Annotated in this window: 211 protein-coding genes, 1 tRNA gene and 4 pseudogenes (2 of these 216 only partly in view); 111 read left to right on the top strand and 105 right to left on the bottom strand. The window is 59.7% G+C overall.

The window, feature by feature from the left end:
• The 11 genes from POF45_RS09885 to POF45_RS09835 all read right to left on the bottom strand — a co-directional run.
• On the bottom strand, window positions 1-261 hold the 5' portion of the coding sequence (locus POF45_RS09885; RefSeq protein ID WP_282316028.1) for a GlpM family protein. The gene continues 69 nt to the left of window position 1, outside the view; the window shows 261 of its 330 coding nt (coding positions 1-261); the start codon lies at window positions 259-261; its stop codon lies beyond the left edge, outside the window.
• 8 nt (window positions 262-269) lie between these two features.
• Complete coding sequence (aauR, locus tag POF45_RS09880) at window positions 270-1,598, bottom strand: two-component response regulator AauR (protein ID WP_282315590.1); 1,329 nt, start codon at window positions 1,596-1,598, stop codon at window positions 270-272.
• Window positions 1,595-3,496, bottom strand: coding sequence for a two-component sensor histidine kinase AauS (gene aauS, locus POF45_RS09875; RefSeq protein ID WP_259496249.1), 1,902 nt, complete (start codon window positions 3,494-3,496; stop codon window positions 1,595-1,597). The genes aauR and aauS overlap by 4 nt, the downstream gene beginning before the upstream one ends.
• A gap of 179 nt (window positions 3,497-3,675) precedes the next feature.
• A complete protein-coding gene (locus POF45_RS09870) occupies window positions 3,676-4,410 on the bottom strand; it encodes an amino acid ABC transporter ATP-binding protein (RefSeq protein WP_007916729.1) in 735 nt (244 codons plus the stop codon).
• Window positions 4,407-5,078, bottom strand: coding sequence for an ABC transporter permease subunit (locus POF45_RS09865; protein ID WP_259496246.1), 672 nt, complete (start codon window positions 5,076-5,078; stop codon window positions 4,407-4,409). The genes POF45_RS09870 and POF45_RS09865 overlap by 4 nt, the downstream gene beginning before the upstream one ends.
• Complete coding sequence (locus POF45_RS09860; protein WP_259496245.1) at window positions 5,078-5,824, bottom strand: amino acid ABC transporter permease; 747 nt, start codon at window positions 5,822-5,824, stop codon at window positions 5,078-5,080. Before POF45_RS09860 ends, POF45_RS09865 begins: the two co-directional genes overlap by 1 nt.
• 193 nt (window positions 5,825-6,017) lie before the next feature.
• The gene (locus tag POF45_RS09855; protein WP_259496243.1) at window positions 6,018-6,932 is read right to left on the bottom strand and encodes a glutamate/aspartate ABC transporter substrate-binding protein; all 915 of its coding nucleotides are present in this window, start codon (window positions 6,930-6,932) and stop codon (window positions 6,018-6,020) included.
• 454 nt (window positions 6,933-7,386) lie between these two features.
• Window positions 7,387-8,925 (bottom strand): glycerol-3-phosphate dehydrogenase, encoded by a 1,539-nt coding sequence (gene glpD / locus POF45_RS09850; protein ID WP_259496242.1) that lies wholly within the window; start codon window positions 8,923-8,925, stop codon window positions 7,387-7,389.
• A gap of 334 nt (window positions 8,926-9,259) precedes the next feature.
• Window positions 9,260-10,015, bottom strand: a complete 756-nt coding sequence (locus POF45_RS09845; protein WP_259496240.1) for a DeoR family transcriptional regulator — start codon at window positions 10,013-10,015, stop codon at window positions 9,260-9,262.
• A 95-nt stretch (window positions 10,016-10,110) separates the two neighbouring features.
• Window positions 10,111-11,616, bottom strand: a complete 1,506-nt coding sequence (gene glpK, locus POF45_RS09840) for a glycerol kinase GlpK (RefSeq protein WP_259496238.1) — start codon at window positions 11,614-11,616, stop codon at window positions 10,111-10,113.
• Between the two features lie 75 nt (window positions 11,617-11,691).
• Entirely contained in the window at window positions 11,692-12,543 is an 852-nt protein-coding gene (locus POF45_RS09835) for an MIP/aquaporin family protein (RefSeq protein WP_259496237.1), read from the bottom strand.
• A 368-nt stretch (window positions 12,544-12,911) separates the two neighbouring features.
• On the opposite strand from POF45_RS09835, the gene ybaK reads away from it, so the two are divergent.
• Together ybaK and POF45_RS09825 are read left to right on the top strand one after the other, a co-directional pair.
• Window positions 12,912-13,382, top strand: coding sequence for a Cys-tRNA(Pro) deacylase (ybaK, locus tag POF45_RS09830; RefSeq protein ID WP_259496235.1), 471 nt, complete (start codon window positions 12,912-12,914; stop codon window positions 13,380-13,382).
• 95 nt (window positions 13,383-13,477) lie between these two features.
• Window positions 13,478-14,260: a PhzF family phenazine biosynthesis protein gene (locus POF45_RS09825; protein ID WP_282315589.1), complete on the top strand. Its 783-nt coding sequence runs from the start codon at window positions 13,478-13,480 to the stop codon at window positions 14,258-14,260.
• 131 nt (window positions 14,261-14,391) lie between these two features.
• On the opposite strand, the gene POF45_RS09820 is transcribed toward POF45_RS09825, so the two are convergent.
• Both POF45_RS09820 and argF read right to left on the bottom strand, forming a co-directional pair.
• Entirely contained in the window at window positions 14,392-15,498 is a 1,107-nt protein-coding gene (locus POF45_RS09820) for an ABC transporter ATP-binding protein (RefSeq protein ID WP_282315588.1), read from the bottom strand.
• A complete protein-coding gene (gene argF / locus POF45_RS09815) occupies window positions 15,495-16,415 on the bottom strand; it encodes an ornithine carbamoyltransferase (protein WP_259496230.1) in 921 nt (306 codons plus the stop codon). The genes POF45_RS09820 and argF overlap by 4 nt, the downstream gene beginning before the upstream one ends.
• Window positions 16,416-16,819: 404 nt before the next feature.
• Between argF and POF45_RS09810 the strand changes: the two genes are divergently transcribed.
• The 3 genes from POF45_RS09810 (at window position 16,820) to grxD (ending at window position 19,790) form a co-directional block, all read left to right on the top strand.
• On the top strand, window positions 16,820-17,110 hold the full coding sequence (locus POF45_RS09810; protein ID WP_259496228.1) for a hypothetical protein: 291 nt from the start codon (window positions 16,820-16,822) through the stop codon (window positions 17,108-17,110).
• 132 nt (window positions 17,111-17,242) lie between these two features.
• Window positions 17,243-19,351, top strand: coding sequence for a molybdopterin oxidoreductase family protein (locus POF45_RS09805; protein WP_282315587.1), 2,109 nt, complete (start codon window positions 17,243-17,245; stop codon window positions 19,349-19,351).
• Between the two features lie 97 nt (window positions 19,352-19,448).
• Window positions 19,449-19,790, top strand: coding sequence for a Grx4 family monothiol glutaredoxin (gene grxD, locus POF45_RS09800; RefSeq protein WP_122840070.1), 342 nt, complete (start codon window positions 19,449-19,451; stop codon window positions 19,788-19,790).
• A gap of 124 nt (window positions 19,791-19,914) precedes the next feature.
• On the opposite strand, the gene bfr is transcribed toward grxD, so the two are convergent.
• Both bfr and POF45_RS09790 read right to left on the bottom strand, forming a co-directional pair.
• On the bottom strand, window positions 19,915-20,388 hold the full coding sequence (gene bfr / locus POF45_RS09795; RefSeq protein WP_149657986.1) for a bacterioferritin: 474 nt from the start codon (window positions 20,386-20,388) through the stop codon (window positions 19,915-19,917).
• A 199-nt stretch (window positions 20,389-20,587) separates the two neighbouring features.
• The gene (locus POF45_RS09790; RefSeq protein WP_259496220.1) at window positions 20,588-20,806 is read right to left on the bottom strand and encodes a bacterioferritin-associated ferredoxin; all 219 of its coding nucleotides are present in this window, start codon (window positions 20,804-20,806) and stop codon (window positions 20,588-20,590) included.
• A gap of 315 nt (window positions 20,807-21,121) precedes the next feature.
• Between POF45_RS09790 and POF45_RS09785 the strand changes: the two genes are divergently transcribed.
• Complete coding sequence (locus POF45_RS09785) at window positions 21,122-21,724, top strand: peroxiredoxin (protein ID WP_259496218.1); 603 nt, start codon at window positions 21,122-21,124, stop codon at window positions 21,722-21,724.
• Between the two features lie 76 nt (window positions 21,725-21,800).
• On the opposite strand, the gene rnt is transcribed toward POF45_RS09785, so the two are convergent.
• Complete coding sequence (gene rnt / locus POF45_RS09780; protein WP_259496216.1) at window positions 21,801-22,478, bottom strand: ribonuclease T; 678 nt, start codon at window positions 22,476-22,478, stop codon at window positions 21,801-21,803.
• Complete coding sequence (gene pyrC, locus POF45_RS09775) at window positions 22,475-23,521, bottom strand: dihydroorotase (protein WP_259496214.1); 1,047 nt, start codon at window positions 23,519-23,521, stop codon at window positions 22,475-22,477. The genes rnt and pyrC overlap by 4 nt, the downstream gene beginning before the upstream one ends.
• 157 nt (window positions 23,522-23,678) lie before the next feature.
• On the opposite strand from pyrC, the gene POF45_RS09770 reads away from it, so the two are divergent.
• Together POF45_RS09770 and POF45_RS09765 are read left to right on the top strand one after the other, a co-directional pair.
• The gene (locus tag POF45_RS09770) at window positions 23,679-24,587 is read left to right on the top strand and encodes a flagellar protein MotY (protein ID WP_259496211.1); all 909 of its coding nucleotides are present in this window, start codon (window positions 23,679-23,681) and stop codon (window positions 24,585-24,587) included.
• Window positions 24,588-24,716: 129 nt separating this feature from the next.
• Entirely contained in the window at window positions 24,717-25,934 is a 1,218-nt protein-coding gene (locus POF45_RS09765; protein WP_259496210.1) for an argininosuccinate synthase, read from the top strand.
• 155 nt (window positions 25,935-26,089) lie between these two features.
• Here POF45_RS09765 and POF45_RS09760 read toward each other — a convergent pair whose 3' ends face one another.
• Window positions 26,090-26,761, bottom strand: coding sequence for a hypothetical protein (locus POF45_RS09760; RefSeq protein WP_282315586.1), 672 nt, complete (start codon window positions 26,759-26,761; stop codon window positions 26,090-26,092).
• A 564-nt stretch (window positions 26,762-27,325) separates the two neighbouring features.
• Between POF45_RS09760 and POF45_RS09755 the strand changes: the two genes are divergently transcribed.
• Window positions 27,326-27,952 (top strand): response regulator transcription factor, encoded by a 627-nt coding sequence (locus POF45_RS09755; RefSeq protein ID WP_259496208.1) that lies wholly within the window; start codon window positions 27,326-27,328, stop codon window positions 27,950-27,952.
• A gap of 81 nt (window positions 27,953-28,033) precedes the next feature.
• On the opposite strand, the gene POF45_RS09750 is transcribed toward POF45_RS09755, so the two are convergent.
• The 8 genes from POF45_RS09750 to metG form a co-directional block, all read right to left on the bottom strand.
• On the bottom strand, window positions 28,034-28,213 hold the full coding sequence (locus tag POF45_RS09750; protein WP_259496207.1) for a PA3496 family putative envelope integrity protein: 180 nt from the start codon (window positions 28,211-28,213) through the stop codon (window positions 28,034-28,036).
• 107 nt (window positions 28,214-28,320) lie between these two features.
• Window positions 28,321-28,959, bottom strand: a complete 639-nt coding sequence (nth, locus tag POF45_RS09745; RefSeq protein WP_259496205.1) for an endonuclease III — start codon at window positions 28,957-28,959, stop codon at window positions 28,321-28,323.
• Window positions 28,960-28,984: 25 nt separating this feature from the next.
• A complete protein-coding gene (locus POF45_RS09740; protein WP_282315585.1) occupies window positions 28,985-29,569 on the bottom strand; it encodes an Rnf-Nqr domain containing protein in 585 nt (194 codons plus the stop codon).
• On the bottom strand, window positions 29,562-30,173 hold the full coding sequence (locus tag POF45_RS09735) for an RnfABCDGE type electron transport complex subunit G (RefSeq protein WP_282315584.1): 612 nt from the start codon (window positions 30,171-30,173) through the stop codon (window positions 29,562-29,564). Before POF45_RS09735 ends, POF45_RS09740 begins: the two co-directional genes overlap by 8 nt.
• Window positions 30,170-31,159, bottom strand: coding sequence for an RnfABCDGE type electron transport complex subunit D (locus tag POF45_RS09730; RefSeq protein ID WP_282315583.1), 990 nt, complete (start codon window positions 31,157-31,159; stop codon window positions 30,170-30,172). Before POF45_RS09730 ends, POF45_RS09735 begins: the two co-directional genes overlap by 4 nt.
• Entirely contained in the window at window positions 31,146-32,357 is a 1,212-nt protein-coding gene (gene rsxB, locus POF45_RS09725; protein WP_259496198.1) for an electron transport complex subunit RsxB, read from the bottom strand. Before rsxB ends, POF45_RS09730 begins: the two co-directional genes overlap by 14 nt.
• Entirely contained in the window at window positions 32,354-32,926 is a 573-nt protein-coding gene (locus POF45_RS09720) for an Rnf-Nqr domain containing protein (protein WP_282316027.1), read from the bottom strand. Before POF45_RS09720 ends, rsxB begins: the two co-directional genes overlap by 4 nt.
• A 210-nt stretch (window positions 32,927-33,136) precedes the next feature.
• Window positions 33,137-35,188 (bottom strand): methionine--tRNA ligase, encoded by a 2,052-nt coding sequence (gene metG, locus POF45_RS09715; RefSeq protein WP_282315582.1) that lies wholly within the window; start codon window positions 35,186-35,188, stop codon window positions 33,137-33,139.
• A 328-nt stretch (window positions 35,189-35,516) separates the two neighbouring features.
• Between metG and apbC the strand changes: the two genes are divergently transcribed.
• Window positions 35,517-36,611, top strand: coding sequence for an iron-sulfur cluster carrier protein ApbC (gene apbC / locus POF45_RS09710; RefSeq protein ID WP_259496194.1), 1,095 nt, complete (start codon window positions 35,517-35,519; stop codon window positions 36,609-36,611).
• A 151-nt stretch (window positions 36,612-36,762) separates the two neighbouring features.
• Here the strand turns inward: apbC and POF45_RS09705 are convergent, their stop codons facing one another.
• Window positions 36,763-37,521 carry an SDR family oxidoreductase gene (locus POF45_RS09705; protein WP_282315581.1) on the bottom strand — a complete coding sequence of 253 codons (759 nt, stop codon included), beginning with the start codon at window positions 37,519-37,521 and terminating at the stop codon, window positions 36,763-36,765.
• Between the two features lie 163 nt (window positions 37,522-37,684).
• Between POF45_RS09705 and POF45_RS09700 the strand changes: the two genes are divergently transcribed.
• The 4 genes from POF45_RS09700 (at window position 37,685) to groL (ending at window position 41,193) form a co-directional block, all read left to right on the top strand.
• A complete protein-coding gene (locus tag POF45_RS09700) occupies window positions 37,685-38,416 on the top strand; it encodes a HugZ family pyridoxamine 5'-phosphate oxidase (RefSeq protein WP_282315580.1) in 732 nt (243 codons plus the stop codon).
• 66 nt (window positions 38,417-38,482) lie between these two features.
• Window positions 38,483-38,959: an FxsA family protein gene (locus POF45_RS09695; RefSeq protein WP_259496188.1), complete on the top strand. Its 477-nt coding sequence runs from the start codon at window positions 38,483-38,485 to the stop codon at window positions 38,957-38,959.
• Window positions 38,960-39,206: 247 nt separating this feature from the next.
• A complete protein-coding gene (locus POF45_RS09690) occupies window positions 39,207-39,500 on the top strand; it encodes a co-chaperone GroES (RefSeq protein ID WP_008032125.1) in 294 nt (97 codons plus the stop codon).
• Window positions 39,501-39,549: 49 nt separating this feature from the next.
• Window positions 39,550-41,193, top strand: a complete 1,644-nt coding sequence (gene groL / locus POF45_RS09685) for a chaperonin GroEL (protein ID WP_259496184.1) — start codon at window positions 39,550-39,552, stop codon at window positions 41,191-41,193.
• Window positions 41,194-41,450: 257 nt separating this feature from the next.
• Here groL and POF45_RS09680 read toward each other — a convergent pair whose 3' ends face one another.
• Window positions 41,451-43,400, bottom strand: coding sequence for an LTA synthase family protein (locus POF45_RS09680; RefSeq protein ID WP_259496182.1), 1,950 nt, complete (start codon window positions 43,398-43,400; stop codon window positions 41,451-41,453).
• Between the two features lie 202 nt (window positions 43,401-43,602).
• Between POF45_RS09680 and colR the strand changes: the two genes are divergently transcribed.
• The 5 genes from colR (at window position 43,603) to POF45_RS09655 (ending at window position 47,352) form a co-directional block, all read left to right on the top strand.
• A complete protein-coding gene (colR, locus tag POF45_RS09675; RefSeq protein WP_054593790.1) occupies window positions 43,603-44,286 on the top strand; it encodes a two-component system response regulator ColR in 684 nt (227 codons plus the stop codon).
• A complete protein-coding gene (locus POF45_RS09670) occupies window positions 44,276-45,544 on the top strand; it encodes a sensor histidine kinase (protein WP_259496179.1) in 1,269 nt (422 codons plus the stop codon). The genes colR and POF45_RS09670 overlap by 11 nt, the downstream gene beginning before the upstream one ends.
• Before the next feature lie 192 nt (window positions 45,545-45,736).
• Window positions 45,737-46,405, top strand: coding sequence for a class I SAM-dependent methyltransferase (locus POF45_RS09665; protein WP_282316026.1), 669 nt, complete (start codon window positions 45,737-45,739; stop codon window positions 46,403-46,405).
• Window positions 46,406-46,408: 3 nt separating this feature from the next.
• Entirely contained in the window at window positions 46,409-47,122 is a 714-nt protein-coding gene (locus POF45_RS09660; protein ID WP_282315579.1) for a lipopolysaccharide kinase InaA family protein, read from the top strand.
• 2 nt (window positions 47,123-47,124) lie between these two features.
• Complete coding sequence (locus POF45_RS09655) at window positions 47,125-47,352, top strand: hypothetical protein (RefSeq protein ID WP_259496175.1); 228 nt, start codon at window positions 47,125-47,127, stop codon at window positions 47,350-47,352.
• Window positions 47,353-47,463: 111 nt separating this feature from the next.
• Here POF45_RS09655 and POF45_RS09650 read toward each other — a convergent pair whose 3' ends face one another.
• From POF45_RS09650 to POF45_RS09615, 8 genes are all read right to left on the bottom strand, one after another.
• Complete coding sequence (locus POF45_RS09650; RefSeq protein WP_259496173.1) at window positions 47,464-48,561, bottom strand: DUF1513 domain-containing protein; 1,098 nt, start codon at window positions 48,559-48,561, stop codon at window positions 47,464-47,466.
• 14 nt (window positions 48,562-48,575) lie between these two features.
• Window positions 48,576-49,640, bottom strand: coding sequence for an imelysin family protein (locus POF45_RS09645; protein ID WP_259496171.1), 1,065 nt, complete (start codon window positions 49,638-49,640; stop codon window positions 48,576-48,578).
• Between the two features lie 28 nt (window positions 49,641-49,668).
• Window positions 49,669-51,096, bottom strand: a complete 1,428-nt coding sequence (locus POF45_RS09640; protein ID WP_282315578.1) for a di-heme oxidoreductase family protein — start codon at window positions 51,094-51,096, stop codon at window positions 49,669-49,671.
• Between the two features lie 278 nt (window positions 51,097-51,374).
• Entirely contained in the window at window positions 51,375-52,715 is a 1,341-nt protein-coding gene (locus POF45_RS09635; RefSeq protein ID WP_259496168.1) for an imelysin family protein, read from the bottom strand.
• A 128-nt stretch (window positions 52,716-52,843) separates the two neighbouring features.
• The gene (locus POF45_RS09630) at window positions 52,844-54,895 is read right to left on the bottom strand and encodes a putative bifunctional diguanylate cyclase/phosphodiesterase (protein WP_259496164.1); all 2,052 of its coding nucleotides are present in this window, start codon (window positions 54,893-54,895) and stop codon (window positions 52,844-52,846) included.
• Window positions 54,896-55,221: 326 nt separating this feature from the next.
• Window positions 55,222-55,818: a superoxide dismutase gene (locus POF45_RS09625; protein ID WP_201194184.1), complete on the bottom strand. Its 597-nt coding sequence runs from the start codon at window positions 55,816-55,818 to the stop codon at window positions 55,222-55,224.
• A 176-nt stretch (window positions 55,819-55,994) separates the two neighbouring features.
• The gene (locus tag POF45_RS09620) at window positions 55,995-56,597 is read right to left on the bottom strand and encodes a LysE/ArgO family amino acid transporter (RefSeq protein WP_259496160.1); all 603 of its coding nucleotides are present in this window, start codon (window positions 56,595-56,597) and stop codon (window positions 55,995-55,997) included.
• 6 nt (window positions 56,598-56,603) lie between these two features.
• A complete protein-coding gene (locus tag POF45_RS09615; RefSeq protein ID WP_259496158.1) occupies window positions 56,604-57,005 on the bottom strand; it encodes an ACT domain-containing protein in 402 nt (133 codons plus the stop codon).
• A gap of 95 nt (window positions 57,006-57,100) precedes the next feature.
• On the opposite strand from POF45_RS09615, the gene POF45_RS09610 reads away from it, so the two are divergent.
• The 3 genes from POF45_RS09610 to POF45_RS09600 all read left to right on the top strand — a co-directional run bounded on the left by POF45_RS09610 (window position 57,101) and on the right by POF45_RS09600 (window position 59,994).
• Window positions 57,101-57,994, top strand: coding sequence for a LysR family transcriptional regulator ArgP (locus tag POF45_RS09610; protein ID WP_282315577.1), 894 nt, complete (start codon window positions 57,101-57,103; stop codon window positions 57,992-57,994).
• Window positions 57,995-58,048: 54 nt separating this feature from the next.
• Window positions 58,049-59,041, top strand: a complete 993-nt coding sequence (locus tag POF45_RS09605; RefSeq protein ID WP_259496156.1) for an NAD-dependent epimerase/dehydratase family protein — start codon at window positions 58,049-58,051, stop codon at window positions 59,039-59,041.
• 113 nt (window positions 59,042-59,154) lie between these two features.
• On the top strand, window positions 59,155-59,994 hold the full coding sequence (locus POF45_RS09600; protein ID WP_282316025.1) for an ATPase: 840 nt from the start codon (window positions 59,155-59,157) through the stop codon (window positions 59,992-59,994).
• Between the two features lie 590 nt (window positions 59,995-60,584).
• On the opposite strand, the gene POF45_RS09595 is transcribed toward POF45_RS09600, so the two are convergent.
• The gene (locus tag POF45_RS09595; RefSeq protein ID WP_259496153.1) at window positions 60,585-62,102 is read right to left on the bottom strand and encodes an MDR family MFS transporter; all 1,518 of its coding nucleotides are present in this window, start codon (window positions 62,100-62,102) and stop codon (window positions 60,585-60,587) included.
• A gap of 58 nt (window positions 62,103-62,160) precedes the next feature.
• The gene (gene pobA, locus POF45_RS09590; RefSeq protein WP_259496151.1) at window positions 62,161-63,354 is read right to left on the bottom strand and encodes a 4-hydroxybenzoate 3-monooxygenase; all 1,194 of its coding nucleotides are present in this window, start codon (window positions 63,352-63,354) and stop codon (window positions 62,161-62,163) included.
• A gap of 177 nt (window positions 63,355-63,531) precedes the next feature.
• Between pobA and POF45_RS09585 the strand changes: the two genes are divergently transcribed.
• Window positions 63,532-64,428 (top strand): helix-turn-helix domain-containing protein, encoded by an 897-nt coding sequence (locus POF45_RS09585; protein WP_259496149.1) that lies wholly within the window; start codon window positions 63,532-63,534, stop codon window positions 64,426-64,428.
• Between the two features lie 126 nt (window positions 64,429-64,554).
• Here the strand turns inward: POF45_RS09585 and POF45_RS09580 are convergent, their stop codons facing one another.
• Together POF45_RS09580 and POF45_RS09575 are read right to left on the bottom strand one after the other, a co-directional pair.
• Window positions 64,555-64,731, bottom strand: coding sequence for a hypothetical protein (locus POF45_RS09580; protein ID WP_259496147.1), 177 nt, complete (start codon window positions 64,729-64,731; stop codon window positions 64,555-64,557).
• A 153-nt stretch (window positions 64,732-64,884) separates the two neighbouring features.
• Window positions 64,885-65,790, bottom strand: a complete 906-nt coding sequence (locus tag POF45_RS09575; RefSeq protein ID WP_259496146.1) for a LysR family transcriptional regulator — start codon at window positions 65,788-65,790, stop codon at window positions 64,885-64,887.
• A 114-nt stretch (window positions 65,791-65,904) separates the two neighbouring features.
• Here POF45_RS09575 and POF45_RS09570 point away from each other — a divergent pair, with 114 nt between their 5' ends.
• Complete coding sequence (locus POF45_RS09570; protein ID WP_259496144.1) at window positions 65,905-66,786, top strand: MBL fold metallo-hydrolase; 882 nt, start codon at window positions 65,905-65,907, stop codon at window positions 66,784-66,786.
• A gap of 232 nt (window positions 66,787-67,018) precedes the next feature.
• Window positions 67,019-67,633, top strand: coding sequence for an NAD(P)-dependent oxidoreductase (locus POF45_RS09565; protein ID WP_282315576.1), 615 nt, complete (start codon window positions 67,019-67,021; stop codon window positions 67,631-67,633).
• Between the two features lie 118 nt (window positions 67,634-67,751).
• On the opposite strand, the gene POF45_RS09560 is transcribed toward POF45_RS09565, so the two are convergent.
• Complete coding sequence (locus POF45_RS09560) at window positions 67,752-68,618, bottom strand: LysR substrate-binding domain-containing protein (RefSeq protein WP_259496142.1); 867 nt, start codon at window positions 68,616-68,618, stop codon at window positions 67,752-67,754.
• Window positions 68,619-68,874: 256 nt separating this feature from the next.
• On the opposite strand from POF45_RS09560, the gene POF45_RS09555 reads away from it, so the two are divergent.
• The 6 genes from POF45_RS09555 (at window position 68,875) to POF45_RS09530 (ending at window position 76,213) form a co-directional block, all read left to right on the top strand.
• Window positions 68,875-70,512, top strand: coding sequence for a 5-guanidino-2-oxopentanoate decarboxylase (locus POF45_RS09555; protein WP_282315575.1), 1,638 nt, complete (start codon window positions 68,875-68,877; stop codon window positions 70,510-70,512).
• Window positions 70,509-71,957 (top strand): aldehyde dehydrogenase family protein, encoded by a 1,449-nt coding sequence (locus tag POF45_RS09550; protein ID WP_282315574.1) that lies wholly within the window; start codon window positions 70,509-70,511, stop codon window positions 71,955-71,957. The genes POF45_RS09555 and POF45_RS09550 overlap by 4 nt, the downstream gene beginning before the upstream one ends.
• A 218-nt stretch (window positions 71,958-72,175) precedes the next feature.
• Window positions 72,176-73,279, top strand: coding sequence for an ABC transporter substrate-binding protein (locus POF45_RS09545; RefSeq protein ID WP_282315573.1), 1,104 nt, complete (start codon window positions 72,176-72,178; stop codon window positions 73,277-73,279).
• A 106-nt stretch (window positions 73,280-73,385) separates the two neighbouring features.
• Window positions 73,386-74,297, top strand: coding sequence for an ABC transporter permease (locus tag POF45_RS09540; protein WP_259496136.1), 912 nt, complete (start codon window positions 73,386-73,388; stop codon window positions 74,295-74,297).
• Entirely contained in the window at window positions 74,294-75,142 is an 849-nt protein-coding gene (locus POF45_RS09535) for an ABC transporter permease (protein WP_259496135.1), read from the top strand. The genes POF45_RS09540 and POF45_RS09535 overlap by 4 nt, the downstream gene beginning before the upstream one ends.
• Before the next feature lie 15 nt (window positions 75,143-75,157).
• Complete coding sequence (locus POF45_RS09530; protein WP_259496133.1) at window positions 75,158-76,213, top strand: ABC transporter ATP-binding protein; 1,056 nt, start codon at window positions 75,158-75,160, stop codon at window positions 76,211-76,213.
• A 372-nt stretch (window positions 76,214-76,585) separates the two neighbouring features.
• On the opposite strand, the gene POF45_RS09525 is transcribed toward POF45_RS09530, so the two are convergent.
• Window positions 76,586-77,515, bottom strand: a complete 930-nt coding sequence (locus POF45_RS09525; protein ID WP_259496132.1) for an AraC family transcriptional regulator — start codon at window positions 77,513-77,515, stop codon at window positions 76,586-76,588.
• A 460-nt stretch (window positions 77,516-77,975) separates the two neighbouring features.
• On the opposite strand from POF45_RS09525, the gene POF45_RS09520 reads away from it, so the two are divergent.
• Complete coding sequence (locus tag POF45_RS09520) at window positions 77,976-78,329, top strand: putative quinol monooxygenase (RefSeq protein WP_259496131.1); 354 nt, start codon at window positions 77,976-77,978, stop codon at window positions 78,327-78,329.
• A gap of 41 nt (window positions 78,330-78,370) precedes the next feature.
• The gene (locus tag POF45_RS09515) at window positions 78,371-78,601 is read left to right on the top strand and encodes a hypothetical protein (protein WP_259496130.1); all 231 of its coding nucleotides are present in this window, start codon (window positions 78,371-78,373) and stop codon (window positions 78,599-78,601) included.
• Here POF45_RS09515 and POF45_RS09510 read toward each other — a convergent pair whose 3' ends face one another.
• Both POF45_RS09510 and POF45_RS09505 read right to left on the bottom strand, forming a co-directional pair.
• On the bottom strand, window positions 78,602-79,231 hold the full coding sequence (locus tag POF45_RS09510; protein WP_259496128.1) for a flavin reductase family protein: 630 nt from the start codon (window positions 79,229-79,231) through the stop codon (window positions 78,602-78,604).
• 256 nt (window positions 79,232-79,487) lie between these two features.
• On the bottom strand, window positions 79,488-79,736 hold the full coding sequence (locus POF45_RS09505; protein WP_259496126.1) for a hypothetical protein: 249 nt from the start codon (window positions 79,734-79,736) through the stop codon (window positions 79,488-79,490).
• Between the two features lie 199 nt (window positions 79,737-79,935).
• On the opposite strand from POF45_RS09505, the gene POF45_RS09500 reads away from it, so the two are divergent.
• Window positions 79,936-80,691: a COG4705 family protein gene (locus POF45_RS09500; RefSeq protein ID WP_259496125.1), complete on the top strand. Its 756-nt coding sequence runs from the start codon at window positions 79,936-79,938 to the stop codon at window positions 80,689-80,691.
• Window positions 80,692-80,821: 130 nt separating this feature from the next.
• Here POF45_RS09500 and POF45_RS09495 read toward each other — a convergent pair whose 3' ends face one another.
• The 4 genes from POF45_RS09495 to POF45_RS09480 form a co-directional block, all read right to left on the bottom strand.
• Complete coding sequence (locus POF45_RS09495) at window positions 80,822-82,141, bottom strand: MFS transporter (RefSeq protein ID WP_259496123.1); 1,320 nt, start codon at window positions 82,139-82,141, stop codon at window positions 80,822-80,824.
• Between the two features lie 642 nt (window positions 82,142-82,783).
• Window positions 82,784-84,118, bottom strand: a complete 1,335-nt coding sequence (locus tag POF45_RS09490; protein WP_259496122.1) for a sigma-54-dependent transcriptional regulator — start codon at window positions 84,116-84,118, stop codon at window positions 82,784-82,786.
• Entirely contained in the window at window positions 84,112-85,884 is a 1,773-nt protein-coding gene (locus tag POF45_RS09485) for an ATP-binding protein (RefSeq protein ID WP_259496121.1), read from the bottom strand. The genes POF45_RS09490 and POF45_RS09485 overlap by 7 nt, the downstream gene beginning before the upstream one ends.
• Window positions 85,885-86,037: 153 nt before the next feature.
• Entirely contained in the window at window positions 86,038-87,561 is a 1,524-nt protein-coding gene (locus POF45_RS09480; protein WP_259496119.1) for a fumarate hydratase, read from the bottom strand.
• A gap of 530 nt (window positions 87,562-88,091) precedes the next feature.
• Between POF45_RS09480 and POF45_RS09475 the strand changes: the two genes are divergently transcribed.
• Genes POF45_RS09475 through POF45_RS09465 form a run of 3 tightly spaced genes read left to right on the top strand, consistent with a single transcriptional unit; the run spans window position 88,092 to window position 90,907 of the window.
• Window positions 88,092-89,198: a GGDEF domain-containing protein gene (locus tag POF45_RS09475; protein ID WP_259496117.1), complete on the top strand. Its 1,107-nt coding sequence runs from the start codon at window positions 88,092-88,094 to the stop codon at window positions 89,196-89,198.
• A complete protein-coding gene (locus POF45_RS09470; protein ID WP_259496116.1) occupies window positions 89,191-90,126 on the top strand; it encodes an iron-sulfur-binding ferredoxin reductase in 936 nt (311 codons plus the stop codon). The genes POF45_RS09475 and POF45_RS09470 overlap by 8 nt, the downstream gene beginning before the upstream one ends.
• A gap of 31 nt (window positions 90,127-90,157) precedes the next feature.
• Window positions 90,158-90,907, top strand: a complete 750-nt coding sequence (locus POF45_RS09465) for an enoyl-CoA hydratase-related protein (protein WP_282315572.1) — start codon at window positions 90,158-90,160, stop codon at window positions 90,905-90,907.
• Window positions 90,908-91,115: 208 nt separating this feature from the next.
• On the opposite strand, the gene pyk is transcribed toward POF45_RS09465, so the two are convergent.
• Complete coding sequence (gene pyk / locus POF45_RS09460) at window positions 91,116-92,567, bottom strand: pyruvate kinase (protein WP_259496114.1); 1,452 nt, start codon at window positions 92,565-92,567, stop codon at window positions 91,116-91,118.
• Between the two features lie 166 nt (window positions 92,568-92,733).
• Between pyk and POF45_RS09455 the strand changes: the two genes are divergently transcribed.
• From POF45_RS09455 to POF45_RS09445, 3 genes are all read left to right on the top strand, one after another.
• Window positions 92,734-93,108: a tetratricopeptide repeat protein gene (locus POF45_RS09455; RefSeq protein ID WP_259496113.1), complete on the top strand. Its 375-nt coding sequence runs from the start codon at window positions 92,734-92,736 to the stop codon at window positions 93,106-93,108.
• 225 nt (window positions 93,109-93,333) lie between these two features.
• Complete coding sequence (locus POF45_RS09450; protein WP_259496111.1) at window positions 93,334-93,693, top strand: PilZ domain-containing protein; 360 nt, start codon at window positions 93,334-93,336, stop codon at window positions 93,691-93,693.
• A gap of 330 nt (window positions 93,694-94,023) precedes the next feature.
• Window positions 94,024-94,335 carry a hypothetical protein gene (locus POF45_RS09445; RefSeq protein WP_259496110.1) on the top strand — a complete coding sequence of 104 codons (312 nt, stop codon included), beginning with the start codon at window positions 94,024-94,026 and terminating at the stop codon, window positions 94,333-94,335.
• Between the two features lie 9 nt (window positions 94,336-94,344).
• Here POF45_RS09445 and POF45_RS09440 read toward each other — a convergent pair whose 3' ends face one another.
• From POF45_RS09440 to POF45_RS09415, 6 genes are read right to left on the bottom strand one after another with little or no spacing between them, the layout of a single operon-like run.
• A complete protein-coding gene (locus POF45_RS09440) occupies window positions 94,345-95,676 on the bottom strand; it encodes a DUF58 domain-containing protein (protein WP_282315571.1) in 1,332 nt (443 codons plus the stop codon).
• The gene (locus POF45_RS09435; protein ID WP_259496106.1) at window positions 95,673-96,671 is read right to left on the bottom strand and encodes an AAA family ATPase; all 999 of its coding nucleotides are present in this window, start codon (window positions 96,669-96,671) and stop codon (window positions 95,673-95,675) included. The genes POF45_RS09440 and POF45_RS09435 overlap by 4 nt, the downstream gene beginning before the upstream one ends.
• On the bottom strand, window positions 96,668-97,831 hold the full coding sequence (locus POF45_RS09430) for a DUF4350 domain-containing protein (RefSeq protein ID WP_282315570.1): 1,164 nt from the start codon (window positions 97,829-97,831) through the stop codon (window positions 96,668-96,670). The genes POF45_RS09435 and POF45_RS09430 overlap by 4 nt, the downstream gene beginning before the upstream one ends.
• Complete coding sequence (locus tag POF45_RS09425) at window positions 97,828-99,372, bottom strand: DUF4129 domain-containing protein (protein WP_282315569.1); 1,545 nt, start codon at window positions 99,370-99,372, stop codon at window positions 97,828-97,830. The genes POF45_RS09430 and POF45_RS09425 overlap by 4 nt, the downstream gene beginning before the upstream one ends.
• A complete protein-coding gene (locus POF45_RS09420; protein WP_282315568.1) occupies window positions 99,359-100,336 on the bottom strand; it encodes a stage II sporulation protein M in 978 nt (325 codons plus the stop codon). The genes POF45_RS09425 and POF45_RS09420 overlap by 14 nt, the downstream gene beginning before the upstream one ends.
• The gene (locus POF45_RS09415) at window positions 100,333-101,058 is read right to left on the bottom strand and encodes an RDD family protein (protein ID WP_259496101.1); all 726 of its coding nucleotides are present in this window, start codon (window positions 101,056-101,058) and stop codon (window positions 100,333-100,335) included. The genes POF45_RS09420 and POF45_RS09415 overlap by 4 nt, the downstream gene beginning before the upstream one ends.
• A gap of 185 nt (window positions 101,059-101,243) precedes the next feature.
• Between POF45_RS09415 and sbcB the strand changes: the two genes are divergently transcribed.
• Window positions 101,244-102,674 (top strand): exodeoxyribonuclease I, encoded by a 1,431-nt coding sequence (gene sbcB, locus POF45_RS09410; RefSeq protein WP_259496099.1) that lies wholly within the window; start codon window positions 101,244-101,246, stop codon window positions 102,672-102,674.
• A 99-nt stretch (window positions 102,675-102,773) separates the two neighbouring features.
• Here the strand turns inward: sbcB and mvaT are convergent, their stop codons facing one another.
• Entirely contained in the window at window positions 102,774-103,151 is a 378-nt protein-coding gene (mvaT, locus tag POF45_RS09405; RefSeq protein ID WP_007933316.1) for a histone-like nucleoid-structuring protein MvaT, read from the bottom strand.
• 340 nt (window positions 103,152-103,491) lie between these two features.
• Between mvaT and purU the strand changes: the two genes are divergently transcribed.
• Window positions 103,492-104,340 carry a formyltetrahydrofolate deformylase gene (gene purU, locus POF45_RS09400; protein WP_259496093.1) on the top strand — a complete coding sequence of 283 codons (849 nt, stop codon included), beginning with the start codon at window positions 103,492-103,494 and terminating at the stop codon, window positions 104,338-104,340.
• A gap of 86 nt (window positions 104,341-104,426) precedes the next feature.
• Complete coding sequence (locus POF45_RS09395) at window positions 104,427-104,603, top strand: hypothetical protein (RefSeq protein ID WP_259496091.1); 177 nt, start codon at window positions 104,427-104,429, stop codon at window positions 104,601-104,603.
• Here the strand turns inward: POF45_RS09395 and gpgF are convergent.
• The 5 genes and pseudogenes from gpgF to POF45_RS29860 form a co-directional block, all read right to left on the bottom strand.
• Window positions 104,590-105,585, bottom strand: a complete 996-nt coding sequence (gene gpgF / locus POF45_RS09390) for a glucosaminyl phosphatidylglycerol flippase (RefSeq protein WP_259496089.1) — start codon at window positions 105,583-105,585, stop codon at window positions 104,590-104,592. The two genes, POF45_RS09395 and gpgF, sit on opposite strands and share 14 nt — an antisense overlap.
• Complete coding sequence (gene gpgD / locus POF45_RS09385) at window positions 105,582-106,358, bottom strand: N-acetylglucosaminyl phosphatidylglycerol deacetylase (RefSeq protein ID WP_282315567.1); 777 nt, start codon at window positions 106,356-106,358, stop codon at window positions 105,582-105,584. The genes gpgF and gpgD overlap by 4 nt, the downstream gene beginning before the upstream one ends.
• Complete coding sequence (gene gpgS, locus POF45_RS09380; RefSeq protein WP_282315566.1) at window positions 106,351-107,472, bottom strand: N-acetylglucosaminyl phosphatidylglycerol synthase; 1,122 nt, start codon at window positions 107,470-107,472, stop codon at window positions 106,351-106,353. The genes gpgD and gpgS overlap by 8 nt, the downstream gene beginning before the upstream one ends.
• 224 nt (window positions 107,473-107,696) lie before the next feature.
• A complete protein-coding gene (locus POF45_RS29865) occupies window positions 107,697-108,461 on the bottom strand; it encodes a methyl-accepting chemotaxis protein (protein WP_431978605.1) in 765 nt (254 codons plus the stop codon).
• Between the two features lie 93 nt (window positions 108,462-108,554).
• Window positions 108,555-109,586, bottom strand: a pseudogene (locus POF45_RS29860) (HAMP domain-containing protein); the annotation flags it as partial.
• A gap of 184 nt (window positions 109,587-109,770) precedes the next feature.
• Between POF45_RS29860 and POF45_RS09370 the strand changes: the two are divergent.
• Window positions 109,771-111,258, top strand: coding sequence for a helicase HerA-like domain-containing protein (locus POF45_RS09370; RefSeq protein WP_282315565.1), 1,488 nt, complete (start codon window positions 109,771-109,773; stop codon window positions 111,256-111,258).
• 125 nt (window positions 111,259-111,383) lie between these two features.
• On the opposite strand, the gene POF45_RS09365 is transcribed toward POF45_RS09370, so the two are convergent.
• The gene (locus POF45_RS09365; RefSeq protein WP_259496082.1) at window positions 111,384-111,839 is read right to left on the bottom strand and encodes a DUF721 domain-containing protein; all 456 of its coding nucleotides are present in this window, start codon (window positions 111,837-111,839) and stop codon (window positions 111,384-111,386) included.
• A 307-nt stretch (window positions 111,840-112,146) separates the two neighbouring features.
• Between POF45_RS09365 and secA the strand changes: the two genes are divergently transcribed.
• The 4 genes from secA to POF45_RS09345 all read left to right on the top strand — a co-directional run bounded on the left by secA (window position 112,147) and on the right by POF45_RS09345 (window position 117,973).
• A complete protein-coding gene (gene secA, locus POF45_RS09360; protein ID WP_259496081.1) occupies window positions 112,147-114,882 on the top strand; it encodes a preprotein translocase subunit SecA in 2,736 nt (911 codons plus the stop codon).
• A gap of 136 nt (window positions 114,883-115,018) precedes the next feature.
• Window positions 115,019-116,236 (top strand): bifunctional glutamate N-acetyltransferase/amino-acid acetyltransferase ArgJ, encoded by a 1,218-nt coding sequence (gene argJ, locus POF45_RS09355; protein WP_282315564.1) that lies wholly within the window; start codon window positions 115,019-115,021, stop codon window positions 116,234-116,236.
• Between the two features lie 157 nt (window positions 116,237-116,393).
• Complete coding sequence (locus tag POF45_RS09350) at window positions 116,394-117,026, top strand: glutathione S-transferase family protein (RefSeq protein ID WP_282315563.1); 633 nt, start codon at window positions 116,394-116,396, stop codon at window positions 117,024-117,026.
• On the top strand, window positions 117,023-117,973 hold the full coding sequence (locus POF45_RS09345; RefSeq protein ID WP_282315562.1) for a Nudix family hydrolase: 951 nt from the start codon (window positions 117,023-117,025) through the stop codon (window positions 117,971-117,973). The genes POF45_RS09350 and POF45_RS09345 overlap by 4 nt, the downstream gene beginning before the upstream one ends.
• 112 nt (window positions 117,974-118,085) lie before the next feature.
• On the opposite strand, the gene POF45_RS09340 is transcribed toward POF45_RS09345, so the two are convergent.
• Genes POF45_RS09340 through POF45_RS09330 form a run of 3 tightly spaced genes read right to left on the bottom strand, consistent with a single transcriptional unit; the run spans window position 118,086 to window position 121,675 of the window.
• Complete coding sequence (locus POF45_RS09340; protein WP_259496075.1) at window positions 118,086-118,667, bottom strand: cob(I)yrinic acid a,c-diamide adenosyltransferase; 582 nt, start codon at window positions 118,665-118,667, stop codon at window positions 118,086-118,088.
• A gap of 2 nt (window positions 118,668-118,669) precedes the next feature.
• The gene (locus POF45_RS09335; RefSeq protein WP_259496073.1) at window positions 118,670-120,712 is read right to left on the bottom strand and encodes a sensor histidine kinase; all 2,043 of its coding nucleotides are present in this window, start codon (window positions 120,710-120,712) and stop codon (window positions 118,670-118,672) included.
• A gap of 45 nt (window positions 120,713-120,757) precedes the next feature.
• A complete protein-coding gene (locus POF45_RS09330) occupies window positions 120,758-121,675 on the bottom strand; it encodes a putative 2-dehydropantoate 2-reductase (protein WP_259496071.1) in 918 nt (305 codons plus the stop codon).
• 140 nt (window positions 121,676-121,815) lie between these two features.
• On the opposite strand from POF45_RS09330, the gene POF45_RS09325 reads away from it, so the two are divergent.
• Together POF45_RS09325 and POF45_RS09320 are read left to right on the top strand one after the other, a co-directional pair.
• Window positions 121,816-122,301, top strand: coding sequence for a YajQ family cyclic di-GMP-binding protein (locus tag POF45_RS09325; RefSeq protein WP_259496069.1), 486 nt, complete (start codon window positions 121,816-121,818; stop codon window positions 122,299-122,301).
• A 139-nt stretch (window positions 122,302-122,440) separates the two neighbouring features.
• A complete protein-coding gene (locus POF45_RS09320; protein ID WP_259496068.1) occupies window positions 122,441-123,283 on the top strand; it encodes a mechanosensitive ion channel family protein in 843 nt (280 codons plus the stop codon).
• Window positions 123,284-123,425: 142 nt separating this feature from the next.
• Here the strand turns inward: POF45_RS09320 and POF45_RS09315 are convergent, their stop codons facing one another.
• Entirely contained in the window at window positions 123,426-124,757 is a 1,332-nt protein-coding gene (locus POF45_RS09315) for an OprD family porin (RefSeq protein WP_259496067.1), read from the bottom strand.
• Window positions 124,758-125,632: 875 nt separating this feature from the next.
• Here POF45_RS09315 and POF45_RS09310 point away from each other — a divergent pair.
• Together POF45_RS09310 and POF45_RS09305 are read left to right on the top strand one after the other, a co-directional pair.
• The gene (locus tag POF45_RS09310) at window positions 125,633-126,058 is read left to right on the top strand and encodes an HIT family protein (RefSeq protein WP_259496066.1); all 426 of its coding nucleotides are present in this window, start codon (window positions 125,633-125,635) and stop codon (window positions 126,056-126,058) included.
• A gap of 2 nt (window positions 126,059-126,060) precedes the next feature.
• On the top strand, window positions 126,061-126,267 hold the full coding sequence (locus POF45_RS09305; RefSeq protein ID WP_259496065.1) for a SlyX family protein: 207 nt from the start codon (window positions 126,061-126,063) through the stop codon (window positions 126,265-126,267).
• Window positions 126,268-126,342: 75 nt separating this feature from the next.
• On the opposite strand, the gene POF45_RS09300 is transcribed toward POF45_RS09305, so the two are convergent.
• Window positions 126,343-126,945: a cold-shock protein gene (locus POF45_RS09300; protein WP_282315561.1), complete on the bottom strand. Its 603-nt coding sequence runs from the start codon at window positions 126,943-126,945 to the stop codon at window positions 126,343-126,345.
• Between the two features lie 311 nt (window positions 126,946-127,256).
• Here POF45_RS09300 and POF45_RS09295 point away from each other — a divergent pair, with 311 nt between their 5' ends.
• The 25 genes from POF45_RS09295 to nadA all read left to right on the top strand — a co-directional run bounded on the left by POF45_RS09295 (window position 127,257) and on the right by nadA (window position 150,560).
• A complete protein-coding gene (locus POF45_RS09295) occupies window positions 127,257-127,727 on the top strand; it encodes a Dps family protein (protein WP_259496063.1) in 471 nt (156 codons plus the stop codon).
• 264 nt (window positions 127,728-127,991) lie between these two features.
• A complete protein-coding gene (locus tag POF45_RS09290; protein ID WP_259496062.1) occupies window positions 127,992-128,306 on the top strand; it encodes a ribbon-helix-helix domain-containing protein in 315 nt (104 codons plus the stop codon).
• Between the two features lie 161 nt (window positions 128,307-128,467).
• The gene (locus POF45_RS09285; protein ID WP_010457489.1) at window positions 128,468-128,689 is read left to right on the top strand and encodes an FmdB family zinc ribbon protein; all 222 of its coding nucleotides are present in this window, start codon (window positions 128,468-128,470) and stop codon (window positions 128,687-128,689) included.
• Window positions 128,690-128,810: 121 nt separating this feature from the next.
• Window positions 128,811-130,586, top strand: coding sequence for an aspartate--tRNA ligase (gene aspS / locus POF45_RS09280; protein WP_259496061.1), 1,776 nt, complete (start codon window positions 128,811-128,813; stop codon window positions 130,584-130,586).
• Window positions 130,587-130,708: 122 nt separating this feature from the next.
• The gene (locus tag POF45_RS09275; RefSeq protein WP_259496060.1) at window positions 130,709-131,455 is read left to right on the top strand and encodes a YebC/PmpR family DNA-binding transcriptional regulator; all 747 of its coding nucleotides are present in this window, start codon (window positions 130,709-130,711) and stop codon (window positions 131,453-131,455) included.
• Window positions 131,456-131,613: 158 nt separating this feature from the next.
• Complete coding sequence (gene ruvC, locus POF45_RS09270; RefSeq protein ID WP_008147379.1) at window positions 131,614-132,138, top strand: crossover junction endodeoxyribonuclease RuvC; 525 nt, start codon at window positions 131,614-131,616, stop codon at window positions 132,136-132,138.
• 115 nt (window positions 132,139-132,253) lie between these two features.
• Window positions 132,254-132,871, top strand: a complete 618-nt coding sequence (ruvA, locus tag POF45_RS09265; RefSeq protein ID WP_259496058.1) for a Holliday junction branch migration protein RuvA — start codon at window positions 132,254-132,256, stop codon at window positions 132,869-132,871.
• Window positions 132,872-133,933: a Holliday junction branch migration DNA helicase RuvB gene (gene ruvB / locus POF45_RS09260; protein ID WP_259496057.1), complete on the top strand. Its 1,062-nt coding sequence runs from the start codon at window positions 132,872-132,874 to the stop codon at window positions 133,931-133,933.
• Window positions 133,934-134,070: 137 nt separating this feature from the next.
• On the top strand, window positions 134,071-134,538 hold the full coding sequence (ybgC, locus tag POF45_RS09255) for a tol-pal system-associated acyl-CoA thioesterase (protein ID WP_259496056.1): 468 nt from the start codon (window positions 134,071-134,073) through the stop codon (window positions 134,536-134,538).
• A complete protein-coding gene (gene tolQ, locus POF45_RS09250) occupies window positions 134,528-135,223 on the top strand; it encodes a protein TolQ (RefSeq protein ID WP_047532507.1) in 696 nt (231 codons plus the stop codon). The genes ybgC and tolQ overlap by 11 nt, the downstream gene beginning before the upstream one ends.
• A 23-nt stretch (window positions 135,224-135,246) precedes the next feature.
• Window positions 135,247-135,699 carry a protein TolR gene (tolR, locus tag POF45_RS09245; RefSeq protein WP_259503251.1) on the top strand — a complete coding sequence of 151 codons (453 nt, stop codon included), beginning with the start codon at window positions 135,247-135,249 and terminating at the stop codon, window positions 135,697-135,699.
• Window positions 135,699-136,778, top strand: a complete 1,080-nt coding sequence (tolA, locus tag POF45_RS09240) for a cell envelope integrity protein TolA (protein WP_259496054.1) — start codon at window positions 135,699-135,701, stop codon at window positions 136,776-136,778. Before tolR ends, tolA begins: the two co-directional genes overlap by 1 nt.
• Window positions 136,775-138,076: a Tol-Pal system beta propeller repeat protein TolB gene (gene tolB, locus POF45_RS09235; RefSeq protein WP_409077901.1), complete on the top strand. Its 1,302-nt coding sequence runs from the start codon at window positions 136,775-136,777 to the stop codon at window positions 138,074-138,076. Before tolA ends, tolB begins: the two co-directional genes overlap by 4 nt.
• Before the next feature lie 52 nt (window positions 138,077-138,128).
• Window positions 138,129-138,626: a peptidoglycan-associated lipoprotein Pal gene (gene pal / locus POF45_RS09230; RefSeq protein ID WP_090187413.1), complete on the top strand. Its 498-nt coding sequence runs from the start codon at window positions 138,129-138,131 to the stop codon at window positions 138,624-138,626.
• Between the two features lie 6 nt (window positions 138,627-138,632).
• Entirely contained in the window at window positions 138,633-139,466 is an 834-nt protein-coding gene (gene ybgF, locus POF45_RS09225) for a tol-pal system protein YbgF (RefSeq protein ID WP_259496050.1), read from the top strand.
• A 167-nt stretch (window positions 139,467-139,633) separates the two neighbouring features.
• Window positions 139,634-140,281: a 7-carboxy-7-deazaguanine synthase QueE gene (gene queE, locus POF45_RS09220; protein ID WP_259496049.1), complete on the top strand. Its 648-nt coding sequence runs from the start codon at window positions 139,634-139,636 to the stop codon at window positions 140,279-140,281.
• 1 nt (window position 140,282) lies between these two features.
• Window positions 140,283-140,975: a 7-cyano-7-deazaguanine synthase QueC gene (gene queC / locus POF45_RS09215; RefSeq protein ID WP_259496048.1), complete on the top strand. Its 693-nt coding sequence runs from the start codon at window positions 140,283-140,285 to the stop codon at window positions 140,973-140,975.
• Window positions 140,976-141,038: 63 nt separating this feature from the next.
• Window positions 141,039-141,114, top strand: a tRNA-Lys gene (locus POF45_RS09210).
• Between the two features lie 423 nt (window positions 141,115-141,537).
• The gene (locus POF45_RS09205) at window positions 141,538-143,043 is read left to right on the top strand and encodes a carbohydrate porin (RefSeq protein ID WP_282315560.1); all 1,506 of its coding nucleotides are present in this window, start codon (window positions 141,538-141,540) and stop codon (window positions 143,041-143,043) included.
• 83 nt (window positions 143,044-143,126) lie between these two features.
• Window positions 143,127-144,257 carry an NHL repeat-containing protein gene (locus POF45_RS09200; protein ID WP_282315559.1) on the top strand — a complete coding sequence of 377 codons (1,131 nt, stop codon included), beginning with the start codon at window positions 143,127-143,129 and terminating at the stop codon, window positions 144,255-144,257.
• Window positions 144,254-145,558: an iron uptake transporter deferrochelatase/peroxidase subunit gene (efeB, locus tag POF45_RS09195; protein WP_282315558.1), complete on the top strand. Its 1,305-nt coding sequence runs from the start codon at window positions 144,254-144,256 to the stop codon at window positions 145,556-145,558. The genes POF45_RS09200 and efeB overlap by 4 nt, the downstream gene beginning before the upstream one ends.
• Window positions 145,559-145,651: 93 nt before the next feature.
• Window positions 145,652-146,665, top strand: coding sequence for an iron ABC transporter substrate-binding protein (locus tag POF45_RS09190; RefSeq protein WP_259496041.1), 1,014 nt, complete (start codon window positions 145,652-145,654; stop codon window positions 146,663-146,665).
• Window positions 146,666-148,246 (top strand): ABC transporter permease, encoded by a 1,581-nt coding sequence (locus tag POF45_RS09185; protein WP_259496040.1) that lies wholly within the window; start codon window positions 146,666-146,668, stop codon window positions 148,244-148,246.
• Window positions 148,247-148,255: 9 nt separating this feature from the next.
• A complete protein-coding gene (locus tag POF45_RS09180; protein ID WP_259496039.1) occupies window positions 148,256-149,326 on the top strand; it encodes an ABC transporter ATP-binding protein in 1,071 nt (356 codons plus the stop codon).
• Between the two features lie 175 nt (window positions 149,327-149,501).
• The gene (gene nadA, locus POF45_RS09175; RefSeq protein ID WP_259496038.1) at window positions 149,502-150,560 is read left to right on the top strand and encodes a quinolinate synthase NadA; all 1,059 of its coding nucleotides are present in this window, start codon (window positions 149,502-149,504) and stop codon (window positions 150,558-150,560) included.
• Between the two features lie 70 nt (window positions 150,561-150,630).
• On the opposite strand, the gene POF45_RS09170 is transcribed toward nadA, so the two are convergent.
• From POF45_RS09170 to arcD (POF45_RS09115), 12 genes are all read right to left on the bottom strand, one after another.
• Window positions 150,631-151,119 carry an RDD family protein gene (locus POF45_RS09170; protein WP_282315557.1) on the bottom strand — a complete coding sequence of 163 codons (489 nt, stop codon included), beginning with the start codon at window positions 151,117-151,119 and terminating at the stop codon, window positions 150,631-150,633.
• A gap of 95 nt (window positions 151,120-151,214) precedes the next feature.
• A complete protein-coding gene (locus POF45_RS09165) occupies window positions 151,215-151,427 on the bottom strand; it encodes a cold-shock protein (RefSeq protein WP_024689098.1) in 213 nt (70 codons plus the stop codon).
• 393 nt (window positions 151,428-151,820) lie between these two features.
• Entirely contained in the window at window positions 151,821-152,945 is a 1,125-nt protein-coding gene (gene gcvT / locus POF45_RS09160) for a glycine cleavage system aminomethyltransferase GcvT (RefSeq protein WP_259496036.1), read from the bottom strand.
• Window positions 152,946-152,987: 42 nt separating this feature from the next.
• Window positions 152,988-154,364, bottom strand: coding sequence for an L-serine ammonia-lyase (locus POF45_RS09155; RefSeq protein ID WP_259496035.1), 1,377 nt, complete (start codon window positions 154,362-154,364; stop codon window positions 152,988-152,990).
• Window positions 154,365-154,564: 200 nt separating this feature from the next.
• Complete coding sequence (gene gcvP, locus POF45_RS09150) at window positions 154,565-157,417, bottom strand: aminomethyl-transferring glycine dehydrogenase (RefSeq protein WP_282315556.1); 2,853 nt, start codon at window positions 157,415-157,417, stop codon at window positions 154,565-154,567.
• A 13-nt stretch (window positions 157,418-157,430) separates the two neighbouring features.
• Window positions 157,431-157,814 carry a glycine cleavage system protein GcvH gene (gene gcvH, locus POF45_RS09145; protein WP_259496031.1) on the bottom strand — a complete coding sequence of 128 codons (384 nt, stop codon included), beginning with the start codon at window positions 157,812-157,814 and terminating at the stop codon, window positions 157,431-157,433.
• Window positions 157,815-158,274: 460 nt separating this feature from the next.
• Window positions 158,275-159,783 (bottom strand): sigma-54-dependent transcriptional regulator, encoded by a 1,509-nt coding sequence (locus POF45_RS09140; protein WP_282315555.1) that lies wholly within the window; start codon window positions 159,781-159,783, stop codon window positions 158,275-158,277.
• A gap of 218 nt (window positions 159,784-160,001) precedes the next feature.
• Window positions 160,002-160,361 carry a DUF5064 family protein gene (locus POF45_RS09135; protein ID WP_259496029.1) on the bottom strand — a complete coding sequence of 120 codons (360 nt, stop codon included), beginning with the start codon at window positions 160,359-160,361 and terminating at the stop codon, window positions 160,002-160,004.
• Window positions 160,362-160,422: 61 nt separating this feature from the next.
• Window positions 160,423-161,352: a carbamate kinase gene (gene arcC / locus POF45_RS09130; RefSeq protein ID WP_282315554.1), complete on the bottom strand. Its 930-nt coding sequence runs from the start codon at window positions 161,350-161,352 to the stop codon at window positions 160,423-160,425.
• Between the two features lie 198 nt (window positions 161,353-161,550).
• A complete protein-coding gene (locus tag POF45_RS09125) occupies window positions 161,551-162,561 on the bottom strand; it encodes an ornithine carbamoyltransferase (RefSeq protein ID WP_259496027.1) in 1,011 nt (336 codons plus the stop codon).
• Between the two features lie 69 nt (window positions 162,562-162,630).
• Complete coding sequence (gene arcA, locus POF45_RS09120; protein WP_259496026.1) at window positions 162,631-163,887, bottom strand: arginine deiminase; 1,257 nt, start codon at window positions 163,885-163,887, stop codon at window positions 162,631-162,633.
• Between the two features lie 33 nt (window positions 163,888-163,920).
• Window positions 163,921-165,348, bottom strand: coding sequence for an arginine-ornithine antiporter (arcD, locus tag POF45_RS09115; RefSeq protein ID WP_259496024.1), 1,428 nt, complete (start codon window positions 165,346-165,348; stop codon window positions 163,921-163,923).
• Window positions 165,349-165,892: 544 nt separating this feature from the next.
• Here arcD (POF45_RS09115) and arcD (POF45_RS09110) point away from each other — a divergent pair.
• Together arcD (POF45_RS09110) and POF45_RS09105 are read left to right on the top strand one after the other, a co-directional pair.
• Window positions 165,893-167,320 (top strand): arginine-ornithine antiporter, encoded by a 1,428-nt coding sequence (arcD, locus tag POF45_RS09110; RefSeq protein WP_259496023.1) that lies wholly within the window; start codon window positions 165,893-165,895, stop codon window positions 167,318-167,320.
• Window positions 167,317-168,180 carry a DNA-3-methyladenine glycosylase family protein gene (locus POF45_RS09105; protein ID WP_259496021.1) on the top strand — a complete coding sequence of 288 codons (864 nt, stop codon included), beginning with the start codon at window positions 167,317-167,319 and terminating at the stop codon, window positions 168,178-168,180. Before arcD (POF45_RS09110) ends, POF45_RS09105 begins: the two co-directional genes overlap by 4 nt.
• A gap of 173 nt (window positions 168,181-168,353) precedes the next feature.
• Here the strand turns inward: POF45_RS09105 and POF45_RS09100 are convergent, their stop codons facing one another.
• The 3 genes and pseudogenes from POF45_RS09100 to POF45_RS29850 form a co-directional block, all read right to left on the bottom strand.
• Complete coding sequence (locus POF45_RS09100; RefSeq protein WP_282315553.1) at window positions 168,354-169,685, bottom strand: CoA transferase; 1,332 nt, start codon at window positions 169,683-169,685, stop codon at window positions 168,354-168,356.
• Window positions 169,686-169,819: 134 nt separating this feature from the next.
• A pseudogene (locus POF45_RS29855) lies at window positions 169,820-170,335 on the bottom strand (methyl-accepting chemotaxis protein); the annotation flags it as partial.
• A 342-nt stretch (window positions 170,336-170,677) separates the two neighbouring features.
• Window positions 170,678-171,694: pseudogene (locus POF45_RS29850) on the bottom strand (methyl-accepting chemotaxis protein); the annotation flags it as partial.
• Between the two features lie 571 nt (window positions 171,695-172,265).
• On the opposite strand from POF45_RS29850, the gene POF45_RS09090 reads away from it, so the two are divergent.
• On the top strand, window positions 172,266-173,138 hold the full coding sequence (locus POF45_RS09090) for a hypothetical protein (RefSeq protein ID WP_282315552.1): 873 nt from the start codon (window positions 172,266-172,268) through the stop codon (window positions 173,136-173,138).
• A 61-nt stretch (window positions 173,139-173,199) separates the two neighbouring features.
• Here the strand turns inward: POF45_RS09090 and POF45_RS09085 are convergent, their stop codons facing one another.
• The 7 genes from POF45_RS09085 to gap form a co-directional block, all read right to left on the bottom strand.
• Window positions 173,200-173,934: a hypothetical protein gene (locus POF45_RS09085; RefSeq protein WP_282315551.1), complete on the bottom strand. Its 735-nt coding sequence runs from the start codon at window positions 173,932-173,934 to the stop codon at window positions 173,200-173,202.
• A 149-nt stretch (window positions 173,935-174,083) separates the two neighbouring features.
• Window positions 174,084-174,479, bottom strand: coding sequence for a YbaN family protein (locus POF45_RS09080; protein WP_259496013.1), 396 nt, complete (start codon window positions 174,477-174,479; stop codon window positions 174,084-174,086).
• A gap of 177 nt (window positions 174,480-174,656) precedes the next feature.
• Complete coding sequence (locus tag POF45_RS09075) at window positions 174,657-175,259, bottom strand: biliverdin-producing heme oxygenase (protein ID WP_282315550.1); 603 nt, start codon at window positions 175,257-175,259, stop codon at window positions 174,657-174,659.
• 113 nt (window positions 175,260-175,372) lie between these two features.
• On the bottom strand, window positions 175,373-177,958 hold the full coding sequence (locus POF45_RS09070; RefSeq protein WP_282315549.1) for a TonB-dependent receptor: 2,586 nt from the start codon (window positions 177,956-177,958) through the stop codon (window positions 175,373-175,375).
• A 122-nt stretch (window positions 177,959-178,080) separates the two neighbouring features.
• Entirely contained in the window at window positions 178,081-179,046 is a 966-nt protein-coding gene (locus POF45_RS09065) for a FecR family protein (RefSeq protein ID WP_282315548.1), read from the bottom strand.
• A gap of 123 nt (window positions 179,047-179,169) precedes the next feature.
• Window positions 179,170-179,688: an RNA polymerase sigma factor gene (locus tag POF45_RS09060; protein WP_259496006.1), complete on the bottom strand. Its 519-nt coding sequence runs from the start codon at window positions 179,686-179,688 to the stop codon at window positions 179,170-179,172.
• Window positions 179,689-179,886: 198 nt separating this feature from the next.
• Window positions 179,887-180,888 carry a type I glyceraldehyde-3-phosphate dehydrogenase gene (gene gap / locus POF45_RS09055; protein WP_259496004.1) on the bottom strand — a complete coding sequence of 334 codons (1,002 nt, stop codon included), beginning with the start codon at window positions 180,886-180,888 and terminating at the stop codon, window positions 179,887-179,889.
• 219 nt (window positions 180,889-181,107) lie between these two features.
• On the opposite strand from gap, the gene edd reads away from it, so the two are divergent.
• From edd to POF45_RS09000, 11 genes are all read left to right on the top strand, one after another.
• Entirely contained in the window at window positions 181,108-182,934 is a 1,827-nt protein-coding gene (gene edd / locus POF45_RS09050) for a phosphogluconate dehydratase (RefSeq protein WP_259496002.1), read from the top strand.
• Window positions 182,931-183,881, top strand: a complete 951-nt coding sequence (locus POF45_RS09045; RefSeq protein ID WP_259496001.1) for a glucokinase — start codon at window positions 182,931-182,933, stop codon at window positions 183,879-183,881. Before edd ends, POF45_RS09045 begins: the two co-directional genes overlap by 4 nt.
• Before the next feature lie 169 nt (window positions 183,882-184,050).
• The gene (locus tag POF45_RS09040) at window positions 184,051-184,782 is read left to right on the top strand and encodes a response regulator (protein WP_259495999.1); all 732 of its coding nucleotides are present in this window, start codon (window positions 184,051-184,053) and stop codon (window positions 184,780-184,782) included.
• Entirely contained in the window at window positions 184,772-186,241 is a 1,470-nt protein-coding gene (locus POF45_RS09035; RefSeq protein ID WP_259495998.1) for an ATP-binding protein, read from the top strand. The genes POF45_RS09040 and POF45_RS09035 overlap by 11 nt, the downstream gene beginning before the upstream one ends.
• 228 nt (window positions 186,242-186,469) lie before the next feature.
• Window positions 186,470-187,741, top strand: coding sequence for a D-mannose isomerase (locus POF45_RS09030; RefSeq protein WP_282315547.1), 1,272 nt, complete (start codon window positions 186,470-186,472; stop codon window positions 187,739-187,741).
• 116 nt (window positions 187,742-187,857) lie between these two features.
• The gene (locus POF45_RS09025; RefSeq protein ID WP_259495995.1) at window positions 187,858-189,159 is read left to right on the top strand and encodes an ABC transporter substrate-binding protein; all 1,302 of its coding nucleotides are present in this window, start codon (window positions 187,858-187,860) and stop codon (window positions 189,157-189,159) included.
• A 183-nt stretch (window positions 189,160-189,342) separates the two neighbouring features.
• On the top strand, window positions 189,343-190,251 hold the full coding sequence (locus tag POF45_RS09020) for a carbohydrate ABC transporter permease (protein ID WP_054044927.1): 909 nt from the start codon (window positions 189,343-189,345) through the stop codon (window positions 190,249-190,251).
• Entirely contained in the window at window positions 190,244-191,089 is an 846-nt protein-coding gene (locus tag POF45_RS09015) for a carbohydrate ABC transporter permease (RefSeq protein ID WP_282315546.1), read from the top strand. Before POF45_RS09020 ends, POF45_RS09015 begins: the two co-directional genes overlap by 8 nt.
• Before the next feature lie 2 nt (window positions 191,090-191,091).
• On the top strand, window positions 191,092-192,252 hold the full coding sequence (locus POF45_RS09010; RefSeq protein ID WP_259495993.1) for an ABC transporter ATP-binding protein: 1,161 nt from the start codon (window positions 191,092-191,094) through the stop codon (window positions 192,250-192,252).
• A gap of 220 nt (window positions 192,253-192,472) precedes the next feature.
• Entirely contained in the window at window positions 192,473-193,819 is a 1,347-nt protein-coding gene (locus tag POF45_RS09005) for a carbohydrate porin (protein ID WP_259495992.1), read from the top strand.
• Window positions 193,820-193,930: 111 nt separating this feature from the next.
• On the top strand, window positions 193,931-194,785 hold the full coding sequence (locus tag POF45_RS09000; RefSeq protein ID WP_282315545.1) for a D-hexose-6-phosphate mutarotase: 855 nt from the start codon (window positions 193,931-193,933) through the stop codon (window positions 194,783-194,785).
• Window positions 194,786-194,910: 125 nt separating this feature from the next.
• Here the strand turns inward: POF45_RS09000 and POF45_RS08995 are convergent, their stop codons facing one another.
• On the bottom strand, window positions 194,911-195,771 hold the full coding sequence (locus POF45_RS08995) for a MurR/RpiR family transcriptional regulator (protein ID WP_177331417.1): 861 nt from the start codon (window positions 195,769-195,771) through the stop codon (window positions 194,911-194,913).
• A 225-nt stretch (window positions 195,772-195,996) separates the two neighbouring features.
• Here POF45_RS08995 and zwf point away from each other — a divergent pair, with 225 nt between their 5' ends.
• The 4 genes from zwf to POF45_RS08975 all read left to right on the top strand — a co-directional run bounded on the left by zwf (window position 195,997) and on the right by POF45_RS08975 (window position 199,818).
• Entirely contained in the window at window positions 195,997-197,466 is a 1,470-nt protein-coding gene (zwf, locus tag POF45_RS08990) for a glucose-6-phosphate dehydrogenase (RefSeq protein WP_259495989.1), read from the top strand.
• Entirely contained in the window at window positions 197,453-198,166 is a 714-nt protein-coding gene (gene pgl / locus POF45_RS08985) for a 6-phosphogluconolactonase (RefSeq protein ID WP_259495988.1), read from the top strand. The genes zwf and pgl overlap by 14 nt, the downstream gene beginning before the upstream one ends.
• 17 nt (window positions 198,167-198,183) lie before the next feature.
• A complete protein-coding gene (locus POF45_RS08980) occupies window positions 198,184-198,849 on the top strand; it encodes a bifunctional 4-hydroxy-2-oxoglutarate aldolase/2-dehydro-3-deoxy-phosphogluconate aldolase (protein ID WP_259495987.1) in 666 nt (221 codons plus the stop codon).
• A gap of 243 nt (window positions 198,850-199,092) precedes the next feature.
• A complete protein-coding gene (locus tag POF45_RS08975; RefSeq protein WP_259495986.1) occupies window positions 199,093-199,818 on the top strand; it encodes an intradiol ring-cleavage dioxygenase in 726 nt (241 codons plus the stop codon).
• Window positions 199,819-199,823: 5 nt separating this feature from the next.
• On the opposite strand, the gene POF45_RS08970 is transcribed toward POF45_RS08975, so the two are convergent.
• Together POF45_RS08970 and POF45_RS08965 are read right to left on the bottom strand one after the other, a co-directional pair.
• A complete protein-coding gene (locus tag POF45_RS08970) occupies window positions 199,824-201,005 on the bottom strand; it encodes an aminotransferase class V-fold PLP-dependent enzyme (protein ID WP_259495985.1) in 1,182 nt (393 codons plus the stop codon).
• A gap of 16 nt (window positions 201,006-201,021) precedes the next feature.
• Window positions 201,022-201,258 (bottom strand): DUF3820 family protein, encoded by a 237-nt coding sequence (locus tag POF45_RS08965; RefSeq protein ID WP_282315544.1) that lies wholly within the window; start codon window positions 201,256-201,258, stop codon window positions 201,022-201,024.
• Between the two features lie 204 nt (window positions 201,259-201,462).
• Between POF45_RS08965 and POF45_RS08960 the strand changes: the two genes are divergently transcribed.
• Window positions 201,463-201,930 carry a ferritin-like domain-containing protein gene (locus tag POF45_RS08960; protein WP_259495984.1) on the top strand — a complete coding sequence of 156 codons (468 nt, stop codon included), beginning with the start codon at window positions 201,463-201,465 and terminating at the stop codon, window positions 201,928-201,930.
• Window positions 201,931-202,156: 226 nt separating this feature from the next.
• On the opposite strand, the gene POF45_RS08955 is transcribed toward POF45_RS08960, so the two are convergent.
• Window positions 202,157-202,627 carry a MaoC family dehydratase gene (locus POF45_RS08955; protein WP_054044906.1) on the bottom strand — a complete coding sequence of 157 codons (471 nt, stop codon included), beginning with the start codon at window positions 202,625-202,627 and terminating at the stop codon, window positions 202,157-202,159.
• 53 nt (window positions 202,628-202,680) lie between these two features.
• On the bottom strand, window positions 202,681-203,625 hold the full coding sequence (locus POF45_RS08950; RefSeq protein ID WP_259503250.1) for an alpha/beta hydrolase: 945 nt from the start codon (window positions 203,623-203,625) through the stop codon (window positions 202,681-202,683).
• Between the two features lie 229 nt (window positions 203,626-203,854).
• Here POF45_RS08950 and fadD2 point away from each other — a divergent pair, with 229 nt between their 5' ends.
• Together fadD2 and fadD1 are read left to right on the top strand one after the other, a co-directional pair.
• A complete protein-coding gene (gene fadD2 / locus POF45_RS08945; protein WP_282315543.1) occupies window positions 203,855-205,543 on the top strand; it encodes a long-chain-fatty-acid--CoA ligase FadD2 in 1,689 nt (562 codons plus the stop codon).
• 354 nt (window positions 205,544-205,897) lie between these two features.
• On the top strand, window positions 205,898-207,589 hold the full coding sequence (gene fadD1 / locus POF45_RS08940; protein WP_259495981.1) for a long-chain-fatty-acid--CoA ligase FadD1: 1,692 nt from the start codon (window positions 205,898-205,900) through the stop codon (window positions 207,587-207,589).
• A gap of 176 nt (window positions 207,590-207,765) precedes the next feature.
• Here fadD1 and POF45_RS08935 read toward each other — a convergent pair whose 3' ends face one another.
• Window positions 207,766-208,143: a hypothetical protein gene (locus POF45_RS08935; RefSeq protein WP_259495979.1), complete on the bottom strand. Its 378-nt coding sequence runs from the start codon at window positions 208,141-208,143 to the stop codon at window positions 207,766-207,768.
• Window positions 208,144-208,343: 200 nt separating this feature from the next.
• Here POF45_RS08935 and POF45_RS08930 point away from each other — a divergent pair, with 200 nt between their 5' ends.
• The 3 genes from POF45_RS08930 to def all read left to right on the top strand — a co-directional run bounded on the left by POF45_RS08930 (window position 208,344) and on the right by def (window position 210,197).
• Window positions 208,344-208,535, top strand: a complete 192-nt coding sequence (locus POF45_RS08930; RefSeq protein ID WP_282315542.1) for a CsbD family protein — start codon at window positions 208,344-208,346, stop codon at window positions 208,533-208,535.
• A gap of 175 nt (window positions 208,536-208,710) precedes the next feature.
• Window positions 208,711-209,655 carry a YihY/virulence factor BrkB family protein gene (locus tag POF45_RS08925; protein ID WP_259495976.1) on the top strand — a complete coding sequence of 315 codons (945 nt, stop codon included), beginning with the start codon at window positions 208,711-208,713 and terminating at the stop codon, window positions 209,653-209,655.
• 2 nt (window positions 209,656-209,657) lie between these two features.
• Window positions 209,658-210,197 (top strand): peptide deformylase, encoded by a 540-nt coding sequence (gene def / locus POF45_RS08920; RefSeq protein ID WP_259495974.1) that lies wholly within the window; start codon window positions 209,658-209,660, stop codon window positions 210,195-210,197.
• 70 nt (window positions 210,198-210,267) lie between these two features.
• On the opposite strand, the gene POF45_RS08915 is transcribed toward def, so the two are convergent.
• Window positions 210,268-211,089, bottom strand: coding sequence for a class I SAM-dependent methyltransferase (locus POF45_RS08915; RefSeq protein ID WP_282315541.1), 822 nt, complete (start codon window positions 211,087-211,089; stop codon window positions 210,268-210,270).
• Between the two features lie 60 nt (window positions 211,090-211,149).
• Window positions 211,150-211,587 carry a GNAT family N-acetyltransferase gene (locus POF45_RS08910; protein WP_259495971.1) on the bottom strand — a complete coding sequence of 146 codons (438 nt, stop codon included), beginning with the start codon at window positions 211,585-211,587 and terminating at the stop codon, window positions 211,150-211,152.
• A 345-nt stretch (window positions 211,588-211,932) separates the two neighbouring features.
• On the opposite strand from POF45_RS08910, the gene POF45_RS08905 reads away from it, so the two are divergent.
• The 4 genes from POF45_RS08905 (at window position 211,933) to POF45_RS08890 (ending at window position 215,378) form a co-directional block, all read left to right on the top strand.
• The gene (locus tag POF45_RS08905; protein ID WP_282315540.1) at window positions 211,933-212,874 is read left to right on the top strand and encodes a fatty acid desaturase; all 942 of its coding nucleotides are present in this window, start codon (window positions 211,933-211,935) and stop codon (window positions 212,872-212,874) included.
• Window positions 212,875-212,922: 48 nt separating this feature from the next.
• Window positions 212,923-213,714 carry a phosphate/phosphite/phosphonate ABC transporter substrate-binding protein gene (locus tag POF45_RS08900; protein WP_282315539.1) on the top strand — a complete coding sequence of 264 codons (792 nt, stop codon included), beginning with the start codon at window positions 212,923-212,925 and terminating at the stop codon, window positions 213,712-213,714.
• A gap of 117 nt (window positions 213,715-213,831) precedes the next feature.
• Entirely contained in the window at window positions 213,832-214,368 is a 537-nt protein-coding gene (locus tag POF45_RS08895) for a sigma-70 family RNA polymerase sigma factor (protein ID WP_282315538.1), read from the top strand.
• Window positions 214,365-215,378, top strand: a complete 1,014-nt coding sequence (locus POF45_RS08890) for an ABC transporter substrate-binding protein (protein WP_282315537.1) — start codon at window positions 214,365-214,367, stop codon at window positions 215,376-215,378. The genes POF45_RS08895 and POF45_RS08890 overlap by 4 nt, the downstream gene beginning before the upstream one ends.
• Window positions 215,379-215,573: 195 nt before the next feature.
• On the opposite strand, the gene gstA is transcribed toward POF45_RS08890, so the two are convergent.
• Window positions 215,574-216,176, bottom strand: a complete 603-nt coding sequence (gene gstA / locus POF45_RS08885; RefSeq protein ID WP_259495962.1) for a glutathione transferase GstA — start codon at window positions 216,174-216,176, stop codon at window positions 215,574-215,576.
• A gap of 538 nt (window positions 216,177-216,714) precedes the next feature.
• On the opposite strand from gstA, the pseudogene POF45_RS29845 reads away from it, so the two are divergent.
• A pseudogene (locus POF45_RS29845) lies at window positions 216,715-217,491 on the top strand (PAS domain-containing protein); the annotation flags it as partial.
• Entirely contained in the window at window positions 217,465-218,034 is a 570-nt protein-coding gene (locus tag POF45_RS29840; protein ID WP_431978604.1) for a methyl-accepting chemotaxis protein, read from the top strand. The pseudogene POF45_RS29845 and the gene POF45_RS29840, both read left to right, overlap by 27 nt.
• An 89-nt stretch (window positions 218,035-218,123) precedes the next feature.
• Here the strand turns inward: POF45_RS29840 and POF45_RS08875 are convergent, their stop codons facing one another.
• The 5 genes from POF45_RS08875 to POF45_RS08855 all read right to left on the bottom strand — a co-directional run bounded on the left by POF45_RS08875 (window position 218,124) and on the right by POF45_RS08855 (window position 222,357).
• Window positions 218,124-218,687, bottom strand: coding sequence for a hypothetical protein (locus POF45_RS08875; RefSeq protein WP_282315535.1), 564 nt, complete (start codon window positions 218,685-218,687; stop codon window positions 218,124-218,126).
• Between the two features lie 143 nt (window positions 218,688-218,830).
• Window positions 218,831-220,255, bottom strand: a complete 1,425-nt coding sequence (locus POF45_RS08870; protein ID WP_259495957.1) for an MFS transporter — start codon at window positions 220,253-220,255, stop codon at window positions 218,831-218,833.
• Between the two features lie 125 nt (window positions 220,256-220,380).
• The gene (locus tag POF45_RS08865; RefSeq protein WP_282315534.1) at window positions 220,381-221,121 is read right to left on the bottom strand and encodes an NAD-dependent epimerase/dehydratase family protein; all 741 of its coding nucleotides are present in this window, start codon (window positions 221,119-221,121) and stop codon (window positions 220,381-220,383) included.
• A 98-nt stretch (window positions 221,122-221,219) separates the two neighbouring features.
• Complete coding sequence (locus POF45_RS08860) at window positions 221,220-221,852, bottom strand: glutathione S-transferase family protein (RefSeq protein WP_259495955.1); 633 nt, start codon at window positions 221,850-221,852, stop codon at window positions 221,220-221,222.
• A gap of 64 nt (window positions 221,853-221,916) precedes the next feature.
• A complete protein-coding gene (locus tag POF45_RS08855; RefSeq protein WP_282315533.1) occupies window positions 221,917-222,357 on the bottom strand; it encodes a PACE efflux transporter in 441 nt (146 codons plus the stop codon).
• Window positions 222,358-222,487: 130 nt separating this feature from the next.
• Here POF45_RS08855 and POF45_RS08850 point away from each other — a divergent pair, with 130 nt between their 5' ends.
• A complete protein-coding gene (locus POF45_RS08850; protein WP_282315532.1) occupies window positions 222,488-223,366 on the top strand; it encodes a LysR family transcriptional regulator in 879 nt (292 codons plus the stop codon).
• Between the two features lie 64 nt (window positions 223,367-223,430).
• Here POF45_RS08850 and gntR read toward each other — a convergent pair whose 3' ends face one another.
• Entirely contained in the window at window positions 223,431-224,462 is a 1,032-nt protein-coding gene (gene gntR, locus POF45_RS08845) for an HTH-type transcriptional regulator GntR (protein ID WP_259495952.1), read from the bottom strand.
• Window positions 224,463-224,677: 215 nt separating this feature from the next.
• On the opposite strand from gntR, the gene POF45_RS08840 reads away from it, so the two are divergent.
• Together POF45_RS08840 and POF45_RS08835 are read left to right on the top strand one after the other, a co-directional pair.
• The gene (locus POF45_RS08840; RefSeq protein WP_259495951.1) at window positions 224,678-225,211 is read left to right on the top strand and encodes a gluconokinase; all 534 of its coding nucleotides are present in this window, start codon (window positions 224,678-224,680) and stop codon (window positions 225,209-225,211) included.
• 82 nt (window positions 225,212-225,293) lie between these two features.
• Window positions 225,294-226,646 carry a GntP family permease gene (locus tag POF45_RS08835; RefSeq protein ID WP_259495950.1) on the top strand — a complete coding sequence of 451 codons (1,353 nt, stop codon included), beginning with the start codon at window positions 225,294-225,296 and terminating at the stop codon, window positions 226,644-226,646.
• Window positions 226,647-226,778: 132 nt separating this feature from the next.
• On the opposite strand, the gene alaC is transcribed toward POF45_RS08835, so the two are convergent.
• Window positions 226,779-227,996, bottom strand: coding sequence for an alanine transaminase (gene alaC, locus POF45_RS08830; protein ID WP_259495948.1), 1,218 nt, complete (start codon window positions 227,994-227,996; stop codon window positions 226,779-226,781).
• A gap of 244 nt (window positions 227,997-228,240) precedes the next feature.
• Here alaC and POF45_RS08825 point away from each other — a divergent pair, with 244 nt between their 5' ends.
• Window positions 228,241-228,706, top strand: the 5' portion of a protein-coding gene (locus POF45_RS08825) for a GyrI-like domain-containing protein (protein WP_259495946.1). Its footprint extends 20 nt past the window's final position; only the first 466 of its 486 coding nucleotides appear in the window; it begins with the start codon at window positions 228,241-228,243; its stop codon lies beyond the right edge, outside the window.

The raw sequence follows: 228,706 nt of genomic DNA, 5'->3' as shown, positions 1-228,706 counted from the left end.
CGCCAGCGACGCCTCCAGCCGCATCCGGTCGACCATCACATACAAGGTCGCCAGGTAGATGAAGTACGGAATGATCGACCACATGCCAAACACGATGGTGGTTTTCAGGTCATCCAGCGAACGGCCCTTGCCAACGATGTAATGGGCAATCAGCGCAAAGGTCGGGAACAGCGGCACCAGCCCGGCGATGTAATAGTTTTTGGTCTTCGCCAGCGCGGCGAGGATCAGCACCACTGCCGCACCCAGGGCGGCCTTTATAATCAGGTCCATCAGTGACTCAGCCCGTACTTCTTCACTTTGTCGAACAGCGTGGTCTTGGCCATGCCCAGTTCCAGGCTGGCCTGGGTCAGGTTGCCGCCACTGCGTTGCAGGGCATCGCTGAGCAGGTTGCGTTCAAAGGCTTCCACCGCTTCGGCAAAGGCAAGACCGTGATTGCTGCCGCTGGCGCCGGTTTTTTTGAACGCCGGCAGGCCGAGGGCGAAGCGTTCGGCGACGTTGCGCAGCTCGCGCACGTTACCCGGCCAGTCGTGGCTCATCAGGTGCGACAGGGTCTGGTTATCCAGCTCCGGTACTGCACGGTCGAAACGTAGCGAAGACTGCTGCAGGAAATGTTCGAACAGTTGCAGGATGTCCTCGCGACGTTCGCGCAGTGGCGGCAGTTCCAGGGTCACGACGTTGAGGCGGTAATACAGGTCGCTGCGAAACTCGCCGCTGCGGCTCGACTCGTCCAGATCGGATTTGGTCGCCGCAATCACCCGGCAATCCACCGCCACGCTCTGGTTCGAACCGAGACGTTCGAGGGTGCGTTCCTGCAACACCCGCAGCAGTTTTATCTGCAACGGCAGCGGCATGCTTTCCACTTCATCGAGAAACAGCGTGCCGCCGTCCGCATGTTCGATTTTGCCGATCCGCCGCTTGCCGGCGCCGGTGAAAGCGTTGGCTTCGTGGCCGAAGATTTCGCTTTCGAACAGGTTTTCCGGCAGGCCGCCGCAGTTGAGCGCGACGAACGGTCGGGTGTGCCGCCGGCTGAAATCGTGCAGGCAACGGGCGACCAGTTCCTTGCCGGTACCGGTTTCCCCTTCAATCAGCACGTTCGCCGAGGTATCGGCGACGTTGGCGATCAATTCGCGCAGGTTCTGCATGGCCGGCGAGCGTCCGATGATCCGCCCTTCAAGTGAATCACGCTCCGCCAACTGACGACGCAACGACGACACTTCGCGCGCCAGACTGCGCTGCTCCAGGGCGCGGCGGGCAACATCCACCAGGCGTTCCGGGGAGAAGGGTTTCTCCATGAAATCGTAGGCGCCTTTGTGCATCGCGCCAACGGCCATGGAAATGTCGCCGTGGCCGGTGATCAGCACCACGGGCAGGCTGCGATCCCGGGCCTTGAGGCGGGTCAGCAGTTCCAGGCCATCGATGCCCGGCAGGCGGATGTCGCTGATGACGATGCCGGCAAAGTTGTCGCCGACCCGCTCCAGCGCTTCTTCGGCACTGCCGACGCCGATGCAGGGAATGTCTTCGAGGGTCAGCGCCTGCTGGCAGCCGAGCAGGACATGGGGATCGTCTTCGACAATCAGCACACTAAGGTCGTTGTTCATATTGGCTCGGCGGGAGTGGGGCTTACCAACGGTAAACTGAGGACGAAGGTGGTGCCGCCGCTGGCCGGGTGTTCGACACCCAGATGCCCGCCGGCGGCGGCGGCGAGGCTGGCCGAGAGGGTCAGGCCGAGGCCCAGGCCCTGAGCGCCGGGTTTGGTGGTGAAAAACGGCTCGAACAGGTGCTTGCGCGCGTGCGCATCAATGCCGTGGCCGTTGTCGCGCACGCGCAGGCGATACTTGCCGTCGAACTCGTCGCCTTCCAGCCACAGCTCCGGCAGCGGCTGCGACTGCATGGCGTCGAGGGCGTTGCTGATCAGGTTGACCAGAATCTGCTCCAGCCGTGTCTGGCTGATCCGTACCTGCACATCGGCGAATTCACGATGCCGTTTCATTTGATTGTTATCGATGCGACTGCCCAGCAATTGCAGGGCCGCGTCCACGGCCTTGCCGAGACTGGCCTGGCCCTGATCATCGCCGCGGCGGGCGAAGGAGCGCAGGCTGGCGGTGATCCGGCCCATGCGGTCAATCAGTTCGTTGATGGTCTTGAGGTTGGTACTGGCCACGTCCAGTTGCCCGCGCTCCAGAAAACGCACGGTGTTGCCGGACAACGTGCGCAGCGCCGCCAATGGCTGGTTCAGTTCATGGGCGATGCTGGTGGACATCTGGCCGATGGCCGCGAGTTTGCCAGCCTGCACCAGTTCATCCTGGGCACGACGCAGGGTTTCTTCAGCTTGCCGGCGTTCGCGGATCTGGCTCTTGAGTCGCTCGTTACTGGCCCGCAGGTCGGTGGTGCGTTCGGTAATCCGACGTTCAAGCTGGCTGTTGGCTTCCTGCAAGGCTTCGCGGGCGGCGAGGCGGGTAGCGATCACTTTGCGCCGCTCGTTCCAGGCAATCAGCAGAAACGCCACCAGCGCGAAGGCCACGGCGACCAGAATGCCTTGATTGATCGCTTCACGGCGCAAGTCTGCCAGTGGCGTGAGCAGGGTGAAATTCCATGGGGTGTCGCTCAGGGGCCGGGTCTGGGCCAGGTAACTGATGTCCTGTTCATCGGACGCCACTTCGCTGTTGGCGGGAAAGGTCAGTTTCTCCACGCCTTCGGCCAGGGTCTCCCGGGCCAGCGGTTCCAGTTCGTTGAGCGGGAACCAGTAGTACTGCAGGCTGCGGGCGAGTTTTTCCTTGGTGTCGTCGCTCAATGGCACCACGGATTTGAGCCGCCGCGCCGGATCACTGGACAGAATGATGATGCCGTTTTCGTCGCTGACAAAGGCCTCCAGACGCGCCCGCTGCCAGCGTTCTTCCATGGCTTCGAGGCGCACCTTGACCACGGCGACGCCAATGATCTTGCCGTGCTCTTCCAGGCCGTGGCCCAGGTAGTAACCGGGCTCGCCGTTGGTGCTGCCAATGCCGTAGAAACGCCCGGGCTGACCGCGAACGGCGTCCTGGAAATAGGCTCGGAAAGACAGATCTTCGCCCAGGTAACTGTCGACATCGCGCCAGTTGCTGGTGGCGACCACGCGGCCCGTGGTGTCCATTACATAGATAGCCCGACTGCGGCTGCGCCGGTTCAAGCCTTCAAGGTAATCGTTGACCGCTTGACGGTTCTCCGGGGACGGGTCGTCCAGGAGCCTGGACACGCTGGATTCGAGTTCCAGCAGGCTGGGCAGATAAGTGTATTTGCTGATCTCGCTCTCGACGGCGCGGGCATGCAGTTCTAGCTGACGCTGGCCGTTCTCGCTGAGGCTGCGAATGCCATAGTGTTCACTGGTCCAGAAGCCGACGTAACCCAGTCCGATCATCAGGGCGATGATCAGCGGCGGCAGGAGCAGGTGGCGAATCAGACGGGGTTTCACGGCGAGTGATGGCGGCGCGGCGCAATAGAGGGTGGGGTCGCATTTCATCACAGATGCCTTGGGTCAACCACAACACTTGATCGCGAGCCACCGCCGGCCCCTGTGGGAGCGAGCTTGCTCGCGATGAGGCCTTTACAGTCAACATTGATGTTGAATGTCAGTGCGCTATCGCGAGCAAGCTTGCTCCCACAGGGGATTGGTGCGGTATCGAGCACGTGACGGGTGCCTTAGTGCTGCAAAATCTTCTCAAGGAAGTGCTGCGCACGCTCGGAACGGGCGCTGATGTCGCCGAAGAATTCCTCTTTCGGGCAGTCTTCGATGATCTTGCCGGCGTCCATGAAAATCACTCGGTCGGCCACTTTACGAGCGAAGCCCATTTCGTGGGTCACGCACATCATGGTCATGCCTTCGTGGGCCAGCTGCACCATCACGTCGAGCACTTCGTTGACCATTTCCGGGTCCAGCGCCGAGGTCGGTTCGTCGAACAACATGACGATCGGGTCCATCGCCAGCGCACGGGCAATTGCCACACGCTGTTGCTGACCACCGGAAAGCTGGCCAGGGTGCTTGTGCGCGTGGGCGGACAGGCCGACGCGCTCCAGCAGTTGCAGGCCCTTTTTGGTGGCTTCTTCCTTGCTGCGGCCCAACACCTTGATCTGCGCGATGGTCAGGTTTTCGGTGATGGTCAGGTGCGGGAACAGTTCGAAATGCTGGAACACCATGCCGACACGCGAACGCAGTTTTGGCAGGTTGGTCTTCGGGTCGGCAATGGACGTGCCGTCGACCACGATGTCGCCTTTCTGGAACGGCTCCAGTGCGTTCACGCATTTGATCAGCGTGGATTTGCCCGAGCCCGACGGGCCGCAGACCACAATCACTTCGCCTTTCTTGACCTCGGTGCTGCAATCAGTCAGTACCTGGAAGTCGCCATACCACTTGTTGATGTTCTTGATAGAGATCATACGGCAAACCTTTTTTGCAGACGCTTGACCAGCAGCGAGGCGGCAAAGCTGATTGTGAAGTACACGAGACCTGCGAAGATCAGGAACTCATTGGAGCGGCCGATGATGTCGCCACTGGCCCGCGAAGCATTGAGGAAGTCCACCAGGCCGACGGTGTAGACCAGCGAGGTGTCCTGAAACAGGATGATGCTTTGTTGCAGCAGCAGCGGCGTCATCTTGCGAAACGCCTGGGGCAGGATGATCAACCGCATCATCTGGCCGTAGGTCATGCCCAGTGCCTGGGCGGCGCCCATCTGGCCCTTGGGAATCGACTGCACACCGGCGCGGACGATTTCGCAGAAGTACGCCGCTTCGAACATCATGAAGGCCACGATGCACGAGGTGAACGCGCCGATCGGCGTGTCTTCACCGGTAATCCAGCGCAGCACGAACGGCACCGCCAGGTAGAACCAGGTGATTACCAGCAGCAGCGGGATCGAGCGGAAATAGTTCACGTAGGCGCCGGCCAGCCGCGACAGCAGCTTGCTCGACGACAGGCGCATCAGCGCCAGGATGGTGCCCAGGACCAACCCGCCGACGACGCCCAGCGCCATCAGTTGCAGGGTCATGACCATGCCGTTCCACAAGCCGGGCAGGGAGGGAATAATGCCGCTGAAATCGAATTCCATCATTTACCCCCTACGGAGATCAGGCCCGGTACGGCAACTTTCTTCTCGACCAGGCGCATCAGCAGCATCAGGCTCATGTTCAGGGTGAAGTAGATCAGCGTGGCCAGGGTGAAGGCCTCGAACAGGTTGGCCGAGAACTCGGCGGTCTGTTTGGTCTGCGCGAGCAGCTCCATCAGGCCGATCAGGGACGCCACGGAGGAGTTCTTGAAGACGTTGAGGAATTCCGAGGTGAGTGGCGGAATGATGATCCGGTAGGCTTGGGGCAGCAGCACGTTCCAGTAGATCTGCGGCAGCTTGAAGCCCATGGCGCGAGCGGCGGATTCCTGGCCGCGAGGCAAGGCCTGGATGCCGGTGCGCACTTGCTCACAAACGCGCGCGGCGGTGAACAGGCCCAGGCACACGACGACGCTCAGGTAGGCCGAAGTGGTCGGGTTCAGGTCCTGTTTGTACCAGTCCTGCAGGTTTTGCGGCAGCAGATCGGGCACCAGGAAGTACCAGATGAACAGCTGAACCAGCAGCGGCACGTTACGAAACAGTTCGACGTAGCAGGTCGCGATGCCCGATACGATGCGGTTCGGCACGGTGCGCATGACGCCCAGAATAGAGCCCAGCAGCAACGCGACAATCCAGGCCACGACGGCGATGGCAATGGTCCAGCCAAGCCCCGAGATGAACCAGTCGAGATACGTCTCGCTGCCCACGCCGGTGGACTTGAAGAACACGCCCCAGTCCCAGTTGTAATTCATTAGGGTCTCCCCTCGGATCGATCAGAGTACAAGTGCCCGCCTGGGGAAGCTCCATTCCCGCCCGACCTTGAGAGTCAGGCACACCCGATCGGCTCGACAGCCACCGGTTCGAGTGTTTTCCAAAAATATGCCAGCAGGGAGTGACAATCCCGGAAAGGGCAGCGGCCTTTTCCGGGATAAGGTTAGTCAGTAATCAGGACTTCTTGTCGTCAGCCGCTTTGTCGGTCGGATTGGCGATCAGGGCCTTGAGCTCGTCGCTCATCGGGAACATCAGGTTCAAGCCTTTTGGCGGGATTGGCTGGGTGAACCACTTGGCGTAGATATTGTTGATCTCGCCCGATTTGTAGGTAGCGACGATGGCGTCGTCCACAGCCTTCTTGAACGGTTCGTCACCCTTGCGGACCATGCAGCCGTAGATTTCGTAGGACTGTGGAGTGCCGGTTACGGCCCAGTCGGTCGGTTTCTTGGCCTTGGCCATTTCACCGGCCAGCAAGGCGTCGTCCATCATGAAGGCAACAGCGCGGCCCGATTCCAGCATCTGGAACGACTCGCCGTGGTCTTTGGCGGAGATGACGTTCATGCCCATCTGCTTGTCGGCGTTCATCGACTTGAGGATGCGCTCGGACGTGGTACCGGCGGTGGTCACGACGTTCTTGCCCTTGAGGTCGGCGAAGTCTTTGTAGGTCGAGTCCTTTTTGGACAGCAGGCGCGTACCGATTTCGAAGATGCCGACGGAGAAGTCAACTTGCTGCTGACGTTCGACGTTGTTGGTGGTGGAGCCGCATTCGACGTCCACGGTGCCGTTCTGCACCAGCGGGATACGGGTTTGCGAGGTCACCAGGTTGTATTTGACCTGGAGGTTCGGCAGGTCGAGGTCTTTTTTGATCGCTTCGACGATGGCCAACTGGATATCGTGAGAGTAGCCAACCGGTTTGCCGGTGGCGTCCGCAATGTAGGAGAACGGAATGGAGGCGTCACGATGCCCGAGGGTGATGGTGTTGGATTCTTTGATTTTCTTCAGTGTGCCGGTCAGTTCGGCAGCGAAAACTGGCGTGCTGATCAGAGCGGCAGCAATGGCTGCGCCCAGGATATGGGGAACGATGCGCATCAAATTTTCCTCGACATTGTTTTTTTTATGGAGCCAGTTCGTCGGCCCTTTTGTGCTTCGAATGCCTGACGGCTCCTGAAGTATTGGCGCGGCAGGCATTCGTCGGAGGAGTGTAGAGCATGAGTCGTGCCAGGCAGGGCTGCACTCGTTAGTACATTGATTTATAAGGAGATTAAATATTTAAGACGCTGGTTTTGGTGCCTGGGTAGTCCGGTTAACCGAATGAGTAGGGTGGCCGCGTTCGGAAATCCGAATGAAATCTTGATGGAGGACCCCTAATCCCCTGTGGGAGCGAGCTTGCTCGCGATGAGGCCATGAAATTCAGCATTGATGGTGCCTGACAGACCGCCATCGCGAGCAAGCTCGCTCCCACTTGGATATTTGGCGGATGACAGACAGCAAAAAGCCCCTGAATCTCACGATTCAGGGGCTTTTCGTTTAACCGGATTACAGATCAGGCCGCTTCGATCTTGCTGCGGTTGAGTTCCACCTTGTTCAGGTATTCCCCCAGCTTTTCCTGCTCGGCCTGGGTGGTGAACAGGCCCAGCTTGCTGCGGCGCCACAGAATGTCGTGCGCCGTGGTCGCCCATTCTTCGCTGCACAGGTAATCGACTTCGCGGGTGTAAAGGCCGCCACCCATGTGTTCACCCATATCGGCAAGGCTCTGCACGCCTTCCAGCAGGCGCCAGGTGCGGCTGCCGTAGGTGGTGGCCCAGCGACGAGCGATTTCGCTTGGCACCCAGTCATATTTGTCGCGGATCAACGCGGTCAGCGCCTGCGGGGTGGTCATGTCTTCGCCGCCCGGCAGGGTGGCGCTGGCGGTCCAGCTCGCACGCATCTGCGTGAAGAACGGCGCCAGTTGCGCCATGGCTGACTCGGCCAGTTTGCGGTAGGTGGTCAGCTTGCCGCCGAACACCGACAGCAGTGGTGCTTCTTCGGCACTGCCCGACAACGCGAGGGTGTAGTCGCGGGTCACGGCCGACGGGTTGTCGGATTCGTCGTTGCACAGCGGACGCACACCGGAGTAGCTGTGCAGGATGTCGTCGCGGCTGATTTGTGCCTTGAAGTGGGCATTGACCACTTTGAGCAGGTAATCGGTTTCGCCCTCGGTGATTGCCACTTTTGCCGGGTCGCCGGTGTACTCGCGGTCGGTGGTGCCGATCAGGGTGAAGTGGTTCAGGTACGGAATGGTGAAAACGATGCGCTGATCTTCGTTTTGCAGAATGTGCGCGTGTTCGCCTTCGTACAGTTTCGGCACGATCAGGTGGCTGCCCTGGATCAGGCGGATGCCGTACGGCGAGTCCATCTTCAGGTCGTCACGAATGAACTTGGCGACCCATGGGCCGGCCGCATTCACCAGCGCCCGGGCGCGGATCGAGAACAGGCTGCCATCGGCGCGTTCCAGGTTCAGGTCCCACATGCCATTGGTGCGACGGGCGCTGATGCAACGGGTCTGGGTGTGGATATGCGCGCCTTTTTCGCGGGCGGCCATGGCGTTCAGGACCACGAGGCGGGCGTCATCGACCCAGCAATCGGAGTATTCGAAGCCTTTGGTGATTTCGCTTTTCAAGGCGCTGTCCGGACCGAACTTCAGGCTTTTCGAGCCGGCGAGTTTTTCGCGCTTGCCGAGATGGTCATACAGGAACAGGCCGGCGCGGATCATCCAGGCTGGACGCAGGTGCGGGCGGTGCGGCAACACAAAGCGCATTTGCTTGACGATGTGCGGCGCCTTGGCCAGCAGCACTTCACGCTCGGCCAGGGCTTCGCGCACCAGACGGAATTCATAATGCTCGAGGTAGCGCAGGCCACCGTGGATCAGCTTGCTGCTGGCCGATGAGGTGTGGCTGGCCAGATCATCCTTTTCACAAAGAAACACCGAGAGGCCGCGTCCAGCGGCATCTGCTGCGATCCCCACGCCATTGATCCCACCGCCGATGACGGCGATATCGTAAACCTCGGCGAGAGGGGGCGTAGGCAAGGTAGAAGTGGGCATCGGCTGGCCTCGGGCTTTTATGATTTTCGGTTTGTAATTCGAACATTAATGTTCATTTACGAAAATGGTAGCCCATAAAGGCGCCCACAGCTAGTCAACTTCGATTGAAAATACTGATCGAAGGGCCATTAAAGGAAAATTTACGAACATTGAGCGAGGGGGGTGAGTGCTTCTGTGGCGAGGGAGCTTACTCCCGCTGGGCTGCGAAGCGGCCCTAAAATTGGCAATGGCGGTATTTCGAAAAGAGCCTGTCGTCTGATTTGCGTCTGCTGCGCAGCCGAACGGGAGCAAGCTCCCTCGCCACAAGGGAGCGCACTGCTTTCGAAAGGGGGGGTTAAACCACTTCCAGCCGAATCTTGTTCTGATTCAATAACTGCACCAGCGCCGGAACCGGCTGCTGATCAGTCACCAGGCAATCGATCAGGCTGATCGGTCCCAGGCGAATCATGGCGTTGCGCCCGAATTTACTGGAGTCCGCCGCCAGAATCACCTTCCGGGCGTTGGCGATGATCGCCTGCGACACCCGCACTTCCTGGTAATCGAAATCCAGCAGACTGCCGTCTTCGTCGATGCCGCTGATGCCGACCAGGGCGAAATCGACCTTGAACTGGTTGATGAAGTCGACACTCGCCTGACCGACCACGCCGCCATCGCGCCGCACGTTACCGCCGGTCAGCAGAACGTCGAAGTCGTCCTTGGCGCTGAGCATCGAGGCCACGTGCAGGTTGTTGGTGATGATCTTCAGGTGATTGTGATTGAGCAGTGCTCGCGCAATCGACTCGGTGGTGGTGCCGATATTGATGAACAGCGAGGCGTGATCGGGGATCTGCGCGGCAATGGCTTCGCCGATACGCTGTTTTTCATCGCGCATCTGGTCGGCACGCATGGCGTAGGCGGTGTTTTCGACACTGGAATCGTAAGCTGCACCGCCGTGGTAGCGACGCAGTAAATTGGCTTCCGCGAGCTGATTGATGTCGCGGCGGATGGTTTGCGGTGTAACGACGAACAGCGTAGCCATTTCCTCGATGCTGACATAGCCGCGTTCGCGGACCAGTTCGAGGATTTGCTGCTGACGGGGAGGCAGATTCATGGGGCTTCCTTTGGGCTGCCGTGCAAAATTTGCCCATGATGCCGCAGGAATCCGCTCCCTACCAGTTACAACCCTATCAGGGTCCTCAGCTTGGCTTATTCAGCGCCTTCATGAGGTTCCCAGTCACGGGTGCGGCTGACCGCTTTTTTCCAGCCGGCGTAGAGTTTTTCCTTCGCGGTTTCTTCCAGGGCCGGTTCGAATTCGCGTTCGATGACAGCCTTGCCGCGCAACTCGTCCAGGCTGCCCCAGAAGCCGCACGCCAGGCCGGCCAGGTAAGCGGCGCCCAGTGCCGTGGTTTCGCGCATTTGCGGACGCTCAACCTGCGTGCCGAGGATGTCGGCCTGGAACTGCATCAGGAAGTTGTTCGCTACCGCACCGCCGTCCACGCGCAGGGCTTTCAGGCGTTCGCCGGAGTCCTGTTGCATGGCGTCGAGCACGTCGCGGGTCTGGTAGGCGATCGATTCGAGTGCGGCACGAATGATGTGATCCACGCGTACGCCGCGAGTCAGGCCGAACAGTGCGCCACGGGCATACGGGTCCCAGTACGGAGCGCCCAGACCGGTGAAGGCCGGCACCAGGTACACGCCGTTGCTGTCCTTGACCTTGCTGGCGAAGTATTCGGTGTCGGTGGCGTCGGCGATGATTTTCAGTTCATCACGCAGCCACTGCACGGTCGAACCACCGTTGAACACAGCGCCTTCAAGGGCGTAAGCCACTTCGCCACGCGGGCCGCAAGCGATGGTGGTCAGCATGCCGTGCTTGGATTTCACGGCTTTGTCGCCCGTGTTCATCAGCAGGAAGCAGCCGGTGCCGTAGGTGTTTTTCGCCTGGCCTGGCTCGACACACATCTGGCCGAACAGGGCCGCTTGCTGGTCGCCGGCAATGCCGCCGATGGCGATGCCGCTCTTGGTGTGGCCGTAGATTTCGGACGAGGACTTCACTTCCGGCAGCATTTCGCGCGGGATATCCAGCACGTCCAGCATCTTCGCATCCCACTCCAGGGTGTGGATGTTGAAGAGCATGGTGCGCGAGGCGTTGGTGTAGTCGGTGACGTGTACTTTGCCGCCGGTAAATTTCCAGATCAGCCAGCTGTCGATGGTGCCGAAAAGCAGTTCGCCATTACGGGCGCGCTCGCGGCTGCCTTCGACGTTGTCGAGGATCCACTTGAGCTTGGTGCCGGAGAAGTACGGATCGGTGACCAGGCCGGTGGTGTCGCTGATGTATTGCTCATGCCCGTCGCGCTTGAGCTGCTGGCAGATTTCGGTACTGCGTCGGCACTGCCAGACGATGGCGTTGTACACCGGGCGACCGGTGGTCTTGTCCCAGACTACGGTGGTTTCACGCTGGTTGGTGATACCGATGGCAGCGACCTGGTCATGATGCAGGCCGGCTTGAGCCAGGGCCTCGACCATCACGGCGCTTTGGGTCGCGAAGATTTCCATCGGGTCGTGTTCGACCCAGCCGGCTTGCGGGTAATGCTGGGCGAACTCGCGCTGGGCGGTGCAGACCACGTTCGCGTCACGGTCGAAAATGATCGCGCGGGAGCTGGTCGTACCCTGATCAAGGGCAATGATGTAGTTCTTATTCTGAATGTCGGTCATGTCGATTGCCTTGGACGAAATAAGGGAAAGGGCCGTGGCGCACCATCAGATTGGCAGGATTGCGCGCCGACTGGTTCAGGAAATTCGTTGCTTGCCGTCAATGGCCGGTGTGGCGTCCTGTGCAGCAGGTGTGACGCTTGGCAGATGACGGGCAATCAGCCCGCGATAAGCGGCAGCGCCGAGGCAGGCACCGACAATCGGTGCAAAAATCGGAATCAGGAAGTACGGGATATCGCGACCGCCAGTGAAGGAGATTTCACCCCAGCCAGCGAAGAACGTCATCAGTTTAGGACCGAAGTCACGCGCAGGGTTCATCGCAAAACCGGTCAACGGGCCCATGGAGCTGCCGATCACTGCAATCAGCAAACCGATCAGCAGTGGCGCCAGCGGGCCTTTGGGCAGGCCGTTGTTGTCGTCGGTCAGGGACATGATCACGCCCATCAGGATGGCCGTGATGATCACTTCAACCAGGAATGCCTGGGCGGTGGACAGGGCTGGGTGCGGGAAGGTGGAGAACACCGACGCCAGCTCAAGGCTTGCCTGAGTGCCACGTACCATATGGTGAGTTTGTTCGAAATCGAAGAAGAGATTGCTGTACAGCGTGTAAACCAACAGTGCCCCGCAGAATGCGCCGGCCACCTGGGAGAAGATGTAGAAGGGCAGTTTGCGCTTTTCGAAGTCGGCAAAAATGCTCAGGGCAATGCTGACGGCAGGATTGAGGTGCGCCCCGGAAACACCAGCGGTCAGGTAGATCGCCATGCTCACGCCGACCCCCCAGATGATGCTGATTTCCCACAGGCCGAAAGTTGCACCCGCTACCTTGAGCGCAGCAACGCAGCCAGTACCGAAGAAGATCAACAGGGCGGTGCCCAGGAATTCGGCCATGCATTGGCTCGAGAGCGACGGTTGTTTCAGAGCAGTTGTCATCGAAAACCTCATTGTTTTTGTTGTTGGGCGCTTTTTCATCAGGGTCAAAGCGCGATTTTCACCGAGACAGGATCCCCATCCTGTTCCTGGCTTACTGCCGGGTGCTACTTTGGATCATTCGTACAGTATTCACATTCGAAAAAATATAGACAAGAAACACTGCTGTCAAAGGTCGAAAGTGAACCATCAGTCACAATTCATCTGTCGGGCCGGTGAATGATCGCGACGCAGACTCGCCAAACCTGCGTTTGATCCCCGGAAACGGGCGTTGCAGGCCTTTGAAATAATGCCGAAATAGAGCCTTTTGACGACCGATGTCCTAGAATCCTGGCCAGTATTTTTCTTCTGCCACTCGGCTTGGAGCTGCCATGACCCCTGCATTGGATTTGTTGAAAAAAGTTCGTGCCGAACATCGCGTGCACAGTTACGAACATGATCCGAAGGCAGCTTCCTACGGGCTGGAAGCCGCGGAAAAACTGGGGCTGGACCCTGCGCAGGTGTTCAAGACGCTGCTGGCGGCCAGTGAAAAGGGTGAATTGCTGGTCGCCGTGGTGCCGGTCGTCGGAAGTCTGGATTTAAAACACCTGGCTCAGGCCGCCGGAGTGAAAAAAGTCGAAATGGCTGATCCCGCCGCCGCGCAACGATCCACCGGTTACTTGTTGGGCGGGATCAGTCCGCTGGGGCAGAAGAAGCGCTTGCGTACCTTTATCGATCATTCGGCGCAGCCCTTTGCCAGTATTTTTGTCAGCGCCGGGCGACGCGGTCTCGAAGTTGAATTGGCGCCCTCAGTCCTGGCCGAACACACTCAGGCGAAATTCGCCGATATCGGTCGACCCTGACGCCGGCACTGTATGGTGCAAATCAGCCTGTTCTGTCACTGGTGCAGGATTGACGTGGGCTTCATGCTCGGTGTCCGGACAATAGGGAGAAGGTTATGCAGCTTGAGTTTCATCAGGTCGATGCGTTCAGTGATCGGCCGTTCAGTGGCAACCCGGCGATGGTGTATCGGCTCGATGCCTGGCTTGCCGACGACTTGATGCAGAAGATCGCCGCCGAGCATAACCTCGCCGAAACCGCCTTCCTGGTGCGTGAAGGCCCGGTATGGCACATTCGCTGGTTTACCCCGACGACCGAAGTTCCGCTGTGCGGACACGCGACGCTGGCCAGTGCCTATGTGTTATTTGAAATCTATCAAGAGACTGCCGAGCGTCTGGACTTTACCTGCAAGTCCGGGCCGCTGAGTGTGACTCGCGACGGCGGGCGTTTGTGGCTGGACTTCCCGGCCATCGTGCCTTCAGAAGTGGGCGTGACGCTGGACGTCGAGCGCGCACTGGGTGTGGAAGCGGTCGATGTGCTGGGCTCAAACGAATTGTTCGTGGTGCTGGAGTCCGAGCAAGCGGTGCTCGACTGTCAGCCCGACATGGTGGCACTGGCGAAACTGCCGTGGCCGGGGGTGATTGTCACCGCCAAGGGCAATCAGCATGATTTTGTGTCCCGCTATTTTGCTCCGGCGATTGGTATCAACGAAGACCCGGTGACCGGTTCGACTCATTGCAGCCTGATTCCGTACTGGTCGAAACGTTTGGGCAAGTCGAGTCTGACAGCGTGCCAGCGCTCGGCACGGGGCGGGGAGTTGTTTTGCCGGCTGGAGGGGGAACGGGTGAAAATTGGCGGAAACGCGACGCTGGTTGCGAGTGGAACACTGATTCTGGGTTGACCTCAACCAGGTGTGGAGCAAGTTTTTGTGGGCGCCGGGCTTGCCCGCGATGCAGGCGACTCGGTTTTACCTGGAACCGAGTTGATAGCATCGCAGGCAAGCCAGCTCCCCCATTAATCGTCAGCGAGTCGTTAGGCAGTGCTATACCGCCGAACCCCTTGTTCCACCACCGGAATCTGCGCCGCCGTGCTGCCGGATGCCTGGAACAACACCAGATGCTCGGCCGCCACCCGAATTCCCACCTGCGCACCGACCTGATGATCGGCATGGCTCGGGAAGATAGACTCCAGCTGTGCGCCGGTGGGCAGTTGCAGGCGGTACAGGGTTGAGGCGCCGAGGAAGGTCTTGCCGACGATCCGGGCTCTCAATGCGCTGTCCGGTGCGTAAACGATATCGTCCGGGCGCAGCAGTACATCCACAGCGCCACCCAGCGGCCATGTATAAGCTCGATTGCCGCGCAACTCACCCAGTTCGGTCTGCACCGATTCCGGGCTGCTCAACTGACCGCGAATAAAATATCCCTGGCCAATGAAACTGGCCACAAACTGCGTCAGCGGTTCGTGATACAGGTTATAGGGCGTATCCCATTGTTCGAGACGACCTTCCTTGAACACGCCGACATGATCGCTGACCGCGAAGGCTTCTTCCTGATCGTGAGTCACCAGAATCGCACTGGTGCCCCGGGCTTTGAGAATGTCGCGCACCTCGTGGCTGAGCTTGCGTCGCAGTTCGCCGTCGAGGTTTGAAAACGGTTCGTCCAGCAGCAGTAACTGGGGCTCCGGTGCCAGGGCGCGGGCCAGTGCAACACGCTGCTGCTGGCCGCCGGACAATTCGTGCGGGAAGCGCTTGCCGAGGTTTTTCAGGTTGACCAGTTCCAGCAGCTCTTCGGTGACGCGATCCTTTTGCGGATGCTTGCGGATCCCGAAGGCGATATTTTCCGCGACACTCAGGTGCGGGAACAACGCGTAGTCCTGGAACACCATGCCGATCCGGCGTTTTTCCGGGGCGAGGGTGAAACCGGCGCTGGAAATGGTTTCCCCGGCCAGCTGGATTTCCCCTTCGTGCACCGGTTCGAAACCGGCAATCGCGCGCAACGTGGTGGTCTTGCCGCAGCCCGAGGAGCCGAGCAGGCAACCGATGTCGCCTGCGTTCAGGTGCAGATTGAGGTTCTGTACCACGCGCTGGTCTTGATAGCCGCAGGCGAGGTTGCGCAGGTTAAGCAGTAATGGTTGGCTCATGCGTGGTGGTACGAAGGCGGGACAAGGAATTCGAGCAGGGCCTTTTGTGCATGAAGACGGTTTTCCGCCTGATCCCAGGCTACCGAGCGCGGATCGTCCAACAGGTCGAGGCTGATTTCTTCACCGCGGTGGGCGGGCAGGCAGTGCATGAACAGCACGTCCGCGGCGGCGAGGTCGAGCAGGGCGCGGTTGACCTGGAACGGTGCGAACAGCTTCAGGCGTTTGGCGGTTTCTTCTTCCTGGCCCATGGAGGTCCAGACGTCGGTACTGACCAGATGGGCGCCGCGCACGGCATCTTGAGGATCGCGGACGATGGTCACACGATCGCCGGCCTTTGCCACGAAGTCAGGGTTTGGCTCATAGCCTTGCGGGCAGGCAATGCGCAACTGAAAGTCGAACTGGACCGCCGCTTCTATATAGCTGTTGCACATGTTGTTGCCGTCGCCGATCCAGGCCACGGTTTTGCCCTGGATAGAGCCGCGGTGCTCAAGAAAGGTCTGCATGTCGGCCAGCAACTGGCACGGGTGCAGGTCGTCGGACAGGCCGTTGATCACCGGCACGCGTGAGTTGGCGGCAAATTCGGTCAGGGTGCTGTGGGCAAAGGTACGGATCATCACGGCGTCGAGCATGCTCGACATGACGATGGCGCAGTCACCGATCGGCTCGCCACGACCCAGTTGGGTATCGCGGGGCGAGAGGAAGATTGCCTGGCCGCCGAGCTGGATCATGCCGGCTTCGAACGAGATCCGGGTGCGGGTCGAGGACTTCTCGAAGATCATCCCCAGGACGCGGTTTTTCAAGGGCTCGAACAGTACGCCGCGGTTACGCAGGTCCTTGAGCTCAACGCCTCGACGGATCACGCTGACCAGCTCTTCGGGCGTGCAATCCATCAGGGAGAGAAAGTGCCTTGCGCTCATCATTGACTACCTTTTGCAACAGACCGCAGATACTCAAAGCCTTGTTTATTTGAAAAACGGGCGAGACCTGCGGCGTAAGCCGCACGGGGCGACGAAATAGGGGGAGGCGCGATCTTATAATTAAATGTCGCGTTTTTCCAATAGGCTACGGTTTTTAAGGGATTCGGAGGGGCTACGGGGTGACCTCGATAGCGCTTTTGAAGCCTGTTTCCTGACCGCTGCGACCCATTTGTACACCGGGCTTGCGGGGCATTGCAATCAAACGGGGCGGGGACGGCATGGTCGCGGTCGGTTTTTGACCTATGATCCGGAGCTCGTAGTGGCACTTTGTCTGCTTTGAAACATTTGCTAATGCAAAGTGCTGGGTTATAACTACTCCACGAGCGACGCAGGAAGACTTCGGAATGGAATCGAAAGAACAGCTGTTAATGGAATTACTCGGTCTCACGGCCCGCTCCCTGACCCATCTCACTGCGTCCATGACCTCGATGTCGTTCGAGTTGCTGCGCAGTGAAGACGAAATTACCAAGGCCGCCGGTCGGCGCATGATCGACCGAATGGCCACCATCAGCGCCGGGCTCGACGAACATTGGCGACTGATCGGCGAACTCACTGGCGTGCATGTTCCGCACGAGCAGATCGAAACCCTTCAGGAACTCCAGTTGCAGGCGCCACCCCGACTGCCGTCGAGTTGAGGCCGGCCGCTATCGGCCGACCTGATGAGGACCGATTCACAAGATGAACGTCGCTGGCGCAACGGCGGCGTGCGCGCCATAGTTTTGTTCTCGCGGTCGACCTGCCCGCCCAGAACAAGACAGAGACTGGCCATGACCAAGACTCTCCATCACCGTGCCTGCCACCTGTGCGAAGCCATTTGCGGGCTGAGCATCGAAACCACCGAGGGCGAAGGCGGCGACGTGCAGATCACCTCGATCAAGGGCGATCCGCTGGACACCTTCAGCCGCGGCCACATCTGCCCCAAGGCGGTGGCGCTGCAAGACATCCAGAACGATCCGGATCGCCTGCATCAGCCCATGCGGCGGGTAGGCAGTGAGTGGCAGCCGATGGAGTGGCAGGATGCGTTTGATCTCGTCGCCGAACGTCTGGCAGCCATTCAGCAGCGGCACGGGCAGAACGCCGTGGCGGTCTATCAAGGCAACCCCAGCGTGCACAACTACGGGCTGATGACCCACAGCAATTACTTTCTCGGCCTGTTGAAAACCCGTAACCGTTTTTCTGCGACTTCGGTCGACCAGTTACCCCATCACCTGACCAGCCATTTGATGTACGGCCACGGTTTGTTGCTGCCGATCCCGGACATCGATCACACCGATTTCATGCTGATCCTGGGCGGCAACCCACTGGCGTCCAATGGCAGCATCATGACCGTGCCTGATGTGGAAAAGCGCCTGAAGGCGATTCAGGCCCGGGGCGGCAAAGTAGTGGTGGTCGATCCACGCCGCAGTGAAACCGCCGCGATGGCCGATCAGCATCTGTTCGTGCGCCCTGGTGGCGATGCGGCGCTGCTGTTCGGGCTGCTCAATACGCTGTTCGACGAAGGCCTGAGCCGTGACAGCCATCTGCCGGTGGCGGGCCTGGACGAGGTTCGGCAGGCGATTGCCACGTTCACCGCTGAAGCCATGAGCCCATTGTGCGCGGTGCCTGCCGAGCAGATTCGCCAGCTGGCGCGGGACTTTGCGGGCTCGCCGACGGCAGTGTGCTATGGGCGCATGGGCGTCTCGACCCAGGCGTTCGGCACGCTGTGCCATTGGCTGGTGCAACTGATCAATCTGGTCACCGGCAATCTCGACCGGGTTGGCGGCGCCTTGTGCACCGAGCCAGCGGTCGATCTGGTGGCGACCACCTCGGGTGGGCATTTCAATCAGTGGCAGAGCCGGGTGTCCGGTCGTCCCGAATACGCGGGCGAGCTGCCGGTGTCGGCGCTGGCCGAAGAGATGCTCACCGAAGGCGAGGGCCAGGTGCGCGCCTTGATCACCGTGGCCGGCAACCCGGTGTTGTCCACGCCCAACGGCCGGCAGTTGGAGCAAGCGCTGGACGGGCTGGAGTTCATGGTCAGTATCGACTTGTACATCAACGAAACCACGCGCTACGCCGACCTGATCCTGCCGTCCACCTCGGCGCTGGAAAACGATCACTACGACACCACGTTCAACCTGTTTGCCGTGCGCAATGTCACTCGTTTCAATCGGGCGATTCTGGCCAAGCCCGAAGGCGCGTTGCACGACTGGGAGATTTTTGTCGGGCTGGCCAAGGCCTTCGCTGCAAAAGCCGGCAAGGCGCTCAAGCCGACCATTGCGCCGGCACAGATGATCGACCGTGGTTTGCGGGCAGGCCTCTATGGCGATGCTTCTGCGCACAAGCTGTCACTGGCGACGTTGTTCGATCATCCCCATGGCATCGACCTCGGCGCGCTCAAGCCGAACCTGGCGCCACGCCTGAAGACGGTCGATCAACAGGTGCAGGCCGCGCCTGCCGCGATCCTTGCCGACCTGGCGCGTTTTGCGGCGCTGCGGGCGCCGGCCGTCGATGAGTTATTGATGATTGGCCGGCGTCATGTGCGCAGCAATAACTCGTGGATGCACAATTACCACCGCCTGGTGAAAGGCAAGCCGCGCCATCAATTGCTGATGCACCCGGACGATCTGGCCAGTCGCGGGCTCAGCGACGGGCAGCGAGTGCGGGTTAGCTCCCGGGTGGGCATGATTGAGGTTGAAGTGCTGGGCAGCCTGGACATGATGAAAGGCGTGGTCAGCCTGCCCCACGGTTGGGGTCATGCGCGACCGGGTGTGCAGATGACGATTGCCAGCAGCCAGCCGGGCTCCAGTGCCAACGACCTGACCGATGAGTGTCAGCTTGACGAGTTGTCGGGCAACGCTGCGTTGAACGGTGTGCCGGTCACGGTGGCGGCGGCTTGAGCATGTCTGTCGGGGAGACCGAGCAGGGCGCTCGGGATTCCGTTACAATGCGCCACCGTGCCGACCACTGAGTCGGAAAGTTCAGCCGAGGTGCTCCATGGATATCATCGAAACGATTAAAGAGCAGATTGCCAACAACACCATTCTGCTTTACATGAAAGGCTCGCCGAATGCCCCGCAGTGTGGCTTCTCCGCGAAGGCCGCGCAGGCCGTGATGGCATGTGGCGAAAAGTTTGCATACGTGGACATCCTGCAGAACCCGGAAATCCGCGCCAACCTGCCAAAATACGCCAACTGGCCTACCTTCCCGCAACTGTGGGTTGGCGGTGAGCTGGTCGGCGGTAGCGACATCATGACCGAGATGGCCGCTGACGGTTCGCTGCAGACCACCATCAAGGCGGCTGTTGAAGCGGCGGCTGCGACCAAGACCGAAGCCTGATCCATGTGGGAGCAAATCCGCTCCCACGCGGGTTTTCGGCAGGTCTGAAGTCCGGATATGAAAAAGCCCCGCCTCTGGAAAGAGGGCGGGGCTTTTTAGTGCCTCGAGTTTAGCGAGCGATGAATTACTCTTCGCCCATCTGCGATTGCAGGTAGTTCTCAAGACCGACTTTATCGATCAGGCCCAATTGGGTTTCCAGCCAGTCGATGTGTTCTTCTTCGGATTCAAGAATGTCCTCAAGCAGCTCGCGGCTGCCGAAGTCACCCACGGTTTCGCAATGCGCGATGGCAACTTTGAGATCCGCGTGACCGGTGCGTTCGATGCGCAGGTCGCACTCGAGCATTTCCTTGGTGTGTTCGCCGATGTGCAGCTTGCCCAGGTCCTGGACGTTCGGCAGGCCTTCAAGGAACAGAATCCGCTTGATCAGCTTGTCGGCGTGCTTCATCTCGTCGATGGATTCTTTGTACTCGTGCTTGCCGAGCTTGTTCAGGCCCCAATCTTCGTACATGCGCGCATGCAAGAAGTATTGATTGATCGCGACCAGCTCATTGGCAAGGATCTTGTTGAGATGCTGGATGACTGTAATGTCGCCTTTCATGATGGGGTCCTGCCCTGTATTCGCGGTATATAAGGCAGAGTTTGAGCCGCGTATTTATAAGTGTCAAACCTAAGTTATTGAATAATAAGTGAAAATAAATCCGAATAAGAATGACTAAGTTCCGCGTCTGGCGCCTAAGCAATTGATTTTCGGGCATAAAAAAACCGGACATCAAGTCCGGTTCTTTAAAATGCGTTATTTAAGCGGCGGTAAATTCTACGGGAAAAGGAATCGCGGCCTGGGCGGTTTGCAATTTGGTCAGGGTTTCGCGGACCACTTCCTTGGCAAGGCAGGCGCATTTACCGCATTGGCTGGCAACGCCGGTGGCCTGACGTACTTCACGGTAGCTGCAGCAACCTTCATAGATCGCTTCGCGGATTTGACCGTCGGTGACGCCAGTGCAGAGGCAGACATACATAAGTGAGAACCGTCGCTGGTTGTGACTCAATTGCGGTGGATCTTAATGTTAACGAGAATGATTGTCAAAGTGGTTTCTGTAAACTCTTTGCGACAAATGCGCGTGACTGACGAACGGTTTGTGGCTGGGCAATGCGCCAGTAAATTCCCTGGCAGCAAATTTGGCGGCCTATTGAAAAACCGTTAAGGACAGCTCAAAAACGCCGTGTATGATGGTCGGTCCTTGCGAAGGGGGTTGGTGTCACAGGGCTGTCGCCTGAGGGTGGCAGGCTGACGCGAACCCAGTTCTTCACGTTAATAGACCAGGAGAGATCCAATGAGCGTACTCGTAGGCAAGCAAGCCCCGGACTTCACCGTACCGGCCGTACTCGGCAACGGCGAAATCGTTGACAGCTTCACCCTGTCCTCGGCCATCAAAGGCAAATACGGCCTGGTGTTCTTCTACCCACTGGACTTCACCTTTGTTTGCCCGTCCGAGCTGATCGCTCTGGACAACCGCATGTCGGACTTCAAGGCACGCAATGTTGAAGTGATCGCTGTTTCGATCGACTCGCACTTCACCCACAACGCCTGGCGCAACACCCCGGTGAACAATGGCGGTATCGGCCAGGTTCGCTACACCATGGCTGCCGACATGAAGCACGAAATCGCCAAGGCCTACGACGTAGAGTCCGAAGGTGGCGTGGCTTTCCGTGGCGCGTTCCTGATCGACGACAAAGGCATTGTCCGCTCGCAGATCATCAACGACCTGCCGCTGGGCCGTAACATGGAAGAGCTGATCCGTCTGGTTGACGCTCTGCAATTCCACGAAGAGCACGGCGAAGTTTGCCCTGCCAACTGGAAAAAAGGCGACAAAGGCATGAACGCTTCGCCAGCAGGCGTTGCGGCTTACCTGACCGAGAACGCTGCCGCGCTGTAAGGCACGTTCGACGCACAAAAAAACCGGCCTCCAGGGGCCGGTTTTTTTATGCGCGGGTTAAACGCGACGACTGCAATCAGTCGTTGAAGTCTTCCCAGCCGCCCATTTGTTTCCAGCGATTGACGATGCCGCAGAACAGATCAGCGGTCTTCTCGGTGTCGTAGCGAGCCGAGTGGGCCTCGCGACCGTCGAAGTCGATGTCGGCAGCCTGACAGGCCTTGGCCAATACGGTCTGACCGTAAGCCAGGCCAGCCAGCGTTGCAGTGTCGAAGCTGGAGAACGGATGAAACGGGTTGCGCTTCATGTCCAGACGCGCGACAGCGGCGTTGAGGAAGCCCAGGTCGAAGCTGCTGTTGTGCCCGACCAGAATCGCCCGCTTGCAGCCATTGGCCTTCAACGCCTTGCGCACGCCACGGAAGATATCGGTCAGGGCCGCTTCTTCGCTCACGGCCATGCGCAGTGGGTGATCGAGCTTGATCCCGGTAAATTCCAGGGCTGCCGCTTCGATGTTGGCGCCTTCAAATGGCTCGACCCGGAAGAAATAGGTGTGCTCGGGGAACACAAAGCCTTTTTCGTCCATGCCGATCACGGTTGCCGCGATTTCCAGCAGGGCGTCGGTGGCCGAGTTGAAACCACCGGTTTCTACGTCGACGACAACCGGCAGGTAGCCACGAAACCTGGCTGCCATTGGGTGACGGGAACCGCCTCCGCCGCCATGACCGTCCTGTTCGTCGTCGTAATGGTCTTCACTCACGGGTGTTCCTCCAGCAGGCGCCAGCGCAGTTTTTCACCGGCGCGCAGCGGGATTACGGTCAGCTCGCCGAAGGGCAGGCTGGTAGGGGCGGTCCACTCATCGCGGACCAGGGTGATGCGGTCGGTGTTCGCCGGCAGGCCGTAGAAGCGGGGGCCGTTGAGGCTGGCGAATGCTTCGAGCTTGTCCAGCGCGTTACGTTGCTCGAACGCTTCGGCATACATCTCGATGGCGGCATACGCGGTGTAGCAGCCAGCGCAGCCGCAAGCGGCTTCCTTGGCGTGCTGCGCGTGAGGCGCCGAGTCGGTGCCGAGGAAGAACTTCGCGCTGCCGCTGGTGGCGGCGTCGAGCAGGGCTTCCTGGTGGGTGTTGCGCTTGAGGATCGGCAGGCAATAGAAGTGCGGCCGAATCCCGCCCACCAGCATGTGGTTGCGGTTGTACAGCAGGTGATGAGCGGTGATGGTCGCGCCGACGTTGGCCGCAGCCTCGTTGACGAACTGCACGGCATCGGCGGTAGTGATGTGTTCAAACACCACTTTGAGCGTCGGGAAACGCTCGACCACACGACGCATATGCTCATCTATGAAGATTTTTTCGCGGTCGAACACGTCGACATCGCCACGGGTGACTTCACCGTGAATCAGCAAGGGCATCCCGACTTCGGCCATGGCCTCGATCGCAGGGAAGATCTTGTCGATGCTGGTGACGCCAGAATCCGAGTTGGTGGTCGCACCGGCCGGGTACAGCTTGGCGGCGTGAACGAAACCGCTGGCCTTGGCCTCGCGAATTTCTTCGGGTTGAGTGCGGTCGGTCAGATACAGCACCATCAGTGGTTCGAAACGGCTGCCGGCCGGTCGTGCAGCGAGGATCCGCTGGCGATAGGCGTCGGCTTCAGCGGCGTTACGCACTGGAGGAACCAGGTTGGGCATGATGATGGCGCGACCAAAGGTACGCGCGACATCCGCGACGGTATTGGTCAACACGGCTCCATCGCGAAGATGAATATGCCAGTCGTCGGGACGCAGCAGGGTCAGGCGGTCGGACATGAGGGGATTCCAGGCGGGTCAAACTGAAGGGAATGCTACCGGAAAAGACTCTTGCAGGCACTCGCTATCAAGTTTTGCAGGATCGTACCGATAGCCAATAGGTATGCCGTAAACGTATGTGTCGGTCTTTTTGTTGTAGAAGCCAGTGGAGCCTCTCGTGCGCCAGCGTTATTTAGCCTTGCTCAGTGTGTTTGCCAGCCTTCCTGCGATGGCGCTCACTTTCCAGACCCGTCTGGAGAGCATCGAATGGACGGTCGAAGGCGACAAGTTCGAGTGCCGCCTGACTCAGCCGATTACCGATTTCGGTTCCGGTGAGTTCGTGCGCCGCGCCGGTGAGCAGGCGATCTTTCGTCTCAAAGCCTATAACTCGATGATCGGCGGTGGATCGGCAACCTTGCTGGCCGCTGCTGCGCCATGGCAGCCGGGGCGTGGCGACATCAATCTGGGCTCGGTGCGAATCGGCAGCGGCAACGTACTGTTCAACACTTCACAGGTACAGGCCGGAGGCTTGATCAATGGCCTGATGGACGGACGCAGTCCAGTCATTCGCCATGCCACGGGCGATGGCCGGGTCTCGGAAGTCCGCTTGCTACCCGTCAAATTCCACAAGGCGTTTGGCGACTTCCAGGGCTGCGTGGCCAAATTGCTGCCGCAGAATTTCGAGCAAGTGAAGCAATCGCAAATCGGCTTTCCGGGCGAAGGCGTTGAGCTGGATCCGCAAGCCAAAGCCAAGTTGCAGGTCATGCTGGAATTCATCAAGGCTGATCCGACGGTCAATCACATTGAACTCGATGGCCATTCCGACAACAGCGGCAACCGCCTGACCAATCGTGAACTGTCGCGGCGCCGTGCATTGGCGGTCATGGACTTCTTCAAGGCCAACGGGATTCAGGAGTCGCAGATCACCATGCGCTTCCACGGTGAGCGTTATCCGTTGGCGCCAAACACCAATGCGGCCAACCGGGCCAAGAATCGCCGGGTCGCCGTACGCCTTGAACGTGTGGCGCCCACCGAAAAACCGGTGCCTCAGGCCACCGCTTCCGCGGGTGCTGCTGCGACCTCCTGAACCGGCTGTCTTCGTCGTTCGCTCGACATAATCTGTCGCTTCGTCGTCATTAGCTGTCGCGGTACTGTAAATTATTTCTTATGAGCGGTAGACTTCTCGGCTTTCCGTAGAACCCCGTGGAGTGATGGCATGGCGGACGTAAACAAGGTCGTTCTGGCGTATTCCGGCGGCCTGGACACTTCGGTGATCCTCAAGTGGCTGCAGGATACTTATAACTGTGAAGTAGTGACCTTCACCGCTGACCTGGGTCAGGGCGAAGAGGTCGAACCGGCCCGCGCCAAGGCTCAGGCCATGGGCGTAAAAGAAATCTACATCGATGACCTGCGCGAAGAGTTCGTGCGAGATTTCGTGTTCCCGATGTTCCGTGCCAACACCGTCTACGAAGGTGAGTACCTGCTGGGTACTTCCATCGCTCGTCCGTTGATCGCCAAGCGCCTGATCGAAATCGCCAACGAAACCGGCGCTGACGCCATTTCCCACGGTGCTACCGGCAAGGGCAACGACCAGGTTCGTTTCGAACTGGGTGCCTACGCCTTGAAACCGGGTGTAAAAGTGATCGCCCCTTGGCGCGAATGGGACCTGCTCTCGCGTGAAAAGCTGATGGATTATGCTGAAAAGCACAACATCCCGATCGAGCGTCACGGCAAGAAGAAATCCCCGTACTCGATGGATGCCAACCTGCTGCACATCTCCTATGAAGGCGGCGTGCTGGAAGACACCTGGACCGAGCACGAAGAAGACATGTGGAAATGGACCGTCTCCCCGGAGAACGCGCCCGACAAACCACAATACCTTGAGCTGACCTACCGCAACGGCGACATCGTCGCACTGGACGGCGTCGAAATGTCTCCGGCCACCGTGCTGGCGACCCTGAACCGTATCGGTGGCGAACACGGCATCGGTCGTCTGGACATCGTCGAGAACCGTTACGTGGGCATGAAGTCCCGTGGCTGCTACGAAACCCCAGGCGGCACCATCATGCTGCGCGCTCACCGGGCAATCGAATCGATTACCCTGGATCGCGAAGTCGCTCACCTCAAAGACGAGCTGATGCCTAAATACGCCAGCCTGATCTACACCGGCTACTGGTGGAGCCCTGAGCGTCTGATGCTGCAACAGATGATCGATGCGTCCCAGGCCCATGTGAACGGTGTGGTGCGTCTGAAGCTGTACAAGGGCAACGTGATCGTTACCGGTCGCAAGTCCGATGAGTCGTTGTTCGACGCCAACATTGCCACCTTCGAAGAAGACGGCGGTGCGTACAACCAGGCCGACGCGGCAGGCTTCATCAAGCTCAACGCCCTGCGCATGCGCATCGCGGCGAACAAAGGTCGCAAGCTGTTCTGAGACCCTTGTTGCGGTAATTGAAACGGCTGCCCTGTCCTCGACAAGGCAGCCGATTCAAGGAAATCTTTCCCCTCTATGGGCCTGTCCCATTGCATTCCGGTTTTTTGCCTCCCGGCGGGATCAAGCATCAAGCATCAAGCATGCTTGCTGGTGTTTCATGGTGTTTGACCCAGCACTTTCACGTCATGTGAATCCAAGTTGTAAACAATGCAGAACGTGGCGCGAGTCGCTGTCCTGGCGTGTTTCAACGATTTGAACGTGTACTCCTTCAGCAATCGCTCCGATTCGTCACAGGCGAGAAACACAATCACGCCCGTGGATTTATCGTTCGGCCCCTGCAGGCTGTCCAGCAGGCTTGTCAGGTCGACCTTGGAGTTCATCCAGCGAGCGTCAACGATGCTCAAGTCTGCTAACGATTCCGGCAGCAATACGTTGTGTCGCACCAACCGGCTGGTGCATAGACGGATGGCGGACGGTGGTGCCTGGGCTCTGCTGAATCGACCACGAAATGCGTCGGCCTTGGAGGGAGTGACCGCGTCTGAATGAGGGTGTAGGGGCGGGGTGTCGCCAACTTTATCGATGACTTTCAGGAAGTTTTTTTCTTTTTCAAAGTCCGATGGCGCATACAACGATCGATAGTTGAAGTTGAGCGTAATGAAGAAAAGAAACAGCATGTAGAATGGAAAGCTGATCAGGAACCAGACATAGATTTCCCGTTCGTCGTTGTCAAGGAAGGGCAGGGAAATAGCGGCAGATGTTTCGGAAAGTGTTGCGAATATGGCAATAATTGTCATGGGGTTTGAGATGCTTTTTTTGAATTTTGTCATGTGATTTACTCATGATTAACTTGAATTCTCGTAGGTTGAAGTTTGGTGTTAAAGACCGTGGTTGAGTGTGCATTGTTTGTTGTGTTGTCAGGCTTGTATAGGCTTTTTATAATTTTCTGATGTGATTTTAGTGCTGGTGATATTCCAGTGTCGGGCGCCATTGTGTCAGGGAGGGGTGTAGTAAAAGAATGGTGAGTGACTTTTTTTATGATGCAAGAGGCTATGTAAGGCGCAATGCTTCCGGTACGAATTCAGGGTCGGAAAATATACGTTGATTTTGAAGGCGGGCTACTGTTTTCAGTCTGCGCAATCAGTTGGGGGTTTCACGGGTACGGTGATTGGTGGTCGTAAGTCGATACAAAAAACGCAGCCGGAATTCGCTCATAAATGACCTGGCACGTTTTTTCAGTACGCTGTATTCAAGGTTTTTTGTAGGATAAATCCGTCTTATTTGTAGGGCTTGTCTCTCGGTGTGGGCGCTCGGGGGGGACGACATGCCAAGGGTGAAACGACTAGGCTATTGTGCGGGCTCTAAAAATTCGAACAGCGAAATTGGACTTGCCCATGAATAAAGTGCTGATCGTAGATGATCACCCTGTCATTCGTCTTGCGGTGCGTTTGTTAATGGAACGTCATGGCTACGAAATTGTCGCAGAGACAGACAATGGCGTAGATGCATTGCAACTTGCTCGTGAACATATGCCGGATATTGTTATTCTGGATATAGGCATCCCGAAACTGGATGGGCTGGAAGTTATTGCACGCCTGACCTCGACAGCGTTGCCCTTGAAAGTGCTGGTACTGACTTCTCAGGCGCCCGGGCATTTTTCCATGCGCTGCATGCAGTCGGGTGCAGCGGGTTATGTTTGCAAACAACAGGATCTCACTGAGTTACTCAGCGCGATCAAGGCCGTGTTGTCAGGCTATAGTTACTTTCCCAATCAAGCGTTACATACCGTTCGTGCCAGTCTGGGTAATGCCAGCGAAGCCGACATGGTGGACCGTTTGTCCGGTCGGGAAATGATGGTGTTGCAACAGCTGGCGCGGGGGAAGACAAACAAGGAAATTGCCGATGGCATGTTTCTCAGTAACAAGACAGTCAGTACTTACAAAACCCGACTGTTGTTGAAACTCAATGCCCGCTCTCTGGTCGACCTGATTGAATTGGCCCAGCGTAATGGTCTGGTGTGAATGCGTTACTGTTGCGTAACGCGCTATGAGCCAGGGAGTGCCTCATAGCAAAAAGCCTCCGTTTCGGGAGGCTTTCAGGTATTACAGGTCAAAATCGTAATCGGCCAATTGCTTTTGCAGTCGACGCTCCTCCAGCAGATTGTCGATGGTGCGGCGTTTGCTCAGGTTGGTCTTCGCTACCTCGACCACCGGTTCGGCGTCGTCGGTCTCAACGGCGGGAAAGTCGTCTTCTACGTCCAATTGCTCTTTGCCAGTGCTCATAACGTTAACTCCAGGCTAAGACTGCCATTGGCGCTCCTTATATCGACAATCCATCGGCGGGTAAAAAAGATTTTTTCAATCGATCAATCCATAAACCCAATAGCGGCTCAATCGTCCGAGGTCTTTTGTTTGTATTCACACAGATCTTCGATACGGCAACTGCCGCAACGAGGCTTGCGGGCCAGGCAAACGTAGCGTCCGTGAAGAATCAGCCAATGATGGGAATCGAGCAAAAACTCCTTGGGCACGAACTTCATCAGCTTCATCTCCACCTCGACAACGTTCTTGCCCGGGGCGATGCCGGTACGGTTGCTGACGCGGAAGATATGGGTGTCCACAGCCATGGTCAGCTGGCGAAACGCGGTATTGAGTACCACGTTGGCGGTCTTGCGACCCACGCCGGGTAGCGCCTCGAGTTCTTCACGCGTCTGCGGCACTTCACTGCCATGGCGCTCCACCAGCAGGCGGCAGGTTTCGATCACGTTCTTCGCTTTGCTGTTGAACAGGCCGATGGTCTTGATGTATGCCGAAAGGCCCTCGATACCCAGGGCGTGAATCGCTGCCGGCGTATTGGCCACCGGAAACAGTTTTGCCGTGGCCTTGTTGACGCCGACATCGGTGGACTGCGCCGACAGAATCACGGCAATCAGCAACTCGAAGGGGGACGAGTAGGCCAGTTCAGTCTTCGGTTCCGGGTTGTCTTCGTGCAGTCTGCGGAAAATTTCATAACGTTTTGCGGCATTCATGGATGATGCGTTTCCTCGAAAGCAGTCAGTTTGCGGGCGTCGGGCGAGGCCAGGCTCGCCACGCCGCGATCAACAGTCCCAGCAGTATCAGGCCACCGGGTGCCAGGGTCGCCAGGCGCAAGCCACCATCGCTACCCAGAACGAATCCTTGCCAATCATCTTGTGTTGCACCGGCCAGCCAGTTGAGATGAGCGCCGAGAGTGCCGTTGCCGATGAGCTCGCGTAGCAGGCCCAGGCTGATCATCAGCACGCCAAACAGCCCACTCAGACGCAAGCGCTCGCGCCAGTGGCTCAGGAAAAAACCGTTGTGTTCCAGCACGACACATTGCAAGGCCAGCAAGCCGATATACAAACCGATGTGTTGCTGCCATGGCAACGACCAGGTTTGCATGAGCAGGTCGGCGCAACTGGTCAGCGTGGCGGCCAGCAACACACTGGCGGCCACGTGTGTCGCCGGCATGAGCCTGGATCTTAGCGCACGCATCGCCAAGCCAAAGGCCCCCGTGACCAGCATGAACACCAGCCACACGCCCAGGCCGCTCACCAGCAAGTCCGTGACGCCCAGCAGGGGTGCCAGCATCAACGAATTCTGTGGCGTCGTCTTATTCATGGGCGCCGTTCTCGAGCAACACTTGGCGGTGCTCATCAAAATAACGCAAGGCATCGTGCAAGGCGTTGACGACGGCCCTTGAGGTGATGGTCGCCCCGGCCATCTGATCAAATTGTCCCTGATCTTTCTTCAAGGCCCAACCGCTGTCGGCCGGCTCGTTTCGCGACTTGCCGGTAAAGACTTGCAGCCAGGTGTTCGGCCATTCGGCAAGTCGACCGCCAAGCCCCGGGGTTTCCGCCTGCTTGAGGGTTTTGACTCCCAACAGCTTGCCGTTGATGTCGATGGCGATCAGCAATTCGATCGAGCCGGCATACCCGACAGTCTGGCTGCGCAGCAGGACCGCGCTGGGCTGATCGGCCCTGGTCGCCAGATACCCGCCCAGCAGTGTGCTGTGGGTCAGCGCGATGTCAGTGAAAGCAAGTGGGTGATCCAGCGGCTGGTTGTCGAAGCTGGCGCCAGGCAGTACGTCCAGCAGGGCATGGCTGTCGATCAGGCGCTGCTGGGCGGCAATGTGTGTCGCGCTGCCCTGTTGCAGCCAATACGTCATGCCCACGCCCAGGCTCGCCAGCAGCGCCAGGATCACCGCGCTCAATAGCCGACTCATGGGGCAGCCTGCTGTTGTCTGGCTGCCACAAAGCGCTCCAGCGCCGGCACACACAGGTTCATCAGCAACACCGCAAACGCAACGCCGTCCGGGTAACCGCCCCAGGTTCTGATCAGGTAGGTCAACAGACCCACGCCGACGCCGAACATCAGGCGGGCCATCGGGCTTTTTGCACCGGACACCGGCTCGGTAATGATGAAAAACGCCCCGAGCATGCTGGCGCCGGTCAGCAGATGAAACAGTGGCGAACCATGAGAGTCCGACCCTGAACCGTTCCAGCACAACAGGCTGATAAGGAACAGGCTGGCAAGCATGCCGACCGGTGCGTGCCAACCGAACACGCGGCGCTGCAGCAAAAAGACGCCGCCCGCCAGAAACGCCAGGTTGACCCATTCCACCCCTCGGCCACCAAAATGGCCGAACGCCGGATTGCCCGCAAACAGCTCATCCATGGTCAGGCTTTTGTTGATGCGCAAGCTGTCCAGCGCGGTGGCTTGAACCCACGCATCCGGGGTCTGACCAACGTTGAAACCGAAGATTTGTTGCAGGCCGCCCAGCAGGTCCAGACCGTGGGTCGACGGCCAGTGCGTCATCTGTTGCGGGAAACTCACCAGCACCAGGGCAAAACCCAGCATGGCCGGGTTGAACGGATTTTTGCCAACACCCCCGAACAGATGTTTGCCAAACAGCAGTGCGCTGGCGGCAGCGCTGACGGTCAACCACCAAGGGCAATAAGGCGGCAACGCCAACCCCAGCAGCGTCGCGGTGACCAGCGCACTGCCGTCGCTCAGCACTGCAAGAGGGCGGTTGCGCAGGCGCATCACTACGGCTTCTACCGCCAGCGCCGTCGCAACCGTCAACAGCAGGTTTATCAGCACCCCCCAGCCGTATAGCCAAAACAACATCAGCATCCCCGGCACGGTGGCCAGCAATACCCGATTCATGGCCTGCTGAAGACGTTCGTCCACCGCTTCAAGGGGCGACATAGGCCTCCACGTGACGCTCTGCTTCCAGCAATCGGGCGCGGGCCTTGTCCAGTAGCTCGGCGGACGTGTGGGTGCCTCGTTCGAGTTTGCTGACATCAGCCCGTGCGTAGGCCAGCTCGGTTTTCAGCTGTCGAAGCTGGCTGTCGATGGGGCGCTTTTCGACCCGGGTCAGTTCAGGCACAGGCTGCTCGCTTGCGGCTTGCGCCGCGTGCAGGGCATGTTCGGCGTCCTTGAGAGCTTGCTCCAGTGCCTTGATCTGTTCACCGGGTGCTTCATTGGTTTGCGCTTTTTTCAGCTCGGCGCGGCGCATCGCCAGCTGGATTTTGGCCCGTTTCAGGTCAGCGTCTTTTGCCGGAGCAACGGGCACTGGCACTGGCGGTGCGCTGCTTTCCAGTTGTGCCAGGGCCTGCTCTGCCGCTTCGAACTGCTGTTGCAGGACGATCAGTTGCGACTGTTGCTCAAAGGTTGGTGGATGCCCGAAGGCTTTCAGCGATTTGTGCAATTGCGCCCGACTCATCGCCACATCGATTTTGGCCTTTTTCAGCGAAGCGTCAGCGTTGGCGGCTTTCTGCGTGCGGACTCGTTCAAGCGCGGCCTGAACCGGGTCGAGGGGCGCCTCAGTGTGTTGCACAGTGCGCTGCGCGCGGGCCTGTCGTTCGGCGAGGCGCTGTTGTTCTTCGCGGTGCAGGCGGGCGTTGCGCAGCTCGAAGCGGCGTCGGGCGTGATTGCGTTTAGCGGTGCGGGCCTGAATGTCTTCAAGGCTTGTCGCCAGGCCGCCGACAATCGGCAGTACCGTGGCGAGCGGCAATGGCCGCATTTCGATGCAGTCAACCGGGCAGGGTGCTACGCACAGGTCGCAGCCGGTGCATTCATCGATAATGACCGTGTGCATCAGTTTTGCCGCGCCGACGATGGCGTCGATCGGGCACGCCTGGATGCACTTGGTGCAGCCGATGCATTCGGCCTCGCGGATGTAGGCGATCTGCGCCGGTGCCGAGCCGCGACTGATGTCCAGTTCAAGCACCGGGACTTTCAGCAGGTCGGCCAGGGCCTCGATGGTCTCGCGGCCACCGGGCGGGCATTTGTTGATCGGCTCGCCGCTGGCAATGCCTTCGGCGTAGGGCTTGCATCCGGGATGGCCGCACTTGCCGCATTGGGTCTGCGGCAAGAGCGCATCGATGCATTGAATCAGACTCATGTTTTGATCAGTCCGTTGAAGCCGAGAAAAGCCACTGCGATCAGTCCGGCGCTGATCAGTTGGATCGGCAGGCCGCGAAAGGGCAGGGGCACATCGTTATCGAAAGTGCGCTGGCGCAAATCGCAGAACAGGCCCAGCACCAGCCAGAAACCCAGCCCGGCACCGAGGCTCATGGCGCTGGCATGGAAAAAACCATGATCGTCCCGGGCATTGAGCAGCGTCAGCCCGAGTACTCCGGCATTGCCCAGCAGCAGGGGCCAGAGGCCATCGAAGGACAGTTGCGGCAGCAACCGTGAAAGCAATTTCAGCAGCGGCCCGATCAGCAACACGCTGAGGGGCACAAATACGAACAGTTTCAGCGACGTCAGCGCCAGCGGCACCAATAACCATTGATAGAGCCCATAACCGAACATGCCGGTGACCAGCATCAGGCTCGTGGTGGCCAATCCCAGTGCATGCACTTGCCGGCGTTCTTCGCTGGCCAGCAACGGATCGACGCCCAGCGGCCAGTGCAACACAAGGTTGTTGATCAGGGCGGTGCTGACAAGCGTAAGAAGCAGTTCGGTCATGATCTGTCGTGCACTCATGGTTGATGACTGCTGATAAACCCCGTAGGAGCGGCTGGAGGCTGCGATCTCTTGATCGTTGTTTTCAAGGATCAAAAGATCGCAGCCTCCGGCCGCTCCTACAAGGTACGGCAAGCATTATTATGGTGGGCCAGACATGAAAATCCCACAGTCGTGTCAGGCACGGCTGCGGGATCGGTTTACGGCAAAGGTCTACTTGATGCGCTGACCCGGCTTGGCGCCGCTGTCCGGGCTCAACAGGTAGATCTCTTCGCCGCCAGGACCGGCTGCCATCACCATGCCTTCGGAGATCCCGAAGCGCATTTTGCGCGGTTTGAGGTTGGCGATCATCATGGTCAGGCGACCTTCAAGCTTGGCCGGGTCCGGGTAGGCGCTCTTGATCCCGGAGAACACGTTGCGTTGCTCGTCACCGATGTCCAGGGTCAGGCGCAGCAGCTTGTCGGCACCTTCCACGGCTTCGGCCTTGAGGATCAGCGCAACACGCAGGTCCACGGCAGCGAAGGCGTCGAACTCGATTTCCGGCGACAGCGGGTCCTTGGCCAGTTCGCCATTACCGGCCGGGGCGGTTTCGCCGGTGTCGGTTGCGCTGGCGGTCAGGTCTTCTTTCGAGGCGTCGGTCATGGCTTGCACTTTCACCGGGTCGATGCGGGTCATCAACGGTTTGAACTCGTTCAACTGATGATTGCTGAGCAGGGTGGTGTGGTCGTTCCAGGTCAGCGGCGCGACGTTGAGGAATGCCTCGGCGTCGGCGGCCAGCAATGGCAGTACCGGCTTGAGGAAGATCACCAGTTGACGGAACAGGTTGATGCCCAGGGCGCAAATCGCCTGGACTTCGTCGTGCTTGCCTTCCTGTTTGTTCAGCGACCACGGAGCCTTGTCGGCGATCCAGGCGTTGGCGCGGTCGGCCAGGCCCATGATTTCACGCATGGCACGGGCGAAGTCACGGGCTTCATAGGCGTCGCAGATGCTCGGCGCAGCGGCCAGGAAGGCGTCGGTCAGTTCAGGCGCGGCATTCCCCGCGACCAGCACACCGGCGTTGCCTTTCTGGATGAAACCGGCGCAACGGCTGGCGATGTTGACCACTTTGCCAACCAGATCCGAGTTGACCTTCTGCACGAAGTCCTCAAGGTTCAGGTCCAGGTCGTCGACGCCACGGCCCAGCTTGGCTGCGTAGTAGTAGCGCAGGTATTCCGGCGACAGGTGGTCCAGATAGGTCCGTGCCTTGACGAACGTACCGCGGGACTTGGACATCTTCTGACCGTTGACGGTCAGGTAGCCGTGTACGTTGATCCCGGTCGGTTTGCGCAAACCTGCACCTTCAAGCATGGCTGGCCAGAACAGGGCGTGGAAATTGACGATGTCCTTGCCGATGAAGTGGTACAGCTCGGCGGTGGAGTCCTTGGCCCAGAATGCGTCGAAGTCCAGGTCCGGACGACGGGCGCAGAGGTTCTTGAAGCTGGCCATGTAGCCGATTGGCGCGTCCAGCCAGACGTAGAAGTATTTGCCCGGCTCGCCAGGGATTTCGAAACCGAAGTACGGCGCATCGCGGGAAATGTCCCACTGTTGCAGGCCGGCATCCAGCCATTCGGCGATCTTGTTCGCCACGGCGTCTTGCAGGGTGCCGCTGCGGGTCCAGGCTTGCAGCATTTGCTGGAAGTCCGGCAGCTTGAAGAAGAAGTGCTGGGAGTCCTTGAGTACCGGGGTCGCGCCGGAAATGGCGGACTTCGGGTCCTTCAGGTCAGTCGGTGCGTAGGTCGCGCCGCACTTTTCGCAGTTATCGCCGTACTGATCGGGAGTGCCGCATTTCGGGCAGGTGCCCTTGATGAAGCGGTCGGCCAGGAACATTTTCTTTTCCGGGTCGAAATATTGCGTGATCGAGCGTTGGGCAATGTGCCCGGCGTCGCGCAGTTTCAGGTAGATCTGGCTCGACAGCTCACGGTTTTCTTCGGAGTGAGTGGAGTGGAAGTTGTCGAAGTCCACCAGGAACTCGGCAAAGTCGGCGCTGTGTTCGGCCTGGACGTTGGCGATCAATTGTTCCGGGGTGAGGCCTTCTTTCTCTGCGCGCAGCATGATGGCCGAGCCATGAGCGTCGTCGGCGCAGACGTAGATGCATTGATTGCCGCGGTGCTTCTGGAAACGCACCCACATGTCGGTCTGGATGTATTCCAGCATGTGGCCAAGGTGGATCGAACCATTGGCGTAGGGCAGGGCGCTGGTGACGAGGATCTTGCGTGGCTCGGACATGGGGCTCGGCTACTTGATGAAACGGAGGTCGGCCACTATAAAGCGCTGGCGCAGAATTTTCACCCCCGAGGCCCGAGGGCTTGTTGTTACAAAACAGTCTTTGTGGCGAGGGGGCTTGCCCCCGTTCGGCTGCGCAGCAGTCGTGACAATAGACTACTCCGTGTATCTGACACACCGAGGTATCAGGTTTTGGGGCTGCTTCGCCGCCCAACGGGGGCAGGCCCCCTCACCACAGGACGCTTTTCAGTCAGAGTAATCAGTTCGCCACAAATGTGTGTCCGGCGTACGATACTCGCCTGATTTTCCAGTCTTGCTATCGGAGTTGCCCATGAGCGCCGTCAATCGCGCAGCGGTGGAAGCCGTCCTTCGCCAATACACCGACCCTTATCTGAACCAGGACCCGGTCAGTGCCGGGTGCGTACGCAACATCGATATCCAGGGCGATCGCGTCAGCGTCCAGATGGAGCTCGGTTACGCCGCGGACCTGTTCAAAAGTGGCTGGGCGCAGTTGCTGCAAATGGCCATTGAAGGGCTGGACGGTGTGACGACCGCCCGTGTCGAGATCACCAGCGTGATCGCTGCGCACAAGGCGCAGGCGCAAATACCGGGCCTGGCCAACGTGAAGAACGTGGTGGCCGTGGCGTCCGGCAAGGGGGGCGTAGGCAAATCCACCACCGCCGCCAACCTGGCGCTGGCACTGGCCCGCGAAGGGGCCAGGGTCGGGATTCTCGATGCAGACATCTATGGCCCGAGCCAGGGCATCATGTTCGGCATCCCGGAAGGCACCCGACCACAGGTCAAGGACCAGAAGTGGTTCGTGCCGATCAAATCCCATGGCGTCGAAGTCATGTCCATGGCCTTCCTGACTGACGACAACACGCCGATGGTCTGGCGCGGACCAATGGTTTCCGGCGCACTGCTGCAACTGGTGACACAGACTGCCTGGGGCGACCTGGACTACCTGGTCATCGACATGCCGCCAGGCACCGGTGACATCCAGTTGACCCTGGCGCAGAAAGTCCCGGTGGCCGGTGCCGTGATCGTCACCACCCCGCAGGACCTGGCATTGCTGGACGCACGCAAGGGCGTGGAGATGTTCCGCAAGGTCAACATCCCGGTGCTTGGGGTGGTGGAAAACATGGCCGTGCACATCTGCTCCAACTGCGGACATGCCGAGCATCTGTTCGGTGAGGGCGGCGGGGTAAAACTGGCCAACCAATACGGCGTTGAAGTGCTGGCATCGTTGCCGCTGTCGATGGTCATTCGCGAGCAGGCCGACAGCGGCAAGCCGACGGTGATCGCCGAGCCGGACAGCCAGATTGCCATGGTGTACCAGGAACTGGCCCGCCACGTCGGCGCGCGGATCGTGTTGCAGGAAGCGGCGACGCCGGCAATGCCGAACATCACCATCAGCGACGATTGAGTCGCTGACGAAACGCAATTGTGGCTTATGTGGCGAGGGAGCTTGCTCCCGCTGGGTTGCGAAGCGATCCCAAACGCTTTGCGACTGCTACGCAGCCGAGCGGGAGCAAGCTCCCTCGCCCCATTAAGCCCACAGTTGTCTTGCCGTGGTCTTAGATGCGCAACCCGCCATCCATCTCCAGAATCCGACCGGTGTAGTAGTCGTTCTCAAAGATATAAGCCGCCGAGTGGGCGATCTCTTCCGGCTTGCCCATGCGCTTGAGTGGAATCCCGGCTGTCATTTTCTCCAGCGCTTCGGGCTTCATGCCCAGGGTCATCTCGGTCTCGATAAAGCCGGGCGCAATGCCCGCCACACGAATACCGTAGCGCGCCAGTTCCTTGGCCCAGGTCACGGTGGCCGCTGCCACGCCAGCCTTGGCGGCGGAATAGTTGGTCTGGCCGACGTTGCCCGCGCGGGAAATCGATGAGATGTTGATGATCGCGCCGCTGTTTTTCAGCTCCACCATTTTCGCCGCGACTTCACGGGTGCACAGGAATACGCCGGTCAGGTTGACGTCGATCACCGCCTGCCATTGGGCCAGGCTCATCTTGGTCATTTCGCCGTCCTTGACCTTCAGCAGCAGGCCGTCGCGCAGAATGCCGGCGTTATTGATCAGGCCATGAATCGCACCGAAATCTTCAGCCACCTGGGCGACCATGTGCGTCACCTGTTCTTCGTTGGCGACGTTGCACAGATAGGCGCGGGCCTCGGCGCCCTTGGCCTTGCAGGCCGCTACCGTGTCGTCGAGTTTTTCCTGGTTGAGGTCGACCAGCGCCAGCTTCGCGCCCTTGGCGGCGAAATACTCGGCCATGGAACGGCCTAAACCCTGGCAACCGCCAGTGATAATGATTACTTTGTCAGTGAGTTGCATTCGCATGCCCCGATAGCAGGTCTGAGTGGTTTCCTTGTAGAGGGCCTCTCGATCTGCGCCCGCTGTGGCCTGGCTGCACATGAGAACTGCCCCGATGGCGTGCTGGAACTTTCACCAGGCGCCTGTCCGTTTTTTCGACGGATTCTATATAAGGAGTCATAAATTGAGCGTTGAAGCGGCGAAGAATGCCCGAGAATTGCTTCTCAAGGAATACCGTGGAGTTCTTTCGACACACTCCAAGGCCATGCCCGGATTCCCTTTCGGCTCGGTAGTGCCGTACTGCCTGGACGAGCAAGGCCGGCCGCTGATCCTGATCAGCCGCATCGCCCAGCACACCCACAACCTGCAAAAAGATCCGAAATGCTCGTTGCTGGTGGGTGAGCGTGAAGCGGATGACGTGCAAGCTGTTGGCCGACTGACGTATCTGGCCGAAGCCGAAAAGCTCGAAGACCCCGCCGCCATCGAGGTCGCCGCCGAGCGTTACTACCGCTACTTCCCGGATTCGCAGAATTACCACCAGGCCCATGATTTCGATTTCTGGGTACTCAAGCCGGTGCGTCACCGCTACATCGGTGGTTTCGGGGCGATTCATTGGGTCGATCAAGTGACGCTGGCCAACCCGTTCGCCGGCAAGGCCGAAGTGAGCATGGTCGAGCACATGAACGCCGACCACAGCAAAGCCATCGCCCATTACGTCGAGCTGGCGGGTTTGCCGACGACCACTGCGGCGCAACTGGCCGGTATCGACACCGAAGGCATGCACCTGCGCATCGGTCAGGCGTTGTACTGGCTACCGTTTCAAGCGCCTTGTAATACGCCGACACAAGTACGCGAGGCCTTGGTTTTCCTGGCTCACGCCGATCATTGGCCGAAAAATACAGTGGCCCAAGCTTGAATTCACGAAAGGACGACGTCATCTAGGGTGTACTGGCAAGGCATTCTTGCGTTGAGGAACCATTTGATGCGCCCTTTTTTATTGCTCTTTGTACTGTTTCCGGTGTTGGAGCTGTTCGTATTCGTCAAGGTGGCAGGGGCTATCGGGTTTTTCCCGGCCCTGCTGCTGATCATTCTCGGCTCGATGCTCGGCGTGTTCGTGCTGCGCATCGCCGGTCTGGCCACCGCACTGCGTGCTCGTGAAAGCCTGAATCGCGGCGAGCTGCCGGCCCAGACCATGCTGGAGGGCCTGATGCTGGCCCTGGCCGGTGGTCTGTTGATCCTGCCGGGCTTCGTCACTGACGTGCTGGGCCTGATCATGCTGGCACCGATCTCCCGTCGTCTGCTGGCCAATAAAATGCGCCAGCGTGCCGAAGAACAGGCGATCCGTCAGCGTGCCTTCGCCGATGACCTGCAACCACGGGGCGGTCCTGCACCCCGTCAGCCGCTGGGCCGCGAGCCCAACGTGATCGAAGGCGAGTTCGAACACCGCGATCCCAAGTAATCGCTTCATCAACACGGCGCCTTCGGGTGCCGTGTTCGTTCACGGGGCCTGGACATGAAAAATTTTCCTGGCCCGCTCTTGTAATAAGCGGATGCGCCCTTATGTAACGGTCACCGAAAGGTTTCTGGCGATCACGCCAGACAGACTTCCGCGTCTCGCTCGACGAGCCGCACCCGGCACCGCCGGATTTGTTAAACCCGCCGGGAATACACCGGCCGATGAAAACCACAATTAGGAGAGATCGACAATGAAGCTTCGTCCTCTGCATGACCGCGTCGTCATCCGTCGCAGCGAAGAAGAAAAGAAAACCGCTGGCGGTATCGTCCTGCCAGGTTCGGCTGCTGAAAAAGCCAACAGCGGTGAAGTTCTGGCAGTCGGCACTGGCCGCGTGCTGGACAACGGTGAAGTGCGTGCACTGGCCGTTAAAGTGGGCGACAAGGTTGTGTTCGGTCCGTACTCCGGCAGCAACACTGTGAAAGTCGACGGCGAAGACCTGCTGGTAATGGCTGAGAACGAGATTCTCGCTGTTATCGAAGGCTGATTTCCCGCTCATTTTCCCGCTACTACAAAGTATTTAAGGAATATCGATCATGGCTGCTAAAGAAGTTAAATTCGGCGATTCCGCCCGTAAGAAAATGCTCGCCGGTGTCAACGTCCTGGCTGACGCAGTAAAAGCGACCCTGGGCCCTAAAGGCCGTAACGTGATCATCGAGAAGAGCTTCGGCGCTCCGACCATCACCAAGGACGGCGTTTCCGTTGCCAAAGAAATCGAGCTGAAAGATCGCTTCGAAAACATGGGCGCGCAGCTGGTCAAAGACGTTGCCTCCCGTGCCAACGATGACGCAGGCGACGGCACCACCACCGCTACCGTTCTGGCTCAGTCGATCGTCAACGAAGGCCTGAAAGCCGTCGCTGCCGGCATGAACCCGATGGACCTCAAACGCGGCATCGACAAAGCGACCATCGCTATCGTCAAAGAGCTCAAAGCCCTGTCCAAGCCTTGCGCTGACACCAAGGCCATCGCTCAGGTCGGCACCATCTCGGCCAACTCCGACAGCTCCATCGGCGACATCATTGCCGAAGCCATGGAAAAAGTCGGTAAAGAAGGCGTGATCACCGTTGAAGAAGGCTCGGGCCTGGAAAACGAACTGTCGGTTGTTGAAGGCATGCAGTTCGACCGTGGCTACCTGTCCCCGTACTTCGTCAACAAGCCAGAGACCATGACCGCCGAGCTGGACGGTCCGCTGATTCTGCTGGTCGACAAAAAGATCTCGAACATCCGCGAAATGCTGCCAGTACTGGAAGCCGTTGCCAAAGCCGGCCGTCCACTGCTGATCGTGGCCGAAGACGTTGAAGGCGAAGCCCTGGCGACTCTGGTTGTGAACAACATGCGCGGCATCGTCAAGGTTGCAGCCGTCAAGGCTCCAGGCTTCGGCGACCGTCGCAAGGCCATGCTGCAGGACATCGCTGTCCTGACCGGCGGTACCGTTATCTCCGAAGAGATCGGTCTGAGCCTGGAAAGCACTACCCTGGAACACCTGGGTAATGCCAAGCGCGTGATCCTGTCCAAGGAAAACACCACCGTGATCGACGGTGCCGGCGTTGAGACTGATATCCAGGCTCGCGTTCTGCAGATCCGTCAGCAAGTGGCCGACACTTCGTCCGACTACGACCGTGAAAAACTGCAAGAGCGTCTGGCCAAGCTGTCCGGCGGCGTTGCAGTGATCAAGGTTGGCGCGGGTTCCGAAGTTGAAATGAAAGAGAAGAAAGCCCGCGTTGAAGACGCCCTGCACGCTACCCGTGCAGCCGTTGAAGAAGGCGTGGTACCTGGCGGCGGCGTGGCACTGGTTCGTGCCCTGCAAGCCATCAGCGAGCTCAAAGGCGACAACGATGACCAGAACGTTGGCATCCAGTTGCTGCGTCGCGCTGTTGAAGCGCCACTGCGCCAGATCGTTGCCAACTCCGGCGACGAGCCAAGCGTTGTTGTGGACAAGGTCAAGCAGGGTTCGGGTAACTTCGGTTACAACGCTGCTACCGGCGAATACGGCGACATGATTGAAATGGGTATCCTGGACCCGGCCAAAGTGACTCGTTCGGCTCTGCAAGCGGCTTCGTCGATTGCCAGCCTGATGATCACCACCGAAGCCATGATCGCCGAGATCAAGGATGACGCACCAGCTGGCGGCGGTATGCCAGACATGGGCGGTATGGGCGGCATGGGCGGCATGATGTAAGCCAGCCTCACCCCGTACGAAAAAACCCCGCCTGCGATAAGCAGGCGGGGTTTTTTATTGCCCGTACTTCAAGTCCGCCTCAATCCCCCGTGGGAGCGAGCCTGCTCGCGAAAGAGGCCTGAGGGTCACATCAATGATGGATGTGCCGCAGTCTTCGCGAGCAGGCTCGCTCCCACAGGGGGGGGCTGGTCGAGCAGGGAGATGGGTAAATCTGTCTGAAAAGAAAAGCCCCGGCACATCAGGCCGGGGCTTTCGGGTTAGCGCTGACCGACTGCGTCAGTGCCCGTCTTGGGTGGCTTCCAGCCTAGCAACTGCTGCTTGAAGCCATAACTGGCGACCTGATAGTAGGTGATGGCACGGGTAATCAGCGGGTCGCTGGCCTCGGCACGGGATTCGCGGCTTTCGCTCAGTGCATCATCATGACGGCGCAGACCCTGGCGTGGGCTGAGGATCGCCAGGTCCTTGCCGTCGAACAACCCCAGATGCTGATAGTTGCCAACCACCACGCGCGGCGGCAGCGGGTTGTCCTGCAACAGATTGCGACCGAAGAACGTCGATTGATAATCCATGTTCAACAGCCCCAGCAGGGTTGGCGCCAGGTCGATCTGGCTGGCCAGTTGCGCACTCTCCCGGGCCTCGATCAATGCAGGTGCATAGATGAACAACGGAATCTGATAGTTGGCGATCGGCAAGTCTTCCTTGCCGGCACTGCCCGCCGTATGGTCGGCGACGAACACGAAAATCGTATTGTCGAACCATGGTTTTTGCCGAGCCTGTTCCAGGAACTGACCAATCGCATAGTCGGTGTACTTCACCGCACCGTCTCGACCCTTGCCGGACTTGATGTCAATCCGGTTGTCCGGAAAGGTATAAGGGCGGTGGTTGGAGGTGGTCATCAGTTGCAACAGAAATGGCTGCTGTTTGGCGTAGTCGGCATCGGCCAGTTTCAGCGTCTGCGTGTACAGGTCTTCGTCGGCCATGCCCCAGGCGTTCTTGAAGTGGATCTGCGACTCGTCGACGCTGCTCTGATCGACGACGCGGTAGCCGTTGCCGCTGAAGAATGCGTTCATGTTGTCGAAGTACCCGCGCCCGCCATAGACGAACACGCTGTCGTAACCCACTGCGTTGAGCTGCTGGCCCAGGCTGGCAAAACCGCTTTCTCGGCCTACGCGCTTGACGATGGAGCGACCCGGTGTTGGCGGGATAGCCAGGGTAATGGCTTCCAGGCCGCGGTCGGTACGGGTCCCGGTGGCGTAGAAGTTATTGAAGTACAGGCTCTGTTTGCGCAGCGCGTCCAGGTTCGGCGTCAGGTTACGCCCGTCACCGTTGCTGCCCATGTACTTGGCGCTGAAGCTTTCGATGGTCACAAGTACGATGTTGGGGGTGCGCGGGGTGCCAGGGTTATCGATGATCCGGCGAATATCCTGCGGGTCCTGACCAATGAAGCGCGCGTTTGGCTCACTCAGTTCGGCACGGATCTCTTTGGCCACGACGTCGGATGGCAGGGTTTTGTAGAACTGCTGGTAATCCAGTTCATTGTTACGGAAGGCGGCGAAGAACTGATACGGGCCATTGCTCGCCAGCTCATTCTGATAGGCATTGCCCCCTTGGGCACGAGGCGCGTCCTGACTCAGTAGCTGCATGCTCAGGCCGGCCACAATCAACAGCCCCAGCGCATTGACCAGGCGTCGGCGCAACGGCGGCAGCGGGGCATCAAGCGCGGCGTTGAAAGGCTTGCGCAGTGCAATGCTCAACGCCACCGCCACGACGGCGAGGATGCTCAGGAGTGTGCCAATCGGGTACGACTCGAGCAGGTTGTTCAAGACTTCGTCGGAATAAACCAGGTAGTCCACGGCGATGAAATTGAAACGCACGCCGAACTCGTCCCAGAACAGCCATTCCGCCACCGAAGTGAACAGCATGGCGAACAGGCTGACGGTCAACAGGCCTTGCAGGAACCAGCGATGGCCACGCCGGCGCCACAAGGCTGGCGGGCAGAGCAGCAAGTAAAGGCCCATCGGCAACGCCGCGTAGGTCAGGAAGCCCAGGTCGTAAAGCAGGCCGATACCGAACACTGACGCGAAACCGCTGCCGGCTTCACCCAGATGAGTCAGCAGTAGAACCGTTCGGGTCAGGAAAAAAATAGCCAGCCACAGGCCGGTAACGAGCAGCAGAAAACGCATTGGCGCCGTCTTGAAAACATCCATCTGTAGCATTCCTTTTTTATTCAGGCGCGGGACTTTAGGTGCACTACTGTAATCAGGTTGTGAATCGATAGTGAAAAACTTGTCATCAAGAGCAACTGGTTGAAGGAATTGATTTGAAGCGTACCCGGCCCTAGCCCTGAGCCACCGGAGGCCTTAAGCTGCGCGGGCCGAGATGGCCGTTACTGTGTACGGAGGAGTGCCCATGCGAATTCTATTGGTTGAAGACAACCGCGATATCCTGGCTAATCTGGCCGATTACCTGGGGCTCAAGGGCTATACCGTGGATTGCGCGCAGGACGGCTTGTCGGGTCTGCACCTGGCGGCAACCGAGCATTACGACCTGATCGTGCTCGACATCATGCTGCCCGGTATCGATGGCTACACCCTGTGCAAGCGCCTGCGCGAAGACGCCCGGCGCGACACGCCGGTGATCATGCTGACTGCCCGTGATCAACTGGATGACCGTTTGCAGGGCTTCAAGTCCGGTGCCGACGACTACCTGGTCAAGCCGTTCGCCCTGTCTGAACTGGCAGCGCGCATCGAAGCGGTCATGCGCCGTACCCAGGGCGGCGGTCGGCGCGCCTTGCAGGTCGGTGACCTGAGCTACGATCTCGACACCCTGGAAGTGACCCGCGAAGGCCGCCTGCTGAAACTCAACCCGGTCGGCCTCAAGTTGCTGGCGGTGCTGATGCAGAAAAGCCCGCACGTGCTGCGTCGCGAGATTCTCGAAGAGGCGCTGTGGGGCGACGACTGCCCGGACAGCGACAGCCTGCGCAGCCACGTTCACCAACTGCGCCAGGTAATCGACAAACCGTTCGCCAAGCCTTTGCTGCAAACCGTACACGGTGTTGGTTATCGCCTGGCCGAGGGCCGAGATGGAGTTTAAGCAGAGCCTCGCTCAGCGGATCATCATTGCCTTTGCGCTGATGAGTGCACTGGTGGCCGGTGCATTCGCCATGGGCATTGTCGCCACCGTGCACCTGGTGGAAGAAAAACTGATTTCGGCAGGCCTGGGCGGTGATTTGCAACGCCTGTTGCTGATGGACAGCGTCACTGACTGGAGCCACCGCCCCGAACCGGACCAGCTGTTCTACTTCAGCGGAGGCCCGGGGGACTTCGAGTTGCCCAAGGACCTGCGTCATCTGGACGCCGGTTTTCATGAAGTGTTTCGCGAGCACCTGTCGTATCACGCGATGGTCGAGATCGTCGACGGTCGGCGTTACGTGCTGTTGCAGGATCAGAGCGATTTCGAAGAACGCGAGCGGGTGCTGTTTGCCGTGGTGCTGGTGGGGTTCGTGCTAAGCCTGGCCCTCGCGGTATTCCTTGGCTGGGTCCTGGCGCGCAAAGTGATGGCGCCGGTGGTACGGCTGGCACGTCAGGTACGCCACCGCGACCAGTTGCTGGGCTTGGCACCGCCGCTCGCGCCGGACTACGCCGCCGACGAAGTGGGCGAACTGGCCGTGGCCTTCGACGCCACCCTCGGGCGTCTACGCCAGGCGTTGACCCGTGAGCGGTTGTTCACCAGTGACGTCAGCCATGAGCTGCGCACGCCGTTGATGGTCCTGGCCAGCTCTTGCGAACTCTTGCTGGAAAACCCGGGCATCGATCAGCGCGGCAGGGCCCAGGTCGAACGAATTGCCCGGGCTTGCGAAGAAATGCGTGAGCTGGTGCAAACGTTCCTGATGCTCGCCCGTGCGCAGCGCGAAGATGCCAGCATGTCGCCGCAGCAGTCCGTCAGTCAGGTCGCAGACGGCTTGCTCAGCCTGTGGCGCGAACCGATTGAGAGCAAAGGTCTGGCACTGAGCTTCGTGCCGGGCCATCCGCCGGGCAACGGTTACAACGCCACTCTGCTGCACGCGGTGATGGGCAATTTGCTGCGCAACGCATTGCACTACACCGAAAACGGCTTCATTCGCCTGACACTCACGCCCACCGGGTTTGTTGTTGAAGACAGCGGTGTCGGCATCCCCGAGGAAAAACGCGAGGCGATGTTCGAGCCCTTTGTGCGTGGCAGCGAGAAACGCGGCGAAGGCCTGGGGTTGGGCCTGTCGCTGGTACAGCGGATCTGCGAAAACCAGGGTTGGACGGTCAGCCTGACCACTATGGAACCGAACGGTTGTCGGTTTGAGGTGGTGTTGGTCTAGGCGCAACCGCAGGCTCGGGCCGCTGCAGAAAATCTTGTCCTTGCTGGCCCCGAGCTACTATTTATCCCCTGTAAAACCCTGAAATACTTCACGGTTGTACACAACGAAGTTTTCACAAGGTCATGACTTGTCGCTGACACGGTGCTACCTAAGGTGGTTGTCATCAGCTATTCAATTCAAGAGACCTTGATGATGACCGACCAGATCAAGCTGGATTTTTCCGAGAAGTATGACGATCAGCATGCTCAGCGCTATTTGCGAAAGCATCAGGAAGGCCTCGGTCGTCGATTGTCTCATTGGCGTGACGAACAACTGGCCCGCAAGGCACTGACCCTGACGGGTGAGCCGGGCCTGGTGCTTGATCTGCCGTGCGGTGCAGGGCGTTTCTGGCCACTGCTGGCGCAAAAGCACAACCGTGTCATTATCGGCGCCGATAACTCGGGATCAATGCTGAAGATTGCTACACAGTCTCAGCCGGACGAAGTGGTAAAACGGGTACAACCCTTGCACACTTCTGCGTTCGACATTGCATTGCCCGATAACGCCGTCGACAGCATTTTTTGCATGCGACTGCTGCACCACATCGGTGAAGCGGAGCACCGACTGGCGATTTTGCGCGAATTCGAACGCGTCACCCGGGACAGTGTGATCGTATCGTTGTGGGTAGATGGCAATTTCAAGGCCTGGAAGCGCAAGCGCGCCGAACGTGCTCGTGGGCAGCAAGGCTACCAAAACCGTTTTGTGTTACCGGTTGCTACAGTAGAAAAGGAATTTGAGCAGGCAGGCTTCCGTATTCAGGAACAACTGGACTTTATACCGCTCTATGCCATGTGGCGGGTTTACGTACTACGCAAGAGGTAACAAATGGCAGTTCAATGTGCAGCAGAAACGGACGTCGCTCCTCAGGACCGCTTTGAGTATTTCTGGAATCGGCGCGGTGAGTGGGTGGAAGAACCCAACGTCCGTCGTGGCGGGGAAAGCGGTGTGCAGCGGGTCAGAGGCGATGATGGAACGTTGCTCTACGCCAAGCGCCAGACCGGGCATATCTATCGCAGTTGGCTGCACCCCTTCGGGCGACCGACGGTGCTGCGCGAGCAGGATGCCCTGATCGGCCTGCGTGAACTGAACGTGCGCGTTCCCGACATCGTTTTCTGCGGTGCGCAGACCGATCCTGTGCACAAGTGGCGTGCGTTGCTGGTGACCAAGTCACTGGACGGTTTCGAGGAAATCGAACACTGGTACGCCGGCGGTGGACGTGAGCGTCATGGCGAGGCGGTTCACGAGCGGGTCCTGAAGGACCTGGCCGAGAATCTGGCACGGATGCACAAGGGACGTTGGCAGCATAGTTGCATCTACATCAAACACGTATTTGTCCGGGTGACCGGTGAAGGCGAAGCGGCCACTGTCGAGATCGCCCTGATCGATCTGGAGAAGTGCCGGCGGCGCTTGACCGCACAGCGTGCGGCGGCTCACGACCTGAAACAATTGCGCCGCCATTCGTCGTTCAGCGATACAGACTGGAAGAATCTGGTCTACTTTTATGAGACGGCGTTTGGCAGCGCTATCAAAGGTTTATAGCGATGAAACTCGAAATTGCACGAGGTTTGTTTCTGGTTGGAGCCTTGGCAGTTGCTTCCCTTGCGGTGGCTGCCTGGGAGCAGCCACGCACACAGGTTCTGAGCGCCATGAACGGTGACGCTCATTGCCCATTGCCACGGGTGGCCAAAGTCTCCGTGGATCAAAAACCCGACCATGATTTATTGCTGTTCATGTTCGGCCTTTCCCAAGGCATGAGGCCACAGAGTTGACCCGATTGAAGCCCAAATAAAAGGCCTCGCAGTTGCGAGGCCTTTTTTTTGTCCGGCTTTCAGGTCATGCACTGTTCAATACTGGGGATCTTGTGGTGCCCCCGGTTTGGGTCAGATCAGATGCAGGTGGTTATCCCAAAGCCCTGCCGGCAATTCCAGCGGTTTCACCACCGGTTCAACCTGGCGACAATCGTAAAACCGGCAGCGCCCCTGACCCGAGGTCACGACAAACCCGTCTGCCACCGCGCCCACGCCGGCGCAATCGGGCAGTGGCACGTCCAGGCGCACTTCACCACTGTCCAGGTCCCAGATGAAAAAGCGGTTGCCCCGTGGCGCTGTCAGCGCCACCAGCCGCAGTTCACTGTGCACCGCCACGCTGGCGGTGTAATGCCCCATGGCCTGCAATTGGTGTTCCGGCACCGGGAACGCCACGAACGGCTGGCCCGGACGCTTGATCGCCAGCAGTTCCGACGATTCGTGCGCGTCCCCCATGAACTGCTGGCCAGCAACGATGGTGCCGTCGCTGGCGATCCCCAGGTGCCGCACGCTGTTCATCTGCTGAGCGAGCGTTTCCTTGCTCAACAGAGTGCCATCGCGCTGCATCAGTACCAGGCTCGGCTCCATGGCATGGAGGTTCATCTCGACCCGGCTTTCAGCCTCGGTGCGAATGCCGCCGTTGGCCACCACCAGCGTTTCACCGTCGGGCATCCACGACACCTGATGCGGGCCGACACCGTGAGTCGAAATCTCGCCGCTGTGCACCAGCCGCTCACCGTCGAACCGGTACACGCCGAGCAGGCCACGGCCCGGATCGGATGTGTCGTTCTCGGTGGCGTACAACCAGTCGCCGTCCTTGTGAATCACCGCGTGGCCGTAGAAGTGCCGGTTCGGCTGCGAGACCACGGTTTGCAGCAGTGTGCCGTCGCGCAAGTCGATCAGGTAACTTTCAGTGCCGGGACGACGAGCCACGAACAAGGCGATTGGCAGCGTCGGATGATTGATGATGTCGTGGCAGCGCTGGCCGACCTGGGTGGCAAACACCCGGGTGCCGTCCAGCCGATAACCGACGGCATAGTGCTTGCCGTCGGTGTCGTCCCGCGCCGAGAGCAACAGCGGGCTCTTGTCCTTTTGCTTGAACAGCGTCCAGCCGCCCAGCGTCACCGCGCCCAGCAGCAAACTACCTAATGTCAGAGCCTGACGCCTGAGCATCGCAGCGGTCCTCATCAGTCACCGTCGTTGGCGTTGAAGCCCAGTTGAATGCCCAGGGCCTTGGCCAGCTCGCCTTCGTGCAGGCGATGGACGACGTTGAGGCTGTCATAGATATCGTTGAGTTGTTGGCGGCCGGCGTCGTCGCCAAGCATTTCAGTCAGCGAACGCTGGTTGCTGGCAAACAGCTTCAGCGAGGCTGCGTAAGCGGCATCGATCTTCTCGGCCAACGGCTTTTGCTCAGCGGGTAACAGGCCGCGCAGGCCTTTGTTGTCGACGCCGACCCAGACAGTTCTCGCGGCCGCCAGGCTGGCTTCCAGACCTTGCAACGACGACTGGCTGCGCCACGCATCGGCCTGGAATGGCTGTGGAATGCCCTTGGTCTGACGGCCCATCGGCGTACCGAGTTTTTTCTTCAAGGTGTCCAGCGCGGTGACTTGAACCCGCAGCAGATCGGCGATCGCTTCGTGAGAGTCTGCGTAGCGCTGGTTCGGGAATTTACTCATCTGCGCGAGCATGCCGTCGTTGGTGTTCCAGCGCGACAGGATCTCTTCGGCCAGTTGCTTCTGACGCTCGCCGATGGCGGTCAGCAGCGGGCAGTACTTGGCTTTCTGGGTGGCGTCAGCCATGTCGATCTTGCTGTCGAACAGGATGTACTCATAGGCCGACAGGCCTTGCACCACGACGCTCGATTTGGCCAGCGCGGCGGCATCGATTTGCGGCTGCGCGATGACCAGTTGTTCAACCTGGCGGCCAACGAGATTTTTCTTGTCCGGCCAGAACTGCACCTGCCAGGAACGGTTGCCCTCGGCCAATGGACCGATCAGCAATGGCTGCAACTCGGCCCAGGCTTTCTGCGCGTGCAGGAAGTCGGCGCGGGCGGTTTCAAGGTTTTCCTTGCCTTCACAGAAGGCCAGGGCGCTGACCGCCAGTTGCCGGTCGGCTTCGACCCAGCGGCTGTAGGTCGGCAGGATCACTTGCTTGGCGATGGCTGCCGAAGTGACGGCTTGCGGGTCCTGGGGAGAACACGCGCCCAGGGCGAGGGCGGCAAGGCTGGTGAACAACAATTTGGGGCGGAACATGTCGGGCTCCCGATTCTTTTATAAGTGTTTAAAGAGAATTCAAAAACGCCAGCAACGCAGTGCGCTGCCCGGCATTGAAAGACAAAACCTGTTGCTGCGCGGCGCTCGCTTCACCGCCATGCCAGAGCACGGCTTCGAGCAGGTTGCGCGCACGGCCGTCATGCAGAAACTGGGTGTGACCGCTGACCGACTGTGTCAGGCCGATGCCCCACAACGGCGGGGTACGCCAGTCGCGGCCGCTGGCCTGGAACTCGGTCCGATGGTCGGCCAGGCCTTCCCCCATGTCATGCAGCAGCAGGTCGCTGTAGGGGCGAATCACTTGATTGGCCAGCTCAGGTTCTGCGGCGTTGGTCGCCGTGGTGTATTTCGGGGTGTGACAGGACTGACAGCCGGCCTGGAAAAACAGAGTCTTGCCCGCCAGTACTTCGGGGGCACTGACGTCACGTCGTGCTGGCACCGCAAGGTTGCGGCTGTAGAACAGCACCAGCCGCAGAATGTTGTCGCTGACTTCCGGCTCGCCATCCGGGCCATTGCCGTTGGGCGCCTGTTTGCAGGCAGTTTGCGCGTCGGTGCAGTCATCGAACAGTCTCAGGCTTGTGGTCAGGCCCATATCACCAGAAAACGCGTGAACATTTTGTTGATTGAGATTCGGCTGCCCGGCTTTCCAGCCAAATCGTCCGATGACCGTCTTGTGCTGTGCGTCATCCCACACCCGATTCGGGCGCCCGTTGATGCCGTTTTTTTCACGGGCCTGCGTTTCGGCATTGGCCAGAATCGCCTCTTCAGGAATGGCTTCGAGCAGCCCCAGGCCAATCATCGGCGGCGCGACCCGTGCCGAGAAGCGGGTGTCCGGGTGCATGGGGCCATAGCCGAGCTGGGTGATCTGCAAGGCCGGTTTGCGCAATTGGACTTCGGTGCCGTCCTTGAAACGCACGGGCACAGGGGTGTACTCGACCCGTACCTTGCCTTCGGGCGCGACGCCGGGGATCGACATGTCCTGGAGCTGACCACCGTAGACCGGCTCCGGGACTACGCCGACTTGCTCGATGAGTTTGGCGAAGGCGGGTGTATCCGGAATCGACAGGCGGACCAGCATCGACACCGCGTTATCGGCGCCCGGCGCGGGCGGATGACCACGGCCGTCCTTGATGTGGCAATTCTGGCAGGCGTTGGTGTTGAACAGCGGACCGAGACCGTCACGGGCGGTGGTGGTCGAGGGCGCGATCACCCAGGGGCTGCGAAAAAAACTGTTGCCGACGCTGAAGTCCAGCCGCCGGGTCGGCGCCAGGTTGGCGGACGGCAGGGAGAATGAGTTCTGATCAGTCTTGCGCACCGTCGCACTGCCACCAGAGCGGGCTTCACCGGGCTCGGCCTTGGTAAAACGCGGGGCGTCATCGCAGGCACTCAGGCTCAAAGCCATGAACAAGGTGCACCAGCGAAGAGACAACGACGGCATCAGACTTCCTGCGGGACAAGCAAAACAAGGGCGCAAAGTCTAACAGGGCAGGGGAGTTTGAATAAGAGGAATTATCGTTTGGTTGATGTGGGGCAGTGTTTTTCTGACCACCACAATTCCCCTGTGGGAGCGAGGCTGCTCGCGAAAGCGGTGTTTGGCGCGCTGAAGATGTTGCCTGTGCTGGCCTCTTCGCCAGCAGGTTCGCTCCCACAATGATCGGTGTTCAGACCCACAAAAAAGGCGACCCGAAGGTCGCCTTTCTGTTCAGCCAGCGTTGATCAGAACTCGTGATCAGCGTTGTCCGGGTTCAGGTCGCTGATGCCCAGTTTGCCGGCGGCCTGTTCGATCGAGCCGGTCTGCTTGACCAGCGACGCGATAGCATCACGCACGATCTGGTTGCCAGCGGTGTTGCCCGCGGCGATCAACTGGTCGTAGTGCTCACCCTTGTTGGCGTGATCGACCATGACCTGGATCTTGGCTTCGGTAGCGGCCAGATCCGCTTTCAGCGCGGCGTCGGCGGCCGGGTCGACCTTGGCCACCAGCGACGACAGGCTGGCGCCGGTCATTTTGGTGCCATCAACGCGGGTGTATTCGCCCAGGTACACGTTACGAATGCCTTTGGCATCGTAGAAGTGCGAGTTGTGGGTGTTGTCGCTGAAGCAGTCCTGCTCGTCTTCCGGGGAGTTGGCTTCCAGGGAAACTTTCATACGCTCGCCCGCCAGTTCGCCCAGGGACAGGCTGCCCATGCCGAACAGCATTTTGCGCAGACCGGTTTCACCCGGCTCGGCTTCCAGGGTGGCGCGGTAGTTGTCAGCCACGTTCGGCTTCCAGTTACCGACCATTTCCTCCAGGTCGCTGACCAGCAGTTGGGTCACGGCTTTGAGGTAAGCGCGACGACGGTCATTGTGACCGCCGGTGGCGCCTGCGCCTTCCAGGTAGTCCGACGCCGGACGGTTGCCGGCGCCAGGGCCGGTGCCATTCAAGTCCTGGCCCCAGAGCAGGAATTCGATGGCGTGGTAGCCAGTGGCAACGTTGGCTTCGGAACCGCCCAGCTCGTTCAGGCTGGCGAGTTTTTCCGGGGTGATGTCTTTGACATCGACCTTGTCTTCACCCACCTGAATTTCAGTGTTGGCGATGATGTTGGCGTTGGCCCCCGGGTTACCCAGTGCGTGCTCATAGGATTTGTCGACGTAGTCGATCAGGCCTTCGTCCAGTGGCCAGGCGTTTACCTGACCTTCCCAGTCGTCGATGATCGTGTTGCCGAAGCGGAACACTTCACTTTGCAGGTACGGAACGCGCGCCGCGATCCAGGCTTCGCGAGCGGCTTTCAGGGTCGCGGCATCAGGCTTGGCGAGGAATGCGTCGACAGCGGTTTGCAGGGTTTTCGCGGTGGATTCGGCATCGCTGTAGACGGCGAAAACCATGTCGGCGTAGTGCGCGACCACGGCTTTGGCGGCCGCTTCGTCGACTTTGCCGGCAGTGGCTGGCGCTTGAGCGGCGGTGCTGGCAGCCGGGGTCGGCGTTTGCGGCGCGCCAGCCTTGTCTTTGCCTTCGCCGCAACCGGCGAGGGAAATAGCGATGGCCAACAGACTGGCGGTAGCCAGAGGCATACGAATCATGGCGAACATCCTGCTTCGGTAATTGAGTGGACTAGCGCTGGGGAGCGCAAAAGCTGCGACATAATGCAAATCTTTCGCATTATGTGTAAAGGCTGGGTCTGGAATTATTTGTTGCGATCTTTCGACTTTTACAAAATAGCCGCATTACTGCGCTGGGCCTGTTTCAGGTAGGCACTCAACTCTCGTGCCGGTAACGGTTTGCTGTAGTGATAACCCTGACCTTCGTGGCAGCCCTCGGAGATGATGTAGGCCTCTTGCTCGGCGGTTTCCACGCCCTCGGCAATCACCTGCATACCCAGGCTTTTACCTAACTGGATGATCGCCCGCACGATGGTCGCGTCATCGTCGTCATCGAGCAGGTCCTGCACGAAGCTCTTGTCGATCTTGATCTTGTCCAGCGGCAGGCTTTTCAGATAGCTCAGGGACGAATAGCCAGTGCCGAAGTCGTCGATGGCAATCAGCGCGCCGGAGCGACGCAGGCTCAGCAGGTGCTGGGCGGCGGTACTGATGTCTTCCATCAGGCCGGTTTCGGTGACTTCCAGCTCCAGGCTGCGCGGTGGCAGGCGATAGATTTGCAACAGGTTGTTAACGACTCGCGGCAACTCGGCGTGGTGCAACTGCACCGTGGACAGATTGACCGCCATGCGCAGATCCACGAACCCCTGATCGTGCCATTCACGCAGCTGCTTGCAAGCCTGATCCAGCACCCATTCACCGATGGCGATAATGGTGCCGTTCTGTTCGGCCAGCGGGATGAACAGGTCTGGCGGCACCAGCCCGTGTTCGGGGTGCTGCCAGCGAATCAACGCCTCGACACCCACTACCCGATGATCGCGATAGCTGATCTGTGGCTGGTAGACGAGGTAGAACTGGTCACGGAGTAGCGCGTCACGCAGGTCTTTTTCCAGCTCTCGGCGACGGCGCATTTCACTGTCGACGCTGGCGATATAGAACTGATAGCGGTTGCGCGAGCGGGTTTTGGCCAGGGTCATGGTCTGCTCGGCTTTTTGCAGCAGTTTTTCAGTGCTGTCACCGTCCTCGGGGAACAGGGTGATACCGATGGTGGCGCGCAGGCGGATCTCCTGATGATCGAGGGCAAACGCCGCTTCCAGGTCATCGAGAATGCTTTGCGCCAACTCCGCGGCTTCATAGGGTTGTTCGATGTCTGCCTGAACCAGCGCGAACTGATCGCCGCCCAGACGGGCGAGGGCGCCCAGGCGGCCGCTGTGGCCACGCAGCCGATCAGCGAGGGCCAGCAGCAACTGGTCGCCGGTCTGGTAGCTGAATTGTTCGTTGATGCCTTTGAAGTCGTCCAGGCCGACCACCAGCACCGCGACCCGGCGCTGCAACTTGCCGGCGTCCACCAGGATCTTGTCCAGTTGTTGCTGCAATTGCTGGCGATTGGGCAAACCGGTGAGGAAGTCGTACTGGGCCATGCGCAGCAGGCTGTTTTCCGCTTCGTGGCGCAGATGAGTGTTGCGCTCGATGGATTCAAGCAGCTGGTTGGCGGTGTTGATCCAGATCCCCAGCTCGTTTTTCTCGTGGCCCTTGATCTGCGGGATCTTGTGTTCGCTGGGGCGGTCGGGATTGATTTCGGTGAGGTGTTCAATAATTCGCGACAGCGGCTTGGTCAGCAGCCAGTGGTAGACCAGATACAGCACCAGCCCCATGGCCAGTGCACGCAGCACCCCGGAAATGAAGATAATCACCGAACTGACGATGAAACTCTGACCATAGGTGGCGGTGTCGAGGGTGATGCTCAGGTCACCGTAGTACTCGCTGTAGGGCCCGCGACCCACCAGTTGGGTGGTGAAAGTGCGTTCCTGGCCGAGAATCAGGTCGGTCAGCCAGCGACTGTTGGAGTGCTGCAGCTCGCGGGATTTTTGCGCGAGCATGGCTTCATTGGGATGGCCGATGGAGGCCTGACGCACGGCATCGTCCTGGAACAGGCCCTCGATTACCTGCATGCCCATCTCACGATCGAGGCTATAGACGGCCTGGGTCGAGGGGTCGCGGAACATGTCGAGAATGCGCTGGGCGTCGCCAGCCACGGCCTGGCGGGTTTTATAGGCATCGAAAACGATCTGCGCGCAGCTCAAGACCACGCCGACGATCAATGCCGACAGGAGCACGACCCGGAGCAACTTCACCGACAAGCTGTTCTTGAGTTCCAGCTTCAAAGGGTTATTCCTTGTTCCGTGCGGGTAGCGTCAAGTTGCCATGAGTATTGGCAATCCCGTGTTGGCAGTCAAAGGGACAATCAAGCTCAGGGGATTTTGCCTGTAGCTTGGCCAATATGCTGTTTTTGAGTTTTTGCCCTATTTGTACTGTGTCGGTTGCCGGGGCCTTCAACTTGAGGAAGCGCGGGAGAATATTTCCTTCTGATTGATGTTAGTCCTCTGTGGCGTTGGGGCAAGGAGGCGACGGCGGGTTTCATTGTAGGAAAAGACGATTCGAGCGAATAAAAAAACCCGGCAAAAGCCGGGTTTTTTGACTGGCGTCGAGCTTAAGCGGTGAAGGTTTTGCCTTCGAACTGCTCAGCCACGAACTTCCAGTTGACCAGGTTCCAGAACGCTTCGACATATTTAGGACGAACGTTGCGGTAGTCGATGTAGTAAGCGTGTTCCCAGACGTCGCAGGTCAGCAGCGGGGTATCGCCGCTGGTCAGCGGGTTGCCGGCGCCGATGGTGCTGGCCAGGGCCAGGGAACCGTCAGCCTTTTTCACCAGCCAGCCCCAACCGGAACCGAAGGTGCCGATGGAAGTCTTGCTGAACTCTTCCTTGAACTTGTCGAACGAACCGAAGGCCGCGTTGATGGCATCAGCCAGTGCGCCGGTAGGTTGACCACCAGCGTTTGGCGCCAGGCAGTTCCAGTAGAAAGTGTGGTTCCAGACCTGAGCGGCGTTGTTGAAGATACCGCCCGAAGAAGACTTGACGATTTCTTCCAGGGTCTTGCCTTCGAACTCGGTGCCTGGCACCAGGTTGTTCAGGTTCACGACATAGGTGTTGTGGTGCTTGTCGTGGTGGTATTCCAGGGTTTCCTTGGAAATGTGCGGCTGCAGGGCATCGTGTGCGTAGGGCAGCGGCGGCAATTCGAAAGCCATGATGATTCTCCTAATCAGGTCAGTTGCGGTGAGCGCAAGGCCGATCACGGGCGGCCAGACAAGCGCCGGGGAGTTTGTACTCTTTGCGGCGCATCGAACCGGATCATAGCACCGGGGGTGCGGCATAACCACGCAACAACTGTGTGGGATAGAGGTTCCAGAGCGTTTGGAAGTAATCAGGCTGCAGTGATCAACTGGAACGCCACAGTGAACATCATCACGGCGACCAGCAGGTCGAGAATCCGCCAGGTACTCGGCCGTGCCAGCCACGGCGCCAGCCATGCGGCGCCCAGCGCCAGGGTGAAAAACCACAACAGCGACGCACTGGCCGCACCGACTACATAGGCGCCGGGCTCGGTTTGTTGCGCACCGAGGGAGCCGATCAGCAGCACCGTATCCAGATAAACGTGCGGGTTGAGCAAGGTCACCGCCAAGGCGCTGAGCAGCACGGCCCGCAGCGAGCGCACGGTCTGGTTTTCGCCCTGATTCAAACTCTGTTTCGAACAGGCCCGGCGCAATGCCTGGCTGCCATACCAGATCAGAAATACCGCGCCGCCCCAACGCGCAACCGCCAGCAGCGTCGGGTTATGCGCCAGCACCGTCGCCAGGCCGAACACACCAGCGGCCACCAGTAATGCATCGCAGACGACACACAGCGCCGCCACCGGCAGGTGATGTTCGCGACGCAGGCTCTGGGCCAACACAAAGGCATTCTGCGTGCCGATCGCCATGATCAGCCCCGCAGCGACCAACAGGCCGTTTACATAACTTTGCCACATGAGGTTTTACTCCGCGTTGGCTGCCAGATCGCGCAGCACCTGCATGGCGCGTTCGGCATCGGCCTGACCGACGAACAAATGGTCGTGGTAATAGCCGGCAATCACGTTGCAACTGATTGCCGCCTGGCCCAAGGCCGTGGCGAACGCGGCGGTCAGGCCGACGGCTTCGAGGGCCGAGTGCACGTTCAGGGTGATCCAGGCAGCGACGTAGTCGAAGCTGAAACCGGCTTGTTCGGCGCGGGAACGTTCGAGGATTACTGTCAGACCTTCCTGTTCACGAAAGCTGCCGATGATCTCCAGTCCCGCCGGCAGCGAGCCGTCGCGCAGGGTGCAGAACACGTATTCGCCCGCGTTGAGCTGTGGGCTCATGCTGCGCAGCAGGGTTGCCAAAGATGTTTCGCCAGCCATGGGGATGTTCCTGTTCAAGAGTGCTTGCTGGCCATTCTGCGTGGTGGCGGTGTATAAGAAAAACCAATAGTCCTGATCGCTCATTAGGAAAACTGATGTTCGACTACAAATTACTTTCCGCGTTGGCCGCTGTCGTCGAGCAAGCCGGTTTTGATCGCGCCGCGCAGGTCTTGGGTTTGTCGCAATCGGCGATTTCCCAGCGCATCAAACTGCTGGAGGCTCGGGTCGGCCAGCCGGTACTGGTGCGGGTGACGCCGCCCGCGCCCACCGAGATTGGCCGGCGCTTGCTCAACCATGTGCAGCAGGTGCGTTTGCTGGAGCGCGATCTGCAAACCCTGGTGCCGGCGCTGGACGAAGAAGGCCTGCCGGAACGCCTGCGAATCGCCCTCAATGCCGACAGCCTGGCCACTTGGTGGGCGCAAGCGGTGGGTGAGTTCTGCGCCGAGCAACATCTGTTGCTGGATCTGGTGGTGGAGGACCAGACCGTCGGCCTCAAACGCATGCGTGCCGGTGAAGTGGCGGCGTGCCTGTGTGCCAGCGAACGTCCGGTGGCCGGGGCCCGCAGCGTGTTGCTCGGCGCCATGCGCTACCGAGCGCTGGCGAGCCCTGCGTTCATCGCCCGGCACTTTGCGACTGGCGTGCGGGCCGAGCAATTGGCGAAAACCCCGGCGCTGGTATTCGGCCCGGACGATTTCCTGCAGCACCGCTACCTCGCGTCCGTGGGCGTGGAGGGCGGTTTTGAGCACCATTTATGCCCATCTTCCGAAGGCTTTATCCGTTTGACGGAAGCGGGGCTAGGCTGGGGGTTGGTGCCGCAATTACAGGTGCGAGAACAACTGGAGCGCGGTGAATTGGTGGAGTTGTTGCCAGATAAGCCCATCGACGTGCCGCTGTACTGGCATCATTGGCGTAACGGCGGTCAGTTGTTGAACCTGTTGACCGAGCAATTGGTGCGTTCATCGAAGCAATGGCTGGTGCCGTTGGACTGACCGACAGCGTCAAGACTCACGCATTACGCAAAACGAAAGACATCGGAGCTTTACATGAAAATTCTGGTCACCGGCGCAAGCGGCTTCATCGGCGGACGTTTTGCGCGTTTCGCCCTGGAGCAGGGCCTGGACGTGCGCGTCAATGGTCGTCGGGCCGAGGGCGTCGAGCATCTGGTGCGCCGGGGTGCGGAGTTCGTTCAGGGCGACCTGAGCGACCCGGAACTGGTGCGCGAGCTTTGCTCAGACGTCGAAGCCGTGGTCCATTGTGCGGGAGCGGTCGGGCTGTGGGGCCGCTATCAGGACTTTCACCAGGGCAATGTCCAGGTCACTGAAAACGTGGTCGAAGCCTGCCTGAAACAACGGGTGCGCAGGTTGGTGCACTTGTCGTCGCCGTCGATCTATTTTGATGGCCGCGATCACCTGGGCCTGACCGAAGAGCAAGTGCCCAAGCGCTTCAAACATCATTACGCTGCCACCAAATACCTGGCCGAGCAGAAGGTCTTCGGCGCCCAGGAATTCGGCCTTGAAACCATCGCCCTGCGCCCGCGATTCGTGACCGGCGCCGGTGATATGAGCATCTTCCCGCGACTGCTGAAAATGCAGCGCAAGGGACGCTTGGCCATCGTCGGCAACGGCCTGAACAAAGTCGATTTCACCAGCGTGCATAACCTCAATGAAGCCCTGCTCGGCAGCTTGCTGGCCAGCGGCTCGGCGCTGGGCAAGGCCTACAACATCAGTAATGGCGCGCCCGTGCCATTGTGGGACGTGGTCAATTACGTCATGCGCAAAATGGAAGTCCCACAGGTCACGCGCTATCGCTCATACGGCTTGGCCTACAGCGTGGCGGCGCTCAACGAGGGCGCGTGCAAACTGTGGCCTGGGCGTCCGGAGCCGACCCTGTCGCGCCTGGGCATGCAGGTGATGAACAAAAATTTCACCCTGGACATCAGCCGTGCCCGGCATTATCTGGACTACGATCCGAAAGTCAGCCTCTGGACCGCGCTCGACGAGTTCTGTGGCTGGTGGAAGGCCCAGGACATCCGCTGAAACATCCATGCTGAACCGAGTTCGGGGTTGAGGGTCAATCCGTGTGGCCGCAGGAGGGTATACTGCGCCGCAATATGCCATCACCGCGTTCCACAAAGGTTGATTCAATGTCCATGCGTAACGATGCCAACGACGACTTCGACGATGTACCGAGCCTGCGTGCCGATCCCCTCGATGACGACTTTCCGCTCACCCACGCTGGCCGCGAACGCACCAGCGTGCACTCGCGGCCAGCGCCTGTGGTCAAGGTCAAAGGCCCGAGCACCGGCCCGTTGTGGGCATTGGTCGGGGCGTTGTTCTTCGCCTTCATTGGCCTGGCGTGGTGGAGCTTCCAGCAGATCTCGTTGATGGAACAGCAACTGGTGGCGACCCAGGAAAGTTTCGCCCGCATCAGTGAGGAAGCGGCCGGACGCTTGCAGGACATTTCCGGCAAGGTTGTCGCCAGTCAGACCAACGTCACCAGCGACAGCGAAGCCCTGAAGCTGCAAATCAAACAGCTGGAAAGCAAACTCCAGGATCAGAGCCAACAGCAGCAGGGTGTGCTTGGCCAGACCGGTGAGCTGGATAAACGCCTGGCACAAATGACCGCCCAGACCACCGAGCTGCAAACCGCCAATACCCAGTTGCAGGCACAGGTCAAAGCACTGGGCACTGAGCTCGCCGCATTGAAAAGCGCCCCGGCTGATACCGGCAGAATCGACGCCGAGCTCAAGAGCCTCAATGCCGACATTGCCAACCTGAAAAAGCAGGGCAACCCAAGCGCCGCCATCGACCGTCTGGAGCAGGAGATCGTCGTACTCAAAAGCGAGCAGGACAACCGCCCGGCCGCCGCCCAGGGCAGCACCAACACCGCCGAGTTCGACGCCTTCCGCGGCCAGACCACCCGCACCATCAACACCCTTCAGGCGCAGATTCAGAATCTGCAGCAGCAACTGAATGCGCGGGCACAATAGCTCGGTTAAAACGCATACCTGTGGGAGCGAGCCTGCTCGCGATGGCGTTGGGTCAGTGATATCAATGTTGACTGACCCACCGCTATCGCGAGCAAGCTCGCTCCCACAGTTGATCGTCGGTAACACAGAATTTGTGCAGGACACCGGACCCATGTGGGAGCGAGCTTGCTCGCGATGGCGTTGGGTCGGTGATATCAATGTTGACTGACCCACCGCTATCGCGAGCAAGCTCGCTCCCACAGTTGATCGTCGGTGAGAATTTGTGCAGGACACAGAACCCGTGTGGGAGCGAGCCTGCTCGCGATGGCATTGGGTCAGTGATATCAATGTTGACTGACCCACCGCTATCGCGAGCAAGCTCGCTCCCACAGTTGATCGTCGGTGACACAGAATTTGTGCAGGACACAGAACCCGTGTGGGAGCGAGCTTGCTCGCGATGGCGTTGGGTCAGTGATATCAATGTTGACTGACCCACCGCTATCGCGAGCAGGCTCGCTCCCACAGTTGATCGTCGGTGACTCAGAATTTGTGCAGGACACCGGACCCATGTGGGAGCGAGCTTGCTCGCGAATACAGGCGACGCGGTCTACCTATCGAACCTTGTCTTCACGCCCCCGCAGCACTTTATTGGGCATCGCAATCGCCGCCGCCAACCCCAGCAACGACACCGCCGCACTGACCATCAGCAAATGCCGGAAGGTCAGCAGCAGTTCCGCTCGCAACGCGTTTTGCGCATCCCCCGGCGCAGCGTTCAGGCCGTCCAGCAAGACACTGCCTGAACGGCCTTCGACCATCAGCGACGAGCCCGCCAGGTGGGCAAAACTCGAATCCTGCAATAGCGCCAGCAGCAGGGCCGACATCAACGCCACACCCATCGCGCCACCCAACGAGCGGAACAGGTTGGTAGTGCTGGTGGCGACGCCGATGTCCCGTTGTTCAACCGAGTTTTGCGTGCCCACCAGCGAGGTCGGGAATTGCATGCCGCTGGCGATTCCGCAGAGCAACATGAACAGACTACTGAGCACCACGGCTTGAGGCGCACTGAAGGCCATGCCGAGAATCGCGATCGGCATCAACAGCGCGCCAGCGAGGATCATCGGTTTGTAGCGCCCGGTCACCGAGGTCATGCGCCCGGCGAAATAGGCGCCAATCGGCAAGCCAATCGCCAATGGCAACAGGTGCAGCGCCGCACTGTCCGCGCCTGCGCCGGTGACGCTCTGGAAGCGCAACGGCATCAGCACGATCAGTGAAATGGCCTGGAAACTGGTGAAGAAAATCGTGCACCAGCAGAAGATCGCGTTGCGGTTGGCAAACAGATGCATCGGCAACAACGCCTCTCGTGTCCGGCGTTCATGCCAGACAAAAATCCCCAGCACCACCACCGCACACCCGAGCAACCCCAGTACTTCGGTGCTGCGCCACGAATGGCCCTGGCCCACCTGGGTGATGCCCAGCAGCAACGCCGTCAGCCCGATGATCATCAACAGCGTGCCCAGATAATCGATGATCGGTTTGCGTTGCGGCACTGGCAGTCCCACCAGCGTACGATTGGCCACCAGCCAGGCGCCGAGGCCCAACGGCAGGTTGATCAGGAACACCCAGCGCCAGGACAGATACTCGGTCATGTAGCCGCCGAGCACCGGCCCGGCCACGCTGGCCACCGCGTACATGCTGCTGAAATAACCCTGATAGCGGCCCCGTTCACGAGGCGGGACAATGTCGCCGATGATCGCCTGGCTGACCGAAATCATGCCGCCGGCACCAATGCCCTGAACGATCCGCGCCAACACCAGTTGCTCCATGCTCTGGGCCATGCCGCAAAACAGCGAGGCCAGGGTGAACAGCCCCATGCCGAACAGCATCAATTTGCGTCGCCCGTACAAATCGCCGAGCTTGCCGTAGATCGGCACTGCCACCGTCATCGCCACCATGTAACCGGAAATCACCCAGGCCAGCAGGCTGACGTCCTTGAACTGTGCGGAAATGGCTGGCATCGACACGGCGACGATGGTCTGGTCGAGCGCGCCGAGGAAAATCGCCAACATCAGGGCGATCAGCACACTGCGAATAGCCGGTTTGGGCGTTTCAGGCTGGTTGAGGTTGGTCACGGACAGAACCTGGGCAGGCGAGCGGGGGATTTGCTCGCCAGTGTAAGTCGATAGCAAGCTATTCGATAGCCTCATACGGAAGCCCGACGTAATTTTCTGCAATGGTTTTTCGCCCGGCTTCGGAGCCGACAAAGTAGTCCAGTTCCGAGGCGCTGATCCGCTGGCTGAAAGCATCGTGCTCATCGAAACGGTGCAGCATCGAAGTCATCCACCAGGAAAATCGTTCGGCTTTCCAGACCCGGCGCAGGCAGATGGCGGAGTACTTTTCCAGCAAGTCCGTGCGCCCGTCGTGGTACACCTTCAGCAGAATATTGAACAACGTGCTGACGTCGCTGGCCGCCAGGTTCAGCCCCTTGGCGCCGGTGGGCGGGACGATGTGTGCGGCGTCGCCGACCAGGAACATCCGTCCGTATTGCATCGGTTCCACCACGAAGCTGCGCAGTGGCGCGATGCTTTTTTCGATGGAAGGACCGGTCACCAGTTTGTCCGCCAGGGCTTGCGGCAGGCGCGATTTGAGTTCGTCCCAGAAGCGTTGATCGGACCAGTTCTCGACCTGCTCCTCGGCCGGCACCTGAAGGTAATAACGGGTGCGCGTGGTCGAGCGCATGCTGCACAGGGCAAAACCGCGTTCGTGGCGGGCGTAGACCAGTTCGTCGTGGACGGGGGGCGTGTCGGCCAGAATACCCAGCCAGCCGAACGGGTAAGCCCGCTCGAAGATCTTCAGGCAGTCGGCGGGAATCGACTGCCGCGCCACGCCATGAAAGCCATCACAACCGGCAATGTAGTCGCAATCAATGCGCCAGGTTTCGCCGTCCTTTTCAAAAGTGACAAAGGCCTCGTCGCTTTTCATGCCGTGAAGAACGACATCGCTGGCGCCGTAAATGGTCTGCGCCCCAGCCTCCCGACGAGCGGCCATCAGGTCGCGAGTGACTTCGGTCTGGCCGTAGATCATCACGGTTTTGCCACCGGTCAAACCCTGCAGGTCGATGTGCGCCAGACGCCCGTCGAGGGCCAGGTCGAAACCGCCATGCACCAGTCCTTCGGCGTCCATGCGCTGGCCTACGCCTGCCTGGCGCAACAGCTCTACCATGCCTTGTTCGAGGACGCCGGCACGGATTCGCCCCAGCACATAATCCGGGGTTTGCCGCTCGACAATGAGCGTGTCGATGCCGGCGTTGTGCAGCAACTGGCCGAGTAATAAACCGGAAGGGCCGGCGCCAATGATAGCGATTTGGGTTTTCAGTATTTTCATTGTTGTCATGACTCGCTAGCGTCACGCGACCAGAGCCGGTGAACAATTTTTATGGATCGAGTGCTTGCATTTTTCCCCCGTGGGTCTGTCAATTGAAGGTGAAAACTGAGCGGATACCTGTACATTCTGCCAATCGGTGCGATTATCGCCCGCAACCCCGAGGCCTGGATTGAAGTGATGAACAAGCCTGACTTGCCTTCTATTCCAGTGTTCAAGCTTTATGGTGAAGGCCTGGATTGGCCCACCCCGGACTTGCTGCACTGCGAAACCATCTCCAAACGCAGCCGCGAACATCAATGGGAAATCAAACCCCACCGCCACGCCGATTTGTGCCAGTTGCTCTTCGTCTTCAAAGGTCAGGCCGAGCTTGAAATCGAAGGCAACCGCACCGAACTGAACGAGCCGACCATGCTGATCCTGCCGCCGTTATCGGTGCACGGTTATCGGTTTTCCGAGGGTGTGGAAGGCTTCGTCGTCACGCTGGCCGCGCCGCTGGTCAGCCATCTACAGGCACAACTGGGCAGCGCCGTGCATGCGTTGGCACAGGCCGAAAGCTACCCGGCGGGCAAGGACAGCGAGTACCTCAATAGCTTGTTCAGCGCGTTGCAGAGCGAATACACCGGTCATCAACCGGGTCGGGAAATGCTTATGCATTCGCTGGTCAGCGTGATCATGGTCTGGGTCAGCCGCCAGGTGCTTGAGCGGCGCAGCGCCAGTCAGCGGCCGCAACGGGCGCGGGAATATCTCAACGGGTTCATTCAACTGGTCGAAGAGACGTATCGTCAGCACGTCAAGGTCGAAGACCTGGCGCATCGGCTGGGGATTTCCGTGTCTCACCTCAATGGCACCTGCCGTGAACTGGCGGGGCAACCGGCGTTGCAGATCATGCACGAACGCCAGCTGCTGGAAGCCAAGCGCCTGCTGACCTACACCAGCATGACCATTTACGAAATGTCTGATGTGTTGGGGTTTTCCGATCCGACCAACTTCACACGGCTGTTCAGACGGCGGGTGGGGATTTCGCCCAAGGCGTTCCGCGACCGGCTGAAGGCCGATCAGGATAACGAGGCCTGAACTCGCCGCTGAATCGATGTGGGAGCGAGCCTGCTCGCGAAAGCGGTGTGTCATTCAACACATCAGTTTGGCTGAACGACCGATTTCGCGAGCAAGTCGAATCGTCGCACCACCGCTCCCACAGGTTTAACGCAGCGCGTTGAGGGTCCCGTTGTGGGGCAGGCAGCGCTCGAAGTTGCAACTCGCGAATTCGCGGGGCAGTTGTCGCATCTGTTCGACACGCCAGGCGGCGGTGCCATACAGCGCCAGCGTGGCGGCGCAGGTGATGAAAATCGCGAAATACCTTCTTGTCTTGATGTTCATGGTGATTGACCTCTGAACGAATACCCTTGGGTATTACGTTCAGCATAGGTCAGGGGGAGTGAGATGCCAGCCGAGTGGAAATTACGCGGTAGTCAGAGCACCGCATTCCACTGTGGGAGCGAGCAGGCTCGCTCCCACATTTTTTTGATCGGGTTACAGGCCTGTATCCCACTCCGGCGCTTGCGGAAATCTCAAGACCAGAAAGTCCAGCATGCTGCGCAACGCCGCCGGCATGTGTTTGCGCGAGGCGTACACCGCGTAGATGTTCATCTGCCGCGGTTCAGCCTTGGGCAACAGCCGTACCAGTTCGCCACTGTGGATATGCACGCCGGCCTGGTAGCTGGGCAACATCGCCACGCCGGCTCCGGCCATTGCGGCGCGCATCAGGGTACTGGCCTCGTTGGCGCTGATGTTGCCTTGCACCGGCACTGACACCGGTTCGCCATCCTCCTCGAAATGCCACAGGCTTTTGCCAAAGTAGGAGTGGGTCAGGCAATTGTGCCGGCTCAGGTCCTCGACCCGTTGCGGCGTCGGGTGCTCGCGCAGGTAGGCGGGGGAGGCGCAGATCACCGAGCGACAGACCGTCAACCGGCGGGCGATCAGGTTCGGGTCCAGGTCGTTGCTGGTGCGGATCGCCAGGTCGATGCGTTCGTCCACCAGGTTCACTGTGCGATCAAGCATTTGCAGGTCGATGCTGACGCCGGGGTAACGTTTGACGTACGCCGCCATGGCATCCGCCAGTTGTGACTGGCCGAACGAGGTGCTGACGCTGATACGCAGCAGGCCACGGGGCGCGTCGTCCGGTTCGCTGACCGCCACTTGCATGTCTGTGGACAAGTCGAGCATCTGCCGGCAACGCGGCAGGATCTCGCTACCGGCCGCGGTCAGGCTCAATTTGCGCGTGGTGCGGTGCATCAGCCGGGCGCCGACCCAGTCTTCCAGCTCCGCCAGATAACGTGAAACCACCGGTCGCGACAGGTCCAGATGATCGGCCGCCGCCGATTGGCTGCCCAGGTCCACCACCGTGACGAACACCCGCATTGCTTGTAGACGATCCATGATTTGCCCGCTTTCAGAAACAAACTATGTTCAAGCATCGCATTTTTTGTGCTGCCTCAGGCAACTAAGCTCTGTCCCATCGCCAGACACGGCATTCAGACAACGGAGCAACACATGATCGGCTTCACTTCAATCAAACGACTGCTGCTGGCCACCGCCACCCTCGGCTTCGCGGCCCATGCGGCAGCGGCGTCGACCTTGACCCTGGACGTCTACAACCCAGGCGACAAGGCGATCTTCCCGGTGACTTCGGTACTGGTCAGCGGCGAGAAAGACGCGATTCTGGTGGATGCCCAGTTCGGCAAATCCCAGGCCGAGCAAGTGGTGCAAAAAATCCGCGCCAGCGGCAAACAGCTGACAACCATCTACATCAGCCACGGTGACCCGGATTACTACTTCGGCCTCGACACCCTGACCGCTGCCTTCCCGAACGCCAAGGTGCTGGCCTCGCAACCGACCGTGGATCACATCAAGCAAACCGTTGAAGGCAAACTGGCGTTCTGGGGCCCGAAAATGGGCGCCGACGTACCAGCCAAGACCATCGTGCCGGGCGTACTCAAGGGCGACAGCCTGATGCTCGAAGGGCAGAAGTTGCAGGTGATCGGCCTGGACGGCAAGCAGCCGGACCGCAGCTTTGTGTGGATCCCGTCGATCAAGGCGGTGGTCGGTGGTGTGGTCGTTGCCGAGAACATCCACGTGTGGATGGCTGATACGCAAACAGCGCAATCCCATGCTGACTGGCTGGCGACCCTGCATTCGATCGAAACCCTGAAACCGACGACCATCGTGCCGGGTCACTACCTGGGTGAGAGCGCTCGTTCGCTGGCCGCCGTGCGGTTCACTGCCGACTACATCAAGGCCTTCGACGAAGAAACCGCCAAGGCCAAGGACTCTGCCGAGCTGATTGGCGCGATGAAAAAACGCTACCCGAACCTGGGCGAAGAAAGCTCGCTGGAGCTGAGTGCCAAGGTCGCCAAGGGCGAGATGAAGTGGTAACCCGCTTTGCCTGTAGCTGACAGCGCCTTGAAGTGCAGATGATTACCGGTGGCGAGGGGGCTTGCCCCCGTTGGAGTGCGAAGCGCTCCCCTGCATTCCTTCAGCCAGACCGAATTCTCAGGTTTGCGACTGCTGCGCAGCCGAACGGGGGCAAGCCCCTCAACACAGAAGTCTCATCAGTCACGCAATTTGTGTCACCCAACAGATACTCTCAAGCCAACTGGAGAACGTCATGAGCAAGATCGCAATCATTGGTGCCACCGGCCGTGCCGGTAGCCAACTGCTGGAAGAAGCCCTGCGTCGTGGCCACAGCGTTACCGCCATCGCCCGCGACACCTCGAAGATCGGCCAGCGTGCCGGTGTTGTCGCCAAGAACGTCGATGCCCTCGATCCTGAGGCTCTGCAAGCGGCCGTCGCCGGTCACGATGTGGTGATCAGCGCGGCGCATTTCTCGACGCTGCCGGCCAGTGCCCTGATCGGGCCGGTGAAGAAGGCCGGGGTCAAGCGTTTGCTGGTGGTGGGGGGTGCCGGTTCGTTGTTGCTGCCGGACGGTACTCGCGTGATCGACAGTGCCGGTTTCCCGGAGGCGTACAAGGCTGAGGCCGGTGCCGGTGCGGTGTTCCTGGAAAACCTGCGAGCGGAAAAGGAGCTGGACTGGACCTTCCTGTCGCCGTCGGCGGAGTTTGTCGAAGGCGAGCGCACGGGCAAGTTTCGTCTGGGCAAGGATGACCTGCTGGTAAGTGCCGAAGGGCGCAGTTGGATCACTTTCGCCGATTACGCGATTGCGCTGCTCGATGAGGTGCAAACACCGAAGCATTCGCGCCAGCGGTTTGCTGTGGGTTACTGATAGCGGCTCAGAGCATTCGCGAGCAGGCTCACTCCCACAGGGATCTTCAGCGGACACAGGGTTTGTGGGCGACAGAGATCAAATGTGGGAGCGAGCCTGCTCGCGAAGCTTTTCAGACTTATCGGGCCTGCGCCTGCTCCACCAACCACCCCGTCAATTCCTGCAATTTCGCCGACGGCCCAGGCTTTTGCGGAAAAACCAGGTAGTACCCCAACCCCGTCTTCACCTTCAATTCAAACGGCATGACCAGCCGCCCGGCGTTCAGGTCATCGCCGATCAGCGACCAGTCGCCAATCGCCACCCCCGTCCCCTGAGACGCCATCGACATTGCCATGTCCAGCGTTTCGAAATGCTGACCTTTGCCGACGCTGGTCGGGTCAATACCGGCCGCATTCAACCAGGTCTTCCAGTCCCGTTCGTCACGAGTGGGGTGAAGCAACAGCTGGTGTCGCAGGTCCGCCGGTGCGTGCAGTGTCAGCGAGCTGGAACACACGGGCGTCAGTTGTTCATCGAACAGATGCCGTGAAGCCAGCGCACTGTCCGGTGGCGTGCCATACACCACCGCCGCATCGAACTGTTCACGCTGAAAATCCACGCCATGGCGCACCGTGGTGGTGAGTTCCACCGGCACGTCCGGGCGTTCCTTTTGCCATTGCAGCAAGCGCGGCAACAACCAGCGCATGACACAGGTCGGCGCCTTGAGTTGCAGGGTTTCGCGCTGCACGCCGATCTGCTCCACCGCCTCGCCGATCAAACCAAACACCTGCTGCACCCTCGGCAGCCATTGCCGGCCTTCGGCGGTCAGCAACAGGCCGCGGGCCTGACGGATGAACAGTGCATAGCCCAGATGATCTTCCAACCCGGCAATCTGCCGGCTTACTGCGCCCTGGGTAATGTGCAACTGCTCGGCGGCGCGAGTGAAGTTGCAGCATTGCGCGGTAATCAGAAACGTATGCAGGGCGGGCAGGGGGGGCAGTCGTTTCATGGGCATCCAAGGCATGACGTAGGGACATGGCTAGTATGACTTTTTATCCATTGTTGCGGCTATGGGTCGCCCGTTTCAATGAGGGCAATAGCGGGCATGGCAATGCAATCCAATGTGGGGGCGAGCCTGCTCGCGAAGCGGCATTACATTCAACAGTGATGGTGACTGTCACACCGCTTTCGCGAGCAGGCTCGCTCCCACAGGTTCAGCGCTTCGGCAGGCCCGGCGTCTCAACTCGAACAACAAGGGCAACCACATGGCGACCTGCGGCGAAGTATTGGTCAAATTACTTGAGAATTACGGGGTCGAGCAGGTGTTCGGCATTCCTGGCGTGCATACCGTGGAGCTGTATCGCGGGCTGGCTCGTTCGAGCATCAACCACGTCACGCCGCGTCACGAACAGGGCGCCGGCTTCATGGCCGACGGCTATGCACGCACCAGCGGCAAGCCCGGTGTGTGCTTCATCATCACCGGTCCCGGCATGACCAATATCACCACTGCCATGGGTCAGGCCTACGCCGATTCGATCCCGATGCTGGTGATCTCCAGTGTGCAATCGCGCAGCCAGTTGGGCGGCGGTCGCGGCAAGCTGCATGAGTTGCCGAACCAGAGCGCATTGGTCGGCGGTGTGGCGGCGTTTTCCCATACCTTGATGTCGGCGGCTGAATTGCCGGTGGTGCTGGCCCGGGCATTCGCGTTGTTCCAGGCCGGCCGACCGCGTCCGGTGCATATCGAAATCCCGCTGGATGTCCTGGTCGAAGAGGCCGACGACTTGCTGGCCAGCCTGCCGGTGAACATCGACCGCGCCGGTGCTTCGCCGACGGCCGTTTCCCGTATGACCGAGTGGCTGGCCGGCGCCAGACGACCATTGATCCTGGCCGGTGGCGGCGCCATTGATGCGGGCGCCGAGTTGACCGAACTGGCCGAGCTGCTGGACGCGCCAGTGGCGCTGACGATCAACGCCAAAGGCCTGCTGCCCTCCAGCCACCCGTTGCTGATCGGCTCGACTCAAAGTCTGGTAGCGACCCGTGCGATGGTGGCTGAAGCCGACGTGGTGCTGGCCATCGGCACCGAACTGGCTGAAACCGATTATGACGTGACCTTCGCCGGTGGTTTCGACATCCCCGGGAAACTGTTGCGGGTGGACATCGACCCGGACCAGACCGTACGCAACTACCCGCCGCACGTCGCACTGGTGTCTGACTCGCGCAACGCCGTGCAAGCACTGTTGAGCGAGTTGTCCCGGCACTCGCTGGCTGAGCGCCGCAATGACTGGGGGCAGGTGCGTGCCGCCCGTTTGCGTGACGCACTGGCTGCCACCTGGGATGCGCCTACGCTGGCCCAGACCCGTTTCCTGGAAACGGTTTTGCACGAACTGCCCAACGCTGTGTTTGTCGGCGACTCGACCCAGCCGGTGTACACCGGCAACCTCACCTTCAACCCGGAGCGCCCGCGTCGCTGGTTCAACTCGTCCACCGGTTACGGCACCTTGGGTTACGCCTTGCCGGCGGCGATTGGCGCCTGGCTGGGCGGTCGCACCGAAGGCGGCGCACGTCCGCCGGTCGTGTGTCTGATCGGCGACGGCGGCTTGCAATTCACCCTGCCGGAACTGGCCAGTGCTGTGGAAGCGCGCACCCCGGTGATCGTGCTGCTGTGGAATAACCAGGGCTATGAAGAGATCAAGAAGTACATGGTCAACCGCGCCATCGAGCCGGTGGGCGTCGACATTTATACCCCGGATTTCATTGCCGTGGCCAAGGCGCTGGGCTGTGCGGCTGAAGCGGTCAGCGGCGTCGAGTCGTTGCGTAATGCATTACGCGCCGCCACCGACCGTCAGGGCCCGACCCTGATTGAAATCGACCAGAGCCAGTGGATGAAGGCGGTGTCGAAATGAGTTTTGCTACTACGTTGGACGGTCTGTTTATCAACGGTCAATGGTCGTCTGGCCGCGAACATCTGCGGGTGATCAACCCGGCCACCGAAGCGCTTCTGACCACAGTGAATGGCGGCGATGCGCAAGCGGTGGATCAAGCGGTCGACGCCGCGACCCGCGCTTTCTCCGACTGGTCCAAAACCACGGGTGCCGAACGCGGTGCGATCCTGCGCCGAATCGCTGCGGGCGTGCAGGCCGGTCGCGAGCAACTGATGTATTTGCAGTCGAGCAACAACGGCAAACCGCTGTTTGAAGCGGCCATCGATGTCGATGACGTGATCGCCACCTTCGAGTTCTACGCCGGTTTGGCTGAAGGCCTCGACGAGAAACAGGACAGCAACGTGGCGTTGCCGAGCAACGACTTCAGCGCTCGCTTGCGCCGCGAACCCTGCGGCGTGGTGGGCCTGATCGTGCCGTGGAATTTCCCGATGGTCACCACGGCCTGGAAACTCGCCCCGGCGCTGGCAGCCGGTTGCTGCGTGGTGCTCAAACCTTCGGAAGTCACACCGCTGCCGGAGCTGGAACTGGCGGCGATCATTGCCCAGGCCGGTCTGCCCGATGGTGTCTTCAACCTGGTCTGCGGCACGGGCCTGGCGGTCGGTGCACCGCTGTCGGCAGACCCGCGCATTGCCAAGATTTCGTTCACCGGCAGCAACGCCGTGGGCGTGCAGGTGATGCAACGCGCCGCCGAAACCGTGAAGGGCGTGAGCCTGGAGCTGGGCGGCAAATCGTCCTTGCTGGTGCTGGCGGATGCCGACATTGAACTGGCGGTGGAACTGGCCTGTGGCGGTGGTTTTTTCAACGCCGGGCAGATGTGTTCCGCCACCAGCCGCGTGCTGGTGGCCGATGAACTGGCGGATGAGCTTCTGCTGCGTTTGCAGGCCAGGGCTGAGGCGATACGCGTGGCCGACCCGTTCGACCCGAACGTGGAAATGGGCGCGTTGGTCAATCAGGCGCAATACCAGCGCGTGCTCGGCCACATTGATCGCGGTTTGAGCGCTGGCGCCCGGTTGGTCTGCGGCGGCAATCGTCCCGCAGACCTGACACGGGGCTATTTTTTACAGCCGACGATTTTCACCGAAGTGCCCCTCGACAGTGCGTTGTGGTGTGAGGAGATTTTCGGTCCGGTGATCTGTGTGCGCAGTTTTTCCTCTGAAGCCGAGGCGATTGCCCTGGCCAACGACAGTCAGTTCGGCCTGGTGGCCAGCGTGGTGACGCGTGACGACGCAGCGGCGGATCGGGTGGCCAACGCATTGCAGGCAGGGCTTGTGTGGATAAACGCGCCGCAAGTGATCTTCCCGCAGACCGCCTGGGGTGGCTACAAACAGAGCAGCATCGGCCGCGAGTTGGGGCCGTGGGGTTTGCAGGCGTTCCAGGAAATAAAACACGTGATTCGGGCGCTCTGACTGCTCGAAAAAGGTGAGCGCATGCCTCGAAAGGAGGCATGCGCCAGCGTCATGGCTTCAATGAGTTTTTATCGATAGTCAGGTGTTTTGCACGACCTCAGGATGAACCCGTCGGCTCAGCCACAGCCCTTTTGAATCGGGGCTTCAAGCAGCTTTGACCGCGCGGAATGCAACGGTTGCGACCAACCTCATACTTAAAAAAACAAAGGGAGTCCTTCATGGGCCAGCATGATCTGAACAGGCGTCAATTCATCAAGACCGTGGGCGTGGTTTCGGTAGCAGCCGCAGCCATGAGCATGCCTTTCATCCGGGCCAACGCCAGTGACACCCGCTTCCAGGGCAAGACCCTGCGTCTGCTGACCTGGTCCGACGACACCGGCCTTGCGGCACTGCGCAACATTGCGGCGACCTTTGAAGCCAAATACGGCTGCAAGGTCATCGCTGACCGTACCGGCAGCACCTCGGAAATGGTCGCCAAACTCAAGGCCGGCGGTGATCGTCCGCAGTACGACATCATCACCCTGGCCGGCGTTGGCGCCGAAGGTCTGGCCGCCGCCGGACTGCTGGAAAAACCCGACCTCAATCGCATTCCGAACCTGGTGGACGTGCCGGAGAAATACCGCACCGGCGCCAATGGTCATGGCATCGGTTACCTGCTGTGGTGCAACAGCCTGGTCTATAGCACCCGTACCCAGAAAGAAGCCCCGGACAGCTACGCCGCCCTCTGGGATGCGGACCTGGCCCCGAACATTTTCCTGCCGCCGCCGAACTGGACCGAGGCCATGGACCTGATCATCATCGCCGCCAAACTGGCCGGTGGTGACGAACACAACATCGAGCCGGGCTTCAAGAAACTCGCCGAGCTGAAGGACCGTGTGGTGACGTTGGGCGAAAATCCGAACCAGATTGCCGAGCTGTTCCGCACCGGTTCCCTTGACATGGGCGGTCTGTACGCCCCGGCGTTTTTTCCGAAACAGATCCGCGACCCGGCCTACGGTCTGAGTGCAACCTTTGGCATGAAGGAAGGTTTCTATACCGACCTGATGCAATCGGTGATGCCGAAGAACCGTCCGGGCGACACCGACCTGGCCTACGCCTTCATCGACCACTGTCTGGACCCGCTGGTGCAGGGCAAGATGGCCGAAGACATCTACAACGGCCCGGTCAATGCCAAGGCGATCATCTCCGCCGAAGCGCGCAAAAGCCCGTTCATCCTCACCCCGGAGCAGATTGCCGACAAGGCGATCATGCACGACAACGCCTTCCTGGCCACCGTGCATGACCAATGGATTCGTCGTTACACGGAAATCTTTTCCTCCTGATCGAGTGGCGGACACAGGGTCTTGAGCCACCGAAGATCCCCTGTGGGGGCGATCTGGTTTGAAGTCTTGTGTTCGTCAGCTGCTTTCCATTGACGAGACCATTGCTATGGAACACCCACAACCTCTGACTCATCCGCTCGCCGGCGTGCCAGCGCGTTCACGCCGTGGTGTGTCGCCGACGACGCGCGCCTGGTTTTTCCTCTCGCCCTCCATGCTGTTTCTCGGCGTGCTGATTGCCGCCAGCCTGCTGGTACTGCGCATGAGCGTCGGCACCAAAGGCGCGGAATGGACCGGGTTCAGCCTGGCCAGTTACGCCCAGTTGCTGGAGCCGTACTACCTCAAGTCGCTGATGCTGACGTTGCGCCTGGCGCTGTTCAGTGCGGTGATTGCGGTGCTGCTGGCGATTCCGGTGGCCTACACCATGTCGCGACTGACCTCGCCGTTGTTGCGGCGCATTTTTCTCGCGGCGGTGCTGCTGCCATTGCTGGTCAATCTGCTGCTGCAAAGCTACGGCTGGCTGGTGATTCTGGGACCTGCCGGGATGCTCAATCAGGCACTGATGGGCCTGGGCCTGATCAAGCGTCCGATCATGTTGCTCTATAACCAGAACGGCGTATTGATGGGCCTGGTGCAGACGGCCTTTCCATTGGCTGTGCTGCCGATTGCCAGCGCCATGCGTGGCGTTGCCCGCACCTATGAGGAGGCTGCCGCCACCTTGGGTGCCAGTCGCTTTCAGGTGTTCCGTCAAGTGGTGTTGCCCATGAGCCTGCCGGGCATTATCACCGGTGCGACGCTGGTATTTGCCTACAACGCCAGCAGTTTTGTCGTGCCCCTGCTGCTCGGAGGCCGGCGTGTGCCGATGCTGGCGGTGATGGTCCATGACCAGATAGCGCCGTTGATGAACTGGCCGGCGGCCTCCGCTGCCGGTGTGGTGCTGATCGTCACCACGCTCGCGATCATGACGCTGTCTGAATACATCACTGGCCGTCGTCGGCGCATGCTGGAGGCTTCGCAATGAGCACGTTGATCAAGAAACGTCATTCGCTGCTGCCTGGCGATACAGGCAAATTCGCAGGCGTACTGTCCGGTTTCATCCTGTTGCTGGCGGTGCTGCCGATCCTGACCATGATCGTCATGTCGTTCAGCGGCGCGTCGAACCTCGACTTCCCGCCCAGCAGCTACAGCCTGCAATGGTATCGCGCGGCCTGGCACACCTTTGTTTCGCCGGACGCCAGTGATGTGCTGAGCCTGGGCAAAGCCATGACCACCAGCCTGATGGTGGCGTGCCTGACCATGGTCTTCGCCACGATCATCGCGGTGCCGGCGGCGTATGCGCTCACCCGTTGTGAGTTCCGTGGCAAGGCCGTGGCCCTGCAATTGATGTCGCTGCCATTGGTATTTCCGATGGTCGTGTTGGGGCTGGCGTTGTTGCTGGTGTTCGACAGCCTGCCGTTCCAGATGACCACCTCGCGCCTGGTAATTGCCCACGTGATCCTGGCGCTGCCGTTCGTGGTGAAGAACTGCACGGCGGCGATGCTCTCCATCGGCAGTGAAGTCGAAGAGGCCGCGCAAATGCTCGGGGCCTCGCCGACCCGGGCGATCGTCGATGTGGTGGTGCCACTGATGAAATCGGGAATTCTGGCGGGGATGCTGCTGGCGTTCATCGTCTCGTTCAACGAGTTCACCGTGACCTATTTCCTCTACACCATCGATGTCATGACCGTGCCGATCTGGATGTACAGCCGCACCGTGTCATCGCTCGACCCTACCGTCTTCTCGTTTGCCGTGCTGATCGTGCTGATCGACTTCGTCCTGATCTGGGCGTTGGAGAAGCTGGTCGGTGAAGGTGGCGTTTCGTTCTGATTCTTGAGGTGCAACATGACTGGTCTGATTTTGCAAAACGTCGAGAAACACTACGGCTCGGCCTGCGCGGTAAAGGATGTGAACCTGCATTTGCCCGAGGGCAAACTGGTGTGTTTCCTCGGCCCGTCGGGTTGCGGCAAAACCACGTTGCTGCGGATGATCGCCGGGCTTGAAACCCTGAGCGGCGGTGAGATTCGCCTCGACGGTGAAGACATTGGTCATACGCCTGCGCACCTGCGTAATTTCGGCATGGTGTTTCAATCCCTGGCGCTGTTTCCGCACATGACGGTGGGGGAAAACATTGCCTATCCGCTGAAATTGCGTGGCGTGAGCAAGGCCGATCAGCAAGCGCGGGTGGTGGAATTGCTGGAGCTGATTCAGTTGCAGGAAATGATTGATCGCCCAGTGGCGAAACTCTCCGGCGGCCAACGTCAGCGCGTGGCGATAGCCCGGGCGATCGCCTCGCGACCGAAAATCCTGCTGCTGGACGAGCCGTTGTCGGCGCTGGACGCCAAGTTGCGCGAATCCATGCAGGTGGAGATTCGTCAGCTGCAACAACGGCTGAACATCACCACGATCATGGTGACTCACGATCAGCGTGAAGCGATGACCATGGCCGATATCGTCGTGGTGCTGGGTGAGCATCGGGTGCAGCAGGTGGGCACGCCGATTGAAATCTATCGCCACCCGGCCAATGAGTTTGTCGCGGACTTTATCGGTTCCGGGAACATCTTTGCGGCCACGGCGCTGGGTAACGGCAAGATTGGGCTGCCGGGCGGTGATGCCCTGGAGGTGCCGATCTGCAGCAGCATTGTGGTGGGGGAGAAGATCAAGATGCTGATTCGCCCAGAGGATCTGCAGCTGTCGCAACCGCAGGCTACGGCGGGCAATCGGCTGTTGGGCAAGGTGACGTTTGTGCGCGATATCGGCGCGACGATTGAAACCACAGTAGAGTGTTCCGGGGTGTCGTTTACCGCGCTGAGTACGCCGTGCCAGGGGTTGGGGTTGAGTATCGGCAATCCGGTCTCGGTGACGCTGCCGCCACAGGCTTGTCGGGTACTCAGCGCCTGACGTTAGAGGTGAGGGGCTTGTACTGGCCCCATCGCGAGCAAGCTCGCTCCCACATTGGATCTGCCGTGAACATAGAATTTGTGAGCACCTCCGACCGCCTGTAGGAGCTAGCAAGCTCGCTCCCACATTGGATCTGCTGTGAACACAGAGTTTGTGAGCACCTCCGACCCCCTGTGGGAGCGAGCAAGCTCGCTCCCACATTGGATCTGCCGTGAACACAGAATTTGTGAGCACCTCCGACCGCCTGTAGGAGCTAGCAAGCTCGCTCCTACATTGGATCTGCTGTGAACACAGAGTCTGTGAGCACCTCCGACCCCCTGTGGGAGCGAGCTTGCTCGCGATGAGGCCGGTCACTACACCGAAAAATCCGGATCAGACGGTCAATCGCAACCGCGCCAGATCCCGCAGCGGTGGCGCCCCGAACAATCGGCTGTACTCACGGCTGAACTGCGAAGGGCTTTCATACCCCACCCGATATCCCGCCGCCGCCGCTTCCAGCCCCTCGGCCAGCATCAGCCGCCGCGCCTCTTGCAGGCGCAATTGCTTCTGATATTGCAGCGGACTCATGGCCGTCATCGCCTTGAAGCGATGGTGCAGGGTCGACACGCTCAGGTTCACTTCCTTCGCCAGCTCATCAATGCGCAGCGGCTGTTCATAGTGGCCGTTGAGCCATTTGATCGCCTGGCTGATGCGATGGCTCTGGCTGTTGGCGATGGCGATCTCATACAGCCGGTGCCCCTGTTTGCTGCGCAACAAACGGTAGAGGATTTCCCGGCGAATCAGCGGCGCGAGCATGGCGATGTCTTTCGGTGTGTCCAACAGGCGGGCCAGGCGCAGCACGGCGTCGAGCATCGCGCTATCGATACGCTCGACATACAGCCCGCGCCCTGTGGGCCGGGTTGGAACGCCGAGTGGACCGGCGTCGGCAATCAATGCGGTGATTTCTGCCGGATCGATATCCAGCCGCACCGCCAGGATCGGTTCTTCGCTGGTGACGTTCACCACCCGCCCGCTCAGGGGCATCGAGACTGAGACCACCAGGTAATTCAGCGGGTCGTAGTTGAAGTACTCATCGACCAGCCGCACCTCTTTACGCCCTTGGGCCATGATGCACAGTGCCGGTTGCGCGAGCACCGGGGCGAAGTCGTGAGACTGGCTGTGGCGCGACATGCACAGCGAACCCACGGCCGTGGCATAGGTGCCATCTTCCTGGGTGTTGCGACGGATGATGTCGGCCAACTCCACGCGCTGGCGCTCCATGTCGGCGTCCAGCGGGGCTTGGAAATGATCGAGCGACGACATGCAAGGCATCCTCGGTGGGGGCATTGGAGATGGACGCAGCTTATGTTTGTGCAAGCAGAAGTGGTAGACACATCCTGCGAAAAGCTTGCCTGATTCTGCATGGGGTGGGTATTGGCTGCTGACAGGACTGTATAGGTTTCATTGGCGGATTCTGTGGTGAGGGGATTTATCGGAATGCCGCACCACCCCGTTGGGCCGATAAATCCCCTCGTCACAGGTAATTCACCAGGCCGCACGTGTGTAGACAGTAATGCCGATGGCAAGACAGTCTTGCTTGAAACCGGTATGTCATGGGGGTGGCACGTGGCGGGCGGTATTCACCGCAGTTTTGTGCAATGTCGCAGGATTGTGCAACAAGCCGGCAGGAATCGACTAACGGCACCTGCGCTGCGCCGCCTAACCTTTGATCCTGTCGCAGCCCGTTCCCCGGCTACTACGCGACTCCCTCGGAGGGTTGAACATGTCCAAGCAGATCCCCGTCAGTCATATGGCTTTCGTCCGTGCCCGCGCCGGGCGTTCGGCAGAACTCGGTGCGCGCCTGAGTGCGCTGATCGAACCATCCCGCGCCGCCGCGGGTTGTCTGAGTTTTTCGCTGCAGCACTCGCAGTGCGATCCCGACTTGTGGCTGGTGTCCGGCTTCTGGACCCATCAGCAGGCCATGACCGCTTACTTCAATACCCCGGCCATGGAAATTTTTGCCGAGCTGGTACAGGACCTGGTCGTCAACAGCCTGGATTTCCATACCTTCAAGGAGGTTTCGGCCTTTGAAGCGACCGGCCAGTCCGGGGCGTGGGTACACAAACTGGCGGGTTGAGGGTTTAATGAGCCCATTCTCACTTCACCAGGACTCGCGACATGGCACGTAAAGCCTTTGATCATTTTGAAGCTGTTTCTGCTGTAGTACCGGGCGAGGGTGGTTACCACGCCGCGATCGCCGTCAAAGCCCTGGGTGGATCGGGCGCGCCACGTTTTCACAAAGTGCTTGAGGGGCAAATCTTCAAGACCGCAAACGAGGCCGATCTGGCCGCCGCCAAAGAGCTGACCCGCCTCAAAGACGTCAAAGAAGACGCCGACCTGCTCTGGTAATTATTTGTTCGCCCCAGGGCGATACATCTTGAACAAGGCCTCTGGCCCCAGCTGGAAATAATCCGCCGGCCCGCCGCCGCGCAGAATCGGTTCTGCCGCGGCGGTGTCGTACACCCCGTCTTTCAACAGCCACTTGGCAATATGCACGGCGACCACTTCGCCGAGAATCAGCCAGCTCGGCACCACATTCCCGTCTGCACGCTGCAACTGAATGATCTGCGTGACCTTGCATTCGAAGGACACCGGGCTTTCTGCGACCCGTGGCACCTGAATGATGTTCGAGGCCACGGGTGTCAGCCCGGACAGTTCGAACTCGTTGACCTCGGGTGGCACCATCGCGCAGCTCTGGTTCATCTGCTCGGCCAGCGGGCGAGTGGCCAGGTTCCAGGCGAACTCGCCGGTCTGTTCGATGTTGTTCAGGCTGTCTTTGCGCCCGACGCTGGAAAATCCGATGATCGGCGGAATGTAGTTGAAGGCGTTGAAGAAACTGTAGGGCGCCAGGTTCAGGCGGCCGTTGGCATCCTGGGACGAAATCCAGCCGATGGGGCGCGGGCCGACGATCGCATTGAACGGGTCGTGGGGCAGGCCGTGGCCGTTGGCGGGTTCGTAGTAGTGGATGTCGTCGGGCATGGCAGGGGATTCCTGGAGGTCTTCAAGATGCGGCCATAGTGCAAGGGCGAGCCACCCATTTCCAGTCGAATACAGAACTCTGTGGGAGCGAGCTTGCTCGCGATAGCTATTTCATATTCAACATCAATGTTGATCGGTCTACCGTTATCGCGAGCAAGCTCGCTCCCACGGGATTTTTCGGCAATTATCAGGTATTTGCTCTCTCCAAAAACAACCAGGCCCGGCCGAAGCCGGGCGCTGAAGTCCTCTCAAGGTATCAGCTGTCGATACGGCCAAGGGCCGTTTTATCGGAGCCGTCAGCCCCACCGTTACCACCCCCGCTAGCCGCGACAGCGCCAGCCGTACCGGTGTGGTCGAAACCATCGGAGGCAACTGAGGAACCGGATTGAGTCGAGGTGCTTTGGGAGATGAAGGCCGCGGTGCCGGTTTTGTCGAAACCATCATCGGCGAAGGCATTGGCGGCCAGGACGGACAGGGCAAGGGCAAACATCAGTCGGGTTTTCATTTCAGTAACTCCATCGGATTAATCGAGCAGACGATTGCAGGATGGTTTTTACGCATTAACCGATGATTAATCCCCGGGGCGCCTTGCGTGACAGTTTTTTCATATGGCACCAACCTATTTTTCACTGCCGCACCGCCAGTCTGCACGCCGGCCATAACCACAAGAGCCGCTCGCCATCCGAACTGGAGTATTTCCCGTAATGAATAAGCTGCCTCAAATCACCCTTGCGTTCTGGGTGATGAAAATCTGTGCGACGACCCTGGGGGAAACCGCCGGGGATCTACTGTCTATGACCCTCAATGTCGGCTACGCCATCAGTTCGCTGATTCTGATCAGCGTGTTCGTGCTGACGCTGGTCACGCAGTTACTGTCGAAAACCTACAAGCCAGTGCTGTACTGGCTGGTCATTTTATCCACCAGCACTGCCGGCACCACCATGTCTGACTTCATGGACCGCTCCCTCGGGCTCGGTTATGCGATGGGGTCGATGATCCTGATTGCAATTCTGGCGGCGATCTTCACCGCCTGGCGTTTGAGCGGTGATTCGCTGAATGTCAGCAAGGTCCAGACATTCCGTGGCGAGATGTTCTACTGGATGGCGATTCTGTTTTCCAACACCCTGGGGACAGCCTTGGGTGATTACCTGGCCGACGACTCGGGCCTGGGTTTTGCTGGCGGCGCATTGCTGATCGGCTCGACCATCGCGGTGGTGGTCTTGCTCAAATACTTCACGAAGATTTCGTCGGTGCTGCTGTTCTGGATGGCATTCGTGCTGACGCGACCGTTTGGCGCGACGTTGGGCGATTTCCTGACCAAGCCCCATGAAAAAGGTGGTCTGGATTTTGGCACGGTCGGCTCGTCACTGGTGTTGGCGGGAATTTTGGTGGTGATGATTGCGGGGGCTGCGTTTGCGCAGAACAAGTATGGCAAGCGAGAGGTGGCGGGGCTGACCTGATAGACCAGGTCTGGGCCTTCGCGAGCAGGCTCGCTACCACATGGGTTTGGTGTACCGACCGATGTGGGAGCGAGCGGACTGCGTACGGCGTTCCGACGATGGGGCCATGACAGCCCCATCTATGCAACGGTCAGTCCGTCGTGATCCGCGAATGCTTGCGGGTGTCTTTCATGGTCACGTAGACCACCAGCGACACCGCGATGCACGCGGTGACATACCAGTAGTAACCGGTTTCCATGCCAATGCTCTTGAACCACAGGGCGATGTATTCGGCCGTACCGCCGAAAATCGACACGGTCAGTGCATACGGCAAACCGACGCCCAGGGCACGGATTTCAGTCGGGAACAGTTCGGCTTTGACCACCGCGTTGATCGAGGTGTAGCCGCTGACGATGATCAGCGCCGCCATGATCAGGAAGAACGCGCCCCACCAGGTCTGGACGGTATGCAAGGTCATGAGGATCGGTACGGTGAACAGCGTACCAAGTACGCCAAAGGCGATCAGGATCGGCCGGCGACCGATTTTATCCGACAGCGCGCCGACCAGCGGCTGTATGCACATGAACAGGAACAACGTGGCGGCGGAAATGCTGGTGGAGTCGGTGATGCTCATGCCGACTGTGTTCACCAGGTATTTCTGCATGTAGGTGGTGTAGGTGTAGAACGCCAGCGTGCCACCCATGGTCAGGCCGACGACGGTCAGCAGTTCCTTGGGATGACGCATCAAGGTGCGCATGGCGCTTTCCTTGGCTTTCTCTTTCTTGGTGAACGACTCGGTTTCTTCCATGCCACGACGCAGGTAAAGCGCCACCACGGCACACAGCGCGCCGATGGCGAACGGGATGCGCCAGCCCCAGGCGTACAGTTGTTCGGTGGTCAGTACCTGTTGCAGCACGATCAATACTGCCAACGCGATGAGCTGGCCGGAGATCAGGGTCACGTACTGGAAGCTGGAGTAGAAGCCGCGACGTTCCTTGGTCGCCATTTCGCTCAGGTAAGTGGCCGAGGTGCCGTATTCGCCACCGACCGACAGGCCTTGCAGCAAACGGGCGAAGATCAGCAGGATCGGCGCGCCAATGCCGATGGTTTCATAACCGGGGCTCAGCGCGATCAGCAGCGAGCCGAAGCACATCAGGTAGACCGAGGCCATCAACGCGGCTTTACGGCCGACGCGATCGGCATAAAGCCCCATCAGCCAGCCCCCGATCGGACGCATCAGGAAGCCCACGGCGAAGATCGCCGCGGTGTTCATCAATTGCGCGGTGGTGGAACCAGCAGGGAAAAAGGTTTTGGCAAAGTACAGGGAGAACGCGGCGTAAACGTACCAGTCGTACCACTCGACCATGTTGCCGACCGAACCGCTGAAAATCGATTTGATACGGCTGGTGGTGGTTCTTGGCTTGGCCAGCACGGCAGCCGCCCCAAGAGGCAGGGTATTGGAGTTATCCATTGAAGGATCCTTCGTTTAATTGTTTTTGTGGAGCGCGTTAAAACGCAGCCTGTGGGGGCTATAGCAGGAGCTGTGCCAACGGGGGAAGGGCCGGTTTAGAGGGGGTAGACGCGGTGGGTGAGCGGAAATCCGCTTGTTGTGGCGGGGTAGTGGGCGGAAAGTCGCTTATCCACCTGTGGATATGTGTTGTTTGTACCGGCCTCTTCGCGGGCAAGCCCGCTCCCACATTTGATCCGTGTACACCGGACCACTGTGGAAGCGGGCTTGCCCGCGAAGAGGCCAGTCAAAACAGCACAAACTCAGCTCCCAGGCAGGAACATCTCCCACAATGATCAGGTGTACACAGACCAAATGTGGGAGCGAGCTTGCTCGCGAAAGCAGTTTGTCAGCTGATGTAGAGGTTGACTGGCAGGACGCTATCGCGAGCAAGCTCGCTCCCACAGTAGGTTTGTGTCGGAACCAGAAAACTCGAAAATCCCGAAGAGCCAAAATGTGGAAGCGGGCTTGCCCGCGAAGAGGCCAGTCAAAACAGCACAAAACTCAGCTCCCAGGCAGGAACATCTCCCACAATGATCAGGTGTACACAGACCCACTGTGGGAGCGAGCTTGCTCGCGATGAGGCCGGAACAAGCAGCACAAAACTCAGCTATGAGGCAGGAACATCTCGCGCGCCAACCCATGGCGCTGCATCTTTTCATTGAAGGTGCGGCGCGGCAGTTGCAGCTCTTCCAGCACCGCTTTCACATCGCCCTTGTGGCGGGTCAGCGCCGCTCGCAGGCAATTGGCTTCAAACGCTTCTTGCTGCGCGGCCAGGGATTGCCCCGGTTCGACGCCCGCAGGCTCCGGCTCGTCGAGCCCCAGCACTTGACGCTCGGCGACGTTCGCCAGTTCGCGTACGTTGCCTGGCCAGTCGTGGCTCAACAAATGGCTCAATTGCGGCCCGCTCAACGGCGGGAACGTCCGGCCCAGGCGCTCGGCAGCTTTGTGTGCAAATGAGTCGAACAGCAGCGGAATGTCTTCCCGACGCTCGCGTAGCGGGGGCAGACGCAGTTGCGCGACGTTCAGGCGATACGCCAGGTCCTCGCGAAAACGCCCGGCGCGGGCTTCGTCCAGCAAGTCGGGTTTGGTCGCGGCAATAATGCGCAAGTCCACGGCAATACTCTGATTGGAACCCAGTCGCTCCAGCTTCTGTTCCTGCAATACCCGCAACAATTTGACCTGCTGCGCCAAAGGCATGCTTTCGATTTCATCGAGAAACAACGTGCCGCCGTCGGCGTATTCGAGCTTGCCGATGCGCCGACCCGCGGCGCCGGTGAATGCGCCGCTCTCGTGACCGAACAACTCGGCTTCGAACAGTTGTTCGGGAATCGCCGCGCAGTTCAGCGCCACGAACGGCTTGTCGGCCCGAGGCCCGAAGTCGTGCAGGCAGCGGGCGACCAGTTCCTTGCCGCTGCCGGTTTCGCCACGAATCAGCACGTTGACCGGCAGCGCTGCCAGGTCCAGCACTTGCCGGCGCAACGTCTGCAAACCACGGGACACCCCCAGCAGGGTCGCGTCGAGTTTGCTGCGGTTGTCCGCCTGTTCGTGCAGGGCGCGGTTTTCCAGCACCAGCCGGCGCTTTTCCAACGCGCGACGCAGGCTGCCCAGCAGCGTTTCCGGGCTGAAGGGTTTTTCCAGAAAGTCATAGGCGCCATCGCGCATGGCTTCGACCGCCATTGGCACATCGCCGTGACCGGTCAGCAGAATTACCGGCAGGTCGGGGTCGCGGCGCTGCACTTCGGCCAGCAGCTCAAGGCCGGTCATGCCGGGCATGCGCACGTCGCTGAGAATCACCCCGGGAAAATGCGCCGGCAGTTGCGCCAGGCACTCATCGGCCCGGCTGAATAGCTGCACCTCAAACCCGGACAGGCTCAGCCATTGTTCGACGGCACTACGGATGCTGCTTTCATCATCGACCACGATCACCGAATTCAGCATGACAGATGCGCCTCCAGATCAATCGGCAAGGTCAGGGTGAACACCGCACCGCTGCCCTGCAGTTGATTGGCGGCGCTCAAGCGGCCACCGGATTCATGGGCAATGGCGAACGATACTGCCAGCCCAAGGCCCAGGCCATCGCCCACCGGCTTGGTGGTGAAGAACGGGTCGAACACATTCGCCAGATGTTCCTCGGCGATGCCGCCACCGTTGTCGGCGACGCTCAGGAGCCACAGTTGTTCATCGGCTTCGAGGCGGATTTGCAGGCGCTTGCAGGGTTTGTCCTGCATGGCATCCAAGGCGTTGCGAAGCAGGTTGATCAGTACCTGTTCCAGGCGAATTGCATCGCCGCGCACCCAGGCCGGGCGCGTCAGGTGCAACACGATGCTGACGTTTTCGTCGCGCAGGCGCGCGTCCAGCAGTTGCAAGGATTGGTCGACCACTGCCGCCAGGTCCAGCCGCTCACGCAGGCCGCTGGGGCTTTTGCGGGCGAAGGTTTTCAGGTGACCGGTGAGGGCGGCCATGCGGGTCAGCATGTCATCCACCGGTTTCAGTGCTTTATATGCATCATCCACACGACCGTGATCAAGCAGTAGACGCAAGGTCGCCAGCTGCATGCGCTGCGCGGTCAGTGGTTGATTGATTTCATGGGCCAGCGCCGCCGACATCTGCCCCAGCGCCGCAAGTTTGGCCGATTGCACCAGGCCGTCCTGCGCCGTGCGCAGGTCGCGAGTGCGTTCTTCCACCAGTTGCTCCAGCTCTTCGCGGCTGCGTTGGCGCATCTTCGCCAGGCGCCAGCGCTGATTGAGGAACAGCACCAGGAACACCAGTGTCAGCCACGCGCCCGCGGCAGCAAGCCCGGCGTTGCGGCTGTCTTCGAAGGCGACCTGCGGGCGGCGCAGCAGGTGCAGGGTCCAGCCCTCGGCTGTCAGCGGCAGGGACTCCCACAGGTACTGCGCCGAACCTTCGGGGCCATCGACCCGCGCCAATTCGCTGTTCTCGTCGAAGCGCCGCAGCGACTGGTAGTCCAGTGGCGTCAGCGGTTGTTTGTCGTATTGGCGAGTGGCCTTGATCTCGGCGTGATCGCCGGCGTTCAGCGGCTGCAAATGGCGATAACGCCAGCCCGGCTGGTTGGCGATGAAGATGATGCCACGGGCATCGCTGACCAGCAGGGTGTCGCTGCCCAGGCTCCATTCGTGTTCGAGTTCGGGGAACTCCAGTTTGACCACCATGGCGCCGAGGAACTCGTCGTTATCGCCCGTCACCGCACTGGACAGGAAATAGCCCGGAATACCGCTGGTCACGCCGACCGCATAAAAGCGCCCGGTGCCCTGGGTTTTGGTCTGGCTGAAGTAGGGGCGAAAGCCATAGTTGTGACCGACGTAACTGCTGGGCAAGCGCCAGTTGCTGGCGGCCACGGCCAGGCCGGTGCGGTCGAGCAGTTCCAGGGTCGAGGATTTAGCGGCGCCGTTGATCTTTTCCAGTTTGCGGTTCAGCAGGTCTTGCTGCTCGGCGCTGATCGGGCCGCTGAGCGAGCTGCGCAGTTGCGGGTCCAGGGCCAGTACGGCGGGCAGGGCGCGGTAGCGGTCGATCAGCGAGTGCAGGGAGTTGGCATACAGCGCCAGTTGCTGATTGGCGCGGTCGGCATCCTCTTCCATCGCCTGATGCTCGGCGTGACGCATGGCGATGCCGGCGGCAAGGGCGGTGCCGGCGAGAATCAACAGGATATACAACGACAAACGTACGGTACGGGAAGTCGGCAGCATGCTGGCGCAAACAGGTAGAAAGTCGGGCGGGCACCATAGCATGGCGAACCTGTCGGGGGAGATAACGGCGACCGTTCAAGCGCTTTTTGTCAGACATGAAAAAACCGGCCTGTCGTTGCCGACAGGCCGGTTTTTTTAAGGAAGGGAAAGTGCTTACTGCACTTCCACCGCCAGGCTTTCACTGATCTTCTTTTGCCAGATCGCAGGACCGGTGATGTGTACCGACTCACCCTTGCTGTCCACCGCAACGGTGACCGGCATGTCCTTGACGTCGAACTCGTAGATGGCTTCCATCCCCAGTTCGGCGAACGCGACAACGCGGGATTTCTTGATGGCTTGCGCCACCAGGTAAGCCGCGCCGCCGACGGCCATCAGGTACACGGCTTTGTGGTCCTTGATCGCTTCGATCGCGGTCGGGCCGCGCTCGGATTTGCCGATCATGCCCAGCAGGCCGGTTTGCTCGAGGATCTGACGGGTGAACTTGTCCATCCGCGTAGCAGTTGTCGGACCGGCAGGGCCAACTACTTCTTCGCGCACCGGATCAACCGGGCCGACGTAATAGATGAAGCGACCCTTGAGGTCCACCGGCAGGGTTTCACCCTTGTTCAGCATCTCGACCATGCGCTTGTGCGCAGCGTCGCGACCGGTGAGCATCTTGCCGTTGAGCAGCACGGTTTCGCCCGGCTTCCAGCTCTGCACGTCTTCCGGGGTCAGGGTGTCGAGGTTGACGCGACGGGCCGACGGGCCGGCTTCCCAGACGATTTGCGGGTAGGCGTCCAGCGGTGGCGCTTCCAGCGACGCCGGGCCGGAGCCGTCGAGCACGAAGTGGGCGTGACGGGTGGCGGCGCAGTTGGGGATCATGCACACCGGCAGCGAGGCTGCGTGGGTCGGGTAGTCCATGATTTTCACGTCGAGCACGGTGGTCAGGCCACCCAGGCCCTGGGCGCCGATGCCCAGTTGGTTGACCTTCTCGAACAGCTCCAGACGCATCTCCTCGATACGGTTGGACGGGCCGCGCTTTTTCAGCTCGTGAATGTCGATGGATTCCATCAACACTTCCTTGGCCATGACCGCGGCTTTCTCGGCGGTGCCGCCGATGCCGATACCGAGCATGCCCGGTGGGCACCAGCCGGCGCCCATGGTCGGCACGGTCTTCAGAACCCAGTCGACGATCGAGTCGGACGGGTTGAGCATGGCCATTTTCGACTTGTTCTCGGAGCCGCCGCCCTTGGCAGCCACGTCCACTTCCACGGTGTTACCCGGAACGATGGAGTAGTGAATCACGGCCGGGGTGTTGTCCTTGGTGTTCTTGCGAGCGCCCGCCGGGTCGGCGAGGATCGAGGCACGCAGGACGTTTTCCGGCAGGTTGTAAGCCCGGCGCACGCCTTCGTTGATCATGTCGTCCAGGCCCATGGTGGCACCATCCCAACGCACGTCCATGCCCACACGCACGAACACGGTCACGATGCCGGTGTCCTGGCAGATCGGACGATGGCCGGTGGCGCACATGCGCGAGTTGATCAGGATCTGCGCCATGGAGTCACGGGCCGCTGGCGATTCTTCGCGCAGGTAGGCTTCGTGCATCGCCTGGATGAAATCCACGGGGTGGTAATAGGAAATGAACTGCAGGGCGTCGGCAACGCTCTGAATCAGGTCGTCTTGCTTGATCACGGTCATGAGTCGCGCTCCTCTAAAAGACGGGAACATTCAATAAGGTGCTTGCAGCTTGGGTGTATCGGTCGGTTGCAAGCACCTTTCAAGGCACGCCGGGGCAGCTGGCGCGACGCTAAAAAGGCGCGGCAGTATACCGCGCCTCGGTGGCGGGTACACATTGGCTTTTGGTTGGAGACGACCTGTGGTGACGTGCTTGCTGTGGTGAGGTAATTGCTGTGGCAGAGGCTACTGTGGCGAGGGGGCTTGCCCCCGTTGGAGTGCGAAGCGCTCCCCCAGCATTCCTTCATATATACCGCATCGGTAGATTTGACGACTGCTGCGCAGTCGAACGGGGGCAAGCCCCCTCGCCACAGGTAATCCGGCTGCCACGCAGGTATCAAAAGTCCATGAATACGGAGCAAAAGGGTCAGGCTTCTGACGCCATTTTTTCGCGCCTAAAATTGAATGGTTATTTATCAGGCACGTCACTAAAGTGGCATTCGGCCTGTAGAGTAGGACACTCCGACAGCCTCCCTTTTCCGGTGAGTCAACGATTGACCCATAACGCCATCCAGCGCCTGTTGCTTAAACGTTTTGCCCTCGCGGCCGGCACCTATGCCCTGGCATTGCTGCTGCTGTGGCTGGCGTTTTTCACCGGTCACTACGATGCGCCGCTCAACAGCGTGGCCATCGGCAGTGCGCTGGTGGTCATCAGTCAGGCGGCGTTGTTTGCGTTGTTTTACAGCGGCTGCAACCTGCGTTTTTCCGACCCCAGCCTGACCGAAGCTCAAGTGCTGCTGGGCCTGGGTTGGCAAACCTGGCTGATCGCCCATCTGGGCGATGCTCGTGGCGCGTTCCTGGTCTTTTACGTGTTGATTCTGCTATTCGGCCTGTTCCACCTGTCACGCCGTGCCTTTATTCGCTGCGCCGTGCTGGTGTTCTTCAGTTTCAGCACCATCACGCTGTGGGAGGGCTATCATTTCCAGCTACCCAATCCGGCCCTGGCGCTGCTGCAGGTGTGCGTGCTGCTGATCGTGCTGGTGTGGCTGGTGCTCTACGCCCGTTACGTTCAGGTCTCGCGCCAGCGCATGCGTCAACGGCGCTTCGCCTTGCAGGCGCACCAGGACACCCTGCGCGGGATGATGCGCCAGCTTGAAGACCTGGTGGCCACCGATGAGTTGACCGGTCTGTTCAACCGTCGCCATTTTCTGCGCCTGGCCTCCCGTGAGTTGAATGCCATGGACGCCGACGTGGTGCATGGCCTGGCGCTGATTGATCTCGACCACTTCAAACGCATCAACGACATTCACGGCCATGCCGCTGGCGATCAGGTGCTGCAAGCCTTCGCCGGCGTCGCTGGTGCCTGTCTGCGCGATGGCGATGTCTTGGCCCGGTATGGTGGCGAAGAGTTCGTGGTGCTGTTGCCGGACTGCGATGCCGAGCGTTTGACCGCGTGTTGCGAGCGGCTGCGCATCGCTTTCACCGATGTCGAGTTGGTTGGCTTGAATGTGCGCAATCTCAGCCTGTCGGCGGGCATGACTCTGCTGGAGCTGGGTGATGATCTCGATGACGCCTTGCAACGTGCGGATCAGGCGCTGTACCGCGCCAAAGCTGACGGGCGCAATCGTTGCGCGGCGGCGTGGGAGAATCTCGATGCCTGAGTTGCGGATCGGCGAAAATCGATGGACGGTGGCGGCGGGCAGTAACCTGCTCGATGCCTTGAATCAGCACGGTGCGGCGGTGCCCTACAGTTGCCGCGCCGGCAGTTGCCACGCGTGTCTGGTGCAGTGCGTCCAGGGCCTGCCTGCTGACAGTCGGCCCGATGCCTTGAGCGCTGAACAGCGTCAGCAAGGCTGGCGTCTGGCGTGCCAGTGTCAGGTGATCGAAGACTTGCAGGTGCAGACCTTCGATCCGCAGCGCGATGGTCGCCCGGCTGAAGTGGCCGCCGTCGACTGGTTGAGCGCCAGCGTGCTGCGTTTGCGCCTGACCCCGCAACGGCCGTTGCGCTACAGCGCCGGCCAGCATCTGGTGTTGTGGGCGGGCAACGTGGCCCGGCCATACTCGTTGGCCAGCTTGCCGGAAGAAGACCGTTATCTGGAGTTTCACCTCGATTGCCGCCAACCCGGCGAGTTCAGCGATGCGGCGCGACTGTTGAAGATCGGCGATCCGGTCCGCCTCGGTGAACTGCGTGGCGGCGCTTTGCAATACGACCCCGACTGGCACAGCCGTCCACTGTGGCTGTTGGCTGCCGGTACGGGTCTGGCGCCGTTGTTCGGCGTATTGCGTGAAGCGCTGCGCCAGGATCATCAGGGCGCCATCCGGGTCATTCACCTGGCCCATGATGCGGATGAACACTATCTGGTCAAACCCCTGCAGGCCATGGCCGAGGGGCGTGCCAACCTGAGTGTCGAGCTGTGGACCCCGGCCATGTTGCCCGCGGCTTTGGCACAACTGCGGCTTGTTTCCCGGCAAACCCTGGCCTTACTCTGCGGTTCACCCGACAGCGTCGACGCCTTTGCCAGGCGTCTGTACCTGGCGGGACTGCCGCGCAATCAACTGCTGGCCGATGTGTTCTTGCCCCGTGGTTGAGCGCGGATCGTTTAACGACGCGAGACTCGCCATGACCGATGCCATCCAACTTGAGCGTGAACGCGGTCTGTTGACCCTGCGCCTCAACCGTCCCGACAAGAAAAACGCCCTGACCCGTGCCATGTACAGCCACTTGGCCGAGGCATTGAAACAGGCTGACGTTGATCCTGAAATCAACGCCGTGCTGATCACAGGCTCTGCCGAGTGCTTCACCGCCGGCAACGACATCGCCGATTTCCTCCAACAACCGCCGGGCAATCTCGACAGTCCGGTGTTCCATTTCATGCTCAATCTGCTCGAATGCCGCAAACCGGTGATCGCCGCCGTGGCCGGGGCCGCGGTAGGCATCGGCACGACCATGCTGCTGCATTGCGATCTGGTATATGTCAGCCGTGATGCGCGGCTGCGTATGCCGTTCGTCAACCTGGGGCTATGCCCGGAGTTCGGTTCCAGCCTCATCCTGCCGCGCTTGCTTGGCCACGCAAAAGCCGCCGAATTACTCTTGCTCGGTGAAGGCTTCAGTGGTGAACAGGCTGCGGCGTGGGGCATTGCCACCCAAGCGTTGGGCAGTGGCGAAACGGCACTGGCCAAGGCGCGGGAGATGGCGTTGCGGTTTGAGTCGCTGCCATTGGAAGCGGTGCGAGTCAGCAAGCACTTGATGAAGGCGCCGGATCGGGCGTTGATTCGCCAGGTGATCGAAGAGGAGGGCGTGTTGTTTACCCAGCGATTGCGTTCACCGGAGGCGGTGGCGGCGTTGTCGGGGTTTATCAACAGGCACTGAGCTTTGTGGTGATTAGGCGGGCTTCTTCACGAGCAGGCTCGCTCCCACGGTTGATCTGGGCTGTGCTCAGATTATGTATTCACCACATAACCTGTGGGAGCGAGCTTGCTCGCGATGGCGCCAGCCCTGACCACACAGCTTCAGGATCAGAAAGCAAAAAGCCCCGCCATTCACATGGCGGGGCTTTTGTTTTTCAGCCGCCGGTCATTCAGACCATCGGGTCGCCAACATGCAGGATTTTCATCCCGTTGGTGCCGCCGATGGTGTGGTAGCTGTCGCCCTTGGTCAGGATGACCCAGTCGCCTTTCTCCACGACGCCGCGCTTGAGCAACTCGTCGATCGCGGCCTGGCTGACTTGCTCAGGCGGCAGCGATGCCGGGTCGAACGGTACGGTGTAGACGCCACGGAACATGGCCGCGCGGGCCTGGGTTTCGCGGTGCGGGGAGAATGCGTAGATCGGCACCGAGGAACGGATGCGCGACATGATCAACGGCGTATAGCCACTTTCGGTCAAGGCGATGATGGCCTTTACACCCGGGAAGTGGTTGGCGGTGTACATGGCGGCCAGGGCGATGCTCTGGTCGCAGCTTTCGAAGACCTTGCCGATACGGTGGCTGGAGGTCTTGCTGGTCGGGTGCTTTTCAGCGCCGACACAGATGCGTGCCATTGCCTGCACGGCTTCCAGCGGGTACAGACCGGCAGCACTTTCGGCCGAGAGCATCACGGCGTCGGTGTAGTCGAGCACGGCGTTGGCCACGTCGGACACTTCAGCGCGGGTCGGCATCGGGTTCTGGATCATCGACTCCATCATCTGGGTCGCGACGATCACGGCCTTGTTGTGGCGGCGTGCGTGCAGAATGATTTTCTTCTGAATGCCCACCAGTTCGGCGTCGCCGATTTCCACACCCAGGTCACCACGGGCAACCATCACCGCGTCGGACGCCTTGATCAGCGCATCAAGTGTTTCGTCGTCGGCCACGGCTTCGGCACGTTCGATCTTCGCCACCAGCCAGGCAGTACCGCCAGCCTCGTCGCGCAGTTGACGGGCGTATTCCATGTCGGCGGCGTCGCGCGGGAAGGACACGGCGAGGTAGTCGACTTCCATTTCCGCGGCGAGCTTGATGTCGGCCTTGTCTTTTTCAGTCAGGGCTGGAGCCGTCAGGCCACCGCCACGACGGTTGATGCCTTTGTGATCCGACAGCGGACCGCCGATCAGCACGGTGCAGTGCAGTTCGGTCGCAGTAGCGGTATCGACGCGCATGACCACGCGACCGTCGTCGAGCAGCAGCTCGTCGCCCACACCGCAGTCCTTGACCAGGTCCGGGTAGTCGATGCCGACCACTTGCTGGTTGCCTTCGGTCAGAGGATGGCTGGTGGAGAAGGTGAATTGATCACCGATCTTCAGCTCGATCTTCTTGTTGGCGAATTTGGCGATACGGATTTTCGGGCCTTGCAGGTCACCCAGCAGGGCAACGAAGCGGCCGTGCTTGGCAGCGAGGTCACGCACCAGCTTCGCGCGAGCCTTGTGCTCGTCGGGGGTGCCGTGGGAGAAGTTCAGGCGGGCGACGTCCAGGCCAGCCAGAATCAGCTGTTCGAGAACTTCCGGCGAGTTACTGGCCGGGCCAAGGGTAGCGACGATTTTGGTACGACGGACGGACATGCAAAGACTCCTGAGTTCAAGCGCTGAGTGAGGCTACTATGCTCCGTGTCTGTAGTCATTGTTCGTTTGCACTACTTTTATATCTTTAAACGAACATTTTTGCTGACCACCAGCCTGAAGATTTTGCGCAACGGGTCGATACAGAGCTCAAGACAGGAGAACCCCCATGCGATTCGCGCTCATTGCCGTCCTTGCCCTCAGTGTTGTGGGCTGCACCCGTTGGTCGATGAACCATCATTTGAATAACGCCTACAGTGCCTATGACCGTGGCAATTGCGAGCAGGTGATGCTCGAGCTGTCCAAGGTCGAGCGCGACAGCCGTGCAAGGCCTTATGTATGGCCGGAGGTGTCAATGATGCGCGGCCAGTGTCTGGAACGACAGAAGCTGTATATCGACGCTGCCCAGACCTACCAATTCATCATCGCGTCCTACCCGCAAAGCGAATACGCCTACCGCGCTCGTGCCCGCCTGGAAACCCTGCAGAGCCTGGGGCATTACCCGCCGCGCGCGACTGCGGTGGCCCGTCCGACGCAATTCTGATGGCAGTTATCATTTAAAGCCTGGCCGAGCGTTGGCGGTGAGCTATAGTCGAATGATCCGGTGTTGGAGCCTCCCCTCTACACTGGCGTGACACCTGTGACTGGCGGCGATAAGCGGCAGCGATTGATCGAATGTCGCACCGGGAACGGGGAGAGCGTGTCCGCAGAGGCGCGTTCCGAAGCATTAGTGCGGTCCTGCTTAAGGACCTTGCGTAGCGAATTCAGCATGTTTACTGACCGCCGGATCGAGCGGCATCAACTGCCGTATTTTCTGAAAGTGTTCAACAGCATCACCGACAAACCCATCGGCTTCCTGGGCAACCTGTCCGAAGACGGGCTGATGCTCATCAGCCAGTTGCCGATGATGGTAGGTGCTGACTTTGACTTGCGTCTGAAAATCCCGGCCAGCGACGGCTGTTTTCAAGTCATTGATTTGCGGGCGAGCTGTCTGTGGTGCCATGAAGACGCCACCCCCAAGCACTATGACGCCGGATTCAGCCTGCAACGGGCATCGCCGGAGTATGGGCAGCTGGTGGCGGCGTTGCGGCAGTACTTCAGCTTTCAGTCGTTGCCTGCTTCGGCCTGAAGGAAACTTGTGTTTGATGCCACCATCGCCACCGGGCTCTCACAAAGAAATGCCTTTCAATGTGGGAGCGAGCCTGCTCGCGAAGGCCTTGATGCGAGCAAAACCTGATCGGGTTTGAACGCCAACCTGCGTCCATCGCCAGTTCGCGCTCAAGCGTCTTATCCGCCCGCAGCAGACCCAACTCACTCAACGGATAGAGCACCATCGCCAGTTTGAATGGCAGGTTACCGTTCGTCTGGACTGTCATTTATCACAGGTAGGCACGGGGCGCTGAGCCGGATTGAATGTGCAGGAACCTCATCGACTCCGATGAGTAAGGGAGATCAATCCATGACTAGCGAACAACAACTGCCGCCACCTGCCATCACTATCCCGCCGGAGAATAAAGTAATCAGAGACCGTGAAACTCTCGTCAAGGGTAGTTGTAAAAAAGACGCCACCCACGTCGAAGTGATTCTCAGGAAGACGGATGACGAAAGCTTTGAAGAGGTGAAGGTATTGAATGTAAATGACCAGAACCATTGGGAGGTGGTTTTCGGGGGGCTGACTCAGGGGCCTCACTTTTTGGTGGCTCGTCAGACCAACGACGACAGCCGGTCAGAGCTTTCTGCGCCTCGCAACTTTTTGGTCTTCCCGTACTAATCTCAGCAGTTAAAGCTCACCGGCCTTCTTCCAGCTCAAATACTGCGTCACCAGCTTTGCCCCTAATTCATCAGGACGGGCATCCAACACTGCCACGCCATGAGCACTCATCCGTTCATGGAGTTCGTTGCGTACGTTCAGGTAGTCCACGGTCCCGCAGTAGTCCAGTGCCTCAGACAAGGTTTGCACCGGGGCCTGGCGCAGGCTGTCGAGTACGTCTTCGCGCAGGCTGGCGACCAGTACCCGGTGTTGGCGGCTCATGCGATTGACCGCGTCGAGCAGTTCTTCATCGTCTTCATCGCGCAGGTTGGTGACCAGTACCACCAGGCTGCGACGCTTTTGCCGAACCATTAGGTGGTTGGCAGCGGCCTGGTAATCGGCGGGGTGCTGACTGCTGTCCAGGTCGTAGACGCTATTGAGTAATACCTTGAGCTGGTTTGCACCTTTGACCGGTACCAGGTAGCGCGGTTGATCCGTGGCGAAAGTGCTCAGGCCCACCGCATCACCCTGGCGCAGGGCGACATGGCTGAGCAGCAGGCAGGCGTTGAGCGCGTGGTCGAAATGGCTGAGTTCATCGTCCTGGCTGCGCATTCGTCGGCCGCAATCGAGCATGAAAATGATCTGCTGATCGCGCTCGTCCTGATACTCCCGGGCAATTGGCGTGCGTTGGCGAGCGGTGGCTTTCCAGTCGATCTGACGCAAGCTGTCGCCTTCGCGAAATTCGCGTAGCTGATGAAACTCCAGTCCCTGGCCGCGCCTTTGGTGCTGGCGGACGCCAAGTTGGCTGAGCCAGTTGTCCACCGCCAGCAACTGGCTGTCGTAGAGGCGGGCAAAGTCCGGGTAGACGCGGGTATGGTCGGGCACGTTCAGCAAGCGTTTGTCGGACCACAGGCCCAACGGGCTCGGCAGGTTGATTTCACTGCGTTCAAAACTGAAGTGGCCACGTTTGAGTGGGCGCAGTCGGTAGCTGATCTGGCTGTGTCGTCCAGGTGTCAGCTCGACCGAGATGGGTTGATGTTCGAAGCTCAGGCCACCAGGTAGATGATCGAACAGCCGCACCTCCAGCGGTTGCGTGAAGTCGTGTTCGATCTCCAGTCGTATTTCGCTCCAGCGCCCGAGCGCGAGGCTGCCGGGCATCTGCCGTTTCAGGCGCGGCGAAGGCAGGCGCTTGAGGCGCACGGCGTCAAGCAGGCTCAACACCAGCAGCGCCAGCAGCAATCCCCAACTGATGGATTGCAGGTTTTGCGGCACCTCGAACCCGAGCGCGCGCGTAGCGCCCAATAGAATGTCCAGGCCCAGCAGCACTGCGAGCCAGATCAGCAGCAGGCGAGAGGGTCTCAAATTCGCGGCGCCAGGACTTGATCAAGCATTTGGCCAAGCACCTGATCCACCTCCAGCCCTTCAATATCCAGCTGCGGGGCGATGCGTACCCGGTGGCGCAGCACCGCCAGGGCGCAGCCCTTGATGTCATCCGGGACCACGAACTCGCCACCACGCAACAGTGCCCGCGCCCGGGCGCAACGCACCAGCGCAATGGAGGCGCGAGGCCCGGCGCCAAGGGTCAAACCAGGCCAGCTGCGGGTAGCACGGGCCAGGCGGATGGCGTAGTCGAGCACCTGTTCGTCCAGCGGCAAGTCACTGGCTATACGCTGTAGCGCAAGTACGTCCTTGGCCTGCAATACCGTGCGCAGTGGCTGCACATCGAGCATGTCGGCGCGGGTCGAGCGGGTGACCTGACGGACCATGTCCCGCTCTTGCTCAGCGTCCGGATAGTCCATGCGCACCTTGAGCATGAACCGGTCGAGTTCGGCTTCCGGCAGGGGATAGGTGCCTTCCTGTTCGATGGGGTTTTGCGTGGCGAGTACCATGAACGGTTGAGCAATGGGCAGGGCGCGGCCTTCGAGGGTGACTTGCCGCTCCTGCATGGCTTCAAGCAGCGCGGCCTGGGTTTTTGCCGGGGCGCGGTTGATTTCATCGGCCAGCAGCAGGTTGGTGAACAGCGGGCCTTTGCGCAACTTGAACTGCTCGGTTTGCAGGTCGTACACCGCGTGCCCGGTGACATCGCTGGGCATCAGGTCCGGGGTGAACTGAATGCGTGCGAACTCGCCACCAAAGCACCGGGCGAGGGCGCGTACCAGCAGGGTTTTACCCAGCCCCGGTACGCCTTCGAGCAGCACATGACCACCGGCAATCAACGCGGTGAGTACGTCATCAATCACGATGTCCTGGCCGATGACAGCTTTTTGCAACTCGCTTCGCACCGCTTGTGCCAACTGGCTGGCACGCTGACGTTGCTGGGCGACGTGGCTCGGGGTGCCGGGCTCGATCTCGGTCATAAGGCGTTCCTCAAGGTTTGCAGACGGGCGACCTGGCGGCTGAATTCAGCGCTGGAGAGCCGCTGTTTCGTACGCGGGCTCAGGGCCTGGCTGATGGCGCGGGTGGGTTGCCGGGTCAGGCGCGCGAGCACCAGCCATTGTTCGGCAACCGGCAGTTGTTCGAAACCGGGGTGACGGTGTCGTGCACGACGCAGGACGTCTTGCTGCAAGGCCTGCAACAGGCTGCTGTGCCCGGTGTGGCGCAGCATGAAATCGGCAGTGGCGCGCAGATGTTCCCGCAGCTCTCGGCGTGTGCCAGGCGCCGGTGCCAGCACTGGGCCGTGGCGCACTGCGAAATGCCAGCCAGCGAGGCCGATCAGCGCAATCAATGCCAGCAGCGCTTGTGGGAAATAGCGCGCCAGCAAGGTCAGCAGTGAGTCGTGATGGGTGTTGTACAGGAGCGTCACGCTGGTATCCGCGCTCAAATACCAGAGCAGCCAGGCGTTGTCGTATTGTTCGATCGCCGGTGCTTTCCACAGGTCGGCGTCGGTGACCACGGTGATCGAACCGAGGCCGTGGTTCAGTTGCATCATGTGCGTGGCCTTGGCGCTGTTGGCCCAGGCCTGGGCGAGATTTTTCGGGTCTTCGAGGTGGAAGGCGGTATCGAAGCCGATATACGCCGGCGCGTCTTCGTCTTCCAGATAGAGTTTGGTCAGCTTTGGATACGGGTCTTCGTCAAGGCCGGGCGGGGGCTCCTTGAGGTTTTTGCTGAGAACCTGATGCAGCTGTACGCGGTCGAGTAGCAGGTCCTGACTCTGGCCGGTCTTTTCATCCCACAGCGCTTCGGCAATGAACAACAGGCGGCCACCGGCCCGGGTCCAGTTCAGGACCTGATCAACCTGACGCGGCGTCATGGTTGAGCGATCCCCGAGCAACAAGAGGCTGTGTTGGCGTGGATCGATGCCGGGCAGCACGTCGAGGCTGTTGGCATGGTTCACGCTCAGGCCCTGTTTACGCAAGAACTGCTCTGCGGCCAGATACGGGTTGGCCCTGGCTTCGGGCGAGGCACCGTGATCAATGACTTCCTGATAAGGCGTGGCTTTCACATACAGATAAAGACACAGTGCAGTGCACAACACCGCACAGAGCGCGCCGAGCGCCTGCCATCCACGGCGGCTCAATGGGCAGCCTGCGGGTTGAACAGGGCTCGCCAGCCATCGCACAACTCCTGCTGCAATTGTGCCGGCGGCAGGCGGTGCCCGTAGGCCATGTTCTGCCAGTGGCGAGTCAGGTTCTGACTGAACGCCAGCAACGCAGGTTGTTGCAGTTGGCCAATGCGTTGCAGTACCTGGCCTTCGGTGTCAGCGTCTTTCAAGGGCAGGTTGAAATCATGCAGCAAACGGCTTAGCAGGGCTCGATACAGCAGCCCGAGGGCCTCGCGAGGGTTGGTCTGCCAGAGCATTTCAGCACTCGCCGCGACATCGGCAGGCAGGCTTTCATGATGGATATCCAGGCCGAACAATTGCGTTGGCATCGAGCGATCAGCCTTGCGCCGCAGTGCCGGCCGACGGCTGACAAACGCCTGCAACCAGTCCCGGTAGCGCCAGATCAGCAAGCCGGCGCCTGCAATCAGCGCGCCCCACAACAGTACTTCCAGCAGCGTGGCCAGTGCGCCAAAACGCTGGCTATCGAGCAGCCTGAGCAGGGCCGTCAACCAGCCAGGTGCCTTGCTGTCGTCAGCGGATTTGCTGCCTGGCGCCTCGTCACCAAAACGATAGCGGGTGACAGACTCCTTGTTCTTGAACGGCGGTTGATCGAGGATTGTCTTGATGCTGTCCCGGGAAGCCTGGCTGGTCAGCGGTTGATCCAACAGGCGCGGGCTGTCCGGCGAAATGATCGACTCGCTGGCCCAGACCGTTTGCGTGGCGGGCACCCACAGGATCACCGCCAGCAACAGGGCAATGACGCTGGCATTCAGGCGCTGGCGCAGGCGGCGGAACACCAGTTCGATATCCCAGGCTTCAAGTTCGGTGCGTCGGTTCAGATAAAGGCTGAAACCGCAGGCGACGTAGATCGGCCCCCAGACCACCAGCACCAGTGCGTAGAGGGCGTTGGTCAAGTGTTCCAGCCAACGCCAGTCGTGGTCGGCGGCGGCAATCAGGGTTTGCCAGCTCCAGTCGATTTCGATCTGTTGCGGCAGGAGCATATAGAACAGCACCATCAAGCCGATCCACAACGCGGCCTCCAGATGCACGCCGATGATCGTCAGCCATTGCGCGGCGCCAGCATTGCGTTGCAGCAACGCGTGCAAGCGTTGTTGTCGCGGTTGACCGTCAAGACCTTCAAGTTGCACCACCGGCATCAGGAAACTGCGCCTCAGGCTCAGGCGCCGCCAGGTCAGGCTGGCCAGCAGTTGCGGCTTGAGCAGCTGTGGCCATTGGCGCAGCGCTTGTCTCAGGGTGGGCGTTTCACCGAACAGGGTTTTGGACAGTATGTATAGCGGCAGTCGCTCGAATGCCGGTTTCAGCCACCAGAAAATGAACACGGCGAGGGAGGGCGAATCCCAAAGGATCAGGCTGAGCAGGGCGAAAACCGGCAAGGTCACGACGGCCCAACTGGTCATCAGCAGGCGACGGTGCCGTTGGCTCAGCAGCACCCCCAGGTCCATGGCTTCCCAGGTTGTGCGCGGGCGAATCACCACGCTGGCATCACTCACGCGCATGGCGGGCCCGTCCGGCGAATATCAGATAGGCCGCTACCAGCAACCAGAGCGCGCCGCCGACCAGGTACTTGGTCATCGGAGCCGGTGTCGTCAGGGACGACCAGTAGGCTTCGATGAACGCAGCCATCAGCAGAAACAACATGACGCCGCAGATCATCAGCACGCTCTTTCGTGCTGCCAGCCGCAACGCCTCGCCCCTGGGCAGACGCCCCGGCGCGATCAATGCCCAGCCCAGTTGCAGGCCGGCCGCACCGGACAGGGCAATGGCGCTGAGTTCGAACGCGCCATGGCCGATCACGAAAGACCAGAAGGTCTGCCCGTAGCCAATCTGGGTCAGGTGCCCTGCCACGGCACCGATCATCAGGCCGTTGAACAGCAGGAAAAACACGCTGCCCACACCGAGCAGCAAACCGCTGGCGAAGGTCTGAAAGGCGATGCCGATGTTATGCATGATGTAGTAACCGAACATCACCCAGTTTTCACTGGCTGCCCGTTCGGCGGTGCGCCCCAGATGACCGGCGACCGGGTCGTACATGCTTTGCATCTCGTTGACCTGTTCGACCGGGATGAGGTTGTAGATCAGGTCCGGGAACAGGTACACCAGCAGGCCGAAACCGATCAGACTGCCGAAAAACAGCAGGGCGGCGGCAAGCACAAAGCGCCATTGTTCACGCACCAGTCGCGGGAAACCGGCGAGGATGAACGCCAGCGCGTTAGCGCCCAAACGGCTGCGATGCCGGTAAAGCTGTTGGTGCCCGCGCAGCGCCATTTGTTGCAGCGAATCCACCAGGAAACTGCTGTAGCCACGCTCCCGGGCGAGGGCCAGGTGTTGGCAGAGTCGGCGATAGTCTTTGGCAAAGGTAGCGACGCGAGAGGCGTTTTTGCCACGTTCCAGACGGTCCAGAGTCAGGGCGAATTGCTCCCATCCGGCTTTGTGGCGACTTTCGAAAAGACTCTGCTTCATGTGGGACCCAGCAAGCCGCGGGCGATGCCATTGAGTTCGGCCACGGCCCTTGGCGCCGAGATGTGTAAAGGTTGGGCGACAATGGACGCCAGCTCGTTGATCCGCGCTGGCGAGAGTTGACCCTGGCGCTCGGCAAAACCAAGGATGGCGCGCTGCTCGGTCAGTGTCAGGGCGACAGGCGAGCGTCGCGGTTCGGCATCGGGCAGGTCGGGGCGGGCAAGCGGGCGCTCGCGGTAGATCACCAGCGTGCCGGCGGCCAGGTCGCCGAGGCGTTTGAAGGTGGGGTGTTGCAGGCAACTGATTGCCCCGAGAAAGTAGCCGAACGGCAGCCAATCGACCACCCGCAGCAGGTTGCGCAACAGCGAGGCCGACCAGCCAACCGGGGTGCCATCATCCTGCACCACCCGCAGACCCATCCACTGCTTGCCGGGCGAGCGACCCTGGTTGAGCACCTCGAACAGCACCATGTACCACCAGCTCACCACGAACAACAGCATCGAGCCCAGCCCGACCCCCAGCTTGCCGAGAAATGCCAGGATGATAAACAGCAGGCTCAGGATCAGCCCGCGCATCCCGAGATCGATGGCGAACGCCAGGCTACGGACCATCAACCCGGCCGGGCGCAGCGGCAGGTCGACGCCTTCAGGCGTTTCGACGTGATACCGCGTGTCCAGTGGCGGGGACAGCGTTGCAGTCCGTGGCAGTGCTGTGGTCTCGAGCATGGGCAACCTGAAAGTGTGGCCGGATCGGGATTCAATGTCCGTCCGATGCTAGCAGCCTCTTGGGGGAAAACGACATAACTATGTATTGCACGGTGCGTGACGCGAGGTGATTGAATGGCAAGATGACTGGCCGCAGCGGTATGTCTGCGCCTAGACTTCGCCGGTCTTCAGTTCAGGAACAGCCCGTGACCTCCATCTTCTGGTACGACTATGAAACCACTGGCATCAATCCCCGTTGCGACCGCCCGTTGCAGGTGGCAGGGATTCGTACCGATTTCGATCTCAACGAAATAGACGAGCCGGTCAATCTTTATTGCCAGCCCAGCGATGACATCCTGCCGCATCCGGCGGCCTGCGCAATTACCGGTATTACGCCGAGCCACCTGGCCAGGCAAGGCTTGAGCGAAGCCGATTTCATGACGCGGGTGCATGCTCAGCTCGCGGCGCCCGGTACCTGTGGCGCCGGTTACAACACCTTGCGTTTTGACGATGAGATGACCCGTTACAGTCTGTACCGGAATTTTTTCGACCCCTATGCCCGTGAGTGGCAGGGCGGTAACAGTCGATGGGATCTGATCGATGTGGTGCGTGCGGCTTATGCCTTGCGTCCGGATGGCATCGTCTGGCCCACGGACGACGAGGGGCGCGTGACGCTCAAGCTTGACCGTCTGACGGTGGCCAATGATATCGATCACGGTAACGCCCACGAGGCGTTGTCTGACGTTCGCGCCACCATTGCCCTGGCGCGACTGATTCGGCAAAAGCAGCCAAAGTTGTACGACTGGCTGTTTCAGCTACGCAGCAAACAGAAGGTCATGGATCAGGTTCGGCTATTGCAGCCGATGGTGCATATATCCGGGCGCTTTTCGGCCGCTCGCAGTTATGTGGGCGTGGTGCTGCCCCTGGCCTGGCACCCGCGTAACAAGAACGCGCTGATTGTCTGCGATCTGCACCTCGATCCCCAGGGCTTGCTTGATCTGGATGCCGAGTCCCTGCGCAAGCGTCTTTATACCCGACATGATGATCTGGCTGAAGGTGAGTTGCCGGTGCCACTCAAGCTTATTCATATCAACAAATGCCCGGTGGTGGCGCCGCTGTCGGTACTTCGTCCTGAAGATCAACAACGCCTGGGGCTGGACATGGCGCTTTATCAGGAGCGTTCGCTGCGACTAAGTGACGCACAACAAGTTTGGCAGGATAAAGTCCGGGCGATTTATGCGAGCGAAGATTTCGCCAGCAGCCAGGACCCGGAACAGCAGTTATACGACGGTTTTATTGGCGACCGTGATCGGCGTCTTTGTGAGCAAGTCAGAAGCGCGGACCCGGCACAATTGGCGCAAGAACAATGGCCTTTCGATGATGAACGTTTGCCCGAATTATTGTTTCGATATCGCGCACGTAACTTCCCCGACACGTTGAATTTTGAAGAGCAGGAACGCTGGCGATTATTCTGTCAGCAACGTTTGACTGCACCTGAGTGGGGCGCGCCCAATACGCTGGATTCTTTTGCGCAGGCCGCCGCTCAATTGGCGATTAGTGCTTCAACGATTCAGCAGGAGGTGCTGAATGAATGGCAGGATCATGTTCAGGGATTACGCAAACGTCTGGGTCTTTGAATGGCTGCATATTGATGCCTGAATTCAGGGCATAAAAAAACGCCAGCACAAGCTGGCGTTTTTTTTTGTCGCGCATACGTCTGCGACAGGCCGTACGGCTTAGCCCAGCAGGGTAGCCCAGCCTTCAACCACGTCACCGCCCCACTTGGCTTTCCACTCTTTCAGAGTTTTGTGGTTGCCACCTTTGGTTTCGATGACTTCGCCATTGTGCGGGTTTTTGTATTGTTTAACTTTGCGAGCGCGCTTGGTGCCGGTAGTTTTGACTGCGCCGCCACGTGGCGCTTTGGTTTTGGACTCTGGATCCAGCAGCGCGATGATGTCACGCAGGGATTTGGAGTATTCGCCCATCAGGGTGCGCAGTTTACCTTCGAATTCCAGCTCGGTTTGCAGTTTGTCGTCTTGGGACAGGTTCTTCAAACGGGCTTGCAGCTCTTTGATAGCTTCTTCGGTGGCGCGGTATTCGTTGATCAAGGACATGAGGATTACCTTATGCGGGATGTTGGATGGCAGGGAACAGTGGGGCAATAATAGTCAGGGTGTTTCATCAAGTAAACATTTAACCCGAGTTTTATTTAAATTAGTTACCCTCAACAGGGACATAAACTCGTTGTGCAGTTAAATAGTGTGATGCAGTCAACACACATATTCACATTTGTGCGCCTGAACATGCGGGGCAAGCGGCCTCCTGACGGTGCAGCAACGGCGCTGCCAGGTGCTTTGATTCGCCAGGATTCAAGGCGGGGCGTCATCAATACTGCAGTTTTGCTGCGCAATCGCTAGAATGGCGGCCTTTGCGAAGTTCTGGAGTTTCCCCCTCATGCGCACTTTTCGGCTGGTGATTGCTTGCCCGGACCGCGTCGGCATCGTTGCTAAAGTCAGTAACTTTCTGGCGTCACATAACGGCTGGATCACTGAAGCGAGCCATCACTCGGACAATCTCAGTGGCTGGTTCTTCATGCGTCACGAAATTCGTGCCGATTCGCTGCCTTTCGGTATCGAAGCGTTCCGCGAAGCGTTTGCGCCGATTGCGCAAGAGTTTTCGATGAACTGGCGCATTACCGATACCGCCCAGAAAAAACGCGTGGTGTTGATGGCCAGTCGTGAGTCCCACTGTCTGGCCGACTTGTTGCACCGCTGGCACAGCGATGAACTGGACTGTGAAATCTCCTGCGTGATTTCCAACCACGACGACTTGCGCAGCATGGTCGAGTGGCACGGCATTCCTTATTACCATGTGCCGGTCAATCCGCAGGACAAGGAACCGGCCTTCGCCGAAGTCTCGCGCCTGGTCAAACAGCATGATGCCGAAGTCGTTGTACTTGCCCGCTACATGCAGATCCTGCCGCCGGAGTTGTGCAGCGAATATGCGCACAAGGTGATCAACATCCACCACAGCTTCCTGCCGTCGTTTGTCGGCGCCAAGCCTTATCATCAAGCGTCGCTGCGTGGTGTGAAGTTGATCGGTGCCACGTGCCACTACGTAACCGAGGAGCTGGACGCCGGTCCGATCATCGAGCAGGACGTGGTACGCGTCAGCCACAGCGACAGCATTGAAGACATGGTGCGTTTCGGCCGTGACGTCGAGAAGATGGTGTTGGCCCGCGGTCTGCGTTATCACCTTGAAGACCGGGTGCTGGTGCACGGCAACAAGACTGTGGTGTTCTGATCAGCGCACGACACGGTTGAAATTCGAAGGGCCTGGGCGTTCAATCGCTTCAGGCCCTTCGCCGTTTCTGCTCTGAGGACATGACCATGGCCGATCCACTGGACAAAGCCACTTCCCGCGCGCCCGCCACATTGGGAGAGGGCTGTTTGAGTCGCTATGACCCTCAGGATATGGGCCCGGAAGACGGGACGGATTTTCCGGGAGCTGCCGAGTTGTGGGAGCAATTGCAGGAACAGCCTGACGATGAACCTAAGCCTGTCTGAACCTCAGCAGCTTTTTCAGGAGCGGGCGCCCAAGCATCAGCAAAAACACCGGCCCGCCGACAATCAAATAGAAGTAATACGTCACCGCCCGCCAGATCAGAATCGCCGCCGCTGCAGTGGATTTGCCCACCATCGGCGCCAGCAGTGCTGCCGACGTCAATTCCGCTGCCCCGGCACCCCCCGGCAGCAGGCTGAACTGCCCGGCACTGAGTGAGAGCATCTGGATCAGAAAACTCCAGGCCCATTGCACGTCCGCGCCCAACCCGCGCAACGCCAGATACAGCACGCTGTAACGCAGCGCCCAATGCAGGCAGGTCAGGGCAAATACCGTGATCAGGGTTTGCCAGGGCAACTTCAGCGTGTCTGTGAAAGCCGCCAGAAAGTGCAGCAGTTTGCGCGCCCAGCGCAGCCGTGTGGCCGGCTTGATATTGAGGCGAATGAGCAGTCGGCCACTGAGGCGAATCAGCAATCGATGATAGCGAGCAACCAGCACGCAAGTGAACAGCCCGGCGAACATCGAAACGGCGCTGACCGTCAGCATCCATTCCATGCGCTGGCTGAGGTGTTGAAACAGTGCATAAATGAAAATCCCGCTCAGGGCACACAGAAAAAACAGCAGGTCGCTCAATTGGTCCATGGCGAATACGGCGCTGCCTCTGGCCGGACGTACGCCATTGCGCGCCAGCAGGGCCATGATCGTCAGCGGCCCGCCGCTGCCGCCCGGCGTGGCGCAGTAGGCGAATTCGGCGGCCATTACCACGCCCAGGCTTTTGACCGGGCTGACCCGGTCACGCTGATCGCCCAGCAACAAACGCAGGCGCAGGGTGTTGATCAGCCAGCACAACAGGATCATGCCGAACATCACCAGCAGCCACGTCAGCGGAAAGTGCCCCAGTCGCGACCAGGTTTCGCCACCGCCCAACAGTGCCGGAATCAGTACCGCCGCCAGCAAGGCGACGATCAACACAATGGCGCGACTCATGCGGCGCGACCAGGGCGGGCGGCTTGCAAGGCGAGCCAGGCGGCTTTGGTCATCGGCACTCGGCCTTCTTCGAGCAAACGCTTGAGGGTTTGCAGCCAATAGTTGCGTGAGAACTCATGGCGCATGTCCACCGGGTGCAGCCCCAGGCGAATTACCGCTGCGTGCCGCCAACGCTGTTGGCGCTGGTCGCTGAGTATTTTTGACAATCCACGCCGCCAGGCACTGCGGGCGCTCCAGACCAGTCCGGGCGCATCGAGGGCGGTGAAATCCGGCAGACGATAAAGATGCTGTGCATCGCTGGTGTACGTCAGCGGCAGTTGACGCAAGGCCTGGCGGGTGCCATCGCTCATCAGCCAGGCCGGGGCGACAAATCCGTGCAGTGGCCAGTTGTAGCGTACAAAGACCTCGATGCCGGCGCGCAGGCGGGCAAGGGCCGCGTCTTCGGCCAGCGCGTAGAACTCGCCTTCGTGGGTGTAGATCCGTCGCATGAACCAGTCTCGTGGAGTTGCCGCCGCCGGGCCGTCGTCACAATGAAAGTAGCCGTGCAACGCCAGTTCGTCACCCTGCTGGACGCGGCTGCTCAACAGGCGACGAAAACCCGGGTGTGCCTCAAGGGCGTTGTGCTTGTGAAAGTCTGGCACCACCAGCCAGGTCATCGGTATGGCGCCGAGGGCATCAACCGCTTCGACGAATGGCTGGTAATCGGCCCAGGTAGCAGGCGCCACGTCGTGCAGCACCAGCAACAGGGCAGGCGGGTTCGCGGGATCAGCCATTGGCGGTCAGCGGCAACTGGCTGCCGAGCACGGCGTGATAGTGCCCCAGCAGGCTGTTGACCACCGTATCCCAGGAATAATGCTGCTCGACATGGCGCCGCGCTTGCTGACCCCGGTGCGTACTGCCCTGGCTGAACAGTTCGCGCACAGCGTTGGCCATGGCCAGGGGATTGTCCGGTGTGCAGAGTAGGCCACATTGATCGGTGACAATTTCGGTAAACGCCCCGGCCGCCACGGCTACGACCGGAATGCCGCTGGCCATGGCCTCAAGAATCACTAGCCCGAACGTTTCCTGATCGCCGGCGTGCAGCAGTGCGTCGGCACTGGCCATCAAGCGTGCGACCTGCGTCGCCGAGCAAAACTCATCAATAACAGTGACATTGCGTGGCACCTGGTTCGGCATCGAAGAGCCCACGAGCAACAAGTGATAACGATGCCCCAGACGTTTCATGCAACTGAGCAGTACAGGCAGGTTCTTTTCCTTGGACCCGCGCCCTGCAAAGATCAGCAGGCGAGTGTCATCATTGATGCCCAGTTCGGCCCGCAGACCCGGATCACGGGCATCGGGGTTGAAGGTTTGCAGGTCCACACCTAAAGGTTGCACGTAGACGTTACGAACCCCGAGCCCGATCAGTTTGTCGGCCATCACCTGGCTTGGGGCCAGAACCCGGTCGAAGTTGCCGTAGAGCCTGCTGACATACGCTTCGACATTCGGCGTTACCCAATGGCCCATGCGGTTACCGGCCAACAGCGGTAAATCCGAGTGATAAAAGCCGATCACAGGCACATCCAGTTGCCGTCGTGCATCCAGCGCCGCCCAGGCCGTGAGGTAAGGATCGCCGACTTCGATCAGATCGGGCTGCAAATCGTGCAGGACGTTTCGCCAAGGGGCCAGGCGCAGAGGGAAGCGATAGCCCTTGCCGAAGGGCAGGGCGGGGGCCGGCACCTCGTACACGCCGTCCTGTTCGCTTGGGTGCGGGCCGGGGATCAGCAGGCTGTGGCGAATGCCCGGCTTGACGCCCAGGCGACGGTGTTTGGCATCCAGATAAGTGCGCACGCCGCCGCTGGCAGGGGCGTAGAACATGGTTATGTCGGCGATATGCACGATGAACATCCCTCCGGTCCTTGTCTCTCCTTGATTGACCTTTATGAAGAATAGATGTTCGTTTGGGTTGATGGGCAGCGAGGGAGCGGCTTGTCCTGATGCTGTCAGTCAGCCGCGATCCATGTGGGAGCCAGCCTTCTGGCGAAGGGCTGCACATTCAGCATCAATACTGACGGGCAGACCGCTTTCGCGAGCAGGCTCGCTCCCACAAGGGGTCGGTGGTCATTCAGACACTAGATCCGGAAACTGCCCACCAACTGCTGCAAACGCGCCGCCTGTTGCTCAAGGTCCGCACACGCGCGCAGGGTGGATTGCAGGTTTTCCACGCCCTCCTGGTTCAGCGTGTTGATCTCGGTGATGTCGACGTTGATTGATTCCACCACCGCCGTTTGCTCCTCGGTCGCAGTGGCCACTGACTGGTTCATGCCGTCGATTTCGCCGATGCGCAACGTCACGCTGTTCAGGCGCTCGCCGGCCAGGTTGGCGATTTCCACGCTGTCCTGACTGTGACGCTGACTGTCGCTCATGGTGCTGACGGACTCCCGGGCGCCGACTTGCAGCTCCTCGATCATGGTCTGCACCTGTTGCGCCGATTCCTGGGTGCGATGCGCCAGGTTACGCACTTCGTCGGCCACTACCGCAAAACCACGTCCTGCTTCACCGGCCCGTGCCGCTTCGATGGCGGCGTTGAGCGCCAGCAGGTTGGTTTGCTGGGAGATGCTGGTGATCACCTCAAGAATCTGCCCGATGTTCACAGTTTTGCTATTGAGCGACTCAATGTTGCTGCTCGATGCGCTGAGCATGCTCGACAGCTGATTCATCGCCTTGATGCTGCGATCCACCACTTGTTGGCCGTCTTCGGCGAGGCTGCGGGCATCGCTGGCCTGGTTCGACGCTTGCGCGGCATTGCGGGCAATTTCCTGCGCCGCGGCGCCGAGTTCGTTGATCGCTGCGGCGACGCTGCTGGTGCGCGAGGCCTGTTGATCGGAGTTGAACATCGACGAGTTCGAGGCGGCAACGACGCGCAATGCCACTTCATTCACCTGCCCGGTGGCCGAGGACACTTCGCGGATCGAGGTGTGAATGCGCTCCACAAAACGGTTGAACGCAGTGCCAAGCATGCCGAACTCGTCCTGATTCTGAATCGTCAGGCGCTTGGTCAGGTCGCCTTCACCGTCGGCAATGTCTTCCATGGCGCGGGTCATGACGTGCAGCGGCTGGATCAGGATGCGGATCAGCATGCCCAGCAGGGCCATGATGATGGCCACGGCAATGATGGTCGCAATGACCGCCGAGGTGCGGAATTCGCTGAGCATGGCGAAGGATTTTTCTTTATCCACCGACAGACCGATGTACCAGTTCACCGTCGGCAGGCCTTTGATCGGCGTGAAGCTGACAATGCGGGTCTTGCCGTCGACTTCCACTTCACTGAAGCCCTTGCCGATACGTGGGGTGTCTTTCGGGTACGCCTCGCTCAGGGATTTCATCACCATCGACTTGTCCGGGTGTACCAGGATCTTGCCGTCGGCGCTGACCAGAAAGGCATAACCCATGCCGCTGATGTCACGGGCGCTGAGGGTGTCGATCAGGGTTTGCAGGCTCAGGTCGCCACCGACAACGCCTACGCTTTGGCCGTTCTTCTTCGAGGCGGTGGCGATGGAAATGATCGTCTGGCCGGTGGCCGCATCAATATAGGGTTCGGTCAGGGTGGCGGTGCTGCTGCTTTCGGCGCCTTTGTACCAAGGGCGAACCCGTGGATCGAAGCCGTCCGGCATTTTCGCGTCCGGACGAATGGAGAAGTGCCCGGTGGCATCACCCAGGTAGGACGCCATGAACGTCGATGTCAGGGCTTTCTGTTCCAGCAGGCTGGCGACGGCGGCCGGGTCCGGGTTGATGGCGATGTTTTGCGCCAGGTTGTCGATCAGCAGGATACGGCCGCTCAGCCAGGTTTGAATGTTGGCGGCGGTGACTTCTCCCATTTCATTGAGGTAGTTGTCCAGGTCTTTGCGGATGGCGTTACGCTGCAAATAGTCGTTGTACAGTGTAAACGAGGCGAAAGCGGCAATGACGATGAGGGCGGCGGCAAGCAGGATTTTATGGCTGAAGCGCAGATTTTTATTCATGGCTTGGGGTTCCGCTAAGGTCTTGATGTCCAGGGCGTGCTTTTATAAAGGCACGGGAAACGGGCGGTGTGAAAAATAAGCTGATATTTCCGTCTCCTTGGGAAATGTCCTGCCTGGTTTTCTGTCAGATCTATCGTTCTATTTATCGGCCGTGCCGGCTTAAAGATTAATATTTGGTGACAAAATGACTGACTCATCGCAATTGGTTATCGGCGCCGATCTTGCGGGGCAGCCGATCGCCCAGGCCATGCGCCTGACGAACCGCCACGGGCTGATCGCCGGCGCCACTGGTACCGGCAAGACCGTCACATTGCAGCGTCTGGCCGAAGCCTTCAGTGATGCAGGCGTGGCGGTGTTCGCGGCGGATATCAAGGGTGACCTGTGCGGTCTGGGCGCTGCCGGCAAGCCTCAGGGCAAGGTCGCCGAGCGGATTGCCGGGATGCCGTGGCTCAACTACAAGCCTCAGGCTTATCCGGTGACCTTGTGGGATATCCACGGTCAGTCCGGTCATCCATTGCGAACCACCCTGAGTGAAATGGGACCGTTGCTGATAGGCAGCCTGCTGGAATTGACCGACAGTCAGCAGTCGGCGTTGTATGCCGCGTTCAAGGTGGCAGACCGTGAAGGCCTGTTATTGCTCGACCTCAAGGATTTGAAGGCGCTGCTCAATCATCTGCGTGATAACCCGCAAATGCTCGGCGACGATGCGGCGCTGATGACAACCGGTTCCAGCCAGGCCCTGTTGCGGCGGCTGGCGACCCTGGAACAGCAGGGCGCCGAAGCGCTGTTCGGTGAGCCCGCGCTGCAACTGCAAGACATCCTGCAACCGGCGGCGGATGGCCGCGGGCGCATTCATTTGCTCGACGCCAGTCGTCTGGTACACGAGGCCCCCAAGGTCTACGCGACTTTCCTGTTGTGGTTGCTGGCCGAACTGTTCGAGCAATTGCCGGAACGCGGCGATGCCGACAAACCGCTACTGGCACTGTTTTTCGATGAAGCGCACCTGTTGTTCGCCGGTACGCCGAAAGCGTTGCAGGATCGTCTTGAGCAAGTGGTGCGACTGATTCGCTCCAAGGGCGTGGGCGTGTATTTCGTCACCCAGTCGCCGGGGGATCTGCCGGACAACGTGCTGGCTCAGTTGGGTTTGCGGGTTCAGCACGGTTTGCGTGCCTTCACCGCCAAGGAGCAGAAATCCTTGCGGGCGGTAGCCGAGGGCTTCCGGCCCAACCCGGCGTTCGATGCCTTGTCGGTGCTGACCGAGCTTGGGATCGGCGAGGCGCTGGTGGGCACGTTGCAGGACAAGGGCACGCCGCAGATGGTCCAGCGCGTGCTGGTCGCACCACCGCAGTCACGCATCGGGCCGTTGACCGAGACCGAACGCACGATGCTGATCGCCGGTTCACCGTTCAAGGGCCGCTATGACAAGCCGATTGATCGCGAGTCTGCTTATGAAGTGTTGATGGCGCGCAAGGAACTGGCACCTGAGACCGAAACAGCGCCGGGCAAACCGGTGCCGCAAGAGCCGAGTCTCACCGACAAGGCTGGCGAGTTTCTGGGCACGGCGGCGGGCCAGGCCCTCAAATCAGCGATGCGACAGGCGGCCAATCAACTCGGGCGACAGTTGGTGCGGGGTTTGATGGGGTCGTTGCTCGGCGGCAACAAACGTAAATAAATCCTGATGGTTGACGGTCATTGTGGGAGCGAGCTTGCTCGCGATAGCGCTAGATCATTCGACATTGATGTTGAATGTGACGCCGTCATCGCGAGCAAGCTCGCTCCCACAAAATTAGATAGTTGTCAGTCCTTGGGTTTCGCATGTGCCGCCAGTCGCTCCAGCGCCGCGCGCAAATTCGGATCAGTAATGCCATCGGCCGTAGCCTGAATGGTCGCCGCTGCATCGGTGGACAAATCCATGGTGTGCCCGACGGCCCCTTGCTGGACCGTCGGTGGCTGTACCTTGAACAGAATGCGGGTCAGGCTGGCGAACTCGTCGAACAGCTGCAACTGGCGTTGCAGGCGCTTTTGCTGGTAACGCAGGCGAGTGGCCCAATGGCCGTCGGTGACAATCAGCAACAAGCTGCCTTCGCGCCAGGACGCCACGTGGCAATGCTCGCGAGCGGCGGGCTGCAACTGGCTTTCCACCAGGCGCTGTAAATGACCCAGGCGTTGTGCGTGGCCGAAGATGGCTTTCAGCGGTTTGGCTTCGCGAAGCAGAACGGCGGGTGCTCTGGCCGTGAGAGGGCGAAATGCCATGATCGAACACCTGAAGTAACAGAATCGCCATGGTAGCAGAAAGCACTCTGTACGCCCGCCCCATTGCTTTGCGAGCGCTTTACCCATTAAATCAACAGGTAACTTCTTCCTTCTGCGGGTTGAAGTTACGCAAAAAGCCCTTATTTTAAGTGAGCCCCGTCACAGCGCAGTGCATGCATCGTGGAATAACGCCACTTTCCTCACCATCGTTTCCGGGTAGAATGCTCGTTCGCATGCGGCCATGAGGGCTGCACGGGCGACTCACGGGGCCGCCCTCCATCCCTTTAGTGTGGAAGATCCTGCCGATATGTTTGCGCCTTTGTTAAAGAAACTTTTTGGAAGCAAGAACGAGCGTGAAGTCAAACGCATGCTCAAGACGGTGCAATTCGTCAATGCCTTCGAAGAGCAAATGGTAGCCCTTTCGGACGATCAATTGCGTGCCAAGACAGACGAGTTCAAGGCCCGCATCGCCAAAGGGGAAACCCTCGACAAGCTGCTGCCAGAAGCCTTTGCGGTCGCCCGCGAAGCCGGCAAGCGCGTCATGGGTATGCGTCACTTCGACGTCCAGCTGATCGGCGGCATGACCTTGCATGAAGGCATGATCGCGGAAATGCGCACCGGCGAAGGCAAGACCCTGGTGGCAACACTGGGTGTTTACCTCAATGCGCTGTCCGGCAAGGGCGTGCACGTTGTTACCGTGAACGACTACCTGGCTCGTCGTGACGCCAACTGGATGCGCCCGCTGTACGAATTCCTCGGCCTGACGGTCGGTGTGGTCACGCCATTCCAGCCGCCGGAAGAGAAGCGTCTGGCTTACGCTGCCGACATCACCTACGGCACCAACAACGAATTCGGGTTCGACTACCTGCGCGACAACATGGCGTTCAGCATGGAAGAAAAATTCCAGCGCGAACTCAATTTTGCCGTGATCGACGAAGTCGACTCCATCCTCATCGACGAAGCCCGTACGCCGCTGATCATTTCCGGTCAGGCCGAGGACAGCTCCAAGCTGTACATCGAGGTCAATAAACTGATCCCGCAGCTGGAACTGCACGTCGAAGAAGTTGAAGGCGAAGTTACCAAGGCTGGCCACTACACCGTGGACGAGAAGACCCGTCAGGTCGAACTCAACGAAGCCGGTCACCAGTACGTCGAAGAAACGCTGACCCGTATCGGCCTGCTGGCTGAAGGCGAGAGCCTGTACTCATCGCATAACCTGGGCCTGCTGACCCACGTTTATGCCGGTCTGCGTGCGCACAAGCTGTTCCATCGCAACATCGAATACATCGTGCAGGACGGTCAGGTTGTACTGGTCGACGAACACACCGGCCGTACCATGCCGGGTCGCCGTTTGTCCGAAGGCCTGCACCAGGCCATCGAGGCCAAGGAAAACCTGAACATCCAGGCTGAAAGCCAGACCCTGGCTTCGACCACGTTCCAGAACTACTTCCGTCTGTACAACAAACTGTCCGGCATGACCGGTACGGCCGACACCGAAGCGTTCGAGTTCCACCAGATCTACGGCCTGCAGGTCATGGTGATTCCGCCGAACAAGCCACTGGCGCGTAAAGACTACAACGACCTGGTGTTCCTGACCGCCGACGAGAAGTACGCGGCGATCATCAACGACATCAAGGAGTGCATGACCCACGGCCGTCCGGTGCTGGTGGGTACTGCGACGATCGAAACTTCCGAGCACATGTCCAATCTGCTCAACAAGGAAGGCATCGAACACAAGGTCCTGAACGCCAAGTTCCACGAAAAAGAAGCTGAAATCATCGCCCAGGCCGGTCGTCCTGGCGCCCTGACCATTGCCACCAACATGGCCGGTCGTGGTACTGACATTCTGCTGGGCGGTAACTGGGAAGTCGAAGTTGCCTCCCTGGAAGACCCGACCCCTGAGCAGATTGCCCAGATCAAGGCCGACTGGCAGAAGCGTCACCAGCAAGTGCTGGAGTCCGGTGGTTTGCAGGTGATCGCGTCCGAGCGTCACGAGTCGCGCCGTATCGACAACCAGCTGCGTGGTCGTGCCGGTCGTCAGGGTGACGCCGGTTCCAGCCGCTTCTACCTGTCGCTGGAAGACAGCTTGATGCGCATCTTCGCCTCTGACCGGGTCAAGAACTTCATGAAGGCCCTGGGCATGCAGTCCGGTGAAGCGATCGAGCACCGCATGGTGACCAACGCCATCGAGAAAGCCCAGCGCAAGGTTGAAGGCCGTAACTTCGACATTCGCAAGCAACTGCTTGAGTTCGATGACGTCAACAACGAACAGCGTAAAGTGATTTATCACATGCGTAACACGTTGCTGGCCGCCGACAACATTGGCGAGACCATCGCCGATTTCCGTCAGGACGTACTCAATGCGACCGTCAGTGCTCACATTCCGCCGCAATCGTTGCCTGAGCAATGGGACGTGGCCGGTCTGGAAGCCGCGTTGCAGAGCGACTTCAGTGTAGCCTTGCCGATCCAGCAATGGCTCGACGAAGACGATCACCTGTACGAAGAAACCCTGCGCGAAAAACTGATGCACGAGCTGATGGCCGCGTACCACGAGAAAGAAGATCAGGCGGGTATCGAAGCCCTGCGCACCTTCGAGAAGCAAATCGTACTGCGCGTTCTGGACGACCTGTGGAAAGACCACCTGTCGACCATGGACCACCTGCGTCACGGCATCCACCTGCGTGGCTATGCGCAGAAGAACCCGAAGCAAGAGTACAAGCGCGAGTCGTACACGCTGTTCTCCGAGCTGCTGGATTCGATCAAGCGCGACTCGATCCGTGTGTTGTCCCACGTTCAGGTTCGCCGCGAAGACCCGATCGAAGAAGAACAACGCCTGCGTCAGGAAGCCGAAGCTCTGGCCGCCCGCATGCAGTTCCAGCACGACGAGGCGCCTGGTCTCGACCAGCCGGAACTGTTGGGTGAAGAGGTCGATGTTGCCCTCGCCAACGCACCGGTACGCGCCGAGCAGAAGTTGGGCCGCAACGAACTGTGCTACTGCGGTTCGGGCAAGAAATTCAAGCATTGCCACGGGCAGATCCAGTAAAACCCGTTTCATACGCTGATATACCCGCGCCGCGACCGGCATCAGCCGTCGCGGCGTTTTGCCATTTAAACCACCGTCCTGCCTTTCAACGATACGAACGGCGACGGTGCAGACATCATCGATAAGGAGCGCATTCATGGCTGTTGGTCTTGGTCCTTTGCCAACGTTGCACCCGGTTGCCGGTTTTGAACTCGGTATCGCCTCGGCGGGCATCAAGCGCCCGGGGCGCAAGGATGTCGTGGTCATGCGCTGTGCCGAAGGCTCGACCGTCGCTGGCGTGTTCACCCTGAACGCTTTTTGCGCAGCTCCGGTGATTCTGGCCAAGCAACGCGTGCAAGGCCCGGTGCGCTACCTGCTGACCAACACCGGTAACGCCAACGCCGGCACCGGCGAACCTGGCCTGGCCGCCGCGGAGCGCACCTGCGCCAAACTGGCTGAGTTGACTGGCGTTGATGCAAGCCTGGTGCTGCCGTATTCCACAGGCGTCATCGGTGAGCCGCTGCCGGTAGAGAAAATCGAAGGCGCGCTGCAAGCGGCGCTGGACGATCTGTCGGTCAACAACTGGGAAGCCGCTGCGACCGGCATCATGACCACCGACACCTTGCCAAAAGGTGCCAGTCGCCAGTTCGTACATGATGGCGTGACCATCACTGTGACCGGTATCAGCAAAGGCGCCGGCATGATCCGCCCGAACATGGCAACCATGCTCGGCTACATCGCCACCGACGCCAAAGTGTCGCGTGATGTACTGCAAAACCTGTTGCTGGACGGCGCCAACAAGTCGTTCAACCGCATCACCATCGACGGCGATACGTCGACCAATGACTGCTGCATGCTGATCGCAACCGGTCAGGCAGCGCTGCCGGAAATTACCTCCGCCAGCGGTGAGCTGTTCGGCAAGCTCAAACAGGCGGTGTTCGAAGTCTGCATGGACGTGGCTCAGGCCATCGTGCGCGACGGCGAAGGCGCGACCAAATTCGTGACCGTTGAAGTCAACGGCGGCGGCAATCACCAGGAATGCCTGGACGTCGGTTATACCGTGGCGCACTCGCCATTGATCAAGACCGCGCTGTTCGCCTCCGACCCGAACTGGGGCCGTATCCTGGCTGCCGTGGGCCGTGCCGGCGTGCCGAATCTGGACGTGAGCAAGATCGACGTGTTCCTTGGCGACGTATGCATCGCCAGTCGTGGCGCGCGTGCGGCGACCTACACCGAAGCCCAGGGCGCGGCGGTGATGCAGCAGGAAGAAATCACCATCCGTATCGAGCTGGGTCGCGGCGATTGCAGCGAAACCATCTGGACCACCGACCTGTCCCACGAATACGTGAAGATCAACGCCGAGTACCGTACTTAAAAGTCAGGACCGAGTTGCTGCAATCGCGGGCAAGCTCGCTCCCACAGGTTTTCCGCCTTACACAACATCTGTGTTCACTGGAGATTCACTGTGGGAGCGGGCTTGCTCGCGATGACGGCCTGTCAGACTCCAACGATTAAAGAAAAGGCGCCAAACCATGAGCCTGCACCTGATCATCGGCGACAAACTCTATTCCTCCTGGTCCCTTCGCGGCGCCCTGGCACTCGAGCTGAGCGGCGCTGCCTACACTGAAGAACTGATCAAGCTGGGTCAGCCGGACACCCGTGAACGCCTGCTCAAGCATTCGCCGACCGGCAAGGTCCCGCTGCTGAAAACCAAACACGGCACCATCGCCGATTCATTGGCAATCGGGGAGTATCTGGCCGAGCAATTTCCCGATGCCGGTCTCTGGCCCAAGGACATTGCTGCCCGTGCCCAGGCCCGTTCTGCCTGTGCCCAGATGCACAGCGGCTTCTTCGCCTTGCGCGGCAACATGCCCTTCGACCTGACCCGCAATGCGCCGCTGGCCTCGACGCCGCCAGATGTTCAGGCGGACATCGAACGCATGCTGGCGCTGTGGGCAGAGTGCCGGGCGGTCGCCACCGAAACCGGTCCGTTCCTGTTCGGCGCTGCGACGTTGGCTGACGCGTTCTTCGCGCCGATTGCCGTGCGCCTGCGCACCTATCAGGTGAAGTTGCCGGCTGATGCCGCCGCTTATGTCGAAACCATTTACCAGTGGCCGGCCTTCAAGGCCTGGCACACGGCGGGTCTTGAGGAGGTCGGACAGTGAAACGAGTCCATGTAGCCGCAGCGGTCATCCGTGACGGCGCCGGCAAGATACTGATCGCCCGCCGCGCCGACACCCAGCACCAGGGGGGTCTATGGGAATTTCCCGGTGGCAAGGTCGAGGCCGACGAGTCCGTTGAAACAGCACTGGCTCGCGAGCTTCACGAAGAGCTGGGCATTGTCGTCAATGCAGCGCGACCGCTGATCAAGGTTCAACACGATTACCCGGACAAGCAGGTGTTGCTGGATGTCTGGGAAGTGTCGGCATTCAGCGGCGAACCTCACGGGGCCGAGGGCCAGCCCCTGGCGTGGGTGGCGCCCCGTGACCTGACGGATTATGAATTTCCTGCGGCCAACCAGCCGATTGTCGCGGCTGCACGTTTGCCGGCGCAGTACCTGATTACTCCGCAAGACCTGGAAACCCCGGCCTTGCTACGGGGTATTCAGAAAGCCATCGCCGGTGGTATCAAGCTGATCCAGCTGCGGGCACCCAACGGCTACGACCCGAAGTACCGCGATCTGGCGGTGGATGCAGCGGGGCTGTGCGCCGGTAAAGCGCAGTTGATGATCAAGGGACCGTTCGAGTGGCTCGGGGATTTCCCGTCCGCGGGCTGGCACATCACCGCTGCGCAATTGCGTAAATACGCGGCGGCGGGCCGACCGCTGCCAGCCTCGCGCTGGTTGGCGGCGTCTTGTCATAACGCTGAAGAGCTGGCGCTGGCCGAACAGATGGGCGTGGATTTCGTCACGTTGTCGCCGGTGCAGCCGACCCAGACTCACCCGGATGCACAGCCACTGGGCTGGGAGCAGGCTTCGAGCTTGATCGAGGGCTTCAGCAAACCGGTGTTCCTGCTCGGTGGTGTCGGGCCGGCTGAACTTGAGAAGGCCTGGACGGCAGGGGCCCAGGGTGTGGCGGGGATTCGGGCGTTTTGGCCTGATTCTTTGGTGTAGCGACTGGCCTTATCGCGGGCAAGCCCGCTCCCACAGTTGATCGCGTTCCTACTGGAAGAATCCGGTCACTGTGGGAGCGGGCTTGCCCGCGATAAGGCCTGACAGACGCCGACTAAACCTGAGGTTTCACCGCCGCCTGCCAAAGAATTTCAGCAACTCCCTGCCGCTTGGCAATCAGCCTCGCCGCTACAAACAGCAAATCCGACAGCCGATTGATATACGCCAGGCCAACCCCGGCCAACGGTTCAACCGCGTTCAAATGCTGACATCGCCGCTCGGCACTGCGGGCCAGGCTACGGCAGACGTGGGCCTGAGCGATCAGCGCCGAGCCACCCGGCAAGATAAAATTCTCCAGGGGCCCCAGCTCTTCGTTCCACCTATCAATGGCCGCTTCCAGCCGTTCTATTTCCGCTGCCGTCAGTGCCTGATACACCGGCATCGCCAGTTCACCGCCGAGGTCGAACAACCGATGCTGACACGGCGCCAGTACGTCTATCAGTTCATTCAAACCAGCACACCGGTCAGCTTCCGCGGCCAGCCCGGCCAACAACACGCCCACCTGACTGTTGAGCGTATCCACCTCGCCAATCGCCTCGATGCGCGGATGGTCCTTCGGTACGCGGCGGCCATCGCCGAGGCCGGTTTCGCCTTTGTCGCCGGTGCGGGTGTAAATCTTCGACAAGCGAAAGCCCATGATTACCTCGGTAGCTGATTGAGTTCTTGAGAGACGAGCGGCGTCGGTGTGCTGGTCAGGGGCAGGCGCAGGGTGAAGCAGGTGCCCAGTCCCTGAGTCGATTGCACTTCCATCTGGCCCTTGTGATTGTTGGTGATGATGAAATACGACACCGACAGCCCAAGGCCGGTGCCCTGGCCGATTTCCTTGGTGGTGAAGAACGGCTCGAAAGTGCGCTTGCGCACGTTTTCGCTCATGCCGATGCCGTTGTCTTCGACCTGGATCTCCGCCCACGGTGGATTGAGTTTGGTGCGCAGGATGATCCGTCCCGGTTCACTGTCATCCTCACGCTGGTGAATGGCCTGGGCGGCGTTTTTCAGCAAGTTGAGCAGCACTTGTTCAAGTTCGTTGGCTGTACCGGGCACCGGCCCCAACGCCGGGTCGAACTGTCGAATGATCGCCTGCCCCTTGAAGTCGAAACCGATGGCCAGATCGAAGTCATTACCGGCGATATCCACTGCTTGATCAATCAGTGCCGGAAGGTCGCATGGCGCCATTTGCCGGGTGCTGCGACGGCTGAAACTGAGCATGTGGGTGACAATCTTCGCCGCACGCGCACCGGCCTGCTGGATGCCATCGAGCAATTGCGGCACCTCGCGACCTTTCAGGTAGCGATTGACCACATCCAGTTCGATCCCCAGTTGCTCAGCGGTTTCGAGGTTTTTCGGCAGGTCCGGGGATAGCCGGCGACGGATGTTCTGAACGTTGTGCAGGATCGCCCCCAGCGGGTTGTTGATCTCATGGGCCATGCCGGCGGCGAGGCCACCGACCGAGAGCATCTTTTCCGACTGCACCATCATTTCTTCCAGGGACAGACGCTGGGTGATGTCGTCGATACGGATCACCACGCCGCGTCCGGCGCCGCCCATCAGTGGGTAGAAGGTCAGGGCGTAATGCTTGGGCTCGTCATCCTTGAACCAGGTCACCCGTTCGATCTTGGCCACCGTGTGTTCTTCGACGGTTTGCTTGAGCTGCGGCAAAAATGGCTTGAGCGGCTCGAACGCGAGGAATATCGGCTGGTTCAGGGCTTCATCCAGACGCGTGCCGGACAGTGCACTGGCTTCCTGATTCCACTGCGTCACGTAGAGCTGTTCGTCGAGGGCGATCAGCGCCGAGGGCATGGAGTCGATGATGCTGTTGAGGTAGTTCTGGAAGCCGGTGAGTTTTTTCTCGATCTTGCTGCGCACCTGGACTTCCAGTTCCAGCTTGCGGTTGGTGTGGCGGGTTTCTTCGGCCAGCCCCTGAGCCTGGTCGTAGGCGGCCTCGGAGTCATCGCGGGCGCGTTTGAGCTGCTGCTCCCGGGCCTCGATGCGCGAGAGCATGGTGTTGAAGGCTTCGGCGAGGCTGCCGATTTCGTCATGGTTGCCCTTCGAGGCGCGCAGGGCGTAGTTCTCTTCGCGGGTAACCTGGCGTGACAACTCTTCGAGTTCATGGATCGGCCGGGTGATCAGGCGTTTGATCTGCCGGGCAATCACCAGCCATAACAGCACGCTGAAAATCAGGATCCCCAGGCTTGCGGTCAGGGTGCCGGTGTAGAACGCCATCGGCAGTTCGCTGCTGGCCACCAGCAGCAGGTGGCCCGGCTGAGTGCCGGGGCGGGGCAGGGTGATCACCTGATTGCTGCGAAATTCGGTGGCCTGCCAGGCATCGAGGTGCCGGAAGTGGTCGGGCAGTTTCAGTTTGTCACCGTGTTGCAACTGCGCCATGCGCTGGCCATTGCCGTCATACAGTGCAGCCGCACGCAGCGGTGAATAGCTGCTGATTTCGTTGAGCAGACGGTCGGCGTTTTGTGGCGATTGCAGGGCATCACCGATCAGGCTCGGATTGGACACCAGCCGGCCGATGGTTTGCAGGGCCTGGGGCGCCATGGCTTCCTGGGAGATGTAGTACGCCGCGCTGATAAAAGTCAGGTTGGCGACTAGCAGGACGGTGGTCAGTAGCACCAGCAGGGCGGCCAGCAGTTTCTGGCCGACTGGCAGGTTTTCAAGGCGCTGGCGCAATGGCATCAGGTTCGTCGCTGAAAAGGAACAAGTGGCCAGCGTAGCCGCTGCTCAGTCGCTGGGCAATCCAAGGCTGTGCAGGCGGGCGATCAGACGCTGCTGCAATTGATTGAGATGGGGCAGATTCAGTTGATGCCGTGCGGCCACTTTGCAGGCGTGCCCCAGCAAATAGCTGATTTCGGTACGGCGTTGGCTGGCGACGTCCTGGTACATCGACGAGTAGTTGGAGGCGGTGGCCTGAATCACGCGTTCAACTTCCGGTTGCAGGTCTTCGGCAGCGGCCGGTTGCCCGCAGTGCTGTAGCAGTTCGCCCAGCTCAAGGCACAAGGTTGCAACTTCGCAGTGGTGCTGCTGCAACCCGCCGTTACGGCAATCGTGCAGGACCGTCAGTGGGTTGATCGCACAGTTGAGCGCCAGTTTGCGCCACAGCCGGGTCAGGATGTCGGTACTCCACTCATGGGGAATGCCCGCCGCCTGCAAATCATCAAGCCAGATGGGCGCTACCGGATGGGCAGCATCTCCCAGCCAGGTGTAACCGTGGCCAGCGAATACCACGCGCCAGGCGCCATCGCGAAAGGCGCCTTCGGTACTGGAGGCAAAAATGCACCGTGCCTGGGGCGCTTGCGCGGCAACCGCGTCCTGACTGCCAAGGCCGTTTTGCAGCAGGATCAGCTCGGCGCCAGGCACCAGGCGCGGCAACAATTGAGCCACCGCCTGTTCAGCATCGTAGGCTTTGCATGCCACCAACAGGCGATGGATCGGTTCGCTGCTGTCGGGTGTTTCGCCGGGCACGGGATAAAGCCGCGCGTCGCCGTGTTCCACCAGGGTCAATCCGCCAGCGGCCTGATAAGCCTGCAAGCGCGCGGTGTCCCGCAAAATCAGCCTGACCGGCACGCCCGCCCGTGCCAGACGAGCCGCCCATAAGGTGCCAAGACTGCCGGCACCCAGCACATGCCAGGGAGTGGACATCAGTTTTTTACTCGGTTTGAGGCTGGCATGCGCGGCTCGCCGTATTGGTAGGGAAAGACCCGTTATAATGAGCCCGATTTTAACCGCAAGCCAAGCGCGCTCCATCGCTATCGAGCGCGCCTTTTTATTGGAGAGATTACATGCCGTCGTTCGACGTGGTATCCGAACTGGACAAACACGAAGTCACCAACGCGGTCGAGAACGCCGTGAAGGAACTCGATCGTCGCTATGACCTGAAAGGCAAAGGCACTTTCGAGTTCAAGGAAAAGGACCTGACCGTCAACCTGACCGCCGAGGCTGACTACCAGCTCGAGGCGATGATCGAGATCCTCAAGCTGGCCCTGGTCAAGCGCAAGATCGACGTACAGTGCCTTGAGGTCAAGGATTCCTATGCCTCGGGCAAACTGATGAAGCAGGAAGCGGTTCTCAAGGAAGGCATCGACAAAGAGCTGGCGAAGAAAATCGTCGCTCACGTCAAGGACGCCAAGCTCAAGGTCCAGGCCGCCATCCAGGGCGAGCAGGTGCGCATTACCGGCAAGAAGCGTGACGATTTGCAGGAAGCCATCGCGGCCTTGCGCGCCAAGACCTTCGACATGCCGCTGCAGTTCAATAACTTCCGCGACTGACCACTTAAAGCGGGAACCTCCTGGCGTTTTCGGCGTCCGAGGCCCAAGCAATGGCAGAAACGATTGAGCCTCATGGAGGACGGTCTTTTCTGCCGCTCATTTTTCGCGTGCCGGGTAGCCGGAAATCAGGAGAACGTAGATGGATTTGAATGCTGAAGTGGATAGTCTGGTCAAGGCGTCTCAAGCCTGGATTCCGATGATCATGGAATATGGCAGCCGCGTGTTGCTGGCGGTCATCACCCTGGCCATCGGCTGGTGGTTGATCAACAAGCTCACGCAAAAGCTCGGTGGCCTGTTGGCGCTGCGCAATGCCGACCTGGCGCTTCAAGGTTTTATCAGCAGCCTGGCGAACATCATTCTCAAGGTGCTGCTGATTGTCAGCGTGGCCTCGATGATTGGTGTGGAAACCACCTCGTTCGTGGCCGCTATCGGTGCTGCCGGTCTGGCCATTGGCCTGGCTTTGCAGGGCAGCCTGGCGAATTTCGCTGGCGGCGTGTTGATTCTGCTGTTCCGCCCGTTCCGTATCGGTGACTGGATCGAAGCTCAGGGCACGGCCGGCACTGTCGACAGCATTCAGATCTTTCACACAATCCTGCGCACAGGCGACAACAAGACAGTCATCGTGCCTAACGGTGTGTTGTCCAACGGCATCATCACCAACACCAACCGTCAGCCGACTCGTAAAGTCGTGTTTGATGTGGGTGTGGATTACGAGGCGGACTTGCAGAAGGCCCGTGAAGTATTGCTGGAGCTGGCCAAGGACTCGCGCATCATGACCGAGCCTGCGCCACAGGCTGTTATTTCGACCCTGGGCGACAGTTCGATTACTGTTTCCCTGCGGGTATGGGTCAAGACGGCGGACTATTGGGATGTAATGTTCCTGTTCAACGAACAGTCTCGTAATCGTTTGAAGACCGCGGGTATTGAAATTCCGTTTCCACAGCGGGTCGTTCGTATGGTTCAGGATGCGGCGGTAAAGTGATGGCTTGATTGGCATGGCTGACTCTTTGGGTCAGTCATGTTTGATAGCAAGCTAATTATCTAGGCGCATTATCGCAGACAATAAAAAAGGCCCATCCGAAGATGGGCCTTTTTTTATGCTGACAAACTTTAACCAGTGACGATTAGAGGATGTTCAGTGGGTACTCGGTGATCAGGCGGAACTCGTCGATGTTGCCTTCAGCCTGGTCGGTGTTACCTCTGTGCCATGCTTGACGGATACGGAAGGACAGATCTTTGGCTGGGCCGGACTGAACAACGTACTTGGCTTCCAGGTTGGTTTCGCGGTGTCTGCCATCTTCGCCGTAGCCGTATGCACGGTATGGGCTGTCGGCGGCCATTTTGGTGCCGTCGATGTCCCAACCATAAGCATAACGAGCCATGAAGCTCAGGCCTGGTACGCCGTATTCGGCCATTTTCAAGTCATAACGAGCTTGTACGGATTTCTCGCCAGGACCGTTGAAGTCGGAATACTGGATGGAGTTGGCGAGGAAGATCGAGTCGCCACCCTTGTTGTTCTTGCCTACACCGATGTAGTCGAACGGTGTATCACCATTAACCTTCTGGAAAGCCAGGGTAACGGTGTGTGCTTTCAGGAACGAGAAAGCGGTAGCCAGGGAGAACGCGGTGTTGCTGATGTCACCAGCCAGCGCGCTACCGGTATCGGTAGTGCGATAGATGTTGAAGTCAGTGTTCAACGACTGATCGCCACCCATTGGCAGGGTGTAGTTCACGTTGGCGTAGTACTGGTTCCAGATGTCTTCCAGTTTTGCGCCATACAGCGATGCGGTCAGGTTTTCGTTGATGGCGTATTTGCCACCGACGAAGTCGATGCTCTTGGCTTCCACGTTTGCATAGGTCGCCCACAGGCCGCCGTCACGGGCGTTGCTGTTCTGGCTGGTCGACGAGGTGAAGTGGCCGGCTTCGAGGTCAAGGTCTTTGACTTCGCTGCTCTGCAGTTGGAAACCGCTGGCAGTCTGAGGCAACAGACGGGAGCCGCCTACAGCAAATACCGGAGCGGTAGTTGGCTGCATGTCGCCGATTTTCAGTTCGGTTTTGGAGATGCGGAATTTAACAGCGGCGCCGGCTTTACCCTGGCTGTCGTTGTTTTTGCCGTCAGCACCCACACTCAGGTTGCCCGAACCTGCGTACTTGTCTTCGCCGTCCAGTTTGACTGCCAGGTAACCGAAGGCATCAATACCAACGCCGACCGTACCTTGGGTGAAGCCGGAGTTGAAGTTGCCCAGGAAGCCTTGAGTCCAGTCTTTCTGGTCGTTGGCGCCGTCTCTTTTGTTACGGTTGAAGTAGTAGTTGCGAAGCAGCAGGTTTGCCGTGCTGTCTTCAACAAAACCCTTGGCTTCGGACTGGTCGCTTACAAAAGGTGCGGCCGTAGCTAACTGAGTACTGGCTGCCGCTGAAACGGCCAGTGCGATCATGCTCCACTTCATCACGCGCATCGTGATTTGCTCCTTTGGTTTTTAGAAGAGTACTGCCGTCCCACCTGTTTTATTATCTGGGCGGCTCTTTCTTTTTGTGTCGGCGCAAAGTTATATCACGCAGACAATGTTGGCGATACTTGCGCTTCTAACCTTTCAGCTTCTTTACGACGGTGTCGTGAATGACTGGGTAGAGGTCGCAAATTGACTGCCCCGACGCAACCGAATTGACAACTTTTGACGTTGTTTTTCAAGGCTTGAGCGTCGGTAAAAAGAGTCCCTGGTGAAACGTTTGAATCTCCATCGGGCAACCCTGCCGCTGTTTTTATTGCCTCTACGGTAGCCACATCCGGTGGCGCCCTTAAAAGCGATGTGAGTGTGAATGCAACAAGCGTGCACAAATCAGAAAATTGTTGCCTATTTTTTCCGAGAGCCTGCTGGTTGCCGTAAAAACCTCATAAAACCGGGGCTTACAAGCGAGTTCTGATGACGCTTGACGCCATGATTTACATTGTGTTGCGGTCCTGAGTCAAAAGCGTGACAACCCAAAACGTTACCGGTTCACCCCAAAAAGTGAGTAATTGGCGGATACCTGACCGACAGAGCGTAGACGCGCTGTGCGGTTTTGGTGCAAAAAATTTCATTTGCTGTACTGAATTCATACAGTGCGGCGGATCACCTGCATCGAACGATAGCCAGTTCTGAGCACATCTCAGTGATTCGGGTCAGTGTTACGGTGCCGTATTGGTGCGATCGTCATTGAAATGTCTCATGTTGGCGCGTCGGTTCGCCGTGAAGCCGTTGGCATTCGCAGGTATGCTGCAGGCCTGTCGCTGGCGCGGCCTCGGTTGAGGGGCGCCAAGCTGAAAATGATGAAACAGGCGGGAGTGCACACAGTGTTCGCTTTAGATCCACGACTTCAACAAGACACGTTACCGATCGGGGACTTCCCTCTCTGTCGGTTGCTGTTGTCCAACGATTCAAATTACCCCTGGTTCATCCTGGTGCCGCGCCGCGACGATATCAGCGAGTTGTTTCAGTTGGATGTCGCCGATCAACAGCAGTTGTGGCAGGAGACGACTGCGCTCGCGGAGTTGCTCAAGGATTCATTCGATGCCGACAAGTTGAATGTCGCGACCTTGGGCAATGTGGTGAGCCAGTTACACATGCATGTGATCGTGCGCAGGCGCGACGACGCCGCCTGGCCTGCGCCAGTCTGGGGCAAACACCCGGCCAAGCCGTACAGTGTCGAGCAGGTCGCGGTGATTCGCGAGCGCTTGCGGCGGGTCCTGACCGATGAATTCACGTTTCTGGAGGGCTGATCATGAGCCTGGAAGAGCGGGTTAACGATCTGGAAAGCCGGCTGGCGTTCCAGGACGACACCATCCAGTCGCTGAACGATGTACTGGTGGTTCAGCAGCGGGTCGTCGAGCGTCTGCAGTTACAAATGGCTGCCCTGTTGCGGCGCCAGGAGGAGATGGTCGGCCAGTTCGAATCCTCGGAAGAAGAGGCTCCACCACCGCATTACTGAAATCGGCCTCGGCAAATACAGGCCATAAAAAACCGCGAACAGCCTGGCTGCTCGCGGTTTTTTTTGTCGCTGGAATCAGCGGCGGGGCAGTGCTGCGATCACATCTTCGGCTTGCAGGCCTTTGTCACGATTCATGACAGAGAACTCAACGCGCTGGCCTTCGACCAGAACACGATGACCTTCGCCGCGGATGGCCCGGAAGTGCACGAAAATATCGTCACCGGAATCGCGGGAAATGAAGCCGAAGCCTTTGGAGGTGTTGAACCACTTGACGGTGCCGGTATCGCGGTTGGTCATGTCGTAGCTTGGCGACGCGGCGGCCGGTGAAGATTTGTAGAAGCTGACAGCCAGGTGCAGCAGAACGGCAACCAGGGTCACCATCAGGCTGAACAGCACCGCAGGTTGACCGGCGATAACCGGCATCGGTGCGAGCAGTGTCAGGGTTTGCAGTACCACTGCCAGGACCAGCAGGGCGCTGACCAGGTTTTGCAGCTGGTGGCGTGGGCCTTTGTTCCAGTACGGAATAACCGGAGCGAGGGTGAGGTTGAGCAGGCCGAAAAAGGCCAGGTAAAGTGCATCGGGTTGTTGCAGGTAAGGAACAGCTTCGGATCGCAAGCTAGGGATGAAGGACAACAGCAAGGCTGCTGCGCCCATTAGCAGGTGGACGATTTTCAACATTTTGATTGACTCACGTTAAGACGGATCACAAGGAAGAGCTGATTGAGTGCGGTTCGCTTCGGAACAAATAAGAGGCGTTGGACACGTACCCGCTATCAGCCTATGCGCGATGTCCCGAAAACCAGGGGCGTAGCGACACACTGCCTATTTAACAGTAAAGCCGGCAGCTACTCAAATCAGGGCGTCCGGTGGTGGCGATATGGTCGATTTGTCGCAGGTGCATGGGGTAATCAGGGCTGCAGGGCGAGGGGAGCCTTGCTACAGTGGTCCTGCACCTGTTGGATGAATTTCATCGCCTTTAGGGGGTAAACATGGCAATCGATATCGGTATCAGTGAAGAGGATCGCAAGTCCATCGTTGACGGGCTGTCGCGTCTGCTGTCGGACACCTATGTGCTTTATCTGAAAACCCATAACTTTCACTGGAACGTCACGGGGCCGATGTTTCGCACGCTCCACCTGATGTTCGAGGAGCAATACAACGAGCTGGCCCTGGCGGTCGATTCAATAGCTGAGCGTATCCGTGCGCTGGGTTTTCCGGCGCCCGGCGCCTATTCCGTTTACGCGCGGCTTTCTTCTATCAAGGAAGAGTCGGGGGTGCCCGTTGCCGAAGACATGATCCGGCAACTGGTTGAGGGTCAGGAGGCGGTTACCCGCACCGCACGCGGGATCTTCCCGCTGCTGGACAAGGTCAGTGACGAACCGACCGCCGATCTGCTGACCCAGCGTATGCAAGTCCATGAAAAAACCGCGTGGATGCTGCGTTCGCTGCTGGACCACTAACCCAAGTAGAGGCGCGAATGGCGCCTGTGGCAGCCTTCGCGCATTTTTGTGTGTGTCGCGTTACTTTCAAGCCACGAAAAAGTTCTCGCTGATGTAGGAAATGCTCCGTCCTAGGACGCTGTCCAGGTTCCTCTTGGTGCTGTTGGCTTATCCTACGCAGACGGTCATAAAGTCGTCTGGATATAACTTTGTGTCTGCGCTTTTATAAGGAAACAGGAGGTTGCTCTTTATAAAAAGCAAAGACGGCAAAGGAGTGTCGAGCGTATGGAGTATGGAGAAAGGAGAAGCGAGTGGACGTCCGGCTCGCATCATGATGTAAGAATTGATCCGTTTGTCAGCGAGTTCGACATGGGGCTGGCGCAGCCTTTGTCGCGGTCGGTGCGCTTGAACGGCTATGCGACCTGTCTGCGGCTTGAACAGGTCTACTGGAACATCCTGACTGACATGGCGCGGGAAAACTGCTGTTCAGTCAGCGCCCTGTTGTCCCATGTGGACCGAGAGGTGCACCTGCGTCACGGCGGGGTGAAGAATTTCAGCGGGTTGGTGCGGGTTGTGTGCGTTGTGCACAGCCAGAAATAGCGCGCGACCGTCGCCATGACGCATGAGCGGGGCCGCGGATCGAGTGCGGCACCGGCCTGTGCAGTCTTACGGCTGCACAGGCCGCATTTAATGGATATAATCCCGCTCTTTGCCGCAAAACCCAGCGTGTGCGGTAGCAATCTGATCGCCGAGACAACCCCATGCCGATGTACGACTATCAATGTGCTTCCTGTGGTCATCAGTTGGAAGCCATTCAAAAGATCAGCGCAGCACCGCTGGTCGACTGCCCCGCCTGCCAGGCGCCAGAGCTTAAAAAGATGCTGTCCATGCCGGGTTTCCGCCTCAGCGGCACCGGCTGGTATGAAACCGACTTCAAGACCGGTTCCAAGAAGAATCTGGCCGGCGGCGACAAGGCTGACTAAGGTCTGGAACCTGAGTTGAACGATACGCGCGAGTTCTTGCATCATCTTGCACCTTTATAAAGGTCAGGCTGTACGCAAGGCCTCCAACCGAATTTCGAATTACGAGAAGCGAACCACTACCATGATGCGCAGCCATTATTGCGGCCAACTGAACGAAAGCCTGGAAGGCCAGGAAATTACCCTTTGCGGATGGGTTCACCGTCGCCGTGACCACGGCGGGGTGATCTTCCTCGATATCCGTGATCGTGACGGTCTGGCCCAGGTGGTGTTCGATCCGGATCGCGCCGAGAGCTTCGCCGCCGCCGATCGCGTGCGCAGCGAGTACGTCGTGAAAATCACCGGCAAGGTTCGCCTGCGTCCGGCCGGTGCCACCAACGCCAACATGGCGTCGGGCATGATCGAAGTCCTGGGCTACGAACTGGAAGTGCTGAACGAGTCGGAAACACCGCCGTTCCCGTTGAACGAGTTCTCCGACGTTGGTGAAGAAACACGCCTGCGTTACCGCTTCCTCGACCTGCGTCGCCCGGAAATGGCCGAGAAGCTGCGCCTGCGTTCGCGCATGACCACCAGCATCCGTCGCTTCCTGGACGAGAACGGCTTCCTCGACGTCGAGACGCCGATCCTGACCCGTGCTACCCCGGAAGGCGCCCGTGACTACCTGGTGCCTAGCCGTACCCACGCCGGTTCGTTCTTCGCCTTGCCGCAATCGCCGCAGCTGTTCAAGCAACTGCTGATGGTGGCCGGCTTCGACCGTTACTACCAGATCGCCAAGTGCTTCCGTGACGAAGACCTGCGGGCCGACCGCCAGCCGGAATTCACCCAGATCGACATCGAGACCAGCTTCCTCGATGAAAAAGAGATCATGGGCATCACCGAACAGATGATCCGCAACCTGTTCAAGGAAGTGCTGGACCTGGAATTCGGTGAGTTCCCGCACATGACCTTCGAAGAAGCCATGCGCCGTTACGGTTCCGACAAGCCAGACCTGCGTAACCCGCTGGAACTGGTTGACGTTGCCGATCAGCTCAAGGAAGTCGACTTCAAGGTGTTCAGCGGCCCGGCCAACGACCCGAAATGCCGCATTGCCGCCTTGCGTGTTCCAGGCGCCGCGAGCATGCCACGCAAGCAGATCGACGATTACACCAAGTTCGTTGGCATCTACGGTGCCAAGGGTCTGGCGTACATCAAGGTCAACGAGCGCGCCAAAGGCGTTGAAGGCCTGCAGTCGCCAATCGTCAAGAACATCCCTGAAGCCAACCTCAACGTGATCCTTGATCGCGTTGGTGCGGTCGATGGCGACATCGTGTTCTTCGGTGCCGACAAGTCGAAGATCGTCAGCGAAGCGCTGGGTGCACTGCGGATCAAGGTCGGCAACGACCTGAACCTGCTGACCTGCAAGTGGGCGCCAATGTGGGTTGTCGACTTCCCGATGTTCGAAGAAAACGACGACGGCAGCTTCAGCGCCCTGCATCACCCGTTCACTGCGCCGAAATGCACGCCGCAAGAACTGGAAGCCAGCCCGGCGACGGCTTTGTCCCGTGCCTACGACATGGTGCTGAACGGCACCGAGCTGGGTGGCGGTTCGATCCGTATTCACCGCAAGGAAATGCAGCAATCGGTCTTCCGCCTGCTGGGTATCAATGAAGCGGAACAGGAAGAGAAATTCGGCTTCCTGCTCGACGCCCTGAAATACGGCGCACCACCACACGGCGGCCTGGCCTTCGGCCTTGATCGTCTGGTAATGCTGATGACCGGTGCCCAGTCGATTCGTGAAGTGATTGCCTTCCCGAAAACCCAAAGTGCTGCCGATGTCATGACGCAAGCGCCGGGTGTGGTGGATGCCAAGGCATTGCGCGAACTGCACATCCGTCTGCGCGAAACACCAAAGGCTGAGTAAATCAGTCCTTGCAGGCGCATCTTCGGATGCGCCTTTTTCATTGGCTGGTCGATATTTTTTGTTTGCCGGCCGGCGCGTCATGGCGCAGCGGGCAATGTTTCAAAGAGAATTCGGAGCGAGTTATGGCGGGTCATTCCAAGTGGGCGAACATCAAGCACCGCAAAGAACGTCAGGATGCCAAGAAGGGCAAGATTTTCACCAAGTGGATTCGTGAGCTGACCGTTGCGGCTCGTCAGGGAGGCGGTGATCCCGGCTCCAACCCGCGCCTGCGTCTGGCGCTGGACAAGGCCCTTGGCGCGAACATGAGCCGCGACATCATTGATCGCGCGGTCGCTCGCGGTGCCGGTGCTGCCGACACCGATGACATGGTCGAACTGAGCTACGAAGGCTATGGCCCGGGTGGCGTGGCGGTGATGGTCGAATGCATGACCGATAACCGCAACCGCACGGCCGCGGCTGTGCGCCATGCGTTCAGCAAGTGCGGCGGCAACCTCGGTACTGATGGTTCGGTGGCGTATCTGTTCGAGCGCAAGGGGCAGATTTCCTTCGCGCCGGGCGTGGACGAAGACGCGCTGATGGAAGCCGCCATGGAAGCCGATGCCGACGACGTGGTCACCCACGAAGACGGCTCCATTGACGTATTTACCTCGTTTGCCGGTTTCTATTCCGTGCGTAACGCGCTGGAAGAGGCCGGTTTCAAGGGGGATGATGCGCAAATCGTGATGCTGCCGACCACCAGTGCCGAACTGGACCTGGAAGGCGCCGAGAAGGTGTTGAAGCTGATCGACATGCTGGAAGACCTGGATGACGTGCAAAACGTCTACTCCAACGCGGATATTCCGGAGTCGGTGGCCGCACAGCTCGGTTAAGGGCGACTAAGATTCAATGTGGGAGCTGGCTTGCCTGCGATGATGGCGTGTCAGGCTACATCATTGTTTGATGTGCCTGCGTTATCGCAGGCAAGCCAGCTCCCACATTTGTTATTCGCTGTATTGAATGTAGTGCTCTTACCTAACCCGCAGGCGTTATGACTTTAATTCTTGGTATCGACCCCGGTTCGCGCATCACCGGTTATGGCGTGGTACGCGATACCGGGCGTGGCTGTGTGTACGTGGCATCGGGGTGCATTCGTACCGGCTCCGGCGAGTTGCACGAACGTCTGCAAATCGTTTATCGCGGCGTGCGCGAAGTGATTCAGACCTATGGTCCGGTCACCATGGGCATCGAAAAAGTCTTCATGGCGCGCAACGCCGATTCGGCACTAAAGCTGGGTCAGGCGCGTGGTGCGGCCATAGTTGCCGGTGCTGAAGAAAGCCTGGAAATTGCCGAATACACCGCGACGCAGGTCAAACAGGCGGTCACCGGTACAGGCGCTGCGAATAAAGAGCAGGTGCAGATGATGGTCATGCACATGTTGAAATTGACCAGCAAACCGCAAATCGATGCGTCCGACGCCCTGGCCATTGCCATTTGTCATGCTCACACCCGCTCCAGCCTGCTGCCGCACGGCTTGGGCACGGCACGTAGTCGTGGCGGACGCCTGCGTCTCTGATAGCATCAGCAATCATTTTTAGCGAATGAGGGGTTTTGCGCCTGTCCTGTCGGCGCATATCCCTTGTTCTGTCTGTCGCTGGCCTCGGGCTGGCCAACGCTCAAGGATCTGAAACGTGATTGGACGCTTGCGCGGCACCCTGGCTGAGAAACAGCCGCCGCACCTGATTCTGGATGTAAACGGTCTGGGTTATGAGCTGGAAGTGCCCATGACCACCCTTTATCGCTTGCCGTCGGTCGGTGAACCGCTGACCTTGCACACCCATTTGGTCGTACGCGAGGACGCGCAGTTACTCTATGGCTTTGCCAGCAAGCGTGAGCGAGACTTTTTCCGTGAGCTGATTCGTCTCAACGGTGTCGGACCGAAACTGGCGCTGGCCTTGATGTCGAGCCTGGAAGTCGACGAACTGGTGCGTTGCGTGCAGTCTCAGGACACCTCGGCGCTGACCAAGGTGCCCGGAGTCGGCAAGAAGACCGCCGAGCGTTTGCTGGTGGAACTCAAGGACCGCTTCAAGGCCTGGGAAACCGTGCCGGCGATGTTCGCGCTGGTGCCAAACCAGCCGGGTGGGCCAGACGCGCCTGCCTCGGTGGCCAGCGCCGAAAATGACGCTGTCAGCGCGTTGATCTCCCTGGGCTACAAGCCGCAGGAGGCCAGCAAGGCCATCTCTTCTATCAAGGAGAAAGGCTTGAGCAGTGAAGACCTGATTCGCCGTGCCCTGAAGGGAATGATTTAAGTGATTGAAGCTGATCGTCTGATCGCCGCCGCCCCCGGCCCTCGTGACCGCGAAGAAGTCCAGGACCGGGCAATTCGTCCCGTCAGCCTGGCTGAATACATTGGTCAGCCGACCGTTCGCGAGCAAATGGAGTTGTTCATCCAAGCAGCTCGCGGGCGCAACGAATCCCTGGACCACACCCTGATCTTTGGTCCGCCGGGGCTGGGTAAAACCACCTTGGCCAACATCATTGCCCAGGAAATGGGCGTGTCGATCAAAAGCACCTCGGGTCCGGTGCTGGAACGGCCGGGTGATCTGGCGGCGCTGCTGACCAACCTTGAGCCTCATGATGTGCTGTTCATCGACGAAATCCATCGGCTATCGCCGATAGTCGAGGAAGTGCTGTACCCGGCGATGGAGGACTTCCAGCTCGACATCATGATCGGCGAAGGCCCTGCCGCCCGTTCCATCAAGCTTGATCTGCCGCCGTTTACCCTGGTTGGCGCGACCACTCGTGCCGGCATGCTGACCAACCCGTTGCGTGACCGCTTCGGGATCGTCCAGCGTCTGGAGTTCTACAGCACGGCCGACCTGGCGACGATTGTCAGTCGTTCGGCAAGCATCCTCGGTTTGCCACTGGACCCGGAAGGCGCGTTTGAAATCGCTCGTCGGGCCCGCGGCACACCGCGTATTGCCAACCGTCTGTTGCGCCGGGTTCGGGATTTCGCCGAAGTCCGTGCCAAGGGCCATATCACCAAGCCCATCGCCGATCTGGCGCTGAACCTGCTGGATGTCGACGAACGTGGCTTCGACCACCAGGATCGGCGCTTGCTGTTGACCATGATCGAAAAGTTCGACGGCGGTCCAGTGGGCGTGGACAGCCTCGCAGCGGCCATCAGCGAAGAGCGGCACACGATTGAAGACGTGCTGGAGCCGTACCTGATCCAGCAGGGCTACATCATGCGCACCCCGCGTGGTCGGGTGGTGACCCGGCATGCGTACCTGCATTTTGGTTTAAACATTCCGTCACGAATGGGCGAAATGCCAGTGGTAGACGAGTTTCTCGATGCAGTGGACGATTAATGAGCGTTGCGTTGTGATTTATTCGCAGGATGTGTGGTCCTAGTGGCTCATATGACGAATCTTTCACTCGAAAGCCGCTGAACAATGAAAAACAGTTGCCTGGCCGGATTGGCAACCTGAGGAGTAAGCACTAGAGTATGCGCGCGCAAAACGGGCTTGGGCCGTTCGCACATCGTTGTCGCGTTTATTACGAGGACACCGATGCCGGCGGCATCGTGTATTACGTTAATTACCTCAAGTTTATGGAACGGGCTCGAACCGAGCGGCTACGGAACCTGGGCTTTGCCCAATCCCAGCTTGCAGGGGAGGACCTGTTGTTCGTCGTGCACTCCAGCGAAGCGCGTTACCACGCGCCGGCGCGACTGGACGACGAGTTGCTGGTAAGCGCTGAAGTAATCGAATTGAACCGTGTCAGCCTGCGCTTTAAACAGCAGGTCAGGCGGGCTACGGATAATGTGCTGCTCTGTGAAGGGCAGTTTTTGGTGGCCTGTGTGCGCACTAACAGTTTGAAACCCCGGGCCATTCCCGAAGCTCTACGTGCGGCCTTTGCCGACGTGAGCGGCGCGGGTACACACTCAAAGCAGGAGATAAAGCGTGGAAGCTAACGTCGTCGACCATTCCTCCATGTGGAGCCTGGTCAGCAATGCCAGCGTCGTGGTGCAGTTGGTAATGCTGATTCTGGTAGCCGCATCGGTGACCTCATGGATCATGATTTTTCAGCGTAGCAATCTGATACGTGCCGGTCGACGTGCCCTGGAGAGCTTTGAAGAGCGCTTCTGGTCCGGTATCGACCTGTCCAAACTCTACCGTCAGGCCGGTAGCAACCCTGATCCGGATTCGGGCGTCGAACAAATCTTCCGCGCCGGCTTCAAGGAGTTCTCCCGTCTGCGTCAGCAGCCAGGCGTTGACCCGGAAGCGGTCATGGAAGGCGTGGCCCGTGCCATGCGCGTGGCCATCTCCCGCGAAGAAGAAAAGCTCGAGCAGAGCTTGCCGTTCCTTGCCACCGTCGGTTCCGTCAGTCCGTACATCGGTCTGTTCGGTACGGTCTGGGGCATCATGAACTCCTTCCGTGGTCTGGCGACTGCCCAGCAAGCGACCCTGGCCACTGTGGCCCCGGGTATCGCCGAAGCACTGGTGGCTACCGCCATCGGCCTGTTCGCGGCAATCCCTGCGGTTATCGCTTACAACCGTTTTTCTGCCCGCAGTGAAACCCTGCTGAGCCGTTACTACACCTTCGCCGACGAATTCCAGGCGATCCTGCACCGCAAAGTGCACACCAGCGAAGAATAAGCAGGTATTTTCCAATGGCTTTAATCGCTCGAGCTCGCAAAAAGCGCAAGCCGGTTGCCGAGATGAACGTGGTGCCTTACATCGACGTGATGCTGGTACTGCTGGTCATCTTCATGGTGACCGCGCCGATGCTCAATCAGGGCGTGAAAGTTGATCTGCCCAAGGTTTCCAGCGAAGCCTTGCCGCAGGACAACAACACCCAGGTCCTGACCATTTCGATCAAGGCTGACAAGACCTACTACTGGAACCTTGGCAGCGAAGTCGACACCGAAAAGCAGCAGGACAAGGCCATGACCTTGCCGCAGATGACTGATGCGGTGACCAAGATCATTCGCGTCGGCAACGAAGGCGGCAAGCACACCCAGGTCTTCATTCGTGGCGACAAGTCCGTTGATTACGGCTCTGTCATGGGTGCCATGGGCGGGTTGCAGAAAGCCGGGGTCGGGAATGTTGGCTTGATTACCGAGGCGCCCTGATGCAGCAACAACGAGAGCCAACAGCCTCGGAAAGCTACTTCTGGCCTAGCGTTTGGGCAATTGGCTTGCATGTGCTGGTTTTCGGCATGCTGTTCGTCAGTTTTGCCCTGACGCCTGAGTTGCCGCCGGCCAAGCCGATTGTCCAGGCGACCCTGTACCAGCTGAAATCGAAAAGTCGGGCGACCACCCAGACCAATCAGAAGATTGCGGGTGAAGCGCAGAAATCTGCTGCGCGTCAAACCGAAGTCGAACAGATGGAACAGAAGAAGGTCGAGCAGGAAGCGGTGAAGGCTGCGGAACAAAAGAAAGAAGAAGCGGCTCAAAAGGCCGAGGAAGCCAAGAAGGCCGACGAGTCGAAGAAAGCGGACGAGGCGAAAAAGGCTGATGAAGCCAAGAAAGCCGACGACGCGAAGAAGACCGCCGAAGCCAAAAAGGCAGAACAGAAACAATTGGCTGATATAGCCAAGAAGAAAGCTGAAGAAGAAGCCAAGGAAGCCGCGCAAGAAGAGGCCAAGAAAGCGGCCGCTGACGAAGCGAAGAAAAAGATCGTCGAAGACGCGAAGAAGAAAGCCGCTGAAGACGCCAAGAAGAAAGCTGAAGCTGAAGAGGCGAAGAAGAAAGTCGCCGAAGACGCGAAGAAGAAAGCTGCTGCCGATGCTGCGAAGAAAAAATCGCAGGACGCGGCACGTAAATCCGCCGAGGACAAAAAGGCTCAGGCCCTGGCAGATTTGCTTTCCGACACGCCGCAGCGCCAGCAGGCCTTGGCCGATGAGCAGGGTGACGAAGTCGCGGGTAGTTTCGATGACCTGATTCGTTCTCGTGCAGCAGAGGGTTGGGCTCGTCCACCTTCGGCACGCAAGGGTATGTCGGTCGTGTTGCAAATCGGCATGTTGCCGGACGGTACGGTGACTTCTGTCAGCGTGCTCAAGTCCAGTGGCGACGGTCCGTTTGACGCGTCAGCCGTGGCTGCGGTCAAGAATATTGGACGTTTGACAGAAATGCAGGGAATGAAGCCGAGCGATTTTGCTCCGTATCGTTCATTCAAGATGACATTCACACCTGAGGATCTAGCCTTGTGAGAAACCTTCTTCGAGGAATGCTTGTCGTTATTTGCTGCCTGGCAGGGATAGCGGCGGCGGATGAAAAAAACATTCTGGTTACCAGCGGCAGTGATCGGGCGACCCCGATCGCCGTCGTACCGTTCGGTTTCCAGGGCGGCACCGTGCTGCCGGACGACATGGCTGAAATCATCGGCAATGACCTGCGCAACTCGGGTTACTACTCGCCGATTCCAAAGCAGAACATGATCAGCCAGCCGACCCAGGCCAGCGAAATCATCTTCCGTGACTGGAAGGCACTGAGTGCCCAGTACGTCATGGTCGGCAGCATTGTTCCGGCGGGCGGTCGCCTGCAGGTGCAATACGCACTGTTCAACGTCGCGACCGAGCAGCAAGTGCTGGCCGGTAGCGTGTCGGGTAGTGTCGAGCAACTGCGTGACATGGCGCACTTCATCGCGGACCAGTCGTTTGAAAAACTCACCGGTATCAAAGGTGCATTCTCGACGCGTCTGCTGTATGTGACCGCCGAGCGCTTCTCCGAGAAAAACACTCGTTACACGCTGCAACGTTCGGACTACGACGGTGCCCGCGCCGTGACCCTGCTGCAATCGCGCGAGCCGATCCTGTCGCCGCGTTTCGCCCCCGATGGCAAACGCATCGCCTATGTTTCGTTCGAGCAGAAGCGTCCACGGATCTTCATGCAGAACATCGACACCGGTCGCCGTGAGCAGATCACCAACTTCGAAGGCCTCAATGGCGCGCCAGCCTGGTCGCCGGATGGCAATCGCCTGGCATTCGTATTGTCCAAAGACGGTAATCCGGACATTTATGTGATGAACCTGGGTTCGCGTCAGATCACTCGTGTGACTGCCGGTCCCGGCATCAACACCGAACCGTTCTGGGGCAAGGATGGTTCGACCATCTACTTCACCTCCGACCGTGGCGGCAAGCCGCAAATCTACAAAACCAGCGTCGGTGGCGGCGGTGCGGAACGTGTGACCTTTATTGGTAACTACAACGCCAACCCCAAGCTTTCGGCTGACGAAAAGACCCTGGTGATGATTCACCGCCAGGACGGCTTCACTAATTTCAAGGTGGCAGCCCAGGATTTGCAGCGCGGCAGCGTAAAAATCCTAACTGATAGCACTCTGGACGAGTCGCCTACTGTTGCGCCCAACGGCACCATGGTAATCTACGCCACCCGCCAGCAGGGCCGGGGAGTCTTGATGCTCGTGTCCATTAATGGACGCGTAAGGCTCCCGCTTCCTACCGCTCAAGGCGAAGTCAGAGAACCTTCCTGGTCCCCTTACCTGAACTGACGCGGCGCTACACGTTTTACTTAACACACTGGGGTTCATTAGGAGTTTCACGATGGAAATGCTGAAGTTTGGTAAATTTGCTGCGCTGGCTCTGGCCATGGCTGTAGCTGTAGGTTGCTCGTCCAAAGGCGGCGACAACGCCGGTCAAGGCGCTGTTGATCCAAACGCTGGTTACGGCGCAAACACTGGTGCCGTTGACGGTTCCCTGAGCGAAGAAGCTGCTCTGCGCGCAATCACCACCTTCTACTTCGAATACGACAGCTCGGACCTGAAGCCAGAAGCCATGCGCGCTCTGGACGTTCACGCCAAAGACCTGAAAGCAAACGGCGCTCGCGTTGTTCTGGAAGGCAACACCGACGAACGTGGTACTCGTGAGTACAACATGGCACTGGGCGAGCGTCGTGCGAAAGCCGTTCAGCGCTACCTGGTACTGCAAGGTGTTTCCCCAGCTCAGCTGGAACTGGTTTCCTACGGCGAAGAGCGTCCAGTTGCTACTGGCAACGACGAGCAGTCCTGGGCTCAAAACCGTCGCGTCGAACTGCGTAAGTAATTCGTCATGCGAACGTGCCGTCGTGCTGTAACTGTTCTGGCTCTCAGTCTCGCACCGCTTGCGGTGTGGGCTGCGGTTCCTGTGGTCGATGACAACTCCGGTTATAACAATAGCGGGAGCAGTTATCCGCCTGCGGGTTACGGTACGAACGGCGCCTATGCCGGGGGAGGGGTTTCGGCCCCTGTCTCGGCACAGGGCGAGCTGTTCAACCAACTGCAACAAATGCAGGAGCAGATCTCGCGTCAACAGGGTGTGATCGAAGTTCTGCAAAATGATGTAGCGCGCATGAAGCAGGAAAACCTGGAGCGATACCAGGATCTTGATCGGCGCATAGGAACCGGCGTTGCACCAGCCGCGACTCCTGATAATTCTTCCACTGGTGGCAACCTCAATGCCCCCAGTGCAGCAGCAGGTGCAGGAGCGGTAGCCGCCCAAGCCCCGGCCGCGAGCAGCGAACCGGGTGATCCGGCGAAGGAAAAGCTCTATTACGATGCTGCCTTCGACCTGATCAAAGCCAAGGACTTCGACAAGGCCAGCCAGGCCTTCGCCGCTTTCCTGCGCAAATACCCGAACAGCCAATACGCGGGCAACGCCCAGTACTGGTTGGGCGAAGTCAACCTGGCCAAAGGCGATCTGCAAGGTGCAGGTCAGGCGTTTGCCAAGGTTTCGCAGCTGTACCCCAAGCACGCCAAAGTGCCTGATTCGCTGTACAAGCTGGCTGACGTAGAACGCCGCCTTGGTCATACCGACAAGGTAAAAGGTATTCTTCAACAGGTAGTGTCCCAATATCCGGGCACTTCCGCCGCGCAGTTGGCCCAGCGCGATTTGCAGCGCATGTAAGCCTGTTTGACCCGTTTTGAAGAAACCCGCGCTTGCCGCGGGTTTTTTCGTTAGAATTCACGCCCTTTTTCTGAAACACCGCTTTTTGGGATCTGCGCGTTGGCGAGGTTCCTTGAAGTGCCTGACGGAGGCGGACAGCCTGTTTAGCTGTTACGCCCGTGGCGACTATGCAAGACACATTGAGAATCACCGAAGTTTTCTACTCTTTGCAGGGGGAAACGCGGACTGCCGGGCTGCCCACTGTTTTTGTGCGCCTGACCGGTTGCCCATTGCGTTGCCAATACTGCGACAGCGCCTACGCCTTCAGTGGCGGCACGGTGCGCTCACTCGACGACATACTCGAGCAAGTGGCCGGTTTTCGCCCGCGTTACGTCTGTGTGACCGGTGGCGAGCCGCTGGCCCAACCCAACGCCATCCCATTGCTAAAGCAGTTGTGCGACGCCGGTTACGAAGTGTCACTGGAAACCAGTGGGGCTCTGGACATCTCGGCCGTCGATTCGCGGGTCAGTCGCGTTGTCGACTTGAAAACCCCGGGTTCAAAAGAAGCACACCGTAATCGCTACGAGAATATCGAACTGCTGACGCCGAATGATCAGGTGAAATTCGTCATCTGCTCCCGGGAAGACTATGACTGGGCCGTGTCCAAGCTGATCCAGTACGGTCTTGAGCGACGTGCCGGCGAAGTGCTGTTTTCGCCGAGTCACCACGACCTGAATGCACGGGACCTGGCTGACTGGGTGGTGGCGGACAACCTGCCAGTACGCCTGCAATTGCAGCTGCATAAATATCTTTGGAATGACGAGCCGGGGCGCTGAGATGACTGAACAACTGAATACCACTGAAAAACGTGCAGTGATCCTGCTGTCCGGTGGCCTGGACTCGGCGACAGTGGTGGCCATGGCTCGCGCTGAAGGCTATCGCTGCTACACCATGAGCTTCGACTACGGTCAGCGCCATCGCGCCGAACTGCATGCTGCCGAGCGTGTGGCTCGTGACTTGGGTGTGATCGAGCACAAGGTGATCGGCCTGAACCTCGACGGCATCGGTGGCTCGGCATTGACTGACAGCTCCATTGACGTGCCAGAGGCTCCGAGCGAAGGCATCCCGGTGACTTATGTGCCCGCACGCAACACCGTGTTTCTGTCCCTGGCATTGGGCTGGGCCGAAGTGCTCGGCGCCCGTGACATCTTCATTGGTGTGAATGCGGTGGATTACTCCGGTTACCCGGATTGCCGTCCAGAATTCGTCGAAGCCTTCGAGCGCATGGCCAATCTGGCGACCAAGGCCGGTGTCGAGGGCAATGGTTTCCGTATCCAGGCGCCGCTGCAAAACATGAGCAAGGCACAGATCGTCCAGGCTGGTGTGAAGCTGGGCGTTGATTATGGGCTGACCGTTTCCTGCTATCAGGCCGACGATAATGGCCATGCGTGCGGCAAATGTGACAGCTGCAGACTGCGTGCAGAAGGCTTTGCGGCGGCCGGTGTGAGTGACCCAACACCTTATTTTTGATTTATTTCAAATTAAGTGTTGAATAGTCCTTAAAAATCAGTATTATACGCGCCACCACACAGCGGGTCGTTAGCTCAGTTGGTAGAGCAGTTGGCTTTTAACCAATTGGTCGTAGGTTCGAATCCCACACGACCCACCATTTTTATAGCAGTTTAGAAAATCCGGAAGGCCCACGAAAGTGAGGATTTCCGGGTTTTTTTTTGCCTAAAAATCAGAGCGCGCAAGTGGCGGTGTACGTCAACGTGCCTCGTCCTGTATCTCCCCCCAAAATACTAAACCCTGCCCCAGCGCAACGTCTGTGCAGGTCTGATGCGACAGCATTGAGACCTGTCGCCTGCTCGGCCGACAGTCTCCAAGCCTGCTGAGAACGCGCAAAAATCCCGCCTCTCCAACATGAAAAAAGTGTCATCTGAAACAAATTGTATTTAAAAGGGCCGGTGCCTAATATTCGCGCGTTTTCGATAGTCATTCTCATTATTATTCTCATGCATGCCTAGCTTTGACTACCACCCGCCAAGAGGTGGTGCAGGGCGCAGGCAGGCCAGGGGATACGGAGCTATAGATGCGGGCGATGTCTTTCCACCGATCAAAACAATACCGAACAATAACCCGGTCCGATTCATTTTCAGCCCGCAAGACAGGCCTCGCGACGGCCATCGCCTGTGCGTTCGCCTGCGCCTGGATCAGCCCGACGTTTGCAGCGCAATCTGCAGCGGCCGATGACGTCAACCCGGCTGATCTGCCTGAAGCGGATCTGACCATCAAGGCCGCGCCCGCCGATCAGTGGACCGGGTTCTGGACCCGTCAAAACATGCTCGGTGATATCGGCGGTTTGCGTTCCGTCCTGGCAGGCTACGGTGTGACCCTCGGTCTGACGGAAACCAGCGAATACCTGAACAACGCCAACGGTGGTTTGAAGCGCGGCGGGGCCTATGACGGCCTGACGACCATGACGCTGAAACTCGACACCCTGAAGGCCTTCGGCCTGGCGGGCGGCACCCTCAACGTCAGCGCGGTGAATGTGCACGGCCGCAACCTGAGCCAGAACAACCTCGGCAGTATTCAAACCGCCAGCGGCATCGAAGCGGACACCGGCACCCGTCTGTGGGAGGCGTGGTACCAGCAGAAATTCCTCGATGACGCGCTGGATATCCGCGCCGGCCAGCAAAGTATCGACCAGGAGTTCATGGTCAGTCAGTACGCCGGTACCTTCGTCAACACCATGTTCGGCTGGCCGGCCGTGCCTTCCTACGACATGCCAGCCGGCGGCCCTGCCTACCCGCTGTCCGCATTGGGTGTGCGTCTGCGCGCTCACCTGACCGATGAACTGACCGTTCTCGGTGGCGTATACGACGGTAACCCGGCCGGTACGAACGTGGGCGATCCACAACGGGCGAACGCCCACGGCACCAACTTCAACACCCACGACGGTGCGATGTTCATCGGCGAGTTGCAGTACGGGGTCAATCAGCCTTCGGTCGGGCAACTGGATACCGGTGGCAAAAACGGTCTGCCGGGCACCTACAAGCTTGGCGCCTGGTACAACAACGAGAAGTTCGCCGATCAGCGTTACGACGCCGACGGGCTTTCGCTTGCCGATCCGGCCAGCAGCGGCAATCCGGCCGAGCACAAGGGTGACTACAGCGTCTACGCCGTGGCGGACCAGATGGTCTGGCGCAAGGCCGACGACAGCCCGCAAGCGCTGGGCGTGTTTGCCCGTGTCATGGGCGCACCGGGTGATCGCAACCTGATCGGTTTCAGTGCCAACGCCGGCGTCAGCCTGACGGCGCCTTTTGCCGGACGTGATACCGATACGGTCAACCTGGGCATGGGTTACGCCAGGGTCAGCAATTATGCCAGCGGGCTGGATGCCGATGCCGGCAACCGCCAGCGTCACGGCGAGACCTACATCGAAGCGACCTACCAGTACCAGTTGACCCCATGGTGGCAACTGCAACCGGACATTCAATACACGCTCAATCCAGGCGCGGGGCAGAACCCGAACGACCCGACTCAGCGACTCGGCAACACCTTTGTCTGGGGCTTGCGCACCAACATCACGCTGTAGCGGTGTGAACGCTTAAGCCGGGAACAAATGAATCGGACCCTGACCCACGGGTCCTGCCGAGTTCGAGATATCAGGAGTATTGCATGACACATTTGAACTTTCCGCGCCTTGGCAAAGGCATCGCGGTGCTGGCCACGCTGTGCGTCTTTGGTTCGGCACAGGCCGATGAGCCGCAAGGTTTTCTGCAGAATATTCACAAGCACCTGACCCTGACGTCCACGGTGCCGGACAACGGCGACCAGAACCCGTACGCGATCGTCGTCGCGCCGGTGTCCGCCGGGAAAATCCAGAAGGATGACGTGCTGGTCGACAACTTCAACAACGCCGCCAACCTGCAAGGTGTCGGCACTACCATTGTTGACTACAACCCGACCAGCAAGCAGTTGTCACTATTTGCCCAGTTGCCCCACGACTTGCCTCAGTGCCCGGGCGGCGTCGGCCTCAGCACAGCGATGACCATGCTCAAGAGCGGCTGGGTGATCGTCGGCAGCACCCCGAGCAACGACGGTACGACCGACACCAAGGGCGCGGGTTGCCTGATCGTGCTGGATCCGAACGGCAAGGTTGCTGATGTCTGGTCGGGGCCGAACATCAACGACCCGTGGGGCAACATGGCGGTGATCGACAACGGCTCCAGCGCGACCTTGTTTGTCAGCAACGCAGGCTTCGGCATGGGCAGCTCCAAGGGCACGCCGCCGGTGGTCACCCAGTCCACGGTATTGCGTCTTGAACTGTCCATCGCCGATGGCAAGCCACCGGTTATCAAGAACCAGACAGTGGTAGCGGGTGGCTTCAGCGCCCAGGCGGACAAAGCCGTGTTCCTCGTCGGCCCTACCGGCCTGGCGTTGGGCAAGGACGACAAGCTGTACGTCTCCGATACCGTTGCCAACCGCATCAGCGAAATTTGGGATGCGACCACCCGTACCACCAGCGCCGGTGTCGGCCGCACGTTGACCCACGATGGTTTGTTGATGCGTCCGCTGGCATTGGCCACCGCGCCTAATGGCCACTTGCTGACCACCAACGGTTTGAACGGCAAGGTTGTCGAGATCGACCCGCAAACCGGCAAGCAACTCTATGCGCAGTGGATCGACGCCAACAAAGCTCAGGTGCCACCGGGTAACGGCGATTTGTTCGGCATTGCCATGACCCCGACGGGCGACGGTTTCTACTACGTGGAAGACGACGTGAATACGCTCGTACTGGCCAAATGAACAAGCCCGTCGACACTAACAGCGGTCTGTCCCGGCGCGGTCTGTTGACTGCCGCTGGTGGCCTGGCCATTGCTGCCGGGGCCATCGGCGCCGGCGGCATGGCGGCTGCCGATCGCTTCACCCGGCGTGATCAGCCGGCCAGTCCGGCGTCCATGGTTGAACCGTTTTATGGCGTGCATCAAAGCGGCATCGTCACGCCGCAGCAGACGCATTCGATCTTCGCCACGTTCGATCTCGACACCAGCACACGGGCCGATGTCATCACGCTGCTGAAGCGCTGGACCGACGCCGCCAATCGCATGAGCCGTGGCGAAACCGCGCAGCCGTTGGGCCAGCCCAAGGACGCTCCAGCGCTGGATGGCGGCTCGGCAGCGGGGCTTGCAGCGGCTCGCCTGACCATCACGTTCGGCTTCGGGCCGGGATTGTTCACCCGTGATGGCGTGGATCGCTACGGCTTGGCGGCACGCCGGCCGGAAGCGCTGGTCGACTTGCCGAAATTCAATGGCGACCAGCTGATTGCGGAAAAATCTGACGGTGACCTGAGCATTCAGGCCTGTGCCGATGATCCGCAAGTGGCGTTTCACGCCTTGCGCGAACTGCTCAATCTGGCGACCGGCATCGCCACGATCAAGTGGGTGCAATCGGGCTTTACCAGTCCACCGCCTGCGGGCGGCACCACGCGCAATTTGATGGGATTCAAGGACGGCACCAACAATCCGTCGACCCACGACAACGACCTGATGAGCAAGATGCTCTGGGTCGGTGACGAAGGCGGCTGGATGAAGGCCGGCTCCTATGTGGTGGTACGGCGCATCCGTATCGCGCTGGAGCACTGGGACAAGACCGAGCTGGGCTTTCAGGAGGAAGTCGTCGGTCGAGACAAGGCCGTTGGCGCGCCGCTGGGCAAGACCCATGAAACCGATCCGCTGGACCTGGACGCCGAGGACCAGGACGGCAACCCGGTGATCCCGGCAACCGCGCATTCGCGCTTGTCATCCGCCGCTGAAAACGACGGTTCGCAAATCCTGCGTCGCGCTTATTCCTTCAACGACGGTGTCGGTTTTTATGCCGAACGCTGGCCGCCATGGCGCCAGGGAATGATGCTGGATGCCGGGTTGTTTTTCGTCGCCTATCAGCGGGATCCACGCACCGGCTTTATCAGGATCAACAAGAAACTGGCCTCCCTCGACATCATGAACCAGTACACCACCCACGTCGGCAGCGGCATTTTTGCCTGCCCGCCGGGGGCTGCCGAGGGCTCGTTCATTGGCGCGGCGCTGTTCGAAGGGCTGACCGGGTAAACACCCAAATCAGTCAGTTAAGCGAAACCCCTGTGGGAGCGGGCTTGCTCCCACAGTGGGGCGTACTCATCTTTGGTTTTTGGAGCATTGCGAATGTCTTTCAACGTTTTCAACGGCACGTTCAAACTCGCTTGCGTAGCCGCAGCACTGCTGGCGTCGGGCGTTTCCCAGGCGGCCTCGTTGACCCTGTACAGCGCCCAGCACGAGCAGACCGTCAATCTGCTGGTCAAGGACTTCGAGAAGCAGTCCGGTATTTCGGTGAAAGTCCGTACCGGCGAAGGTCCGGAACTGGCGGCGCAATTGCTGGCCGAAGGCAGCGCCTCGCCCGCCGATGTGTATTTCACCGAAAACTCCCCCGAGCTGATGTTGCTGGAAGGCAAAGGCATGCTGGAGAAAGTCGAGCCCGCCACCTTGTCCACCATCCCGGCACGCTTCAACTCGCCGAGCGGCGAATGGGTCGGTGTGGTCGCCCGTGAGAACGTGCTGGCGTACAACACCAAGCTGATCCAGCCTGCTGATTTGCCGGCATCGCTGCTGGATCTGGCCGGCCCTGCCTGGAAAGGCAAGCTGGCCATCGCGCCATCCGATGGCGATTTCCTGCCGGTGGTCAGCGCCGTACTTGCGTTGAAGGGCGATGCCGCGACGCTGGAATGGCTCAAGGGCTTGCGCACCAACTCGCAGATTTTCAATGACGACGAAGGTGTCACCGCCGCCGTCAACCGTGGCGGTGTGGCGGTTGGCATCATCAACAACTACTACTGGGCTCGCCTGCATGCCGAGCTGGGTGATAAAGGCACGCACAGCGCGCTCTATCACTTTGGTAACGGTGATGTCGGCGCGCTGGTCAACGTGTCGGGCGCAGCCGTGCTGAAGACCACGCACAACAGGGACGCCTCGAACAAGTTCCTGGCTTACCTGACCAGCGAAGGCGCACAGCAGTTGATGGCGCAGAACAAGGTGACCTACGAGTATCCGTTGCGTGCCGGTGTGGCGCCTGATCCTTTGCTGACGCCGTTCAGCCAGCTGTCACCACCCGCCCTGGACATGAAAGCGCTGGGTGACGATACCCAGGCGGTCAAGTTGCTGCGTCAGGCCGGCCTGCTGTAAATGGCTAACCTGGCCATTGCGGTCAAGCCCGAACGGCGTACGCCGTTCGGGCTTTTGTTCGTCTGTTGCTGTGTGGCGCTGCTGGTGTTGGTGCCGCTGGCGTTCACCTTGAAACAGGCAGCGAGCTTTGGCTACCAGGACGCGATTGAACTGGTATTCCGTCCTCTGGTGGGCGAGCTGGCCCTCAATACCTTGTTCATCGTTGTCGCGGCGACGGTTGCCTCGGCGGTGATCGGCACGGCCGTGGCCTGGTTCGTCGAACGGACGCACCTGCCCGGCTACCGCTTCTGGGCAGTGCTGGCAGCTGTGCCGCTGGCGATTCCGCCGTTTATCACCAGCTATGCGTGGCTGTCTTTCAGCCTGTCGCTGCAGGATTTCAGCGGCGCGTTGCTGGTCGTGACCACCGCCTATTTTCCGCTGGTCTATCTTCCCGTTGCGGCCGCGCTCAGGGGCATGGACCCGGCGCTGGAGGAAACGGCCCGCTCCCTCGGACTTGGCCCGTGGCGCAGTTTTTTTCGTGTGGTGTTGCCGCAACTGAAACCGGCATTGCTCGGTGGCGTGTTGCTGGTCGCCCTCAGTGTGTTGTCCGAGTTCGGCGCATTCGTGTTGCTGCGCTTTCGCACCTTCACCACTGAAATCTACGCCGAGTACCGCGCCAGCTTCGACGGTGCCGGGGCGGCGGTGTTGGCATGCATTCTGATGCTGCTGTGCCTGATTTGCCTGATCGCGGAATTCAAGGTGCGCGGGCTGGCTCGTTATGACCGGCTAGACCGGGGCGCGCGCCGCTCCACTATTCGCTATGAGCTGGGCTGGAAGAAGTGGCTGGTCTTCAGCGGCTTCACCGGCCTGACCGTCGCGACACTGGGCGTGCCGCTGGGCATGATCGGTTACTGGCTGTTGCAGCACAGTGAGGCGGCGGTGACGCCGGTCGAAGTGTCAGTGGAACAACTGATCAGCACCACCTGCGCGTCGCTCGGGTTTGGTCTGGCCGGGGCCGTGCTGACCACGCTGCTCGCATTGCCGTTGGGCTTTTTGCTGGTGCGTTACCCCAGCCGGCTGACCACGTTGCTGGAGCGTATTTCTTATCTGGGGCAGGGCGTTCCCGGGATCGTGATCGCCCTGGCGGTGATTTCGATTTCGATCCATGTCATCCAGCCGCTTTATCAGAGTTCGGCGTTGCTGGTGCTCACCTATTCGATCCTGTTCCTGCCGCTCGCGCTGGTCGGCGTGCATGCGGCACTGGTGCAGATTGAGCCGCGTCTTGAAGACACCGCCCGCTCGCTGGGGCTGAACGGCTGGCAAACCGCATGGCGAGTGATTCTGCCGCTGGCCGGGCCGGGTATCGGTGCGGCGGCGTCGATGGTGTTTATCACCATTGTCACTGAGCTGACCGCGACCTTATTGCTGTCGCCCATCGGCACCCACACCCTGGCCACGCAAGTGTGGGTCGATACGTCGGCGCTGGCCTTTGCCGCCGCCGCACCGTACGCCGCGCTGCTGGTCGGCATTTCGCTTTTTTCCACCTGGCTGCTGATGTCGCTGTTCGGCAAATCGGCAGTGCTGGGTGGTATCCAACCATAGGCACGGTTCATGGCTGATCTACACATTCACGGCATCAGCAAACAGTTCGGCAGTACCGCCGTGTTGCGCGGCGTCGACTTGTCGGTGTCCTCCGGCAGCCTGGTGGCCATTCTCGGGCCCTCGGGCAGCGGCAAGACCACGCTCTTGCGGCTGTTGTGCGGGTTCGAGCGTGCCGATGCGGGGACGATCCGGATCAACGGCCAGACGGTCACCGGCCCCGGCTTGTTTGTACCGTCCGAGAAACGCCACATCGGTTATGTGCCGCAGGAAGGCGCGCTGTTTCCGCACCTGTCGGTCGCCGACAACATCGTCTTCGGCCTGCCACGGCACTTGCGCAAGACCCGGCACCGCGTCGATGAATTGCTGGAGCTGGTCGGCTTGCCCGCCAGCTTTGCCAGCCGCTCGCCTCATGCCTTGTCGGGTGGACAGCAGCAACGGGTGGCGTTGGCGCGAGCGCTGGCACCAGCGCCAGCATTGGTACTGCTCGACGAGCCTTTTTCATCGCTGGATGCGACGTTGCGGGTGGAGACCCGGCAAGCCGTGGCGCAAGCGATATCGGCGGCGGGTGCGACGGCGGTGCTGGTTACCCATGATCAGTCCGAGGCGTTGTCGATGGGCAGCCAGGTGGCCGTGTTGCTGGAGGGGCGGCTGGTGCAGGTGGCGACGCCTGAACAGTTGTACCGGACGCCGGTGAACCCTGAGCTGGCGCGCTTTGTGGGCGATGCGGTGCTGTTGCCGGGTGTGGCCGAAGGCGGTTTCGTGAGCTGTGCCTTGGGGCGATTGCAGGTAATGGCCGGGATGCCGCAAGGGGCTGTCGAGGTGTTGCTGCGCCCGGAACAGATACGGCTGGTGCCGGTTCATGACGGCGTGGGCATCGGTGCGGCCAAGGCCCGAGGCCGGGTGCTGACGGTCGATTATTACGGTCACGATGCCTGCGTGCGGCTGAGCCTTGCCGGCGAAGACGGGTCATCGACCGTGCTGACTTCACGTTTGCCGGGGCATCTGTGTCCAAGGCCAGGTGATGAAGTCATGATCACCGTCGAAGCAGAAGTGCTGGTCTATCGGTTAACGGACTGCTAAGCGCAATCCCCCACACTCAGAATCATCTTTTGCATCAACGGGATATTCTGTAGCCTTGCGCAGCTTCAACGCTGTCCGTACCTGATGATACTCACTTTCCCGGCGGTACCCAGTAGGGTCCGGAGCCGGGTGTATACTCGACTTTCGCGCGAAAGCGCCTGCAGGTCTTGCGAACATGACGCAGATTTCCGAACGCCTTCTGGTTCAAGCCCACCTCGACGCCAAGCAGCCCAAGCCGCTGACGCCCGAGGAAGAGGCCCACTACCGCGCCGCCATCGCCGCCGAGCTCAAGGCTCAGGACGCGGTGCTGGTTGCCCATTTCTATTGCGACCCGATCATCCAGGCCCTGGCCGAAGAAACCGGTGGCTGTGTTTCCGACTCCCTGGAGATGGCCCGTTTCGGCAACGCTCACCCGGCCAAGACAGTGGTGGTCGCTGGCGTCAAGTTCATGGGTGAAACCGCGAAGATCCTCAACCCTGAAAAACGCGTATTGATGCCGACGCTGGAAGCGACCTGCTCGCTGGACCTGGGTTGCCCGGTGGACGAGTTTTCGGCGTTCTGCGACCAGCACCCGGAACGCACCGTGGTGGTCTATGCCAATACCTCGGCGGCAGTCAAAGCCCGGGCGGACTGGGTGGTGACTTCCAGCTGCGCGCTGGAAATCGTCGAAAGCCTGATGGACAACGGCGAGACCATCATCTGGGGCCCGGACAAGCACCTGGGCACCTACATCCAGCGCAAGACCGGCGCCGACATGCTGCTGTGGGACGGTGCCTGCATCGTGCACGAGGAGTTCAAGTCCAAGCAGCTTGAAGACATGAAAGCGCTGTACCCTGACGCAGCCATTCTGGTGCACCCGGAGTCGCCTACTTCGGTGATCGAACTGGCGGATGCCGTCGGCTCCACCAGCCAACTGATCGCGGCGGCGCAAACCCTACCGAACAAGACGTTTATTGTCGCCACCGACCGCGGCATCTTCTACAAGATGCAGCAGCTGTGCCCCGACAAGGTCTTCATCGAAGCGCCAACCGCCGGTAACGGCGCGGCCTGCCGCAGTTGCGCGCATTGCCCGTGGATGGCGATGAACACCCTGGAGCGCACGCTCAAGAGCCTGAAAGAGGGGACGAACGAGATCTTTGTTGATCCGGCGTTGATCCCCCAGGCGATCCGCCCGTTGAAGCGCATGCTGGATTTCACCCAGGCAGCGCGGATGAAATTGGCGGGGAATGCCTAAGGCCTGACACGCCAGCAATCACTGTGGGAGCGAGCCTGCTCGCTCCCACAGTGGTTTTCGTACTGCTGATTTACTTGGTCTTCTTCGGAATCCGCACCAGCTGCGTATTCGAATACATGTCATGCCAGCTGCGTTTTTGTTTATCGAACAGCGACCAGAAGAACCCCAGCCCGCCACACAGCCACGACGCAATCGACACCACAAACCGCAGCAACGCCTGCCACAGGCTGATCGCCGAGCCGTCGGCGTTCTGCACGCGGATGCACCACACCTGCATGCCCAGCGTCTGGCCTGACCAGGTCCAGAACTTGGCGAAGAATCCGAACAGCACAAACAGCAACACCGTCGACAGCAATGGATCACCATCCAGTGCACCGGCTTCGGTCAGGCTGCGCATCTTCTCTTCGCCGATGATCGCCATCTGAATCATCTTGTAGAGGCCACTGGTGACGATCAGCAGGGCGGTGCACAACAGGAAGTCATAGAACATCGCTGCCAGACGACGACCCAGGGTCGCGGCGGGAAAGTCGCCCTGAGGGGTAAGCAGGTGTTTCGACATGACTGCCTCGATGCGAAAAAAGAAGCCATTTTACGGATTTGCGCGCACAAAAAAGCCCCTGATATCAATATCAGGGGCTTTTTCGTTACAGAAGGTTAGGCTTCTGCTTGTACTTCGTCAGCCTGCATGCCTTTCTGGCCTTGCACGGCGATGAAAGTCACTTTCTGGCCTTCTTTCAGGCTCTTGAAGCCGTTGCCCTGAATAGCGCGGAAATGCACAAACAGATCCGGACCGCTTTCTGGAGTGATAAAACCAAAACCTTTCTCGTCGTTAAACCACTTGACGGTACCGCTCTGACGTGTGGACATTTCTTATTCCTTTGACGCAAAAAATTAATGACAGCCTCCTTCTCATGAAAGAGTACTGGGGCTGGTTGCAGGAGAGTAAGAAGACGTCGAACGGGATGTAGCTAACTTGTAGGCTACTGCCCAGGTCACGATTCCAAGCGACCCATGCAAACACAGTGAACAAACTCTACGCCAACTACGGGAGAAAAAACAACCCCCCGTGAGGGGCCCGGTTTTGCTCGGCTTGGTGGCGCTTAGTATGTTCACTAGTGCGGGCTTATTCGATAACGGTGTTCAATTGTTTTCGAACGTTATAAGCCAAGTTCATAAGCGAAAGCGTGCACTGTTTTATGGCGGTTGCGTGACAGATTAGTGCACTGTTGATGCAACCGCGTTACTTATAGAAACAGTCAATCAACCGCGATAGTAGCGTTGTGGAACAAATGGCATTTTGCTTACAAGCAAAGGCACCTTTTTCCCACGAACGATCGCCCATACCGGTGTGTCCAGTGCGATGTACGCGCTGTTCAGGTAACCCATGGCCAGCGGGCCTCCCAGGGTCGGGCCAAAGCCACCGCTGCAAACGGTGCCGATGATCTCGCCGGCCTCGTTGACGATTTCTGCGCCTTCACGTACTGGCGTGCGCTCTTGCGGCAGCAGGCCAACACGCTTGCGGCTGACACCGTTTTGCTGCTGCGCGAACACGGTTTCAGCGCCGGGGAAGCCGCCAGCCCGCGCACCATCGGCACGGCGTGGCTTGGAGATCGCCCACAGCAGGCTCGCTTCAATCGGCGTGGTCTCGGTGTTCATGTCGTGGCCGTAGAGGCACAGACCGGCTTCCAGGCGCAGCGAGTCACGCGCGCCAAGGCCGATGGCCGCCACCTCCGGTTCGGCCAGCAGGGCGCGAGCCAGGGCTTGGGCGTTGGCGGCCGGCACGGAGATTTCGAAACCGTCTTCACCGGTGTAGCCCGAACGGCTGACAAAGCAGTCCACGCCCAGCAATTTAACGCGGGCAAACTGCATGAAGGTCATCTTCGACACTTCAGGCGCCAGGCGCGCCAGCACTGTTACGGCGGCAGGGCCTTGCAGGGCCAGCAATGCACGCTCTTCGAACAGCGGCTCGATGCTGCACTGTTCGCCAATGTGCTTGCGCAGGTGCGCCAGGTCCTGATCCTTGCAGGCGGCGTTAACCACCAGGAACAGCTCGTCGTTGCCCAGGTTGGCGACCATCAGGTCGTCGAGGATGCCGCCGTTTTCATGGGTGAACATCGCGTAGCGCTGCATGCCCACCGGCAGGTCAATGATGTCCACCGGCACCAGGGCTTCCAGCGCCTTGGCGGCGTTGGCGCCGGTCAGGCGAATCTGGCCCATGTGCGACACGTCGAACAGCCCGGCCTGATCACGGGTGTGCTGGTGTTCTTTCATTACGCCCAGCGGGTATTGCACCGGCATGTCGTAGCCGGCGAACGGCACCATGCGCGCGCCGAGTTCGATGTGCAGTGCGTGCAGCGGGGTTTTCAGCAATTGTTCGGTGGACATATTCAGCTCCTGAAAAAGTGTGCAGATGCCGATGCGCGCGCATCAGCACTCGATAATGTTGACCGCCAAACCGCCACGGGCGGTTTCCTTGTATTTGCTTTTCATGTCGGCGCCGGTCTGGCGCATGGTGCGGATCACCTTGTCGAGGGAGACGAAGTGCTGCCCGTCGCCACGCAGGGCGATGCGCACCGCATTGATGGCTTTCACCGAGCCCATGGCGTTGCGTTCGATGCAGGGCACTTGCACCAGACCGCCAATCGGGTCGCAGGTCAGGCCGAGGTTGTGTTCCATGCCGATCTCGGCGGCGTTTTCCACCTGCGAAACGCTGCCGCCCAACACTTCGCACAAAGCACCGGCCGCCATGGAGCAGGCCACGCCGACCTCGCCCTGACAGCCAACTTCGGCGCCGGAGATCGAGGCGTTTTCCTTATACAGAATGCCGATCGCGGCGGCGGTGAGCAGGAAGCGCACCACGCCGTCTTCGTTGGCGCCCGGAATGAAGCGCATGTAGTAATGCAACACCGCCGGGACGATCCCCGCCGCACCATTGGTGGGCGCCGTGACGACACGCCCGCCGTTGGCGTTTTCTTCGTTGACCGCCAGTGCATAAAGGTTGACCCAGTCCAGCACCGACAGCGGATCACGCAGCGCCGATTCCGGGTTGTTGCACAGTTGCCGATGCAGCGCCGCTGCCCGGCGCTTGACCTTCAAGCCACCCGGCAAAATGCCTTCGTTGCGGCAACCGGCAGCCACGCAGTCTTGCATCACTTGCCAGATGTGCAGCAGACCGGCGCGGGTTTCCGCTTCCGGGCGCCAGGCGCTTTCGTTGGTCAGCATTACCTGGCTGATCGACAAGCCATAAGTCGCGCAATGCCCGAGCAGGTCCTTGGCACTTTTGAACGGGAAGGTCAGCGGTGTGGCGTCTTCGACGATGCGGTCGGCACCGGCCGCGTCTTCATCAACGACAAAACCGCCGCCCACCGAGTAGTACTCGCGGCTGCGGATTTGCAGGCCCGCAGCGTCGAACGCACGGAAGATCATGCCGTTGGGGTGATAGGGCAATGGCTTGCGAATCATCGCCAGGTGTTCTTTCTCGTTGAACGCAATGCTGTGTTCGCCGAGCAGGTTCAAACGACCGTTGCCGCGAATTTCCTGTAGCCGGGCCGCGACGGTTTCAGTGTTCACGGTGTCCGGGTGTTCACCTTCCAGGCCCAGCAACACGGCCTTGTCGCTGCCATGGCCTTTGCCGGTGGCGCCGAGCGAGCCGTACAGCTCGACCTTGACGCAGGTGGTGACGCCCAGCAGGTTTTCACGGCGCAGGCCTTCGACAAAACGGGCAGCGGCGCGCATCGGGCCGACGGTGTGGGAACTGGAGGGGCCAATGCCAATCTTGAACAGGTCGAACACGCTTAACGACATGAGTGGTTCTCCGGTTTCTTGTTATGGGGATCGGCACAGATCTTGAAGTGTGCTGCGATCCTGTGGGAGTTGGCTTGCCTGCGATGGCGGTGGGTCAGGCAACAAAGATGTGACTGACCTACCGCCATCGCAGGCAAGCCAGCTCCCACACGGGTATGCGGTGTTCTTGAAAGGGGCGGTTGGACCGCCCCCACACAGCTTTAAGCGTAGCTTTCGATCGACGGGCAGGCGCACACCAGGTTGCGGTCGCCGAACACGTTGTCGACGCGGCCGACCGGTGGCCAGTATTTGCCTTCGATCAGCGACGCAACCGGGTATACCGCTTGCTCACGGCTGTACGGATGCGTCCACTCGCCAACGATTTCCGCAGCGGTGTGCGGTGCGTTTTTCAGCGGGTTGTCGTCCTTGTCCAGGGTGCCGTTTTCCACTGCGCGGATTTCTTCGCGGATGCGGATCATGGCGTCGCAGAAGCGGTCCAGTTCTTCTTTGGATTCGCTTTCGGTCGGCTCGATCATCAGCGTGCCAGCCACCGGGAACGACATGGTCGGGGCGTGGAAGCCGAAGTCGATCAGGCGCTTGGCCACGTCATCGACGCTGATGCCGCTGCTGTCTTTCAACGGACGCAGATCCAGAATGCACTCGTGTGCCACCAGACCATTGCTGCCGGTGTACAGCACGGGGTAGTGCTCTTCCAGGCGACGGGAAATGTAGTTGGCATTGAGGATCGCCAGCTGCGATGCACGCTTGAGGCCTGCGCCGCCCATCATCCGGATGTACATCCAGGTGATCGGCAAGATGCTCGCGCTGCCGAACGGTGCCGCGCAGACCGCGCCTTGCTTGCGCTCCATCTGGGCGTGGCCCGGCAGGAACGGAGTCAGGTGCGACTTGACGCCAATCGGGCCGACGCCAGGACCGCCACCGCCATGAGGAATGCAGAAGGTCTTGTGCAGGTTCAGGTGCGAAACGTCGCCGCCGAACTTGCCCGGCGCGCAGAGGCCGACCATCGCGTTCATGTTGGCGCCGTCGATGTACACCTGGCCACCGTTGTCATGAATGATGCCGCAGATTTCGCGGATGCCTTCTTCGAACACGCCGTGGGTCGACGGGTAAGTGATCATCAGCGCGGCGAGGTGTTCGCGGTGCTCGATGGCCTTGGCGCGCAAGTCTTCGATGTCGACGTTGCCACGGGCATCACACGCAGTGACGACCACACGCATGCCGGCCATGTTGGCGGTAGCGGGGTTGGTGCCGTGGGCGGACGAGGGGATCAGGCAGATGTCGCGGCGGTCTTCGCCACGGCTCTGGTGGTAGGCACGAATGGCCAGCAGACCGGCGTATTCGCCTTGCGAACCGGCGTTCGGTTGCAGCGAGATCGAGTCATAGCCGGTCGCGGCGCAGAGCATCGCTTCCAGCTCAAAGGTCAGTTGCTGATAACCGGCGCTTTGCTCGGCCGGGGCGAACGGGTGCAGGGCGCCGAACTCAGCCCAGGTCACCGGGATCATCTCGCTGGCGGCGTTGAGTTTCATGGTGCACGAACCCAGCGGGATCATGGTGCGATCCAGTGCCAGGTCCTTGTCGGCGAGCTTGCGCAGGTAGCGCATCAGCTCGGTTTCCGAGTGATAACGGTTGAACACCGGGTGGCTGAGGATCGGCGACTGGCGAACCAGAGCGGCCGGAACCGTGCTGACCACCGAAGCGGCGAGGGCGCCGAAGTCCGGCAGCGCCTTGCCGTCGGCGAGCAGGCTCCACAGGGTTTCGACGTCGGCCTGGCTGGTGGTTTCGTCCAGGGACAGGCCCAGGCGCTCGGCATCGACCACGCGCAGGTTGATCTGCCGGGCACGCGCCTTGTCGTGCAGTTTGGCGGTGTTGGCGCCGGTCTTGAGGGTCAGAGTGTCGAAGAAATGTTCTTGCTCGACGCTCAGGCCCAATGCGCTCAAGCCTTTGGCCAGAATGGCGGTCAGGTGATGAATGCGCTGGGCGATCTGCGTCAGGCCTTTGGGGCCGTGGTACACGGCGTACATGCTGGCGATGTTGGCCAGCAGCACTTGCGCGGTGCAAATGTTGCTGGTGGCTTTCTCGCGGCGGATATGTTGCTCGCGGGTCTGCATCGCCAGGCGCAGGGCCGGCTTGCCGAAACGGTCCACGGAAACACCGACCAGACGGCCCGGCATGTCGCGCTTGAACGCGTCCTTTGTGGAGAAGTAAGCAGCATGTGGACCGCCGAAACCCAGCGGTACGCCAAAGCGTTGTGCGCTGCCAATGGCCACGTCGGCGCCGAACTCGCCTGGCGGGGTCAGCACGGTCAGGGCCAGCAGGTCAGCGGCCACGGCCACCAATGCGTTGGCGGCGTGGAAGCGCTCGGTCAGTTCGCGGTAGTCGAACACGTCACCGTTGCTGGCCGGGTATTGCAGCAGGGCGCCGAAGAACGGGCTGACGTCGGTCAGTTCGCGTTCGTCGCCGACGACAACGTCGAGGCCCAACGGTTCTGCACGGGTGCGCAGGACGTCGAGGGTCTGCGGGTGGCAATGGCTGGAGGCGAAGAACGCATGGCTGCCCTTGTTCTTGCTCAGGCGTTTGCAGAAGGTCATGGCTTCGGCAGCGGCGGTCGCTTCGTCCAGCAGCGAGGCGTTGGCGATCGGCAGGCCGGTCAGGTCGCTGATCAGCGTCTGGAAGTTCAGCAGCGCTTCGAGACGGCCCTGGGAAATTTCAGGCTGGTACGGGGTGTAAGCGGTGTACCAGGCCGGGTTTTCCAGCAGGTTGCGCAGGATCGGCGACGGCGTGTGAGTGCCGTAGTAGCCCTGGCCGATGTAGGTCTTGAACAGTTGGTTCCTGGCGGCGATGGTCTTGATCAGGGCCAGTGCATCGGCCTCGCTCAGGCCGTCGTCCATGCCCAGGACGCTGGTGCCCTTGATGCTCTCGGGGATGACGCTGGCGCTCAGGGCTTCGAGAGAATCAAAGCCCAGGCTGTTGAGCATGGCTTGCTCATCGCCTGCACGCGGGCCGATGTGGCGTGCGATGAATTCGTTGGCAGTGCCGAGATTGATTTGAGACATGGGTAGGCGCTCCTCAGGCTTGTGCGTTGGCTTTGATCAGACGGTCGTAGGCGTCCTGATCCAGCAGCTTGGCAACAGCCGAGGCATCGCTTGGCTGGAAGCGGAAGAACCAGCCTTCACCCAGCGGATCTTCGTTGACCAGTTCCGGACTGTCTTCGAGCGCCGGGTTCACTTCCAGCACTTCACCGTCCAGTGGCATGTACACGCCGCTGGCCGCTTTTACCGATTCCACGGTGGCGGCTTCGGCGCCTTTGTCGTAGGACTGCAGCTCAGGCAGTTGTACGAAAACCACGTCGCCCAAGGCGTTCTGCGCAAAAGCGGTGATGCCGACTGTGACGCTGCCGTCAGCTTCGGTACGCAGCCATTCGTGATCTTCAGTAAAACGCAATTCGCTCATGGAAACTCCTAAGGGGGCCAGACTCGTCTGGTGGACGCGATTGAATGCTTGGGCCAAGGCCCTGATTTATGAGTGGTTACTAAGCAAGATCGCGGCCAAAGTTATTTTATTGATATAAATCAATAAGTTAGTTGGTCGAGTGATCGCTGGAGATTTGAACGCTGTAGCGAAATCGATACAGCCTGTGACGAAGAGAAAAGCCGAGGAGGATCAAAGCCTTGCACAGCGGTGATCAAAGAAGGGTGTATCGATATCGTTCCGCTGTAGCGCTTTCAGTACAGACGCAGGTCGCTTTTGAACCCGATTTATAAGGCACCACACAAAACTTGTGGGAGCGAGCTTGCTCGCGATTGCGGTAGGTCAGTCAACATTGATGTTGGCTGACACGGCCTCATCGCGAGCAAGCTCGCTCCCACAGGGGGGGTATGGTGTTTGGGAAGTTGTGTTCCAGCCCAAATGCCTACGGCTTTCCCGGAATCCCGTACTTGCGCAACCGATGCGCAATCGCCGTGTGCGAGGTTTGCAGCCGGCTGGCCAGCTGTCGGGTCGATGGGTAGCTGACGTAGAGTTTTTCCAGCAGGGTTTTCTCGAACGCTTCCACCGCCTGTTCAAGACTGTCGACCTCGGTGTCGCTCTGACGCGCCACCGAGGTGCCGGCGATGTCGAGGTCGCCGATGTCCACCAGGCTGCTTTCGCAAATCGCCGCGGCGCGGAAAATCACGTTCTGCAATTGCCGCACATTGCCTGGCCAGCGGTTGCCCAGCAACGCCGGGTAAGTGCCCGGTGCCAGGCGGCAGACCGGGCGCTGAATCTGTGCACAGGCCTGCTGCATGAAATAGCGGGCCAGCAGCAGAATGTCCTGGCCGCGTTCACGCAGCGGCGGGACTTCGACGTTGAGCACGTTGAGGCGATAGAACAGGTCTTCGCGAAACGTGCCTTCGCTGACCATTTTTTCCAGGTCGCGGTGGGTCGCGCTGAGAATGCGCACGTTGACCTTCACCTCACGATCGCCACCGACCCGGCGGAAGCTGCCGTCATTCAGGAAGCGCAGCAGCTTGGCCTGCAAGTACGGTGACATCTCGCCGATCTCGTCGAGAAACACCGTGCCCTGGTTCGCCAGCTCCATCAGCCCCGGTCTGCCGCCTCGTTGCGCGCCGGTAAAGGCACCGGGGGCGTAGCCGAACAGTTCGCTTTCGGCGAGGTTCTCCGGCAATGCCGCACAGTTCAGCGCCAGAAACGGTGCACTGTGGCGAGCGCTGATGGCGTGGCAGGCGCGGGCGACCAGTTCTTTGCCGGTGCCGGTTTCGCCTTGAATCAGCAACGGTGCATCCAGGGTCGCCACGCGCTGGGCACGGGCCTTGAGCGTGCGGATCGCCGGGGACTCGCCGAGCAAGGCGTCGAAGCCTTCGGCGTGGTCGTGGTGCAGCGCCGAGAGTTGTTCGCCGATGCGATTGGGCTGGTACAGCGTCAGCAGAGCGCCGGCATCGGTGATCGGTGTCGCGTCCAGCAGCAGGGTCTGGCCGTTGACGGTGATTTCGCGCAGCGGCAGGCGAAAACCGTTTTCCAATAGCGCTTCAAGCAGCGCCGGATCGGCGAACAGCTCGGCGACGCTTTCACCGGCCGGTTCGCGGCCGTACAGGGCGATCAGTGCCGGGTTGGCCAACAGCACTTTGCCGGCGCTGTCCAGCGCCAGTACCGGGTCAGTCATGGCGGCGAGCAAGGCATCGAGCTGCAAGTGCCGGCGCTGGCCGGGCAGGATATCGACCACCGTCACCGCTTGCACGCCATGCACGCTGAACAACGCATCGCGCAATTCTTCGAGCACTTGCGGGCTCAGGGTCGGGGCGTCGATGTAGACGTTGGGCGGCACCATTTCCACCGCATCCAGATTGAGATTACGCCCACCGAGCAGGGCCAGGACTTCCTGGGTGATGCCGACGCGGTCGATGAAACTGACGTGGATACGCATGGGGCGGTTTTTGATTCTGCAATGCGGAGGGTGGCCAGTATGCCTTGGAGGAGGGGGTTAGGTGAAATCTGGCGCAGATCCTCGGCATGGCGAAAATCCCCTGTGGGAGCGAGCCTGCTCGCGATAGCGGTGTATCAGCAGGCATCAATGTGCCTGACACTCCTCTTTCGCGAGCAGGCTCGCTCCCACAGGTTCAGTGTTCACTCTGATGAATGTGTTTACTCCAGATGCTCAGGCTTCACCGGATCGCCGGATTTCACATCCAACTGCTTGCGCACATCCTCGAACATTTCGTCGTAGGTCTTGTGCATCGAGGCGATGTTCGCGGTAGCAGGCATGCCGTGCTTCTGCGCGATCTGCATGGCATGGCGGGCAAAGTCGAAGGCCTGGTCCTTGGGCAGGAAGAACTCTTCCTTCAGGTCCTTGCCCTCGATGCTGCCGTGCATCTTGAACAACATCCCTTTGCCTTCCCTGGGATCGTTGGTGACTTCGTAGTCGATGCACAGGTTGTAGCTGTAATCGTCTTTATTCAGCGCGTGGCGCTCGATATGCAAGTGACCGGGTTCGAACATGGCCATAAGCGTTTCTCCTTCGAAGGCATTGGAGAAGGGCAGACCACAGGCCTGCCCCTGGAGTTTCTTATAAGTAGGTGATGCCCGGTTTGGCCGTGCTGATCCGGGTTCCGGCGGTGCCCTGGACGATGGCCTCGATGTCCGAGAGTGAGCCGATCACCGCGGTTTTGCCAGTGTGGCGGGCGAACTCGCAGGCAGCCTGGACCTTCGGCCCCATGGAACCGGCAGCAAAGCCGAGTTTTTCCATTTCGTCCGGGTGGGCCTGGCCGATGGCTTTCTGGGTCGGTTTGCCGAAGTCGATGTAGGCGGCGTTGACGTCGGTGGCGATCACCAGCAAATCACTTTCAAGCTGTTCGGCCAGCAGCGCCGAACACAGGTCTTTGTCAATCACCGCTTCGACGCCCTTGAGCTTGTGGTTCTCGTCATACATCGTCGGGATGCCGCCACCGCCGGCGCAGATCACGATGCTGCCCTTGTCCAGCAGCCACTTGATCGGGCGAATCTCGAAGATGCGTTTGGGTCTGGGGCTGGCCACCACGCGACGGAATTTGTCGCCGTCCGGGGCAATCGCCCAGCCTTTTTCGGCGGCCAGCGCTTCGGCTTCGGCTTTGGAGTAGACCGGGCCGATGGGTTTGCTCGGGTTCTTGAAGGCTGGGTCGTTGGCGTCCACTTCGACCTGGGTCAGCAGGGTGGCGAACGGCACTTCGAAGTCCAGCAGGTTGCCCAGTTCCTGTTCGATGATATAGCCGATCATGCCTTCGGTTTCGGCACCGAGCACGTCCAGCGGGTAAGGGGAGACCGAGGTGTAGGCCGCCGCCTGCAGCGACAGCAGGCCGACTTGCGGGCCATTGCCGTGGGCGATGACCAGTTGATTGCCGGGATGGATCCGGGCGATCTGTTCGGTGGCGACGCGGATGTTGGTGCGTTGATTGTCCGCGGTCATGGGTTCACCACGGCGGAGCAGGGCGTTACCGCCCAGAGCAACGACGATACGCATAGTGCAGTCCTTCTAAAGAGAGGCCTTTGTAGGCGCCGGGCTTACTCGCGATGCAGGCGACTCGGTTACCTGTTGAAACCCGGTCACTGTGGGAGCTGGCTTTGCCTGCGATGGCATCACCTCGGTCTATCTGACAGACCAAGGCGATGCCATCGCGGGCAAGCCCGGCTCCCACAGGAGAGCAAATAGCGATAGCTATCAGATATCCGCCAATGCCGACACCAGGATGGCCTTGATGGTGTGCATGCGATTTTCCGCTTGCTCGAAGGCGATGTTGGCGGGTGATTCGAAGACTTCTTCAGTCACTTCAACGCCACCGGCCAGGTGCGGATAACGGGCGGCGATGTCCTTGCCGACCTTGGTTTCGCTGTTGTGGAAGGCCGGCAGGCAGTGCATGAATTTCACCCGTGGGTTGCCCGAGGCCTTCATCATCTTGGTGTTGACCTGGTACGGCAGCAGTTGCTCGATGCGCTCGTCCCACGCTTCCACCGGCTCACCCATCGACACCCAGATGTCGGTGTGGATGAAGTCCACGCCCTTGACCGCTTCTTTCGGGTCTTCGGTGATGGTGATGCGTGCGCCGCTTTCTTCGGCGAAGGCCTTGCACTGGGCAATGAAGTCGGCGTGTGGCCACAGCGCTTTCGGTGCGCCGATGCGCACGTCCATGCCCAGTTTGGCGCCGATCATCAGCAGCGAGTTGCCCATGTTGTAGCGTGCGTCGCCCAGGTAGGCGTAGCTGATGTCATGCATCGGCTTGTCGCTGTGCTCACGCATGGTCAGTACGTCGGCGATCATTTGCGTCGGGTGGAATTCAGCGGTCAAACCGTTGAACACCGGCACGCCGGCGAACTTGGCCAGTTCTTCGACGATTTCCTGTTCAAAGCCACGGTACTCGATGGCATCGAACATCCGGCCCAGGACGCGGGCGGTGTCTTTCATGCTTTCCTTGTGGCCGATCTGCGACGACACCGGGTCGATGTAGGTGACGTGAGCACCCTGGTCGTGGGCCGCGACTTCGAAGGCGCAACGGGTGCGGGTCGAAGTTTTTTCGAAGATCAGGGCAATGTTCTTGCCTTGCAGGTGTGGACGCTCGGTGCCGGTGTACTTGGCGCGTTTGAGGTCGCGGGACAGGTCGATCAGGTAGTTGAGCTCGCGAGTGGTGTGGTGCATCAAGCTCAGCAAGCTGCGGTTACGCATGTTAAAAGCCATTTTGGATCTCCTTGGGTTTCGGTTATCCGCCTGCTTCACGCGTTATGGGCGCGAAGCAGGGCATACGAATCAATAGTCGATGGGGTCGCGAATGATCGGGCAGGTCATGCAGTGGCCGCCGCCACGGCCGCGTCCGAGTTCGCCGGCGCTGATGGTGATGACTTCCACACCGGCCTTGCGCAGCAGGGTGTTGGTGTAGGTGTTGCGGTCGTAGCCGATCACCACGCCCGGTTCCAGGGCCACCACGTTGTTGCCGTCGTCCCACTGCTCGCGTTCGGCGGCGAAGCTGTTGCCGCCGGTTTCCACCACGCGCAGGGCCTTGAGGTTCAGGGCTTGGGCCACGGTGTCGAGGAAATTGGTTTCTTCGCGGCGGATGTCGATGCCGCCGGGTTTGCTCTCGTCAGGGCGCAGGGTGAACGCAACGATCTGGCTCACCACTTCCGGGAAGACGGTCACCAAGTCGCGGTCGCAGAAGCTGAACACGGTGTCCAGGTGCATCGCGGCGCGGGATTTCGGCAGACCGGCAACGATCACTCGCTCCACGGCTTTGTGCTTGAACAGGTTCAGCGCCAGCTGGCCGATGGCCTGGCGGGACGAGCGTTCGCCCATGCCGATCAACACCACGCCGTTGCCGATGGGCATGACGTCGCCGCCTTCGAGCGTCGAGTTGCCGTGTTCCTGATCCGGGTCGCCGTACCAGACCTGGAAGTCGGCGTTGGTGAACTCGGGGTGGAATTTGTAGATGGCGCTGGCCAGCAGGGTTTCCTGACGGCGCGCCGGCCAATGCATCGGGTTCAGGGTCACGCCACCGTAGATCCAGCAAGTGGTGTCGCGGGTGAACTGGGTGTTGGGCAGCGGCGGCAGAATGAAGCTGGAGTGGCCGAGGAAGTCGCGGAACATCTCGATGGTCTTGCCACCGAAACTGGTCGGCAGGTCATCGGCGGACACGCCGCCAATCAGGAACTCGGCGATCTTGCGCGGCTCCAGGCTGCGCAGCCACGAGCTCGTTTCGTTCACCAGGCCGAGGCCAACGGTGTTGGCGGTGATCTTGCGCTCAAGAATCCAGTCCAGCGCTTCGGGGATGGCGACGATGTCGGTCAGCAGGTTGTGCATTTCCAGTACATCGACGTTGCGTTCGCGCATCTTGGTGACGAAATCGAAGTGGTCACGCTTGGCCTGGGCGACCCACAGCACATCGTCGAACAGCAGTTCGTCGCAGTTGTTCGGGGTCAGCCGCTGGTGGGCCAGACCTGGGGAGCAAACCATGACTTTGCGCAGTTTGCCGGCTTCGGAATGTACGCCGTACTTCACTTTTTCCGTGGTCATTACAGTGATCCTCCAGATTGAAACAATCAGCAATTACAGAGTCAGGAAACCCGCATACAGCCCGTAGGCAGCCACCAGGGCGCCGACGACGACGGCCGCGAAAATCAGCTTCTCGACATTGGTGAAAACCGGTTTGCCCACTTCCATCTTGGCCTTGGCGAACAGGATCGCGCCGGGGGCATAGAGCAGGGCGGAGAGCAGCAGGTATTTGATGCCGCCGGCATACAGCAGCCAGACCGCGTAGATCACGGCAATGGCGCCGATGACCAGGTCTTTCTTGCGTTCGGCCAGGGCGTTTTCATAGCTCTCGCCGCGCACCGCCAGCAGCAGCGCATAGGCCGCCGACCACAGGTACGGCACCAGAATCATCGAGGTGGCGAGGTAGATCAGCGACAGGTAAGTGCTGGCCGAAAACAGGGTGATGATCAGGAACAGCTGAACCATGGCGTTGGTCAGCCACAGGGCGTTGGCCGGCACATGGTTGGCATTTTCGCGGCGCAAAAACGCCGGCATGGTGTGGTCCTTGGCGGCGGCGAACATGATCTCCGCACACAGCAGCACCCAGGACAGCAGCGCGCCGAGCAGGGATATGATCAGGCCGATACTGATCAGCACCGCGCCCCAGTGACCGACCACATGCTCCAGCACGGCAGCCATTGACGGGTTCTGCAACTTGGCCAGTTCTGGCTGAGTCATGATGCCCAGCGACAACACATTCACCAGCACCAGGAACAACAGCACGGTGATGAAACCGATGACGGTGGCTTTACCCACGTCGCTGCGTTTTTCCGCGCGGGCCGAGAAGATGCTCGCGCCTTCGATGCCGATGAACACCCAGACGGTGACCAGCATCATGTTGCGCACCTGGTTCATCACGCTGCCCAGGCTGGTGTTTTTACTGCCCCAGATGTCAGCGGTGAAGATGTCCAGTTTGAAGGCGAAAATCGCGATCAGCACAAACAGCACCAGCGGCACGACCTTGGCGACGGTGGTCACCAGGTTGATGAACGCCGCTTCCTTGATGCCGCGCAGGACCAGGAAGTGCACGGCCCACAGCAGCACGGAAGCACCGACCACTGCGGCAACCGTGTTGCCTTCGCCAAAAATCGGGAAGAAATAACCGAGGGTGCTGAACAGCAACACGAAGTAGCCGACGTTGCCCAGCCAGGCACTGATCCAGTAACCCCAGGCGGACGAGAAGCCCATGTAGTCGCCGAAACCGGCCTTGGCGTAGGCATAGACACCGCCGTCCAGGTCAGGCTTGCGATTGGCGAGGGTTTGAAAGACGAAAGCGAGGGTCAACATGCCGACAGCGGTAATCGCCCAACCGATCAGCACGGCACCGACGTCGGCACTGGCGGCCATGTTCTGCGGCAAAGAGAAGATCCCGCCACCAATCATTGAGCCAACAACCAGTGCCACCAGGGCGCCAAGTCGCAGTTTTCCGGGGGATTCAGACATTGCATGACTCCAGTGCAGGAGAAGAGAGACAACAGAGTAAATCTGTTAGCAGTTCAATCAGCTGACCTAGATCAGTGCATGGGCACATTCCATTGTTAATGAAAGACTTATGAACTATTTACGGGCATAACTGTACTGAGTGAAAAGCCCGGTCCAGACGCTTCGGTTCAGAACAAACGGTAATGACTCCTATCGCGTGGAGCTGTTGAAGCTAGTTCGTTTTCACGAATTGGCAAATTTCCGCATCTGTTTTCAGTACAGAATTGATTTATTGGTTTAAGCGCACAAAACTGCTGGCGAGCTCTATGCGGATAGATTGATCGGTTTTCAATAACATAGAGTTGTTGGCGTTATGAATAAACGACTTGAAGCTTTATCTATTTAGTTAAAGCCTTGCAATGGTGGCGAGGGAGCTTGCTCCCGCTGGACTGCGTAGCAGACCCTTTTTTGGGGGCCGCTTCGCGCCCCGGCGGGAGCAAGCTCCCTCGCCACACGTTTTGCGTCAGGCCCTGTAAAGCACATTGAAAAAAGGAAAGAGGCCGTCATGTCGCAACCGACACAAAAACTTCGCTTGAGTGCGCTGATCGCGCTGGTGGTCGGGTCGATGATTGGTGGCGGGATTTTTTCATTACCGCAGAACACGGCGGCACGGGCCGATGCCGGGGCGATATTGATCGGTTGGGCGATCACCGCCGTCGGCATGCTGACCCTGGCCTTCGTGTTCCAGACCCTGGCCAACCGCAAGCCGGAACTGGACTCCGGTGTGTACGCCTATGCCAAGGCCGGGTTCGGCGACTACATGGGCTTTTCATCCGCCTGGGGTTACTGGATCAGCGCCTGGATGGGCAGCGTCGGTTATTTCGTGCTGCTGTTCAGCACCCTCGGGTATTTCTTCCCGGCCTTCGGCCAGGGCAACACGCCGATTGCCATCGGCTGCGCTTCGCTGCTGTTGTGGTCGGTGCATTTCCTGGTGTTGCGCGGGATCAAGGAGGCGGCGTTCATCAATCAACTGACGGCTGTGGCCAAGATCGTGCCGCTGATCATGTTCATCGTGATTGCCGCCGTGGCGTTCAAGACAGACGTCTTTACCCGCGACATCTGGGGCCACAGCAACCCGAGCTTTGGCGGGGTGATGGACCAGGTGCGCAACATGATGCTGGTCACCGTCTTCGTGTTCATCGGCATCGAAGGCGCCAGCGTTTACTCGGCCCGGGCCGAAAAGCGCACAGATGTGGGCCGGGCGACCGTCATCGGTTTTCTCGGGGTATTGGCGCTGCTGGTGCTGGTGAACGTGTTGTCGCTGGGCATCATGAGTCAACCGGAACTGGCCGCCTTGCAGAATCCGTCGCTGGCGGCGGTGCTGGAACACATCGTCGGGCCCTGGGGCGCGCTGCTGATCAGCGTCGGTCTGGCGGTATCGCTGGTCGGGGCGTTGCTGTCGTGGGCATTGCTCTGCGCCGAGATCCTTTTCGCCACCGCCAAGGACAAGACCATGCCGGCGTTCCTGACCCGGGAAAACGCCAACCATGTGCCGGTCAACGCGCTGTGGATGACCAACGGCATGATCCAGATTTTCCTGTTGATCACGCTGTTTTCCGCCGGCACCTACACCAGCCTGATCTACCTCGCCTCCTCGATGATTCTGGTGCCGTACCTGTGGTCGGCGGCCTACGCCGTACTGCTGAGCGGGCGCGGCGAAACCTATGAACACGCCTCGGCCGAACGCACCAAGGACTTGCTGATCGGCGGCATCGCCCTGAGCTATGCCGTGTGGCTTTTGTATGCCGGCGGGGTGAAATACCTGCTGCTGTCAGCGCTGCTGTATGCGCCGGGGGTGATTCTGTTTGCCAAGGCCAAACGCGAGCAGGGCGAGCCATTGTTCACCCATGTCGAGAAGGGGATCTTTGCCTGTGTCGTCAGCGGGGCAGGGTTGGCCGCGTATGGGCTGTATAGCGGGTTGCTGTCGCTGTGAACGTGCGACTCGACTATCAGCCGCCCTATGACTGGCCGGCGATGCTTGGCTTCTTGTCGGCGCGGGCGATTGCCGGAATGGAAACCGTGGTCGATGGCGTGTATTCGCGCAGCATCAGCTTGAACGGTGTTCACGGTTCCTTTTCGATCAAGCCAGGTATTGGCGACGGGCTGGAGGTGACGCTGGACTTCCCCGATCCCGGCGCCGTACCGCAGATCGTGGTGCGATTGCGGCGGATGTTTGATCTGGATGCCGATCTGCCGTTGATTCATCGGCAACTGGCGGTTGATCCACTGATGGAAAGTTTGATCGCCCAGCGTCCGGGACTGCGGGTGCCAGGGGCGTGGGACGGGTTGGAGCTGGCGATTCGTGCGGTGTTGGGGCAACAGATTACTGTCGTCGCTGCGATCAAATTGGCGGGGAAACTGGTGGCGCAATATGGCGCACCATTGCGTGCGCCGCAGCCGGGCTTGAGCCATGTGTTTCCCGATGCGGCGGTGTTGGCGGCGGCGGATCTGGCGACGCTGGGCATGCCCAAAAGCCGTGGGCGAACGCTGTCTGGCGTGGCGCAGGCATTGCTTGATGATCCGTTGTTGTTTGAGCCGGGGCGGGCCGATGGCGTGGCACGGTTGCGGGCTTTGCACGGGATTGGTGACTGGACGGCGCAGTACATCGCGTTGCGCCAGTTGCGGGATCTGGATGCGTTTCCCGGTGGCGATGTGGGGTTGATCAATGGGTTGGCGGCGCTGGAGGGTCAGCCTGTGACGGCTCGGGAGTTGTTGCGCCGGGCTGAGGATTGGCGGCCGTGGCGGGGGTATGCGGCGCAGCTTGTTTGGACTTCTTTGAGTCGGGCTGATTGAGCTGATCTGGAGTGTGTGGTGATTGAGCGGGCAAGCCCGCTCCCACAGGTGATCGCGTTTCTCCAGATGAACTCGGTCAAATGTGGGAGCAAGCTCTCCCACAGGTGACCGGGTTCTAGGGTGGAATGCCATCAAGTGTGGGAGCGAGCCTGCTCGCGAAAGGGCCGGTTCAGTCACCACCACTGTGCGCGATGCGCACCCAATTCCGTTGCCGGCAATGCCCACTGCACCGGCGTCCCACTGATCCTCAGCGGCACCTGCAATCGATGCGCCGGCCCCCACGGTGTCTGTTCAATCAACATCCCCTGATCCTGTTCATCCTCAGCCCGCAACGGCTCATCCGTCCCGGCACCTTGCTCGATCAACAGCTTCGCCGTACGCGCCAATGACAGCCGCGCCGAACCACCGCTGGCCAACAACTTGATCGCACTGGCCGCCATCAAGTACCCGGTCGCGTGATCCAGCGCCTGCACTGGCAGCGGTGTCGGCTTGTCCGCTTTTTTCCACTGCATGCCAGCCTCGGCAATCCCGCTGCTCATCTGCACCAGACTGTCGAAGCCGCGCCGATGCTGCCACGGGCCGCTCCAGCCGTAGGCATTGAGGCACACGTCGATCAGGCCGGGTGCCAGGCGCTGGCGTTGCTCGGCGCCGTAGCCCAAACGCTCCAGGGCGTCGGCGCGGTAGCCGTGGAGCAGGATGTCGGCGTCCTTGAGCAGGCTTTCAAACACGGCGCGATCCGCCGCATCGTGCAAGTCCAGCCGAGCACAGCGTTTGCCCAGGGTGATTTCCGGGACCACGCCAGGTTCGTTCCAGGTCGGTGGGTCGATGCGCAGGACGTCGGCGCCCAGCCCGGCGAGGAAGCGACTGGCGATTGGGCCGGCGAGTACACGGGTCAAATCCAGTACCTTGATTCCGGCCAACGGTTGCGCCACCGAACCTTGCCACGGCGTGCTGCGTGGCTGGCTGGCTGCGGTGAATTGCACCAACGGTTCGGCGTTCACCGCGAGGCCCTGTGGATGAGCCTGCCACTGTGCCCAACTGCGCATCTCGGCGGCGCAACCACCGGCCTCGACCACGGCGTGCTCCAGATCGGTTTTCGCCCACTGCGCGACTTTGCTCGCCATCGCGGCGCGGTCGGCGCAGGCCCCAAGCACGCTTTGGGCGGCGACACGGTGATGAGGGGCGTTGGTGTGCAGGCGAATCCAGCCATCCTTGGTCGCGTAGTCACCGGCAATCGGGTCCCACAACGGCGGCACGTTCCAGCCTGTCGGGCGGATCGAGGAGGCAAACCAGAAAGAGGCGAGGCGGCGGTCGACTTCGAGCGTGGGCAGGCGAGCGGTTTGCTGGTGCAGCAGTTCGCTGGCGGCTTGGCCGGCGACGGCGATGCTGGCGCAGGCCAGGTCGGTAACGGCAAACGCCGAGGGCAGGGCGCCGCTCGAGGTGAACGGAATCGGGGTGTGCGGCAAGCCGAGTGCGGCTTGAATGGACGTGAGTAAATCAGTCATCGAAGGCCCTCCGGGGTGAGGGCTCGATGATAGATCAAAAAAAAGATCTGCCAGATGAATTCCCCCGATGCTCTGTCTTGCACTCAATCCTGTGGGAGCGGGCTTGCTCCCACAGGGGGGACTGTGGTGTTCCTTTAAACCCGGAACTGATCCATCAATTTCATCTGGTGGGTGGCCAGTGCATTGAGCTGGCTGCTGATCTGCGCTGATTCGGTGGCCTGGCCGGTCAGGGTTTCGGTAACGGTGCGGATCGCCGAGACGTTGCGGTTGACCTCTTCGGCCACGGCGCTTTGCTGTTCAGCGGCGCTGGCGATTTGCAGGTTCATGTCGCTGATCACCGTCACCGCGTCACTGATTTTACCCAGTGCCTGGACCGCTTGCTGGATCTGCCCGGCGTTGCTGTGGGCCTGGGTCTGGCTCGAATGCATGGTGGCGACAACGCCGCGAGTGCCTGTCTGTATGCGCTCGATGACGATGCGGATTTCCTCCACCGAATCCTGGGTGCGTTTGGCCAGGTTGCGCACTTCGTCGGCCACCACGGCAAAGCCGCGACCGCTTTCGCCGGCACGGGCTGCTTCGATCGCTGCGTTGAGCGCCAGCAGGTTGGTCTGCTCGGCGATGCTGCGGATCACTTCCAGTACCGATCCGATCTGCTCGCTGTTGACCGCCAGTGCCTCAACTTCGGTCACTGCCTTGCTGACTTCATCGGCCAGCAGATTGATGTCGTGGGTGCTGCGCTCGATGATCTGCATGCCGTCACGGGCTGACTGATCGGCACCTTTGGCGGCGTTGGCAGCATTCGAAGCGCTGTTGGCGACGTCGTGGGCGGTGGCGCTCATTTCGTTGGAGGCGGTGGCTACCTGGTCGATTTCGCGGAACTGCACCTGCATGCCTTCGCTGGTCTGACGGGCGATTTCCGAAGACTGATCGGCGGTGGTGCGTGCGTCGGTAATGCTTTGCTTGATCTGCGCGATGGTCGGTTGCAGTTTGTCGAGGAAGCGATTGAACCAGCTCACCAGTTCGCCCAGTTCGTCCTGCTTGCTGTAGTGCAGGCGTTGGGTCAGGTCGCCGTCGCCGCTGGCAATTGCCTTGAGCATTTGGGCCACGCTGTTGATTGGCCGGGTCACGCCGGAGGCGGTGAGCCAAATCAGCAGCAAGCCGACCAGCCCGGCGGCGATCGCCACCAGCAGCGCCTTGATCAGACCGCTTTGTTGCGCGTCATCGAGTAGCGTTTGCAGTTTCACCGAATCCGCCAGCAACACTTGCTTGGGCAGGTCGATCACCACGCCCCAGGCTTTCGAGTCGCTGATCGGGCTGACCGGGTACACCGCGCGGATCAGGTCGCCTTGTTCGAGAATTTTCGGTGTGCCGCTGGCGAGCAGTTGCAGCACGTCCTTGCCGTCGGCGCCCAAGGTGTCGCCCATGCTTTTGCCGACCTTGCTGGCGTCGACACTGAAACCGGCGAGTACGCCGCTGCCGGAGACGATCAGCATGTGCCCGGCACCGTTGAACAGGTCGCGCTGGGAATCCACGGCTGCCGCTTGCAGGGCGTCGAGGGCGATGTCCACACCGACCACGCCGATGGCCTTGCCGTCCACCAGCAGCGGCACGGAAATAGTGGTCATCAACATTTCCTTGCCGGCGACCGTATCGGCATACGGGTCCAGCAGGCAGGTGCGCTTGTTGTCGCGAGGGCAGGTGTACCAACTGTTATACGGCGTGCCGCTGACGCTCAGGGTGGTTTTGGTCATGTCGTCTTCGACCATGACCGTGTTGATCCCGGCGCCACCGGCACGGCTCCAGTAACTGGCGAAACGTCCGGCCTCGTTGGACTGACGCGCCGCATCGTTGACGAACTCGCTGTCCTTGCCATCCAGGCCGTTGGGCTCGAATGCCAGCCAGATCCCCAGCACCTTGCTGTTGCGCTCGAAGGCGGTTTTCAGGCTCTGGTTCAGTTCCTCACGCAGGTCGCCAGCGGCCAGTGAGCGCTTGGCGGCCAGGGTCCGCATGTCCTTGATCTGGTCGGCCAGGGCGGTCACCACCAGCAGGCTTTCGCCAAACGTCTTCTGCAACCGCACCGCCTGCTCGGCAGCCTTGGCCTGCAGCAGGTTCTGCACGCTGTTGGTGAGCATTTTGCTGCTGGAGGCGCTGACCAGTTCGTCATTGCGGCTGGTCTGGTACAGGTTCATGCCGACGATCAGCGCAACGACGCCGAGCAGGCACAGACCCGAGAGCAGGACGATTTTCAGGCGGATGGACAGAGCGTCGAACATAGGGCGAACTCGCGAATGGATGGCTGATTAGCTGTGAGCCGGGATGACTCGTGCCGCCAAATCCATTCAGCGCCTTACCCGAAACATCGGCTTGCGGTGCGTTTGCATGAGACAGAGCCGATGAGCGGTCATCAGTTCGTCATCGACGCCCATGTCGGTTATGTCGAGCGTTCAATGAAGTTCACACGATACATATGTACCGCCTTTTACACAGCGAGCAGCGCTTGAATACAGATGCCCACTTCGGTGGAACTCTTCCGGAAGTTTTTTGCTTCTGGCATCTGGTTTTAATAATGAGAAAGTCATCATGCGGATTATTGACGTTAAAAGTACCGGGTTACGCTCGGTGTTATTGTTTTGGGGCGTGTTGTTGGCGGCAGGTTCGGCACCGGCGATGTCTTTTTTGAGCACGGCAGCGATTCCGGTCGTGGCCTCTTACCTACCGGCAGCGGCAACGGTATTGCCGGACAAACTGAATACCCTTGAGGACCGTCTGGCTGACGAGGCGGATGTGAAGCATTACAGCTTTGTGGCGTTACGGGGGCAGGATGTGTGGATCCATGCGGGGGGGAGCAAAGGCGCGACATTGACGCTGGAATACCAAAGCGATGGAAACTGGGCGGCTATCCCTTGGGGAACACCTTTTACAGTGTCTGGCTTACAGCCGAATCAGGAAGTCCAGGTTCGCATCTCGAAGACGCCGTCTGTTCCGTTCGTGACGGGTGATTCTTACACCCTTGAGTTTGGTTCGGCGCCTTATTATGACGGCAGTCTCGTGCAGGGCGACGCCAGTCAGTTGCCGCTGTACTGGGCGACTACACAGGCCTACAGAGTCTTGAACTGGTCGGTCCGGTTGAGGGACTCGACAGGGCAGGCGCTTGAAGGCGCTACGGCTACTTTGATATTGAACAAGGGGGCGGGGGAGGTCCGCTTCGCCCTCATAACCGACAGCACTGGTAACGCTGAGGGTGTCATACAGTTGGGCCGGTGTCATGGAGGTTTGAAGTCCGATCCTTTCTGGACCCGCAGTGGCAAGTATCACTATCAGTGGGAGGTTGAATACAACCGGGGGTATTGGTTGATCGAGGTTCAAGGCAAAGCGGCTTCGGGAGTGGGAGGCCCCAATGTGCCGAACGTGTCATTCGCTCATATCTGTTATCAGCGGATGTTGCGAAACTAACGCTGTCACGCACCCGGCAAAGCGGTTGGGCATATTCGCTTTCCCGGGTGTTATCAAACGATCAGGCCTCGATGTGCAGCCCCTGTTTCTTCTCGTGCTGCTCAATGTTTGCACTTTTATTCAATTGATCCAGCCAAGAGTCTGTTTTCCCCATGTGTAGCGCGCCTTTGTTCAATAATAACCCATAGTCAATCAGCTTATGGAAATTACTCAGGTTCACTTTTACCTTGCCTTCGAACTGTTGCTTATCCATCTGGACCAGCTCAATCACGACTTTGGCGTGTTTGAGGGTCAAGGATTGTAAGTCTTTGGTCCCGTTCAGCAGGGTGTTCATTATTTCTTCTTCTTTGGTATCCAGGGTGTTGGGGGGCGAAGTTACTTTCAAACGACCGTCTTCGTCCACCGTGAAGCCGGTTACTTTATCGGCCAGGTCGGGCCATTTGCTCCGCAGGTCTTGTTTGAATTCGGAGTAAATTCCTTCCATTTTGCGGAGTGTTTCTCCTGCGTGGAACTCTTTAGACCGAAAGCATCCAAACCTAACTGCATTTTTTCTATCATTATCTAGTCTAACGCTATGGAGGTTTTCGGGCGTCTTCAAGAACTCATCCAGCTCATCGAGTTCTTCGATGGTAATTTCTATTATTACTGTAGGGTGCATGAGTTTCTCTATGGTCAACATCACCCTTCCCTCATCTATTACCGGACCTTCGATTTTCTCAGTCAGGTTTTTTTCCATGCTCGCTTTCGCTATTTGCGGATACGGAGTTTGAAAGGATGCAGCGCTGCTTATATTCATATCAATTTCTCATTGTAGGGGGTTCCATGTTGCTTAACGGCCAGACCCGGAAATGGGTGACCTGATAAACACGTAGGAATATTCCGAACAATAAGTAGGCAGTTTCGAAAGTGCTGTGGCTGGCTGTTATTGGCAGGTGTTCAGAAGTGTCAGGATACTTGCGGCAGTGACTCTGGCCGCGACCAGATCCACAGATTGCCCAGGCTCATGCCGGCAATCGCCAGGTAAATCGGCCAGCCGTGATCGAGCATCACCAGCATCAGGCCTGCACACAGCAGCATGCTGACGGTGGCGCTAACCTTGGCCTTGCGGGCGATGATTTTGCCGTTGCGCCAGTTGCACAGGATCGGCCCGAACAACCGATGGTTTTCCAGCCAGGCGCTCAGACGCGGCGAACTCTTGGTGGCGGCCCAGGCGGCCAGCAGAATGAATTCGGTGGTTGGCAGGCCCGGCACGATGATGGCGATCAGGCCGATGCCCAGGCTGACGTAGGCGAGGAGGCCGAAGAGGAGGCGGGCGAGTTTGGAGGAGGCTAGGTGAGGCATGGGGCTTATGGTGACCAGTGTGGTGCACGATCGGCAAGTGTTGATTGGGTCTTGCGGTGTATCCAGAACCATTGTGGGAGCTGGCTTGCCTGCGATTGCAGTATGTCAGCCGACAGGGATGTCGACTGATCCACCCCCATCGCAGGCAAGCCAGCTCCCACAGGGGGATTGGTTTCGTCAGGCGAGTTCCGGGGTATACGCCTGTTCCAGCAGCACGGTGAAGCGGGTGAACGCATCGACGGCGGCTTGTTCTGCTTCGGCTTCTTCCTCGGCGCTGAGTTCCAGGCCATCGAGGGTTTTCACGAAGCGCTTCCAGCCTTCAGCACGGCCACCGGCCGGCTCGCCCAGATGGCGGGCGCCAAAGGTTTCGCTCAAGCCCAGCCCCACTGCACGCTTGATCAGGAACGCGGCTCCCAGTTTCGAGCCTTCGGACACGAACAACCAGCCCAGCGCCGCAGCCTTGGTTGGATTTTTCACCGCACCGGCCACTGGCGCCGGTACGTCGGTGTCCAGATCCGCCAGGTCAGCCTTGGCCGCTTCGGCACGGCAACGGGCCGGCAGGTCCGGGACGATGGCGGTCAGTTCAGCATCGTTGTACAGCGACACCAGTTCCGACTGGAACAGGTACTGAGCGACGACGAAGCGCGCGAAGTTGGCCTGGGTTTCAAACGGTGCGTGGGCTTTGACCAGAGCATCGAGCCGGGTGTGCGGCTCGTTGGTGATCTGGTTCAAACGTTGTGAACGCAGAGCAGGGCGTTGAGCAGTGTCCTGAGTGGTCATGACAAATCCTTGAGAAAAAGAGGCGCTTGGTAACGAGACGAACAAGAAGGCGCCTGACAGTAAAAAAACCTCACTGCGCGGTGGGTTGAAACCGCGCAGTGAGGGATCGTGGATCAGATATCCCAGACCAGATTGATCGCGAAGTTGCGACCCGGCTGGGTCAGGCGATCAAGGTTGGCCGGGCTCAATACCGCCGCTTCGCCCACGCTGTCGTAGCCGCGCACGTCATCCCACAGCCAGTACTTCTTGTCGGTCAGGTTGTAGACGCCGGCGCTGACGGTCACATCGTCGGTCACTTTGTAGAAACCACTCAGGTCGAGGATGCCGAAGCCCGGCGACTTGAACTGGCTGCTGACGCCGTCCGGCGATTTGAAGTTGCTGTCGTCGACGCGGTCCTTCTTTTTCACCAGGGTCCAGCTCAGCAGGGTGCCGTAGTTGTCCTGGTCGTAGCCCAGGCCCAACACGCCGGTCAGCGGGTTGACGCTGTTGATCGGCTCGCCAGTGTCGTTGTTGCGACCGTAGGCGTAAGCCACCGAACCCTTGGTGTACAGGCCTTGGGGTGCGCCGAAGGCATCGAGGTTCAGGCGACCTTTGACCTCCGCGCCCTTGATCGTGGCGTGCTTGATGTTGTTGCTCTGGAAGGTCATCTCGTTGTAGCCGGGCGTCACGGCATCTTCGTTGATGAAGTCGCGGTACTTGTTATAGAACACTGCCACGTCGAACGAGCCGGATTCGAAATTGCCGCGCAAACCGGTCTCGAAGCTCTTGCTCTTTTCCGGTTCCAGGTTCGGGTTCGGTGCCACGTTGTAGCCGATGATGGAGTTCTCGTAGCGGCCGTACAGCGCCTTGGCGGACGGCGTGCGGAAACCTTCGGCGTACTGGCCATACCAGGTGTACTGGTCGGTGAGGGCGTAGGTCAGGCCGAATTTCGGCGACACTTTATGCCAGGTCTTGTTCTCGTCGCTGACGGTGCCTTTGCCATCGGGATTGACGGTGTTGAGGAATTCCTGGGTGATGTGCGGCTTGAGCTGGGTGTAGTCGTAGCGCAGGCCCGGCAGGAAGGTCCACTTGTTCCAGCTGATCTGGTCCTGGGCGAACAGGCTGTAGGTGTTGATGGTCGGGTCCGGGAAGTCGCTGGATTTTTTCAGCACATCCGCCGGGCTGACGGCGCCGATGGCGGTACAGCCGCGGCCGACCGCCACGCAGGTGCCGTTGCCGCTGCGCGAACCGGTGACTTTCTGTTGCTTGATGGTGGTGCCGTAGGTCAGCAGGTGTTCGGTGTCGGCGATGCTGAAGGCTTTATCCAGCTGCGCGTCGAAGACCCACTGTTTCTCTTCATAAACAGTGTCCCGGGTACGCAGCACCTTGCGCGACATCGGGTAGTAATACTCTTCGGTGCTCTGATCGGTTTTCGCGACCTGGTGGTTCAGGCTCCACTTGACGTTGTCCGCCAGCAGGCTGTTGAGCTCGAAGCTGTTTTGCAGACCGAAACGCTCGCGGGTAACGGTGTCGTTGCCGGTTCGCCACTGATACATGCCACCCGGCAAGCCAGGGATAGCCGGCTTGCCGTTGTCGTAGGGACCGCCGTAGGCGCTTTTCTGATCGGTATCGCGATCGTCCTTGTACTTCTCGTAGGTCAGGCCCAGACGCGAACCGTCGCCGTAGTTCCAGCCGAGTTTGGCCAGTACGTTAGTGGTTTTCACGTCTTCCGGGTTGGCGGCGGTACGTTCCAGACCGATGCCGTTATTGCTGCCATAGGACTCGGTTTCGTGACCGTCGCGCTGGCTCAAATGCAGCAAACCGTCGAACTGGTCGGCGCGGCCGGCGATGGTGGCGGATTTCAGCCAGCTGTCGTCGGCGGAGCTGTAGCCGGTCTTGAGGCGGGCGCCGACATCGTTGCCGGGCTTGATGATGTCGTCCGGATCGAGGGTGAAATAACTGACCGCACCGCCGATGGCATTGCTGCCGTACAGCACCGAGGCCGGGCCGCGAAGAATTTCGACGCGCTTGATGATTTCCGGGTCGACGTAGTTGCGCTGGGTCTTGGCGTACGGACCGTTGAAGAAGCCGTCCGGTATTTCGACGCCGTCGACCTGGGTCAGGATGCGGTCGCCGTCGATGCCGCGAATGTTGTAACCGCTGATGCCGCCACGCTGACCGGCGCCGCCCACCGAAACGCCCGGCTCGTAGCGCACCAGTTCCTTGATGGTGTTGACGTTGTTGCGGTCCAGCTCGTCGCGGGTGTGCACGGTGACGGTGGCCGGTACGCTGTCGATGCTTTGTTCCTGGCGAGTGGCGCTGATGGTCACCTGTTGCAGGTTGAGCGAGCCGCTGTTGGCGCGGCGTTCCAGCACGATGTTGTTATTGCTCAGCTTGCGATAGCTCAGGTTGGTCCCCACCAACAGGCGATCCAGGGCTTTTTCCGGTGGCAGTGAACCGCGCACGCCCGGCGAGGAAACGCCTTGCGCCAGTTCGGCTGGCAAGCCGACCTGCCAGCCTGTCACGGCGGTAAACGCGTTGAGCGCCGAGACCAAAGACTGCTGTGGAATGGCGAACGCGTAGTCGCCCATGTTGTGGCTCGGCTGGTCGGCGGCCGTGGCGGCCATCAACGGTGTGGCCCCGGCCATCAGGATGGCGGCGGTCAATAGTGACAATACGCGAGAAGGTGAAGAGGACTGGCGGGTAAGGCGAGAGGACATCGATAACGCTCCGTGTCGCACGAATCTTTATAGGTGCTGATTGGCATATCGAGATGCGAATCAATTGCATTGGCTATAACTAGACGAACGAGCTTCAGCTATCGAGTAAAAATAATTATCATTTAGTTCAGGATCATCAGGGACGGAAATTCCTGCAGTCGCGCCGAAGTGATATGGGCCAGCGAGCGGACAACATCCAGCGGCTGATCGAGTCGGTAATTGCCGGTGACGGCGACATCGGCCAACTGCTCGTTATTGTTGATGATCCAGCCTGGATAGTAGCGACGCAGTTCCGCCAGTACCTGGCTCATCGGGCAGTTCTCGAACACCAACCGGCCCTGGACCCACGCAAGGTCAGTGGCCGCATCGAGTTTGGCCGGGCGGTCGAAGCCGTTCGGACCGATGCGAATGCTTTCGCCGGCCGACAGCCGTACCCGCGTGTCGTCCCGGGTCGCGCGCAAATCCACGTCACCGCGCTGCACCTGGACTTGTGCGATGCCGTCAAGGTAGCGCACGGCGAACGTGGTATCACGCACGCTGGCCTTGACCGGGCCGGCATCGATTTCCAGTGAGCCGGGGCGATTGGCGGGCACCTCGAAAAACGCTTCGCCCTGATACAAACGGGCTACGCGCTGGTGATCGTTGATGGTGCTGGAAAACGCCGAGTTGGTGTTGAGCAGGACTTTCGAACCGTCCTCCAGTTGCAGACGCTGGCGCTCGCCGACCACCGTCAGATGATCGGCCTGAATGCGCATTGGCAGATTGGTGAAACTGAACAGGCCGAGCACCAGCACGGCCGCGGTGGCCAGCGGTTTCCAGTGCAGGCGCAGGCGCGACAGCATGGTCACTGTTGCAGGCGCGGCGGCAAGATTTTGTGCGCACAGGCTGATTGGCGGACTGTCCCAGATCATCTGGGCCCTGGCGAACGCCTCGGCGTGCAGCGGATCGGCGACCAACCACTGGTGAAATGCCCGGGCCTGTTCCTCGCTCGGGCTGCCCATCACGATCAACCAGTCCAGCGCCTGGTCCATCGCCTGTGCAGGGTCCCGCGCCGGGTCGGGCGTTTGGGAGCGGTGGGTGTCGGTCACGGTGTTTCCTCGGCAGTGTCTGTGCACCGCTGTTTTTTAGTCAGCTTGAAAGTAGCGCAAGGGTAGCAAAGCCTGAGCGTGCGCGCAGTTGATCAACGGTGTTGAGCAGCCGCTGCTGCAGACTCAATCGCCATTCAACCGTTGCGCCACGCCGATGCAGATCGCCATGATCAGCTTCAATTCCTTTTGCACGGTGCTCAACGACACACCGAGTTGTTCGGCGATTTCCAGGTAGCTGTGGCCGTGCAGGCGACTGAGGATGAAGATCTGCTGCTGACGCGGGCTCAACTCACCGAGACTCAGGTTCAGGCGTTCCAGCAGTTGTTCGGCGTGGGCAGCGTCTTCGGCGCTGCTGGTGGGTGCGGCAATACTTTGCACCACGTCCAGCGGCACATCGTCGACCAGGGTGCGTGACTGAATGCGCCGCGCACGCAAATGGTCCAGCGCCAGGTTGCGGGCGGTCTGGAATACGAAAGGTTCAAGGTGATCGATGGCCCGTTCACTCAGCGCCCGCGTCACGCGCAGATACGTTTCCTGCAGCAGGTCTTCGGCGGTGCTGTGATTGTTGACCATCCGCTCCAGGGTTCGCAGCAACGAGAGGCGCTGGGCGATGAAGACGTGATTGAAGCGCGATTGACTCACGGGAGGACCTGATCCATTTTTAGCGAATGATAATGCTTATCATCTGCTCGAATGGTCAAGCGCTGATTTGTGACCGCGATGTAACACCTTCAAACCTGTGGGAGCCGGCGTGCTCGCGAAGAAGGCGTGTCAGTCGACGCGAATGTTTACTGACACACCGCTTTCGCAAGCAGGCTCGCTCCCACAGGGGGCCGTGGGTTATTCCGCGTTACACAGCGCCAGGCAGTTATCCAGCATGCGGTTGGAGAAGCCCCATTCGTTGTCGTACCAGGCCAGCACCTTGAGCAGCTTGCCGCTGACTTTGGTGTGGTTGGCGTCGAAGATCGACGACAGCGGGTTGTGGTTGAAGTCGCTGGAGACCAGCGGCAGGGTGTTGTAACCAAGGATTTTCGAGTGCTGGCTGGCTTCCTTCAGCAGCGCATTCACTTCATCAGCCGACGCTTCGCGCTTGAGTTGCACGGTCAAATCCACCAGTGACACGTTGATCACCGGCACACGCACGGCCATGCCGGTCAGTTTGCCTGCCAGTTCCGGCAGCACCAGGCCCACCGCTTCAGCGGCGCCGGTTTTGCTCGGGATCATGTTCTGGGTGGCCGAACGCGCGCGGTACGGGTCGGTGTGATAGACGTCGGTCAGGTTCTGGTCGTTGGTGTAGGCATGAATGGTGGTCATCAGACCGCTTTCGATGCCCAACTCGCGGTGCAGTATCTGGGCCACCGGGGCCAGGCAGTTGGTGGTGCACGACGCGTTGGAAATAATCTGGTGCGACTGGCGCAGAATGTCGTGGTTGACACCATAAACCACGGTGGCATCGGCGCCTTTGGCCGGGGCCGAGATAATCACTTTGCGGGCGCCAGCGGTAATATGCGCGGCGGCTTTGGCGCGGTCGGTGAACAGACCGGTGCATTCGAACACCACGTCAATTTTCTCGGCAGCCCAGGGCAGTTCCGCCGGGTTGCGGATGGCGCTGACCGAGATGCGGTCGCCATTGACGGTCAGGCTTTCGTTGTCGTGCTGAACATCGGCGTCGAATGTGCCGTGAACGGTGTCGTACTTGAGCAGATGTGCATTGATCGAGCTGTCGCCCAGGTCGTTGATGGCGACGATCTGCAGATCCTGTCGATAGCCTTGGGTATACAGTGCGCGCAGGACGTTACGGCCGATACGGCCAAAACCATTGATTGCGATTCGAAGAGTCATTTACAGCGCCGCCGTGGTTTTGTTGTTGGAATTACAAGATTATTCGCATAAAAATAGAAAACAAGCCTTTTTAATGGCAATATTTTGTTCAATCTACAACGAGTGACCTGAATCAACTGGTCCGATCGATCAAGAAAACCGTCCGTCATCCCATCGACACCGGTCCTTGATCAGCATAGACAATCAGGTCGCCACATCCGTTAGCCTGGAGTTCTACACATGCATCCCCGCGTACTTGAGGTCACCGAACGGCTTATTGCCCGCAGCCGTGCAACCCGTGAGGCATACCTTGCGCTCATTCGCGGCGCCGCCAGCGATGGCCCGATGCGCGGTAAGTTGCAATGCGCCAACTTTGCCCATGGCGTGGCCGGGTGTGGCACCGAGGACAAGCACAGCCTGCGGATGATGAACTCCGCCAACATCGCTATTGTTTCGTCTTATAACGACATGCTCTCGGCGCATCAGCCGTACGAGGTCTTTCCCGAACAAATCAAGAAAGCCCTGCGCGAGATCGGCTCCGTCGGTCAATTCGCGGGCGGCACTCCGGCCATGTGCGATGGCGTGACGCAGGGTGAGCCCGGCATGGAGCTGAGTCTGCCCAGCCGCGAAGTGATCGCGCTGTCCACCGCCGTGGCGTTGTCCCACAACATGTTCGACGGCGCGCTGATGCTGGGCATCTGCGACAAGATCGTGCCGGGCCTGATGATGGGCGCGTTGCGTTTCGGCCATCTGCCGACCATCTTTGTGCCGGGCGGGCCAATGGTTTCGGGGATTTCCAACAAGCAGAAAGCCGATGTGCGCCAGCGCTACGCCGAAGGCAAGGCCAGCCGCGAAGAGCTGTTGGAGTCGGAAATGAACTCCTACCACAGCCCCGGCACCTGCACCTTCTACGGCACCGCCAACACCAACCAGTTACTGATGGAAGTCATGGGCCTGCACTTGCCGGGTGCCTCTTTCGTCAATCCGAACACACCGTTGCGCGACGCCCTGACTCGCGAGGCGGCGCATCAGGTCACGCGTCTGACCAAGCAGAACGGCGACTTCATGCCCATCGGCGAAATCGTCGACGAGCGTTCGCTGGTCAACTCCATCGTGGCCCTGCACGCCACCGGCGGCTCGACCAACCACACGCTGCACATGCCGGCCATCGCCATGGCGGCAGGCATTCAGCTGACCTGGCAGGACATGGCCGATCTGTCCGAGGTGGTGCCGACCCTGAGCCACGTCTACCCGAACGGCAAAGCCGACATCAACCATTTCCAGGCAGCAGGCGGCATGTCGTTCCTGATCCGCGAACTGCTGGAAGCGGGCCTGCTTCACGAAAACGTCAACACTGTGCTGGGTCATGGCCTGAGCCGTTACACCGTGGAGCCGTTCCTCGATAACGGCGAACTGGTATGGCGCGAAGGCCCGATCGAGAGCCTCGACGAAACGATTCTGCGTCCGGTGGCACGCGCATTCTCCCAAGAAGGCGGCCTGCGGGTGATGGAAGGTAATCTCGGTCGCGGTGTGATGAAGGTCTCGGCTGTGGCGCTGGAAAACCAGATTGTCGAGGCGCCAGCGATGGTGTTCCAGGACCAGCAGGACCTGGCCGATGCGTTCAAGGCCGGTTTGCTGGAGAAGGATTTTGTTGCCGTCATGCGCTTCCAGGGCCCGCGTTCCAACGGTATGCCGGAGCTGCACAAGATGACGCCGTTCCTCGGCGTGTTGCAGGATCGCGGCTTCAAGGTCGCACTGGTGACCGACGGGCGCATGTCCGGCGCCTCGGGGAAAATCCCGGCGGCCATTCACGTCAGTCCCGAAGCTTATGTCGGCGGCGCTTTGGCGCGGGTGCAAGAGGGCGATATCATCCGCGTCGATGGCGTCAAAGGCACCCTGGAGCTTAAGGTGGACCCTGACGAATTCGCAGCACGCACCCCGGCCAAGGGCCTGTTGGGCAATAACATTGGCAGCGGTCGCGAACTGTTCGGTTTCATGCGCATGGCTTTCAGCTCGGCAGAGCAGGGCGCCAGCGCCTTTACTTCTGCCCTGGAGACGCTTAATTGAAACTGGCTTTGGTCGGTGACATCGGTGGGACCAACGCACGCTTCGCGTTGTGGAAAAACCAGCAACTGGAATCGATCCAGGTGCTGCCGACGGCGGAACATACCAGTCCGGAAGAGGCCATCGGCGTCTACCTGACTGGCCTCGGCCTCAAGCCGGGCGCCATTGGCTCGGTGTGCCTGTCGGTGGCCGGGCCTGTGAGCGGTGACGAATTCAAGTTCACCAACAACCACTGGCGCCTGAGCCGCAAGGCGTTCTGCCAGACCTTGCAGGTGGACCAGTTGCTGCTGGTCAACGATTTCTCGGCCATGGCACTGGGCATGACCCGTTTGCAGCCAGACGAGTTTCGGGTGGTCTGCGAAGGCACGCCGGAGCCGTTGCGCCCGGCCGTGGTGATCGGGCCGGGCACGGGGCTGGGTGTGGGCACGTTGCTGCACCTGGGCGAAGGCCGTTTCGCGGCATTGCCGGGGGAGGGCGGTCACGTTGATTTGCCCTTGAGCAGTTCGCGTGAAACCCAGCTGTGGCAACACATCTTCAATGAGATCGGGCATGTCAGCGCCGAGACCGCGTTGAGCGGCGGCGGGCTGCCCCGGGTTTACCGGGCGATCTGCGCGGTAGATGGTCATGAGCCGCAGTTCGACACCCCGGAAGCCATCACGGCGGCAGGGCTGGCCGGTGACCCGGTGGCGCTGGAAGTGCTGGAGCAGTTCTGCTGCTGGCTCGGCCGCGTGGCGGGCAACAACGTGCTGACGGTCGGTGGGCGCGGCGGTGTGTACATCGTCGGCGGGGTGATTCCTCGGTTTGCCGATTTCTTCCTCGAAAGCGGTTTCGCCCGGTGTTTTGCCGACAAGGGCTGCATGAGCGACTACTTCAAGGGCATTCCGGTGTGGCTGGTGACAGCACCGTATTCCGGGCTGATGGGTGCGGGTGTGGCGCTCGAGCAGGCTTGATACCGAGTCGCCTTTATCGCGAGCAAGCTCGCTCCCACATTGGTTTTGTGTCGATCACATGACCCCTGTGGGAGCGAGCTTGCTCGCGATAGGGCCAGAACAGGCAACAAATATTCAGGGTTCATCAGGCATAATCCGCCCCAATACCAAAAACAAGGACGCCTTCGAAGTGAGCTCAGTCAACAAGTCGATTTTGTTGGTCGATGACGATCAAGAGATACGCGAGTTGCTGGACACCTACCTGACCCGTGCAGGTTTTCAGGTGCGCACCACGCCCGATGGCGCAGGCTTTCGCCAAGCCATGAACGATGCGCCGAGCGATCTGGTGATTCTCGATGTGATGCTGCCGGATGAAGACGGTTTCAGTCTCTGTCGCTGGATTCGCCAGCACCCGCGTCAGGCGCAGGTGCCGATCATCATGCTCACCGCCAGTTCCGACGAGGCCGACCGGGTCATCGGCCTGGAACTCGGTGCCGACGATTATCTTGGCAAACCCTTCAGCCCACGAGAATTGCAGGCCCGGATCAAGGCGCTGTTGCGTCGTGCGCAGTTTGGTCAGGAGCGATCCGGCCCGGAAGTGCTGGTTTTCGACGACTGGCGGCTGGACATGGTCAGTCATCGCCTGTTTCACATTGATGGCGAAGAAGTGATCTTGTCCGGCGCCGATTTCGCCCTGCTGAAACTGTTCCTCGATCACCCCCAGGAAATTCTCGACCGCGACACCATCGGCAACGCCACCCGTGGCCGCGACCTGATGCCGCTGGATCGCATCGTCGACATGGCGGTCAGCCGCTTGCGTCAACGTCTGCGCGACACCGAAAAGCCGCCGCGACTGATCCGTACCGTGCGCGGCAGTGGCTACCAACTGGCAGCCAATGTGGTTGCCAGCAATGGTCACTGACGGCCTGCGAAAACTTGCGGGTCGGGTGCCGGTGCCGCATTCGTTGCTGGGCCGGATGTTGCTGCTGACCTTGCTGGTGGTGTTGGCGGCCCAGGCGCTTTCCAGTGTGATCTGGGTCTCGCAACTGCGCGCCACCCAGCTCGAAGGGCTGGTGACCAGCGCCCGCAGCCTGGCGCATTCGATGACCGCCAGCGTCAGCTATTTGCGCTCGCTGCCGGTGGCGTTCCGCCCGTTGGTGCTCGACCAGTTGCGCAGCATGGGCGGCACCCGGTTCGTGGTGACGCTCAATGACAAACCGCTGGGCATGGAAGTGCTGCCGATCACCCCGCGCAAGCAAGCCGTGCTCAATGCAGTCGATCAGGTACTGCGTGAGTCGCTGGGCCAGGACGTCGACATCTCGGTGACTTTTGTCAGCCCCGAAGACCTGCGCATTTTCAACAGCGGGCTGAAACTCGATGAGTTGCCGCGTTCCTGGGCGCACTACGCGTTGACCCTGGAGCCGGTGAACCCACCGGTGCTGGTCACGCAGATCCAGATGGCGCCCGGCGAATGGCTGTACATCGCCTCGCTGTTGCCCGAGCCCTACACCAGCCTGGAAGAGCAGGGGCTGCCGGCGCAGCAGGTGTGGTTTATCGTCCTCACCAGCGGCTTCTTGCTGTTGTTCATCGGCTTGCTGGTGCACTGGCAGAGCCGGCCGCTCAAGCGCCTGGCCCGTGCGGCGCGGGACATGTCCCTGGGCGCCGATGTCGAGCCGGTGGCCGAGGGCGGCGGCAGTGAAGTGATCGAGGTCGGCCGTGCCTTCAATGCCATGCGTGAGCGCATCAGCCGATACCTGACCGAACGCAGCCAGTTGTTCAGTGCTATTTCCCATGACTTGCGTACGCCGATCACCCGCTTGCGGCTGCGGGTCGAACTGCTCGAAGACGAGAAGCTGCAAGCCAAGTTCGGGCGCGACCTGGACGAGTTGGAGCTGCTGGTCAAAGGCGCACTGCAATGTGTGAAAGACACCGACATCCACGAAAATATCGAGCCGGTGGACCTCAATCATGTGCTTGATTGCCTGGTCGAGCCGTACCTGGCACCCAATGGCAATGGCCGCGTCACCCAGGATGGCCGTGCACTGGCGGCGTATCCGGGTAAACCACTGGCGCTTAAACGCTGCATCGGCAACCTGATCGACAACGCCTTGAAGTACGGGCAGAACGCGCATTTGCACATCGACGACGATGACAGCGCGTTTGTCCTGCATGTCGATGACGAAGGACCGGGCGTGCCCGAGCAGCGGCTGGAGCAGGTGTTCGAACCGCATTTTCGACTGGCTGGACAGCAGCAGGGGTATGGGCTGGGGCTGGGGATTGCACGCAACATTGCCCACAGCCATGGCGGTGAAGTGACGCTGCAGAATTTGCGCGAGGGCGGGTTGAGGGTGACGTTGCAGTTGCCGCGCAGTGTTGACTAGCAGGGACTGCGTTATCGTTCATCGCGGGCAAGCCCGGCTCCCACATTGGATTCGTGTACGACACGAAACCCCTGTGGGAATGGGCTTGCCCGCGAAGGTGTCAGATCAGGCAGTACTGTTCATACCTGAATGTCACCATCCGGTGACATAACTCGTCCCCTTCGTTACCTGCCCATCCCTGCCCGTTGTTTAGACTCCCCCCGTCAAAACAACAAAAAAAGGCACCCTATGGACTCCTTCCAACCCGCCTTCAGCAGTTGGCTGAAAGCCCCTGCCCACCAGCAATGGCTCGCCGCCGAAGGCCAGCGCCTGCTGGCATTCGCCAAGGCTTCCAGGCTCCCCGAAGGCTTCGGCAACCTCGACGAAAAAGGCCGCTTGCCTGCCAATGCCCATGCCGAAACCATGAACACCGCGCGCATGACCCACAGCTTCGCCATGGCCCATATTCAGGGCCTGCCCGGGTTTGCCGAACTGGTGGATCACGGCGTCAAAGCCCTCAGTGGCCCATTGCGCGACGCCAGGCATGGGGGCTGGTTCGCCGTTGCCCATCATCGCGATAACAACACCGGCAAAGCCGCTTACCTGCATGCCTTTGTTGCCTTGGCCGCCAGTTCCGCCGTGGTTGCCCAGCGTCCTGGCGCCGAAGCCTTGCTTGATGACGCAATCAACATCATCGACACCCATTTCTGGAGCGAGGAGGAGGGCGCCATGCGCGAGTCCTTCAGCCGCGACTGGGCGCAAGAAGAGGCCTATCGTGGCGCCAACAGCAACATGCACGCCACCGAAGCATTTCTGGCCCTGGCCGATGTCACCGACGACAACCGTTGGCTGGTCCGTGCGCAACGCATTGTCGAGCGGCTGATCCATGGTCATGCCGCCGCCAACGGCTATCTGGTAATCGAGCATTTCGACCGCGACTGGCAGCCCCTGCGTGAATACAACCACGATAACCCGGCCGACGGCTTCCGCCCCTACGGCACCACGCCTGGCCACGGCTTCGAGTGGGCGCGGCTGGTGCTGCACCTGGAAGCGGCGCGAGTGCGCGCGGGCATGCTCACGCCGGGCTGGCTGGTCACTGATGCGCAGAAACTTTTCGAGCACAACTGTCGTCATGGCTGGGACGTCGACGGCTTGCCGGGCATCGTCTACACCCTCGACTGGGACAACCGCGCCGTGGTCCGCCATCGTCTGCACTGGACCCATTGCGAAGCCAGCGCCGCTGCCAGTGCGCTGCTACAACGTACCGGCGAGGAGCAATATGAACACTGGTATCGATTGTTGTGGGACTTCTGTGACAGTCATTTCATCGACCGTTGTGACGGCAGCTGGCATCACGAACTCGACCCGCAAAACCGCCCGAGCGCCGATATCTGGGCCGGCAAGCCGGACCTGTATCACGCCTGGCAAGCAGTGCTGATTCCGCGCCTGCCGTTGGCGCCGAGCATGGCTATTGCTCTGGCGCAATTGTCCCGGAGCGTGTCCCAGAGCGGTTCCATGTAACCATATGGTGACATTCCCGCGTCCCTTCGTTACCTGAGAAGGGCTACCCTCTGTTTAAAATCCGTGCAGCGCAAGCACCAGACTTGCATGCATAACAACAAGAAAGGTACTTCTAGATGAATGCGATTTCTCGCCTCGCTACTGTCATTTCTCTTGCCTCATTGCTTCCCCTCAGTGCATTTCCCCTCAGTACGCTTGCCGCCGACTCCAAAGGTTCGGTGGAAGTTGTTCACTGGTGGACGTCCGGTGGCGAAAAAGCCGCGGTCGATGTACTGAAGGCCCAAGTCGAAAAAGACGGCTTCACCTGGAAAGATGGCGCAGTCGCCGGCGGTGGCGGTGCCACGGCCATGACCGTTCTCAAAAGCCGCGCCGTAGCCGGTAATCCGCCAGGCGTTGCGCAGATCAAGGGGCCGGACATCCAGGAATGGGCGTCTACCGGCCTGCTCGACACCGACGTCCTGAAAGACACCGCCAAATCAGAGAAGTGGGACAGCCTGCTCGACAAGAAAGTCTCTGATACTGTGAAGTACAACGGTGACTACGTGGCCGTGCCGGTGAACATCCACCGCGTCAACTGGCTGTGGATCAACCCGGAAGTCTTCAAGAAAGCCGGCATCGAAAAACCACCTACTACCCTTGAAGAGTTCTACGCGGCCGGCGACAAGCTCAAGGCTGCGGGCTTCATTGCGCTTGCCCACGGCGGCCAGCCTTGGCAGGACAGCACCGTGTTCGAAGCGGTGGTGCTGTCGGTCATGGGCGTTGATGGCTACAAGAAAGCCCTGGTGGACCTGGACAACGACGCACTGACCGGCCCTGGCATGGTCAAGGCGCTGACCGAGCTGAAGAAAGTCGCGACCTACATGGACGTCGACGGCAAAGGCCAGGACTGGAACCTGGAAGCGGCCAAGGTCATCAACGGCAAGGCCGGCATGCAGATCATGGGTGACTGGGCCAAGAGCGAGTGGACAGCCGCCAAGAAAGTCGCTGGCAAGGACTACGAGTGCGTAGCGTTCCCGGGCACTGACAAGGCGTTCACCTACAACATCGACTCCCTGGCCGTGTTCAAGCAGAAGAACGCGGGCACTGCTGCCGCGCAGCAGGACATTGCCAAAATCGTGCTGGGTGAGAACTTCCAGAAAGTCTTCAGCATCAACAAAGGCTCGATCCCGGTTCGCAACGACATGCTCCACGAAATGGACAAGCTCGGCTTCGACGAGTGTGCCCAGAAGGCGGCCAAGGACTTCCTGGAAGATGCCAAGACCGGCGGCCTGCAACCAAGCATGGCGCACAACATGGCGACCACGCTGGCCGTACAGGGCGCGTTCTTTGATGTCGTGACCAACTACATCAACGATCCAAAAGCTGATCCTGCCGATGCCGCCAGGAAACTCGGCGCAGCGGTCAAGTCTGCCAAGTAACTGTTAGAGCCGCCGTCCCCTGTGGAAGGCTTTTATGGGCGTCGGGCTTGCCCGCGATGCAGACACCTCGGTGTACCCGTTGCAACCGAGTGATGCCATCGCAGGCAAGCCAGCTCCCACAAGAGCCTGCCCACAAGGCGTGCATAACATAAGTAGTCTCTTTTTCTCGTACTGGATCTTCCCATGAGTTCTGTTGCTGTGTTCAGCAAGGCCTCGCCGTTCGATGCACTGCAGCGCTGGCTCCCCAAACTGGTGCTGGCGCCCAGCATGTTCATCGTTCTGGTGGGCTTTTATGGCTATATCCTGTGGACATTCGTCCTCTCGTTCACCACGTCGACCTTCCTGCCCACTTACAAATGGGCGGGCCTGGCGCAGTACCAGCGGCTGTTCGACAACGACCGTTGGTGGGTGGCGAGCAAGAATCTGGCGGTGTTCGGCGGCATGTTCATCGGTATCACCCTGGTAATCGGAGTGCTGCTGGCGGTGTTTCTTGACCAGCGCATTCGTCGCGAAGGTTTCATTCGCACCATTTACCTGTACCCGATGGCGCTCTCGATGATCGTCACCGGTACCGCCTGGAAGTGGCTGCTCAACCCGGGCATGGGCCTGGACAAATTGCTGCGTGACTGGGGCTGGGAAGGCTTTCGCCTGGACTGGCTGATCGACCCGGATCGCGTGGTGTATTGCCTGGTGATCGCTGCGGTATGGCAAGCCTCGGGCTTTATCATGGCGATGTTCCTCGCCGGCCTGCGTGGGGTTGATCAATCGATCATCCGTGCCGCCCAGATCGATGGCGCGAGCATGCCGCGCATTTACCTTAAAGTGGTATTGCCGAGCCTGCGCCCGGTGTTCTTCAGTGCGGTGATGATCCTGGCCCACATCGCGATCAAGAGTTTTGACCTGGTGGCGGCAATGACCGCCGGTGGCCCGGGTTATTCCTCCGACCTGCCTGCGATGTTCATGTATTCCTTTACCTTCAGTCGCGGCCAGATGGGCATGGGCTCGGCCAGTGCGATTCTGATGCTCGGTGCGATTCTCGCAATCATCGTGCCTTACCTGTACTCCGAGCTGAGGACCAAGCGTCATGACTAGTTTCGCTGCCAAACCTTCCATCAGCCTGAGTCGCATCGCGATCTACGCCGTGCTGATCCTTGCCGTATTCCTGTACCTGATACCGCTGGTGGTCATGCTGTTGACCAGTTTCAAGACGCCGGAAGACATCAATACCGGCAACCTGCTGAGCTGGCCGACCGTGGTCACCGGCATTGGCTGGGTCAAGGCCTGGGCCACGGTCGACGGGTATTTCTGGAACTCGATCAAGATCACCGTCCCGGCGGTGCTGATCTCCACCGCGATCGGTGCACTGAACGGCTATGTGCTGTCAATGTGGCGCTTCCGGGGGTCGCAACTATTCTTCGGCTTGCTGTTGTTCGGCTGCTTCCTGCCGTTCCAGACCGTCCTGCTGCCGGCCTCGTTCACACTTGGCAAGATGGGCCTGGCCAGTACCACTACCGGCCTGGTGTTTGTGCACATCGTCTACGGACTGGCATTCACCACGCTGTTTTTCCGCAACTACTACGTCAGTGTTCCCGATGCGCTGGTCAAGGCGGCGCGGCTCGATGGCGCGGGTTTCTTCACGATCTTCCGCCTGATCATCCTGCCGATGTCCACCCCGATCATCATGGTCTGCCTGATCTGGCAGTTCACCCAGATCTGGAACGACTTCCTCTTCGGCGTGGTGTTCTCCAGCGGTGACTCGCAACCGATCACGGTGGCGCTGAACAACCTGGTCAACACCAGTACCGGGGCCAAGGAATATAACGTTGATATGGCGGCGGCGATGATCGCCGGGCTGCCGACCCTGCTGGTCTATGTGGTCGCAGGCAAGTATTTCGTGCGCGGGCTGACGGCCGGCGCAGTCAAGGGGTAATCATGGCAACGCTCGAACTTCGCAACGTAAACAAGACCTATGGCCCAGGCCTGCCGGACACCCTCAAGAACATCGAGCTGTCGATCAAGGACGGTGAGTTCCTGATCCTTGTCGGGCCTTCGGGTTGCGGCAAGTCGACCCTGATGAATTGCATCGCCGGCCTTGAGACCATCACCGGCGGCGCGATCATGATCGGTGACCAGGACGTCAGCGGCATGAGCCCGAAAGACCGTGACATTGCCATGGTGTTTCAGTCCTATGCGCTGTACCCGACCATGAGCGTGCGCGAGAACATCGCCTTCGGCTTGAAGATCCGCAAAATGCCCGCTGCCGACATCGAAGCGGAAGTGGCGCGAGTGGCCAAGCTGTTGCAGATCGAACACTTGCTCAACCGCAAACCCGGCCAGCTCTCCGGTGGTCAACAACAGCGCGTGGCGATGGGGCGTGCCCTGGCGCGCCGGCCGAAGATCTATCTGTTCGACGAACCGCTGTCCAACCTCGACGCCAAGCTGCGGGTCGAGATGCGCACCGAAATGAAACTGATGCACCAGCGCCTGAAAACCACCACGGTCTACGTGACCCACGACCAGATCGAAGCCATGACCCTGGGTGACAAAGTGGCGGTGATGAAGGACGGCATCATCCAGCAGTTCGGTACGCCGAAAGACATCTATAACAATCCAGCTAACCTGTTCGTGGCGAGCTTCATCGGTTCGCCGCCGATGAACTTCATTCCACTGCGTCTGCAGCGCAAGGACGGGCGTCTGGTGGCGCTGCTCGACAGCGGTCAGGCGCGCTGCGAATTGCCGTTGGGCATGCAGGACGCCGGCCTTGAAGATCGCGAAGTGATCCTCGGCATGCGCCCGGAGCAGATCGTGCTGGCGGGCAGCGAGGCCAATGGCTTGCCGACTATTCGTGCTGAAGTTCAAGTCACCGAGCCGACCGGGCCGGACACGCTGGTGTTCGTCAATCTCAACGACACCAAGGTCTGCTGCCGTCTGGCGCCGGATGTCGCGCCAGGTGTTGGTGAGACCCTGACGTTGCAATTCGATCCGTCGAAGGTGTTGCTGTTTGATGCCCAGACAGGGGAGCGCCTGGGGGTTGCGGGTGTGCCAAAAACCGAAGCATCGGTAGGCAACATCGCGCAATTCAAAGGTCGCTGAAGATCAAATGTGGGAGCAGGACCTGTGGGAGCCGGGCTTGCCCGCGATGCAGACAACTCGGTTCAGTGCCGAACTGGGTTGATGCCATCGCAGGCAAGCCAGCTCCCACAGGGTCCAGCTTCCAGAGGGAGCACGCGGTGGGCGGCCTGTCGTTCGTCGCAATTGATGTAAACCGCGTTAGATAAAAACAGTTAATAACAATAAAGACGAGGATGTAGGGATGAAAAAGAACACCAATGTGCGTATCTGCCAGTTGTCAGCTGTTGCGGCGGCAATAACCCTGGCCGGTAGCGTTCACGCGGCTGACGCGTTCAGCCAGGATTCCCAGTGGATGACGGGTGACTGGGGTGGCGAGCGGACCAAGCTGATCGAGCAAGGTATCGATATCAAGGCCGACTACGTTGGTGAAGTGGGCGGCAACCTCCACGGCGGTTACAACAACGACAAGACGGCGCGCTACAGCGACCAGTTTGGTCTGGGCGTGGCGCTGGACCTGCAAAAACTGCTCGGCTGGGATAACACCCAGGCCAAGGTCCAGCTCACCAACCGTAACGGTGAAAACATTTCCAATGACCGCGTCGGCGATCCGCGTGCCGGCACCTTGAGTTCCTCTCAAGAGGTTTATGGCCGTGGCCACATGGTTCGTCTGACCCAATTGTGGGTTCAGCACCAGTTCCTCGACAACAAACTGGACATCAAGGCCGGTTACTTCGGCGAAGGCGAAGACTTCAACACCTTCCCGTGTGACTTCCAGAACCTGGCGTTCTGCGGCTCCCAGGTGGGTAACTGGGCGACCGGCATCTGGTACAACTGGCCGGTCAGCCAGGCGGCATTGCGCATCAAGTACAACATCACGCCTGAGTTGTATGCGCAGATCGGTGCCTACAACCAGAACCCGTCGCAACTGGAGCACGGTAACGGCTTCAAACTCAGCGGCAGTGGCACCAAAGGCACCGTCCTGCCCGTCGAACTGGTCTGGTCGCCGAAGGTCAACAGCCTGCCGGGCGAGTACCGTGTCGGTTACTACAAAAGCACTGCCCCTGCTGATGACGTGCTTAAAGACGCCAACGGCAACGACGCTGCAACCACCGGTGAACCGTATCGCGTTCACGATAGCAAGCACGGCTACTGGTTCGTGGCGCAGCAGCAACTCACCAGCCACAACGGTGATGCTTCGCGCGGCCTGAACGTCGCGGCCAACGCCACCTTCCATGACAAGGACACCAACGTCGTCGACAACTACCAGTCGCTGATGTTTGTGTACAAGGGCCCGTTCGATGCACGTCCAAAAGACGACGTCGGTATCGGTTTCGCCCGTATCCATGTCAACGATGACGTGAAGAAAAACGCCGAGCTGCTCAACGTTGCTGATGGTGCTACCAACTACGACGACCCGCTGTTCTCGCCGCTGCGTTCCACTGAATACAACTACGAGATCAACTACGGTTTCCACGTCACCAACTGGCTGACCGTGCGTCCTAACCTGCAATACGTCACTCACCCAGGCGGTGTCGATGAAGTCGACAACGCCCTGGTGGCCGGTCTGAAAATTCAGTCGGTGTTCTAACGTTGTTGCGATAAGCTCCTCTCTATGTGCGCATATTTGCGGACAGCCAAGGCTGTCCGCTTTTTTTTGGGGCGGCGCAGCCCGGGTAGTTGATTTTCAGGACCGTGGCACATGCATGAGCATCCGCTACAACGCTTCTTCAAGTCCTTGCGCGAACGTCCGGTGTTTGCGTGGGAGCGCTATCAGGTGCGCGACGTGTTGGTGATCGATCACCCGTTGTGTCAGGCAGTGTTCAGTCGCCAGGGCGCGCAGTTGCTGCACTTTCAGCCCAAGGGCCAGAAGCCCTGGCTGTGGTGCGCGGCGAAGTGGCCGCATGTGGGGGCCATTCGCGGTGGCGTACCGGTGTGCTGGCCGTGGTACGGCCGTCACCCGAGCGAAAATGCCTGGCCGTCCCATGGCTGGGCGCGGCTGCTCGACTGGAAATTGCTCGACAGCAGCAGCGATGACGACGGCGTGCGTTTGCACTGGCAGTTGCAGTTGTGCGACTGGACGGTAGAGCTGCACGCGCACCTGGGTGAAGGGATGGATCTGCGCCTGAGCACCGAGCATCAGGACAGCCTGCCATGCCAGTTGAGCCAGGCTTTGCATGCTTATTGGCGTATTGGTGACGTTGCTGAGGTAGCGCTGTCTGGGCTCGACGGTGCGCAAGGTTATGACCAGTTGAATCGTCAGGTCTGTCAGCAGGAAGGCGAGTTGCGGGTTGACGGTGGCTGTCAGCGGGTGTTCCAGCACGACGGTGAGCTACAGATCAAGGATCACGCCTGGCAGCGCGAGTTGTGCATTGATACCGGTGACGATGGCGACACAGTGGTCTGGCATCCGGGCTCGCGGCCGTTGCTGGGGGTGAGCTGGAGTGAGGTGTGTGAGTTTGTCTGTGTCGAGGCGGCGAGCGGCGGGACCGATAGCCTGAGCCTGGCACCGGGGGAGCGGGCGCATTTGAGTTTGCAGGCGCGGGTTGGAGCTTAGTTCAAGCGTTTCGGTGCTGCAGATGACGCCATCGCGAGCAAGCTCGCTCCCACAGGGGAATGCATTTCAAATGTGGGAGCGAGCTTGCTCGCGATGGCGTCAGATCAGGCACTAAAGATACTGGACTAATTAAACTCATCCCCAACCGGATACCGGCTCGCATTCAAGCTCTCTTTGATCTTGCGCAAATGCGGCTGGAAATCCACACCCCGGCGCAAGGTCATGCCCGTCGCCAGCACATCCAGTACGGTCAACTGAATGATCCGCGACGTCATTGGCATATAGATGTCGGTGTCTTCCGGCAGCGGGATGTTCAGGCTCAAGGTACTGGCCTTGGCCAAAGGCGAGCCCTCGGCCGTCAAACCCAGCACCGAAGCGCCGTTCTCCCGCGCAATGCGCGCCACTTCCACCAGTTCGCGAGTGCGGCCGGTGTAGGAAATGATCACGAACAATTCGCCGGTATGGGCCACCGAGGCAATCATGCGTTGCATCAGCACATCGGCATGGGCAGTGACCGCCAGGTTGAAGCGGAAAAACTTGTGCTGTGCATCCAGGGCGACCGGCGCCGAAGCCCCGAGGCCGAAGAAGTGGATCTGGCGAGCCTGGATCAACAGATCGACGGCTCGGCTGATCAGGTTCGGGTCCAGCGCCTGACAGGCACTGTCCAGCGATGCGATGGCGCTGCCGAAGATTTTTTGGGTGTAGGCTTCAGGATTGTCATCCGCCTCTACCGCTCGACTGACATACGCAGCGCCGCTGGCCAGGCTCTGGGCCAGTTGCAGCTTGAGTTCGGGATAGCCGCTGACGCCGAACGAACGGCAGAAGCGGTTGACGGTCGGTTCGCTGACCTTGGACGCCTGGGCGAGGGCGGCGATGCTGAAGCGGGTGGCCTGCTGTGGGTTGAGCAGGATCACTTCGGCGACTTTGCGTTCGGCCTTGTTAAGGTCTTCCAGGCGGTTCTGGATCTGCTCCAGTAAATTTCGCACGCGGTCCATATATGTTTCCTTGGTTCACCTACGAAAAGGCGCTCTGCTATGCAAATTGGGCCTTTGATGCGGCCCGTCACGGTGGCCTATCCTACTGATGGCTCCGGCGGACCACCACACGGAATCTGTATTTTGCGAAAATGTTGTGTTTATTACTACATTTTTCCTTGAGTGATGCCTTGAAAAAAGGTATTTGTAGCTTAACTTGATAAAAGAACAAACATCATGCCTTCGATTACGGTTGAACCGTGCACCTTTGCCTTGTTCGGCGCCCTTGGCGATCTGGCCATACGCAAGCTGTTTCCTGCCCTTTATCAACTTGACGGCGCCGGTCTGCTGCACGAGAACACGCGAATCATCGCGCTGGCCCGTGAACCCGGCAGCGAGCAGCAGCACCTGGCCTTTATTGCCAGCGAACTGCGCCGCTACGTCGATGCCAAGGAGCTGGACGAAGCCGTGGTCGAGCGCTTCCTGGCCCGACTGAGCTACCTGCACGTCGACTTCCTCAAGGCGGACGACTATGTCGCCCTGGCCGAACAGGCCGGCACCGCTCAACGGGTGATCGCCTACTTCGCCACCCCGGCGGCGGTCTACGGCGCGATCTGCGAAAACCTGTCCAGGGTCGGCCTGGCGGAAAACACCCGTGTCGTGCTGGAAAAACCGATCGGCTCGGACCTGGAGTCCTCGCGCAAGGTCAACGACGCGGTGGCGCAGTTCTTCCCGGAGAATCGCACCTACCGCATCGACCACTACCTGGGCAAAGAGACGGTACAGAACCTGATCGCGCTGCGCTTCGCCAACAGCCTGTTCGAAACCCAGTGGAACCAGAATTACATCTCCCACGTGGAAATCACCGTGGCCGAGAAGGTCGGTATCGAAGGCCGCTGGGGCTACTTCGACAAGGCCGGTCAGCTGCGCGACATGATCCAGAATCACCTGCTGCAACTGCTCTGCCTGATCGCCATGGACCCGCCGGCCGACCTGTCCGCCGACAGCATCCGCGACGAGAAAGTCAAAGTGCTCAAGGCCCTGGCGCCGATCAGCCCGGAAGGCCTGACCACGCAAGTGGTGCGCGGCCAGTACATCGCCGGTTACAGCGAAGGTAAGCCGGTGCCGGGTTATCTGGAAGAGCCGAATTCCAACACCCAGAGCGACACTGAAACATTTGTTGCCTTGCGTGCCGACATTCGTAACTGGCGCTGGGCCGGCGTGCCGTTCTATCTGCGTACCGGCAAGCGCATGCCGCAAAAGCTGTCGCAGATCGTCATTCACTTCAAAGAGCCGTCGCACTACATCTTCGCCCCTGAGCAGCGCCTGCAGATCAGCAACAAACTGATCATCCGCCTGCAACCGGACGAAGGTATTTCCTTGCGCGTGATGACCAAGGAACAAGGCCTGGACAAGGGCATGCAACTGCGCAGCGGTCCGCTGCAACTGAACTTTTCCGACACCTGGCGTAGCGCACGGATCCCCGATGCCTATGAGCGGTTGTTGCTGGAAGTGATGCGGGGCAATCAGAACCTGTTTGTCCGTAAAGATGAAATCGAAGCCGCGTGGAAGTGGTGTGACCAGTTGATCGCCGGGTGGAAAAAATCCGGTGATGCGCCCAAGCCGTACGCGGCCGGGTCCTGGGGACCGATGAGCTCCATTGCACTGATCACGCGGGACGGGAGGTCATGGTATGGCGATATCTGAATTGAAACTGCCGCAAGGCGTCAGCGCCCATGCGTTCAAGAACCCGGTGCTGTTGGCCGACGGTCTGGCGTTGAAAGTGGCCGAGCAACTGCGCGCAGCGATCGAAGCCCGTGGCACCGCTGTGTTGGTGGTGTCCGGTGGTCGCAGCCCGGTCGCGTTTTTCCAGAACCTGGCCAAACAGGCGCTGGACTGGTCCAAGGTCGTGGTGACCCTGGCGGACGAACGCTGGGTGCCCGTGGAACACGCCGACAGCAATGCCGGCCTGCTCAAGCGCTACCTGCTGCAAGGCCCGGCGGCCAGGGCGAAATTTCTCAGCCTGTACAGCGCCACTGCCAACCTTGAAGAGGCTGCGCAGAATGCGGATCGCCTGCTCGCCGAATTGCCGCCCATCGACGTGCTGATTCTGGGCATGGGCGATGACGGCCACACTGCGTCCCTGTTCCCCGACAGCCCGAACCTGGCGGACGCCTTGAAGCTTGATGGCAGCCGTCGCTGCTGGCCGATGCTGGCGCCGACCGTGCCTCATCAACGCCTGAGCATGAGCCGCGCACTGCTGGCATCGGCCACCCACAAAGTGCTGTCGATTTCCGGTCAGTCCAAGTTGACCACCCTGAATGCCGCATTGGCCGGTGACGATGTCGCCGCCATGCCGATTCGTGCCTTTCTGCAACCTACGTTAGAGATTTACTGGTGCCCATGAGCCAAGGATCAGCCGCTATGACAAACCCATCCCCGACCGTTTCCATGGCGGATAAAGTTGCCCTGATCGACAGCCTCTGCGCCAAGGCGCGGATCCTGCCGGTGATCACCATCGCTCGCGAACAGGACGTACTGCCTCTGGCCGACGCCTTGGCCGCTGGTGGCCTGAGCGCGCTGGAAGTGACCCTGCGTTCGCAGTTCGGCCTCAAGGCCATCCAGATTCTGCGTGAGCAGCGTCCGGAGCTGATGACCGGTGCGGGCACGGTGCTTGATCGCAAGATGCTGGCCGCGGCGGAAGCCGCGGGCTCGCAGTTTATTGTCACGCCGGGTATCACCCGTGATTTGCTCGAAGCCAGTGTCGACAGCCCGATCCCGCTGCTGCCGGGCATCAGCAACGCTTCCGGCATCATGGAAGGCTATGGCCTGGGGTATCGTCGCTTCAAGCTGTTCCCGGCGGAAGTCAGCGGTGGCGTGGCAGCCATCAAGGCCTTGGGCGGCCCGTTCGGTGAGGTGAAATTCTGCCCGACCGGCGGCGTGAGCCCGGCCAACATCAAGAGCTACATGGCGTTGAAAAACGTCATGTGCGTGGGCGGTAGCTGGATGCTTGATCCCGAGTGGATCAAGAACGGCGACTGGGCCCGCATTCAGGAATGCACCGCCGAGGCCCTGGCGCTGCTGGACTGATTGCTCGATCAAACACTTCGTTGTGTGTTCTACGGCTTTACGGTGCGCTTGGTCGGTGCACCGTTTTTTTTTGCAAAAAAAAACGGTGGGAGCCGGGCTTGCCCGCGATGAACGATAACGCGGTGTATCTGTTGCTTCGTGGGCCGGCCAACCACCCCCGGGGAAATCATGCGATACATAGTTACCGCACCCTGACCGCCACCCAGCGTTAACCTGCGTTCATCTTATGGAAGAGAGAACGACATGGACGTCACAATCCCTGCTTCATCAAAACAACCTGTGTGCCTGCTGTCTGCGGAACAGATCGCCGGCCCGTATTTCCGTAACCCGAAACTGATCAGGCGCAACATCAGCGAAGGCGCCGACGGTATCCCGTTGGTACTGCGCCTGACCATTGTCGATGCCATGACCTGCGAACCGGTCACGGGCGCCCTGGTGGATGTCTGGCACTGCAATGCCCGCGGTGCCTACTCGGGCTGGAGCAAGATCGATCCGGACAAGAAGGTGGATTCCGGTGATATCGGTTCGGTCCCGCGCACGGATGACGACACGTACCTGCGCGGCGGGCAGTTCAGCGATCAGGGCGGCATCGTGAGATTCACCACCATTTATCCGGGGTTTTACGCTGGCCGCGCCCTGCACCTTCATGTAGCGGTGCGCATCGTGGCGGGGAACAACTATCTGGAAGAACGGCATGTTGCCTGGGTTGGTCAGCTGTATTTTCCAGAGTCGGCGTCACGGTCGGTGCTTAACGCTCGTGAGTACCGCGGGCGGGCGATCCCGGTGCTGACCAACGACAAGGACATGTTTTACGCCGACATGGGCGGCGAGGCGTCGACCCTGAACGTTCACCCCGTGAGTCGAGACAGCCTTGATGACGGCTTTTTCGGCCAGTTGACGATTGGCATCGATACCTTTGCGGTATCGACGCAGATCAAGCCCGAAGACTTCGACAAGTACACGGTGTAGGCCGCTCAGCGCAGCTCGGTCAGCGCCTGGGTCAAGACCTCGATTTCGGCGGCGGTGGTGGTCAGCCCGGGTGTAATGCGGATACACGGGCCACAGGCGGCGCCGCTGCGGACCACGGTGAACAGGTTGTAGTCGTTGAGCAAGCGTTCGGCCATCACCTGCTGATCGGCATGTCGGGTGAAGCGCATCGAGGTGATGCCGCAATACAGGCGCGGGTCGTCAGGGGTCATGATTTCAATGCCCGGCAGCTCGCGCACGGCGTTCACCCACACGTTGCGCAGATAGTTGAGCCGTGCGCCCTTGGCCGCGGAACCGCCCATGGCCTGATGCTCTTCGAACACCAGCGGCAAGGTCAGCAACGCCGGGATGTTGGGGGTGCTGTAGGGCGTACGGGAGCGGATGTCGCCGACCGGGAAATGCATCTCGCCCATGTCCGGGTCGATGTCGGCCAGGCGCTGTGGGGCGATGTAAATGAACCCCAGAGTCAGCGGCGCACCGATCCACTTGTGCAGGTTGTAGCCGGCGAAAGCGATGCCGAGGTCTTCAAGATCGAATTTGATCTGGCCCAGTGCGTGAGCGCCATCGAGAATGATGTCTACGCCATATTCTTTGGCCAGGGCGGCGATGGCCTTCACCGGCATTACCAGGCCGGTGCGATGGGTGACGTGGGTCAGGGCCATCAGTTTCAGTCGTGGATAGCGCTCGAAGGCTTCGCGGTAGCTGGCCAGCAGGCTCTCATGGCTGGCGGGGTGGCTGTGTTCGATCTCGATCACCTCCACGCCACGATGGCGGGCCAGCCAGCGCAGGGCGCCTTTGACCGTGTCGTACTCCAGGTCGCACAGCAGCACCTGATCCCCCGGTTCTAGCCGGTTGTAGTTACGGATCAGCGATTGCAGGCCGTCGCTGGCGTTGCGGGTGAGGGCGACGGATTGCGCGCGCACGCCGATCATCTCCGCCAGTTGCGCGCGAATATCCAGGCTTTCGCCCTGCTCGAAGCGCTGGCGCACGTGCACCGAGTTGCTGCGATTGATCAGCTCGATGTTGCGCTGGTATTCCTCGACCACAGTGCGGGACATGCGCCCGAAATAGCCGTTCTCCAGGTTGATGGGGCCGGGTTCTACAGCATAGCGGTCAGCAAACGTCTGCCAGAAGGCTTCATCACGGGCACGGCGGGTGTTATCGGGCATGGGCTACTCGGTCGATTCAGTGGCGGGGGGCTGGTTTGCCTAGCTTGGCGCGTAGCGGTTCGAGCAGTTCCGATAAACCGTTGTGGTCGATTTCCTGCATCAACGCCAGCAAGCCACCCAGTTCGCCGTGGGGAAATCCCTCTCGGGCGAACCAGTTCAGGTACTGGCCGGGCAGGTCGGCGATGATGCGCCCCTTGTATTTGCCAAAGGGCATTTCGCGGGTAATCAGCAGTTCGAGCTTTTCAGGATTCATCAATCAGTCGTCGTGATTCAAACAGTCTGGAAAATACAGGCATTCTGCATGCAGGCCAAATGACAGATCATGCAAATAACGCGGATGCAGATTTCTGATAAAAGTATAAGTTATTGAAAAATAACGGATAAATTATCAATTCAAAGCTGGCATGCACGCTGCAATGGATATTGCATCTTTCATCAACCCGCAAGGAATTGAAAAATGACCGACCTCAACAAAGAAGCCATCTCTGTACTCAACGACCTGATCGAAACCTGCAAAGACGGTCAGGAAGGGTTCAAGACTTGCGCCGAAGACATCAAACACCCAGAACTCAAGACCCTGTTTGTTCAGCGCTCCGCCGATTGCGCGACCGCGGCTGCCGAACTGCAAAGCACTGTGCGTTCCATGGGTGGCGATCCGGAAACCTCGACCAGCGTCAGCGGTGATCTGCACCGTCGCTGGGTGGACGTGAAATCCATGTTCACCGGCAAGGACGAAGAGGCCGTGCTGAACGAGGCCGAACGCGGTGAAGACCACGCGCTGAAGGCGTACAAGGAAGCGATCGAGAAGATCAACAAGCACAACCTGGTGGGCATTCGTGACCTGGTCGAGCGCCAGTACCACGGCGTGCAACGCAACCACGATCAAGTAAAAGCCCTGCGTAACCAGGCTCGTGCGCGTTCTTAAGCGTTCGTAGCGACAAAAAAAACGCCAGTCTGCACTGGCGTTTTTTTATGCCTGCCAATCACTGTGGCGAGGGAGCTTGCTCCCGCTCGGCTGCGCAGCAGTCGTAAACCATCGCAATCGATGTACCTGATACACCGCGTTGCAGATTTCAGGGACGCTTCGCGCCCCAACGGGGGCAAGCCCCCCTCGCCACGACGTGTTTAATTCATCACCCAAGCACGGTGCTTCAGCCAATGCTGATCGCCGGCAAGACAGGCAATGTCACCGTCTGCTGTTTACGCGGCGCCAGAATTTCCGCCTCGCCATCCACTACCAACTCATCACGCTGGTTGAACACACGAGTGGCAATGCGTACGCGAAACTTGGGCAGTTTCTCGAGGATTTCCAGACGCACGGTCAGGGTGTCGCCAATTTTCACCGGCTTCTGAAAGCTCATCTGCTGCCCGATATAGATAGTCCCCGGCCCAGGCAGCTCGCACGCCACCGCCGCACTGATCAGCGCGCCGCTGAACATGCCGTGGGCGATACGCTCCTTGAACATCGTGCCGGCAGCGAACTCGGCGTCCAGGTGCACCGGGTTATGATCGCCGGACATCGCTGCGAACAGCTGGATGTCGCGTTCTTCGACGGTCTTGCTGTAGCTGGCGGTCTGGCCGACTTCAAGGGCTTCGTAAGGCGTGTTGGTAACCTGGGTCATCGGTGTTGATTCCTGTGACAAATGAAATAAATCCACAAAAAAGCCATAAAAAACTATTCGGTTCTGGTGGGCCGGCGATTGCTCAGAGCCTGGGCGATCCAGCTCAGCACATCGGCGGTCACTTCATCGCGATTGCTCTCGTTGAACAATTCATGCCGGGCCTGCGGGTAAATGGTCAGTTGCAAGCTCCGGCTGCCGGCCTCACGCAACGCGTCGGCCAGATCTTTCAGACGCTTGCCCTGGCTTACCGGATCACATTCACCGCCGATCACCAGCAGTGGCAGGCCCGGATCAAGCTGAGCGAGATTGGACGCTTTGCTGATTTGCTGCAAGCCGCCGAGCAAATCGATCCACAGCTGATTGGTGCAGCGAAAGCCACAGAGCGGATCGTTGGCGTACAAGTCGACTTCCACCGGGTCGCGGCTCAGCCAGTCGAACGGCGTGCGCGCCGGCTTGAATGCCTTGTTGAACGAGCCGAACGACAACCACTCGATCAGCGCGCTACGACCCTTGGGCCCTTGGCGCAGTTTTTCGAAACGGGCGATCTGCCGCGCCACGCCATAGAGCGCCACTGGCTGGAAGTTCGAACCACTGAGAATCGCCCCGTGCAGGCTGGCGCTGTGGTGCAGCAAGTAAGCCTGGGCAATGTAGCTGCCCATGCTGTGCCCCAGCAACACAATCGGCTGGCCCGGATGCTGCTGGCCTATGTATTGATTGAGGCTGGCGAGGTCGCCGACCACCTTGCACCAGCCATCATCGTCGGCAAAATGGCCGAGCGTGCCGTTTTCGGCAGTTTTGCCATGTCCGCGCAAGTCCGGCGCATAGACGCCGTAGCCCTGATCACAGAACTGCTGCGCCAATCGAGCGTAGCGACCGCTGTGTTCCGCCATGCCGTGGGCCAGCAGGACAACGGCCTTGAGCGGTCCGTCGGGCAGCCACTGGTTGACGAAGAGGCGGCTATGGTCACTGGCTGTCAGCCAGAACGTGTCGTGGATCATGGCGATTCCTTTGCGCAGAGTCGGTTGCATTGTATAGCGCATCCATTGCCCGGCGTCCGATCAGGCCACGGCACGGCCAGAAGATTCACACGATCTATGACGCCGTTTGGCGTATTTGCCTGATTGGCCATAACTGCTAGTGTCGGTGGAGCTCCGCTTTTCGCTTTCTGGTTTTTTCAGAAATGACAGAAAGTGGCCCGGATAGATTCAGGTAAAGAGGACAAGAACAATGCAACCTGATTTCTGGAATGACAAACGCCCGGCCGGCGTGCCCCTGGATATCGACATGGGGGCGTACAAGTCGGTGATCGAGGTGTTCGAGCGTTCCTGCAAAAAGTTCGCCGATCGCCCTGCGTTCAGCAACATGGGCGTGACCCTGACCTACGCCGAACTCGAACGCCACAGCGCCGCCTTCGCTGGCTACCTGCAAGCCCACACCGATCTGGTGCCGGGGGATCGCATCGCGGTGCAGATGCCCAACGTGCTGCATTACCCGATTGCCGTATTCGGCGCGTTGCGCGCCGGGCTGATCGTGGTCAATACCAACCCGCTGTACACCCCGCGGGAGATGCGTCATCAGTTCAAGGATTCCGGTGCCCGGGCGCTGGTCTACCTGAACATGTTCGGGTCCAAGGTCCAGGAAGTGCTGGCCGACACCGACATCCAGTATTTGATTGAAGCGAAGATGGGCGACCTGATGCCCGCCGCCAAGGGCTGGCTGATCAACACCGTGGTCAGCAAGGTCAAGAAAATGGTCCCGGAGTATTCGCTGCCCCAGGCCATTTCCTTCAAGAGCGCGCTGCGTCTGGGCCGCGGCCTGGGCATCAAGCCGCTGAAAGTCAGCCTCGATGACATCGCCGTGCTGCAATACACCGGCGGCACCACGGGCCTGGCCAAGGGCGCGATGCTGACCCACGGCAACCTGGTGGCCAACATGCAGCAGGCGCGGGCGTGTCTGGGGCAGTTCGGTGATGACGGCCAGCCGTTGTTGCGTGAAGGGCAGGAGGTGATGATCGCGCCGCTGCCGCTCTACCACATCTATGCGTTCACGGCGAACTGCATGTGCATGATGGTGACCGGCAACCACAACGTGCTGATCACCAATCCACGGGACATCAAGGGCTTCATCAAGGAGCTGAAGAACTGGCGTTTCTCGGCGTTGCTGGGGCTCAACACGCTGTTCGTGGCGCTGATGGAGCATCCTGACTTCAAGACCCTGGATTTTTCCAGCCTCAAACTCACCAACTCCGGCGGCACCGCGCTGGTGAAGGCCACTGCCGAGCGTTGGGAGCAATTGACCGGTTGCCGCATCACCGAGGGTTACGGCCTGACCGAAACCTCGCCAGTGGCCTGCACCAACCCGTATGGCGGCAAATCACGCCTGGGCACTGTCGGCATGCCGGTGCCGGGCACCACGCTGAAGATCATCAACGAGGAAGGCGTCGAGCAACCGTTGGGTGAGCGGGGCGAGTTGTGCATCAAGGGCCCGCAGATCATGAAGGGCTATTGGCACAAACCCGAGGCGACCGCCGAGGTGCTGGATGCCGAGGGCTGGTTCAAGTCCGGTGACATTGCAGTGATCGATCCGGACGGGTTCGTGCGCATTGTTGATCGCAAGAAGGACATGATCATCGTCTCGGGTTTCAACGTGTACCCCAACGAGATCGAAGACGTGGTGATGGCCCACCCGAAAGTTGCCAACTGCGCGGTGATTGGCGTGCCGGACGAGCGTTCCGGGGAGGCGGTGAAACTGTTCGTGGTGGCGCGCGAATCAGGGGTCAGTCTTGAAGAGCTGAAGGCGTACTGCAAGGAGAACTTCACGGCGTACAAAGTCCCCAAGCACATTGTGTTGCGTGAGTCGTTGCCGATGACGGCGGTGGGCAAGATTCTGCGGCGCGAGTTACGCGATATCGCCTGACGCTATAAAGCTGCGCTTCGCGCAATCGCGAGCGGGCTCGCTCCCACAGGTTATCGGTGGTCCTGTGGGAGCGAGCCCGCTCGCGATTTTTTTTGCCGGAAGCCCCGGTTTCAGGGGCTTTCAAGGTGTTATAGAATTTTTGCTCTAAAAAGAACCACTGCTCAGTCTTGAGTCATTAAAGTGACCGTAGAGCCTGCTTTTGGCTCTAGTCGGCCCTTGGCAAAGCTGCTACTCTCGGCGCGCTTTGTGACCTCTCGGCCTATGTAAAAGCCAGACTCACCAATAAAAAACACACACCAATAATAATCGCATCAAATGCGGTGATGAATTCGCGTTGCTGAGGAGTGGGCTTCCATGATCGAAGACTTTTGGAAGGATAAGTACCCTGCCGGGATTGCTGCCGACATCAATCCAGACGAGTATCCGAATATTCAGGCAGTGTTGAAGCAATCCTGCCAACGCTTCGCCGACAAGCCGGCTTTCAGCAACCTGGGCAAGACAATCACCTATGGTGAACTGTACGAATTGTCCGGCGCCTTTGCCGCTTATCTGCAACAGCATACCGACTTGCAGCCCGGTGATCGAATCGCCGTGCAACTGCCCAACGTCCTGCAGTACCCGGTCGCCGTCTTCGGTGCCATCCGCGCCGGGCTGATCGTGGTCAACACCAACCCGCTGTACACCGCGCGGGAAATGGAACACCAGTTCAACGACTCCGGTGCCAAAGCCCTGGTGTGCCTTGCCAACATGGCACATCTGGCCGAGATCGTGGTGCCGAAAACCGGCGTCAAGCACGTGATCGTCACCGAAGTGGCCGACCTGCTGCCGCCGCTCAAGCGTCTGCTGATCAACAGCGTCATCAAGTACGTGAAGAAGATGGTCCCGGCGTATCACTTGCCCAAGGCCGTCAAGTTCAACGACGTATTGAGCAAGGGCCATGGCCAGCCAGTGGCTGAAGCCAACCCGGCCAGCGGTGACGTCGCCGTACTGCAATACACCGGTGGTACCACCGGTGTGGCCAAAGGCGCCATGCTGACCCACCGCAACCTGGTGGCCAACATGCTGCAGTGCAAGGCGCTGATGGGCTCCAACCTCAACGAAGGTTGCGAGATCCTGATCACCCCGCTGCCGCTGTACCACATCTATGCCTTCACCTTTCATTGCATGGCAATGATGCTGATCGGCAACCACAACATCCTGATCAGCAACCCGCGTGACTTGCCGGCAATGGTCAAGGAACTGTCGAAGTGGAAGTTCAGCGGTTTTGTCGGCCTCAATACCTTGTTCGTGGCCCTGTGCAACAACGAGGGCTTCCGCAAGCTGGACTTCTCGAACCTGAAAGTCACCCTGTCCGGTGGCATGGCCCTGCAACTGGCCGCCGCCGAGCGCTGGAAAACGGTCACCGGCTGCGCGATCTGCGAAGGCTATGGCATGACCGAAACCAGCCCGGTGGCCACGGTCAACCCGATCCAGAACATCCAGGTCGGTACCATTGGCATTCCGGTGCCATCGACCCAGTGCAAAGTCATCGACGACGCCGGTGTCGAGCAGCCGCTGGGCGAAATCGGCGAGCTGTGCGTCAAAGGCCCGCAGGTGATGAAGGGCTACTGGCAGCGTCAGGAAGCCACCGATGAAATGCTCGACAGCGAAGGCTGGTTGAAGACCGGCGACATCGCGCTGATCCAGCCTGACGGTTACATGCGCATTGTCGATCGCAAGAAAGACATGATTCTGGTGTCGGGTTTCAACGTCTACCCGAACGAACTGGAAGACGTGCTGGCGACCCTGCCGGGCGTGCTGCAATGTGCCGCTATCGGTGTGCCGGACGAGAAATCGGGCGAGGCGATCAAGATCTTCATCGTTGCCAAGCCAGGCGTGACCCTGACCAAGGAGAAGGTGATGGAGCACATGCGCGCCAATGTCACCGGCTACAAAGTCCCGCGCTCGGTTGAATTCCGCGATGCGCTGCCGACCACCAACGTCGGCAAGATCCTGCGCCGCGAACTGCGTGATGAAGAACTGAAGAAGCTGGGCCTGAAGAAGTAAACGCCTCGCAGAAACACAAAAGCCCCGCTGATGCGGGGCTTTTTGTTGTTGGTCTGGGGCTTTCAGCGTCTGTCAGACCGCCTTCGCGAGCAGGCTCGCTCCCACATGTGATCGGATTCTGTCTGGAAGAACCCGGTTGACCGTGGGAGCGAGCCTGCTCGCGAAGCCTTTGATCTTTACTGGCGAAACGGCGCGAAATTGACGTTGGTGCCCGCCGGACGCATGTCCTGCAGGTACGAGTCCTTGTCGGCGCTCAGTTCCAGGCTCAGGGCCGCTTTGCGCTTACCCTCATTGCGAACCACCAGACCTTCGAGCTTTTCACGCAGGAACACCGTCGGCACTTTCAGGTGCAGCAGTTCGTCGGTGTCCGGGGTGTGCATCAGCAGGTGAATCCATTCGTACTGACCAACGGCCAGACGCGCCACCGGAAGGTCGAACCACCAGATGTTGCGGTTGCGGTTCAATTCGGTGAAATGGCAGTTGTTGACGCCAAGCACAGCACCGCCGAGTTCCAGGTTTCTGCGGGCAATGGCCTGCTTTTTATCGAGTTTCATAACATTCCTACGGGATTGGATCTTCAGTGCCAGGGCCTGAATACGTCGCACATTCTCGTGGGTTGGGCGGCAAACATAAAGCCCAACCTTTGCGCGGCGATGAAATGTTGCGGTGAAAAATAAATGAAACTCCGCGCAAATCCCGCTGGTCAATCTTTCTGTAACGACTTTCCCCGTTAATTGTTCACAGGAGAAACACCATGAGCAGCACTGGCGATAAAGTTAAAGGCGCGACAAACGAAGCTGTTGGCAAGGTCAAGCAAGGCGTGGGTAAAGCCACCGACAGCACCAAGCTGCAGGTCGAAGGCAAAGTGCAGGAAAAGAAAGGTGAAGCTCAGCAAGCCGTGGGCAAAGCCAAGGACGCCGTCAAGAAAGCCGTTGATAAGTCTTGATGTGACTGTCCTTTCAGGCACACCGAAACGGCCATCCTCGGATGGCCGTTTTTGCGTCAGCCGCCTCGGTTAAATAACGAAATTGTTTCAAAGTCGCCAATTAGGCTACTTTGATGTAGAAAACGGCCCCTGAGTCGCCACGACTTCAACCTTTTTGCGGCGAAAGGAGACGCTAATGATTTTCCCGGACATGAAAGGCCAGCCCCTGCACCTGGTCATGGTGCGCACGGTCAAAGAATTCATCGACGATGAAATGTCGACCTACGCCTCGGCACTGGCCTACCAGATGCTGTTCTCGCTGTTCCCCTTCATTCTGTTCCTGATCGCCCTGATCGGTTTCCTGCACCTGCCGGACTTCTTCACCTGGTTGCGCCTGCAATCTGAACTGGTGCTGCCGCCCCAGGCGCTGGATCAGGTGAACCCGGTGATCGACCAATTGCAGCAATCCAAGGGCGGCCTGTTGTCGGTCGGTATCGTGATCGCCCTTTATACCGCCTCGGCCGGTGTGCGGCTGATGATGAACGCGATGAACGCGGCCTATGACGTGGTCGAGGGCCGGCCGATCTGGAAGCGCTTCCCGCTGTCGGTTTTCTACACCATCGGCATCGCCGGCATGTTGCTGGCCGCCGCCGCGCTGATGGTGCTCGGGCCCCAGGTGATGGGTTGGATTGCCTCGCAGGTCGGGCTGGAAGACTTTATCGTCACGGTGTGGACCATCGCCCGCTGGCCGGTGATCGTGATCCTGATGATGGTCGCGGTGGCGCTGATCTACTACGTCACCCCGGACGTCAAACAGGAGTTTCGCTTCATCACGCCGGGCTCGGTACTGGCGGTCGTGGTGTGGATTATCGCGTCCCTGGGTTTCGCGTTTTACGTCAAGACCTTCGCCAACTACAACGCCATGTATGGCAGTATCGGCGCGATCATCGTGCTGTTGCTGTACTTCTACATTTCCGCCGCGGTGCTGCTGCTCGGCGCGGAGATGAATGCGGTGATCGAACACATGTCGAGCGAAGGCAAGGACCCCGGCGAAAAAGTCCCTGGCGAGCACGACGACAAACAACACGTATCGGGACTGGGACGGGACCACTCGCTCAAACCGACCACTGACGAAGCCTGACCATGATCCGTGAAATTTTGAAAATGGGCGATGAACGCCTGCTGCGCATTGCCCCGCCGGTGCCGTCCGAGATGTTCGACAGCCCCGAGTTGTGGCAATTGATCGACGACATGTTCCAGACCATGGAAAGCGTTGGCGGCGTCGGCCTGGCTGCGCCGCAAGTCGGTGTCGACCTGCAACTGGTGATCTTCGGTTTCGAGCACAGCGAGCGTTATCCCGACGCTGAAGCCGTGCCGCAGACCATTCTGATCAACCCGTTGATCACACCGCTTGATCCGAGCCTGGAAGAAGGCTTTGAGGGGTGCTTGTCGGTGCCGGGACTGCGCGGTGCGGTGGATCGCTATCAGCACATTCGCTACGAGGGATTCGATCCCAAGGGCCAGCCCATCGTGCGCATTGCCTCGGGGTTTCATGCGCGGGTGGTGCAGCACGAATGCGATCACCTGATTGGCCGCTTGTACCCGTCGCGGATCAGCGATTTCAGCAAGTTCGGGTATACCGAAGTGCTGTTCCCGGAGCTGGATCCCAACGCGGACGAATGAATTCACAACATAACAATGTGGGAGCGAGCAAGCTCGCTCCCACATTTGATTGTTATTGACTGTTAAATCTTCACTTCGCAGGTTTGACGAACCGCAACGTCATCCGGTCCGACTCGCCAATCGCCAGGTATTTCGCCTTGTCCTTCTCCCCCAGTGTCAGCGTCGGCGGCAAGGTCCAGACGCCTTCAGGGTAATCCTTGGCGTCCTTGGCATTGGCATTGATCTCGCTCTTGGCCTCAAGCTTGAATCCGGCATCGGTCGCCAGTTTCACCACATAGGCGGTGGTCAGGTAACCGCTGTGCTTGATCTCGTCCAGCGAAGCGCCGTCCCTGGCCCGGTGATCCACCACGCCGAGTACGCCACCGGGTTTGAGCACCTTGAAGAACGACTCGAACATCAGTGGCGCCGTGTCGGCCAGCACCCAGTTGTGCACGTTACGAAAAGTCAGCACGGTGTCCGCCGAACCGGGTTTACCGAGCACCGGGGCCTTGGGGTCGAACTCGACCACCTGGGCCTTGGCGTATTGCGCAGGGGAGGCAGCGAATTTTTCCTTGAGGGTTTGTTCGTTCTTGCGCGCGGAGTCACTGACGCTCGGCGCCTGGACAGCCGCAATGTAGGTGCCTTGATCCTTGAGCAACGGCGCCAGCAATTCGCTGTACCAACCGGCGCCGGGGGTGATTTCGATGAGCGTCTGGTTCGCGCGCAGACCAAAGAACTGCAGGCTCTGCTGCGGATGCCGGTAGGCGTCGCGCACCCCGTTCTGCGGCGCGCGCCAGGTGCCTTTGAGTACCTCGGCGTAGCGTTCGCTGGAAATCGCTTGTGTATCGGCGGCATGCGCCAGGACCGGGGCGAGCAGTGCGGCAAGGGTCAGGGTCAGAAGGGCGGGTTTCATGGCGCGTCCTGTTGAAGTCGAAGTCGACCCTGAGGCTAGCACGCAGCAATCAAAGGCCGATCACCCATTATCGATGGACGACCTCGCCAACGGTTCTAAGCCCATGCTGATCATTGGTTTGCTCCGGGCATAGCGGCTCAGGCGCTCAGCCATTGCCTGAGGCAACTGCGGATTGAACGCAAACCCGCGCCGCTCATAAAACCCGCGCAAATCCGGGTGGCAGAACAGCCAGACTGGCTGCTCAAGGCCTTCGATGGCACGAGCGATCAACGCCGCCGCCACACCTTGCTCACGGCACGCCGGATCGACAAACAACCCCGTCAACCAATGCCCGCCAGCAACGGGCCGCAAACACAGCGCAGCGACGATCTCCTCACGCCTGGCCACCCACAGTTGCGCATCGCGCACTGCTTTCATCGGCGATTGGTGGGCGCGGTAAAACTTGTTCATCAGCGGCCATAACGGCTCGGCGAGCAGGGTGTATTGGGTGTCGGGCATGGTTTCTGACTGTCGGTGCACAAAGCGGGGGATTATAAAAGAACGCGGGCGAGGCGATAGGTGTATACCTGATCTCACATCCCGTATGAGTGGAGTACGTATCATGGCCAAAGGCATGGATTCAAAGAAAGCAGCGAAGAAAAAACCGGCAAAGACCGCCGATGAAAAACGCGCGGACAAGAAGGCCAAGAAGGTGGACGTGTTCGGTCATTAAGCCACACAGACCCTTCCCCGTAGGAGCCGCCTTCTGCAGCTTCTACGGGGGGTGTTGAAATAATCAAATAATCTGCAAGAAATCCACACGCTGTTGCACAGAAGGGAAAGATCCCCGTTCTGAGCAAAGCCATGCCCCATTATTTCGATGCCGCCCACCGCAATGAAATCGAAACCCTGCGCCAACGCCTGACCGCTCGCACCGAGTGGCCAACCTGGCTGTTGTTGATCGGCGTGTATGTCGGCTGGTTCAGCCTCGTCCTGATGAGCAACCGACTGGGAGTTTGGTGGAGCACCGCCTTGCTGATTCCGCTGCTGGTGTTGTGGCTGTCGGTCCAGCACGAGTTGTTGCACGGCCACCCCACGCGTTGGCTGACGCTCAATAAACTCCTCGGTTACGCCCCGTTTGCCGTCTGGTATCCGTATACGCTTTATCGCGACAGCCATTTGCTGCACCACCGCGACGAAGACCTGACCATCCCTGGCCGCGACCCTGAAAGTCGCTATCTCACCGCGCATGATTGGCGGCACAGTTCGCTGTTCGAGCGAAACCTGCACTGGCTGAACAAAACCGTATTCGGTCGTTTCATGCTCGGCGCTCCCTTGGCGTTGTTCAGCCTGGCCAAAGAAGAGCTGCGCCGCCTGCGCAACGCTGAGCGACAGGCCTGGTGGATGTGGCTGACCCACGGCATGCTTACGGTATTGATGCTGGTATTCATTGCCCGCTACAGCCTCCTGCCGGTGTGGCATTACCTGTTGCTGGTCAGCGTGCCGGCGCTGTCGATTGCGATGATCCGCTCCTACTATGAACACCGTCCCCACGCGCAGCCTGAGCAACGTACCGTGCTGAACGAAGCGGGTTGGCCATGGCGCTGGCTGTTTCTGAACCTGAATTTTCATTTGGTGCACCACGATTTACCGGGGCTGCCCTGGTATGACCTGCCCAAGGCTTATCGCGCCCGCCGCGAGCAGTGGCAGGCGCGCAGCGGTGGGTTTGTGGTGCTGGGGTATGGGCAGTTGTGGCGCGAAAACGGATTGAAGGCCATCGACAGCCCGAAGCACCCATTTCACTGATTGAAATACACTCACAGTCGAGGGATATTTTTTTGCAGGGAGATTTTGATGACATCTCACATCGCCGAGCTATTGATGTACGTCGCCCCAGAGCCCATCCGCCAGGCCAACGAACGCTGGCTGGCGCTTATCCTTGAGCGTCTCAACAGCACACGTCTGGAGGCACAAAATCTCTCGTTGCCAGACATCTGGTTGTCCCCCGACCTGCTACTCACCCAAACTTGCGGCTACCCACTCATGACCGCCCTGCGCGGCCAGGTCCGGGTCGTCGGCCGCCCTCGCTACGAACTGCCCGATGCCAACGGCGGCAACCACTGCAGCCTGCTGATCAGTCGCGCCGATGATGCGCGACGAACCTTGCCCGCATTCTTCGACAGCCGTGGCGTGATCAACGGCGAAGACTCCAACAGCGGCATGAACCTGCTGCGCCATCGCCTGGCGCCGTTGCACCGCGAAGGGCGGTTCTTCGCCAGCGTGGGTATCAGCGGCAGCCACCGCGAGAGCCTGCGCTGGCTGCGCGATGATCTGGCGGATCTGGCCGCCATCGACAGCGTCACGTTCGCCTACCTGGCCCGGCACGCCGAAGAGGAAGTGACCGGCCTGCGGGTCATTGCTCGCAGCGCGTTCAGCCCGACCTTGCCGTACATCACCGCCGTAACCGCCAGCGATCAACAGTTGGAGGCGCTTCGACGGGTGATGAACAGCGCCCTGCACGAACTGCCCGAGGTCGCCGAAGTCCTCGGCCTGCAAGAGATTTTGCCGGCCAGCGACGGCGATTATCAGGTGCTGCTCGACTATCAGCAGGAAGCCGAATCGCTGGGGTATGGGCGTCTACGTTGAAATGCACTAATCGAATATAAAAATGCTTTTTAAGTATTATTAAAGAATAAGGCACCTTGCTAGGATCGCGCCACCGGATCACCGGACATCCAGCGACCCTTCATCCAAGGAGCCCTTATGTCCGGCGCCGACTTTTCCCATCGCAACGCCGTGGGCGCATTGTTCTGCGCTCATTACTCCTGGCTGTGCACACGCCTGTACCGACATCTGGGGGCCATTTCCTGTGTCGAAGACATCGCCGCCCAGACCTTTGTGATTCTGTTGGAGTCGCCCGGCCTGACGCCGATCCGCGAGCCGCGTGCCTTGCTGACCACCATCGCCCAGCGCTTGATTTATCAGCTCTGGCGTCGGCGGGATCTGGAGCGCCAGCACCTCGATCAACTGCAAGACGATGATTGCGCCCAGGCCAGGTCCCCTGAAGACCTGCTGCAACTGACGCAAGCCCTGCAGAGCCTCGACCGCACCCTCGACCGTCTGCCGGGCAAAGTCCGGGCGACATTTCTGTTATCCCGCCTCGACGGCCTGACCTACCCGCAAATCGCCGCCGAACTGGGCATTTCCCAGCGCTCGGTGAGTATGTACATGACTCGCTCCCACGCCCTGTGCCTGCGCCACAGCGCCAATCAATCCGTGAATCGAATGAGGTCCGCATGAGATCAATAAAAAACCTGCTCGGCAGTTCGCTGCTGGCCCTGAGCCTGGTGGCCACCCAGGCCCCGGCGGCGGAGAAAGCCGCCCCTATCCACTTCGGCGACATCACCTGGGAAAGCGGCAGCCTGATCACCGAGATCCTGCGGATCATTGTCGAAAAGGGCTACGGCTATCCGACCGATACACTGCCGGGCAGCACCGTCAGCCTCGAAGCAGCGCTTGCCAAGAACGACATTCAGGTGATCGGCGAGGAATGGGCCGGGCGCAGTCCGGCCTGGGTCAAGGCGTCAGCCGAGGGCAAGGTGTTTGGTCTTGGCGATACGGTCAAAGGCGCCACCGAAGGCTGGTGGGTACCGGAATACGTGATCAAGGGCGACCCGGAACGCGGCATCAAACCGCTGGCGCCGGAGCTTAAATCCGTCGCCGACCTGGCGCGCTACAAAGATGTGTTCCGTGACCCGGAAGACCCCAGCCGAGGCCGCTTCCTCAACAGCCCCACCGGCTGGACCTCGGAAATCGTCAACAGTCAGAAGCTCAAGGCCTATGAGCTGACCGACAGCTTCGTCAACTTCCGCACCGGTTCCGGCGCGGCACTGGATGCCGAGGTTGCGTCGTCGATTCGCCGGGGCAAACCGGTGCTGTTCTATTACTGGTCGCCGACACCGCTGCTGGGGCGTTTCAAATTGGTGAAACTCGAAGAGCCGCCGTTCGACGCCGAAGCCTGGAAGACCCTGGCCGACGCCAACAACCCGCACCCCAAAGGCACCCGCTCGATGCCGGCGAGCTTGGCGATTGGCGTGTCCGCACCGTTCAAGGCGCAGTACCCGGATCTGGTGGCGTTCTTTGAAAAGGTCGACTTGCCGATTGATCTGCTGAACCAGACGCTGGCGCAGATGAGCGAGAAGCGTCAGCAGCCACGGCAGGTGGCCGAGGCGTTTTTGCGTGATCAGCCACAGGTGTGGAAGGCCTGGGTGCCGGGGGAGGTGGCTGCCAAGGTGAGTGGGAGTTTGTAGTTTTTTCTGGTGATGTTGTATTGACCGATCTACCGCTTTCGTCAGAACGCCGCCCGGAGCAGGCTCGCGAATGATCTGAAGCCTTACACCCATTCAGCCGTTTTCGCGAGCAAGCCCATTCCCACATTTAACCGGGATTTCATGAGAGAACTCGGTCAAATGTGGGAGCGAGCTTGCTCGCGATGGTTTGAAGCCCTACGCCAACTCAGCCGCCAACGCCGCCTTCACGCCAGGCCGCGAATCCACTCGGGCCTGGAACCTGGCCAGCGCCGGCCACTGACCCAGATCGATATCAAACACCCGAGTCCAGCGCAGCACCGTAAACAGATACGCATCCACCACACTGAACCCGCTCGCCAGCAGGTAATCCTGTTGTTCCAGGGTCTGGCTCAACACCGCAAAACGCTTGAACAGTTTTTGTTTGATCAGTGTTTTCACCTCATCGGGTAGCTGCGAATTGAACAGCCACCCGAGCCCGCCATGAACCTCGGTCGAGACGAAGTTCAGCCATTCCTGCAACCGCACGCGCTCGAAGGTGCCGTTTGCCGGTGCCAGGTTGGCCTCGGGCCGCAGATCCGCCAGGTATTGCAGGATCGCCGGGCCTTCGGTCAGCACCTGGCGGTTATCCAGTTGCAGGGCGGCGACATAACCCTTGGGGTTGATGGCGAGGAAGTCGTCACCGGTGGCGGTCTTCTTGGTGCTGTTGTCGACACGGACCAGTTCGAACGGCAGATCCAGTTCGCGTAGCACAATGTGCGGCGCCAGGGAGCAGGCTTGCGGGGAGAAATATAACTTCATGGAATGTGCTCTGTTGGACGAAGCCTTGCAGTGTCATGTCCGTCAGCGCACTTCGTAAAATGAAATTTTAAATGAACGCCAGGGATTGAGCTGCCGTGCACAGCGCTTATCCAGTCCGGCTTTTGTCCTGAAAGCCCCGGATACTGGCCGACTAATGGCCTTGCGCCGGTCGGGGGGCTGTCTATGCTGACTCGTAACTCATTATGTCGGCCGCCATGTAAACGATTCGCGCGCGCATGGGGCCGTGGAAAAGCACTGTCAAGAGTGCGCATTTCAAGGCGCCTCATACCGAGCAACAGGGAGCGTCAAATACATGGAGTTACTTGGGAAAAGTTAGGGCTGGCCCGACGCCGGGCGATCAAGAGCAGGATGTCTTGATAAGAGTGTTGCCACATGGACGCTCCGATTAAACATCATTTTATCACCTGACAAATCCTTCCGTTGGAGGGACGCGTGTGGCTGTTCCGTGGGACGTAGTGGATCTTGAAAGACCAGCAACTTTCATTCATCAAAAGACCGCGCTGAAGGTGATACAACCATGTTTAACCTACATCACAAGGCTGACTTGCTGGAGATTGAACGGTTCAACTGTGCATTGACCGAGACCAATGCCAAGTTGGCAGCCGTCAGCCGGTCCATGGCGATGATCGAGTTCAGCCCCGACGGTGTGATACTCGATGCCAACGAAAACTTCTGCAAAACCATGGGCTACAGTGCCGAAGAAATTCGCGGCAAACATCATCGGATCTTTTGCGAAGAAGCGTTCTATCGCAGCGAGGAATACGCGAAATTATGGCGTGATCTGGCGCGCGGTGAACCGCTCAGCGGCACCTTTTTACGGCTGGACAAAAACGGCAAGGAGATCTGGCTCGAAGCCAGTTACATGCCGGTGTACGGCGCCGATCACCAGGTCAGAAGCGTGATCAAAGTGGCTGCGGACATTTCCGCCCGGATTGACCAGGAACACGAAAACGAAAGCATGCTGGCGGCCATTGGTCGTTCCATGGCAGTGATCGAATTTACCCCGGACGGTCGGGTCATCACCGCCAACGAAAACTTTCTGAAAACCATGCACTATTCGCTCAATGAAATCGTCGGCCAGCACCACAGCATGTTTTGCCACCGTGCCGAAGCAGAGTCATCGGCGTACAAGGCGTTTTGGGCGTCACTCAACCGTGGCGAATATCACTCGCACCGTTTCGAGCGCAAAGACAAGTACGGTCATACGGTGTTTCTCGAAGCGTCCTACAACCCGTTGTTCGATACCAAAGGCCGGTTGTACAAAGTGGTGAAGTTCGCCAGCGACATCACTCATCAGGTCACGACCCTGCAGACCGCCGCCGAATCGGCCCACAGCACCTCGGTACAAAACGACGCCTGCGCGCAGAAAGGCTCGCAGGTGGTGCAGCAAACCGTGCAGATCATTCAAGACATTTCCCGCGACCTCAACGCAGCGGCGCTGAGTATCGATGCGGTGAGCAAGCAGTCCGACATCATCGGCACCATCGTCCAGACCATTCGTGGCATCGCTGACCAGACCAATCTGTTGGCGCTCAACGCGGCCATCGAAGCCGCGCGAGCCGGGGCGCACGGGCGCGGGTTTGCGGTGGTGGCCGATGAAGTCCGCAGCCTTGCGGCCCGCACCAGTCAGGCGACGCTGGAGATCGTCGAAGTGGTGCGCAAGAACCATGACTTGTCATTGAGCGCGGTGTCGAGCATGCAATCGAGCTTGAGCCGAACCGGATTGGGCGTGGAACTGGCGAACGAGGCGGGGGAGGTGATTCTGGAGATACAGCAAGGATCGCGGCATGTGGTGGATGCGATCAGCCAGTTCAACTCGACGTTGCAACTGAACTAGAAAACACTGCAATACCCTGTGGGAGCGAGCTTGCTCGCTCCCACAGGTTTTGTGTTTGGCCGACAAATATCAGTTGTCAGCGAGACCTGTCAGAGCGAAGCCAGCAACTTTTCAGTCGCCTGAGGTTGGTTGACATCGGTGCCGGTGTTGCCGTTTTCGTTGTCAGCCTTGGCCAGTTTCACCTTGTCTTCCAGGCGCTGGGCAATCTCTTTGCTGACGGCCAGCTGCTTCTCCGGCGGCATGGCTTTCAATTGGTCCTCGGTAATGCCCATCTCCTGCAGGACACTGTCGCGCAGACGCTGTTCCGGCGTCTTGCTCATGTAGTCCTTGAAGTCGGTCATCGCGGCACTGTCGGTCGAGGTGGCCGCGGTGCTGGCGGTTGACGCGTCAGTCGCTTGCAGGTTGACCCGGGTCTTGGCGAACGCCTCATCAATGTTGTCACTGATGGTCGATGCAGCGCCGACTTGCTGGGTAGCCGAAGCCAGATCGGACGCCAGGGCATCGTTGCTGTCCTGGGCCGGTTGCGGCACGGCATTGTTTTGCGCGCTCTGGATTAGACCGCTGTACAGCGCGCTGGCGGCGGCCGTGGTCGGGTCCATGTCCTGGCGCAGGGTGGGCTGAATGATTGTCGCTTTCTGGGCACTGACCAACATGATGGGTAAGCCTGTAAGTGATTGCTGTCCCGAGGGCAGCAGCAATTAGCGTGCCGTTGTCCGAACCCCTGATTTACGCGGGCTGGGGGCGCACCATGCGGTCAAGCGTTGCCGCTTGGCGGCAGCAGTCGACCGCCGCGGCGTCAGCGATGGGCAATGTTTTCCAGGGCCAGGTTGCGGGTGCGCGGGCCGAAATAACCGATGGTCAGCATCACGATCAACATGCTGCTGACAATGAACGCCAGCACCCCCGGCGTGCCGAAGTGCTCGAGGAAAATCCCGATCAGCAGACTGCTGAACACCGTCGACAATCGACTGAAGGAATAACAGAAACCCACCGCCCGGGCACGGATGTTGGTGGGGAACAGTTCGCTCTGGTAGGAGTGATAAGCGAAGCTCAGCCACGCATTGCAGAAGGTGATCATCACCCCGCAGACGATCAGCCCGAGCGCGCTGGTTTGCAGGGCGAACAGCGTACCGAAGGTCATGGCGCCCAGGGCCGAGCCGACGATCTGCCATTTGTTCTCGAAACGGTTGGCGAACTTCACGAACAGCAGCGGCCCCAGCGGATAGGCGAGGGTGATGATGAAGGCGTACATCAGGCTGTGGGTCACGCTCACGCCCTGACCGGAAAGTAGCGCCGGCAGCCAGTTGCCGAAGCCAAAAAAGCCGATGGCCTGAAACACATGGAAGACGATCAGCATCAACGCCCGGCGACGATAGGGCGGCTGCCAGATGTCGGCGAAACGGCCAGTGCCCTGAACATCCACCGCCGCCAGCTCCGGCTCATCCAGCGGCTTGCGCTGGTCCTGCACACAGCGCGCCTCGATGCCATCGAGGATCTTGCCGGCCTCATCGAACCGCCCATGCTGCGCCAGCCAGCGCGGCGACTCCGGCAGCCGCTTGCGCAGCCACCAGATAAACAGCGCAAACACCGCACTGGCCAGCACCACCCAGCGCCAGCCCGACACGCCGAACGGCGCTTGCGGCACCAGCCACCAGGACATCAGCGCCACCGCCGGCACCGACAGGAACTGCACAAAAAAGGCGAAGGCAAACGCCGAACTGCGCATGCGCTTGGGCACCAGTTCCGAGAGGTAGGCGTCGATGGTCACCAGCTCGATGCCCAGGCCGATCCCCACCAGAAAGCGCATGCAGATGATGCCCAGCGCCGAACTCTGCACGCCCATCAGCACCGTGGCGACCGTGTACCCGATCAAGGCAAAGGTGAAAATCGCCCGCCGGCCAAAGCGGTCGGCCAAGGGGCTGAGCAGACTCGCACCGAGGAATAGCCCGAGAAAGGTCGCCGAAGCGAAGGCGGCCTGGTCGGAAAAGCCGAACACGCCCTGGCTGCCGGTGGCAAAGATGCCGTCCTTGATCAGACCGGGGCTGATATAGGCCGTCTGAAACAGATCATAAAGCTCAAAAAAACCACCGATGGACAGCAACGCCACCAGGCGCCAGATCGTGGCCACGGCGGGCAGCCGGTCGATGCGGGCAGAAATGTGTGCGGCGCGAATGGGGTCGATACCGTCTGATTGAACGGCGGCAGGGGCGTGGGCAGTCATGGGCTGATCCGATGCGTGTTGAACGGGAAGCTTAGCCTGCTATCTGAAATCATTGCTTGTGAATCCCGGCGCATTTTTTTCGAAATGCGCCGGGGAATTGCTCTAACGGCTTGGGTTTTAACGGTTTATGGCGCGATGGGGATATCAAACGTCTGAAACGCGTCGTCCATCGGCTGATAGCCCAGCACCCGTGTGGTTTCGCTGAGGTCCAGACGTTTGAAGCGGTTGTTGGAAATGCCATGGGCAATCAGGTGCTGCACGCCTTCGACTTCCACCGCTTTTTGCAGCAATTGCACCGCATCCCGTGGGCTGAGCCAGGCGCTCAGATCGCGGGCGTTGGTCAGTTCATGCCGTTCGGGGAATTCGAATGCGCCGATGCGAATGGCGATGGTCGAGAGCCCACGTTTGGCGGCGTAGAACGCGCACAGCGCCTCGCCGTAACATTTACTGACGCCATACAGGTTGGCGGGCATGACCTGCATGCCCGGCGTGATCTGCCGGTCCACCGGATAACCTTCGATGGTCTGCGCGCTGCTGGCGAACACCAGACGTTTGCAGCCGGCATTCGCAGCGGCCTCGAACAGGTAAGTGGTGGCCAGGATGTTATTGGGCAGCAGTTCATCGAAGGTCGCCGTGGCGTGGGGGATGCCGGCGAGGTGGACGATGACGTCGATGCCTTCCAAAGCGGCACCGACAGCGGCTGGATCAGCCAGATCCAGCCGCACGAAGCGGTGGGGCGCCTCGACCGCAAAGTCGGGCTCGATGCGATCAGCCAGCACGAACGTGTAGCGATCCTTCGAGGCTTCGAAGAAGGTCTTGCCGATTCTGCCGCAGGCGCCGGTGAGCAGTACGTTGAGTCCGTTCATATGTGTCTCTTGTTGGGGGAGGGATATCGGTCAGTGAAGGATGGCCACAGGTTTATGGAACGATGTGATTGACGGGTATCAGGGCGAGGTTTTCCGGGTTACGGCACGCCGTTGCAACCGTATTTCAGGAACCCCGGGCGCTGTGCCAGGCGTTGCAAATAGTGCTCGACAGCGGGGTAGTCGGGCCGCTGCATGGGCGTCATCCGCCAACGATTGACCGACAGGCCGATAACGATGTCGGCCAGCGTGAACCGTGGCCCGGCGACATAAGCGTCGGTGGCCGCGAGTTGTTGTTCAAGAATGCCCATCTTGCGGTTCCAGTCATCGACACCGAGCGCAATCTGCTGCGGGTCCTGATACTCGGGATCGTTGCGTACCAGCGCGGTGAAGGCGTAGCTCCAGGACCGATTGAGTTCGGTGGCCTGCCAGTCCATCCACTGTTCTACCCGGGCACGCGCCGCCGGTTCGCTGGGCAGCAAGTCAGTGCTGTGCTGTTTGCCCGCCAGATACCGGCAAATGGTGTTGGATTCCCACAACACCCCGGCGTCATCGATGATTACCGGCACCTGGGCGTTGGGGTTGAGCTGGAGAAACTCGGGGCTGTGGGTCGAGGCGAAACCGCTGCCCCAATCCTCACGCTCGTAGGAAACGCCCAGTTCCTCGCAGGTCCAGAGGACTTTTCTGACGTTGATGGACGAGGCCTTTCCCAGAATTTTCAGTGCGTGTTCCATGACGCTGCTCCTGTGGCGAATCGACGCCTGAGGAATCTATCAGCGTGTTCGCCAATGAGCGACCTCAATTATTCTCGACAGGATCCGGCAGCGCCGAGGCCGGCAATCCGAAGGTGCGGTCGAACAGCCAGTTGAAGGCGAAGGTGTAGCAGGGGATGAAGAGGATCAGCGCCAGGTCCAGCAGGAACGCTTCTACCAGTGTGATGTTCATCCACCAGGCGATCAGGGGGATGAGAAACACGATCAGTGTCAGCTGAAAACCCACGGCATGGGCGATACGCCGTTTGACGGTGCGAGTGCGCGAGGGCTGGCGACTTTCCCAGCGCTCGAACAGCGTGGTGTAGATGAAGTTCCAGGTGACCGCGATGGTGGTGATGATCACGGCCAACGGGCCGGTGCTGCTGGGCGAGGTGCCGGACAACAGCGCCAGGCCAAGGGCGGAGAAGGTCATGCCGAACATTTCGAACAGCGCTACATAGACCAGTTTACGTTTGATGCCTTGCATGGTGAGTAGCCTCTTTCTTGCGAATCCGGGCCAGCTTGCAGAAAAGGCGCTGGCTTGGACGACGAAAGATAGCTTCAATAGAGGTGATAGAAAAAGTCGGAAGCTTTCAGTTTTATTGACAGGACAAGTAATGAACTTCAACAGCGACAGCATTGAACTGTTTCTTGCAGTGATTGAGCGCGGTTCGTTTTCCGCTGCGGCGCGTGCGCTGGGCAAGGTGCCTTCGGCGGTGAGCATGGGCATTGCAAACCTGGAAGCCGAACTCGGTTACCTGCTGTTCGACCGCAGCCATCGCGAGCCGGTGCCGACCGCCATGGCCAACGCTCTGGTGCCTCATGCGCGATTGATTGCCGGGCAGCTCAAGCAGTTGCAGGTGCATGCGCTGGAGTTGTCGCTGGGGCTGGAGAGCAAGCTGTCCATCGGCGTGGTGGCAGACATCCACAAGGGCCGCTTGATGGCGGCAATCAAGGCGATTGCCGAGCGTCATCCGCTGCTGGAAATCGAAGTGCTCAGCGCGCCTCAGGATGACGTGCTGGCGCTGCTGCACAGCGGCCGGGTCAACGTCTGCCTGGCGTTCGCCGGGTTGAGCATGAACGCGCTGGAGCGTTTCCAGTTTGTCGGCAGCGAGCGGATCATCGCCACGCTGGCGGCGGACAGCCCATTGCTGCAGGGCCAGGATGTATTTCTTGAAGACCTGGTGCATGTGCGGCAGATCTTCGTCGCCAGCCGCGACCTGCCGATCAGCGACACCCGGCCATTGGTGGCCGAGTCCTGCTGGCGGACCGACACGTTAAGCGCTGCGCTGGAGATGGTCGAAGCGGGCCTGGGCTGGGGCAATTTTCCGCTGTCGGTGGTGCAGCCGCTGCTGGATGCCGGACGCCTCAAACGTCTGAGTTTCCGCAACATCGACAATGGCCTGGTGCTGCCGGTGCATGCGGTGTGGCTCAAGAGCCAGCCGTTGCAGAAGGGCGCGCTGGCGTTGGTGAAGTTGATGTCTGCACAGGTCTAAGGTGCAGCGCAATTCCCTGTGGGAGCGAGCAAGACAGTTGCTCCCACCAGGTAAGTCTCAAACCTTAAGTACTCTCACGCACCTTCAACTCAAACCCCATGTCCTGCACCGGCTTGGCCACCGGGTTGCCCGCCAGCAACGTCAGCATCAATTCCGCCGCACGCCGGCCGATCGCTTCGCGCGGGGTGCTGATGCTGCTCAGGCGCGGCACCATGTGTTCCGAGGCGGGCAAGTCGTTGAAGCCGAGAATCGCCACCTGTTCAGGGATCTTGATCCCGCACCGCATCGCTTCCAGCAGCGCGCCCTGGGCCAGGTCGTCGTTGCCGAAGAAAATCGCATCGACATCCGGATGCGCCGCCATCAGCTGCAGGAACAACTCCCCACCCAGCCCCACGGACGAGGCACGGGGCGTCAGCACTTCCAGGTCCGGGTCATACAGACCGGCGTTTTGCAGGGTGCGACGAAAACCTTCGCCACGCAGCAGGGTGCGCTGGTCCAGTTGCGCGCCGATGTAGGCCAGACGTTTGCGGCCACGGGACAGCAGGTGTTCAGCAGCGGTTTCCCCGGCGTTCAGTTGCGAAAACCCGACGCAATTAAGCCCCGCTGCAGTGTCCAGCTCCATCATATAGACGCAGGGAATGTTGCTGGCCTCGATCATCCGCCGCGAACTTTCGGTGCGGTCGAAGCCGGTCAGCAGCAGGCCACGCGGCTGATACGCCATGTAGTTGCGCAGCAGGTTCTCTTCTTCATCACGCGAGTAATGGAAGTTGCCGATCAGCACTTCGAAGCCTTTGGGGCGCAGCACTTGGTGAATGGCTTCCAGGGTATCGATGAACAGCAGGTTGGACAGCGAAGGCACCAGCACCACCACCGAATGGCCCTGGGCCGAAGCCAAGGCACGGGCGGCGGGGTTGACCACGTAGTTGAGGTCGAGCGCGGCTTTCTGCACTTTTTCCACCAGTTCGGTGGCGACCGTACTGACGCCGCGCAAGGCGCGCGAAGCGGTAATCGGGCTGACACCGGCCAGGCGCGCCACTTCATTGAGGGTAGGACGGCCGGTAGTGCGAGTATTTTTATCGTTTTTAGAGGGGGTCATCAGACGGCTTGCCAAACAAAATTCAAGACACTAAGGTAGCGCTGTCCCGAAGCAGCTGCAAATGCGTAAGCGAGTTCTGCCTGAACCTCGCTTTTCGGCGTTGGGAACGAACATGCTGCAACCCACAAAAATGACAAGAAGGCGTCGGCAACTTCTACTTTTGGTCTAGTGTCATAACTGGCAAAGGTAGCGCTGTCTGCGTGCTGAGGTGTTACATGAATCATCCCATCACCGCCCTGGTCATCATGGGCGTTGCCGGTTGCGGCAAGACCTGCGTCAGCGAGGCCTTGTGCCAGCTCAGCGGCGCGACCGCCATTGAAGGCGACACTTTCCACCCTGCCGCCAACATCGCCAAGATGAGCGCTGGCATTCCCCTCGACGACGAAGACCGTGCCGGCTGGCTCGACAGCCTGTGCGACGAACTGCGCCGCGTTGATGCCCTCGGCGAACGCCCGGTGCTGACCTGTTCGGCGCTCAAACACAGCTACCGCGAACGTCTGCGCAGCGCCTTGCCGGGGCTGGGTTTCGTGTTCCTGGAATTGACGCCTGAAGTCGCGGCCGACCGTGTGTCCCATCGTCCCGGCCACTTCATGCCGTCGACCTTGATCGACAGCCAGTTCGCCACCCTTGAATCCCCGGTCGGCGAGCCGTTGACCCTGGCCCTCGATGCCTCCCATCACAGCGTCGCTGAACTGGCCGGTCAGGCCCACCACTGGTGGCTGCAACACGGCCTGAAATTCGCGGTATGAATCTTGTTAACAGAGCTGGCGCTACGCTGATGGCGTGCGAATTCCCCGTTTTAATAACAACAACAAACAGGAGACACCCCTAATGTTTGGCATGTCCCACGAGACGTTCCTGCTGGTTGACGCAGTGGTCACGGTCATCGGACTCATCGTCCTGATCACCAAATTCAAACTGCATCCGTTCATTGCCCTGATCATCGCGGCAGCCTTTCTCGGCCTGACTTCCGGCATGCCGGTGGGCACCATCCTCAAGGCGTTCCAGGACGGCTTCGGCGGGGTGCTGGGCTTTGTCGGGATCATCCTGGCACTGGGCACGATGCTCGGCAAGATGATGGCCGAATCGGGCGGGGCAGATCAGATTGCGCAGACGCTGATTCGCGCATTCGGCAAAGAGCGCGTGCAGTGGGCAATGATGTTCGCGGCGTTCCTGGTCGGCATTCCGCTGTTCTTCGAAATCGGCTTCGTGCTGCTGATTCCGCTGGTGTTCATCGTTGCCCGGCGTACCGGCGTGTCGATCATCAAGATCGGTATCCCGCTGCTGGCTGGCCTGTCCGCCGTGCATGGCCTGGTTCCGCCGCATCCGGGGCCGTTGCTGGCCATTGGCGTGTTCGGTGCCGACATTGGTAAAACCATTCTGTACGGTCTGATCGTGGCGTTGCCGACGGCGATCATCGCCGGTCCGATCTACGGCACCTTTATCTCCAAATACATTCCGGGCCATGCCAATCAGGAGCTGGTTGATCAACTGGCCCGTGAACCGGAAGCGGCGACGCTGCCAAGCTTCGGCATCACCCTGGTCACCGTGCTGCTGCCGGTGTTCCTGATGCTGCTCAAGACTTTTGCCGACGTCGCGCTGCCGGACGGGCATTTCTTTCGCGGCTGGATGGACCTGATCGGTCACCCGATCTCGGCGTTGTTGCTGGCGTTGTTGCTGTCGCTGTACACCTTTGGCCACCGTCAGGGCATCGGTTCGAAACAGATCCTCAAACTGCTGGATGCGAGCCTCGCGCCTACCGCCGCGATCATTCTGATCATCGGTGCCGGTGGTGGCTTCAAGCAGATGCTGGTCACCAGCGGCGTGGGTGACGTGATCGGCCACATGGCGGTGAACGCGCAGATCTCGCCGATCCTGCTGGCCTGGCTGGTGGCAGCGGTGATTCGCGTGGCCACCGGCTCTGCAACCGTGGCGACCATCACGGGCGCGGGCATTGTGGTGCCGGTGGTGGGCATGATTCCGGGGGTGAACCGCGAGCTGCTGGTGCTGGCGACCGGCGCCGGTTCGCTGATCCTGTCCCACGTCAACGACGCGGGTTTCTGGCTGGTGAAACAGTACTTCAACATGACCGTGGCCGAGACGTTCAAGACCTGGACCGCAATGGAGACCATCCTGTCGATCGTGGCGCTGGGCTTTATCATGCTGCTGTCGTTGTTCGTTTAAGCACACCGCTGAACCAATGCAGGAACTCGGTCAAATGTGGGGGCTGGCTTGCCTGCGATAGCATCACCTCGGTATTCCTGACACATCGAGGTGCCTGCATCGCAGGCAAGCCAGCTCCCACAATGATCCAGGTCAGCTGATGGTTTTCTGTACCAGCCCATCCGCCCTGAACATCCCGCGAATCCCGCGCACAGCCTGACGAATCCGGTCCTGGTTTTCGATCAGCGCAAAGCGCACATGATCGTCCCCGTATTCCCCAAACCCGACACCCGGCGAGACGCAGACCTTGGCCTCGGCCAGCAGCTTCTTGGCGAACTCCAGCGAGCCCAGGTGCGCGTATTCCTTGGGGATCTTGGCCCAGACGTACATGGCCGCTTTCGGGTTTTCGACCATCCAGCCCAGCTCATGCAGGCCTTTGACCAGCACGTTACGACGCTGGCGATACTGCTCGGCGATGTCTTTGACGCACTGCTGATCGCCTTCCAGCGCGGCAATCGCCGCCACCTGCAACGGGGTGAACGTGCCGTAGTCGTGGTAACTCTTGATCCGCGCCAGGGCGTTGACCAGTTCCGCGTTGCCGACCATGAAGCCGATCCGCCAGCCCGCCATGTTGTAGCTCTTGGACAGGGTGAAAAACTCCACCGCGATGTCCTTGGCGCCAGGCACCTGCATGATCGAGGGGGCTTTCCAGCCGTCGTAGACGATGTCGGCGTAAGCCAGGTCGTGCACCACCAGCACGTCATACTGCTTGGCGAGGGCGATGACCCGCTCGAAGAAGTCCAGCTCCACGCACTGGGCGGTGGGGTTGGACGGGAAGCCGAGGATCATCATCTTCGGTTTCGGGATCGAGCCGCGAATGGCACGCTCCAGTTCATCGAAGAAGTCCACCCCCGGGATCAGCGGCACCGACCGCACCTGGGCGCCGGCAATCACGGCACCGTAGATGTGAATCGGGTAGCTGGGGTTGGGCACCAGAACGGTGTCGCCCTGGTCGAGGGTGGCCAGCATCAAGTGCGCCAGGCCTTCCTTGGAGCCGATGGTGACGATGGCTTCGGTTTCCGGGTCGATATCGACCGCGTAGCGATCCTTGTACCAGTTGGAAATCGCCCGGCGCAGGCGCGGAATACCCTTGGATGTCGAGTAGCCGTGGGTGTCTTCGCGTTGGGCGACGGTGACCAGTTTTTCAACGATATGCGGCGGGGTAGGGCCGTCAGGGTTGCCCATGCTCAAGTCGATGATGTCTTCGCCACGACGTCGGGCGGCCATCTTCAGCTCGGCGGTGATGTTGAACACGTAAGGGGGGAGTCGATCTATGCGCGCAAAGCGGCGCGGCGAACCTTGTTCGGCCATTGTTGCCTCGGAATAACGTAAGCGCCCGGAACCGTCCGAGCGACGCTGGCCACTGCGGTGGCCTGTGGCGGAAGATAAGGGCAGTGATGGCAACCTGTCCAGACTGTGTAAGCAGATTTTTCCGAGCGTAAGGCAATAAACCAGCCGTCGGGCGGCTTGCGGGCCTGTCATTGGGCGAATCGGGTTTGGCTTCTATACTCCTTTGCCGCACCCCAACTTTTTTATCGTTTTCAGGAGTCGAGTCATGGATGAGCAAACACGCGTCGAAACGGCCGAACCACGCTTCGAAAACGGGCACTTTCTGCTCATCGCCGGGCTGGGTGGGCGTTTTACCACGGAGACGACGCACAAAATCCCCGAACTCTGGGAGCGATTCATCCCGCATCTGGGGAAAATTCCAGGGCAAAAGAACGAAGTAACCTACGGCATCTGCTGCAATCCCGATGGCAAGGGCAGTTTCGAATACATCGCCGGCGTCGAAATCAGCAAACTCGACGACTTGCCCGAGAAGTACCGCTGGATCGAGGTTCAACCCCAGCATTACGCAGTGTTTCAGCACAAAGGCTCGCTGGACGACTTGCCCCGCACTTTTCATTACATCTGGAAAACCTGGCTGCCGCAGTCCGGGCATGAAGCCGCGGATGCCCCGGAATTCGAGCGATACAGCGAGGACTACAATCCCAAGCTGCACACCGGCGTGCTGGAAATCT

The sequence above is a fragment of the Pseudomonas fungipugnans genome (assembly GCF_029955235.1).
GTDB classification, from domain to species: domain Bacteria; phylum Pseudomonadota; class Gammaproteobacteria; order Pseudomonadales; family Pseudomonadaceae; genus Aquipseudomonas; species Aquipseudomonas fungipugnans.
This window is presented reverse-complemented; position numbering and strand designations above follow the sequence as displayed.

Excerpts from the sequence above, each read along its gene's own strand:
- aauR (WP_282315590.1), bottom strand. The coding sequence starts at position 1,598 with ATGAACAACGACCTTAGTGTGCTGATTGTCGAAGACGATCCCCATGTC.
- aauS (WP_259496249.1), bottom strand. The coding sequence starts at position 3,496 with ATGAAATGCGACCCCACCCTCTATTGCGCCGCGCCGCCATCACTCGCC.
- POF45_RS09870 (WP_007916729.1), bottom strand. The coding sequence starts at position 4,410 with ATGATCTCTATCAAGAACATCAACAAGTGGTATGGCGACTTCCAGGTA.
- POF45_RS09865 (WP_259496246.1), bottom strand. The coding sequence starts at position 5,078 with ATGGAATTCGATTTCAGCGGCATTATTCCCTCCCTGCCCGGCTTGTGG.
- POF45_RS09860 (WP_259496245.1), bottom strand. The coding sequence starts at position 5,824 with ATGAATTACAACTGGGACTGGGGCGTGTTCTTCAAGTCCACCGGCGTG.
- POF45_RS09855 (WP_259496243.1), bottom strand. The coding sequence starts at position 6,932 with ATGCGCATCGTTCCCCATATCCTGGGCGCAGCCATTGCTGCCGCTCTG.
- glpD (WP_259496242.1), bottom strand. The coding sequence starts at position 8,925 with ATGCCCACTTCTACCTTGCCTACGCCCCCTCTCGCCGAGGTTTACGAT.
- POF45_RS09845 (WP_259496240.1), bottom strand. The coding sequence starts at position 10,015 with ATGAATCTGCCTCCCCGTCAGCAGCAAATCCTCGAACTGGTCCGCGAA.
- glpK (WP_259496238.1), bottom strand. The coding sequence starts at position 11,616 with ATGACCGACATTCAGAATAAGAACTACATCATTGCCCTTGATCAGGGT.
- POF45_RS09835 (WP_259496237.1), bottom strand. The coding sequence starts at position 12,543 with ATGACAACTGCTCTGAAACAACCGTCGCTCTCGAGCCAATGCATGGCC.
- ybaK (WP_259496235.1), top strand. The coding sequence starts at position 12,912 with ATGACCCCTGCATTGGATTTGTTGAAAAAAGTTCGTGCCGAACATCGC.
- POF45_RS09825 (WP_282315589.1), top strand. The coding sequence starts at position 13,478 with ATGCAGCTTGAGTTTCATCAGGTCGATGCGTTCAGTGATCGGCCGTTC.
- POF45_RS09820 (WP_282315588.1), bottom strand. The coding sequence starts at position 15,498 with ATGAGCCAACCATTACTGCTTAACCTGCGCAACCTCGCCTGCGGCTAT.
- argF (WP_259496230.1), bottom strand. The coding sequence starts at position 16,415 with ATGAGCGCAAGGCACTTTCTCTCCCTGATGGATTGCACGCCCGAAGAG.
- POF45_RS09810 (WP_259496228.1), top strand. The coding sequence starts at position 16,820 with ATGGAATCGAAAGAACAGCTGTTAATGGAATTACTCGGTCTCACGGCC.
- POF45_RS09805 (WP_282315587.1), top strand. The coding sequence starts at position 17,243 with ATGACCAAGACTCTCCATCACCGTGCCTGCCACCTGTGCGAAGCCATT.
- grxD (WP_122840070.1), top strand. The coding sequence starts at position 19,449 with ATGGATATCATCGAAACGATTAAAGAGCAGATTGCCAACAACACCATT.
- bfr (WP_149657986.1), bottom strand. The coding sequence starts at position 20,388 with ATGAAAGGCGACATTACAGTCATCCAGCATCTCAACAAGATCCTTGCC.
- POF45_RS09790 (WP_259496220.1), bottom strand. The coding sequence starts at position 20,806 with ATGTATGTCTGCCTCTGCACTGGCGTCACCGACGGTCAAATCCGCGAA.
- POF45_RS09785 (WP_259496218.1), top strand. The coding sequence starts at position 21,122 with ATGAGCGTACTCGTAGGCAAGCAAGCCCCGGACTTCACCGTACCGGCC.
- pyrC (WP_259496214.1), bottom strand. The coding sequence starts at position 23,521 with ATGTCCGACCGCCTGACCCTGCTGCGTCCCGACGACTGGCATATTCAT.
- POF45_RS09765 (WP_259496210.1), top strand. The coding sequence starts at position 24,717 with ATGGCGGACGTAAACAAGGTCGTTCTGGCGTATTCCGGCGGCCTGGAC.
- POF45_RS09760 (WP_282315586.1), bottom strand. The coding sequence starts at position 26,761 with ATGACAAAATTCAAAAAAAGCATCTCAAACCCCATGACAATTATTGCC.
- POF45_RS09755 (WP_259496208.1), top strand. The coding sequence starts at position 27,326 with ATGAATAAAGTGCTGATCGTAGATGATCACCCTGTCATTCGTCTTGCG.
- POF45_RS09750 (WP_259496207.1), bottom strand. The coding sequence starts at position 28,213 with ATGAGCACTGGCAAAGAGCAATTGGACGTAGAAGACGACTTTCCCGCC.
- nth (WP_259496205.1), bottom strand. The coding sequence starts at position 28,959 with ATGAATGCCGCAAAACGTTATGAAATTTTCCGCAGACTGCACGAAGAC.
- POF45_RS09740 (WP_282315585.1), bottom strand. The coding sequence starts at position 29,569 with ATGAATAAGACGACGCCACAGAATTCGTTGATGCTGGCACCCCTGCTG.
- POF45_RS09735 (WP_282315584.1), bottom strand. The coding sequence starts at position 30,173 with ATGAGTCGGCTATTGAGCGCGGTGATCCTGGCGCTGCTGGCGAGCCTG.
- POF45_RS09730 (WP_282315583.1), bottom strand. The coding sequence starts at position 31,159 with ATGTCGCCCCTTGAAGCGGTGGACGAACGTCTTCAGCAGGCCATGAAT.
- rsxB (WP_259496198.1), bottom strand. The coding sequence starts at position 32,357 with ATGAGTCTGATTCAATGCATCGATGCGCTCTTGCCGCAGACCCAATGC.
- POF45_RS09720 (WP_282316027.1), bottom strand. The coding sequence starts at position 32,926 with ATGACCGAACTGCTTCTTACGCTTGTCAGCACCGCCCTGATCAACAAC.
- metG (WP_282315582.1), bottom strand. The coding sequence starts at position 35,188 with ATGTCCGAGCCACGCAAGATCCTCGTCACCAGCGCCCTGCCCTACGCC.
- apbC (WP_259496194.1), top strand. The coding sequence starts at position 35,517 with ATGAGCGCCGTCAATCGCGCAGCGGTGGAAGCCGTCCTTCGCCAATAC.
- POF45_RS09705 (WP_282315581.1), bottom strand. The coding sequence starts at position 37,521 with ATGCAACTCACTGACAAAGTAATCATTATCACTGGCGGTTGCCAGGGT.
- POF45_RS09695 (WP_259496188.1), top strand. The coding sequence starts at position 38,483 with ATGCGCCCTTTTTTATTGCTCTTTGTACTGTTTCCGGTGTTGGAGCTG.
- POF45_RS09690 (WP_008032125.1), top strand. The coding sequence starts at position 39,207 with ATGAAGCTTCGTCCTCTGCATGACCGCGTCGTCATCCGTCGCAGCGAA.
- groL (WP_259496184.1), top strand. The coding sequence starts at position 39,550 with ATGGCTGCTAAAGAAGTTAAATTCGGCGATTCCGCCCGTAAGAAAATG.
- POF45_RS09680 (WP_259496182.1), bottom strand. The coding sequence starts at position 43,400 with ATGGATGTTTTCAAGACGGCGCCAATGCGTTTTCTGCTGCTCGTTACC.
- colR (WP_054593790.1), top strand. The coding sequence starts at position 43,603 with ATGCGAATTCTATTGGTTGAAGACAACCGCGATATCCTGGCTAATCTG.
- POF45_RS09670 (WP_259496179.1), top strand. The coding sequence starts at position 44,276 with ATGGAGTTTAAGCAGAGCCTCGCTCAGCGGATCATCATTGCCTTTGCG.
- POF45_RS09665 (WP_282316026.1), top strand. The coding sequence starts at position 45,737 with ATGACCGACCAGATCAAGCTGGATTTTTCCGAGAAGTATGACGATCAG.
- POF45_RS09660 (WP_282315579.1), top strand. The coding sequence starts at position 46,409 with ATGGCAGTTCAATGTGCAGCAGAAACGGACGTCGCTCCTCAGGACCGC.
- POF45_RS09655 (WP_259496175.1), top strand. The coding sequence starts at position 47,125 with ATGAAACTCGAAATTGCACGAGGTTTGTTTCTGGTTGGAGCCTTGGCA.
- POF45_RS09650 (WP_259496173.1), bottom strand. The coding sequence starts at position 48,561 with ATGCTCAGGCGTCAGGCTCTGACATTAGGTAGTTTGCTGCTGGGCGCG.
- POF45_RS09645 (WP_259496171.1), bottom strand. The coding sequence starts at position 49,640 with ATGTTCCGCCCCAAATTGTTGTTCACCAGCCTTGCCGCCCTCGCCCTG.
- POF45_RS09640 (WP_282315578.1), bottom strand. The coding sequence starts at position 51,096 with ATGCCGTCGTTGTCTCTTCGCTGGTGCACCTTGTTCATGGCTTTGAGC.
- POF45_RS09635 (WP_259496168.1), bottom strand. The coding sequence starts at position 52,715 with ATGATTCGTATGCCTCTGGCTACCGCCAGTCTGTTGGCCATCGCTATT.
- POF45_RS09625 (WP_201194184.1), bottom strand. The coding sequence starts at position 55,818 with ATGGCTTTCGAATTGCCGCCGCTGCCCTACGCACACGATGCCCTGCAG.
- POF45_RS09620 (WP_259496160.1), bottom strand. The coding sequence starts at position 56,597 with ATGTGGCAAAGTTATGTAAACGGCCTGTTGGTCGCTGCGGGGCTGATC.
- POF45_RS09615 (WP_259496158.1), bottom strand. The coding sequence starts at position 57,005 with ATGGCTGGCGAAACATCTTTGGCAACCCTGCTGCGCAGCATGAGCCCA.
- POF45_RS09610 (WP_282315577.1), top strand. The coding sequence starts at position 57,101 with ATGTTCGACTACAAATTACTTTCCGCGTTGGCCGCTGTCGTCGAGCAA.
- POF45_RS09605 (WP_259496156.1), top strand. The coding sequence starts at position 58,049 with ATGAAAATTCTGGTCACCGGCGCAAGCGGCTTCATCGGCGGACGTTTT.
- POF45_RS09600 (WP_282316025.1), top strand. The coding sequence starts at position 59,155 with ATGCGTAACGATGCCAACGACGACTTCGACGATGTACCGAGCCTGCGT.
- pobA (WP_259496151.1), bottom strand. The coding sequence starts at position 63,354 with ATGAAAATACTGAAAACCCAAATCGCTATCATTGGCGCCGGCCCTTCC.
- POF45_RS09585 (WP_259496149.1), top strand. The coding sequence starts at position 63,532 with ATGAACAAGCCTGACTTGCCTTCTATTCCAGTGTTCAAGCTTTATGGT.
- POF45_RS09580 (WP_259496147.1), bottom strand. The coding sequence starts at position 64,731 with ATGAACATCAAGACAAGAAGGTATTTCGCGATTTTCATCACCTGCGCC.
- POF45_RS09575 (WP_259496146.1), bottom strand. The coding sequence starts at position 65,790 with ATGGATCGTCTACAAGCAATGCGGGTGTTCGTCACGGTGGTGGACCTG.
- POF45_RS09570 (WP_259496144.1), top strand. The coding sequence starts at position 65,905 with ATGATCGGCTTCACTTCAATCAAACGACTGCTGCTGGCCACCGCCACC.
- POF45_RS09565 (WP_282315576.1), top strand. The coding sequence starts at position 67,019 with ATGAGCAAGATCGCAATCATTGGTGCCACCGGCCGTGCCGGTAGCCAA.
- POF45_RS09560 (WP_259496142.1), bottom strand. The coding sequence starts at position 68,618 with ATGAAACGACTGCCCCCCCTGCCCGCCCTGCATACGTTTCTGATTACC.
- POF45_RS09555 (WP_282315575.1), top strand. The coding sequence starts at position 68,875 with ATGGCGACCTGCGGCGAAGTATTGGTCAAATTACTTGAGAATTACGGG.
- POF45_RS09550 (WP_282315574.1), top strand. The coding sequence starts at position 70,509 with ATGAGTTTTGCTACTACGTTGGACGGTCTGTTTATCAACGGTCAATGG.
- POF45_RS09545 (WP_282315573.1), top strand. The coding sequence starts at position 72,176 with ATGGGCCAGCATGATCTGAACAGGCGTCAATTCATCAAGACCGTGGGC.
- POF45_RS09540 (WP_259496136.1), top strand. The coding sequence starts at position 73,386 with ATGGAACACCCACAACCTCTGACTCATCCGCTCGCCGGCGTGCCAGCG.
- POF45_RS09535 (WP_259496135.1), top strand. The coding sequence starts at position 74,294 with ATGAGCACGTTGATCAAGAAACGTCATTCGCTGCTGCCTGGCGATACA.
- POF45_RS09530 (WP_259496133.1), top strand. The coding sequence starts at position 75,158 with ATGACTGGTCTGATTTTGCAAAACGTCGAGAAACACTACGGCTCGGCC.
- POF45_RS09525 (WP_259496132.1), bottom strand. The coding sequence starts at position 77,515 with ATGTCGTCGCTCGATCATTTCCAAGCCCCGCTGGACGCCGACATGGAG.
- POF45_RS09520 (WP_259496131.1), top strand. The coding sequence starts at position 77,976 with ATGTCCAAGCAGATCCCCGTCAGTCATATGGCTTTCGTCCGTGCCCGC.
- POF45_RS09515 (WP_259496130.1), top strand. The coding sequence starts at position 78,371 with ATGGCACGTAAAGCCTTTGATCATTTTGAAGCTGTTTCTGCTGTAGTA.
- POF45_RS09510 (WP_259496128.1), bottom strand. The coding sequence starts at position 79,231 with ATGCCCGACGACATCCACTACTACGAACCCGCCAACGGCCACGGCCTG.
- POF45_RS09505 (WP_259496126.1), bottom strand. The coding sequence starts at position 79,736 with ATGAAAACCCGACTGATGTTTGCCCTTGCCCTGTCCGTCCTGGCCGCC.
- POF45_RS09500 (WP_259496125.1), top strand. The coding sequence starts at position 79,936 with ATGAATAAGCTGCCTCAAATCACCCTTGCGTTCTGGGTGATGAAAATC.
- POF45_RS09495 (WP_259496123.1), bottom strand. The coding sequence starts at position 82,141 with ATGGATAACTCCAATACCCTGCCTCTTGGGGCGGCTGCCGTGCTGGCC.
- POF45_RS09490 (WP_259496122.1), bottom strand. The coding sequence starts at position 84,118 with ATGCTGAATTCGGTGATCGTGGTCGATGATGAAAGCAGCATCCGTAGT.
- POF45_RS09485 (WP_259496121.1), bottom strand. The coding sequence starts at position 85,884 with ATGCTGCCGACTTCCCGTACCGTACGTTTGTCGTTGTATATCCTGTTG.
- POF45_RS09480 (WP_259496119.1), bottom strand. The coding sequence starts at position 87,561 with ATGACCGTGATCAAGCAAGACGACCTGATTCAGAGCGTTGCCGACGCC.
- POF45_RS09470 (WP_259496116.1), top strand. The coding sequence starts at position 89,191 with ATGCCTGAGTTGCGGATCGGCGAAAATCGATGGACGGTGGCGGCGGGC.
- POF45_RS09465 (WP_282315572.1), top strand. The coding sequence starts at position 90,158 with ATGACCGATGCCATCCAACTTGAGCGTGAACGCGGTCTGTTGACCCTG.
- pyk (WP_259496114.1), bottom strand. The coding sequence starts at position 92,567 with ATGTCCGTCCGTCGTACCAAAATCGTCGCTACCCTTGGCCCGGCCAGT.
- POF45_RS09455 (WP_259496113.1), top strand. The coding sequence starts at position 92,734 with ATGCGATTCGCGCTCATTGCCGTCCTTGCCCTCAGTGTTGTGGGCTGC.
- POF45_RS09450 (WP_259496111.1), top strand. The coding sequence starts at position 93,334 with ATGTTTACTGACCGCCGGATCGAGCGGCATCAACTGCCGTATTTTCTG.
- POF45_RS09445 (WP_259496110.1), top strand. The coding sequence starts at position 94,024 with ATGACTAGCGAACAACAACTGCCGCCACCTGCCATCACTATCCCGCCG.
- POF45_RS09435 (WP_259496106.1), bottom strand. The coding sequence starts at position 96,671 with ATGACCGAGATCGAGCCCGGCACCCCGAGCCACGTCGCCCAGCAACGT.
- POF45_RS09425 (WP_282315569.1), bottom strand. The coding sequence starts at position 99,372 with ATGCGCGTGAGTGATGCCAGCGTGGTGATTCGCCCGCGCACAACCTGG.
- POF45_RS09420 (WP_282315568.1), bottom strand. The coding sequence starts at position 100,336 with ATGAAGCAGAGTCTTTTCGAAAGTCGCCACAAAGCCGGATGGGAGCAA.
- POF45_RS09415 (WP_259496101.1), bottom strand. The coding sequence starts at position 101,058 with ATGCTCGAGACCACAGCACTGCCACGGACTGCAACGCTGTCCCCGCCA.
- mvaT (WP_007933316.1), bottom strand. The coding sequence starts at position 103,151 with ATGTCCTTGATCAACGAATACCGCGCCACCGAAGAAGCTATCAAAGAG.
- purU (WP_259496093.1), top strand. The coding sequence starts at position 103,492 with ATGCGCACTTTTCGGCTGGTGATTGCTTGCCCGGACCGCGTCGGCATC.
- POF45_RS09395 (WP_259496091.1), top strand. The coding sequence starts at position 104,427 with ATGGCCGATCCACTGGACAAAGCCACTTCCCGCGCGCCCGCCACATTG.
- gpgF (WP_259496089.1), bottom strand. The coding sequence starts at position 105,585 with ATGAGTCGCGCCATTGTGTTGATCGTCGCCTTGCTGGCGGCGGTACTG.
- gpgD (WP_282315567.1), bottom strand. The coding sequence starts at position 106,358 with ATGGCTGATCCCGCGAACCCGCCTGCCCTGTTGCTGGTGCTGCACGAC.
- gpgS (WP_282315566.1), bottom strand. The coding sequence starts at position 107,472 with ATGTTCATCGTGCATATCGCCGACATAACCATGTTCTACGCCCCTGCC.
- POF45_RS29865 (WP_431978605.1), bottom strand. The coding sequence starts at position 108,461 with ATGTTCAACTCCGATCAACAGGCCTCGCGCACCAGCAGCGTCGCCGCA.
- POF45_RS09370 (WP_282315565.1), top strand. The coding sequence starts at position 109,771 with ATGACTGACTCATCGCAATTGGTTATCGGCGCCGATCTTGCGGGGCAG.
- POF45_RS09365 (WP_259496082.1), bottom strand. The coding sequence starts at position 111,839 with ATGGCATTTCGCCCTCTCACGGCCAGAGCACCCGCCGTTCTGCTTCGC.
- secA (WP_259496081.1), top strand. The coding sequence starts at position 112,147 with ATGTTTGCGCCTTTGTTAAAGAAACTTTTTGGAAGCAAGAACGAGCGT.
- argJ (WP_282315564.1), top strand. The coding sequence starts at position 115,019 with ATGGCTGTTGGTCTTGGTCCTTTGCCAACGTTGCACCCGGTTGCCGGT.
- POF45_RS09350 (WP_282315563.1), top strand. The coding sequence starts at position 116,394 with ATGAGCCTGCACCTGATCATCGGCGACAAACTCTATTCCTCCTGGTCC.
- POF45_RS09340 (WP_259496075.1), bottom strand. The coding sequence starts at position 118,667 with ATGGGCTTTCGCTTGTCGAAGATTTACACCCGCACCGGCGACAAAGGC.
- POF45_RS09335 (WP_259496073.1), bottom strand. The coding sequence starts at position 120,712 with ATGCCATTGCGCCAGCGCCTTGAAAACCTGCCAGTCGGCCAGAAACTG.
- POF45_RS09330 (WP_259496071.1), bottom strand. The coding sequence starts at position 121,675 with ATGTCCACTCCCTGGCATGTGCTGGGTGCCGGCAGTCTTGGCACCTTA.
- POF45_RS09325 (WP_259496069.1), top strand. The coding sequence starts at position 121,816 with ATGCCGTCGTTCGACGTGGTATCCGAACTGGACAAACACGAAGTCACC.
- POF45_RS09320 (WP_259496068.1), top strand. The coding sequence starts at position 122,441 with ATGGATTTGAATGCTGAAGTGGATAGTCTGGTCAAGGCGTCTCAAGCC.
- POF45_RS09315 (WP_259496067.1), bottom strand. The coding sequence starts at position 124,757 with ATGCGCGTGATGAAGTGGAGCATGATCGCACTGGCCGTTTCAGCGGCA.
- POF45_RS09305 (WP_259496065.1), top strand. The coding sequence starts at position 126,061 with ATGAGCCTGGAAGAGCGGGTTAACGATCTGGAAAGCCGGCTGGCGTTC.
- POF45_RS09300 (WP_282315561.1), bottom strand. The coding sequence starts at position 126,945 with ATGTTGAAAATCGTCCACCTGCTAATGGGCGCAGCAGCCTTGCTGTTG.
- POF45_RS09295 (WP_259496063.1), top strand. The coding sequence starts at position 127,257 with ATGGCAATCGATATCGGTATCAGTGAAGAGGATCGCAAGTCCATCGTT.
- POF45_RS09290 (WP_259496062.1), top strand. The coding sequence starts at position 127,992 with ATGGAGTATGGAGAAAGGAGAAGCGAGTGGACGTCCGGCTCGCATCAT.
- POF45_RS09285 (WP_010457489.1), top strand. The coding sequence starts at position 128,468 with ATGCCGATGTACGACTATCAATGTGCTTCCTGTGGTCATCAGTTGGAA.
- aspS (WP_259496061.1), top strand. The coding sequence starts at position 128,811 with ATGATGCGCAGCCATTATTGCGGCCAACTGAACGAAAGCCTGGAAGGC.
- POF45_RS09275 (WP_259496060.1), top strand. The coding sequence starts at position 130,709 with ATGGCGGGTCATTCCAAGTGGGCGAACATCAAGCACCGCAAAGAACGT.
- ruvC (WP_008147379.1), top strand. The coding sequence starts at position 131,614 with ATGACTTTAATTCTTGGTATCGACCCCGGTTCGCGCATCACCGGTTAT.
- ybgC (WP_259496056.1), top strand. The coding sequence starts at position 134,071 with ATGCGCGCGCAAAACGGGCTTGGGCCGTTCGCACATCGTTGTCGCGTT.
- tolA (WP_259496054.1), top strand. The coding sequence starts at position 135,699 with ATGCAGCAACAACGAGAGCCAACAGCCTCGGAAAGCTACTTCTGGCCT.
- pal (WP_090187413.1), top strand. The coding sequence starts at position 138,129 with ATGGAAATGCTGAAGTTTGGTAAATTTGCTGCGCTGGCTCTGGCCATG.
- ybgF (WP_259496050.1), top strand. The coding sequence starts at position 138,633 with ATGCGAACGTGCCGTCGTGCTGTAACTGTTCTGGCTCTCAGTCTCGCA.
- queE (WP_259496049.1), top strand. The coding sequence starts at position 139,634 with ATGCAAGACACATTGAGAATCACCGAAGTTTTCTACTCTTTGCAGGGG.
- queC (WP_259496048.1), top strand. The coding sequence starts at position 140,283 with ATGACTGAACAACTGAATACCACTGAAAAACGTGCAGTGATCCTGCTG.
- POF45_RS09205 (WP_282315560.1), top strand. The coding sequence starts at position 141,538 with ATGCGGGCGATGTCTTTCCACCGATCAAAACAATACCGAACAATAACC.
- POF45_RS09200 (WP_282315559.1), top strand. The coding sequence starts at position 143,127 with ATGACACATTTGAACTTTCCGCGCCTTGGCAAAGGCATCGCGGTGCTG.
- efeB (WP_282315558.1), top strand. The coding sequence starts at position 144,254 with ATGAACAAGCCCGTCGACACTAACAGCGGTCTGTCCCGGCGCGGTCTG.
- POF45_RS09190 (WP_259496041.1), top strand. The coding sequence starts at position 145,652 with ATGTCTTTCAACGTTTTCAACGGCACGTTCAAACTCGCTTGCGTAGCC.
- POF45_RS09185 (WP_259496040.1), top strand. The coding sequence starts at position 146,666 with ATGGCTAACCTGGCCATTGCGGTCAAGCCCGAACGGCGTACGCCGTTC.
- POF45_RS09180 (WP_259496039.1), top strand. The coding sequence starts at position 148,256 with ATGGCTGATCTACACATTCACGGCATCAGCAAACAGTTCGGCAGTACC.
- nadA (WP_259496038.1), top strand. The coding sequence starts at position 149,502 with ATGACGCAGATTTCCGAACGCCTTCTGGTTCAAGCCCACCTCGACGCC.
- POF45_RS09170 (WP_282315557.1), bottom strand. The coding sequence starts at position 151,119 with ATGTCGAAACACCTGCTTACCCCTCAGGGCGACTTTCCCGCCGCGACC.
- POF45_RS09165 (WP_024689098.1), bottom strand. The coding sequence starts at position 151,427 with ATGTCCACACGTCAGAGCGGTACCGTCAAGTGGTTTAACGACGAGAAA.
- gcvT (WP_259496036.1), bottom strand. The coding sequence starts at position 152,945 with ATGTCCACCGAACAATTGCTGAAAACCCCGCTGCACGCACTGCACATC.
- POF45_RS09155 (WP_259496035.1), bottom strand. The coding sequence starts at position 154,364 with ATGTCGTTAAGCGTGTTCGACCTGTTCAAGATTGGCATTGGCCCCTCC.
- gcvP (WP_282315556.1), bottom strand. The coding sequence starts at position 157,417 with ATGTCTCAAATCAATCTCGGCACTGCCAACGAATTCATCGCACGCCAC.
- gcvH (WP_259496031.1), bottom strand. The coding sequence starts at position 157,814 with ATGAGCGAATTGCGTTTTACTGAAGATCACGAATGGCTGCGTACCGAA.
- POF45_RS09140 (WP_282315555.1), bottom strand. The coding sequence starts at position 159,783 with ATGCGTATCCACGTCAGTTTCATCGACCGCGTCGGCATCACCCAGGAA.
- POF45_RS09135 (WP_259496029.1), bottom strand. The coding sequence starts at position 160,361 with ATGGCCATGTTCGAACCCGGTCACTTGCATATCGAGCGCCACGCGCTG.
- arcC (WP_282315554.1), bottom strand. The coding sequence starts at position 161,352 with ATGCGTATCGTCGTTGCTCTGGGCGGTAACGCCCTGCTCCGCCGTGGT.
- POF45_RS09125 (WP_259496027.1), bottom strand. The coding sequence starts at position 162,561 with ATGGCTTTTAACATGCGTAACCGCAGCTTGCTGAGCTTGATGCACCAC.
- arcA (WP_259496026.1), bottom strand. The coding sequence starts at position 163,887 with ATGACCACGGAAAAAGTGAAGTACGGCGTACATTCCGAAGCCGGCAAA.
- arcD (WP_259496024.1), bottom strand. The coding sequence starts at position 165,348 with ATGTCTGAATCCCCCGGAAAACTGCGACTTGGCGCCCTGGTGGCACTG.
- arcD (WP_259496023.1), top strand. The coding sequence starts at position 165,893 with ATGTCGCAACCGACACAAAAACTTCGCTTGAGTGCGCTGATCGCGCTG.
- POF45_RS09100 (WP_282315553.1), bottom strand. The coding sequence starts at position 169,685 with ATGACTGATTTACTCACGTCCATTCAAGCCGCACTCGGCTTGCCGCAC.
- POF45_RS09090 (WP_282315552.1), top strand. The coding sequence starts at position 172,266 with ATGCGGATTATTGACGTTAAAAGTACCGGGTTACGCTCGGTGTTATTG.
- POF45_RS09085 (WP_282315551.1), bottom strand. The coding sequence starts at position 173,934 with ATGAATATAAGCAGCGCTGCATCCTTTCAAACTCCGTATCCGCAAATA.
- POF45_RS09080 (WP_259496013.1), bottom strand. The coding sequence starts at position 174,479 with ATGCCTCACCTAGCCTCCTCCAAACTCGCCCGCCTCCTCTTCGGCCTC.
- POF45_RS09075 (WP_282315550.1), bottom strand. The coding sequence starts at position 175,259 with ATGACCACTCAGGACACTGCTCAACGCCCTGCTCTGCGTTCACAACGT.
- POF45_RS09070 (WP_282315549.1), bottom strand. The coding sequence starts at position 177,958 with ATGTCCTCTCGCCTTACCCGCCAGTCCTCTTCACCTTCTCGCGTATTG.
- gap (WP_259496004.1), bottom strand. The coding sequence starts at position 180,888 with ATGACTCTTCGAATCGCAATCAATGGTTTTGGCCGTATCGGCCGTAAC.
- edd (WP_259496002.1), top strand. The coding sequence starts at position 181,108 with ATGCATCCCCGCGTACTTGAGGTCACCGAACGGCTTATTGCCCGCAGC.
- POF45_RS09035 (WP_259495998.1), top strand. The coding sequence starts at position 184,772 with ATGGTCACTGACGGCCTGCGAAAACTTGCGGGTCGGGTGCCGGTGCCG.
- POF45_RS09030 (WP_282315547.1), top strand. The coding sequence starts at position 186,470 with ATGGACTCCTTCCAACCCGCCTTCAGCAGTTGGCTGAAAGCCCCTGCC.
- POF45_RS09025 (WP_259495995.1), top strand. The coding sequence starts at position 187,858 with ATGAATGCGATTTCTCGCCTCGCTACTGTCATTTCTCTTGCCTCATTG.
- POF45_RS09020 (WP_054044927.1), top strand. The coding sequence starts at position 189,343 with ATGAGTTCTGTTGCTGTGTTCAGCAAGGCCTCGCCGTTCGATGCACTG.
- POF45_RS09015 (WP_282315546.1), top strand. The coding sequence starts at position 190,244 with ATGACTAGTTTCGCTGCCAAACCTTCCATCAGCCTGAGTCGCATCGCG.
- POF45_RS09010 (WP_259495993.1), top strand. The coding sequence starts at position 191,092 with ATGGCAACGCTCGAACTTCGCAACGTAAACAAGACCTATGGCCCAGGC.
- POF45_RS09005 (WP_259495992.1), top strand. The coding sequence starts at position 192,473 with ATGAAAAAGAACACCAATGTGCGTATCTGCCAGTTGTCAGCTGTTGCG.
- POF45_RS09000 (WP_282315545.1), top strand. The coding sequence starts at position 193,931 with ATGCATGAGCATCCGCTACAACGCTTCTTCAAGTCCTTGCGCGAACGT.
- zwf (WP_259495989.1), top strand. The coding sequence starts at position 195,997 with ATGCCTTCGATTACGGTTGAACCGTGCACCTTTGCCTTGTTCGGCGCC.
- pgl (WP_259495988.1), top strand. The coding sequence starts at position 197,453 with ATGGCGATATCTGAATTGAAACTGCCGCAAGGCGTCAGCGCCCATGCG.
- POF45_RS08980 (WP_259495987.1), top strand. The coding sequence starts at position 198,184 with ATGACAAACCCATCCCCGACCGTTTCCATGGCGGATAAAGTTGCCCTG.
- POF45_RS08975 (WP_259495986.1), top strand. The coding sequence starts at position 199,093 with ATGGACGTCACAATCCCTGCTTCATCAAAACAACCTGTGTGCCTGCTG.
- POF45_RS08970 (WP_259495985.1), bottom strand. The coding sequence starts at position 201,005 with ATGCCCGATAACACCCGCCGTGCCCGTGATGAAGCCTTCTGGCAGACG.
- POF45_RS08965 (WP_282315544.1), bottom strand. The coding sequence starts at position 201,258 with ATGAATCCTGAAAAGCTCGAACTGCTGATTACCCGCGAAATGCCCTTT.
- POF45_RS08960 (WP_259495984.1), top strand. The coding sequence starts at position 201,463 with ATGACCGACCTCAACAAAGAAGCCATCTCTGTACTCAACGACCTGATC.
- POF45_RS08955 (WP_054044906.1), bottom strand. The coding sequence starts at position 202,627 with ATGACCCAGGTTACCAACACGCCTTACGAAGCCCTTGAAGTCGGCCAG.
- POF45_RS08950 (WP_259503250.1), bottom strand. The coding sequence starts at position 203,625 with ATGATCCACGACACGTTCTGGCTGACAGCCAGTGACCATAGCCGCCTC.
- fadD2 (WP_282315543.1), top strand. The coding sequence starts at position 203,855 with ATGCAACCTGATTTCTGGAATGACAAACGCCCGGCCGGCGTGCCCCTG.
- fadD1 (WP_259495981.1), top strand. The coding sequence starts at position 205,898 with ATGATCGAAGACTTTTGGAAGGATAAGTACCCTGCCGGGATTGCTGCC.
- POF45_RS08935 (WP_259495979.1), bottom strand. The coding sequence starts at position 208,143 with ATGAAACTCGATAAAAAGCAGGCCATTGCCCGCAGAAACCTGGAACTC.
- POF45_RS08930 (WP_282315542.1), top strand. The coding sequence starts at position 208,344 with ATGAGCAGCACTGGCGATAAAGTTAAAGGCGCGACAAACGAAGCTGTT.
- POF45_RS08925 (WP_259495976.1), top strand. The coding sequence starts at position 208,711 with ATGATTTTCCCGGACATGAAAGGCCAGCCCCTGCACCTGGTCATGGTG.
- def (WP_259495974.1), top strand. The coding sequence starts at position 209,658 with ATGATCCGTGAAATTTTGAAAATGGGCGATGAACGCCTGCTGCGCATT.
- POF45_RS08915 (WP_282315541.1), bottom strand. The coding sequence starts at position 211,089 with ATGAAACCCGCCCTTCTGACCCTGACCCTTGCCGCACTGCTCGCCCCG.
- POF45_RS08910 (WP_259495971.1), bottom strand. The coding sequence starts at position 211,587 with ATGCCCGACACCCAATACACCCTGCTCGCCGAGCCGTTATGGCCGCTG.
- POF45_RS08905 (WP_282315540.1), top strand. The coding sequence starts at position 211,933 with ATGCCCCATTATTTCGATGCCGCCCACCGCAATGAAATCGAAACCCTG.
- POF45_RS08900 (WP_282315539.1), top strand. The coding sequence starts at position 212,923 with ATGACATCTCACATCGCCGAGCTATTGATGTACGTCGCCCCAGAGCCC.
- POF45_RS08895 (WP_282315538.1), top strand. The coding sequence starts at position 213,832 with ATGTCCGGCGCCGACTTTTCCCATCGCAACGCCGTGGGCGCATTGTTC.
- POF45_RS08890 (WP_282315537.1), top strand. The coding sequence starts at position 214,365 with ATGAGATCAATAAAAAACCTGCTCGGCAGTTCGCTGCTGGCCCTGAGC.
- gstA (WP_259495962.1), bottom strand. The coding sequence starts at position 216,176 with ATGAAGTTATATTTCTCCCCGCAAGCCTGCTCCCTGGCGCCGCACATT.
- POF45_RS08875 (WP_282315535.1), bottom strand. The coding sequence starts at position 218,687 with ATGTTGGTCAGTGCCCAGAAAGCGACAATCATTCAGCCCACCCTGCGC.
- POF45_RS08870 (WP_259495957.1), bottom strand. The coding sequence starts at position 220,255 with ATGACTGCCCACGCCCCTGCCGCCGTTCAATCAGACGGTATCGACCCC.
- POF45_RS08865 (WP_282315534.1), bottom strand. The coding sequence starts at position 221,121 with ATGAACGGACTCAACGTACTGCTCACCGGCGCCTGCGGCAGAATCGGC.
- POF45_RS08860 (WP_259495955.1), bottom strand. The coding sequence starts at position 221,852 with ATGGAACACGCACTGAAAATTCTGGGAAAGGCCTCGTCCATCAACGTC.
- POF45_RS08855 (WP_282315533.1), bottom strand. The coding sequence starts at position 222,357 with ATGCAAGGCATCAAACGTAAACTGGTCTATGTAGCGCTGTTCGAAATG.
- POF45_RS08850 (WP_282315532.1), top strand. The coding sequence starts at position 222,488 with ATGAACTTCAACAGCGACAGCATTGAACTGTTTCTTGCAGTGATTGAG.
- gntR (WP_259495952.1), bottom strand. The coding sequence starts at position 224,462 with ATGACCCCCTCTAAAAACGATAAAAATACTCGCACTACCGGCCGTCCT.
- POF45_RS08840 (WP_259495951.1), top strand. The coding sequence starts at position 224,678 with ATGAATCATCCCATCACCGCCCTGGTCATCATGGGCGTTGCCGGTTGC.
- POF45_RS08835 (WP_259495950.1), top strand. The coding sequence starts at position 225,294 with ATGTTTGGCATGTCCCACGAGACGTTCCTGCTGGTTGACGCAGTGGTC.
- alaC (WP_259495948.1), bottom strand. The coding sequence starts at position 227,996 with ATGGCCGAACAAGGTTCGCCGCGCCGCTTTGCGCGCATAGATCGACTC.